Origin of the sequence: Allosphingosinicella indica, from assembly GCF_900177405.1 — a bacterium.
In the GTDB taxonomy this organism is placed as follows: Bacteria; Pseudomonadota; Alphaproteobacteria; order Sphingomonadales; family Sphingomonadaceae; genus Allosphingosinicella; species Allosphingosinicella indica.
The window spans coordinates 226007-442237 of the sequence record NZ_LT840185.1 but is presented as its reverse complement, the minus strand read 5'-3'; the positions used below and the strand labels follow the sequence as shown (position 1 = coordinate 442237).

239 protein-coding genes, 3 tRNA genes, 1 pseudogene and 1 riboswitch (2 of these 244 only partly in view) are annotated in these 216231 nt (G+C 66.8%); of the genes and pseudogenes, 110 read left to right on the top strand and 133 right to left on the bottom strand.

Annotation, left to right across the window (positions count from 1 at the left end; translation table 11 throughout):
- A protein-coding gene (locus B9N75_RS02260) for an N-formylglutamate amidohydrolase (RefSeq protein WP_085217332.1) crosses the window boundary here: on the bottom strand, positions 1 to 604 show its 5' portion. Its footprint begins 269 nt before the window's first position; 604 of the gene's 873 nt are visible here — the first part of the coding sequence; the start codon lies at positions 602 to 604; its stop codon lies beyond the left edge, outside the window.
- Positions 605 to 616: 12 nt separating this feature from the next.
- Here B9N75_RS02260 and B9N75_RS13870 point away from each other — a divergent pair, with 12 nt between their 5' ends.
- The 3 genes from B9N75_RS13870 to B9N75_RS02250 all read left to right on the top strand — a co-directional run bounded on the left by B9N75_RS13870 (position 617) and on the right by B9N75_RS02250 (position 1261).
- Complete coding sequence (locus tag B9N75_RS13870; RefSeq protein WP_157123656.1) at positions 617 to 757, top strand: hypothetical protein; 141 nt, start codon at positions 617 to 619, stop codon at positions 755 to 757.
- Positions 754 to 1131: a cell cycle two-component system response regulator CpdR gene (gene cpdR, locus B9N75_RS02255; protein ID WP_085217331.1), complete on the top strand. Its 378-nt coding sequence runs from the start codon at positions 754 to 756 to the stop codon at positions 1129 to 1131. Before B9N75_RS13870 ends, cpdR begins: the two co-directional genes overlap by 4 nt.
- A gap of 55 nt (positions 1132 to 1186) precedes the next feature.
- Positions 1187 to 1261, top strand: a tRNA-Val gene (locus tag B9N75_RS02250).
- A 77-nt stretch (positions 1262 to 1338) separates the two neighbouring features.
- Here the strand turns inward: B9N75_RS02250 and fghA are convergent.
- The 6 genes from fghA to B9N75_RS02220 form a co-directional block, all read right to left on the bottom strand.
- Positions 1339 to 2181 carry an S-formylglutathione hydrolase gene (gene fghA, locus B9N75_RS02245; protein ID WP_085217330.1) on the bottom strand — a complete coding sequence of 281 codons (843 nt, stop codon included), beginning with the start codon at positions 2179 to 2181 and terminating at the stop codon, positions 1339 to 1341.
- Positions 2182 to 2378: 197 nt separating this feature from the next.
- Positions 2379 to 2777 carry a VOC family protein gene (locus tag B9N75_RS02240; RefSeq protein ID WP_085217329.1) on the bottom strand — a complete coding sequence of 133 codons (399 nt, stop codon included), beginning with the start codon at positions 2775 to 2777 and terminating at the stop codon, positions 2379 to 2381.
- Between the two features lie 24 nt (positions 2778 to 2801).
- Positions 2802 to 3155: a cupin domain-containing protein gene (locus B9N75_RS02235; protein ID WP_197685125.1), complete on the bottom strand. Its 354-nt coding sequence runs from the start codon at positions 3153 to 3155 to the stop codon at positions 2802 to 2804.
- Positions 3155 to 4267 (bottom strand): S-(hydroxymethyl)glutathione dehydrogenase/class III alcohol dehydrogenase, encoded by a 1113-nt coding sequence (locus B9N75_RS02230; protein ID WP_085217327.1) that lies wholly within the window; start codon positions 4265 to 4267, stop codon positions 3155 to 3157. The genes B9N75_RS02235 and B9N75_RS02230 overlap by 1 nt, the downstream gene beginning before the upstream one ends.
- A gap of 49 nt (positions 4268 to 4316) precedes the next feature.
- Positions 4317 to 4745 (bottom strand): CoA-binding protein, encoded by a 429-nt coding sequence (locus B9N75_RS02225; protein WP_085219355.1) that lies wholly within the window; start codon positions 4743 to 4745, stop codon positions 4317 to 4319.
- Positions 4746 to 4873: 128 nt separating this feature from the next.
- Positions 4874 to 5866, bottom strand: a complete 993-nt coding sequence (locus B9N75_RS02220; RefSeq protein WP_085217326.1) for an Mrp/NBP35 family ATP-binding protein — start codon at positions 5864 to 5866, stop codon at positions 4874 to 4876.
- A 91-nt stretch (positions 5867 to 5957) separates the two neighbouring features.
- Here B9N75_RS02220 and hflK point away from each other — a divergent pair, with 91 nt between their 5' ends.
- From hflK to B9N75_RS02195, 5 genes are all read left to right on the top strand, one after another.
- Entirely contained in the window at positions 5958 to 7070 is a 1113-nt protein-coding gene (hflK, locus tag B9N75_RS02215) for an FtsH protease activity modulator HflK (RefSeq protein WP_085217325.1), read from the top strand.
- Positions 7067 to 7930: a protease modulator HflC gene (hflC, locus tag B9N75_RS02210; RefSeq protein ID WP_085217324.1), complete on the top strand. Its 864-nt coding sequence runs from the start codon at positions 7067 to 7069 to the stop codon at positions 7928 to 7930. Before hflK ends, hflC begins: the two co-directional genes overlap by 4 nt.
- A gap of 113 nt (positions 7931 to 8043) precedes the next feature.
- Positions 8044 to 9612, top strand: a complete 1569-nt coding sequence (locus B9N75_RS02205; RefSeq protein WP_085217323.1) for a Do family serine endopeptidase — start codon at positions 8044 to 8046, stop codon at positions 9610 to 9612.
- A 127-nt stretch (positions 9613 to 9739) separates the two neighbouring features.
- Complete coding sequence (locus B9N75_RS02200; protein WP_085217322.1) at positions 9740 to 11293, top strand: helicase HerA-like domain-containing protein; 1554 nt, start codon at positions 9740 to 9742, stop codon at positions 11291 to 11293.
- The gene (locus B9N75_RS02195; RefSeq protein ID WP_085217321.1) at positions 11290 to 12654 is read left to right on the top strand and encodes a phenylacetate--CoA ligase family protein; all 1365 of its coding nucleotides are present in this window, start codon (positions 11290 to 11292) and stop codon (positions 12652 to 12654) included. Before B9N75_RS02200 ends, B9N75_RS02195 begins: the two co-directional genes overlap by 4 nt.
- Before the next feature lie 10 nt (positions 12655 to 12664).
- On the opposite strand, the gene B9N75_RS02190 is transcribed toward B9N75_RS02195, so the two are convergent.
- Genes B9N75_RS02190 through queF form a run of 3 tightly spaced genes read right to left on the bottom strand, consistent with a single transcriptional unit; the run spans position 12665 to position 14541 of the window.
- Positions 12665 to 13057 (bottom strand): acyl-CoA thioesterase, encoded by a 393-nt coding sequence (locus B9N75_RS02190; RefSeq protein ID WP_085217320.1) that lies wholly within the window; start codon positions 13055 to 13057, stop codon positions 12665 to 12667.
- Between the two features lie 40 nt (positions 13058 to 13097).
- Positions 13098 to 14108, bottom strand: a complete 1011-nt coding sequence (locus B9N75_RS02185) for a 2-dehydropantoate 2-reductase (protein WP_172840784.1) — start codon at positions 14106 to 14108, stop codon at positions 13098 to 13100.
- Entirely contained in the window at positions 14095 to 14541 is a 447-nt protein-coding gene (queF, locus tag B9N75_RS02180) for a preQ(1) synthase (RefSeq protein ID WP_157123654.1), read from the bottom strand. Before queF ends, B9N75_RS02185 begins: the two co-directional genes overlap by 14 nt.
- Before the next feature lie 115 nt (positions 14542 to 14656).
- Between queF and B9N75_RS02175 the strand changes: the two genes are divergently transcribed.
- The 5 genes from B9N75_RS02175 to B9N75_RS02155 are packed head-to-tail and all read left to right on the top strand — an operon-like array spanning position 14657 to position 21288.
- Positions 14657 to 16162: a S10 family peptidase gene (locus B9N75_RS02175; protein ID WP_085217317.1), complete on the top strand. Its 1506-nt coding sequence runs from the start codon at positions 14657 to 14659 to the stop codon at positions 16160 to 16162.
- A gap of 41 nt (positions 16163 to 16203) precedes the next feature.
- Positions 16204 to 17943, top strand: coding sequence for a cytochrome c biogenesis protein DipZ (locus B9N75_RS02170; protein WP_085217316.1), 1740 nt, complete (start codon positions 16204 to 16206; stop codon positions 17941 to 17943).
- A 14-nt stretch (positions 17944 to 17957) separates the two neighbouring features.
- Entirely contained in the window at positions 17958 to 18800 is an 843-nt protein-coding gene (gene sseA / locus B9N75_RS02165; protein WP_085217315.1) for a 3-mercaptopyruvate sulfurtransferase, read from the top strand.
- Positions 18755 to 19978 carry a cystathionine beta-lyase gene (metC, locus tag B9N75_RS02160; RefSeq protein WP_085217314.1) on the top strand — a complete coding sequence of 408 codons (1224 nt, stop codon included), beginning with the start codon at positions 18755 to 18757 and terminating at the stop codon, positions 19976 to 19978. The genes sseA and metC overlap by 46 nt, the downstream gene beginning before the upstream one ends.
- A complete protein-coding gene (locus B9N75_RS02155; protein WP_085217313.1) occupies positions 19975 to 21288 on the top strand; it encodes a mechanosensitive ion channel family protein in 1314 nt (437 codons plus the stop codon). Before metC ends, B9N75_RS02155 begins: the two co-directional genes overlap by 4 nt.
- On the opposite strand, the gene B9N75_RS02150 is transcribed toward B9N75_RS02155, so the two are convergent.
- Positions 21249 to 21611, bottom strand: a complete 363-nt coding sequence (locus B9N75_RS02150; protein ID WP_085217312.1) for a hypothetical protein — start codon at positions 21609 to 21611, stop codon at positions 21249 to 21251. The genes B9N75_RS02155 and B9N75_RS02150 overlap by 40 nt on opposite strands.
- A gap of 157 nt (positions 21612 to 21768) precedes the next feature.
- On the opposite strand from B9N75_RS02150, the gene B9N75_RS02145 reads away from it, so the two are divergent.
- Both B9N75_RS02145 and B9N75_RS02140 read left to right on the top strand, forming a co-directional pair.
- Positions 21769 to 22008, top strand: coding sequence for a hypothetical protein (locus tag B9N75_RS02145; RefSeq protein WP_157123653.1), 240 nt, complete (start codon positions 21769 to 21771; stop codon positions 22006 to 22008).
- 145 nt (positions 22009 to 22153) lie between these two features.
- Entirely contained in the window at positions 22154 to 22747 is a 594-nt protein-coding gene (locus tag B9N75_RS02140) for a hypothetical protein (protein WP_085217310.1), read from the top strand.
- 100 nt (positions 22748 to 22847) lie between these two features.
- On the opposite strand, the gene B9N75_RS02135 is transcribed toward B9N75_RS02140, so the two are convergent.
- The 5 genes from B9N75_RS02135 to B9N75_RS02115 form a co-directional block, all read right to left on the bottom strand.
- Positions 22848 to 23150, bottom strand: a complete 303-nt coding sequence (locus B9N75_RS02135) for a glycine zipper 2TM domain-containing protein (RefSeq protein WP_085217309.1) — start codon at positions 23148 to 23150, stop codon at positions 22848 to 22850.
- 153 nt (positions 23151 to 23303) lie between these two features.
- Entirely contained in the window at positions 23304 to 23732 is a 429-nt protein-coding gene (locus B9N75_RS02130; protein ID WP_085217308.1) for an OsmC family protein, read from the bottom strand.
- A gap of 102 nt (positions 23733 to 23834) precedes the next feature.
- Positions 23835 to 24383, bottom strand: coding sequence for a hypothetical protein (locus B9N75_RS02125; RefSeq protein WP_085217307.1), 549 nt, complete (start codon positions 24381 to 24383; stop codon positions 23835 to 23837).
- A 249-nt stretch (positions 24384 to 24632) separates the two neighbouring features.
- A complete protein-coding gene (locus tag B9N75_RS02120) occupies positions 24633 to 24818 on the bottom strand; it encodes a hypothetical protein (protein WP_085217306.1) in 186 nt (61 codons plus the stop codon).
- Positions 24819 to 24869: 51 nt separating this feature from the next.
- A complete protein-coding gene (locus B9N75_RS02115) occupies positions 24870 to 25649 on the bottom strand; it encodes a transglutaminase-like domain-containing protein (protein WP_085217305.1) in 780 nt (259 codons plus the stop codon).
- Positions 25650 to 25945: 296 nt separating this feature from the next.
- Between B9N75_RS02115 and B9N75_RS02110 the strand changes: the two genes are divergently transcribed.
- Positions 25946 to 27073, top strand: coding sequence for a sensor histidine kinase (locus tag B9N75_RS02110; RefSeq protein WP_085217304.1), 1128 nt, complete (start codon positions 25946 to 25948; stop codon positions 27071 to 27073).
- Entirely contained in the window at positions 27066 to 27812 is a 747-nt protein-coding gene (locus B9N75_RS02105) for a LytR/AlgR family response regulator transcription factor (protein WP_085217303.1), read from the top strand. The genes B9N75_RS02110 and B9N75_RS02105 overlap by 8 nt, the downstream gene beginning before the upstream one ends.
- Before the next feature lie 64 nt (positions 27813 to 27876).
- Here B9N75_RS02105 and B9N75_RS02100 read toward each other — a convergent pair whose 3' ends face one another.
- The gene (locus B9N75_RS02100) at positions 27877 to 28200 is read right to left on the bottom strand and encodes a UrcA family protein (protein ID WP_085217302.1); all 324 of its coding nucleotides are present in this window, start codon (positions 28198 to 28200) and stop codon (positions 27877 to 27879) included.
- A 248-nt stretch (positions 28201 to 28448) separates the two neighbouring features.
- Here B9N75_RS02100 and B9N75_RS02095 point away from each other — a divergent pair, with 248 nt between their 5' ends.
- On the top strand, positions 28449 to 29588 hold the full coding sequence (locus B9N75_RS02095; RefSeq protein ID WP_085217301.1) for an NAD(P)/FAD-dependent oxidoreductase: 1140 nt from the start codon (positions 28449 to 28451) through the stop codon (positions 29586 to 29588).
- Here the strand turns inward: B9N75_RS02095 and B9N75_RS02090 are convergent.
- The 3 genes from B9N75_RS02090 to B9N75_RS02080 all read right to left on the bottom strand — a co-directional run bounded on the left by B9N75_RS02090 (position 29585) and on the right by B9N75_RS02080 (position 32445).
- Entirely contained in the window at positions 29585 to 29971 is a 387-nt protein-coding gene (locus B9N75_RS02090) for a PRC-barrel domain-containing protein (protein ID WP_085217300.1), read from the bottom strand. The two genes, B9N75_RS02095 and B9N75_RS02090, sit on opposite strands and share 4 nt — an antisense overlap.
- A gap of 69 nt (positions 29972 to 30040) precedes the next feature.
- Positions 30041 to 31213 (bottom strand): serine hydrolase domain-containing protein, encoded by a 1173-nt coding sequence (locus tag B9N75_RS13865; RefSeq protein WP_085217299.1) that lies wholly within the window; start codon positions 31211 to 31213, stop codon positions 30041 to 30043.
- Positions 31210 to 32445 carry an NAD(P)/FAD-dependent oxidoreductase gene (locus B9N75_RS02080; RefSeq protein ID WP_085217298.1) on the bottom strand — a complete coding sequence of 412 codons (1236 nt, stop codon included), beginning with the start codon at positions 32443 to 32445 and terminating at the stop codon, positions 31210 to 31212. The genes B9N75_RS13865 and B9N75_RS02080 overlap by 4 nt, the downstream gene beginning before the upstream one ends.
- A 46-nt stretch (positions 32446 to 32491) precedes the next feature.
- Between B9N75_RS02080 and B9N75_RS02075 the strand changes: the two genes are divergently transcribed.
- From B9N75_RS02075 to B9N75_RS02060, 4 genes are all read left to right on the top strand, one after another.
- Positions 32492 to 33235 (top strand): DUF72 domain-containing protein, encoded by a 744-nt coding sequence (locus B9N75_RS02075; RefSeq protein WP_085217297.1) that lies wholly within the window; start codon positions 32492 to 32494, stop codon positions 33233 to 33235.
- Entirely contained in the window at positions 33232 to 34386 is a 1155-nt protein-coding gene (locus tag B9N75_RS02070; RefSeq protein ID WP_085217296.1) for an aminotransferase, read from the top strand. The genes B9N75_RS02075 and B9N75_RS02070 overlap by 4 nt, the downstream gene beginning before the upstream one ends.
- On the top strand, positions 34383 to 35240 hold the full coding sequence (locus tag B9N75_RS02065) for an ATP-grasp domain-containing protein (RefSeq protein WP_085217295.1): 858 nt from the start codon (positions 34383 to 34385) through the stop codon (positions 35238 to 35240). The genes B9N75_RS02070 and B9N75_RS02065 overlap by 4 nt, the downstream gene beginning before the upstream one ends.
- 108 nt (positions 35241 to 35348) lie before the next feature.
- A complete protein-coding gene (locus B9N75_RS02060; protein WP_085217294.1) occupies positions 35349 to 36602 on the top strand; it encodes a L,D-transpeptidase family protein in 1254 nt (417 codons plus the stop codon).
- A 27-nt stretch (positions 36603 to 36629) separates the two neighbouring features.
- On the opposite strand, the gene B9N75_RS02055 is transcribed toward B9N75_RS02060, so the two are convergent.
- Positions 36630 to 37166 carry a murein L,D-transpeptidase catalytic domain-containing protein gene (locus B9N75_RS02055; RefSeq protein WP_085217293.1) on the bottom strand — a complete coding sequence of 179 codons (537 nt, stop codon included), beginning with the start codon at positions 37164 to 37166 and terminating at the stop codon, positions 36630 to 36632.
- 429 nt (positions 37167 to 37595) lie between these two features.
- Here B9N75_RS02055 and B9N75_RS02050 point away from each other — a divergent pair, with 429 nt between their 5' ends.
- The 4 genes from B9N75_RS02050 (at position 37596) to B9N75_RS02035 (ending at position 40739) form a co-directional block, all read left to right on the top strand.
- A complete protein-coding gene (locus B9N75_RS02050; RefSeq protein WP_244552401.1) occupies positions 37596 to 38210 on the top strand; it encodes a response regulator transcription factor in 615 nt (204 codons plus the stop codon).
- A 4-nt stretch (positions 38211 to 38214) separates the two neighbouring features.
- Entirely contained in the window at positions 38215 to 39852 is a 1638-nt protein-coding gene (locus B9N75_RS02045; RefSeq protein ID WP_085217292.1) for a PAS domain-containing sensor histidine kinase, read from the top strand.
- Positions 39853 to 39914: 62 nt separating this feature from the next.
- Positions 39915 to 40460: a peptide-methionine (S)-S-oxide reductase MsrA gene (msrA, locus tag B9N75_RS02040; protein ID WP_085217291.1), complete on the top strand. Its 546-nt coding sequence runs from the start codon at positions 39915 to 39917 to the stop codon at positions 40458 to 40460.
- Positions 40461 to 40520: 60 nt separating this feature from the next.
- Positions 40521 to 40739, top strand: coding sequence for a hypothetical protein (locus B9N75_RS02035; protein ID WP_085217290.1), 219 nt, complete (start codon positions 40521 to 40523; stop codon positions 40737 to 40739).
- 78 nt (positions 40740 to 40817) lie between these two features.
- On the opposite strand, the gene B9N75_RS02030 is transcribed toward B9N75_RS02035, so the two are convergent.
- Positions 40818 to 42860 carry a transglycosylase domain-containing protein gene (locus B9N75_RS02030; RefSeq protein WP_085217289.1) on the bottom strand — a complete coding sequence of 681 codons (2043 nt, stop codon included), beginning with the start codon at positions 42858 to 42860 and terminating at the stop codon, positions 40818 to 40820.
- Positions 42861 to 42978: 118 nt separating this feature from the next.
- Between B9N75_RS02030 and B9N75_RS02025 the strand changes: the two genes are divergently transcribed.
- The 5 genes from B9N75_RS02025 (at position 42979) to B9N75_RS02005 (ending at position 47643) form a co-directional block, all read left to right on the top strand.
- A complete protein-coding gene (locus tag B9N75_RS02025) occupies positions 42979 to 43299 on the top strand; it encodes a hypothetical protein (protein WP_085217288.1) in 321 nt (106 codons plus the stop codon).
- A 50-nt stretch (positions 43300 to 43349) separates the two neighbouring features.
- A complete protein-coding gene (locus B9N75_RS02020) occupies positions 43350 to 43586 on the top strand; it encodes a hypothetical protein (protein WP_157123652.1) in 237 nt (78 codons plus the stop codon).
- A 145-nt stretch (positions 43587 to 43731) separates the two neighbouring features.
- A complete protein-coding gene (locus tag B9N75_RS02015; protein ID WP_085217286.1) occupies positions 43732 to 45483 on the top strand; it encodes a copper resistance system multicopper oxidase in 1752 nt (583 codons plus the stop codon).
- Positions 45480 to 46448, top strand: a complete 969-nt coding sequence (locus tag B9N75_RS02010; protein WP_085217285.1) for a copper resistance protein B — start codon at positions 45480 to 45482, stop codon at positions 46446 to 46448. The genes B9N75_RS02015 and B9N75_RS02010 overlap by 4 nt, the downstream gene beginning before the upstream one ends.
- Before the next feature lie 58 nt (positions 46449 to 46506).
- Positions 46507 to 47643, top strand: coding sequence for an NHL repeat-containing protein (locus tag B9N75_RS02005; protein WP_085217284.1), 1137 nt, complete (start codon positions 46507 to 46509; stop codon positions 47641 to 47643).
- On the opposite strand, the gene B9N75_RS02000 is transcribed toward B9N75_RS02005, so the two are convergent.
- Together B9N75_RS02000 and B9N75_RS01995 are read right to left on the bottom strand one after the other, a co-directional pair.
- Entirely contained in the window at positions 47640 to 48098 is a 459-nt protein-coding gene (locus tag B9N75_RS02000) for a YaiI/YqxD family protein (RefSeq protein ID WP_085217283.1), read from the bottom strand. The genes B9N75_RS02005 and B9N75_RS02000 overlap by 4 nt on opposite strands.
- Positions 48095 to 49285 carry a BaiN/RdsA family NAD(P)/FAD-dependent oxidoreductase gene (locus tag B9N75_RS01995; RefSeq protein WP_085217282.1) on the bottom strand — a complete coding sequence of 397 codons (1191 nt, stop codon included), beginning with the start codon at positions 49283 to 49285 and terminating at the stop codon, positions 48095 to 48097. Before B9N75_RS01995 ends, B9N75_RS02000 begins: the two co-directional genes overlap by 4 nt.
- A 53-nt stretch (positions 49286 to 49338) precedes the next feature.
- On the opposite strand from B9N75_RS01995, the gene B9N75_RS01990 reads away from it, so the two are divergent.
- Positions 49339 to 49758 (top strand): DUF1810 domain-containing protein, encoded by a 420-nt coding sequence (locus tag B9N75_RS01990; RefSeq protein WP_085217281.1) that lies wholly within the window; start codon positions 49339 to 49341, stop codon positions 49756 to 49758.
- Here B9N75_RS01990 and B9N75_RS14165 read toward each other — a convergent pair.
- Complete coding sequence (locus B9N75_RS14165; protein ID WP_172840783.1) at positions 49742 to 49897, bottom strand: hypothetical protein; 156 nt, start codon at positions 49895 to 49897, stop codon at positions 49742 to 49744. The two genes, B9N75_RS01990 and B9N75_RS14165, sit on opposite strands and share 17 nt — an antisense overlap.
- A 120-nt stretch (positions 49898 to 50017) precedes the next feature.
- Between B9N75_RS14165 and B9N75_RS01980 the strand changes: the two genes are divergently transcribed.
- Together B9N75_RS01980 and B9N75_RS01975 are read left to right on the top strand one after the other, a co-directional pair.
- Entirely contained in the window at positions 50018 to 50815 is a 798-nt protein-coding gene (locus B9N75_RS01980) for a helix-turn-helix transcriptional regulator (RefSeq protein WP_085217279.1), read from the top strand.
- A gap of 401 nt (positions 50816 to 51216) precedes the next feature.
- The gene (locus B9N75_RS01975; RefSeq protein ID WP_085217278.1) at positions 51217 to 51567 is read left to right on the top strand and encodes a hypothetical protein; all 351 of its coding nucleotides are present in this window, start codon (positions 51217 to 51219) and stop codon (positions 51565 to 51567) included.
- An 88-nt stretch (positions 51568 to 51655) separates the two neighbouring features.
- Here B9N75_RS01975 and B9N75_RS01970 read toward each other — a convergent pair whose 3' ends face one another.
- Positions 51656 to 52564, bottom strand: a complete 909-nt coding sequence (locus tag B9N75_RS01970) for a sigma-70 family RNA polymerase sigma factor (RefSeq protein WP_085217277.1) — start codon at positions 52562 to 52564, stop codon at positions 51656 to 51658.
- Between the two features lie 163 nt (positions 52565 to 52727).
- Between B9N75_RS01970 and B9N75_RS01965 the strand changes: the two genes are divergently transcribed.
- The gene (locus B9N75_RS01965; protein ID WP_172840782.1) at positions 52728 to 53183 is read left to right on the top strand and encodes a carboxymuconolactone decarboxylase family protein; all 456 of its coding nucleotides are present in this window, start codon (positions 52728 to 52730) and stop codon (positions 53181 to 53183) included.
- Between the two features lie 25 nt (positions 53184 to 53208).
- Positions 53209 to 53565 carry a carboxymuconolactone decarboxylase family protein gene (locus B9N75_RS01960; RefSeq protein WP_210189344.1) on the top strand — a complete coding sequence of 119 codons (357 nt, stop codon included), beginning with the start codon at positions 53209 to 53211 and terminating at the stop codon, positions 53563 to 53565.
- 204 nt (positions 53566 to 53769) lie between these two features.
- Here B9N75_RS01960 and B9N75_RS01955 read toward each other — a convergent pair.
- The 5 genes from B9N75_RS01955 to B9N75_RS01935 all read right to left on the bottom strand — a co-directional run bounded on the left by B9N75_RS01955 (position 53770) and on the right by B9N75_RS01935 (position 56051).
- Positions 53770 to 53846, bottom strand: a tRNA-Arg gene (locus B9N75_RS01955).
- Between the two features lie 42 nt (positions 53847 to 53888).
- Complete coding sequence (locus B9N75_RS01950) at positions 53889 to 54281, bottom strand: hypothetical protein (RefSeq protein WP_244552400.1); 393 nt, start codon at positions 54279 to 54281, stop codon at positions 53889 to 53891.
- Positions 54282 to 54287: 6 nt separating this feature from the next.
- Positions 54288 to 54977, bottom strand: coding sequence for an endonuclease III (gene nth, locus B9N75_RS01945; RefSeq protein WP_085217276.1), 690 nt, complete (start codon positions 54975 to 54977; stop codon positions 54288 to 54290).
- Entirely contained in the window at positions 54974 to 55678 is a 705-nt protein-coding gene (gene dapB / locus B9N75_RS01940; protein WP_085217275.1) for a 4-hydroxy-tetrahydrodipicolinate reductase, read from the bottom strand. Before dapB ends, nth begins: the two co-directional genes overlap by 4 nt.
- A gap of 100 nt (positions 55679 to 55778) precedes the next feature.
- Entirely contained in the window at positions 55779 to 56051 is a 273-nt protein-coding gene (locus tag B9N75_RS01935) for a hypothetical protein (protein ID WP_157123651.1), read from the bottom strand.
- Between the two features lie 126 nt (positions 56052 to 56177).
- Here B9N75_RS01935 and B9N75_RS01930 point away from each other — a divergent pair, with 126 nt between their 5' ends.
- Positions 56178 to 56882, top strand: a complete 705-nt coding sequence (locus tag B9N75_RS01930; RefSeq protein WP_085217273.1) for an NAD-dependent deacylase — start codon at positions 56178 to 56180, stop codon at positions 56880 to 56882.
- A gap of 9 nt (positions 56883 to 56891) precedes the next feature.
- Here the strand turns inward: B9N75_RS01930 and B9N75_RS01925 are convergent, their stop codons facing one another.
- The 7 genes from B9N75_RS01925 to B9N75_RS01900 all read right to left on the bottom strand — a co-directional run bounded on the left by B9N75_RS01925 (position 56892) and on the right by B9N75_RS01900 (position 61957).
- On the bottom strand, positions 56892 to 57650 hold the full coding sequence (locus B9N75_RS01925) for a hypothetical protein (protein ID WP_157123650.1): 759 nt from the start codon (positions 57648 to 57650) through the stop codon (positions 56892 to 56894).
- Positions 57651 to 57746: 96 nt separating this feature from the next.
- Positions 57747 to 58646 carry a GTPase Era gene (gene era / locus B9N75_RS01920; RefSeq protein ID WP_085217271.1) on the bottom strand — a complete coding sequence of 300 codons (900 nt, stop codon included), beginning with the start codon at positions 58644 to 58646 and terminating at the stop codon, positions 57747 to 57749.
- Positions 58647 to 58690: 44 nt separating this feature from the next.
- Positions 58691 to 59353, bottom strand: a complete 663-nt coding sequence (rnc, locus tag B9N75_RS01915; protein WP_085217270.1) for a ribonuclease III — start codon at positions 59351 to 59353, stop codon at positions 58691 to 58693.
- Entirely contained in the window at positions 59350 to 60162 is an 813-nt protein-coding gene (gene lepB, locus B9N75_RS01910; RefSeq protein WP_085217269.1) for a signal peptidase I, read from the bottom strand. The genes rnc and lepB overlap by 4 nt, the downstream gene beginning before the upstream one ends.
- Before the next feature lie 48 nt (positions 60163 to 60210).
- Entirely contained in the window at positions 60211 to 60336 is a 126-nt protein-coding gene (locus B9N75_RS14400) for a hypothetical protein (protein ID WP_280173576.1), read from the bottom strand.
- A complete protein-coding gene (locus B9N75_RS01905; protein ID WP_085217268.1) occupies positions 60333 to 61547 on the bottom strand; it encodes an MFS transporter in 1215 nt (404 codons plus the stop codon). The genes B9N75_RS14400 and B9N75_RS01905 overlap by 4 nt, the downstream gene beginning before the upstream one ends.
- Positions 61544 to 61957 carry a MarR family winged helix-turn-helix transcriptional regulator gene (locus tag B9N75_RS01900; protein WP_085217267.1) on the bottom strand — a complete coding sequence of 138 codons (414 nt, stop codon included), beginning with the start codon at positions 61955 to 61957 and terminating at the stop codon, positions 61544 to 61546. Before B9N75_RS01900 ends, B9N75_RS01905 begins: the two co-directional genes overlap by 4 nt.
- A gap of 98 nt (positions 61958 to 62055) precedes the next feature.
- On the opposite strand from B9N75_RS01900, the gene pgi reads away from it, so the two are divergent.
- From pgi to cysQ, 5 genes are all read left to right on the top strand, one after another.
- Positions 62056 to 63573 (top strand): glucose-6-phosphate isomerase, encoded by a 1518-nt coding sequence (gene pgi, locus B9N75_RS01895; protein WP_085217266.1) that lies wholly within the window; start codon positions 62056 to 62058, stop codon positions 63571 to 63573.
- Positions 63573 to 64922 (top strand): glutathione-disulfide reductase, encoded by a 1350-nt coding sequence (gene gorA, locus B9N75_RS01890; RefSeq protein WP_085219352.1) that lies wholly within the window; start codon positions 63573 to 63575, stop codon positions 64920 to 64922. Before pgi ends, gorA begins: the two co-directional genes overlap by 1 nt.
- Positions 64923 to 65056: 134 nt before the next feature.
- Positions 65057 to 66349, top strand: coding sequence for a homogentisate 1,2-dioxygenase (gene hmgA, locus B9N75_RS01885; protein WP_085217265.1), 1293 nt, complete (start codon positions 65057 to 65059; stop codon positions 66347 to 66349).
- A 99-nt stretch (positions 66350 to 66448) separates the two neighbouring features.
- Positions 66449 to 68032 carry a phytoene desaturase family protein gene (locus B9N75_RS01880; protein ID WP_197685123.1) on the top strand — a complete coding sequence of 528 codons (1584 nt, stop codon included), beginning with the start codon at positions 66449 to 66451 and terminating at the stop codon, positions 68030 to 68032.
- Between the two features lie 89 nt (positions 68033 to 68121).
- Positions 68122 to 68880, top strand: coding sequence for a 3'(2'),5'-bisphosphate nucleotidase CysQ (gene cysQ / locus B9N75_RS01875; protein WP_157123648.1), 759 nt, complete (start codon positions 68122 to 68124; stop codon positions 68878 to 68880).
- Between the two features lie 84 nt (positions 68881 to 68964).
- On the opposite strand, the gene B9N75_RS01870 is transcribed toward cysQ, so the two are convergent.
- Positions 68965 to 69963: an adenosine kinase gene (locus tag B9N75_RS01870; protein WP_085217263.1), complete on the bottom strand. Its 999-nt coding sequence runs from the start codon at positions 69961 to 69963 to the stop codon at positions 68965 to 68967.
- A gap of 94 nt (positions 69964 to 70057) precedes the next feature.
- On the opposite strand from B9N75_RS01870, the gene B9N75_RS01865 reads away from it, so the two are divergent.
- On the top strand, positions 70058 to 70429 hold the full coding sequence (locus B9N75_RS01865) for a hypothetical protein (protein WP_085217262.1): 372 nt from the start codon (positions 70058 to 70060) through the stop codon (positions 70427 to 70429).
- Here B9N75_RS01865 and queG read toward each other — a convergent pair.
- From queG to B9N75_RS01835, 6 genes are all read right to left on the bottom strand, one after another.
- Entirely contained in the window at positions 70410 to 71468 is a 1059-nt protein-coding gene (queG, locus tag B9N75_RS01860; protein WP_085217261.1) for a tRNA epoxyqueuosine(34) reductase QueG, read from the bottom strand. The genes B9N75_RS01865 and queG overlap by 20 nt on opposite strands.
- A gap of 28 nt (positions 71469 to 71496) precedes the next feature.
- Positions 71497 to 72294, bottom strand: a complete 798-nt coding sequence (locus B9N75_RS01855) for a LytR/AlgR family response regulator transcription factor (protein WP_085217260.1) — start codon at positions 72292 to 72294, stop codon at positions 71497 to 71499.
- Positions 72291 to 73478, bottom strand: a complete 1188-nt coding sequence (locus B9N75_RS01850) for a sensor histidine kinase (RefSeq protein ID WP_244552399.1) — start codon at positions 73476 to 73478, stop codon at positions 72291 to 72293. Before B9N75_RS01850 ends, B9N75_RS01855 begins: the two co-directional genes overlap by 4 nt.
- Positions 73465 to 76293: a M16 family metallopeptidase gene (locus B9N75_RS01845; protein ID WP_085217258.1), complete on the bottom strand. Its 2829-nt coding sequence runs from the start codon at positions 76291 to 76293 to the stop codon at positions 73465 to 73467. The genes B9N75_RS01850 and B9N75_RS01845 overlap by 14 nt, the downstream gene beginning before the upstream one ends.
- A gap of 134 nt (positions 76294 to 76427) precedes the next feature.
- A complete protein-coding gene (locus tag B9N75_RS01840; protein WP_342039335.1) occupies positions 76428 to 76958 on the bottom strand; it encodes a PRC-barrel domain-containing protein in 531 nt (176 codons plus the stop codon).
- A gap of 24 nt (positions 76959 to 76982) precedes the next feature.
- Positions 76983 to 77687 carry an SWFGD domain-containing protein gene (locus B9N75_RS01835; protein ID WP_085217257.1) on the bottom strand — a complete coding sequence of 235 codons (705 nt, stop codon included), beginning with the start codon at positions 77685 to 77687 and terminating at the stop codon, positions 76983 to 76985.
- Positions 77688 to 77913: 226 nt separating this feature from the next.
- On the opposite strand from B9N75_RS01835, the gene B9N75_RS01830 reads away from it, so the two are divergent.
- Positions 77914 to 78537 carry a YceI family protein gene (locus B9N75_RS01830; protein ID WP_085217256.1) on the top strand — a complete coding sequence of 208 codons (624 nt, stop codon included), beginning with the start codon at positions 77914 to 77916 and terminating at the stop codon, positions 78535 to 78537.
- On the opposite strand, the gene B9N75_RS01825 is transcribed toward B9N75_RS01830, so the two are convergent.
- From B9N75_RS01825 to B9N75_RS01805, 5 genes are all read right to left on the bottom strand, one after another.
- Entirely contained in the window at positions 78534 to 79178 is a 645-nt protein-coding gene (locus tag B9N75_RS01825; protein ID WP_085217255.1) for an OmpA family protein, read from the bottom strand. The genes B9N75_RS01830 and B9N75_RS01825 overlap by 4 nt on opposite strands.
- The gene (locus B9N75_RS01820) at positions 79175 to 79750 is read right to left on the bottom strand and encodes a hypothetical protein (RefSeq protein ID WP_085217254.1); all 576 of its coding nucleotides are present in this window, start codon (positions 79748 to 79750) and stop codon (positions 79175 to 79177) included. The genes B9N75_RS01825 and B9N75_RS01820 overlap by 4 nt, the downstream gene beginning before the upstream one ends.
- A gap of 78 nt (positions 79751 to 79828) precedes the next feature.
- Positions 79829 to 80941: a serine hydrolase domain-containing protein gene (locus B9N75_RS01815; protein WP_085217253.1), complete on the bottom strand. Its 1113-nt coding sequence runs from the start codon at positions 80939 to 80941 to the stop codon at positions 79829 to 79831.
- Between the two features lie 123 nt (positions 80942 to 81064).
- The gene (locus B9N75_RS01810) at positions 81065 to 81511 is read right to left on the bottom strand and encodes a PQQ-binding-like beta-propeller repeat protein (RefSeq protein ID WP_157123647.1); all 447 of its coding nucleotides are present in this window, start codon (positions 81509 to 81511) and stop codon (positions 81065 to 81067) included.
- Positions 81512 to 81676: 165 nt separating this feature from the next.
- Entirely contained in the window at positions 81677 to 82633 is a 957-nt protein-coding gene (locus B9N75_RS01805) for a PQQ-binding-like beta-propeller repeat protein (RefSeq protein WP_157123646.1), read from the bottom strand.
- 230 nt (positions 82634 to 82863) lie between these two features.
- On the opposite strand from B9N75_RS01805, the gene uvrA reads away from it, so the two are divergent.
- Complete coding sequence (uvrA, locus tag B9N75_RS01800) at positions 82864 to 85914, top strand: excinuclease ABC subunit UvrA (RefSeq protein WP_085217250.1); 3051 nt, start codon at positions 82864 to 82866, stop codon at positions 85912 to 85914.
- 306 nt (positions 85915 to 86220) lie between these two features.
- Here the strand turns inward: uvrA and B9N75_RS13860 are convergent, their stop codons facing one another.
- The 4 genes from B9N75_RS13860 to B9N75_RS01785 all read right to left on the bottom strand — a co-directional run bounded on the left by B9N75_RS13860 (position 86221) and on the right by B9N75_RS01785 (position 89248).
- Positions 86221 to 86694, bottom strand: a complete 474-nt coding sequence (locus tag B9N75_RS13860; RefSeq protein WP_157123645.1) for a hypothetical protein — start codon at positions 86692 to 86694, stop codon at positions 86221 to 86223.
- 26 nt (positions 86695 to 86720) lie between these two features.
- A complete protein-coding gene (locus B9N75_RS01795; protein ID WP_085217249.1) occupies positions 86721 to 88076 on the bottom strand; it encodes an AAA family ATPase in 1356 nt (451 codons plus the stop codon).
- Between the two features lie 325 nt (positions 88077 to 88401).
- Positions 88402 to 88776, bottom strand: a complete 375-nt coding sequence (locus B9N75_RS01790) for an HNH endonuclease (RefSeq protein WP_085217248.1) — start codon at positions 88774 to 88776, stop codon at positions 88402 to 88404.
- A gap of 40 nt (positions 88777 to 88816) precedes the next feature.
- Complete coding sequence (locus tag B9N75_RS01785; RefSeq protein WP_085217247.1) at positions 88817 to 89248, bottom strand: hypothetical protein; 432 nt, start codon at positions 89246 to 89248, stop codon at positions 88817 to 88819.
- Between the two features lie 477 nt (positions 89249 to 89725).
- On the opposite strand from B9N75_RS01785, the gene B9N75_RS01780 reads away from it, so the two are divergent.
- The 5 genes from B9N75_RS01780 (at position 89726) to B9N75_RS01760 (ending at position 91824) form a co-directional block, all read left to right on the top strand.
- Positions 89726 to 89908 (top strand): hypothetical protein, encoded by a 183-nt coding sequence (locus B9N75_RS01780; protein WP_085217246.1) that lies wholly within the window; start codon positions 89726 to 89728, stop codon positions 89906 to 89908.
- Positions 89909 to 90000: 92 nt separating this feature from the next.
- Positions 90001 to 90210 carry a cold-shock protein gene (locus tag B9N75_RS01775; protein WP_072046666.1) on the top strand — a complete coding sequence of 70 codons (210 nt, stop codon included), beginning with the start codon at positions 90001 to 90003 and terminating at the stop codon, positions 90208 to 90210.
- Between the two features lie 82 nt (positions 90211 to 90292).
- Positions 90293 to 90493, top strand: a complete 201-nt coding sequence (locus tag B9N75_RS01770) for a hypothetical protein (protein WP_085217245.1) — start codon at positions 90293 to 90295, stop codon at positions 90491 to 90493.
- Positions 90494 to 90562: 69 nt separating this feature from the next.
- Complete coding sequence (locus B9N75_RS01765; RefSeq protein WP_085217244.1) at positions 90563 to 91351, top strand: energy transducer TonB; 789 nt, start codon at positions 90563 to 90565, stop codon at positions 91349 to 91351.
- 74 nt (positions 91352 to 91425) lie between these two features.
- A complete protein-coding gene (locus B9N75_RS01760) occupies positions 91426 to 91824 on the top strand; it encodes a hypothetical protein (protein ID WP_085217243.1) in 399 nt (132 codons plus the stop codon).
- A gap of 47 nt (positions 91825 to 91871) precedes the next feature.
- On the opposite strand, the gene cysK is transcribed toward B9N75_RS01760, so the two are convergent.
- Both cysK and B9N75_RS01750 read right to left on the bottom strand, forming a co-directional pair.
- Positions 91872 to 92789, bottom strand: a complete 918-nt coding sequence (gene cysK / locus B9N75_RS01755; protein WP_085217242.1) for a cysteine synthase A — start codon at positions 92787 to 92789, stop codon at positions 91872 to 91874.
- A complete protein-coding gene (locus tag B9N75_RS01750; protein ID WP_085217241.1) occupies positions 92786 to 94120 on the bottom strand; it encodes an MFS transporter in 1335 nt (444 codons plus the stop codon). Before B9N75_RS01750 ends, cysK begins: the two co-directional genes overlap by 4 nt.
- A gap of 216 nt (positions 94121 to 94336) precedes the next feature.
- Between B9N75_RS01750 and B9N75_RS01745 the strand changes: the two genes are divergently transcribed.
- A complete protein-coding gene (locus B9N75_RS01745) occupies positions 94337 to 96067 on the top strand; it encodes a DUF885 domain-containing protein (protein ID WP_085217240.1) in 1731 nt (576 codons plus the stop codon).
- Here B9N75_RS01745 and B9N75_RS01740 read toward each other — a convergent pair.
- The 4 genes from B9N75_RS01740 to B9N75_RS01725 all read right to left on the bottom strand — a co-directional run bounded on the left by B9N75_RS01740 (position 96064) and on the right by B9N75_RS01725 (position 101822).
- Positions 96064 to 96936, bottom strand: a complete 873-nt coding sequence (locus B9N75_RS01740; RefSeq protein WP_085217239.1) for an alpha/beta fold hydrolase — start codon at positions 96934 to 96936, stop codon at positions 96064 to 96066. The genes B9N75_RS01745 and B9N75_RS01740 overlap by 4 nt on opposite strands.
- A 92-nt stretch (positions 96937 to 97028) precedes the next feature.
- Positions 97029 to 98618, bottom strand: coding sequence for a TPM domain-containing protein (locus tag B9N75_RS01735; protein WP_085217238.1), 1590 nt, complete (start codon positions 98616 to 98618; stop codon positions 97029 to 97031).
- A 16-nt stretch (positions 98619 to 98634) separates the two neighbouring features.
- Positions 98635 to 99522 carry a DUF3667 domain-containing protein gene (locus tag B9N75_RS01730; protein ID WP_085217237.1) on the bottom strand — a complete coding sequence of 296 codons (888 nt, stop codon included), beginning with the start codon at positions 99520 to 99522 and terminating at the stop codon, positions 98635 to 98637.
- Positions 99523 to 99551: 29 nt separating this feature from the next.
- Positions 99552 to 101822, bottom strand: coding sequence for an ATP-dependent helicase (locus tag B9N75_RS01725; RefSeq protein ID WP_085217236.1), 2271 nt, complete (start codon positions 101820 to 101822; stop codon positions 99552 to 99554).
- Between the two features lie 55 nt (positions 101823 to 101877).
- Here B9N75_RS01725 and B9N75_RS01720 point away from each other — a divergent pair, with 55 nt between their 5' ends.
- Positions 101878 to 102282 (top strand): GFA family protein, encoded by a 405-nt coding sequence (locus tag B9N75_RS01720; RefSeq protein WP_085217235.1) that lies wholly within the window; start codon positions 101878 to 101880, stop codon positions 102280 to 102282.
- Positions 102279 to 102611, top strand: coding sequence for a tRNA-binding protein (locus tag B9N75_RS01715; RefSeq protein WP_085217234.1), 333 nt, complete (start codon positions 102279 to 102281; stop codon positions 102609 to 102611). Before B9N75_RS01720 ends, B9N75_RS01715 begins: the two co-directional genes overlap by 4 nt.
- Here the strand turns inward: B9N75_RS01715 and B9N75_RS01710 are convergent.
- From B9N75_RS01710 to B9N75_RS01695, 4 genes are all read right to left on the bottom strand, one after another.
- A complete protein-coding gene (locus tag B9N75_RS01710; protein WP_085217233.1) occupies positions 102608 to 103345 on the bottom strand; it encodes a hypothetical protein in 738 nt (245 codons plus the stop codon). The two genes, B9N75_RS01715 and B9N75_RS01710, sit on opposite strands and share 4 nt — an antisense overlap.
- 39 nt (positions 103346 to 103384) lie before the next feature.
- The gene (locus B9N75_RS01705; protein WP_157123643.1) at positions 103385 to 103675 is read right to left on the bottom strand and encodes a hypothetical protein; all 291 of its coding nucleotides are present in this window, start codon (positions 103673 to 103675) and stop codon (positions 103385 to 103387) included.
- A 67-nt stretch (positions 103676 to 103742) separates the two neighbouring features.
- On the bottom strand, positions 103743 to 104264 hold the full coding sequence (gene rsmD / locus B9N75_RS01700) for a 16S rRNA (guanine(966)-N(2))-methyltransferase RsmD (protein WP_085217232.1): 522 nt from the start codon (positions 104262 to 104264) through the stop codon (positions 103743 to 103745).
- The gene (locus B9N75_RS01695) at positions 104261 to 105145 is read right to left on the bottom strand and encodes a pseudouridine synthase (RefSeq protein WP_244552398.1); all 885 of its coding nucleotides are present in this window, start codon (positions 105143 to 105145) and stop codon (positions 104261 to 104263) included. Before B9N75_RS01695 ends, rsmD begins: the two co-directional genes overlap by 4 nt.
- 108 nt (positions 105146 to 105253) lie before the next feature.
- On the opposite strand from B9N75_RS01695, the gene B9N75_RS01690 reads away from it, so the two are divergent.
- The gene (locus tag B9N75_RS01690; RefSeq protein ID WP_244552397.1) at positions 105254 to 105697 is read left to right on the top strand and encodes a response regulator; all 444 of its coding nucleotides are present in this window, start codon (positions 105254 to 105256) and stop codon (positions 105695 to 105697) included.
- Here the strand turns inward: B9N75_RS01690 and B9N75_RS01685 are convergent.
- Entirely contained in the window at positions 105694 to 106833 is a 1140-nt protein-coding gene (locus tag B9N75_RS01685) for an aromatic ring-hydroxylating oxygenase subunit alpha (RefSeq protein WP_085217229.1), read from the bottom strand. The genes B9N75_RS01690 and B9N75_RS01685 overlap by 4 nt on opposite strands.
- Positions 106834 to 106965: 132 nt before the next feature.
- Here B9N75_RS01685 and B9N75_RS01680 point away from each other — a divergent pair, with 132 nt between their 5' ends.
- A complete protein-coding gene (locus B9N75_RS01680) occupies positions 106966 to 108306 on the top strand; it encodes an AmpG family muropeptide MFS transporter (protein ID WP_157123874.1) in 1341 nt (446 codons plus the stop codon).
- A gap of 87 nt (positions 108307 to 108393) precedes the next feature.
- Here the strand turns inward: B9N75_RS01680 and B9N75_RS01675 are convergent, their stop codons facing one another.
- On the bottom strand, positions 108394 to 109722 hold the full coding sequence (locus B9N75_RS01675) for a bifunctional folylpolyglutamate synthase/dihydrofolate synthase (protein WP_085217227.1): 1329 nt from the start codon (positions 109720 to 109722) through the stop codon (positions 108394 to 108396).
- The gene (locus B9N75_RS01670; RefSeq protein ID WP_085217226.1) at positions 109722 to 110522 is read right to left on the bottom strand and encodes a DUF4163 domain-containing protein; all 801 of its coding nucleotides are present in this window, start codon (positions 110520 to 110522) and stop codon (positions 109722 to 109724) included. Before B9N75_RS01670 ends, B9N75_RS01675 begins: the two co-directional genes overlap by 1 nt.
- 207 nt (positions 110523 to 110729) lie before the next feature.
- On the opposite strand from B9N75_RS01670, the gene B9N75_RS01665 reads away from it, so the two are divergent.
- From B9N75_RS01665 to apaG, 10 genes are all read left to right on the top strand, one after another.
- On the top strand, positions 110730 to 111047 hold the full coding sequence (locus B9N75_RS01665; RefSeq protein ID WP_085219348.1) for an AtpZ/AtpI family protein: 318 nt from the start codon (positions 110730 to 110732) through the stop codon (positions 111045 to 111047).
- A gap of 36 nt (positions 111048 to 111083) precedes the next feature.
- Positions 111084 to 111869 carry a F0F1 ATP synthase subunit A gene (locus tag B9N75_RS01660; protein ID WP_085219347.1) on the top strand — a complete coding sequence of 262 codons (786 nt, stop codon included), beginning with the start codon at positions 111084 to 111086 and terminating at the stop codon, positions 111867 to 111869.
- Positions 111870 to 111911: 42 nt separating this feature from the next.
- Positions 111912 to 112139, top strand: a complete 228-nt coding sequence (locus B9N75_RS01655; protein WP_085217225.1) for a F0F1 ATP synthase subunit C — start codon at positions 111912 to 111914, stop codon at positions 112137 to 112139.
- A gap of 102 nt (positions 112140 to 112241) precedes the next feature.
- Positions 112242 to 112736, top strand: a complete 495-nt coding sequence (locus B9N75_RS01650; protein WP_085217224.1) for a F0F1 ATP synthase subunit B family protein — start codon at positions 112242 to 112244, stop codon at positions 112734 to 112736.
- Entirely contained in the window at positions 112729 to 113367 is a 639-nt protein-coding gene (locus B9N75_RS01645) for a F0F1 ATP synthase subunit B family protein (protein ID WP_085217223.1), read from the top strand. The genes B9N75_RS01650 and B9N75_RS01645 overlap by 8 nt, the downstream gene beginning before the upstream one ends.
- Before the next feature lie 154 nt (positions 113368 to 113521).
- Positions 113522 to 115444, top strand: a complete 1923-nt coding sequence (uvrC, locus tag B9N75_RS01640) for an excinuclease ABC subunit UvrC (RefSeq protein WP_085217222.1) — start codon at positions 113522 to 113524, stop codon at positions 115442 to 115444.
- 43 nt (positions 115445 to 115487) lie between these two features.
- The gene (locus B9N75_RS01635; RefSeq protein ID WP_157123642.1) at positions 115488 to 116498 is read left to right on the top strand and encodes a polysaccharide deacetylase family protein; all 1011 of its coding nucleotides are present in this window, start codon (positions 115488 to 115490) and stop codon (positions 116496 to 116498) included.
- Positions 116498 to 117385 (top strand): GNAT family N-acetyltransferase, encoded by an 888-nt coding sequence (locus B9N75_RS01630; protein ID WP_085217221.1) that lies wholly within the window; start codon positions 116498 to 116500, stop codon positions 117383 to 117385. Before B9N75_RS01635 ends, B9N75_RS01630 begins: the two co-directional genes overlap by 1 nt.
- Positions 117386 to 117397: 12 nt before the next feature.
- A complete protein-coding gene (recO, locus tag B9N75_RS01625) occupies positions 117398 to 118129 on the top strand; it encodes a DNA repair protein RecO (RefSeq protein ID WP_085217220.1) in 732 nt (243 codons plus the stop codon).
- Between the two features lie 31 nt (positions 118130 to 118160).
- Positions 118161 to 118559 (top strand): Co2+/Mg2+ efflux protein ApaG, encoded by a 399-nt coding sequence (gene apaG, locus B9N75_RS01620; protein ID WP_085217219.1) that lies wholly within the window; start codon positions 118161 to 118163, stop codon positions 118557 to 118559.
- Here the strand turns inward: apaG and B9N75_RS01615 are convergent.
- From B9N75_RS01615 to parE, 3 genes are read right to left on the bottom strand one after another with little or no spacing between them, the layout of a single operon-like run.
- A complete protein-coding gene (locus B9N75_RS01615; RefSeq protein ID WP_157123641.1) occupies positions 118556 to 118837 on the bottom strand; it encodes a hypothetical protein in 282 nt (93 codons plus the stop codon). The two genes, apaG and B9N75_RS01615, sit on opposite strands and share 4 nt — an antisense overlap.
- On the bottom strand, positions 118831 to 119544 hold the full coding sequence (locus B9N75_RS01610) for a 2OG-Fe(II) oxygenase (RefSeq protein ID WP_085217217.1): 714 nt from the start codon (positions 119542 to 119544) through the stop codon (positions 118831 to 118833). Before B9N75_RS01610 ends, B9N75_RS01615 begins: the two co-directional genes overlap by 7 nt.
- Positions 119541 to 121520 carry a DNA topoisomerase IV subunit B gene (gene parE / locus B9N75_RS01605; RefSeq protein WP_085217216.1) on the bottom strand — a complete coding sequence of 660 codons (1980 nt, stop codon included), beginning with the start codon at positions 121518 to 121520 and terminating at the stop codon, positions 119541 to 119543. The genes B9N75_RS01610 and parE overlap by 4 nt, the downstream gene beginning before the upstream one ends.
- A gap of 126 nt (positions 121521 to 121646) precedes the next feature.
- Between parE and B9N75_RS01600 the strand changes: the two genes are divergently transcribed.
- Positions 121647 to 122360, top strand: coding sequence for a PilZ domain-containing protein (locus B9N75_RS01600; RefSeq protein WP_085217215.1), 714 nt, complete (start codon positions 121647 to 121649; stop codon positions 122358 to 122360).
- 16 nt (positions 122361 to 122376) lie between these two features.
- On the opposite strand, the gene B9N75_RS14160 is transcribed toward B9N75_RS01600, so the two are convergent.
- The 3 genes from B9N75_RS14160 to B9N75_RS01590 form a co-directional block, all read right to left on the bottom strand.
- On the bottom strand, positions 122377 to 122547 hold the full coding sequence (locus B9N75_RS14160; RefSeq protein ID WP_172840780.1) for a hypothetical protein: 171 nt from the start codon (positions 122545 to 122547) through the stop codon (positions 122377 to 122379).
- Positions 122548 to 122635: 88 nt separating this feature from the next.
- On the bottom strand, positions 122636 to 123064 hold the full coding sequence (locus B9N75_RS01595) for a DoxX family protein (protein ID WP_085217214.1): 429 nt from the start codon (positions 123062 to 123064) through the stop codon (positions 122636 to 122638).
- 72 nt (positions 123065 to 123136) lie between these two features.
- Entirely contained in the window at positions 123137 to 123814 is a 678-nt protein-coding gene (locus tag B9N75_RS01590; protein WP_085217213.1) for a GcrA family cell cycle regulator, read from the bottom strand.
- Positions 123815 to 123873: 59 nt separating this feature from the next.
- Here B9N75_RS01590 and B9N75_RS01585 point away from each other — a divergent pair, with 59 nt between their 5' ends.
- The 7 genes from B9N75_RS01585 to queE all read left to right on the top strand — a co-directional run bounded on the left by B9N75_RS01585 (position 123874) and on the right by queE (position 129526).
- The gene (locus B9N75_RS01585) at positions 123874 to 124713 is read left to right on the top strand and encodes an ABC transporter permease (protein ID WP_085217212.1); all 840 of its coding nucleotides are present in this window, start codon (positions 123874 to 123876) and stop codon (positions 124711 to 124713) included.
- A 108-nt stretch (positions 124714 to 124821) separates the two neighbouring features.
- Positions 124822 to 125163 (top strand): magnesium transporter CorA family protein, encoded by a 342-nt coding sequence (locus B9N75_RS01580; RefSeq protein ID WP_085217211.1) that lies wholly within the window; start codon positions 124822 to 124824, stop codon positions 125161 to 125163.
- A 128-nt stretch (positions 125164 to 125291) separates the two neighbouring features.
- Positions 125292 to 126482: an aspartate aminotransferase family protein gene (locus B9N75_RS01575; protein ID WP_085217210.1), complete on the top strand. Its 1191-nt coding sequence runs from the start codon at positions 125292 to 125294 to the stop codon at positions 126480 to 126482.
- A 57-nt stretch (positions 126483 to 126539) separates the two neighbouring features.
- Entirely contained in the window at positions 126540 to 127457 is a 918-nt protein-coding gene (hslO, locus tag B9N75_RS01570; RefSeq protein WP_085217209.1) for an Hsp33 family molecular chaperone HslO, read from the top strand.
- A gap of 124 nt (positions 127458 to 127581) precedes the next feature.
- A complete protein-coding gene (locus tag B9N75_RS01565) occupies positions 127582 to 128019 on the top strand; it encodes a DUF3617 domain-containing protein (RefSeq protein WP_157123640.1) in 438 nt (145 codons plus the stop codon).
- A 191-nt stretch (positions 128020 to 128210) separates the two neighbouring features.
- Positions 128211 to 128903 (top strand): 7-cyano-7-deazaguanine synthase QueC, encoded by a 693-nt coding sequence (gene queC, locus B9N75_RS01560; RefSeq protein ID WP_085217207.1) that lies wholly within the window; start codon positions 128211 to 128213, stop codon positions 128901 to 128903.
- The gene (gene queE, locus B9N75_RS01555; RefSeq protein ID WP_085217206.1) at positions 128900 to 129526 is read left to right on the top strand and encodes a 7-carboxy-7-deazaguanine synthase; all 627 of its coding nucleotides are present in this window, start codon (positions 128900 to 128902) and stop codon (positions 129524 to 129526) included. The genes queC and queE overlap by 4 nt, the downstream gene beginning before the upstream one ends.
- 35 nt (positions 129527 to 129561) lie before the next feature.
- Here the strand turns inward: queE and B9N75_RS01550 are convergent, their stop codons facing one another.
- The 3 genes from B9N75_RS01550 to lipB form a co-directional block, all read right to left on the bottom strand.
- Positions 129562 to 130221 (bottom strand): hypothetical protein, encoded by a 660-nt coding sequence (locus B9N75_RS01550; RefSeq protein ID WP_244552396.1) that lies wholly within the window; start codon positions 130219 to 130221, stop codon positions 129562 to 129564.
- A gap of 209 nt (positions 130222 to 130430) precedes the next feature.
- Positions 130431 to 130718, bottom strand: coding sequence for a hypothetical protein (locus B9N75_RS01545; RefSeq protein WP_085217205.1), 288 nt, complete (start codon positions 130716 to 130718; stop codon positions 130431 to 130433).
- 89 nt (positions 130719 to 130807) lie between these two features.
- Positions 130808 to 131494, bottom strand: a complete 687-nt coding sequence (lipB, locus tag B9N75_RS01540; RefSeq protein ID WP_085217204.1) for a lipoyl(octanoyl) transferase LipB — start codon at positions 131492 to 131494, stop codon at positions 130808 to 130810.
- Between the two features lie 29 nt (positions 131495 to 131523).
- On the opposite strand from lipB, the gene B9N75_RS01535 reads away from it, so the two are divergent.
- A complete protein-coding gene (locus tag B9N75_RS01535) occupies positions 131524 to 132306 on the top strand; it encodes a hypothetical protein (protein WP_085217203.1) in 783 nt (260 codons plus the stop codon).
- Here the strand turns inward: B9N75_RS01535 and B9N75_RS01530 are convergent.
- The 3 genes from B9N75_RS01530 to B9N75_RS01520 are packed head-to-tail and all read right to left on the bottom strand — an operon-like array spanning position 132267 to position 134180.
- Positions 132267 to 132857: a GNAT family N-acetyltransferase gene (locus B9N75_RS01530; RefSeq protein WP_085217202.1), complete on the bottom strand. Its 591-nt coding sequence runs from the start codon at positions 132855 to 132857 to the stop codon at positions 132267 to 132269. The genes B9N75_RS01535 and B9N75_RS01530 overlap by 40 nt on opposite strands.
- Before the next feature lie 4 nt (positions 132858 to 132861).
- Positions 132862 to 133731 carry an oxygen-dependent coproporphyrinogen oxidase gene (gene hemF, locus B9N75_RS01525; RefSeq protein WP_172840779.1) on the bottom strand — a complete coding sequence of 290 codons (870 nt, stop codon included), beginning with the start codon at positions 133729 to 133731 and terminating at the stop codon, positions 132862 to 132864.
- The gene (locus tag B9N75_RS01520) at positions 133728 to 134180 is read right to left on the bottom strand and encodes a tRNA (cytidine(34)-2'-O)-methyltransferase (protein WP_085217201.1); all 453 of its coding nucleotides are present in this window, start codon (positions 134178 to 134180) and stop codon (positions 133728 to 133730) included. Before B9N75_RS01520 ends, hemF begins: the two co-directional genes overlap by 4 nt.
- Before the next feature lie 209 nt (positions 134181 to 134389).
- Here B9N75_RS01520 and petA point away from each other — a divergent pair, with 209 nt between their 5' ends.
- The 4 genes from petA to B9N75_RS01500 all read left to right on the top strand — a co-directional run bounded on the left by petA (position 134390) and on the right by B9N75_RS01500 (position 137827).
- Positions 134390 to 134959, top strand: coding sequence for a ubiquinol-cytochrome c reductase iron-sulfur subunit (gene petA / locus B9N75_RS01515; RefSeq protein WP_085217200.1), 570 nt, complete (start codon positions 134390 to 134392; stop codon positions 134957 to 134959).
- Positions 134960 to 134970: 11 nt separating this feature from the next.
- Positions 134971 to 136275, top strand: a complete 1305-nt coding sequence (locus B9N75_RS01510; RefSeq protein ID WP_085217199.1) for a cytochrome b — start codon at positions 134971 to 134973, stop codon at positions 136273 to 136275.
- A 15-nt stretch (positions 136276 to 136290) separates the two neighbouring features.
- A complete protein-coding gene (locus tag B9N75_RS01505) occupies positions 136291 to 137148 on the top strand; it encodes a cytochrome c1 (protein ID WP_085217198.1) in 858 nt (285 codons plus the stop codon).
- 118 nt (positions 137149 to 137266) lie between these two features.
- Positions 137267 to 137827: a hypothetical protein gene (locus B9N75_RS01500; protein ID WP_085217197.1), complete on the top strand. Its 561-nt coding sequence runs from the start codon at positions 137267 to 137269 to the stop codon at positions 137825 to 137827.
- 3 nt (positions 137828 to 137830) lie between these two features.
- Here B9N75_RS01500 and B9N75_RS01495 read toward each other — a convergent pair whose 3' ends face one another.
- Positions 137831 to 138280 (bottom strand): MaoC family dehydratase, encoded by a 450-nt coding sequence (locus B9N75_RS01495; RefSeq protein ID WP_085219344.1) that lies wholly within the window; start codon positions 138278 to 138280, stop codon positions 137831 to 137833.
- A 128-nt stretch (positions 138281 to 138408) separates the two neighbouring features.
- Positions 138409 to 139509, bottom strand: coding sequence for a redox-regulated ATPase YchF (ychF, locus tag B9N75_RS01490; RefSeq protein WP_085217196.1), 1101 nt, complete (start codon positions 139507 to 139509; stop codon positions 138409 to 138411).
- A gap of 230 nt (positions 139510 to 139739) precedes the next feature.
- Between ychF and B9N75_RS01485 the strand changes: the two genes are divergently transcribed.
- The gene (locus B9N75_RS01485) at positions 139740 to 140444 is read left to right on the top strand and encodes a glutathione S-transferase N-terminal domain-containing protein (protein WP_085217195.1); all 705 of its coding nucleotides are present in this window, start codon (positions 139740 to 139742) and stop codon (positions 140442 to 140444) included.
- Between the two features lie 191 nt (positions 140445 to 140635).
- Here B9N75_RS01485 and pth read toward each other — a convergent pair whose 3' ends face one another.
- Both pth and B9N75_RS01475 read right to left on the bottom strand, forming a co-directional pair.
- The gene (pth, locus tag B9N75_RS01480) at positions 140636 to 141205 is read right to left on the bottom strand and encodes an aminoacyl-tRNA hydrolase (RefSeq protein ID WP_085219343.1); all 570 of its coding nucleotides are present in this window, start codon (positions 141203 to 141205) and stop codon (positions 140636 to 140638) included.
- 126 nt (positions 141206 to 141331) lie between these two features.
- On the bottom strand, positions 141332 to 142012 hold the full coding sequence (locus tag B9N75_RS01475; protein WP_085217194.1) for a 50S ribosomal protein L25/general stress protein Ctc: 681 nt from the start codon (positions 142010 to 142012) through the stop codon (positions 141332 to 141334).
- Positions 142013 to 142171: 159 nt separating this feature from the next.
- Here B9N75_RS01475 and B9N75_RS01470 point away from each other — a divergent pair, with 159 nt between their 5' ends.
- A complete protein-coding gene (locus tag B9N75_RS01470) occupies positions 142172 to 142384 on the top strand; it encodes a hypothetical protein (RefSeq protein ID WP_085217193.1) in 213 nt (70 codons plus the stop codon).
- Between the two features lie 133 nt (positions 142385 to 142517).
- Here the strand turns inward: B9N75_RS01470 and B9N75_RS01465 are convergent, their stop codons facing one another.
- Positions 142518 to 143429, bottom strand: a complete 912-nt coding sequence (locus tag B9N75_RS01465; RefSeq protein WP_085217192.1) for a TraB/GumN family protein — start codon at positions 143427 to 143429, stop codon at positions 142518 to 142520.
- Between the two features lie 122 nt (positions 143430 to 143551).
- On the opposite strand from B9N75_RS01465, the gene B9N75_RS01460 reads away from it, so the two are divergent.
- The 4 genes from B9N75_RS01460 (at position 143552) to ppdK (ending at position 150075) form a co-directional block, all read left to right on the top strand.
- Positions 143552 to 144421 (top strand): glycine--tRNA ligase subunit alpha, encoded by an 870-nt coding sequence (locus B9N75_RS01460; RefSeq protein ID WP_085217191.1) that lies wholly within the window; start codon positions 143552 to 143554, stop codon positions 144419 to 144421.
- Entirely contained in the window at positions 144421 to 144888 is a 468-nt protein-coding gene (locus B9N75_RS01455) for an endonuclease domain-containing protein (RefSeq protein WP_085219342.1), read from the top strand. Before B9N75_RS01460 ends, B9N75_RS01455 begins: the two co-directional genes overlap by 1 nt.
- Positions 144885 to 147131 (top strand): glycine--tRNA ligase subunit beta, encoded by a 2247-nt coding sequence (gene glyS, locus B9N75_RS01450; RefSeq protein WP_085217190.1) that lies wholly within the window; start codon positions 144885 to 144887, stop codon positions 147129 to 147131. The genes B9N75_RS01455 and glyS overlap by 4 nt, the downstream gene beginning before the upstream one ends.
- Before the next feature lie 277 nt (positions 147132 to 147408).
- A complete protein-coding gene (gene ppdK / locus B9N75_RS01445; RefSeq protein WP_085217189.1) occupies positions 147409 to 150075 on the top strand; it encodes a pyruvate, phosphate dikinase in 2667 nt (888 codons plus the stop codon).
- A gap of 67 nt (positions 150076 to 150142) precedes the next feature.
- On the opposite strand, the gene B9N75_RS01440 is transcribed toward ppdK, so the two are convergent.
- From B9N75_RS01440 to B9N75_RS01405, 8 genes are all read right to left on the bottom strand, one after another.
- The gene (locus B9N75_RS01440) at positions 150143 to 150400 is read right to left on the bottom strand and encodes a lipopolysaccharide assembly protein LapA domain-containing protein (protein WP_085217188.1); all 258 of its coding nucleotides are present in this window, start codon (positions 150398 to 150400) and stop codon (positions 150143 to 150145) included.
- A gap of 61 nt (positions 150401 to 150461) precedes the next feature.
- Positions 150462 to 151460, bottom strand: coding sequence for a type II secretion system F family protein (locus B9N75_RS01435; RefSeq protein ID WP_085217187.1), 999 nt, complete (start codon positions 151458 to 151460; stop codon positions 150462 to 150464).
- Between the two features lie 12 nt (positions 151461 to 151472).
- Positions 151473 to 152441, bottom strand: a complete 969-nt coding sequence (locus B9N75_RS01430; protein ID WP_085217186.1) for a type II secretion system F family protein — start codon at positions 152439 to 152441, stop codon at positions 151473 to 151475.
- 56 nt (positions 152442 to 152497) lie between these two features.
- Positions 152498 to 153775: a pilus assembly protein CpaE gene (locus B9N75_RS01425; RefSeq protein WP_085217185.1), complete on the bottom strand. Its 1278-nt coding sequence runs from the start codon at positions 153773 to 153775 to the stop codon at positions 152498 to 152500.
- Complete coding sequence (locus B9N75_RS01420; RefSeq protein WP_085217184.1) at positions 153775 to 154428, bottom strand: CpaD family pilus assembly protein; 654 nt, start codon at positions 154426 to 154428, stop codon at positions 153775 to 153777. Before B9N75_RS01420 ends, B9N75_RS01425 begins: the two co-directional genes overlap by 1 nt.
- A 26-nt stretch (positions 154429 to 154454) precedes the next feature.
- Entirely contained in the window at positions 154455 to 156077 is a 1623-nt protein-coding gene (locus B9N75_RS01415) for a pilus assembly protein N-terminal domain-containing protein (protein WP_085217183.1), read from the bottom strand.
- A 1-nt stretch (position 156078) separates the two neighbouring features.
- The gene (cpaB, locus tag B9N75_RS01410) at positions 156079 to 157095 is read right to left on the bottom strand and encodes a Flp pilus assembly protein CpaB (protein WP_085217182.1); all 1017 of its coding nucleotides are present in this window, start codon (positions 157093 to 157095) and stop codon (positions 156079 to 156081) included.
- Positions 157096 to 157141: 46 nt separating this feature from the next.
- Complete coding sequence (locus tag B9N75_RS01405) at positions 157142 to 157609, bottom strand: A24 family peptidase (protein ID WP_085217181.1); 468 nt, start codon at positions 157607 to 157609, stop codon at positions 157142 to 157144.
- 48 nt (positions 157610 to 157657) lie between these two features.
- Here B9N75_RS01405 and B9N75_RS01400 point away from each other — a divergent pair, with 48 nt between their 5' ends.
- Positions 157658 to 158596 (top strand): alpha/beta fold hydrolase, encoded by a 939-nt coding sequence (locus tag B9N75_RS01400; RefSeq protein ID WP_085217180.1) that lies wholly within the window; start codon positions 157658 to 157660, stop codon positions 158594 to 158596.
- Positions 158597 to 158598: 2 nt separating this feature from the next.
- Positions 158599 to 159717, top strand: coding sequence for an NAD(P)/FAD-dependent oxidoreductase (locus tag B9N75_RS01395; protein ID WP_085217179.1), 1119 nt, complete (start codon positions 158599 to 158601; stop codon positions 159715 to 159717).
- Here the strand turns inward: B9N75_RS01395 and rnhA are convergent.
- Together rnhA and ispH are read right to left on the bottom strand one after the other, a co-directional pair.
- The gene (rnhA, locus tag B9N75_RS01390) at positions 159690 to 160139 is read right to left on the bottom strand and encodes a ribonuclease HI (protein ID WP_085217178.1); all 450 of its coding nucleotides are present in this window, start codon (positions 160137 to 160139) and stop codon (positions 159690 to 159692) included. The genes B9N75_RS01395 and rnhA overlap by 28 nt on opposite strands.
- 11 nt (positions 160140 to 160150) lie before the next feature.
- Complete coding sequence (ispH, locus tag B9N75_RS01385; RefSeq protein ID WP_425292404.1) at positions 160151 to 161131, bottom strand: 4-hydroxy-3-methylbut-2-enyl diphosphate reductase; 981 nt, start codon at positions 161129 to 161131, stop codon at positions 160151 to 160153.
- Positions 161132 to 161203: 72 nt separating this feature from the next.
- Here ispH and B9N75_RS01380 point away from each other — a divergent pair, with 72 nt between their 5' ends.
- The 7 genes from B9N75_RS01380 to B9N75_RS01350 all read left to right on the top strand — a co-directional run bounded on the left by B9N75_RS01380 (position 161204) and on the right by B9N75_RS01350 (position 168071).
- Positions 161204 to 161842 carry a hypothetical protein gene (locus tag B9N75_RS01380; RefSeq protein WP_244552394.1) on the top strand — a complete coding sequence of 213 codons (639 nt, stop codon included), beginning with the start codon at positions 161204 to 161206 and terminating at the stop codon, positions 161840 to 161842.
- Between the two features lie 25 nt (positions 161843 to 161867).
- Complete coding sequence (locus tag B9N75_RS01375) at positions 161868 to 162698, top strand: metallophosphoesterase (RefSeq protein WP_085217176.1); 831 nt, start codon at positions 161868 to 161870, stop codon at positions 162696 to 162698.
- Positions 162699 to 162748: 50 nt separating this feature from the next.
- A riboswitch (glycine riboswitch) is annotated at positions 162749 to 162840 on the top strand.
- A gap of 167 nt (positions 162841 to 163007) precedes the next feature.
- Positions 163008 to 164114 carry a glycine cleavage system aminomethyltransferase GcvT gene (gene gcvT / locus B9N75_RS01370; protein ID WP_085217175.1) on the top strand — a complete coding sequence of 369 codons (1107 nt, stop codon included), beginning with the start codon at positions 163008 to 163010 and terminating at the stop codon, positions 164112 to 164114.
- Entirely contained in the window at positions 164111 to 164482 is a 372-nt protein-coding gene (gene gcvH / locus B9N75_RS01365; RefSeq protein WP_085217174.1) for a glycine cleavage system protein GcvH, read from the top strand. Before gcvT ends, gcvH begins: the two co-directional genes overlap by 4 nt.
- A gap of 31 nt (positions 164483 to 164513) precedes the next feature.
- Complete coding sequence (gene gcvPA, locus B9N75_RS01360; RefSeq protein ID WP_085217173.1) at positions 164514 to 165872, top strand: aminomethyl-transferring glycine dehydrogenase subunit GcvPA; 1359 nt, start codon at positions 164514 to 164516, stop codon at positions 165870 to 165872.
- Complete coding sequence (gcvPB, locus tag B9N75_RS01355; RefSeq protein WP_085217172.1) at positions 165869 to 167440, top strand: aminomethyl-transferring glycine dehydrogenase subunit GcvPB; 1572 nt, start codon at positions 165869 to 165871, stop codon at positions 167438 to 167440. Before gcvPA ends, gcvPB begins: the two co-directional genes overlap by 4 nt.
- 22 nt (positions 167441 to 167462) lie before the next feature.
- A complete protein-coding gene (locus B9N75_RS01350) occupies positions 167463 to 168071 on the top strand; it encodes a DUF938 domain-containing protein (RefSeq protein ID WP_085217171.1) in 609 nt (202 codons plus the stop codon).
- Here B9N75_RS01350 and B9N75_RS01345 read toward each other — a convergent pair.
- The 4 genes from B9N75_RS01345 to folK all read right to left on the bottom strand — a co-directional run bounded on the left by B9N75_RS01345 (position 168062) and on the right by folK (position 169912).
- Positions 168062 to 168763: a phosphatase PAP2 family protein gene (locus B9N75_RS01345; RefSeq protein WP_244552393.1), complete on the bottom strand. Its 702-nt coding sequence runs from the start codon at positions 168761 to 168763 to the stop codon at positions 168062 to 168064. The genes B9N75_RS01350 and B9N75_RS01345 overlap by 10 nt on opposite strands.
- Before the next feature lie 115 nt (positions 168764 to 168878).
- Positions 168879 to 169313 carry a DUF411 domain-containing protein gene (locus B9N75_RS01340; RefSeq protein WP_085217169.1) on the bottom strand — a complete coding sequence of 145 codons (435 nt, stop codon included), beginning with the start codon at positions 169311 to 169313 and terminating at the stop codon, positions 168879 to 168881.
- Positions 169314 to 169336: 23 nt separating this feature from the next.
- Positions 169337 to 169412 (bottom strand) — tRNA-Lys (locus B9N75_RS01335).
- Entirely contained in the window at positions 169403 to 169912 is a 510-nt protein-coding gene (gene folK, locus B9N75_RS01330; RefSeq protein WP_085217168.1) for a 2-amino-4-hydroxy-6-hydroxymethyldihydropteridine diphosphokinase, read from the bottom strand. Before folK ends, B9N75_RS01335 begins: the two co-directional genes overlap by 10 nt.
- Before the next feature lie 24 nt (positions 169913 to 169936).
- On the opposite strand from folK, the gene B9N75_RS01325 reads away from it, so the two are divergent.
- The gene (locus B9N75_RS01325) at positions 169937 to 170602 is read left to right on the top strand and encodes a uracil-DNA glycosylase (protein WP_085217167.1); all 666 of its coding nucleotides are present in this window, start codon (positions 169937 to 169939) and stop codon (positions 170600 to 170602) included.
- The gene (locus tag B9N75_RS13855) at positions 170599 to 170769 is read left to right on the top strand and encodes a hypothetical protein (RefSeq protein WP_157123638.1); all 171 of its coding nucleotides are present in this window, start codon (positions 170599 to 170601) and stop codon (positions 170767 to 170769) included. Before B9N75_RS01325 ends, B9N75_RS13855 begins: the two co-directional genes overlap by 4 nt.
- Here the strand turns inward: B9N75_RS13855 and aguB are convergent.
- From aguB to B9N75_RS01310, 3 genes are all read right to left on the bottom strand, one after another.
- A complete protein-coding gene (gene aguB / locus B9N75_RS01320; RefSeq protein WP_085217166.1) occupies positions 170766 to 171614 on the bottom strand; it encodes an N-carbamoylputrescine amidase in 849 nt (282 codons plus the stop codon). The two genes, B9N75_RS13855 and aguB, sit on opposite strands and share 4 nt — an antisense overlap.
- A gap of 101 nt (positions 171615 to 171715) precedes the next feature.
- Entirely contained in the window at positions 171716 to 172696 is a 981-nt protein-coding gene (locus B9N75_RS01315) for an agmatine deiminase family protein (protein WP_085217165.1), read from the bottom strand.
- Positions 172693 to 174366, bottom strand: a complete 1674-nt coding sequence (locus B9N75_RS01310) for a M28 family metallopeptidase (RefSeq protein WP_085217164.1) — start codon at positions 174364 to 174366, stop codon at positions 172693 to 172695. The genes B9N75_RS01315 and B9N75_RS01310 overlap by 4 nt, the downstream gene beginning before the upstream one ends.
- A 118-nt stretch (positions 174367 to 174484) precedes the next feature.
- Between B9N75_RS01310 and B9N75_RS01305 the strand changes: the two genes are divergently transcribed.
- Positions 174485 to 176455, top strand: a complete 1971-nt coding sequence (locus tag B9N75_RS01305; RefSeq protein WP_157123636.1) for a S9 family peptidase — start codon at positions 174485 to 174487, stop codon at positions 176453 to 176455.
- Between the two features lie 57 nt (positions 176456 to 176512).
- Here B9N75_RS01305 and rpsD read toward each other — a convergent pair whose 3' ends face one another.
- Positions 176513 to 177127, bottom strand: coding sequence for a 30S ribosomal protein S4 (rpsD, locus tag B9N75_RS01300; RefSeq protein WP_085217162.1), 615 nt, complete (start codon positions 177125 to 177127; stop codon positions 176513 to 176515).
- Positions 177128 to 177326: 199 nt separating this feature from the next.
- Here rpsD and B9N75_RS01295 point away from each other — a divergent pair, with 199 nt between their 5' ends.
- Positions 177327 to 177644 carry a chorismate mutase gene (locus B9N75_RS01295; RefSeq protein WP_085219340.1) on the top strand — a complete coding sequence of 106 codons (318 nt, stop codon included), beginning with the start codon at positions 177327 to 177329 and terminating at the stop codon, positions 177642 to 177644.
- 435 nt (positions 177645 to 178079) lie between these two features.
- Here the strand turns inward: B9N75_RS01295 and B9N75_RS01290 are convergent, their stop codons facing one another.
- From B9N75_RS01290 to B9N75_RS01270, 5 genes are read right to left on the bottom strand one after another with little or no spacing between them, the layout of a single operon-like run.
- Positions 178080 to 179228, bottom strand: coding sequence for a TrmH family RNA methyltransferase (locus B9N75_RS01290; RefSeq protein WP_085217161.1), 1149 nt, complete (start codon positions 179226 to 179228; stop codon positions 178080 to 178082).
- A gap of 1 nt (position 179229) precedes the next feature.
- A complete protein-coding gene (gene nrdR / locus B9N75_RS01285; protein ID WP_085217160.1) occupies positions 179230 to 179700 on the bottom strand; it encodes a transcriptional regulator NrdR in 471 nt (156 codons plus the stop codon).
- A 3-nt stretch (positions 179701 to 179703) separates the two neighbouring features.
- The gene (locus B9N75_RS01280) at positions 179704 to 179925 is read right to left on the bottom strand and encodes a hypothetical protein (protein ID WP_085217159.1); all 222 of its coding nucleotides are present in this window, start codon (positions 179923 to 179925) and stop codon (positions 179704 to 179706) included.
- A gap of 5 nt (positions 179926 to 179930) precedes the next feature.
- A complete protein-coding gene (locus B9N75_RS01275) occupies positions 179931 to 181241 on the bottom strand; it encodes a serine hydroxymethyltransferase (RefSeq protein ID WP_085217158.1) in 1311 nt (436 codons plus the stop codon).
- Complete coding sequence (locus B9N75_RS01270; RefSeq protein ID WP_085219339.1) at positions 181238 to 181723, bottom strand: RpiB/LacA/LacB family sugar-phosphate isomerase; 486 nt, start codon at positions 181721 to 181723, stop codon at positions 181238 to 181240. Before B9N75_RS01270 ends, B9N75_RS01275 begins: the two co-directional genes overlap by 4 nt.
- A 125-nt stretch (positions 181724 to 181848) precedes the next feature.
- Here B9N75_RS01270 and B9N75_RS01265 point away from each other — a divergent pair, with 125 nt between their 5' ends.
- Positions 181849 to 182295 (top strand): hypothetical protein, encoded by a 447-nt coding sequence (locus B9N75_RS01265; protein ID WP_244552392.1) that lies wholly within the window; start codon positions 181849 to 181851, stop codon positions 182293 to 182295.
- 6 nt (positions 182296 to 182301) lie between these two features.
- On the opposite strand, the gene hemA is transcribed toward B9N75_RS01265, so the two are convergent.
- Together hemA and murI are read right to left on the bottom strand one after the other, a co-directional pair.
- Positions 182302 to 183516: a 5-aminolevulinate synthase gene (gene hemA, locus B9N75_RS01260; RefSeq protein ID WP_085217157.1), complete on the bottom strand. Its 1215-nt coding sequence runs from the start codon at positions 183514 to 183516 to the stop codon at positions 182302 to 182304.
- Positions 183517 to 183588: 72 nt separating this feature from the next.
- Positions 183589 to 184389, bottom strand: a complete 801-nt coding sequence (gene murI, locus B9N75_RS01255) for a glutamate racemase (RefSeq protein WP_085219337.1) — start codon at positions 184387 to 184389, stop codon at positions 183589 to 183591.
- 116 nt (positions 184390 to 184505) lie between these two features.
- Here murI and plsY point away from each other — a divergent pair, with 116 nt between their 5' ends.
- The 3 genes from plsY to topA are packed head-to-tail and all read left to right on the top strand — an operon-like array spanning position 184506 to position 188793.
- Positions 184506 to 185111 (top strand): glycerol-3-phosphate 1-O-acyltransferase PlsY, encoded by a 606-nt coding sequence (plsY, locus tag B9N75_RS01250; RefSeq protein WP_157123635.1) that lies wholly within the window; start codon positions 184506 to 184508, stop codon positions 185109 to 185111.
- Positions 185104 to 186210, top strand: a complete 1107-nt coding sequence (gene dprA / locus B9N75_RS01245) for a DNA-processing protein DprA (protein WP_085217156.1) — start codon at positions 185104 to 185106, stop codon at positions 186208 to 186210. Before plsY ends, dprA begins: the two co-directional genes overlap by 8 nt.
- 57 nt (positions 186211 to 186267) lie before the next feature.
- Complete coding sequence (topA, locus tag B9N75_RS01240; protein ID WP_085217155.1) at positions 186268 to 188793, top strand: type I DNA topoisomerase; 2526 nt, start codon at positions 186268 to 186270, stop codon at positions 188791 to 188793.
- Between the two features lie 30 nt (positions 188794 to 188823).
- Here topA and B9N75_RS01235 read toward each other — a convergent pair whose 3' ends face one another.
- From B9N75_RS01235 to B9N75_RS01205, 8 genes are all read right to left on the bottom strand, one after another.
- Positions 188824 to 189582, bottom strand: coding sequence for a HesA/MoeB/ThiF family protein (locus tag B9N75_RS01235; RefSeq protein ID WP_244552391.1), 759 nt, complete (start codon positions 189580 to 189582; stop codon positions 188824 to 188826).
- On the bottom strand, positions 189579 to 189995 hold the full coding sequence (locus B9N75_RS14305; protein ID WP_244552390.1) for a hypothetical protein: 417 nt from the start codon (positions 189993 to 189995) through the stop codon (positions 189579 to 189581). The genes B9N75_RS01235 and B9N75_RS14305 overlap by 4 nt, the downstream gene beginning before the upstream one ends.
- Before the next feature lie 86 nt (positions 189996 to 190081).
- A complete protein-coding gene (dut, locus tag B9N75_RS01230) occupies positions 190082 to 190519 on the bottom strand; it encodes a dUTP diphosphatase (protein WP_425292415.1) in 438 nt (145 codons plus the stop codon).
- Positions 190519 to 191706 (bottom strand): bifunctional phosphopantothenoylcysteine decarboxylase/phosphopantothenate--cysteine ligase CoaBC, encoded by a 1188-nt coding sequence (gene coaBC / locus B9N75_RS01225; RefSeq protein ID WP_085217152.1) that lies wholly within the window; start codon positions 191704 to 191706, stop codon positions 190519 to 190521. Before coaBC ends, dut begins: the two co-directional genes overlap by 1 nt.
- Position 191707: 1 nt before the next feature.
- The gene (locus B9N75_RS01220; protein WP_085217151.1) at positions 191708 to 192007 is read right to left on the bottom strand and encodes a CcdB family protein; all 300 of its coding nucleotides are present in this window, start codon (positions 192005 to 192007) and stop codon (positions 191708 to 191710) included.
- The gene (locus B9N75_RS01215; protein WP_085219335.1) at positions 192007 to 192255 is read right to left on the bottom strand and encodes a type II toxin-antitoxin system CcdA family antitoxin; all 249 of its coding nucleotides are present in this window, start codon (positions 192253 to 192255) and stop codon (positions 192007 to 192009) included. Before B9N75_RS01215 ends, B9N75_RS01220 begins: the two co-directional genes overlap by 1 nt.
- Positions 192256 to 192289: 34 nt before the next feature.
- Positions 192290 to 193822: a 2-polyprenylphenol 6-hydroxylase gene (gene ubiB / locus B9N75_RS01210; protein WP_085217150.1), complete on the bottom strand. Its 1533-nt coding sequence runs from the start codon at positions 193820 to 193822 to the stop codon at positions 192290 to 192292.
- Positions 193819 to 194547 (bottom strand): class I SAM-dependent methyltransferase, encoded by a 729-nt coding sequence (locus B9N75_RS01205; RefSeq protein WP_085217149.1) that lies wholly within the window; start codon positions 194545 to 194547, stop codon positions 193819 to 193821. Before B9N75_RS01205 ends, ubiB begins: the two co-directional genes overlap by 4 nt.
- Before the next feature lie 48 nt (positions 194548 to 194595).
- Between B9N75_RS01205 and mutM the strand changes: the two genes are divergently transcribed.
- The 3 genes from mutM to dnaA all read left to right on the top strand — a co-directional run bounded on the left by mutM (position 194596) and on the right by dnaA (position 197568).
- Positions 194596 to 195408: a bifunctional DNA-formamidopyrimidine glycosylase/DNA-(apurinic or apyrimidinic site) lyase gene (mutM, locus tag B9N75_RS01200; RefSeq protein ID WP_085217148.1), complete on the top strand. Its 813-nt coding sequence runs from the start codon at positions 194596 to 194598 to the stop codon at positions 195406 to 195408.
- A 103-nt stretch (positions 195409 to 195511) separates the two neighbouring features.
- Positions 195512 to 195775 (top strand): 30S ribosomal protein S20, encoded by a 264-nt coding sequence (rpsT, locus tag B9N75_RS01195; RefSeq protein ID WP_085217147.1) that lies wholly within the window; start codon positions 195512 to 195514, stop codon positions 195773 to 195775.
- A gap of 398 nt (positions 195776 to 196173) precedes the next feature.
- Positions 196174 to 197568 carry a chromosomal replication initiator protein DnaA gene (gene dnaA, locus B9N75_RS01190; RefSeq protein ID WP_244552389.1) on the top strand — a complete coding sequence of 465 codons (1395 nt, stop codon included), beginning with the start codon at positions 196174 to 196176 and terminating at the stop codon, positions 197566 to 197568.
- Here dnaA and B9N75_RS01185 read toward each other — a convergent pair.
- The 6 genes from B9N75_RS01185 to secB form a co-directional block, all read right to left on the bottom strand.
- Positions 197565 to 198683, bottom strand: a complete 1119-nt coding sequence (locus tag B9N75_RS01185; protein WP_085217145.1) for a Rossmann-fold NAD(P)-binding domain-containing protein — start codon at positions 198681 to 198683, stop codon at positions 197565 to 197567. The two genes, dnaA and B9N75_RS01185, sit on opposite strands and share 4 nt — an antisense overlap.
- Before the next feature lie 105 nt (positions 198684 to 198788).
- Entirely contained in the window at positions 198789 to 199649 is an 861-nt protein-coding gene (locus tag B9N75_RS01180; RefSeq protein ID WP_085217144.1) for a LytTR family DNA-binding domain-containing protein, read from the bottom strand.
- A 45-nt stretch (positions 199650 to 199694) separates the two neighbouring features.
- Positions 199695 to 200351: a DUF4136 domain-containing protein gene (locus tag B9N75_RS01175; RefSeq protein ID WP_085217143.1), complete on the bottom strand. Its 657-nt coding sequence runs from the start codon at positions 200349 to 200351 to the stop codon at positions 199695 to 199697.
- 115 nt (positions 200352 to 200466) lie between these two features.
- A complete protein-coding gene (gene trpS / locus B9N75_RS01170) occupies positions 200467 to 201462 on the bottom strand; it encodes a tryptophan--tRNA ligase (protein ID WP_085219334.1) in 996 nt (331 codons plus the stop codon).
- A complete protein-coding gene (gene murJ / locus B9N75_RS01165) occupies positions 201462 to 203024 on the bottom strand; it encodes a murein biosynthesis integral membrane protein MurJ (RefSeq protein WP_085217142.1) in 1563 nt (520 codons plus the stop codon). Before murJ ends, trpS begins: the two co-directional genes overlap by 1 nt.
- A 28-nt stretch (positions 203025 to 203052) precedes the next feature.
- On the bottom strand, positions 203053 to 203565 hold the full coding sequence (secB, locus tag B9N75_RS01160) for a protein-export chaperone SecB (RefSeq protein WP_085217141.1): 513 nt from the start codon (positions 203563 to 203565) through the stop codon (positions 203053 to 203055).
- Between the two features lie 233 nt (positions 203566 to 203798).
- On the opposite strand from secB, the gene B9N75_RS01155 reads away from it, so the two are divergent.
- The 4 genes from B9N75_RS01155 to B9N75_RS01140 all read left to right on the top strand — a co-directional run bounded on the left by B9N75_RS01155 (position 203799) and on the right by B9N75_RS01140 (position 207149).
- Positions 203799 to 204413, top strand: coding sequence for a Tim44/TimA family putative adaptor protein (locus B9N75_RS01155; protein ID WP_085219333.1), 615 nt, complete (start codon positions 203799 to 203801; stop codon positions 204411 to 204413).
- 40 nt (positions 204414 to 204453) lie between these two features.
- Complete coding sequence (gene mltA / locus B9N75_RS01150) at positions 204454 to 205596, top strand: murein transglycosylase A (RefSeq protein WP_425292403.1); 1143 nt, start codon at positions 204454 to 204456, stop codon at positions 205594 to 205596.
- A gap of 6 nt (positions 205597 to 205602) precedes the next feature.
- Entirely contained in the window at positions 205603 to 206136 is a 534-nt protein-coding gene (locus B9N75_RS01145) for a Smr/MutS family protein (protein WP_085217139.1), read from the top strand.
- Between the two features lie 92 nt (positions 206137 to 206228).
- A complete protein-coding gene (locus B9N75_RS01140) occupies positions 206229 to 207149 on the top strand; it encodes a GGDEF domain-containing protein (RefSeq protein WP_157123872.1) in 921 nt (306 codons plus the stop codon).
- Here the strand turns inward: B9N75_RS01140 and dapE are convergent.
- Complete coding sequence (dapE, locus tag B9N75_RS01135; RefSeq protein WP_172840777.1) at positions 207146 to 208279, bottom strand: succinyl-diaminopimelate desuccinylase; 1134 nt, start codon at positions 208277 to 208279, stop codon at positions 207146 to 207148. The two genes, B9N75_RS01140 and dapE, sit on opposite strands and share 4 nt — an antisense overlap.
- A gap of 50 nt (positions 208280 to 208329) precedes the next feature.
- Between dapE and B9N75_RS01130 the strand changes: the two genes are divergently transcribed.
- Positions 208330 to 208782, top strand: a complete 453-nt coding sequence (locus tag B9N75_RS01130; protein WP_085217136.1) for a cupin domain-containing protein — start codon at positions 208330 to 208332, stop codon at positions 208780 to 208782.
- Here the strand turns inward: B9N75_RS01130 and B9N75_RS01125 are convergent.
- The 8 genes from B9N75_RS01125 to B9N75_RS01090 form a co-directional block, all read right to left on the bottom strand.
- Positions 208773 to 209267, bottom strand: a complete 495-nt coding sequence (locus B9N75_RS01125; RefSeq protein ID WP_085217135.1) for a nuclear transport factor 2 family protein — start codon at positions 209265 to 209267, stop codon at positions 208773 to 208775. The two genes, B9N75_RS01130 and B9N75_RS01125, sit on opposite strands and share 10 nt — an antisense overlap.
- On the bottom strand, positions 209267 to 209932 hold the full coding sequence (locus tag B9N75_RS01120; RefSeq protein ID WP_085217134.1) for a glutathione S-transferase family protein: 666 nt from the start codon (positions 209930 to 209932) through the stop codon (positions 209267 to 209269). Before B9N75_RS01120 ends, B9N75_RS01125 begins: the two co-directional genes overlap by 1 nt.
- 46 nt (positions 209933 to 209978) lie before the next feature.
- A complete protein-coding gene (gene yihA / locus B9N75_RS01115; protein ID WP_085217133.1) occupies positions 209979 to 210638 on the bottom strand; it encodes a ribosome biogenesis GTP-binding protein YihA/YsxC in 660 nt (219 codons plus the stop codon).
- Entirely contained in the window at positions 210635 to 212350 is a 1716-nt protein-coding gene (gene yidC, locus B9N75_RS01110; protein ID WP_085217132.1) for a membrane protein insertase YidC, read from the bottom strand. The genes yihA and yidC overlap by 4 nt, the downstream gene beginning before the upstream one ends.
- A 24-nt stretch (positions 212351 to 212374) precedes the next feature.
- Entirely contained in the window at positions 212375 to 212587 is a 213-nt protein-coding gene (gene yidD, locus B9N75_RS01105; protein ID WP_085217131.1) for a membrane protein insertion efficiency factor YidD, read from the bottom strand.
- A complete protein-coding gene (rnpA, locus tag B9N75_RS01100) occupies positions 212584 to 212943 on the bottom strand; it encodes a ribonuclease P protein component (RefSeq protein WP_085219332.1) in 360 nt (119 codons plus the stop codon). The genes yidD and rnpA overlap by 4 nt, the downstream gene beginning before the upstream one ends.
- Positions 212944 to 212945: 2 nt before the next feature.
- On the bottom strand, positions 212946 to 213080 hold the full coding sequence (rpmH, locus tag B9N75_RS01095; protein WP_085219331.1) for a 50S ribosomal protein L34: 135 nt from the start codon (positions 213078 to 213080) through the stop codon (positions 212946 to 212948).
- A gap of 91 nt (positions 213081 to 213171) precedes the next feature.
- Complete coding sequence (locus B9N75_RS01090; RefSeq protein ID WP_085217130.1) at positions 213172 to 213492, bottom strand: hypothetical protein; 321 nt, start codon at positions 213490 to 213492, stop codon at positions 213172 to 213174.
- Positions 213493 to 213587: 95 nt separating this feature from the next.
- Here B9N75_RS01090 and B9N75_RS01085 point away from each other — a divergent pair.
- Positions 213588 to 215097: pseudogene (locus tag B9N75_RS01085) on the top strand (YifB family Mg chelatase-like AAA ATPase).
- Between the two features lie 7 nt (positions 215098 to 215104).
- Here the strand turns inward: B9N75_RS01085 and B9N75_RS01080 are convergent.
- Positions 215105 to 216231: the 3' portion of a PQQ-dependent sugar dehydrogenase gene (locus B9N75_RS01080; RefSeq protein WP_172840776.1), read on the bottom strand. It continues 184 nt past the right edge of the window; 1127 of the gene's 1311 nt are visible here — the last part of the coding sequence; the start codon falls outside the window, past its right edge; the stop codon is at positions 215105 to 215107.

Genomic DNA, 216231 nt, shown 5'->3' with positions numbered 1-216231 from the left:
CGACATAGGCAGGGCCGCTGCTCGTGCCGTGGCGATCACCCAATACGATATCGGCGCGGTCGGGATCGTCGCGGCGGCGCGGCGGCATCGAATGGCAGTCGATCAGCACCGCGACGCCGAAACGACGCCGCGCCGCCTCTAGCGCACCGGCGATAGCGGCGTGATAGGGGCGGTGGATCGTCTCGATCCGGCGGACGAGTTCACTGGCAGACAAGCGCGCGTTCCAGAGCGTCGCGCCGCCGAGCCGCGCGGGAACGAGGCCAAGCCCGCCGCGGATGCGTGCCGAGGCGAGCAATGTGTGACCGGGCGGCGGCGGCACGATCATCGCCGGATCGACCTCGCGCTCGTCGCGGTTGAGATCGATCTCGGCACGGGGCGCGCGGGCGACGATCGCCACCGCGCCGTCAGCCTGCGCCCGCCAGGCCAGCCGGTCGACCAGCGGATCCTCGAGCGCAGCCAGCGTCGCGAGCGGCACGCGCGCGCTGGCGAGCAGCGCTTCGGAATAGTTGCGGCCTGCGTGGGGGACCGAGAGAACGACGGGAGAAACCGGCCGATCAGGGCCGATGCGGTGGAAGGGCAGGGCGTCGTCGGGATCGGCCGTCACGGCGTCTTTCCTATGCCGGTCATCATCGCCGCGCAATCGTGCCGAAGCGGGGCGGCGGCGAACCGCCGCTGGCAAATGGCGGGCGGCTGGTTCATATCGAAAGGCGCGGCGGACGAGGCACCGGACGCCTTCGAGAGCGTTGAGAAACGATGATAAAGATCCTGCTGGCCGAAGACGACGAATCGATGCGCGCCTATCTGGCGCGGGCGCTGGAACGGTCCGGCTATCATATCACCATCGTCGATCGCGGCACCGCCGCGCTGCCACTTCTGGAGCGTGAGGCGTTCGATCTGCTGCTCACCGATATCGTGATGCCGGAGATGGACGGGATCGAGCTTGCCCAGAAGGCGGCGGTGATCCAGCCGGCGATCCGCGTGATGTTCATCACCGGCTTCGCCGCCGTGGCGTTGCGGGCGGGCGCGGCGGCGCCCAACGCCAAGGTGCTGTCCAAGCCCTTCCACCTTAAGGATCTCGTTGGCGAGGTCGACCGGCTGTTCCAGACCGAGGATCAACACAGCCGTCTTTAAGGCGCCAAAAGCCGGTTGCGCGCGCCAGCCGCCCCGGCTAGAGAGCCGCCCGAGTGGGCGTGTAGCTCAGTGGTAGAGCACTGTGTTGACATCGCAGGGGTCGCAAGTTCAATCCTTGCCACGCCCACCATTTTCCACCCCGATAATGGGTTGCAACGGACCCGTTTCCGCGCGCTCGGCGGGTGACCCGTCCGATAGCCCCTCAGATCAGCGCAGCCGCTCGGCGTGCCAGCGCAGGTGATCGGCCATGAAGGTCGCGATGAAATAATAGCTGTGGTCGTAGCCCGGCTGCATCCTGAGCGTGAGCGGAATGCCCGCTGCATCGCACGCCGCTCTCAGCAGTTCGGGCCGAAGCTGTTCCTTCAGGAAATTGTCGGCATCGCCCTGATCGACGAGCAGTTCGGGCAGCCGCGCGCCATCCTCGATGAGCGCCGCCGCATCGTGGCGGCGCCAAGCGGCGCGGTCGGTGCCGAGATAGCCGCCCAGCGCCTTCTCGCCCCACGGCACCTGCCCCGGCGCGACGATGGGGGCGAAGGCGGAGACTGACTTGAAGCGATCGGGATGACGAAGCGCCACGGTCAGCGCACCATGTCCGCCCATCGAATGGCCGGTGATCGCTTGCCGCGCCATATCGACCGGGAAGCGCTTGGCGATCAGCGCCGGCAGCTCCTCGGTGACGTAGCTCCACATGCGGTAATTGCGATCGAACGGGGCCTGCGTGGCATCGACGTAGAAGCCCGCGCCCAAGCCGAAATCCCACGCGCCGTCCGGATCATCCGGCACATCATCGCCGCGCGGGCTGGTGTCGGGGGCGATGAAGGCGAGGCCAAGTTCGGCACAGGCGGCGCGATACTCGCCTTTATCCGTCACGTTGGCGTGAGTGCAGGTGAGGCCGGAGAGATACCAGACCAAAGGCACCGGTCCATGCTCGGCCTGCGGCGGCAGATAGAGCGAGAAGGTCATCGGCGTCCCGGTCGCCGCGGAATTGTGGCGATAGACGCCCTGCGTGCCGCCGTGCGCCCTGGCTTCGGAAATCGTCTCGATGGTCATGATGGCTCCCGGCGCGGTGCCGGCCGCGCGTCAACGGAATACGAAGAGATACAACAGGATGATGATGGGGATCGGGATGCCGATCAGCCAAAGCAAAATGCCTTTCATGCGTGTCACTTCCAATAGCCGTATGCGCGAACTGCGCCATTGCCGCGGTCAACGGAACGCGCGGCACCGGGTTCCGGGGAAGAGGCCTTCTATTCGGCCGGCTTGTCCTTCGGCACGCGATGGAGCGCGCACAACTTGTTGCCGTCGGGATCGCGCAGATAGGCGAGATAGAGTTGGCCGAAGCTGCCCGAACGGACGCCGGGCGGATCCTCGATCGATGTGCCGCCCGCCGCGACGCCGGCGTCATGCCAGCGATGCACCGCCTCCGGGCTGTCCATCGTGAAGCCGATCGTGGCGCCGTTGGAGACGGTCGCGTCCTTCCCGTCGAGCGGCTTCGCGACCATGAAGGTGCTGCGGTTGTGGAGATACATCAGCCGGCCCTTCTCGTCGGTCATCACGGGCTTGGCGCCCATCGCGCCGAACAGCGCGTCGTAGAAGCGGCGGGACCGGTCGAGATCGTTGCTGCCGATCATCATGTGCGAATACATGGGCTTCCTCCCTTACTACTGTTTTCAGATGCAGATATGCGGCGCCGCAGTTGCCGGATCGCCGGTATTTGGTGTGCCGCTCGGCTCGATCAGCAGCATCTTAACCTCGCCCCGTCGCGCGACCGGGCGGTGCTCGGTTCCCGAGGGTACGACGAACAGTTCGCCCGGGCCAAGTGTGACAACGCGGTCGCGGAGTTCGATGTCCAGTTCGCCGTCCAGCACTAGAAAGAAATCATCGGTATCAGGGTGGTTGTGCCAGTGAAACTCGCCCTGGACGCGGACGACCATGATGTCGTTGCCGTTATATTGCGCGACCGTGCGCGGCGACCAATGCTCGGCAAAGCTATCGAGCTTTTCGGCAAGGTTAACCTTGTCCATCAATAGACGACCACGCTGCGGATGCTGGTGCCCGCGTGCATCAGATCGAACGCGCTGTTGATATCCTCCAGCGGCATCGTGTGGGTGATGAGCGGGTCGATCTCGATCTTGCCGTCCATATACCAGTCGACGATGCGCGGCACGTCGGTGCGGCCGCGCGCGCCGCCGAACGCCGATCCTTTCCACACCCGGCCGGTGACGAGCTGGAAGGGGCGGGTGGCGATCTCCTTGCCCGCCTCGGCAACGCCGATGATCGTGGAGACGCCCCAGCCGCGGTGGCAGCATTCCAGCGCCGCGCGCATCACATCGGTATTGCCGGTGCAATCGAAGCTGTAGTCGGCGCCGCCGTCGGTAACGTCAAGGATCGTCTGGACGAGCTTGTCCTCGCCCACGTCGCGTGGGTTGATGAAATGGGTCATGCCGAAGGCCTCGGCCATGGCGCGCTTGGCGGGATTGACGTCGATGCCGACGATCTTGTCCGCGCCGACCATTCGGGCGCCCTGGATGACGTTGAGGCCGATGCCGCCGAGTCCAAACACCACGACATTGGCGCCCGGCTCGACGCCCGCCGTCCAGATCACCGCGCCGACGCCGGTGGTGACGCCGCAGCCGATGTAGCAGATCTTGTCGAACGGAGCGTCGGGGCGGACCTTTGCCAGCGCGATCTCGGGCATGACGGTGAAGTTCGAGAAGGTCGAGCAGCCCATGTAATGGTAGATGGTCTCGTCGCCGAGTTTGAAGCGGCTGGTGCCGTCCGGCATCACACCCTTGCCCTGCGTCGCGCGGATCGAGGTGCAGAGGTTGGTCTTCTGCGAGAGGCAGGATTTACACTGGCGGCATTCCGGCGTGTAGAGCGGAATGACGTGATCGCCGACCGCGACCGAGGTGACGCCCGCGCCAACCTCGCGGACGACGCCTGCGCCCTCGTGGCCGAGGATCGAGGGGAAGATGCCTTCGCTGTCCTTGCCTTCCAGCGTATAGGCATCGGTGTGGCAGATGCCCGTCGCCATGATCTCGACCAGCACTTCGCCCGCCTTGGGTCCCTCCAGATCGACCTCGTGGATTTCGAGCGGCTTGTTGGGGGCGACGGCGATGGCGGCGCGGGTCTTCATGGCGGGGCAGTCTCCTTTGTGAAGACGGTCCCTAGCGGCAATGATCCGATCAGGAAATGCGCGGCACGCTGAGGCGGGGGATTTCGAGCTTCGGGCAACGGTCCATCACGACCCTCAGCCCGGCCGCTTCGGCGCGCGCTGCGGCTTCCTCGTTGACGACGCCGATCTGCATCCACACCGATTTGGCGCCGGCGGCGATCGCTTCGTCGACCGCTTCGCCGGCCGCCTGCGGGCGGCGGAAGATGTCTACCATGTCGATCGGTTCGCCGATCTGGGATAGGTCGCGCCAGACATACTCGCCATGGACATGCTCGCCGGTGATCTGCGGGTTGACCGGGATCACGCGATAGCCGTGGCCTTGCAGGAAGCGCATCACGCCGTAGCTCGGACGGTCGGGGCGGTCGGACGCGCCGATCAGCGCGATGGTGCGGGTGTTCGCGAGCAGGTCGCGGATGTCGTCGTCGCTGGTGAGGGGCACGTCGGTCTCCCGTTCTAGCTGCGGTCCCACTTATGTCATCCCCGCGAAAGCGGGGATCCAAACGGCGGCGCGACTGGGTTCCCGCTTTCGCGGGAATGACTATGACGCGGGCTCGAAGGGAAGAATGTTCAACCCGTCTCCCGGTTCAATTCCTCGACGAGCCGGGCGGCGATCCGCGCGAAAATCTCAGATTCGGCACCTTCCCCAGAAGCCGGCGGACGTCCCGCGTCCGATTGCTGGCGGATCGAGAGGGTGAGGGGAACGCGGCCGAGGAAGGGTATCTGCATCACCCGCGCCGCCGCCTCCGCGCCGCCTTGGCCGAACGGATCGGATTCCTCGCCGCAATGCGGGCAGACATAGCCCGCCATATTCTCGACGAGGCCGAGCACCGGCACGTCCATCTTGCGAAACAGATCGATCGCACGGGTGGCGTCGATCAGCGCCAGATCCTGCGGGGTGGAGACGATCACCGCGCCCGCGGGCTTCCACTTCTGGATCAGCGACATCTGGATATCGCCGGTGCCGGGCGGCAGATCGACCACGAGCAGCTCGGTCTCGCCCCAATCGCCGTCCGCCAATTGGCCGAGCGCGGTCGCCGCCATCGGCCCGCGCCAGGCAAGCGCACTGCCCGCCTCGACCAGTGATCCGATCGACAGCATCTTCACACCATAGGCTTCGACCGGCACGATCTGCTTGTCGGCGAGCTCGGGCCGGCTCTCATTGCCCATGATGCGCGGCTGCGAAGGGCCATAGATGTCGGCGTCGAGCAGCCCGACCTTCTTCCCGCTCCGCGCCAGCGCGACGGCGAGGTTGGCGGAAAGCGTGGATTTGCCGACGCCGCCTTTGCCGCTGCCGATCGCGACGATCGTCCGTTGCACCTTGTCGGCAGTCATCGCGATGCGCAGGTCGCGGACGCCCGGCACGCCGACGACGGCGGCACGGATCGCCCGTTCAAGGCTCGCGCGGGTGTCGGCGGAAAGCCCGGTCACGTCGACGATCAGGCTCGCCACGCCCTCCTTGACGCGCGGCGCCTGGACGCGGCCGGAGGAGGCGATGTCGCCGCCCTTGGGATCGGGGATGCGGCCGAGCGCGGCGAGAAGCGGCTGGATTTCCTCTGTCATCGCGCGCAGTCGATAGGATGTTCTGCGCCCGTTGCCAGCCTTTTTCGGCGCTGCGCTTCTCTTCCAGCGGAACGCTTCCTATAAAAAGCCTATGACGAGATTCCTTGGGTTGGGCGGACGCATCGGCGCGCTCTTCAACGACAACCGTAACGGACCATGGGGACCGGGTGGCGGCGATGGCGGTTCCGGCGGCGGATCGGGTGGCGGCGGAAGCGGCGGCGGGCCGCGCAATCCGTGGAGCCAGCCACCCCGGCGGCGCAAGCCCGGCGGCGGCGGCCTCGGCAACGTCACCTCGCTCGACGATTTCCTGAAGAAGAGCCGCCAGCGCTTCGGCGGCGGCATTCCCGGGGGCGACGGCAAGCCCTATTGGCTCTACGGACTCGCCATCTTCCTCGCGATGTGGCTGGTCTTCACCAGCGTCCACCGCATCGGACCGCAGGAACGCGGCGTCATTACGCGCTTCGGCGAATATGCCGGAACGCTGGGGCCGGGTATCGGCCTGACGCTGCCGGCGCCGATCGACGCGGTGCAGAAGGTCGATGTCGAGGAAATCCGCACGATCGATATCCCCGACCAGTCGGGGAGCGAGAATCTGATCCTGACCGGCGATCAGAACATCATTGATCTCGCCTATTCGGTTCGTTGGAACATTCGCGATCCGCAGCTTTACCTGTTCCAGATCGCCAATCCCGAGAATACGATCCGCGAAGTCGCCGAGAGCGCGATGCGCGCGGTGGTCGCGAGCGCGACGCTGGAGGATGCGATCGGCTCTGGCCGTGGCGAGCTCGAGCAACGAGCCGAGCAGGTCGCGCAGCAATTGCTCAACGAATATCGCGCCGGCATCGTGATCCAGGGCATCGCGATCAAGCAGTCCGATCCGCCCGCGGCGGTCAACGACGCCTTCAAGGAAGTGTCGGCGGCGCAGCAGGAGGCGCAATCCTATATGAACCAGGCTCGCGCCTATGCGCTGCAGCTCACCGCGCAGGCGCAGGGTGAATCGGCGGCGTTCGACAAGGTGTATGAGGAATATCGCCTCGCGCCCGAAGTCACCCGTCGCCGCATGTATTACGAGACGATGGAGAAGGTCCTGAAGAACGTCGACAAGACCATCGTCGAGGCGCCGGGCGTGACGCCCTACCTCGCGCTTCCCGAAGTCCAGCGCCGCCAGCAGCAGCGCCAGGCCCAGCCGGAGGCAGGCCAATGATCGGGCGCCTCGGCCGCAACCCCATTGCGCTCGCCTTCCTGGCGATCATCCTGCTCGTCATCATCGGCTCGACCTTCGCGATCGTGCCGGAGACGAAGCAGGCGGTTGTCGTGCGCTTCGGCGAGCCGCAGGCGATCGTGAACCGCTACAAGGATGGCGAGACCTTCGGCCGCTCCGGCGCGGGTCTCATCGCACGCGTGCCGTTCATCGACCGGCTGGTCTGGATCGACAAGCGCATCCAGAGCGTGGACATGGACCGCCAGCAGGTGCTGTCGACCGATCAGCTCCGCCTGCAGGTCGATGCCTTCGCGCGCTACCGCGTGGTCGATCCGCTGCGCATGTATATCGCGGCGGGCACGGAAGAGCGGGTGAGCGATGCGCTCCGGCCGATCCTGGGCTCGGCGCTTAGGAACGAGCTCGGCCGGCGTCCGTTCGCGGCGCTGCTCAGCCCCGAGCGCGGGCAGGTGATGGACAACATCCAGACCGCGCTGAACCGGGTCGCGCGGCAGTACGGCGCCGAAGTGGTCGACGTCCGCATCAAGCGCGCCGACCTTCCCGAAGGCACGCCGCTCGATTCCGCGTTCCAGCGGATGCGGACGGCGCGTGAGCAGGAAGCGCGCTCGATCCGCGCGCAGGGGCTGAAGCAGGCGCAGATCATCCGCGCCGAAGCCGATGCGGAAGCCGCGAACGTCTATGCCGAGGCGTTCGGCAAGGATCCGCAATTCTATGACTTCTACCGGGCGATGCAGTCCTATCAGACCACGTTCCTCGACGAAAACGGCCAGAATGCGGGGCGGACGAACATCATCCTTTCGCCCGACAACCGCTATCTGCGTGAATTCCAGGGGCGCACAAACTGATTACGTCTGTCATCGTTCAACAGCCGTTCAGCCGCGCTCCATAGCTTCCGCGCCGTCACGCCACCTGGCGTGAAAGGCGGGGTTGCTGAAGATTGGCAAGGAGGATCCTTATCGTGCGTTACGTCTATGGCATCACTGCTGCGATGCTGCTGGGGGGCGCCGCCGCGACGCTGACCATCGGTCCCGTCGGAGCGCAGACCGCGCAGAACGAGCCGGGCGCCATCGCCCCTGCCGCGCCCCGCGCCGGCGCGCCGATGAGCTTCGCCGATCTTGCCGACCGGCTCGCGCCGGCGGTGGTCAACATCTCGACCCGGCAGAGCATCCAGGTCAGCCGCCAGCGCAACTTCCCCCCGGGCTTCGAGGAATTCTTCCGCCGCTTCGGCGCGCCGGTACCCGAAGGCGGCCAAGGCCAAGGCCAGGGTAACGACAATACCGTCACCCAGCGCGGCGGGTCGCTCGGCTCGGGCTTCATCATCTCCGAGGACGGCTATGTCGTCACCAACAACCACGTCATCGCCCCGGCGCGGACGGGTGCCACGGTTGACGAGATCACCGTCACGCTGTCCGATCGCCGCGAGTTCCGCGCGCGGTTGATCGGGCGCGATACGGCGTCCGATCTGGCGCTGCTCAAGATCGACGAAGAAGGGCTGCCTTTCGTCCGCTTCGGCGATTCGACGCGCACCCGTGTCGGCGACTGGGTGGTGGCGATCGGCAATCCGTTCGGTCTCGGCGGCACCGTCACCGCGGGCATCGTCTCGGCGCTCCACCGTAACATCGGCGCCGGCGCCTATGATCGCTACATCCAGACCGATGCGTCGATCAACACCGGCAACTCGGGCGGCCCGATGTTCGACATCGCCGGCAACGTCATCGGCATCAACACCGCGCTGATCTCGCCGACCGGTGGCAACGTCGGCATCGGCTTCGCCATCCCCGCCGAGCAGGCACGGCCGGTGATCGAGGCGCTGCGCCGCGGTGAGTCGGTGAAGCGCGGCTATATCGGCGTCAGCCTCCAGCAGCTCGACGAGGGCGTCGCGGCGGCGCTGGGCATTCCCAAGAACCGTGGCGAGCTGATCCGCAGCGTCACCGCAGGCGGACCCGCGGCGCGCGCCGGCATCCAGCAGGGTGACGTAGTGGTCGCGGTCAACGGCAAGGAAGTGACGCCCGATCAGTCGCTGTCGTGGCTGGTCGCGCAGCAGCCGGTCGGCTCGCGTGTGCCGATCGATCTCGTCCGCAACGGCAATCGCCAGCGCGTGACGCTGCAGGTCGCCGAACGGCCGAGCGACGAGGAACTGGCGAAGATCGCCGGCGTCGAGGACGAGCAGGAAGTGAGCGAGCCGCCGGCCGAGGAGCAGAGCAGCAGCCAGAAATCCGCGCGCGAGAGCCTGGGCGTTACCGTCCAGACGCTTACGCCGGAGATCGCGCGGTCGCTGAGGCTCCGCGACGTCAACCTGAAGGGCGTGGTCGTTGCCGCAGTCGATGCGTCGAGCGATGCGGGCGCGCAGGGCGTCCGGGTCGGCGACATCATCCTTTCGATCGACCGGCGCCCGACACGGACGCCGGAAGAGGCGGTCGCCGCGGTTAACGCGGCGCGCTCGTCCAACCGCGAGTCCGCGCTGCTGTTGCTCCAGCGGGGCAACAACCAGCCGCTTTACGTCGGCATCAAGCTGACCAAGCGCTGATCTATCGGGCGGGGGCGGGCCATACGGCCCGTCCCCGCCGATCAGCGATCGCCAAGACCCACCAGCAGCGTTGGCCCTGCGCCGCTAAGCGTCTATGTCTGCCGCCAGAGACGGGCGGGAGACGGCCATGGACGAGGGCGTGATCTACATCGGCAAGGGCGAGGGCGGGCCGCAGAATCTCGTCCTCCGCCGCGCCAACCGGCACGGCCTGATCGCCGGTGCGACCGGCACCGGCAAGACGGTGACGCTCCAGGGCCTGGCCGAGAGCTTTTCGGCGCACGGCGTCCCGGTGTTCGTCGCCGACGTGAAGGGCGATCTCGCCGGCCTCGCGATGGCCGGATCGCCGACCGACAAGTCGCATGGCGCGATGACCGGCCGCGCCGCCGACATCGACCTCGAAGGCTATGCCTATGCCGACAATCCGGTGGTCTTCTGGGATCTGTTCGGTGAGCAGGGCCACCCTGTCCGCGCGACGATTTCCGAAATGGGTCCGCTGCTGCTCGCGCGGCTGATGGGGCTCAACGAAACGCAGGAGGGCGTGCTCGCCATCGCATTCCGGCTGGCGGACGAGGAAGGGCTGCTCCTCCTCGATCTCGCCGACCTCCAGTCCCTGCTCGCCTATTGCGCGGAGAAGGCGCCGGAGCTGCAGGCGCGCTACGGCAACGTCACCCGCGCCAGCGTCGGCGCGATCCAGCGGGCGCTGCTCCAGCTCGAATCGCAGGGCGGTAAGGGCTTCTTCGGCGAGCCCGCGCTGGCGATCCCCGATCTGCTCACCACCGACGATCAGGGTCGCGGCGTCATCAGCATCCTCGCCACCGACAAATTGATGGCGAGCCCCAAGCTCTACGCTACCTTCCTGCTCTGGCTGATGTCCGAGCTGTTCGAGCAGCTTCCCGAGGTCGGCGATCCCGACAAGCCGACGCTCGTCTTCTTCTTCGACGAGGCGCATCTGCTGTTCGACGACGCGCCGCCCGCGCTAAAGGAGAAGATCGAGCAGGTCGTCCGGCTCATCCGATCGAAGGGTGTCGGCGTTTACTTCGTGACGCAGAATCCGATCGACATTCCCGATACGGTCGCGGGTCAACTCGGCAACCGGGTCCAACATGCGCTGCGCGCTTTCACGCCGCGTGATCAGCGGGCGGTCGCATCGGCGGCGGAAACCTTCCGGCCCAACCCGGCGATCGATGTCGCGAGCGCGATTACCGAGCTGCGCGTCGGCGAGGCGCTGGTGTCGCTGTTGCAGGAGGATGGCGCGCCGTCGCCGGTCGACCGCACGCTGATCGCGCCGCCGCGCTCGCGGCTCGGCCCGCTCACCGCCAAGGAACGGGCGATCATCCAGTCGCTGTCGCCGTTCGACGGCAAATATGACACTGCGGTCAATCGCGAGAGCGCCGAGGAGATACTGGCGCTGCGCACCGCCGAGACCGCCGCGGCCGCGAGCGCGGCCAAGCTCGCCGAGGCCGAAGCGAAGGCGGCGGCACTCCGCGCCAAGGAAGAGGAAAAAGCGCGCAAGGACGCCGAGCGCGCGGCTGCCAAGGCGGAGCGCGAGCGCAAGGCCAATCCCTCGCTTGCGGAGGATATGGTCCGCCAGGTCAGCCGCACGATGCAGCGGCAGGTGGCAAACAAGGTCGCGGGATCGCTGCTGCGCGGGATCCTCGGCGGGCTGCTGCGCGGCCGGTGAGCGCGCCGCACCCGGCGCTCGCGGCGCTGCGCGGCGACGTGCCGGGCAATGCCTGGCCGCCGCTCCATAGCAGCCGGCTGGGCTCGCTCGCCGCGCTGATCCGCGAGCTCGACGCGACGCAATGGCTCAGCCCCGAGGCGATCGCCGAGGGCCAGCGGCGCCAGTTGACGCTGCTTGCGCGTCATTATGTCGATCGTTCGCCGCACTTCGCGGCACGTCTGAAAGGTGGCGGCCTTACCGCCGATACGCTCGCGGACAATTTCGCTGCGCTGCCGCTGCTCGAGCGGCGGACGCTGCAGGCCGATCCTGGCACGCTGGAAGAGGGCGCGCTTCCGGCCGGGCACCAGCCCATCCAGTTCGTCCAGACATCAGGATCGACCGGCGAGCCGGTGAAGGTCGCCAAGACCGCGGTGACGCAGCTCTTCTGGGCGGCGATGACCATCCGCTATCATCTCTGGCACGAGCGCGATTTTACCGGACGCCTCGCCGCCGCGCGTGCGCTGATGCCCGATCCCGGGCCTTCGGCCACGTGGGGCAGCCCGTTCACCGCCTTCTTCGAGACCGGGCCGGCGCTGCGCATCGACAACGGCGTCGACATCGCGGCGCAAGCGGCCGATCTGGCCGCGTTTCGCCCCGATACGCTTATAGTTTATCCGACCAACCTCGCCGCGCTGCTCGATCGGATAGAGGCGGGCGATCTCGCGCTGCCGAGCCTCAAGCGCGTCCGCACTATCGCCGAGACGCTGCCGCCCGAGGTCCGCCGCCGCGCCGAGGCAAGCCTGGGGGCGAGCGTACGCGACTGCTATTCCTCCGAGGAAGCCGGCTATCTCGCGATCGAATGTCCTGAAGGCGGGCAATATCACGTCATGGCCGAGACGCTGCTGATCGAGGTGATCGACGACGCCGGACGCCCGTGCCGCGAGGGCGAGGTGGGGCGGGTCGTCGTTACCGACCTCCACAATCACGCGACGCCGATCATCCGCTATGCGATCGGCGACCATGCCGAAGTCGGCGGGCGCTGCCGCTGCGGGCGGGGCCTCCCGACGCTGAAACGCATCCTCGGCCGCACGCGCAACATGATCCTGCTGCCCGACGGGCGGAGCTATTGGCCGCTTACCGCCAACAAGCGGCTGCGCGAATTCGCGCCGGTGATCCAATATCAATATATCCAGGAATCGCTGGAGAGCGTCGAGGCGCGGCTGGTGGTCGAACGGCCTCTGACTATGGAGGAAGAGGAAGCGCTACGCGGCGTTATCCGCCTCTACCTCGGCCACGACTTCGCGATCCGCTTCACCTATTTCGACGAACAGATCCCCAAGGGGCGCAACGGCAAGTTCGAAGAGTTCAAGCGCAGCTTCTGAAGCCGCGGCACTATTTGAAGAAATGCGCCGCGATATCGCGGGCGATGCGCGTCGGGCGGAGCGTTCCTGCATCGACGCAGCACCAGCTCGATTTGACTTCGGCGAGCACGTCCTCGCCGCGCTGGATCATCGTCCGGTAGAAGGCGCGGGCGCCCTCTACCTTCTCGAGCACCACCTTCGCGACCACGTCGTCGTCGAGGAAGGCGGGCTTGCGGTAGGTGATCTCATGCTGGAGCGCCACCCACAGGTGGCGCGCCACTGCTTCCGCCGGCGCGAGCTTGCGCCAGTGGCCGACGACCGCCTCCTGCACCCATTTCAGATACACGGCATTGTTGACGTGTCCCATGAAATCGATGTCGCCCGGCTCGATGCCGATCGGATGGAGGTGGGCGGTTCGGGTCATGTCACTCACAATAGTGTAAGTAACACTCGGAAGCTACGATTCAATGAAGGCCGACGGCACGGACGAGATCTGCGCCGGTCCAGGTTTTCCGGCCGCCCGCCTCGGCATCCTTGACCAGCCGGACGATTGCAGCGTTGACTGGCGCGGTCCGGCCCAGCCGTTCCGCGAGCGCAACAACTTCGCCGTTGAGGAAATCGACCTCGCTGGTGCGACCCGCGTCGAAGTCCGCCGCCATCGATCCGCGCGCTTTGGGGTCGACCTTCTGGATGCGCAGGAACAGATTGTGGAACAGCCAGTCGGGCGTGTCGATGGTGGCCGGGAGCAGCCGGGGCGGCACTGCGCCGACCTTTGCCGGCTCGATCCCCGCCGCGCGCAGCATCGCAAGTTCCTCGCGCATCGTCGCCGCCATCACCCGGCGGAACGGGCGCTGACGCAGCTCGTCGCGGATGGTGGTGCCGGAGAGCGCGTTGATCGCATTGTTGAGGTTGAACAGCAATTTGCCCCAGGCGATGCCGGTCATGTCGTCGTTGAGCCGGATGAGGCCCGGCCGCTCGCCGATCGCGGCGGCGAGACGCTCGCTGACCGGCGTGCGGGTGGCGGTGATGTCGCCGAAGCTGGCGCGATGCCAGCGGCCGGGGCCGAGCGGAATGACGTTGTAGGGCACCATCCCCGCGACGATGTCGAACTCCGGCAGCAATGCGCGCAGCCGGTCCGGGCTGCTGACGCCGTTCTGGAAGCTGATGACCGACGTGCCGGGCCGCGCATGGGCCGCGATCGAACGCGCGGCCTCCTCGACGCCCGTCGCCTTGACGGTGAGCGCGATTATGTCGGCATCCGCCAGAGCGGCGGGATCGCTGGAGAAGGCGATGCCGGGCACGTCGGCGTTCCAACCATCCTGATCGCTGAGGCGGAGCCCGTGCGCCGCGATGTCCGCGCCGATCCGGTCGCGGCCGATCAGCGTGACGGGAAGCCCGGCGGCCGCCCAGGCGCCACCGACATAGCAGCCGATCGCCCCCGCCCCGAAGACGGCGATGCGCTCAGCCGCGGCCACGATATCCCGGCACGTCCTGCGGCGGCACCCAGAGGCCGACGGGCGGCTCGCCGCTCTGCCAGAAGACGTCGATCGGTATGCCGCCGCGCGGATACCAATAACCGCCGATGCGCAGCCACTGCGGCGCCATCTCCTGCACCAGCCGCTCGGCGATGCCCACCGTCACGTCCTCGTGGAAGCCGGCATGGTTGCGGAACGATCCGAGGAACAGCTTCAGCGACTTGGATTCGACGATTGTCTCGCCCGGCGCATAATCGATGACGATATGCGCGAAATCCGGCTGGCCGGTGACCGGACAGAGCGAGGTGAATTCGGGCGCGGTGAAGCGGACGAGGTAAGCGCGGCCGGTGCGCGGGTTGGGCACATAGTCCAGCGTCGCCGCGTCGGGCGAGGCGGGGAGGCTGCTCGTCTGGCCGAGATGGGTGATCGACATGGCCGCATCGCTTAGCGCGTTCGCCCGCGGCCCGGAAGCCATGCCCGCAAAAGCCGCACTTGCCGCTCCGTTTCGCACCATGTTAGCCCCGCTCCCGAACAGGGAAGGATGCTCCATGAATTTCGGCCGCGTGCTCGTTTCGCTCGCCCTCTGCCTTGCCGCGCCCGCTTGGGCGCAGGAGGCGGCGGACAAGAAACCCGCCGAGAAGGACGCCGCGCCGATCCCGGAGCCCAACGTATCGGTCACGCAGCATCGCGGTACCTTCAACGGCCGCAGCATCGCCTACCGCGCGATCGCCGGCGAGACTTATCTCAAGGACAAGGACGGCAAGCCCACCGCGGCGATCTTCTCCACCACCTATATCGCCGACGGGCTCAGGGATCCGGCGAGCCGCCCGGTCACCTTCCTGTTCAACGGCGGCCCCGGATCGGGTTCGGTGTGGCTGCACATGGGCGCGTTCGGCCCGAAGCGCGTCGCAATACCCTCGGACGGCACCGACGACGGCGCGCCGCCCTATCCGATCGTCGACAATCCCGATGCGTTGCTCGACGTCACCGACATCGTCTTCATCGATCCGGTCGGCACCGGCTTCAGTCATGCGCTGGGCAAGACCGATCCCAAGGATTTCTGGGGCGTAACCAAGGATGCGCAGTCGGTGGCGCAGTTCATCCGCCTGTGGCTCAACGAGCATGGCCGGTGGAACAGCCCCAAGTTCCTCGGCGGCGAAAGCTACGGGACGACGCGCTCCGCCGCCGTCGTCAACGAGCTGGAGGGCGCCTATAACGACGTGTCGCTCAACGGCGTGATCCTCATCTCCACCGTGCTCGATTTCGCAGCCGGCGCGGACACGCAGGGGAACGAGCTGAGCCCGATTCTCAACCTGCCGTCGATGGCGGCGACCGCGCTTTATCACGGCAAGGCGCAGGCCGCTTCGGTCGAAAGCTTCGTCGAGGAGGCGCGGCAATTCGCGATCGGGCCCTACGCGGCGGCGCTGCTCAAAGGCCAGCGGATCGGCGCCGACGAGCGCGCCTCGGTGCGCCGCGAGCTCTCGCGCTTCACCGGCCTTTCCGAAACCTATCTCGACCAGGCGGACCTGCGCGTCGAGCCGGGGCGCTTCTACAAGGAGCTGCTACGCGATCGCGGGCTCACCGTCGGCCGCCTCGACAGCCGTTATACCGGCCGTGATTATGACAGCGCCGGCGAGACGCCCGACAATGATCCCAGCTTCTACGGTATCGACGGCGGCTACACAGCCGCGATCAACAGCTACATGCGCGGCGATCTGGGCGTGAAGACCGATCGATCCTACGTCACCATCGGCAGCGTCCAGCCGTGGGACTGGAAGATCGAGGGCGGACGCGACAGCAACGCCTATCTCAACCTCACCCCCTATCTCGGCCGCGCGCTGCGCGAGAATAAGGATCTGCGCATCTTCGTCGGCCAGGGCTATTATGATTTCGCGACGCCGTTCTTCGCGGCCGAATATGCGCTGACCCGCACCGGCATCCCGCAGGACCGCATCGAATATCAATATTATGGCTCGGGCCACATGATGTACGTGCGCGACGAGGACCGGGTGAAGCTGAGCGCGGACGTCAGGCGTTTCATCCAGCAGCGCTGACGCCCCGTATCTAGGGCGGCAGGGGATGGGAGACCGAATAAATGCTGCTCATCCTTCTCGCCTATCTGGGCGGCGTGCTGACCATCGTCAGCCCGTGCATCCTGCCTGTCCTCCCGTTCGTGTTCGCGCGCGCCAACCAGTCGTTCGTCAGGAGCGGCCTCCCGATGCTCGCCGGCATGGCGATCACCTTCGCAGGGATTGCGACGCTCGCCGCGGTCGGCGGCGGTTGGGCCGTGCAGGCGAACCAGTGGGGGCGGTGGGCCGCGATCCTGCTGCTCGGCGCGTTCGGGCTGACGTTGCTGTTTCCAGCGCTTGCCGATCGCGCGATGCGGCCGCTGGTCGCGCTCGGCGGGCGGCTCTCGGCCTCGGCGGACGCGGCGGAGGCAGAAGGGCGGGGCCGCATTGGCACATCGCTCCTGCTCGGCATTGCGACCGGCCTGTTGTGGGCGCCGTGTGCGGGGCCGATCCTCGGCCTTATCCTTACCGGCGCAGCGCTCAACGGCGCGAGCGCGAGCACCTCGCTGCTGCTTCTCGCCTACGCCCTCGGCGCGGCGACGTCGCTGGCGCTTGCGCTGCTCGTCGGCGGACGGGTGTTCCGCGCGATGAAACGCTCGCTTGGAGCGGGTGAATGGGTGCGCCGCGGGCTTGGGCTGCTCGTGTTGGCGGGCGTCGCGGCGATCGCGCTGGGGCTCGACACGGGGTATCTCGCCAAGCTCTCGACCGCGCAGACCAATGCGATCGAGCAGGGGCTGGCGTCCAAGCTCGGCATGAAGGACATGGCGGGCAGCACCAAGGTGAAGGAAGGGCAGGGCGGCGCGCTCGATCTCCCGGTCGAGGGGCCGATGCCGTCGATCGACGGCGCGGTCGAATGGCTCAACTCGCCGCCGCTCACCCGCGAGCAGCTTCGCGGCAAGGTCGTGCTGGTCGATTTCTGGACCTATAGCTGCATCAATTGCATCCGCGCGATCCCCTACGTCCGCGCCTGGGCGGAGCGGTATCGCGATGCCGGGTTGGTGGTGATCGGCGTCCATGCGCCGGAATTCGCCTTCGAGCGGGCCGTCGCCAACGTCCGCCGCGCGATGGCCGATCTCGGCATCGCCTATCCGGTCGCGATCGACAATGATTACAAGATCTGGCGCGCGTTCGATAACCGCTACTGGCCGGCGCATTACTTCGTCGATGCCGCCGGGCGCGTGCGCTACCACCATTTCGGCGAGGGCAAATATGACGTGTCCGAGCGCGTCATCCGCCAGCTCCTGCGCGAGGCGGGGCGCGATCCCGGCGCCGCCGCGTCGGTGCGCAAGGCGGCGGTCGAGGAATCGGCCGCCGGGGCGACGCTCCGATCGCCCGAGACCTATCTCGGCTACGTGCGCGCCGCCAATTTCCAGTCGCCGGGCGGGATGCCGCACGACAAGAGCAACGCCTATCTGCTTCCCGCGAAGCTCTCGCTCAACCAATGGGGGCTCGGCGGGCGCTGGACGGTGAACAAGCAGGCGTCGGTGCTCGATACCGCGGGCGGGCGCATCCGTTTTCGCTTCCACGCGCGCGATCTCCATCTGGTGCTCGGCGCGAGCGATCGTCCGGTGCGGTTCCGCGTTACCATCGACGGCAAGGCGCCTGGTGCGGATGCGGGGCTCGATGTCGATGCGGCGGGCAACGGCCGCGTCACTGGCCAGCGGCTCTATCAACTCGTCCGCCAGCAAGGCGCGGTCGGCGAGCGCGAGTTCGAGATTGAGTTTCTCGATCCCGGCGTCCAGGCTTTCGCCTTCACCTTCGGCTGACGGAGAAGGCCTCTATGGACTCGCTGGTATCGACCGAATGGCTGGCCGCCGAACTGGACGCGCCGGACCTGAAGGTGATCGACGCGACGTGGTTCATGCCATCGGCCGGGCGCGATGCGCGGGCGGAACATGAAGCGGCGCATATTCCCGGCGCGGTCTTCTTCGACATCGACGATATTTCCGATGCGGATCATCCCGCACCGCACATGCTGCCGGGGGATGCGAAGTTCGCCAGCCGCATGCAGTCGCTCGGCCTCGGCGACGGCAATCGCTTCGTCGTCTACGACCATTCGCCGCTCCACACATCCTCGCGCGTCTGGTGGATGCTGAAGGCGTTCGGCGCGCATTACGTCGCGATCCTCGATGGCGGGCTGGCGAAATGGATGGCGGAGGGGCGGCCGGTGGAGGCCGGAAAGCCGCAAGTTCGCCACGGCCATTTCACGCCCTCGCTCGATTCCCGGCGCGTGGCGGACAAGGCGTTTGTGTCGGGCATCGTCCATTCGGCGGAGCATGAAATCGTCGATGCGCGCGGGCCTGCGCGCTTCGCCGGCGAGGAAGCGGAGCCGCGGCCGGGGCTGGAAGCGGGGCATATCCCCGGCAGCCGCAACGTGCCCTATGCAAGCCTGTTCGCGGCGGACGGGACTTGGAAGCGCGGCGATGCGCTGCAGGCGGCATTCAATGCTGCCGGCGTCGATCTCGGCAAGCCGATGGTCGCGACCTGCGGATCGGGGATCACCGCCTGTTCGGTCGCCTTCGGCGCGCATCTTCTCGGCAAGGACGATGTCGCGGTTTATGACGGCAGCTGGTCCGAATGGGGCGCCGATCCGGCGACGCCCAAGGCGACGGGGCGCGCGTGAGCGGAGAAGGTAGCGACCGGCGCCGCGATACCACCATCGTGCAGGCCGGGCGGCGGCGCGAATGGATCGGCGCCGCGGTCAACCCGCCGACCTGGCACGCCTCGACCATCCTGTTCGATACCGTGGCGGAGATGGAAGCCGCGGCGCCCGCCGACGGCACCTTCTATTACGGACGCCACGGCACGCCGACGACCTGGGCGCTGAGCGAGGCGCTGACCGCGCTGGAGCCCGGTGCGGTGGGCACTCGGCTCTTCCCGTCCGGCGCCGCGGCGGTGGCGATGGCGCTGCTCGCGGTGCTACGGCCCGGCGATGAGCTGCTGATGGTCGATAGCGCCTATGGCCCGACGCGGGCGATCTGCGACAGCGAGCTGAAGCGGCTCGGCATCACGACGCGCTATTACGATCCGCTGATCGGCGCGGACATCGCCGCGCTGATCGGCGACAAGACGCGCGCGATCTTCCTGGAGAGCCCCGGCTCGCTGACCTTCGAAGTGCAGGACGTGCCCGCGATCGTCGCGGTCGCGCGCGAACGCGGCATCGCGACGCTGATCGACAACACCTGGGCGACGCCGCTGTTCTTCCCGGCGATCGCCGCAGGCGTCGATATCTCTATCCTCGCCTGCACCAAATATATTGGCGGCCATTCCGATCTGATGATGGGATCGGTGACGGTGTCGGAGCGCTGGTGGGATCGGCTGCGCCAGGTTTTCCGCATGTATGGCCAGGCGGTCGGACCTGACGACGCGGCGGCCTGCGCGCGGGGGCTGCGTACGCTGGGCGTCCGGATGGAGCGACATCAGGCCAATGCGCTTACCGTCGCCAACTGGCTCGCCAATCAGCCCCAGGTCGCGCGGGTGCTGCACCCGGCGCTCGCCGACTGCCCCGGCCACGCCCTCTGGTCGCGCGACTTCAAGGGGTCGAGCGGGCTGTTCTCGATCATCCTCAACGGCGGCGATGCTGCCGCGCGCGCCGCACTGATCGACGGGCTCGAGCATTTCGCCATCGGCTATAGCTGGGGCGGCTATGAGAGCCTCGCGGTTCCGGCAGACCCCGAACGCCTGCGCTCGGCGACGCCCTGGCAAGCGGAGGGGCCTCTGGTGCGCCTCCATATCGGCCTCGAAGATCCCGACGACCTGATCGAAGACCTCGCGCGCGGCCTCGCGCGCTATCCGGCATGACCGGCTGGCAAGGCGTCGCGGACGCCGTGGGGCTGCCGCCGCTCGACCAGACCGATCTCGTCGCGCTCGGCATCGCGCTGTCACTGGCCGCGGCGGGCTGGCTGCTCGGCATTCTCGCGGCGCGCGTAACCGGCGCTCCGCTCGCGCGGCTCTGGGAACGGCTCGCGGGCGTCCGCGCCGACGGCATCGCCGATCGTATGTGCGCGCTCGTCCGCTATGCGGTCGCGGCGGTGTTCGTCGCGATCGTCATGGCGGTGGGCGCCTGGCCCCCGGCTGCGGACATTCTCCTCGGCTTGGCGCTCGGCATCGCCGCGTCGCTGCTCGCCTATCAACTCGTGCGCGGCGTCCATCTGCCGCGCTGGGGCGCGTGGCTGATCGCCGCGGTCGTGCTCGTCGCTGCCGTCGCGCAGGCAGCGGGCGGGCTCGCGCCGTTCGTCGATGCGCTGGAGCGGATCGGCTTCGATGTCGGCCGCCGCCGCTTCTCGCTGCTCGGCCTCGTCCAGATTTCGGTGACGATCCTCCTGCTGTTCGCCGTCGTCCGGCTGCTGGCGCGGGTCATCAACCACTCGATCCGTCGCAGCCAGGGATTGGACGCGACGCAGCAACTGCTTGCCCAGAAGCTCGCCGGGATCGCGCTTCTCGTCGTCGCCTTCTTCGTCGGCATCGATCTCGTCGGGATCGACCTCACCGCGCTCGCCATCTTCTCCGGCGCATTCGGTCTCGCGGTAGGCTTCGGCTTCCAGAAGACGTTCGGCAACCTGATCGCCGGGATCATCCTGCTGATGGACCGGTCGATCAAACCGGGCGATGTCATTGTCGTCGGCGACAGCTTTGGCCACGTTAACAAGATTGGCGTGCGTGCCGTCTCGATCATCACGCGCGACGGCAAGGAGCATCTGATCCCCAACGAAAATCTGATGACGCAGGAGGTGGAGAATTGGTCGCATTCCAGCCGCGACGTGCGCATCCACATCCCGGTCGGGGTCGCGTTCGATTGCGATCTGAAGCTCGCGCAGCGGCTGATGATCGAGGCGACGATCGCGTCGAAGCGCGTGCTCAAGAGCCCCGAGCCCAATGTCTGGCTGATGCGCTTCGGCGATTATCGCGTCGAGTTCGAGATCCTCGCCTGGATCAAGGATCCCGAGGCGGGCGTCGGCAACGTCCAGTCGGAGATTCTCAACCGGCTATGGGATTCGTTCAAGGCGCACGGCATCCGCGTCCCCTACGCACAACAGGATCTGCATATCCGCAGCCTGCCGGACGCGATGGCTCAGAAGCCGAGCAGCGATTCCAGCGTGCCGCGCACCTGAGACAATTCTTCCGCAAGACGTGCGGCGGCGGCGCGGGGCGGGGGCGCATCCGAACGGCCCTGGAGCAATGCCTCGACCCCGCTCGCCGCCCATTGCGCGGTCTCGGCCGCCAGCGCGTCGAAGCGCTTGCGCACCACCGGCATCGCGTCGTCATAAGCGGCGCTGATCCGCGCCGACCGGTCGAGCGCATCGTCCGGCTGCGCTGTACCGGTCGCTTCCCCGGCGATGCGTTGCACGAGGCCGTGGAGCTGCGCGAGCTGCGCAAGCTGCCGCACCGCATTGGCGGGGCCGTGCTGGATCGGAGGGAGCGCCTGATAACTCATCGCGTCGCAAAGCTATCCCGTCCCCCGCTAAGGAACCGCTAACGAGCCGCCCGGCCACTCGCTTCGGCGCATAACCGGCTGAAACTTCTAGCGAAGTGGAACGACGCTGCTTCGCCGATGGTTGTGCGGCACGAGCGGAGATGTGAGGAGAGTGACTGTGAACAACGACCAGAACCAGCAGGGCCAGGACCGCCAGCAGAATCAGCAGGGCGGCAAGGACCAACAGCAGCAGTCCGATTATGGCAGCCAGCGCGATCAGCAGCAGGGCGGCCAGCAGCAGGGTGGTCAGGGCGGACGCCAGGATCAGGACCAGCAGCAGCAGCAGGACCAGCGCGATCGCGACGGCCAGCAGCAGCAAGGCGGTCAGCAGGATCGCGGCCAGCCGGACCAGCGCTGAGCGATAACGGCCTTTAACGGGCCGGGAGAGCCGTCCGCAGTGATGCGGGCGGCTTTCTTCTTGTGAGGCCAGGCGTACGCGAATGGAACTGTTTCGCGGGCCGCACGTCTGTTACGGCTGAGTTATAAAGACCAGGAGTCGAGTTATGGCGAAGGCGAAAAGTTCGGCAGGCAAGTCGGGTGGCGGCAGCAAGAAGACGGGCGCCACGGAACGGTTCAAGGACGCGTTGAGCGATGCCGGCGCGAAGGCGGCGGATCTCGCGCAGAATCCCGTAGCGCGATCGATGCTCGCGGCCGGGCTGGTGACCGCGGCTGCCGCGCTCACATCGAGCCAGAAGGTCCGCAAGAACGTCCGCGACGCGAGCCGCGACGCGCTCGACAATGCCGAGGCCGCAGCCGGTGCCGCAGCGGACAATGCCAGCAAGATCGGCGCAGCAATCGTGACGGCCGCAACCGATGCGGTGCGCCGTCTGATGCAGACGACCGGCGGCGTCGTCGGCGGCGCGGCCTCCGGCGGTGCGCGCACGGCCAAGTCCGGCTCGACCGCTGCCAAGCCGGCGCGCAAGGCGCCTGCCAAGAAGCGGACGACCACAGCGAAGAAATCGACGACGGCCAAGCCGGCCGCCGCGAAGTCTGCGACGGCGCGCAAGACCAGTACGGCGAAGAAGCCGGCGGCTCGCAAGAGCGCGACGCGCAAGCCTGCCGCACGCAAGCCCTCGGGCGGCGGCACGGCCAGCTAAGCCGAAGCTCGAACGACAAAGAAAAGGCCCGCGCCGATTATCTCGGCGCGGGCCTTTTTCTATGGTCGAAAGGGAAGCGCCGAAGCGCTTCCCGATCGGCTTAGCGGCACTTGAAGCCGCGGCTCTTGTCGACTTCTCGGCCGAGCAGCGCGCCGGCAGCGGCACCGACGATCGTGCCGGTGGCGCGGTTCTGGCCGCCGTCGATCGCGCGGCCGGCGAGCGCACCAGCGGCGCCGCCGACGATCAGGCCCGTGGTGCCATTCTTGCGGCGGCAGTGCATGCGGCCGTCTTTGCCGCGCCAAGTCTTGCCATTGTAATAGCCGTCCTTGGCCATGGCCGGGGCAGGCATTGCGACGGGCAGAGCCAGGCTGGTCGCCGCAATGGCGAGAACGATCTTACGCATACCGAATTCCCTTTTGAATTGTGACACGGGTGAAACAACGCGCCCTTCTTGCAGCGGTTGCATGAACCCAAAACAACGAGAGTGCCCGCAGTGTGCGAGCCGGATCGACGTCGCGGCGAGGCGTGCCGCGGCGGCGATGGCCGGTGTGGCACATCAGCCGCTGAGTTCGTGATCCAGCGTGATCTCGGCGTTGAGCAGCTTCGAGATGGGGCAGTTCTTCTTGGCGTCCGTCGCGACTTCGGCGAAGCGCTCGGCATCGATCCCGGGCACGTTCGCCATCAGCTTGAGATCGGACCGGGTGACCTTGAAGCCGTCGCCGTCCTTGTCGAGCGTCACCGTCGCTTCGGTCTCGAGCGTGCCGTCGGTGAGCCCCTCCTTGGCCAGCGCGAAGCTCAGCGCCATCGTGAAGCACGATGCGTGCGCTGCGGCGATAAGCTCTTCCGGGTTGGTGCCCTTCTCGCCGCCGAAGCGCGTGCCGAAGCCATAGGGCTGATCGGCGATCGCGCCCGATCCGGTCGAGACATGGCCGCGGCCGTCCTTGCCGAGCCCTTCGTAACGGGCCGATCCGGTGTTGGTGGTCATTGGGAAATCCCTCCTCCTCATTGGAAGAAGGGGTAACGGGGCGTGGCGGGGAAAGCTCCGCCCTCCCGCAGCCGCGCGCGGCCGGGGGAGGGCGGCTATCGGTCAGTGCGCGACGCTGAGGTCCACCTTCTCCACCCACTCGGGGTAGAAGGCCGGCTCTCGGTTCGACCAGCCCGGCGCGGTCGCGGCGGCTTCGCTGATCGACTGGAGCAGCGCGCGGCGCCGTTCCGGATGGAGGTGCGGCAGCGCGGCGGCGGCGCAGAACGCGCCGGGAAGCCACGGCCGCACCGAAGCGCCGATCAGCCGCTCGTAGAGAAAGCGATAGGCTGCGAAATCGGGGAGCCGGTCCTGGCCGAGATCGAAGGCGGTCATCGTGACGAGCGGGCTCATCATCGGCTCCATCGCGTCGATACCGCTGTCGTCGGGGATGTGATGGCGGACGTGATCGAGCCGCTGATAGACGCGCGCCTGGGCGCGGATGCTGGCCGCTTCGCCCACGTCGCGCGACCAGCGCTTGATCGCATCGCGGCGGCCGAGCCCGATATCGAGCGAACGGCGGATATAACGCTGCGTGCCCTTGGAGAAGCCCGCGAACTCTTTCATTTCGACCAATGTCAGCGCGCCATCGGCGGGCTTGGTCTGCGTACCCATGAACCCCACTCCTTTTGCCCTGCGGGGATCATGCGCCCAAACTGGTTTCGCGACGCTTAATCAGATTCCCGCTCCCCGTTCAGGAATGAATCGGAAAGCGGCCGTGCTCGCAACCGGCAAAAGGTCATTATTGTGCATTGCGTCACAAGACTGTCGCATCGGCGCAACAGACGGGATTCTCCGCTCTCGTAAAAGAAGGGCGCCGGAGCGTTGCCCCGGCGCCTGTCCACTAAAATCTGCGTTTTGTGATCAATCCACGTGCGGTCCGCCGGGCTGCGTGCCGGCCGGCGGATCGGACGCATCCATCGTTTCGTCGAGCGCGACGTCGAGCTTGGCGTCGGGATCGCGGGGCGACTTTTTCAGCCGCGCGGCGAGTGCCTCATCCTGACCGGCGTGCTGATCGGGGTGTGATGCGGGGTTCTTGCTGTCGTCCATCTCATCTCTCCTGTCCTTGCGAGCAACGAGCCGCCTGACGGCCCGTTCCCGTCAATCGATCCGTTCGACGTTGACGCTCTGCTCGACGAGCTCGGCCTCGCCGAAGATGGTCATGAAACTGATGTCGGTCGCGTCGCGCCCGACGCAGATGCGGACGAGGCCTTCGACCGGAGCAAGGCCGGTCGGATCGACCAGATACCAGCCGCCGTCGAGATAGACTTCGACCACCGCGTGGAAATCCTGCGGCTCGAGGTTCCAGGCATAAGCGCTGACCATGCGCGCCGGAATGTCGAGGGCCCGCGCGAACGTGATCATTACATGCGCGAAGTCACGGCAGATGCCGCGCTTGTCGGCGAAGGTGTCGGCGGCCGTGGTGTTGCCGTCGCTGCTCCCCGCCTCGTAGCGGAGGTTCGCGCGGGTCCATTCCGCCATCGCCGCGACCGCGCCGCCGCCCTCGATCGCGCCGAACGTGTCGAGCGCGAACGGCTTCAATTTCTCGACCTCGCAGTAGCGGCTCGGCCAGAGATAATCGATCGCGCGCGCGGGCAGGTCGCGCCGTGGCACGCGTTTCAGCGTCGCGATGTCGGGCGGATCGCGCTTGACGTCCACCGTCGCCGAATAGGTGGCGAGGAAGCTGCCTTCGCCCGCGGTCCACGTGCGCCGGCCGATGCCGTGCTGGCCCGGCACCGGGGTCAGCGGCGTCTTGGTGCGGACGCGCAGCTTGTCCTCGACCAGCCGTTCGTCGGGCATCTGCGCGACCTCGATCGCCAGCAGAACGTCCGCCGGCGCCGGAAAATGATAGTTTAATGAAGCATCGACCTTGAGACGCATCGCTCCCCCTTGCTGCCATGCAGAACAGCCGTCTGCCTCCTTCGTTCCGCCGCCGGTTCTAGCCCCCGCCCGCAAGACTGGTGCGACGCGGACGGTTGGGTTATGGGCGGGGCGGGGAGGCGAGCGACTTGGTGGACAATATCGGCGCGCGCACCGTTGCCCGGGACGGTCAAACCAGCGAAGACGAGCGGCTCGGCCTTTTCGCCGCGAGGTCTTTTTCGACCAACGTCGGCCGCGGTTCGGCTAACGACACCCGCATTTACTCCTTTGCGGACGATCCGACGTTAATAGACGATATGGATTTTCCCCAGCACCGGTCGCTTAGCGCGCGGCTGCCCGATCTCGGCCTCGCGCTGAAGACGATGGCCGCCTTCTGGAGCTTCTACTTCGTACTGGTGACGACTCGAGCGGCTCTGATGCAGTTCGAGGGGCAGGAGGAGATGTTTCAGCGCCGCATCGCCGTGGTGCTGGCCGGTCTGATCATCACCTTCGGCATCTATCTGATCCTTAGGCCCTTGGCGCAGGCCAGCCTCGCCAAGAAGGGGATCGTGGCGGGGCTCGTGTGCCTGCCCGCCTCCTTCATCTTCGCGACATTCAGCTATTATGCCTTCTACCTCTATTCCCCGCTCGAGGCTCGCTACGCCGATGAAGCGTGGATGGAAAAGCAGATGTCGGACTGGTCGAACGCGATCACGATGATCGCCGACAGCACGACGAGCTGGTATTTCTTCTTCGCGTGCTGGGCCGCCTTCTACGTCGCGATGAGCTATGCGGCGCAGCTCCGCGCCTCCGATACCCGCGCTGCCGCCTTCGCGCGCGAGGCGCAGGAAGCGCAGCTCCGGGCGCTGCGCTACCAGATCAATCCGCACTTCCTGTTCAACACGCTGAACTCGCTCTCCTCGCTCATCCTGTCGCAGCGCACGGACGTCGCGGAACGGATGATCATGAACCTATCCACTTTCTTCCGCACCACGCTGTCCGCCGATCCGACCGCTGACGTTCCGCTGGAGGAGGAGATCAAACTGCAGCGCCTCTATCTCGATATCGAGCAGGTGCGCTTTCCAGAGCGGCTGAACGTCGTGATCGACATTCCCGACGAGCTGAAGACCGTGCGCGTGCCGATCCTGATCCTGCAGCCTGTCGTCGAGAATGCGATCAAATATGGTGTCGCCAAATCGCGCAAGGCGGTGACGCTATCGATCAGCGCGCGCACAGAGGCGGGGCGGCTCCACATCAAGGTTCGGGACGACGGCGATGCGCCGCCGCCGGAGGAGAGCTCGCTCGAGGGTACCGGCGTGGGCCTCCGCAACGTCTGCGATCGGCTGATCGCGCGTTACGGCGTCCAGGCCGGTTGCTTCCACGGCGGCGATCCGCAAGGCGGATACACCGTCCATGTCATCATGCCGCTGGTGGCCGATGCCTGATCCAGGCGAGCCGCTCCGCGTCCTCATCGTCGATGACGAGCCGCTGGCGATCGAGCGGCTGCAGCTGCTGCTCGCGAAGTGCGAAGGCGTGAGCCTGGTTGGCACCGCTGCGGACGGGGAAGGCGCACTGCGCATCGCCGCGGCGATGAAGCCCGACGTGCTGCTGCTCGACATCGCGATGCCCGAGATGGACGGCATCGAGGTCGCGCGGCGGCTGGCTGGGAGCGACGTCGATCCGGCGATCATCTTCATCACCGCCTTCGACAATTTCGCGGTCGCCGCCTTCGACGTCGCGGCGGTGGATTATCTGATGAAGCCGGTCGAGACCGACCGGCTGGCCCGTGCGCTTGAGCGCGCGCGCTTCCAGCTCGACAACGGCAAGCCGGAGCGGGTGCATCCGACCCGCTATGTCGAGGAGTTCTGGGTTCCGGACCACAACGGCCTCGTCCGCATCGCCGCCGGCGACATCGACAAGGTGACGGCGGAGCGCGATTATATGCGCCTCCACGTCGGGCTGCGCTCCTGGCTGATCTATCGGACGATCGCGAAGCTCGAGGGGGAGCTGGATCCGGCATATTTCATCCGCGTCCATCGCTCGGTCATCATCCGCCGCGACAAGATCGCCGGGCTGGTCCGCGACGCGATGGGCCATTGGGCGGCGCGGCTGACCGACGGCAGCGAGGTGCGGATCGGCCGCAGCTATGTCGCCGACGTCAAAGCGATCGCAGCCCGCGGCTGACCAGCTCTGAAAAATGAGGCGGCGGCGATAGGGCGCCGCCGCCTCGTATCCGCAGCAGCGGGGATCAACGGCTGGCTGCGGCGGACATGCTGGGCTGATCGTTGAACGCCATCTGGCCGTTAACCGCGTCGATCGCACGATCGCGCAGCTCGTCGCGGCAGGTGCGCTGTTCCATGAACTGCTGCAGCGTGATCGTGCCGAAATGATAGCAGACCTTGTTGGCGGCGGCACTGATCCGGCTGGCGAGCATCGCCTGGCCGGCGCTGCTGGCGAGGTTGAGATCGCCGAAACGGACGATCGCTTCCCTGTCGATCTGCGCGGCATGGCCGATGTGCGGGCTGGCCAGCGTTGCCGCGGCTATCGCGGCGAGGGCGATGTTCTTGAGCATCTTTTGGTTCCTTCCTGCGAGGTATGGCGACGGCAGCAACCGACCGGCGGGGGCTGTTTAGGCAGGCGATCACTGCCGTCGGATCCTGATTACGACGGCGCCGTCCTTCCCGCCCGCGCGCATCGACCGCGACTGCCGATCCTTCGGCTGGGGGCGGCTGCGCTCGACGAAGCGCGGCCCGGCTTCGACGAGCGGCGGACGGGAAAGCGGATTGACCGCGGGGCCGCACGCCATAGAAGGCACGCGCTATGGCACAGGCCGAATTCCTGGTGGTCGGCGGCGGCATCGCCGGCCTTTCCGCTGCGGCACGGCTCGCCGCGCAGGGCCGCGTCGTCGTGCTCGAGGCGGAGGACGCGGTCGGCTATCATTCGTCGGGGCGCAGCGCGACCTTCGCGCATTACGGCATTGGCAACCGCCCGGTGCGCGGCATGACATCCTACAGCCGCGCCGTCTTCCAGGCACCGCCCGAGGGCTTCGCCGACGTGCCGCTCGCACGGCAGACGCCGGCGCTGTTCGTGGCCAACGAGGCGATGCTGCCGGTGCTCGACGCGCTGGAGGCGGAGATGGCGCGCTTCACCGACACCATCGCGCGCGTCGACGAGGCCGAGATACGGGCGCTATGCCCGGTGCTGCGTTTCGGCGGCGAGGCGACGGTGGCGGGTGTCGTCGATCGCGGTGGTCTTCGGCTCGATTCCGATGCCTTGCTGCAAGGCTATGCGCGGGCGGTGCGCGGCGCGGGTGGCGAAGTTTCGACAGGGCGCCGCATCGCTTCGGTGCGGAAAGCTGGCAGCGACTGGGAGGTGGTCGATGGCAAGGGCGACCGCTGGTCCGCGCCGGTGCTGATCGACGCAGCGGGTGCATGGGCGGACGGCTTGGCGGAGATGGCGGGTGTGCGGCCGCTCGGCCTCACGCCGCTGCGCCGCACGATCATCGTCGTCGATCCGCCCGAAGGCGTCGACGCTCGCGGCTGGCCGTTCGTGAAGACCGCGGCCGACGAATTTTACATGCTGCCCGAAGGCGGCAAGCTGATGGCCTCGCCGGTCGACGAGATCGAGGACGTTCCCGGGGATGCGAGCCCCGAGGAATATGACGTCGCGCTCGCCGCCCATCGCGCCGAGCAGTGGACGACGCTGGAGGTGCGCCGCATCCAGCACCGCTGGGCGGGCCTCAGGACTTTCTCGGCGGACCGCGTGCCCGTAGCCGGCTTCGCGCCCGACGCGCCCGGCTTCTTCTGGCTGGCCGGGCAGGGGGGCTTCGGCCTCCAGACCGCGCCAGCGATGGCGCTCGCCACCGAGGCGCTGATCCTCGGCCGCGAATGGCCTGCCGAACTTGCTGCGCTGTCGGTCGAGCGCGACGATATCACGCCCGACCGGCTCGTCTCAGCCTAGAGGCCCCACCAGGGCAGGCGGTCGTAATAATTGTACATCCGCTCCTCATATTCGCGGTCGCGCGGGCGATCCGCTTCGTCGAGGTGCAGCGCCGGCGCATCCTTCAACTGGTCCGCGGCGAGATCGACGGTGTAGCCGTCATGGTCCATGTCATAGCGCAGCATGTCCCACGGGATCGGGTGGACATGCTCGCGCATGCCGAGAAAGCCGCCGAACGACATCAGTGCGTATGCGACCTGGCCGTTGGTCTTGCCGATCATTACCGAGTGGATAGCGCCGATCTTCTTGCCGCCCCGGTCATAAACCGGCGTGCCTTCCACGCGCCGCGACGAAATCAGCTCATGCGCATAGTCGAGATCGGGACCCACTTGCTGGAGGGTCATGGCTCGTCTCCTTGCAGACTCGCCCCCGGAGCTTCGACTTAGCACGAAACGCGTTGCGAAGCACGCAAATCAGCGGTTTGCGCGGACCGCCAGCCACTCCTCGATCGCCCGATAGGCGGTACGGCCGCGCGGCGCGTCGTCGGCGATTCCGGTCGCGAAATAAGCGACGCCGCGATTCCCATCGATCCACAGGCCCGATTTCAGACCATAGGCATCACCAGCATGGCCCAAGTGCGGTCGCGCGTCGCCGAACAGGTCGTCGCGCGGCGGACAGTAGGCGAGGATCTGCACGCCGAGCCCATAGGCGCAGTAGAAACCCGCTTCGCTGTCGCCGTTGCTGCCGTCGAACGTCCACTGCGGCCCGGTCATCTCCGCGATGCCGGCAGGCGAGAGGAATGCGGCGCCGTTGTGGCGGCCGCGATTGATGATCAGGCGGCCTACCGCCGCGAGATCGCGCGCGGAGATGCGCAAGCCCCCCTGCGGCGAGAAGAGCGCGCCGTTGGTGCCGATGCGATAGGCCTGCCAGTCGCAACTGCCGTCGCGTGCGGGGACGACGGGGCAAGCGGGCTGCCTGCCGCCGAGATCGTCGCGGATCGGCGTTCCGTCGGGCTCGGTCAGCACCACGGCGCGCGCCAACGTCGCATCGCTACAAGACGGCCAGTTGAAACAGGCGGAGAGGCCGAGCGGCCGGATCACAAGCCGGCCCATCAACCGGTCGAACCGCTCGCCGGTCGCGCGCTCCATCACCGTCGCGATCACCGGAAAACCGAGGTTGGAATATTTGAAGAAGGCGCCGGGCGGATGGCCGGGAGCGAACGCCTTGGGATCGGCAATCGCGTCCCGCAGCGTGACATCGAGCGGTAGCGCATAATCGACATCGTCGCGCAGGCCCGAGGTATGCGAGAGCAGGTACCGCAACGTCACTGGTGCGTCGGGGAAGGCCGGGTTGCGCAACTCCCAGCCAAGATGGCGTGAGACGTCCGCATCGAGATCGAGCACGCCCTGCTCGACCAGCCGCATCACACCGAGCGCGACAACCAGCTTCGAGATGGACGCGATCCGCACCGGATCGTCGATGGTAAGATGGCGACCGGGCGCCGCCATGCCATCTGCACCGGAGGCGGTAATGCCGGTCGTGTCAAACTGTACCCACGCCGCCGCTTGATGCGCGGGCGGCGCCGCGTCGCGCGAGATAGTCGTGCAGCCGCCGAGGAGGAGCAACGCGGCAAAGGCGCGGATCATGCCACCATCTCTTCGTGCAGCGACTTGAGCGGCGTCGCGGCATCGGCAAGGCGATCTCGGTCCACCGCCATCGCATCGGTCACCAGCTTGCGGCCTTGGACGTAATCCTTGGTCGCGTTGACGCAATCCAGCGCGAGCACCCGGCCTCCTTTCAGATAGATAACCGCGAAGCTGCGCGCCGCCGGATCTCCGCGGACGACGAGATCGTCATGCCTGGCGGAAAGCCCCACCGTCTGCAGTCTGAGATCATATTGGTTGGACCAGAACCAGGGCACGGCGGCGTAAGGCTCCGGCATGCCGAGAATCGCGCGGGCTGCGGTGGCCGCCTGGTCGGTGGCGTTCTGCACGGATTCGATACGGACGCGTGCGCCCGCGAACCGGTTCTCGTGCGCCGCACAGTCGCCGATCGCATAGATGTGGGGCAGGCTGGTCCGGCAATATTCATCAACGTGGACGCCATTGGAGCATTCCGCGCCCGCCTCCATGAGCGGACCCACGGCAGGATCGATGCCGATACCGACGATGGCTATGTCGGCGTCGATCGTCGTTCCGTCGGCGAGCCGGACGCCCCGCACGCGGTCTTCCGCACCCTCGATGCAATCCACCGTCACGCCTAACCGCACGTCGACGCCCTGCGCGCGGTGCTCGGCTTCGTAGAAGCGCGATATCGGCGGCCCCGCGACGCGCGCCAGAACGCGGTCCATCGCTTCCAGCAGCACGACGCGGTGGCCGAGCTCGGTCAGCACCGCCGCCGCCTCGAGCCCGATATAGCCGCCGCCTATGACCGCGACACGCCGCGGCTCCGCTAGTTCGACGATCATCCGGTCGACGTCGGCGCGGCTGCGCACGGCGTGGATGCCGGCCAGGTCCGTGCCGCCGCAAACCAGCGACCGCGGTCGCCCCCCAGTTGCCCAGATCATCGTGCCGTAACCGATCGTTGCACAGTTCGAGAGACGTGCTTCATGCGTCGCGGGATCGACCGCCTCGACCGCAACGCCGGTGACGATTTCCACCGCGCGTTCCGCCCAGAAGGCAGGAGGGCGGATCAGCATCCGCTCGAACGGTTTGTTGCCGGCGAGATAATCCTTCGAGAGGGGTGGCCGCTCGTAGGGCAACTCGGGTTCGTCGCCGACGATCGTGATGCTGCCGTCATATCCGCCTTGGCGCAGCGCGATCGCCGCCTGCGCGCCGCCATGGCCCGCGCCCACGATAAGAATGTCGCTCCGGATCATGTGCGAAGGGGTAGCTTGGCGCCCGATGGCTGACTAGGGGTGGAGCATGGCGCGCGGCAGCATCTTCGTCGGCATCGGCGGCTGGGACTATGAGCCTTGGCGGGGCACCTTCTTCCCCGACAAATGGCCCAAGGCGAAGCAGCTCCACTATGTCGGCGAGCATCTCACCGCGACCGAGGTCAATGCGACCTATTACCGGCTGCAGAAGCCCGAGACGTTTGCCAAATGGGCGGAGGCGGTGCCCGACGGCTTCCGCTTCGCGGTCAAGGCGAGCCGCTTCTGCACCAACCGCCGCGTCCTCGCCGAAGCTGGGGAGGCGGTGGAGAAGTTCGTCGGCCAGGGGTTGACCGAGCTAGGCCCGAAGCTCGGGCCGATCCTCTGGCAGTTCATGGGCACCAAGCAGTTCGATCCCGACGACATGCGCGCCTTCATTGCGCTGCTGCCCAAAAGCCATGCCGGCGTCCCGCTCCGCCACGCGCTCGAGCCGCGCCACGAAAGTTTCGCTGATCCCGCTTTCGCCGAGATGGCGCGCAAGGCGGGTGTCGCGATCGTCTACGCGGATTCGAAAGAGCATCCCTGTTTCGACGCGGACACCGCCGAGTTCCGTTACGCCCGGCTGCAGGATGCCAAGGAGAAAGTGAAAACCGGCTATCCCGCCGCCGCGCTCGACGGCTTCGCCGGGCAGGCAACGGGGTGGGCGAAGGACGGCCGCGACGCCTATCTGTTCATGATCAACGGCGCGAAGGTGCGTGCGCCGGCCGCAGCAGAGGCGCTGATCGCCCGGCTATGAACCCGCTATTCCGAGATATCCCGACCTCGGTGTTCGAGCGGATGTCGCTCGCCGCGCGTGAGCTTGGCGCGGTCAATCTCGGCCAAGGCTTCCCCGATTTCGGCTGGCCCGAGGATGTCGTCGCGAAGGCGGCGGAGCTGCTCACCGGCGCCGCGAGCCAATATCCGCCGATGCGGGGGCTTCCCGAACTCCGCGCGGCAGTGGCAGATCATTACAGCCAGCATCAGGGCATCGCTTATGCGCCCGACGAGATCACCGTCACTTCGGGCGCCACGGAAGCGCTGGCGTCGGCGCTGCTCGCGCTGATCGAGCCGGGGGACGAGGTGCTGCTCTTCCAGCCCCTCTATGATGCCTATGTTCCGATGGTGCGGCGCGGGGGCGGCGTGCCGCGCTACGTGGCGTTGCGCCCGCCCGAGTGGCGGATCACGCGAGAGGCGATCGAGGCCGCGCTCACGCCGCGCACGCGGCTTGTCGTCTTCAACAATCCGCATAATCCTACCGGTCGTGCTTTCAGCCAGGACGAACTTACGGCGCTCGCCGAGGTCTGCGTGGCGCGCGATCTCATCGTGCTCAGCGATGAGGTTTGGGAGCATGTCATGCCGGGCGGCGCGGCGCACCTGCCGCTGGCTAGCCTGCCGGGAATGAGTGATCGCACGGTGAAGGTGGGATCGGCCGGCAAGATCTTCTCGCTGACCGGCTGGAAGGTCGGCTGGATCGCGGCGCCGGCGGCGCTCGGCGATCCGATCACCAAGGCGCACCAGTTCGTCACCTTCACCACACCGCCCAATCTCCAGGCTGCGGTCGCCTACGGGCTCGGCAAGGACGAGGCCTATTATCGCGACATGCGCGCGGCCTTCGCTGTGGCACGCGACCGGCTCGCGGACGGGCTTGCCGACGCGGGCTATGTGGTTCTGCCGGGTGAGGGCTCCTATTTCCTCTGCGTCGATCTCACCGCGTCGGGCATCGCGGCGGACGATCTCACCTTTTGCGAACGCGCGGTGCGCGAAGCCGGGATCGCCGCTATCCCGCTAACTGCCTTCTTCGAGGAAACACCGGTGACCAACGTGATCCGCCTCTGCTTTGCCAAGAAGCAGGAGACGATCGACGAAGGGCTGAAGCGGTTGGCGGCGGCGCGGTCGCTGTTTGCATGACGCGGCGGGTCGTGATCCTCACGCCCGACCCGGCGGGGCCGGAAGCGGCGATGCGCTGGCCCGCAGTGCTCGACCGCAACGCCGCACCGCTCCGCGCGCTGGGCTATGCGGTGGACCATCGGCCCTGGACCGATGCGGGCGACCTTACCGCGGCCGATCTCGTGCTGCCGCTGCTCGCCTGGGGCTATCCCAAGCAGCCGGAGCGCTGGCGCGACATGGTATCGGGCTGGAAAGCGGCGAGCGTGCGCCTCGCCAACGGGCCGGAGGTGCTGCGCTGGAACGCCGACAAGGTCTATCTCGGCATGCTGGCGGAGCGCGGCGCACCGGTCGTTCCCGCGCGCTACGTCGATCGCGTCACGCCGGACGAGATGGCGGTCGCCGCCGCGGCGTTCTGCACCGATAAACTCGTCGCCAAGCCGCGTTTCTCCTCCGGCGCGTGGCAGACGATCCGCTGGTCGCCTGGCGATCCGATCGATGCGGGGCCGACGGGCGCCGCGATCATCCAGCCCTTCCTTCCGGATATCGAGGCGGGCGGCGAGCTGTCGCTGCTCTATTTCGGCGGCCGGTTCAGCCACGCGATCCGCAAGCGCCCGCAGCCCGGCGATTTCCGCGTCCAGCCCGAGTTCGACGGCATCATCACCCGGCACGAGGCGGCGCCGGACGAACTTGCAGCCGCGGAAGCCGTACTAACCGCGGCGGGCAAGCCGCTGCTCTATGCACGTATCGATCTCGTCCGGCACGAAGGCGCTCTGCTGCTCATCGAGATGGAGGCGATCGAGCCGGACCTCTATCTGGAGCATGATCCCGCCGCCGGGGCGCTGTTTGGCCAAGCGGTCACCGAACGGCTCGGCTGAACGGCGCGCGACGGCCCGTTCGCGCGCTGTTCAGGCTGGACGGTGCAGGACTGCGGCGAACCGATGCCGTGCTTGGCGCGGATCGGCAGTTTAGGGTAAGGGGCCCTCATGCATATCCGTCGTCTCGCCATTCTTCTTCCGCTGCTCGCCAGTGCCGCGCCGATCGCCGCGCAGCAGGATCCTGTTGGCGCAGGGCAGATCGTTCCGGTCGCGCCGCCGCCGCCGGCGATGCGGCCCGCCGATCCGGGCGCCGCGCCGCTGGTGTCGCCGATCACCGTCTCCTGGCCGAAGCGCGATGCCGAGGATCTGCTGGCCTATGTCCAGCGCGTCGGCGAGGAGGGGCTCGATCCCGCCGATTACGCGCCCGATGCGCTGCGCCAGGCGATCGACGGGGGCGATGCCGCGCGGCTCGACAGCGTTGCCACGCAGACCTTCCTCAAGCTTTCGTCGGATCTGGCGCTCGGCCATGTCCGCGGTGATGCGCGGATCGACTGGCACATCGAGGACCCCGATCTCAACGGCAACGAGCAATATGCGATGATGGAGCGCGCGGTGCAGCAGCACAGTGTCCACGACACGCTGAACGCGCTGCTGCCGACGCACCCGCAATATCAGGAGCTGAAGTCGGTGCTCGCGGGCACCACCGATGCCGCCAAGCGCGACAAGATCCGCGTCAACATGGATCGGTGGCGCTGGCTGCCGCGCGATCTCGGCCGCAAATATGTCATCGTCAACGTGCCCGCCTATTCGGTCGCGCTGGTCGAGGACGGCCGGGTGATCGCCCGCCGCCGCGCGGTCGCGGGAGCGGTCAAGACCGCAACGCCGCAACTCAACGCCACGATCTCCGGCGCGATCTTCAATCCCTGGTGGGAGGTGCCCGCCAGCATCAATAAGGAAGTGGCGGGCAAGAAGGGCTATGTCCGCGTCAAGGTCGGTGAGAACGGTTTCCGCTACCGCCAGCCGCCCGGCCCGGCCAACGCGCTCGGCAAGGTCAAGCTGGTGATGCCCAACCCGCACGCCATCTATCTGCACGACACCAACGCCAAGGGCCTCTTCGACAAACAGATGCGTGCCTACAGCCACGGCTGCATCCGCACCGAGGATGCGATCGGCTTCACCGGCATCCTGCTCGAGGACGCGTCGCTGTGGGATACCGCCAAGATCAATGAGACGTTGGCGTCGGGCAAGACGGTCCAGGCCAATCTCGCCGCGCCGATCCCGGTCTACATCACCTATTTCACCGCCGCGGCGGTGGCCGACAAGAACGAGGTGATCGCCTACAGCGACATCTACGGCCGCGACAAACCGGTGGCGACCGCGCTGGCGGACCGGAGCGGCGTGACGAAGCTGGCCGCGAACTGATCGGCGCGCCCCTGCGGGCGGGGCCGGTCAGACCTTGTCGGAATAAAGCAAACGGCCGGGGCCGAGCTTCAGCAGCACATATTGCAGGCTGATCTGCGAGAGCGCGAAACAGCCCTCGGAGCGGCCGAGCTTGCCGAAGCGGGCGATCTGCTCGTCCTCGGCATAGCGCGCACTGTGAACGACGATGGCCCGCGCGTCGGCGTTGTAATTGTCGGGATCGAGCCCCGTCAGGCGCAGCGAACGGCCATACTTCCCGTAATAAACGTCGCCGGTGACGAACGACCCGCGCGACGTCGCTTCCGATCCGATCTCGTTCGAGAAACGCTCGAGATAGCCGCTGTGGGTCGGATCGGACCCGCGGCCGTGCGCGCAATGATAGCTGGTGGTCATCCCGCTCGCCATTTCGACCAGATAGAAGCGAGGATCCCGCGAGGCGCGGCGGAAATCGACGATCCCCACAACATCCTTATAGGCGATGCTGTTGCCCTTTGCGGCCAGCGCATCGAGCGCGCGCTGCTTGAGACTCGGGTCGATCTGCGGCTGCGACGGGAAAACGGTCGCCATCGCCCGGGCCGGAACAGTGGCCGACAAGCCCGCCGCGGCGCCAGTAACCAATAAATTTCTGCGCGTGAAAATCGCTTCACCCTCCCCAGTGCAATCGCATCTGAAAAGTATCGCGCGCGGGGTTGCGACTCAATGAATGAGGTCACCTTTGCGACGCACTGGTCGCGGTACGGCGTCGTTTCGCCGCATCCTTTGGAACAAACGTTCTTTTCCGGCCCGTGATCGGAACGATACCGTAAGGTTGCTAGGTTGAAGTGGCTTCGCGTCCGTGTCCTTAGGCGCCACTCCCGTCACTGCCGGGGCCGGTCCATCTGCTGTCCGCGGTGGCCGGTCTCGGAGCCGACCAGTTGACTTGAGGTCGTTAAGACTTACGTGACGGCCGGGGCATAATCCGGCCGTCCAAGCTATGCCGAGGTTGGTAGTTTCGTTTTGAAACACGTTTATGTGGTCGATGACGATCGTGATGTCCGCTGCTCGATAAGCTTCATGCTGGGCGCGGCGGGAATACATTCGCGCCCGTTCGTCAGCGGCGAAGATCTTCTGGACAGCGTGAAGGAGCTCGATCCGGGCTGCGTCCTGCTCGATCTGCGCATGCCCGATCTGGACGGTTTTCAGGTGATGGGCGCTTTGTCCGAGCGCGGCGTCGATTGGCCTGTGGTGGTGATGACGGGCCACGGTGAAGTGCCGATCGCGGTGCGGGCAATGAAGATGGGAGCGGTCGATTTCCTCGAAAAGCCGTTCGACGAGTCGGTTCTGCTCGCCGGGCTCGATCGCGGCTTCGAGATGCTCGAGCACCGCGGTGAAAAGCGGCGAGCCGTCCTTGCCGCGCGCGAGCGGATCGATCTCCTCACCGCCCGCGAACGCGAAGTGCTCGAAGGGCTTATGCGCGGCCTCTCCAACAAGCTCATCGCCCGCGATCTCGACATCAGCCTGCGCACCGTCGAGATGCATCGCGCCAACATGATGAGCCGGCTGCAGGTGCGCAATCTGGCCGAGGCGCTGACCCTTGCCGTTCAGGCTGGGATGACGCCGCCATCTGATTGATCCGGTGGCACGGTCGTCGTCCCGCTCCCGGCCGCGGCTGCGCCGCGAACCCGCATTCGGCAGCGAGGCGCGTCGCATCGCCGATCTCGAAGCGCGCTGCGAACGTCTGGCCGCCGACAACCGGCGCCTCCGCGCATCGGAAGCCGCGATGCGCGAATCGGAAGAGCTCTACCGATACACACTCGAGCTTGCGGACCAGTTCGCCTGGACCGCCGATGCCAACGGCTACATCACGCACATCACCCCCACCTTTGCCGCACTGATCGGTGCCAAGGCGGGCGAGGATCTGGTCGAGGTCTGGAAAAAGGCCGTCCATCCCGCTGATTTTCCGATCATGCTGGAAAGCGCCCGGCGTGCGGTCGCCGAGAGGCGGCGTTGCGATTCCTATTTCCGGCTGCGGATGTCAGACGGGGGGCTGCGCTGGTTTGCGGCGCGCGCGGTGCCGTTGTTCGGCAAGAACGGCGAGCTCGTTCGCTGGTACGGTATCACCGAGGACGTCCACGACAGCCGGGAGGCGGAGCGGGCACTCCGCGACGCCGATGAACGCTATCGCCTTGCCGTCCTCGCCACGCACGACGTGATCTGGGACTATGATCTCGTCAACAATCGCGTCGTCTGGAACGACGCGACCGCGCCGATCTTCGGCTATGAGCTCGGCGACGGCCCGACCCCGCTCGGCTGGTGGAACGAGAAGCTGCATCCGGACGACCATGCGCGCGTCTCCGCCAGTTTCGGGCAAGCGCTGGAGAACGGCTGGTCCAACTGGGCCGAAACCTATCGCTTCCGCGACGCTTCCGGCGAATATCGCCATATTTTCGATCGTGGCTTCATCATCCATGACGACCAGAACCGGTCGATCCGCGCGGTGGGCTCGATGTCCGACATCACCGATCGCCGCCGTGCGGAAGAGAAACTGCAGCGCGTCCAGGCCGAGCTGGTCCATGTCTCGCGGCTGAGCGCGATGGGCGCGCTCGCCTCCACGCTGGCGCACGAGCTCAACCAGCCGCTGACCGCGATCACCAATTATATGGCGGGCAGCAGCCGTCTGCTCGCCGGCGGCGCGTCAAACGTCGATGCGGTGCGGGTGGCGATCGAAGCGGCAGAGGCGAGCGCGATCCGCGCCGGCGAGATCGTTCGCGGCCTGCGCGAACTCGTCGCGCGAGGCAATGTCCGCATCCGGCGGGAGGAACTGCACCGCATCGTCGAGGATGCGGCGGTGCTCGCCTTCATCGATGCCAAGCGCCAGGGCGTCGTCCACCAGGTCCATATCGATCCCGCCGCGCACTGGGTGGAGGCGGACCGCGTCCAGCTCCAGCAGGTGCTGATCAATCTCGTCCGCAATGCCGTCGAGGCGATGAAGGACCTGCCCCGGCGCGAGATCACCATCGGTGCGGTGCCGCTTGCCGACGGGATGATCGAGGTCAGTGTCGCCGACACCGGCTGCGGCCTGCCCGAGAAAATCCGCGATGCGCTTTTCTCGCCATTCCACGGCACCTCGCCTGACGGGATGGGCATCGGTCTGTCGATCTGCCGGACGATCGTCGAGGCGCACGGCGGCCGCATTTGGGCGGACGACGCGCCCGACGGCGGCGCGGTGTTCCGGTTCACCGTGCCGCGCAGCCGTCGCCCGGTCGACGTCTGACGCCTATTTCAAAGGCGGCTCCGGCTTCCTATCTCGCTGGTTCCCCAATCAGCGAGGCGAATATGGCGCACGAAACGGCAACCTTGGCGGGCGGATGCTTCTGGTGCACGGAAGCGGTGTTCAAGGACGTCACCGGCGTCGAGCGCGTCGAGAGCGGTTATATCGGCGGCTACGTCGCCGATCCCACTTACAAGCAGGTCTGCGGCGGCGACACCGGCCATGCCGAGGCGATCCGCCTGACCTACGATCCTGCGCAGGTCTCCTATGACGATCTGCTCGACATGTTCTTCGCTACGCACGATCCGACCCAGCTCAACCGGCAGGGCAACGATGTTGGCACCCAATATCGCTCGGCCATCTTCCCGCACTCCTCCGAGCAGGAGGAGGCGGCCAAACGCGCGATCGAGCGTTCGCAGGCGGACTGGAAGGATCCCATCGTCACGACGATCGAGCCGCTCGCCGATTGGTATCCGGCCGAGGATTATCATCAGGATTATTGGGAAGGCGAGGGGCAGCGGAACCCCTATTGCCTCGCGGTCATCCCTCCCAAGCTGCAGAAGCTCCGGAAGAGCTTTGCCGCGCGGCTGAAGGATGGCGTCTCTGCCTGAGGCGGAACAATCGGCGCCTTCCGGCGCTTGATCCGGCAACCATTTCGGGAGGGAATATCCATGTTCGGCAAGATCATCGGCGGCGCGGTCGGCAAGCGTATCGGCGCACGTTACGGAGACGGCACCAAGGGCCTGCTGATCGGCGCGCTGGCGCCGGTCGTGCTACGGCGCGCATTCGGCCCGCTCGGCCTCGCCATCGGCGGCGGCTATCTCGCGAAGAAAGCCTATGACGCGCACAAGGAGCGCGAACGCCGCCGCGGCGCCGCGCCGCGCGCGTAACCCGTTTCCCGGCGAAAGCCGCGGCCTAGTGTCTTATAAGAAACCGAATAACTGGACCTCGGTGTTCGCCGGGGCCAGTTATTCGCCTTCGCGCGGAGGCGGGGCTGCGGCTTCCGTTGGCCGTGATGCCGGCGGAGCAGGCGGCGGCGCGCTCGGTCGGGCGTCGATCACGACGCCGTCGGGCTCGATCCCGATACCGACTTCCATGCCGATGTCGTTGAGCGGCACCACCATCGACGGCGGCTCGAGCTGGATGATCGGCACGTCTGCCTCGTCGACTGCCTCCGGCGGCGGCGCGGCGCGGCGTGCGGGCATGCCACCCTCGACCGAGCGGCTCATGAAATCGCGCCAGATGCGCGCCGGCAGTCCGCCGCCTTGCACGCCTTTCAGCGGGCTGTTGTTGTCGTTGCCGACCCATACGCCAGTGACCAGATCGCCCGCGAAGCCGATGAAGATCGCGTCGCGATAGTCCTGGCTGGTGCCGGTCTTGCCGAATGTATCGACGGGCAGCACCGCGGCGCGGCCGGTGCCCTCGTGCGCGGCGGCGTGCAGCATGTCGAGCATCATCGGCCAGGTCGATCGCTCGCGGAAGTTGCGGATGCGGTTGCGGACCGAGCCGACCCAGCCCTCGTCGGCTTCCTGCGGCAGCCCGCGCGCGCGCACCGGCGGCCGGCCAGACGCCACCGCGGCATAGGCCGCCGTCATTTCTAGGAGAGTCGTGCCGGAGGTGCCGAGCGCAAGGCTCGGATCGTCGGCGAGCGGGCTTGCTACGCCAAGATCGCGCGCGGCCTGGATGACGTTCTCGCGCCCCACCTGCTCGGAGAGGCGCACCGCCGCGACGTTGCTGGACACCGCAAACGCCTCGCTCAGCGTGATCGGTCCGCGATAGCGCTCTCCCGAATTGCGCGGCGACCAGCTGCCGATGGTGAGCGGCTCGTCGCTGACGATCGAGTCGGGCGTCATCCCGGCACGGAGCGCGGCGAGATAGACGAAGAGCTTGAAGGTCGATCCCGGCTGGCGCCGTGCCTGCACCGCACGGTTGAACGGGCTCGCCTTGTAGCTCTTGCCGCCGATCATCGCGACGACCTCGCCGTTGGGCCGCATCGCGACCAGTGCGACCTGCGCGCCGCCGAGGCTGGCGCGACGGATCGCGTCTACAGCATTCTTCTGCAGTCGGTCGTCGAGCGTGGTGACGACCTTCTGGTCGCCATAGTCGAGCTCGGTCTGCTCGCGAGCCTGCGGGAACACCCAGTCGGCGAAATAGGTGCCGGTTGGAAGATCGGTGGCGCTCGCCACCTTGAGACGCGGCACTGGCAGCGCATCCGCCTCTGCGCGCGTCAGGAAGCCTGCCTCGACCATCGTCGCAACGACGATTCTGGCCCGGTCGCGCGCACCCTTGAGGTTGCGCGTCGGCGCGAGCCGCGACGGCGCCTTGAGCAGCCCGGCGAGAAGCGCCGATTGCTCGACGGTCAGCTCTTCGGGATCGCGGCTGAAATAATGGTGTGCGGCGGCACGCAGTCCGTAGACGTTATCGCCGAAATAGACGCTGGAGAGATAGCGCGAGAGGATCTCATCCTTGCTGAGCCAGGCTTCCAGCCAGAAGGCGAGGATCACTTCCTGGATCTTGCGCGCCGCGGTGCGGTCGGAACTCAGGAACGCCAGCTTGGCGAGCTGCTGGGTGATCGTGCTGCCGCCTTCGCGTACACCCCCCGCGGTAAGGTTACGGAACGCTGCGCGGCCGATCCCCCACGGATCGATCCCGGTATGGTTGTAGAAGCGCCGGTCCTCGATCGCGAGGAAGGCCTGGCCGACATGATCGGGAAGCTTGGTCACGTCGACCGGCCGGTCGGTGACCGCGCCGCTCCGCGCGATGGGCTTGCCGCCCGCGGAAACCAGCGTGATGCCGGGCGCGGCGATGGGCTTCAACGAATTGGAGAGCGGCGCGGTGACCAGCAGCCAGAGGAACAGCAAGGCGAGCAGCGCGCCGAAGATATAGGCGAGGCGCTTCCAGCCGAGAAAGCGCGGCGCGGGCGGCGGCGCTTCGGTCGCGGGATCGGGATACGGCTGCGTCGCCGGATACTCTGGCGGGGGAGCGGCAGCCTCGTTGCGGAACAGGCCCATGGCGTCTTCATCGCTACGCAAAAGCGTCAGGAATGCCAAGGTGTTTTATTTATATAAGGCACCTGCCGGCCCCCTGCGCCGGTTGCGTGGCCTGACGGCATCGCCTATTTCCGCGGTCGTGTTCCGCCGTTTGATCCTTGCCCTGCTGCTGCTCGCAGTCGCCGCGGCGCCTTTCTCGATGATGGGCGGTGCGGCGATGGCGCATGCGCCCGCCGCGGAGATGACGGCCGGCCATTGCGAGGGCATGAAGCCCGCCGCGCCGAAGGGCGATGTCGGGCGCGCGATCGATTGCATGATGATCTGTTCGACTGTCCTGCCATCGGCGCTCGCCGCACCCGCGCAAGTTGCGATGGCGCCGCTTTCGCCGGTCGCCGCGCCGCTGCGCACGATCGGCGGGGTCGAGCCCCTGCTGGAACTGCCGCCTCCTCGCCTCGCCTGAAGGAAATGCAGCGCGGCTCTCCGCGCCCTTTCTTTTCAGGAGATATGACCATGAAGATGCTGCTTGCCGCGATCGCGCTGACGATCGCCGCCCCTGCCGTCGCGCAGGCCGATGCCCACGCCAACCACAGCGCCGCCGAACATGCCCGCCATCAGGGGCAAGATTGCTGCGCGGAAAAGGATCCCGCCAAGCGCAAGGCGTGCTGCGAGAAGGCCGCCAAGAACGGCCAGCAGCCGGCCTGCTGCGCCGACAAGAAGGCCGACCATTCGGGCCACGACAAGCATTGATGGGGTAGAGCAGGGCCTTGGTTCTGCCCTTTCCGTCATTGCGAGCAAAGCGAAGCAATCCAGCCGGCGCTTGCCTTGGCTGGATTGCTTCGTCGCTCCACTCCTAGCAACGACGAGGCCCTCTCCTTCTCGGAGACGAAAAGACATGACGACATTGGACCGCCGCGCTCTGCTGCGCGGCGCCGCGATCGGCGGAATCGGCGCTGGCTTCGCCGGCTTGCTGCCCGCCTGGGCGCAGAGCGGCACGCCGGGCATCGTACCCGACATGACGACGCTGAGCGGCGAGGACATTCGCCTCACCGTCGCGGACAGCCATTTCACCGTCGGCGGGCGGCACGGTCATGCGGTGACGGTGAACGGGACCATCCCCGCGCCGCTGATACGCCTCAAGGAAGGGCAGAACGTCCGCCTCCACGTCGCCAACCGGCTGAAGGAGGACACGTCGATCCACTGGCACGGGCTGCTGCTGCCCTTCCAGATGGACGGCGTCCCCGGCGTCAGCTTCCCCGGCATCCGGCCAGGCGAAACCTTCGTCTACGAATTTCCCGTCCGCCAGTCGGGCACCTACTGGTATCACAGCCATTCGGGGTTGCAGGAGCAGCAGGGCCATTACGGTCCTATGATCATCGACCCTGCCGGGCGCGATCCGGTCGGCTATGATCGCGAGCATGTCGTCGTCCTCTCGGACTGGACGTTCCTTCACCCGCATCAGGTGATCGCCAAGCTCAAGCATCAGGGCGGCTATTTCAACCGCCAGCGCCAGACGCTTGCCGGGATGCTGAAGGGCGGGCCGGAAGAAACGATGAGCGCGACTGACCGCGCGATGTGGGGCCAGATGCGGATGGACCCCACCGACATCGCCGACGTGACCGGCGCCACCTACACCTATCTCATCAACGGCCACGGCCCGGCGGAGAATTGGACCGGCCTGTTCCGCCCCGGCGAGCGAGTGCGGCTGCGCATCGTCAACGCCGCCGCGATGTCCATCTTCAACGTCCGTATCCCCGGCCTCGCGATGACCGTGGTGAGCGCCGACGGGCAGGACGTCCGCCCGGTCGAGACCGACGAGTTCCAGATCGGCGCAGCAGAAACTTACGACGTGATCGTCCAGCCGCGCGAGGACCGTGCCTACAGCTTCGTGGCGGAATCGATCGACCGCTCCGGCATGGGCCGCGCGACGCTCGCGCCGCGGCTGGGCATGACCGCCGAAGTGCCGCCGCTCCGCCCACGCCCGACGCTCACCATGAAGGACATGGGCATGGGCGGCATGGACCATGGTGCGATGGGCCACGGCGGCATGGGTCATGGCGGCGCCACAGGCGGCACGATGAAGCATGACATGCGCGACAAGTCCTCGGCGCCGCCGAACATGAAGGTCGGCGCAGGCGTTGACATGATCGCCGCCATGCCGGTCGATCGCAGCGGCGATCGCGGGCTGGGGCTGGAGGATGTGGAACATCGCGTCCTCACCTATCACGATCTCGCCTCGCTCTATCCCAACCCCGATCCGCGGCCGCCCGCGCGCACCGTCGAGGTCAACCTCACCGGCAATATGGAGCGGTTCATGTGGTCGTTCGACGGCGTGAAGCTGTCCGAGGGTGCGGAGCCGATCCGCTTCGCGCGCAACGAGCGGGTGCGCGTAAAGCTGATCAACCACAGCATGATGACGCATCCCATCCACCTCCACGGCCATTTCTTCGAGGTGGTGACCGGCAATCCGGGGCGTCATCCGATCAAGCATACCGTGAACGTGTTGCCCGGCGGCACCGCGAGCTTCGATCTGACCGCCGACGCGCCGGGCGACTGGGCCTTCCACTGCCACCTGCTGCTCCACATGCACGCGGGGATGATGCGCGTCGTTACGGTGCGGCCGATCGACGATGGAGACGCCGCATGATCCGCCTTGCCGCGCTCCTCCTCGCCGCCACGGCAGCCCCGGCCTTCGCCCAGCATGCCGGGCATGAGGGCCATGCGATGCCCGCTCCGGCTCCCGCGCCGGCCCCCGCCGATCCTCACGCTGGCCATGAGACGCCTGCCGCGGACCCGCACGCTGGCCACACGATGCCTGCAGCCGATCCGCATGCTGGGCACGGCATGCCGGCCGACGATGCTCCGCCCGTCGCGCCGCCGCCGGCCGAGGCGCTTTCCGGACCCGAACATGCCGCCGACACCGTCTTCGGCTCCCGGGCGATGGAGGGATCACGCTACACGCTCCGCCGCGAGCATGGCGGCATGCGTACGGGCCGCATCCTCATCGACCGTGCCGAGTTCCGCATCCGCAATGGCCGCGACGGCTATGCGGTTGAAGGCGACGCCTGGTACGGCGGCGATTACGACAAGCTTTGGCTCAAGACCGAGGTCGAGGGATCGTTCGGAGAGAAGATCGAGTCGGCCGAGCTGCAGGCATTGTGGAGCCGCCCGATCAAGCCGTTCTTCGATCTTCAGGCCGGCGTCCGCTACGACGTGCAGCCCGATCCGGAGACCGCGCATCTCGTCCTCGGCATCCAGGGCCTCGCGCCCTACTGGTTCGAGGTCGATGGCGCGCTGTTCCTCTCGCACCGCGGCGACGTCACCGCGCGGATCGAGGCGGAATATGATCAGCGCATCACCCAGAATCTGACGCTCCAGCCCGCAATCGAGTTCGATCTCGCCGCGCAGGACGTGCCGGAGATCGGCGTCGGCCGCGGCATCTCCACCGTCGAGGCGGGGCTGCGATTGCGCTACGAATTCGTGCCCGAGTTCGCGCCTTATGTTGGCGTCAACTATGAGCGTGCGCTTGGGCGGACGGCCGATTTCCGGCGGCTGGCGGGCGAGGATCCCGGCGGCTGGAATCTCGTCCTCGGCATCCGCGCCTGGTTCTGACCGGGGTTGCGGCGGCGGCCGCGGCGACGCAGTCTGACACGGGCTGAAGGGAGGGAGAATGCGCATCGTTCCGCTGATGCTGTCCGCCGTCATGCTCGTCGCGGCGACCAGTCCTGCGCCAGTGTCGTCGGGCGCGGTCCGCACCGCGCTGCTCGCCGCGATCGAGGCTTCGGACCACGCCGCGGTCGCCGCCCGTGCCGCGCTGCTCGCCGAGATGGGCGCCACTCTGTCGTCCGCCAGCCAGGACCGGATCGCGCCTTTCGTGGACGCAGACCTGCGCGAGAGTCTGGCCGCGCGGTTCGCGGAGAATGCGCAGCCCATCGCCGCAGCCACGCCGTTCGCGACCCTGCCGCCGTCGATGGAGCTGGTCGAGGGCATCGCCTGGGATGGCCGCCGCCTCTTTGCAGGCTCCGCGTCCAACGGGCGGCTGATGATGTACGAGAGCCGCACATGGCGCGAGCTGCCGCTCGATGCGCCGCCTGCGGGCCTGTTCGGCATGGCGGTCGACGTGCCGCGCCAGCGCCTGTGGATCGCCGCCGGCACGACGCGGCGCGGGGCGGAGGCGGCGGAGATCTGGCGCGGTCTCATCGGTGTCGATCTCGCCAGCCACCGCATCGTCGAGCGACTGGCAATGCCCGACGGCGGCAGCCCCGGCGACGTCGCACTCGCGGCAGACGGCACGCTCTACGCCAGCGATGGCAACGGCGGCTTGTATCGCTGCAAGCCCGGGTGCGCGACGCTCGAGCGCATGGCGCTCAAGACGCCGCTCGACAGCCCGCAGGGGATCGTGCCCTCACCGGACGGCCGCAGCCAGATCGTCGCGGATTACGTCGCCGGTCTCGTTCGGATCGATCCCGCCGACGGCAGCGTCACGCCGATCGGCGCGCGCACGCCGATGATGCTGGAGGGGATCGACGGGCTTGTCGCGCACGGCCGCGACCTCATCGCCATCCAGAACGGCACCCGTCCACGCCGCATCCTCAGGATCGCGCTCGACGACGGCGGCATTGCGATCCGCTCGGTCGCGGCGATCGAGCGCGAACCGCCGGGCTGGGACGAGCCGACGCTCGGCGTGGTCGCCGCCGATGCCTTGCTCTACGTCGCCGATGCGCAGTGGACCGCAGTAGGCGAGGATGGCGCGGTGAAGCCCGGCACCGTCTGGCGCGCGACCCAGATCCGGCGCCTGCCGCTCTAGCGCCGCTTCAGCCGCACCAAGGCCTCATCGAGCGCCTGCAGGAAGCGCGAGCGATCGGCGCCGGAGAAGGGCGCGGGTCCGCCGATCCCGTCGCCCACCGCCCCGGCGCGGAGATCCGCCATGATCGCGCGTGTCGCGATCGCGCCGCCGATCGAGGCCGCGGTGAACGGCTTGCCCGTCGGCCCGATCACCATCGCGCCCGCCTTCAGGCAGCGATCGGCGAGGAGTATGTCGGCGGTGATGACCACCGCCTTCGCATCCGACTGCTCGGCGATCCAGTCGTCGGCAGCGTCGAACCCGGCATCGACCACCTGGCGCGCGATCAGCGGATGCTGCGGCACGCGCAGCCAGCTGTTGCTGACGATCGTCACCGGCACTTCATGCCGCCACGCGACCTTGTAGATTTCGTCCTTCACCGGGCAGGCGTCGGCATCGACCAGAATACGGATCGTCATGCGGCCTCCCTCTCGCCCAAGGCCTGGCCTGCGGCCCAGCCGCTCGACCACGCCCATTGGAAATTATAGCCGCCGAGCCAGCCGGTGACGTCCACTGCCTCGCCGATCGCATAGAGGCCCGGCACGCGCCTTGCCTCCATCGTCCGCGACGAGAGGCCGTCTGTCGATATGCCGCCCACCGTCACCTCGGCCTTGGCAAATCCCTCGGTGCCGTTCGGCTGAAACGCCCAGCCCGCGAGCCGCCGCTCGGCCTCGCCCAGCGCTTTGTCGGTGGCGCCACCTATGGCGCCGTCGATCGCGATCCGCTCGGTCAACGCCTCGGCCAGCCGCGCGGGAAGTTGTGCAGAGAGGACCGCCGCAAGCGACGCCTTCGGCCGATCGCGCTTCGCCGCGGCGAGCCAGCCGGGCGCGGCGCCGGGCAGCAGGTCGATCGCCACCGGCTCGCCGTGCCGCCAGTAAGACGAGATCTGAAGGATTGCCGGGCCGGAAAGTCCCCGGTGTGTGAACAGCGCCGCCTCGCGGAATGCAGCCTGGCCGACCCGCGCGACCACTTCTGTGGAAACGCCGCTGAGATCGCGGAACAGCGCGTCGCTTCCCGGCAGCGTCAGCGGCACCAGCGCGGGCCTGGGCTCGACCACCTTGAGGCCGAACTTGCGCGCAAGATCATATGCGAAGCCCGTCGCGCCGAGCTTTGGGATCGACGGCCCGCCGGTCGCGATCACCAGCGCAGGCGCGCTGGCCGTGCCAGTATCGGAGCGCACCGTGAATTGTCCGTTGGCATGATCGACATCGCGCACCGCGCTGCCCAGCGCGATCGCGACCGCTCCTTTCGCGCATTCCTCGAGCAGCATGTCGACGATCTGCCGCGCCGATCCGTCGCAGAACAATTGGCCCAGTGTCTTCTCGTGCCAGGCGATCCCATAGGCTTCGACCAGCGCGATGAAATCTACGGGCGTGTAGCGGCCGAGCGCGGATTTGGCGAAATGCGGATTGGCGGAGAGATAGTTGGCGGGGGCCGCCCCGATGTTGGTGAAATTGCAGCGCCCGCCGCCCGAGATCAGGATTTTCCGGCCCGCCGCGTCATTATGCTCGATCACCAGCACGCGCAGCCCGCGCTGCCCCGCGGTTGCGGCACACATCAGCCCCGCGCCGCCGGCGCCGAGCACGATCGCGTCATATTGCTCCATCGCCGCCGCTCTCGCCGCTTCCGCGCATCGCCGCAAGCTGCGATAGGGCAGGGGTGGCCCATCCCTTCGATCTCGATCGCTTCCTCGTCGCGCAGGCGCGCGACTATGATCGCGCGCTCGCCGAGATAAGCGCGGGCGCCAAGCGCAGCCATTGGATGTGGTACATCTTCCCGCAGATCGCGGGGCTGGGCGGCAGCGACATGGCGCGCCGCTATGCGATCCGCTCGCTCGACGAAGCGCGCGCCTATCTCGCCCATCCGCTGCTCGGTCCGCGACTGGAGGCCTGCGTCGCCGCGCTCCAGCGGCTGCCCGACGCTGATGCCGAACGGGTGTTCGGGCCGGTCGATGCGATGAAGCTTCGCTCGTCGCTTACTTTGTTCGTCGCCGCGGGGGCGCCGCGGATATTCCAGACCGCGCTCGATCGCTGGTTCGGCGGCCGCGCCGATCCCGCGACGCTCAGCCGTCTGGCTTAGTCTCCACCGCGTCCGCCGCCTTGTCGGCCGCTTTCTTGCGATAATGCCGCGCCGCCAATGCCGCGCCCAGCACGAACCCGCCCGGCGCAAGCAGGATCGCCGCCGCCAGCCCGATCCTGTTCCAACTCTCGCGCTTCATGGTTCGCCGCTCTGATGACTCGGGCATCTTCGTAGCGCCGTCCCAAGTCTCCGCAATCCCGGATCGCCGCCGGTGCCGCAAGCCGCTCGTATTGCCGGCCGGTTCGTTTATGGTCGGCGCATGGTGGAGACGCGCTTCACGACCTGTCCGGCGCCTCCAGCGCTCGCCGGCGCGGTGGCCGAACTCTGGACGTTCGAGCACGACGGCCGCTTCGGCGCCGGCCTGCCCAAACCCTATGTCGAGCTCGTCGTCAGCCTCGCGGGGACCCACTGGTGGCGCGCGCGGCCGGACGGGGCCGAGCATCGTTACGCCGATAGTTGGGTGACGCCGATCCAGGACGGGCCGCGCTACGCGCGGTCGATGGGCCGCGCCCATCTCATCGGCGCGCGGCTGGAGCCCTGGGCCGCGGTCGCCATGTTCGGACCGCTCCCGCGCGGCAACGGGACGCCGCCGCCCCGCCTCGCATCGTTCCTGGGCGAGGAGGCCGAGCGCCTTCGCGCCTCGCTGATCGACGCGGGAGATGATGAGGAGAGGTTCGCCCGCTTTTCGGCATGGCTCGAGGCGCAACCGGCGCTGCACCGCGCGAGCCGAATACGTTCCGATCGGCAGGCTACCCGGGGCAATGCCACGGCGCTGGCGCGCGAGGTGGGGCTCAGCCCGCGATCGCTGCGGCGGCGCTTCGCGACGGAGGCCGGCCTCTCGCCGAAGCAATGGTTGAAGCTCCACCGGCTGGATGCGGTGCTCCGCGATCCCGGTCTAACGGATCCCGAAGCCACGCTCGCGGACCTCGCTTATGCGCATGGCTATGCCGATCAGGCCCATCTCGCGCGGGAGATGGCGCGGCTTACCGGATCGACCGCAGGCGCTCTCCGGCCGACGCGGGCTAAGTCTCCGCCGCATTTCCGGCCGCAAGACTGACCGCTTTGTTCAAGCCTGCTCGGGAAAGGCGCGATATGCGGCATTCTGAGCAGGGAGGGCAGGGATGGGCATGGTTCGCAACGTCGCACGGGTCTCAGCCGGCGTGATCACGGCAGGGCTCGTCATCGCGCTGACGGAATGGCTGGGTCACGTCCTGTTACGGGGCGATGCGCCATTCGCAGCGGCTGTCGCCGGCTATGCGCTGGGCGCCGCGGCCGGCACATTCGTCGCCGCAAGCTTAGGAGCACGGATCTCGATCGTGGTGCCGCTCGTGTTGGCCGCATTGGCGGCGGTAAATCTCTCTCCTTCCCGCACCCCGCCTGGCTCGCACCCGCCGCCGTCGTGGCGCTGGCGATCGGCTGGTATCTGGGCCGGCGGATGGGCCGAGCGAGGATCGCGATGTGACCAAGGATTTCGACGCCGTTTTCGCGCAATTGCGGACGATCATGCTGGAAGCGGGCGCCGGCCAGACCGTCGCCACCGACGAACCGGGCAACCTCGTTCTCCGATCCCAGTGCATCGACCCCAAGACCGGCGCGCCCGGCTGGTTCGGAACGGTGACGATCAAGAAGAGCTACGTCGCCTACCATCTCATCCCGCTCTACCAAGATACGGAACTGTCGGGCTCGGTGTCCGAGCAACTCGCGAAGCGGCGCCAAGGCAAGACCTGCTTCAACTTCAAAACGGTCGATTTGACGCTCTTCGAAGAGCTCGCCGATCTGACCCGGCGCGCCAATGCGAAGGGTGAATGAAGGAGGTAGACGCGCCAACCACTAGAGCTGCGCGATCGGCCGAGCGGACATTCCACATGATGCAGCAGCGGCGCGCGGCTGCTCAGTCCTAGCCGCTGATGACCTCTGTCAGGTGCCGTAACTTGTCGGGGTTCCGAACGATGTAGATCGCCGCAATCCTGCCGTTCCTTATATCGAGTGCGGTCGTCTGCACGAGGTCGCGATCGACGCTGATGTAACCCGGTAAACCGTCGATCTCCACCGTGCGTAGCAGTCGAGCAACGGGCGCATTTTTGCGCCGTAGTCCTGCGAACAGGCGCAGCACGCGATCAATACCGCGGACAATGTTCCGAAACGCCAAAACCTTCCCGCCGCCATCCGAGTGGATTTCCACCTCTTGAGCGAGTAGCGATGCAAGGGCGGCAGTATCGCCGTCACGCGCGGCTGCGAAAAAGGCGTGCGTGATCCGGTTTGCCTCAGTCGCTTCGATGCTGAATCGCGGCCGGGCGGCGTGCAAGTGTTTGCGCGCGCGCGAGGCGAGCTGGCGCACCGCCGCCGGCTCTCGGCCCAGCGTCACGGCCACGTCGCCCAACGCGACATCAAAGACATCGTGCAGAAGAAATGCCGCCCGTTCGAGGGGTGAAAGCCGTTCCATCGCGAGCATGAGCGTGACCGTGATATCATCGGCGATCGTTTCATCGGGATCGACAGAGTCCACCAAGGGGTCGGGCAGCCATGGACCGATATAGGTTTCACGCCTTACGCGTGCAGATTTGAGGCGGTCCAGACACAGGCGCGTGACGACGCGCGTCAGATATGCCGCCGGTGAATCGATGCCGCCCTGGACATTCTCCCATTTAAGCCAGGCATCTTGCACGACATCTTCGGCCTCGCTGAACGACCCCAGCATCCGATAGGCAAGGCGAACGAGCCGCTTCCGCTCCCGCTGAAATTCAGCCAAACGCCAGCTCTGTTTGGACTCTCTGCCCGCAGCATCAGTGCTTTCCCAGCCCTTCATCTCGCGCCGCCTCCTTGGCTCCTCAAATCTGACGAGCCGGCACGAAGCAATGTGACACGATCGCGGCCACATCCAGAAAATCTTCCTGCATGTCACATCGGCGTGGGCAATCTCGTCAGTGCAGATGAGCGTTGGTTGGACGCTGCTGCAAAGGAATGACGACATGGAAGAGATGAAGCGTCTGGTTTGGTACGAGGTGGCGCCAAAGGGTGCGCAGGCCCTGTTCGGCGTGCATCGTTACATCACCACCGGCACCAATCTGCCGGAGGAGATGATTCACCTCGTGTTTCTTCGGGTGTCCCAGATCAACGGTTGTGCGCATTGCATCGACCTCCACACCCGCGACCTGCTCAAGACCATGCCGCTCGACAAGGTGGTGCTCCTTCCGGTCTGGGCCGAAGTGCCGCATTTGTTTGACGCGCGATATCGGGCGGCGCTTGCCTGGGCGGAGGAGGTGACACGGGTCAGCGAAACTCATGCCTCGGACGAGGCTTATGCCGCTGCAGCGACAGCATTTGAACCGCGCGACCTGGCTGATCTTACGATCGCGATCGCAGCGATGAATGCGTTCAATCGTCTTGGCGCACCCTTCCGCTTGCCGGTGCAAGCCAAATCCTGACGCGCCTTAAGTGGGATTGAAAACTATGTCCGAACGACTGAACCATATGCGCCAAGTGCCGACGCTGACGCAGAAACTGACCGAGCTTACCTTCGCACTCAAGAAGAGCACCATCGGTCAGGCGATCCTGAGCCTGATCGAAATCCGCGCATCGCAGCTCAATGGCTGCGCTTTCTGCCTCGACATGCACATCAAGCAGGCCAGGCTCAATGGTGAGCGGGAGCTGCGCATTCATCACGTCGCGATCTGGCGTGAGTCGAGCCTGTTCAGCGATCGCGAGCGGGTCGCGTTGATGTGGACTGAAGCGTTGACCCGATTGTCGCCTCAGGGTGTCTCGGACGATGTATATGCCGAGGCACGCGCACAATTCTCGGACGATTGAGCTGGTCTATCTCACTTACATGGTCATGGTCATCAACGCTTGGAACCGAGCCTCTATCGCTTTCCGGTCTGTGCCCGGCTCGCAAGACAAGGCATTTGCGTTGGATAAAGCGGGTCTGTCCTGATCGGGCGTGTCCGGCTACGACCCTGACCGTGCGCTTGGCAGACCCAGCCCCGACTTGCGGTGCTTATCTTTAAAAGGAAATGGCGCACCCAAGAGGATTCGAACCTCTGGCCTCTGCCTTCGGAGGGCAGCGCTCTATCCAGCTGAGCTATGGGTGCGTCGCGTCGGCGATTAGAGCGTCCCGCGCCCGCCCGCAAGCGTCAGCGCGTCGTGGGCAGCTCGACCTTCTGGAACTTGCCGAGCCCGCAGGTCGCACCGCGGCTGGCGGCGGTGCTGCTTTCCACCACGGTGATCGTATCGACCGAGCAGAGCCGGGAGAGCGAGGTGTTGTAGGAGAAAGCGCGGTCGAAGCCGAGGCCGGGGCACTGGTTGGGCAGCGTGTTGCGCATCACGTCGCCGTTGATCATCTGGAAATCGATCGTCCGGTCGTCGCGCACGCGGGTGGAGCGGATGCCGCGCAGCAGCACGCAATCCTCGGGCGCGCCGACCACCTTCGCCTCTGTCACCGCGTTGCGATCCGCGGTCCGGGCATCGACCTGCGCGCAGCCGGCGAGCAGCGCCGCTCCCGCGGCCAGGGAAATGGCGATACGCATGACGTCTTACTCCTTCGCTTGTCCGTGCCCTCGCGACGCGCGAGGCGCCGGTCCGGTTCCCGGCGGCGGCGTCTTCGCCTTGTAACGGCAGATGTGCCGCACGACGCAGCGCCAGCATTCCGGCCGCCGCGCCTTGCAGACGTAGCGGCCGTGGAGGATCAGCCAGTGATGCGCGCCGAGCCGGTAGGGCTGCGGCACGCGCTTTTCGAGCTTGCGCTCCACTGCCAGCACATCCTTGCCGGGGGCGAGGCCGGTGCGGTTGGAGACGCGGAAGATGTGGGTATCCACCGCGAAGGTCTCGGCGCCGAATGCGGTGTTCATCACCACATTGGCGGTCTTGCGGCCGACGCCGGGCAGCTTCATCAGCGCATCGCGGTCCGCGGGCACCGCCCCGCCATGCTTCGCAATCAGCGCTTCGGACAAGGCGATCACGTTCTTGGCCTTGGTGTTGAACAGGCCGATCGTGCGGATGTGGTGGCGCAATTTCGCCTCGCCCAGCGCGACCATCGCTTGCGGCGTCCGGACCTCCTCGAACAGCGCCTTCGTCGCCTTGTTCACGCCGGCATCGGTCGCCTGCGCCGAGAGCACGACCGCGACCAGCAGTGTATAATCATTGACGTAATCGAGCTCGGTTTCGGGATTGGGCGTCCGCTCGGCCAGCAGGCGGAAGAATTCGGCGATCTCGTCCTTGGTCACGAAAGGCCCAGAACGTCGGCCATCGTATAGCGGCCGGCGGGGCGGTCCTTCAGCCACAAGGCCGCGGCGACCGCGCCTTTGGCAAAAATCGCGCGACTTTCGGCGCGATGGCCGATCTCGACGCGCTCGCCTTCGGTGGCGAAGATCACCTGATGCTCGCCCGCGACGCTGCCGCCGCGCAGCGACGCGAAGCCAATCGCGCCGGCCTCGCGCGGTCCTGCATTGCCGTCGCGGCCGCGTTCGGAATTGGCATCGAGGTCGATCTTGCGCCCGTCAGCCGCCGCGCGGCCCAGCATCAGCGCGGTACCCGATGGGGCATCCACCTTGTGGCGGTGGTGCATTTCGGCGATTTCGATATCCCAGTTCGGCCCGAGCCGCGCCGCGGCCTCGCGCACCAGATGCGCGACGAGGTTCACGCCCAGCGACATGTTCGCCGATTCGAGCACCGCAATCTCTGCCGTCGCCTCGTCGATTGCCGTCTGCTGCTCCGAGGAGAGGCCGGTCGTGCCGACGACGATCGGCAGGCTGGCGCGCAGGGCTTGGGCGAGCTGCGCGTCGAATATCGTGGGGGAGGTGAAGTCGATCAGCACGACAGCGCCGGCGTCGGGCGCGACGATGGTCACGTCCCCGCGCGCGTTCGCTTCGGCGCGGATCGCCTGGCCCATGCGCCCGCCAGCGCCGAACAGTCCGATGGCAGTCATCGCACCCGCCTAGCCGGTCCCGGCGCCGCGGCCAATGCGGCAAAAGAAAAGCCGCGCGGAATCGCTGATTCCGCGCGGCCTTCTGGAAAACGGAGCGGACTTACTGGCCGTTGACGGCCCGCTGCTGCTGCAGCTTGTCGATGTCCTGGCGCGCCTCGCGCGAACGCTCGTCGGCCTGCGCCCACTCGCGCGCCGTGGCGCAAACGCGCTTAGATCCGAGACGCGAACCGGTCGCCGGCTCCACCTTGCGGCAGATCACCTTGTCGCTGTCCATCTTCTCGCCGGTCTTGATATTGCTCGCGCCCGATTGCGCGAGGGCGGGAGCGCCCAGCGCGGCCGTAGCGGCAACGGCCAAAATCAACATGCCACGCATTTACGTCACTCCATCGGATTCGGAAAATACCGTCCTATAGTAACCACACACCGGGGCCCGTGTAAACCGCAGGTGTGAGAACGGGCAAGATTGTGAGCGATGACTGTGTGCGGCTAAGCTACGGCCATGCAAGCAATTCGCAGCATCGTCGTCCTCACCGGCGCGGGCATATCGGCCGAGTCCGGAGTCGCCACCTTCCGCGGACCGGACAGGCTGTGGGAGGGTCATCGCGTCGAAGATGTCGCGACGCCCGAGGCCTTCGCGCGCAATCCGGTGCTGGTGCAGGCCTTCTACGATGCGCGGCGCGCGAAGCTGGCGGAGGTGGAGCCGAATGCGGCGCATGAAGCGCTTGCGCGGCTCGATGCCCACTGGCCGGGCGATCTCCTCATCGTCACCCAGAACGTCGATGATTTGCACGAGCGCGCCGGGGCGAAGCGGCTGCTCCATATGCATGGCGAGCTCAAATCCGCCTGGTGTCTTGCGTGCGATGCCCGGATGCCTTGGGATGCACCCATATCGGACGGGCCGTCCTGCACCGTCTGCAATGCGCCCGGCCACCTCCGCCCGGATATCGTCTGGTTCGGCGAGATGCCCTACGAGATGGAGCGGATCGACCGCGCGCTGATGGATGCGGACCTGTTCGTCTCGATCGGTACGTCGGGCGCGGTCTATCCCGCCGCGGGCTATGTCCAGACGGCGCGCTACGCCGGTGCGCGGACCTTGGAGCTCAATCTCGAGCCGAGCCTGGGTAGCGTCTTTTTCCACGAAAGCCGGATCGGCCCCGCGGGGCGGCTGGTCCCGGAGTGGGTAGAGGAGATGCTGGCGGGCTGAGCGGCCCGCTCAGCAATGCTCGTCGAGCCGCGACGGCTCTTCCGGCGCATAGACCTCGCCGTCGCGCCGCCACGTCTCGGTGAAGCGGTCGCTGCCCGCAAAGACGACGTCGAACGACTGGTCCGCCTTCGGATTGACGATCTTGCCGTCCCATTCGGTCGCCGGCGCATTGTCGACCCGCGCGCCGGCATCGCTAAATCCGGTGCGCACCGTCGCTAGCAGCACCGGCGCGGTCGGCGCGAGTTCGGCGAGGTTGGTCCAGCTACAGGTGTAGCCCTGGCCGGTGAAGCCGCCCTCGCTCGCGATCACCGGGTGTGAGGCGAGATCGCGGCGGACCGTCCAACCGCTCGTCGCGGCGCCGAAGGAGGAGCCGGGCACGATCACCGGCCACCGCCCGGTCACCGCGAAGCCGTCGCCCTCGGGCTTCAGATAATAGACGCCCATCGCGCCGCTGCAGGCGTGGCAGTCGTCCATGTCGCGCGCCAGCGTCACCAGCGCGGCGGTGTCTCCGATCCATTCGATCGTCGCGGGCGTCACCGCATAAGTCTTGTCGCCCTCGGTCACTTTCGATTCGCCGGCCTGGCCGAACACGGTCTGGAACGCGGCGGCGAGCTGCGCCTTCGGTTCGAGTGCGCGGACGCCGGTCGGCGCATCGGGGGCGGGGGTGGGAGCTGCCGCCTGCGGGCCGAGCGGATCGCCGGGCTTCGCCGCCCACCAGATCGCCGCGCCCGCCGCACCGGCGACGAACAGCAGAAGGATCAGGATCAAGGCCCGGTTCGGGCGGCGGGGGGCGTCGCTTTCGTCCATGGCCGCACCCTGCGGTATCGGCGCGGCGATGCCAACCCGGCTCGTCGCGGCTGCGGCTCACTCCACCCAATCGAGGCCGATGTCGCGGTAGAGGCCCCGGTCCTCCTCCCAGTCGGGCTTCACCTTGACGTGGAGGAAGAGGTGGACCTTGTGCCCGAGCAGCGCCGCGAGCTGCTCGCGCGCCGCGGTGCCGATCGCCTTCAGCCGCGCACCGTTCTTGCCGAGCACGATCGCGCGCTGGCTCGCGCGACCGACGAGAATTTGCTGGTGGATCGCGACCGATCCGTCCTTGCGCTCCTCATATTTCTCGGTCTCGACCGCGCTCGCATAAGGGAGCTCGGCATGGAGCTGGAGGTAGAGCTGCTCGCGCGTCACTTCCGCAGCGAGCATCCGGTCGGTCGCGTCCGACACCTGATCCTCGGGGAAGTGCCACGGGCCATCGGGCATCCGCTCGGCGAGCGCGGCCTTGAGGTTGATCATGCCATCGCCGCTCGTCGCCGAGACCATGAACACCGCCTCGAAGGTCATCCGCTCGGTGAGCTGCGCGGCGAGCGTCAGCAGATCGTTCTTCGCCGTCGCGTCGACCTTGTTGAGCACCAGGATGCGCGGCTCGCTGCGGCCTTCGATCGTGTCGAGCATTGTCTCGATCCGCTTGGTGAAGCCGGTCGAAGCGTCGATCACCAGCGCGATGAGGTCCGCATCCTGCGCGCCGCCCCAGGCTGCGGCGACCATCGCCCGGTCGAGCCGGCGCCGCGGCTCGAAGATGCCGGGCGTATCGACCAGCAATATCTGCGCCGCGCCCGCGATCGCGACGCCCATCAGCCGCGTCCGCGTCGTCTGAGCCTTGGGGCTGACGATCGCCACCTTCTGGCCGACCAGCCAGTTGACGATCGTCGACTTCCCCGCATTGGGCGCACCCACGACGGCAACCAGGCCGCATTTTGTCTGATTATCCATTATTTTCTCAATCATCATTACTGCCCGCCTGAGCTTGTTGCGGGTCATCCCAGTTCATCAAGCAGCGCCAGTGCCGCCGCCTTTTCCGCTTCCTGCTTGGACGCGCCTTCGGCGGTTGCGGTTCCGAGGCCCGGCAGTTCCACTTCCACGGTAAAGCGCGGGGCGTGGTGGGGGCCGGAGCGGTGGACGAGGCGGTAGACAGGGGGCTTGGCGCCCTTGGCGGCCGCCAATTCCTGAAGCGTGGACTTAGGGTGTTTGGGCGCGCTCGCCTGACGTTCGGCGCGGTCGCCCCAGGCGCGGCGCACGAAGGCCTCCGCCGCTTCCAGCCCGCCTTCCAGGTAGATCGCGCCGATCAGCGCCTCGACCACGTCGCCCAGCACATTGTCGCTGTCCGCGGCGCCGTCGTCACGCGCCTGCTTGCCGAGGATCACCTGTGCGCCGATGCCGAGATCGCGGGCCACGTCGGCGCAGGTCTCGCGCGTGACCAGGGCGTTGAACCGGTTCGACAATTTGCCCTCAGGCTCGTCGGGATAGAGGCGGTAGAGCAGCGACGCCATGATGAGGCCGAGCACGCGATCGCCCAGGAACTCCAGCCGCTCGTAGTCAGCGCCGCCGCGGCTCGAATGGGTCAGCGCGCGTTCGAACAGCGCGGCATCGTGCGGCGTGTGGCCGGTCGCTGAGGTGATCCAGGCGGTGATCGCGCTCATCGTTCGACGCTCCGGCCGATCCGGTCCCAGCGCGCCGCGCGCACCCAGCTCGCCGGATTGCTGAAAGCCGCCGATCCGTCGGTCGAGAAGAACAGGATCGCGGCGCGGCCGATCAATTTGTCCGCGGGCAGCAGCCCGACGCCGCCCACCGATGTCGGGAAGCGGCTGTCCTCGCTGTCGTCGCGATTGTCGCCCATCACGAAATAATGGCCTTCGGGCACCGCGATCGGCAACGTGTCGTCGGCGGGGATGCGCGCCTGGTCGAGGATCGCATAGCTCCGCCCGCCGGGCAGCGTCTCGCGATAGCGCGGGTAGGCGCAGACCGGTGCGCCGTCCGGCCCCTCGACGATCCGCTCACTCTCCTCGCCGACGGTGCGGCACGGGCTGTTGAGGCTGATCGGCATCAGATAATCGGCGATCCGCGTCTTGGGCACCGGCTCGCCGTTGAGCCAAAGCGAGCCATCCCGCATCTGCACCGTGTCGCCGGGGAGGCCGATCACGCGCTTGATATAATCGTCGTCACCGCCGCCCGGATAGCGGAACACCACCACGTCGCCGCGCTCGGGCGCCGCGCCTAGCCAGCGCTCGCCGTCGCTCCCTGCGCCGAAGGGCAGCGACGCGGCGGAATAGCCGTAAGGCCATTTGGCGACGAACAGAAAATCGCCGATCATCAGCGTCGGCAGCATCGATCCGGAGGGGATGCTGAACGGCGCGACGATGAAGGTGCGGAGCAGCAGCGCGATGACGAAGAGGATCGCGGCGAAACGCACGGTCTCCCACAGCCCGCCCTTGCCGCGGCTCTTCCTCATCCGTCCATGCACCGCCCGCCTTTCGCTTGGGGCGGGGGAGCGGTCAAGTCAGAGGCAGTAGGCGACGAGCCCGCTAAGCGCCACCATGATCCCCTCGCGCTGCCAGAGCATCAGGCCGAGCGCGGCCATGGCGGCCGCGGCCCCGATCAGCAGGAGAGGGTGCGGTGCGGTCATGCGGGCCGGAGGCGCGCGACCGGCCGGTCGGCGATGGGAAGGTGGACGATCGCTGCGAACAGCCCGAGCGCGATCGAGGCGGCCCAGGCGAAGTCGTAATTGCCGGAAAGGTCATAGGCATAGCCCGCCGCCCAGGCGCCGAAGAAGCTGCCGACCTGATGGCTGAGGAAGACGATGCCATAGAGCGTGGAGAGATAGCGCACGCCGAAGATCTGGCCGACGAGGCCGCTGGTCAGCGGCACGGTGCCGAGCCACAGGAAGCCCATCGCGGCGGCGAAGACGAGCGCGCTCGCGGCGCTGAGGGGCGCGAGCAGGAACAGTATGATCACCACCGATCGCGCGGCATAGATGGCGCTCAGCACATATTTCTTGCGCAGCCGGTCCGCGGACAAGCCGGCGAGGTAGGAGCCAAAGATGTTGAACAGGCCGACCAGCGCCAGCGCGCTCGCGCCGACCTCGAGGCCGAGGCCGCGATCGCTGAGATAGGCGGGAAAATGCGTCGCGATGAAGGCGATGTGGAAGCCGCAGACGAAGAAGCCGGCGTTGAGCAGCCAATAGCCGCGATGCCCCGCCGCCTCGGCGAGCGCGGCGCGCATCGTCTGCGCAGGCTCCGCCTGCTGGCTGCCCGCGCCCGGCCGCCCGGCGACGCCGATCGCCAGCACGATCATCGTCGCGATGAGCCCCGCGAGCACGACCAGCGCAAGCCGATAGCCGAGATCGCCGAGCAGCATCTGCGCGGCGGGGACGACGAGGAACTGGCCGAGCGATCCGCCCGCGGTGACGAGCCCGAATGCCATGCCGCGCTTCTCGGCGGGCACCACGCGGCCGACCGCCCCGAGCACGGTGACGAAGGTCGTCGCCGAAAGCGCCATGCCGATGAGGATGCCGAACGAAAGCGTCAGCCCCAACGCGCTGTCCGCCCAGGCGGCGGCGAGCATGCCGACGACGTAGAGCAGGGTGCCGCCGGCGACGACACGCCCCGCGCCGTAGCGATCGCCGAGCGCGCCGACCAAGGGCTGCGCGAGGCCGAAGAGTAGGTTCTGGATCGCCAGCGCCATGCCGAAGTCGCCGCGGCCGATGCCGAGATCGACGCTCATCTGCGGCAGGAACAGCCCGAACGACTGGCGGACGCCCATCGCCAGCGTGACGATCGCCGCGCCGGTGAGGATCACCGTCCACGGCCGTTTCATCGCGGGCCCAAACAGGCTCATGCCGCAAGTCCCTCCAGCCGGTCGAATGCAGCGTCCAGCGCGGCGCCTTCCTCCCCAAGCGCCGCGCCGATCTCGGCCTGCGCCTTCTCCCACAGCGGCGTGGCCTTGCGCATCACCGCGCGCGCCTCGTCGGTGATCCGCACCACGCGGCTTCTTTTGTCGCGGCCTTGCCCGGATGCGACCCAGCCCTTGGCCTCCAGCGGCGCCAGCGTCCGGTTGAGCGTCGTGCGATCGAACGCCGTCGCGGCGGCGAAATCGCTGAGCGTCGATGGCCCCGCGCGTTGCAACTGCCGCAGCAACGAGAATTGCGCGACGCTGATCCCCGCAGGCGCCAGCGCGGCGTCGTAATGCGCGCTGACGATCCGCGTCGATCGCTTGAGCCGGGCGCAAGTGCATAGCAACGGAAGCATGAAGCGTGTATATGCACGCAACCAATCGTAGGTCAATTGCCGCCTAGGCTTTCCTGCGCCGCGACCCTAGATAGCCGCCTCATAAAGAGGAGCTTTGCATGACCGATCGCGAATGGGCGGCGCTGGAGGCGATCGAGACGCGTCCCATCCTCGATCTCTTCAAGGCCGAGCCCGACCGGCTGTCGCGCCTCTGCATCGAGGAAGCGGGCATCCGCTTCGATTTCGCCAAGACGCACCTTACCGCCGCGCATCTCGACGCGTTCGTCACCCTGGCCGCCGCGGCCGATCTCGCCGCCAAACGCGACGCCCTGTTCGCGGGCGATCCGGTCAACGCCAGCGAGGGCCGCGCCGCCGAACACACCGCCGAGCGCGGGCAGGGTGCGCCCGAAAGCGTCCGCCGCGCGGCCGGGCTCCACACCCGCATGCGCGCGCTGATCGACGCGATCGAGGCAGGCGCGTTCGGCACGATCCGGCATATCCTCCACATCGGCATCGGCGGCTCCGCGCTGGGCCCCGATCTGCTGATCGATGCGCTCGGCCGCGATTCCGGCCGCTACGACAGCGCCATCGTCTCCAACGTGGACGGCGCCGCGCTCGCCGAAGCGCTCGACCGCTTCGACCCTACCGCTACCTTGCTCGTCATCGCGTCCAAGACCTTCACCACCAGCGAGACGATGCTCAACGCGCAGTCGGCGCTCGACTGGATGGAGGTGGGCGGCGTCGCCGATCCCTATGGCCGCGTCGTCGCGCTCACCGCCGCGCCGGATCGCGCGCTGGAATTCGGCGTCGACGAGACGCGCATCCTGCCATTCTCCGAAAGCGTCGGCGGCCGCTATTCGCTCTGGTCGTCGATCGGCTTTCCGGCCGCGCTCGCGCTCGGCTGGGAGGCGTTCGAGGAGCTGCTCGAGGGCGCCGCGGCGATGGACCGGCATTTCCGCCTTGCCCCGCCCGAACGCAACGCGCCGCTGATCGCCGCGTTCGTCGATCGATATTACGCTAACCTGCGGCACGCCGAAACGCGCGCCGTCTTCGCCTATGACGAGCGTCTGCGGCTGCTGCCCCCCTATCTTCAGCAGCTCGAGATGGAATCGAACGGCAAGTCGGTGACGGTGGACGGCGCACCCGTCGGCCGCGCCACTGCGGCGATCACCTGGGGCGGGGTCGGCACCGACGCCCAGCATGCCGTCTTCCAGCTCCTTCACCAGGGCACGCATCTCGTGCCGGTCGAGTTCGTCGCGGTGACCGAGCCGGAGCACGGCCTCGCCGGGGAGCATCACACACAACTGCTGGGCAATTGCTTCGCACAGGGCGCCGCGCTCGCCGCCGGCAAGGCGTCCGACGATCCGCAGCGCGCCTATCCCGGCGACCGCCCGTCGACGACGATCCTGCTCGATAGGCTCGATCCCGCCACGCTGGGCGCGCTCATCGCCTTTTACGAGCACCGCACCTTCGCCAATGCCGCGCTGCTCGGCATCAACCCGTTCGATCAGTTCGGCGTCGAGCTCGGCAAGGAAATGGCCAGGGCTATCGATTCCGGCGGCGATCAGCGCTTCGATCCTTCCACCGAGGCGCTGATCGCTCGCGCGCTCGGCCCCGCAACTTCCGAGGACGCATGATGGCAAAGACCTATGATTACGATCTCTTCGTCATCGGCGCGGGATCGGGCGGGGTACGCGCCGCGCGCGTCTCCGCCGCACATGGGGCGCGCGTCGCCATTGCCGAGGAGTTTCGCGTCGGCGGCACCTGCGTCATCCGCGGCTGCGTGCCCAAGAAGCTGCTGATCTACGGCGCGCATTTCGCCGAAGACCTCCAGGACGCGCGCCGCTTCGGCTGGGATGTGCCGGACTGCAAGTTCGACTGGCCGGTGCTGCGCGACAATGTGCTCGCCGAGGTCGAGCGTCTGGAAGGCATCTACGGCGAAATTCTCGAGCGCAACGAGGTCGAGGTCATCCACCAGCGCGCCACCGTCTCGGGCGTCAATGAGGTGACGCTGGCCGACGGCACCAAGGTCAGCGCCGGCACCATCCTCATCGCCACCGGTGCCTGGCCGATGATCCCCGACGTGCCGGGCGCGGAGCATGGCATCACTTCGAACGAGGTGTTCAATCTCGACACGATCCCCAAGCGTGCGGTGATCGCGGGGGGCGGCTATATCGCCAACGAATTCGCCGGCATCTTCCACCAGCTCAAGTCCGACGTGACGATCGTCAACCGCGGCGACCGCATCCTGCGCCATTACGACGAGCAGGTGCGCGACCGGCTGCTCCAGATCTCGCTCACCAAGGGCATCAAATTCCTGTTCAACGCGCCCTTCGAGAAGATCGAGAAGAAGGCGGAGGGCGGTCTCGTCATCCATCTCGCCGGGCAGGATCCGATCGAGGCCGATCTGCTGCTCTGGGCGGTCGGCCGGGTGCCGCGCACCCCGGGTCTCGGGCTGGAAGAAGCCGGCGTGAAGCTCGGCAAGAACGGCGCGATCGAGGTCGACGAGGACAACCAGTCCTCGGTCCCCAGCATCTACGCGATCGGCGACGTCACCGATCGCGTCCAGCTCACCCCCGTCGCGATCCGCGAGGGCCACGCCTTCGCCGATACCATATTCGGCGGAAAGCCGACCCGCGTCGATTACGAGAACATCCCCTCCGCGGTCTTCAGCCACCCGCCGATTGCGGGCGTCGGCATGACCGAGGCGGAGGCGCGCGAGCGGCTGGGTTCGGTCAAGATCTACACCTCCGATTTCCGCGCGATGAAGAACGTCCTCGCGGGCCGCAACGAGCGCGCGCTCTACAAGCTCGTCGTCGATGGCGAGAATGAGAAAGTGGTCGGCATCCACATGATCGGCCCCGACGCCCCGGAAATCCTCCAATCCGCCGCGATCGCGGTAAAGGCCGGCCTCACCAAGCCGCAATTCGACGATACCGTCGCCATCCACCCGACGATGGCCGAGGAACTCGTGCTGATGCGGTGACCCGCGACCCGTCACCCTATTCTGTCATTCCTGCAAAAGCGGGAATCCCGCTTTGCCTTCTCGCGCACCTATCCTAACCGGGATTCCCGTTTTCGCGGGAATGACGATAGAAGTGGCGCGCGTTCAGGAGACAAATGTTGGCAAGCGAAGGCTATATGTCCGGCTTCGGCAATCATTTCGCGACCGAGGCGGTGGCGGGGGCGTTGCCGGTGGGGCGCAATTCGCCGCAGAAGCCGGCGTTCGGCCTTTATGCCGAGCAATTGTCGGGCACCGCCTTCACCGCGCCGCGCGCCGAGAACCATCGCTCCTGGCTCTACCGGATGCGGCCGAGCGCCGAGCATCCGCCCTATGTGCGCTACCAGGGCGCCGACCTGTTCGCGCCGGGCACGACGGATGAGCCGGTCGCGCCCAATCGCCTCCGCTGGAACCCGCTCGCCATCCCCTCGGAGCCCACCGACCTGATCGACGGCATGGTGACGATGGCGGCCAACCGCGATCCGACCACGCTGGAGGGTGTCGCCGTCCACGTTTACCGCGCCAATCGCGACATGGAGCGCCGCGCCTTCTTCAATTCGGACGGCGAGATGCTGTTCATTCCGCAGCAGGGCCGCCTCCACCTGTTCACCGAGATGGGACGGATCGACGTGGCGCCCGGCGAGATCGCGCTCGTCCCGCGCGGCGTCCGCTTTCGCGCGACGCTGCCCGATGGCGAGGCGCGAGGCTATGTCGCCGAGAACCACGGCGCGCTGTTCCGCCTCCCCGATCTCGGCCCGATCGGCGCCAACGGCCTCGCCAACCCGCGCGATTTCGAGGCGCCGGTCGCAGCCTATGAGGATGTAGAAGGCGACGTCGAGCTCATCCAGAAATATATGGGATCGCTGTGGACGACGACGATCGACCATTCGCCGCTCGATGTCGTCGCCTGGCACGGCAATCTCGCGCCGTGGAAATATGATCTCGCGCGCTTCAACGCGATCGGCACAGTCAGCTTCGATCACCCCGATCCGTCGATCTTCACCGTGCTCACCTCGCCTAGCGACGTGCCCGGCCGCGCCAACGCCGATTTCGTCGTCTTCCCGCCGCGCTGGATGGTGGCGGAGGACACGTTCCGCCCGCCCTGGTTCCACCGTAATGTGATGAGCGAATGCATGGGCCTCATCCACGGCGCCTATGATGCAAAGGCGGAAGGCTTCGCCCCCGGCGCGATCTCGCTCCATAACCAGATGGCGGGCCACGGCCCCGACGTCGCAAGCTGGAAGGGGGCGAGCGAGGCGGCGCTCAAGCCCCACAAGATCGAAGGCACGCTCGCCTTCATGGTCGAAACCTGCTGGCCCTACCGCCCGACAAGATACGCATTGGAGTGCGCGGAGCTTCAGAAGGATTATGACGCGGCCTGGGGCGGTTTTCCGAAGGCGCGATTGCCCTGATCCCCACAGCCGTCTGCCCTGAGTGCGTCGATGGGCTGGGCTACTTTTGACAACGCTGGAAGAAGGGCAGGGCTTGGACAGGCTCAGCCCGAGCGGAGATTGTGCAGAATGACCGACATCCTCATCATCGGCGCCGGGCACAATGCGCTGACGTGCGCCTTCTACCTCGCGTCGCGGGGGATGAAGGTGACGATGCTGGAAGCGCGGTCGGTGGTCGGCGGCGCGGCGGTGACGGAGGAATTCCACCCCGGTTTCCGCAACTCAACCGCCAGCTACACCGTCAGCCTGCTCAACCCCAAAGTTATCGCCGACATGCGGCTCTACGATCACGGGCTGAACGTGGTGCTCCGCAAGATCGACAACTTCCTGCCGACGCAGGGCGCTGACTATTTGCTGTCGGGCCGCGAGGGCCTCACCAAGCGCGAGATCGCCCGCCACTCGCCAAAGGATGCCGAGAATTACGACGCTTATGCCGCCTCGCTCGAGGGTGTCGTCCGTATCCTGCGCGAATGGCTGCTCCGCGCTCCGCCCAATGCCGGCGGCGGCGTGGCCGATATCCTCGCCGCGCTGAAGCTGGGATCGGGCGTCCGCGGCATGGGGATCGAGGATCAGCGGCACCTGCTCGATTTCTTCACCAAATCCGCCGCCGACATCCTCGAACGCTATTTCAGCCACGACTTGGTGCAGGCGCTGTTCGGCTTCGACGCGGTGGTCGGCCATTTCGGCAGCCCCTGGACGCCGGGGTCGGCCTATGTCCTCCTCCACCACGTGTTCGGCGAGGCGGCGGGGGTCGACGGCGCATGGGGCCATGCGATCGGCGGGATGGGCGCGATCACCCAGGCGATGGCGAAGGCGGCGCGCGAGAAGGGCGTCGAGATCATCCTCGACGCGCCGGTTTCGGAAATCATCGTCGAGCGCGGCCGCGCGGCGGGCGCGGTGGCGGGCGGCAAGACTTATCGCGCCAAGGGCGTCGCTGCGGGCGTCAATCCCCGGCTGCTGTTCGGATCGCTGCTGCCGCAAGGTGCCGTCGCGCCGGAGATCGACCGGCGCATGGCGGGCTGGGCCTCGGAATCCGCCACCTTCCGCATGAATGTCGCGCTGTCGGAACTGCCACGCTTCACATCGCTCCCCGAACCGGGCGATCATCTCACCGCCGGCATCATTATGGCGCCCTCGCTAACTTATATGGACCGGGCTTACGTCGATGCGAAGCGCGACGGGTTCAGCACCGAGCCGATCGTCGAGATGCTGATCCCCTCGACGCTCGACGACAGCCTCGCGCCCGCGGGCAGCCACGTCGCCAGCCTCTTCTGCCAGCATTTCCGCTACGACGTGCCTGGCGGCTGGGATGCGCGGCGCGAGGAGGCGGCAGACCGGATCATCGACACCGTCGATGCCTATGCGCCCGGCTTCAAGGCTTCGGTCATCGGCCGCCTCGCGCTGTCGCCGCTCGACTTGGAGCGCCGCTTCGGGCTCGTCGGCGGCGATATCTTCCACGGTAAGATGGGGCTCGATCAGCTCTTTTCCGCCCGCCCGATGCTGGGCCATGCCGATTACCGGATGCCGCTTCCCGGCCTCTATCTTTGCGGATCGGGCGCGCATCCGGGCGGCGGAGTCACCGGCGCACCGGGACACAACGCGGCGGCGGCGATCCTCAAGGACCGGCGGAAGCTCGGCGCGTAAAAGGGCTGGGCTTCGACAAGCTCGGCCCAAGCGGTTATGAAGACGCCACTTCACCCGCTCGCCCTGAGCCTGTCGAAGGGCTGCCCTTCTTGCCGACGCCGATCCTCGAACCGCTTGTCTCCGCCGCACTCGAAGCGGGCGCGGATATCCTCTGCGTCTACACCGAAGGCTGTGCGGTCGATATCAAGCCCGACGGCTCTCCGGTCACAATCGCGGACCAGCGCGCCGAGGCGATCATCCTCGCCGCGCTCGCCCGCGATTTTCCCGGCGTCCCGGTCGTCGCGGAAGAGGAGGCATGCGCGGGCCGCATCCCCGCCGATCTCGGCACCCGCTTCTTCCTCGTCGATCCACTCGACGGCACGCGCGGTTTCGCCGACCGCACCGGCGAGTTCACGGTCAATATCGCGCTGATCGAGAATGGCGATCCGGTCGCGGGCGTCGTCTACGCGCCCGTGCCCGACGCGCTCTATTTTGGCGAGATCGGCCACGGCGCGTCCCGCCGGCTGAAGGGCGGCGCCGAGGAGGCGATTGCCACGCGCTCGCGCCTTCCCGGACGGCTCGATGCGGTAGGGAGCCGCAACCACGCTTCTCCCGAGGACGCTGCGCGGCTCGCCGAGATGGGCGTCACCGGCCATGTCGCCTCCGGCTCGTCGCTCAAATTCTGCGTGCTCGCGGAAGGCGGCGCCGATGTCTATCCGCGCTGGGGCCGCACGATGGAATGGGATACCGCCGCCGGCCACGCCGTGCTCGAAGCGGCGGGCGGCCGCGTCCTCGACCTGGCCGGCGATCCGCTACGCTACGGCAAGCCTGGCTTCGAGAACCCCCATTTCATCGCCTGGGGGACGTAGGGTTCCCCGGCGAAAGCCGGGGTCCAGCATATCAGGGTCATGCAAGCCGGACGACTGGGCCCCGGCGTTCGCCGGGGAACAGGTTCATCCGATCCGCTTCGCTGCCAGCGCCTTCAGATCCGCCTCCGGGCGCGCACCATAATGCGAGATCACTTCCGCCGCAGCGATCGCGCCCAATGTCAGGCTTTCCTCGAGGCTCCGGCCCTGCGCATGGCCGGTCAGGAAGCCCGCGGCGAAAAGATCGCCCGCGCCGGTGGTGTCGATCACCTTTTCGACCGGCTCGGCCGCCACTTCGGCACGCTCATTCCCGCTGACCGCGATTGCGCCGTTTTCGCTGCGCGTCACCACCAGCACCGGCACCTTGGGCGCGATCGCCGCGACTGCCGCCTCGAAATCGCTCTCGCCGGCCAGTTCGGTAATCTCCGCCTCGTTCGCGAAGAGGATGTCGATCCGCTGATCCTCGATCAGCTTGAGGAATCCGGCGCGGTGCCGCGCAATGCAGAAGCTGTCGGAGAGCGTAAAGGCGACCTTGCGGCCCGCGCCCCGCGCGATCTCGATCGCCCGCTCCATCGCCGCGCGCGGCTCTTCCGGATCCCACAGATAGCCTTCGAGATAGAGGATCGCCGCGCTCTCGATCTGCGCCGAATTGATCGCCGCGGGCGGCAGATGCTGCGACGCGCCGAGGAAGGTGTTCATCGTCCGCTGCGCATCGGGCGTCACGAGGATCAGGCACCGCGCGGTGGGGGCGGGGCCGTCCCCAGCCGCGGGCGTCTCGAACGCAACGCCAACCGCGCGGATGTCATGCGCGAAGACGGCGCCGAGCTGATCGGCGGCGACCTGGCCGATGAAGCCCGCGCGCGCGCCGAGAGCGGCGACGCCGGCGGCGGTGTTGGCCGCCGATCCACCGCTCGTCTCGCGCCCCGCGGCCATCCGGCCATAGAGCCGCTCGGCCTCACCGGCGTCGATCAGCCGCATCGACCCCTTCGCCAGCCCCTCGTCGGCGAGGAACGTGTCATCGGCGGGCGCGATTACGTCGACGATGGCATTGCCGATAGCGAGGACGTCGAGGGTGGGGGCGGTCATGCAAGGCTCCGTCTGGCGAAAGCGCCGCCCTATCGCCCGCACCCGGGGGGATCAACCGATTGACCCGGCACGGCCGCTGCGCGAAGCAAGGGTCATGACGCGTAACCGTACCCGTATTCCCCTGCTGCTCCTCGCAACGCTCGGTGGTTGCGTAGCGGCGCCTTCCAGCCAGGCGCCCGTGCCGCAAGTGCAGACGCCGCGCTTCGACACTCACGGCCTCGAAAGCGTGATGGGCCAGAATGCCCGCCATCTCGAGCGGCTGCTGGGCGAGGCCGAGCTCGACGTGCGCGAAGGGCAAGCGCGCAAGCTGCAGTTCGGGAGCGCGGTCTGCGTGCTCGATGCCTATCTCTATCCGCAGCGCTCCGGCGCCGAGCCGCTCGTTACTTATGTCGATGCGCGGCTGCCCGACGGGCGCGACATGGACCGCGCAAGCTGCGTCGCCGCGCTCACCGCGGCGCGGCGCTGACCGCCAGCCGCTCCAGCGCCCAGCGCGCCGCTTCGGCGACCACCGCGTCCGCATCATCGGTCAGCCGCTGCAGCACCGGCACGAGCGCGGCGCTGCCGCTGTTGCCGGCGGCGATCGCGGCGTTGCGAACCATGCGGTTGCGCCCGATCCGCTTGATCGGCGATCCCGCGAACACTCGGCGGAAACCGGCGTCATCGAGCGCCAGCAGATCGGCCAGCGCAGGCGCCGCCAGTTCGGCGCGCGGCAAAAACGCCTGGTTGCGGCGCGCGCTGCTCGCGAAGCGGTTCCACGGGCAGGCGGCGAGGCAATCGTCGCAGCCGTAGATGCGGTTGCCGATCGCAGCGCGAAACTCTTCGGGGATCGGCCCCTTATGCTCGATCGTGAGGTAGGAGATGCAGCGCCGCGCATCGAGCCGGTATGGCACCGGAAACGCGGCGGTCGGGCACGCATCGATGCAGGCGTGGCAGCTTCCGCAGCGCAGCGCATGCGGCGCGTCCGCCTCCAGCTCTAGCGTGGTGAAGATCGTGCCGAGGAACAGCCAGCTCCCGTCCTCGCGGCTGACCAGGTTGGTGTGCTTCCCCTGCCAGCCGATCCCCGCCGCCTCGGCCAGCGGCTTCTCCATAACCGGTGCGGTGTCGACGAACACCTTGAGCTCGGAGGGCGCCGCCGCGACCAGCCAGCGCGCCAGCGCCTTCAGCGCGCGCTTCACCACGTCGTGATAATCGCCGCCCTGCGCATAGACCGAAATGCGTCCGGCCTCGGGCTCGGCTTCGAGCAGCCGCGGATCGGCGGCGGGCGCATAGCTCATCCCCAGCGCGATCACCGATCGGACCTCCGGCCACAGCCCGGCAGGGCTGGCCCGGCGGTTGGCGGTTTCCTCCATCCAGATCATGTCGCCATGCGCGCCGTCGGCGAGCCATGCGCGCAGCCGCTCGCCGCTCCGCGGGGCCGCATCCGCGCGCGCGATGCCGAACGCGGTGAAGCCCAGCGAACGCGCTTCGGCTTCCAGCCGGTCGCGAAGAGAAAGGGGCGCGGTCATTGCGGCGCCCCTTAGCATATCGCCGCCGTCAGTGGACGAACCGCGCCACCACGTCGCGATAGCTGCGGCTGACCTTCACCTGGCTGCCCGAATCGAGCACCAGGAAGCATTCGCCGTTGGTGTGCGGCTTCACCTGGCGGACGAGATCGAGGTTGACGATCGTCGAGCGGTGGACGCGCTGGAAACGGCGCGGATCGAGCCGCTTCTCCAGATCCTTCATCGTCTCGCGCAGGATCAGCGTGTTGTCGGCGGTCTTGATGCACATGTAATCGCCGGCCGCCTCGACGCTCTCGATCGAATCGACGTCGACACGGAAGATCTGGCCGCGATCCTTGATGTTGATCAATTTCTCGAAGCGGCTCGAGGCGAGCGATTCCTCGCCCTCCACGCTGTCCACCGCGTCCGGCGCGACTTCGGCGAGCACTTCCTTGAGCTTGCCCGCTTCCTCGGCGCTGCGCCGCTCTGCGAGGCGCTGGCGGACGCGGTCCATCGTGTCGGCCAGCCGGTCTTCCTCCACCGGCTTCATCAGATAGTCGATCGCCTGCGCGTCAAAGGCGCGGATCGCATGGTCCGAATAGGCAGTGACGAAGACGAACAGTGGTGGATCGACCTCCAACAGCCCCTGAATCACCGAGAAACCGTCGAAGCCCGGCATCTGGATGTCGAGGAAGACGAGATCGGGCTTGTGTGTCTTCACCGCGCGGATCGCCTCGCGGCCGTTCGAGCATGTGTCGATCACCTCGACGTCGGGGTGCCGCTCCAGCCGCAGCCTGAGGCCCTGCGTGGCCAGCGGCTCGTCGTCGACCAGGATCGTGCGAATGGTCATTTCAATTCCTCGGATTCAGTCTGGAATGGGATGTCGATGGTTACGCTGAATCCCCCTGTTGCACTCGTTTGAGTCTCAAAACGATGGTCGGCGCCATAGGCCTGCGCCAGCCTGTCCCGAATGTTCGCCAGTCCGACTCCGGTGGAACGTGCCGAGAGTGCGGACTGGGCGTCGACGCCCGGTCCCGTGTCTGAAACCCGTATCGCAACGCGCCCGCCCACCTTGCGCGCGTCGATGGTAATGTCTGCGCCTTCCTCCTGCGGCGTCACCGCATATTTGATCGCATTTTCCACCAGCGGCTGCAGCAGCAGCGATGGCAATCTGCCGCGCCGCACCGCCGGATCGATGGTGAAGATCGGCCGCAGCCGCTCCTCGAACCGCATCTTCTCTATCTCGAGATAGAGTTTCAGCGTCTCCACCTCCTGCTCGATGGTCACTTGCCCGGTGGGCTCGTTGACCAATGTGTACCTGAGGAAGGACGACAGCCGCGAGAGCATCGCATTGGCACGGTCGGTCTGCTTCAGCAGGACGAGCGTCGATATGGAGTTGAGGGTGTTGAAAAGGAAGTGCGGGTTGAGCTGGTAGCGCAGCATCGCGAGCTGCGCGCTGCTCGCCTGCGCCTCCAGCCGCAGCATCCGGTCGGTCTGCTGCTCGAGCAAGAGGTAGTAATTGATCCCGTAATAGAGCGCCGACCAGGCCGCGAGCAGCGCGAAATCGAGCAGGATGGCGCCGAAGAATTGCAGCCCCTCGGGCCGCGTTCCGGGCCTCAGGAAGGTCGCGTGGCTCCACGTCTCGATCGCCGAAAAGACCGCGGAGGCGATCAGCACCAGACTGATGGAGACCGCCCAGGTGACCACCGGCTTCTGGTGGATCAGCCGCCGGTAGGCCGCCGCCATCAGCAAGGTGATCGAATAGCCTGTCGCGGTCAGCAGCGTCGTGTGGATGATGAAGCTGAACCCCATCGCATTGGCGACGCCGGTCAGCGTTCTCAGGATGAAATAGCCGGCCCACCCGGCCGACTGCAGGATCCAGAAGGCGCGGTTCTTGTCGCCGAACAGGGTGTGCTGCTCGGGCAATTTGGGCGCGACGTTCCACCCCCCGCTCGCCGCTGTCGGCTGCGGTGTCGCCGCCCCCGGCATCGGGCCGGGCGGCTGGCTCAGGGTCGTTGCGCTACTCGTTGCCACCGCCGGCTTTTCTAGCGGGAACCACCAGCATCGACCAGTCGGGTGCGTCGGCGACGTATCGGGCGACGGCGGCGCGGACGTCTTCGGCGGTCATCGCCTTGTAATCGGCGAGATAATTGCGCGCGTAATCGATCTTCTCGGGGTGCGCGCCGATGCCCTGCAGCACGCCGACCCAATAGGCATTGGTCTTTTCGCGCCGCTCGATGCCGGTCAGGATCGGATTCTGGACGCGGGCGAATTCGTCCGGCGCGGCCGGCTTGGCGGCGAGATCCGCCACCACTTCGCGCGCGATGCGGAAGAAGGCGTCGGCGCTCTCCGGCTTGATCGCCGCGGCGGTGTAGAAGACGCCCCAGCCCGGGAAGGTCTCCGACGTGCTGGAGATGGCCGAGGGGCTGTAGGTCGCGCCCTCCTCCTCACGAAGCCGGTCGAACAGCCGCACCTGCAGCATGTTCGCCGCCATGCTGAGCGCACGCCGCTCCTTGCGATGGTCGAGCCCGCCCATCGTCGTCCAGCCGATCACGGCATAGGCCTCATCCGGCGCGCCGTTGTGGGTGAAGCGCGCGGGATCGGGCGAGGGCGGCGGCGGCGCGACCGCCGTCGTCCCCGCGGGCAGCACCGGCGCGGGCCGCCTCGGGAGTGCGCCGACGGTGCGCGCGAACGCCTGCACCGCGGTTTCGAGATCGACGTCGCCGACGATGATGCCTTCCACCGGCCCGCGCGCGGTCAGCGGCGCGAAGAACGCCTCGAACGCCTTGGCGTCCGCCGCCTGCACCGCGGGCTTCTCCACCGGCGCCCAGCGGCTGTCGGCCGGCCGCAATACGCCGCCGAATTCGCGGCTCGCGCGCGCCGTCGCGGAGGCAAAAGCCAGCTCGTAGCTTTCGAGCGCGCCAGAGCGCAGCCGCCCGAACACCTGCGCGTCCCAGCGCGGAAAGGCGAGCTTGCTGGCGAGGAGGCGGAGCTGATCGCCGAGGTCGGTGCCGTTGGTCTGGCCGGAGAGGATGAAGGCGTCGTCGTCCACCCCGAAAGTCATCGCCATGCGCCGCCCGGTCAGCAGCCGCTCCATCGCGTCGAGATCGAGGTCCGCCATGCCCGAAGAGGCGATCGCGCCCGCCGCCCAGCCGAGCGACGGCGCCTTGGGATCGATCGCAGTCAGCCCGCCGCCGAAGCGGAGCTGCACCTGCACCGATCCCTTTTCGAAATCGCTTTGCTTGAAGGTCAGCGTCGATCCGTTGGCGAAGGTGACGATGGTGACGCCGAGATCGTCGATCGTTCGGCGCGAGACCTCGCGGCCCGGCGCGCCGATCGGCGGCAGATTGTCCATGCTGATCTTGCGCTCCGCCTGCCGCGTCGCCGGGGCAATCTTCTCGGCCGCTGCAAGCGCCGCCTCGGCATCCGTCTCGCTCACCGCCTCGGGCGCCAGCAACGCCATGCGCGGGCCGGCGCCGTCGAACAGCGACCGGGTGGCGGCGGCGACCGCGGCGGGCGTCATGTCGCGGCCGAAGCCGTCGAACAATGCCAGCACTTCCTTGGCGCTCGCCACGACGCTGCGGTCGTCGAGCGCGCCGATGAGTTGCTGCGCGCGTTGCGGTGATCGCACCGTGTCGTCGCCCTCCATCGCGGCGGTCGCGCTGGTGCGGATGTTGCTGAGTTCGCGCGCGATTTCCTCCTGGCTCGGCGGCGCCGCGGTCGCGTCGCGAAGGATCGCGAACACCTCGTTCAGCGCCTCGCGCCAGCGGCCGTCTTTGGCGCTGACCGACAGCATCGTCATGTCGGCGACATTGGTCGCCTCGCTCTGGCCGATCGCCGCGTTGAGGAAGGCGGCATCGCCGCGCGACTTGGCCTGCAGCCGCCGGTTGAGGATGCGCGAGGCGATCGACTTGGCGAAATCCTCGCGCTCGCTGGCGATCGTGTCGGGGCGCCAGCGATAAGGGCGCAGCCAGGTCGCCGAGATGACGTGCGGCGCGCCGGGATAAGCCAGCGTCGCGATCCGCGTCTCGGGAGTGGCGATCGCGCCGTAATCGGGGTCGCGTGCCGCTGTACCCCTGGCTGCCCAAGTGCCGAAATGCTTGGCGATCAGCTCTTCCATCATCGCCGGATCGGCATCGCCGACCATCACCACCGTGGCGTTATCCGGCCGATACCAGCGATCGTAAAAAGCCTTGAGCCCCGCCGGATTGGCGGCGGCAAGCGTCGCGTTGGTGCCGATCGGATCGCGATCCGCCATCAACAGGCCCGCGTAGAAGAGCGGCCAGCTCGCCTCCTGCATCTTGGTCGAAAGCTCGGGGCGGCGGGCCTTTTCCTGCAGGATGATGCGCTTCTCGCCCTCGATCGCGGCGCTGTCGAACCGCGCCTTGTCCATCATTTCGGAAAGGACGTTGAGGCTGGTGTCGAGGCTCGCCCTGTCGGCGTGCGGCAGATCGAGCTGGTAGACGGTCTGCGTAGCGCTGGTCGTCGCGTTGCTGTCGCTGCCGAAATTGGCGCCCAGCTTCTGCCAGACGTAGCGCGCCTGCCGATCGGGGAAATTCTCGGTGCCGCGGAACAGCATATGCTCGACGAAATGCGCCCAGCCGCGCTCGCCGTCCGCCTCGTGCAGCGATCCCGCGCCGATGCGGACGCGGATCGAGACCTGGCCCGCCGGCAGCGCGTTGCGCCGCACCGCATAGCGCAGGCCGTTGTCGAGCGTGCCGAAGGTCCACGCCTTGTCCTGCGGGATGTCGCTGCCCTGGTAGAACCAGGTGCCGTCGCCCGCGGCCTGCGCGGGAACGGCGATGACGAACAGCAGGGCGAGGATGCAACGGCGGAGGAAAAGGATCATGCAAGTCCCGGATAGCGCACGCCGCGGCCCTTAGCCCGGCGGCAACCCGCCAACCACCCCCGACCTTGCGCCAGGATGAACGCGAAACGGCCGCCCCCGAAAGGACGGCCGTTCCCTCGCGTAGCCGATGAAGCTTAGTAGTTGAGTCCGTACCAGCCGTGGACACGCTCGCCATAGGCCTGGTCGAAGCGCGGCTCGCTGTCGCGGGTGAAGCTCGGCGCATTCTCGAGATCACGCTCGGTGAGGTCGATGACGTAGCCGCCGGCTTCGCGGTCGTAGCTCAGTGTCCGCCACGGCAGCGGATAATAGCGCTCGCCCATGCCGAGGAAGCCGCCATAGGCCATCACCGCATATTCGACCTGGCCGCTGCGCTTATCGACCATGAAATTGTAGACATGCCCGATGCGGCGCCCGTCGCTTCCGTAGATGCGCGTGCCCTCAACCTTGTTGGAAGCGATGAGGCGCGTCGTCTCCTCGATCGGCAGCCCTCGCCGCGTCTCGTCGCTGCCATAGCCGCGGTCGCGGATATAGCCGCGCTCGACATCGTCACGCTCGCGATAGCGCGTGCGGTTGCTCTGGCCGAACATCCCGCGCTCGCGACCGTAGCGGTAATTGCGGTCGCGCGTGCGCAGATCGTCGTCGTCATAACGGTCGTAGATAGCCATCGGAGGTCTCCTTGGATTGGGGATTCAGGATTTGGTGCGGTTGCGGCCGCGCGTTTCGGCGCTGCTCGTCGCGACATCGGGGGTCGGGCTGGTGCCGCCGGTGGCATTGTTGCCCTGGTTCATCTGCCGATTACGGCGCCAGCTATCGAAATCGCTGCCGAACTGCTGGCGCTGCTCTCTCTGATATTCGTCATAGTCCCGATCGAGCTCGGCGATCTGCCGGTCGCGCCAGCTCCGGTAATGGGTGTCGGTCGGTGCGCCGCCCTGCTGCTGGCCGCCATAGCCCTGCTGCTGCTGGCGTTCGGCGCCGCGATAATAGTCGCCGTCGCCCCACGGTTCGCGCTGGCCGCCCCAGTCGCCGCCGGTGCCGCCATAATAGTCGCCGCTGCCGTAATATTGGCCGCGCGAGCGGCCGAGCGGGCGGTTCTGGCCGCGGAAGCTCATCTCCGGCCCGCGGTCGCGGCGCAGCGCGTCGCCTTCGCGGCGGCGTTCGGCCTCGTCATCGCCGAACCAGCTCTTCACCTCATCTGCCGCGCGGGCAAAGCCGCCGCGGTCCTCGTCGCGGCCATAGCCGCCGTCGCCGCCATAGAGGCTGCCGCCGCGCACCAGATCCTCGTCGCTGAAGATCGAGGAGCTGCCCGCGTAATTGCTGCGATAGTCGCGCTGGCCGCGCGCCCGGTCATCCCGCCAATCGCTTCGGATGTCGTCCCGATATCGATAGTCGCCCATGATGCTTGTCTCCTTCGCGTCGGGCGGGGCAGGGGGCGGCCCCGCTCTCAGAAGGAAAACGGGAGCAGCCGCCTGCCGTTCCGCAAGTTACCGCACCGAAACGGGATTTGGGCGCAGCGCGGAAGCGTTGCGGCATCGGCAACGCGCGGGTGCGTGCGGCGCGGCTTGTGCGCGTGCGGGGCCGCGCTCTACGTCTGCAATCCTCGTCACCGATCAGGGGATCGCCATGCGCGCCGTCGTCTTCGCCCTCGCTCTCGCCGCAATGCCCGCCGCCGCCATCGCCTGGCAGCAGGCCGCGCCCGCATCGCCTGCTGCCACCGCGCCGCGCGACGTGCAGGCCGGCGCCTATGTGCTCGACAAAAGCCACGCGAAGATCGTCTGGGGAATCAACCACCTCGGCTTCTCGACATACTATGGCGAGTTCACCGATTTCGACGCTAAGCTGTCGCTCGATCCCGCCAACCCCGCCGCGAGCACGCTGGAAGTGACGGTGAAGACCGCATCGGTCGCCACCCACAATGACAAGCTGGACGCGCACTTGAAGAGCGCCGACTTCTTCGACGCCGCCAAATTCCCGGAGACGCGGTTCGTCTCCACCGCCGTCCGCCCTACCGGCGAGCGCAGCGCAGACGTGACCGGCAACCTCACCCTCCACGGCGTGACCAGGCCGGTGACGCTCGCCGTTACCTACAACGGCGCCGGCAAGTCGCCCGTCAGCGGCCAATATGTCGCCGGTTTCTCGGCAACCGCGACCATCCAGCGCACTGAATTCGGCATCGATCAATACGCTCCGGCGCTCGGCGATGCGGTCGAGCTCAAGATCAGCGGCGAGTTCAACCCGGCCGCTTAGGCGCCTTGGCCTTTCGGAATGACGACCTCGACGCGGCGGTTTTTGGCGCGGGCGGCGGGGTCGTCAGAGCCGTCGGGGCGGGTGTCGGCGGCGATCGGCGCGCTCTCGCCCTTGCCGGAGACCTGGAAGGCGCGCTGGCGGACGCCGACCTGCCCGCCGAACCAGTCCGCCACCGTCCGCGCGCGCGCTTCGGAGAGCTTCTGGTTGTAGGCGTCGTCCCCCTTGCTGTCGGTGTGGCCGATCACCTGGATCGGGCCCGGCGGGCCGGCGCGGATCAGTTCGGCGGCCTTCGCAAGCTCGGTAGCGGCGGCGGGCGTGAGCTCGGCCTTGTCGAAATCGAACAAGGCGTCGGCGGGCAGGTCGATGACCGTGCCCATATCGGTGATGCGGGTGTTGAGCCCGCTGACCGATCCGGTGAGGCTGCTCACCTCGGCGCGCATCCCGCCTGCCGTGGTGGCGACGCTGACTCCGCCGCCCGCGGTCGGCTCGGATACCGCGCCGGTCGCCGAAGGCGCCGGATCGTTCGCAGCCGCCTCGCTCTGGTCCGCGGGCGCGCCGCCCGAGCAGGCGGCGAGCAGCAAGGTCGGGCCGAGCGAGACCGCGCCCAGCAACGTCAGCGGGCGGCGCGCCAGTCGCCTCATCCGCGCGTCACCGGCACGCCGTCGAACGGCGCGACGCCGGGGAGGTTGATCGACACCGTCGGGCTGGTCGGCGGCGGTGCCGGGAACTTGGCCCAGATGACGCCCGGTTTCACCGTGCAATCGGCCATGATCGAATTGCCGGACGGCCGCGAGGCGAGCCAGTTGCCCGCATTGTCCTTGAGGATGCCGATCCGCTGCGCGGTCGCGTCGTCGATCACGCTGATGTCGTCGAGCCGGAACGCTTCGGTGTTGATCTTCTCCATGCTCGAGCAGCGGAGGGTTACGGTCAGCACGTCACCGGTCACCGCAACCTTGATCAGATCAAGCTGGCTGCCGTCCGGCCCCGGCTGGCTCTGGATCACCGCTTGCGCGGGCATCTGCTGGACGGGCGGCAGCATTTCCTCCGGCGATTTCAAGGTCTCGCGCGTGACGCCGCCGGCGGACGCAGTTTCGTCCGCGGCCGTGGCGGCGGAATTGGCGGCGGCCGTCTCGTCGGCGTTGCGGACTTCGCAGGCGACCAGCGGCAGCGCGGCAACGGCAAGCCCGAGCAGGGCGATACGCTTCATCGTCATAAGCGGAAATGCTCCCCAATATAGGTTAGGAGCCATTACGTTCCGCCCCCGGAAAGGGTTCCCGAGACGGGAGGCCGATTACCGCGCCCCCTTCAGCGCCGCCGCCACGCCCTCGCGCAGCCACGCGGTGCGGATGTTACCGCGGTTGGTGAGGACGATCAGCATCGCGTCATCGTCTGGATAGCGTTCGAAGTCGCTGATATAGCCGTTGGTGCCGCCGGTATGGCCGTACATCGTCACCCCATCCGCGACGTTCACAACCACGCCCAGCCCGAACGCCTGGCCACCGGTCTTTCCGTCGGCATCGACCGGCGCCCGGGTCATCTCCGCCAGCATCGCCGGGCCGAGGATGCGGCCCGCCTTCAATGCTGCGTCAAGCGCGACAAAATCGTCGACGCTGGCGTGGACGGCGCCGGCGCCCTGCTGGACGAAGCCCCAGTTTATCGCCTGGTCCAGCTTGCCGGGATCGCCGTTATAGCCCTTCGCCAGCCCCTCCGCGCTGACCGGCACCAGATGGCCGGCCTCGATCAGCGGCGCCTCGATGCTCGCGCTCTTCATGCCCGCGGGCTGGAAGACGAGCGCCTCGACGAGCGCGGGGAAAGGCTGTCCGCCCGCCTTTGCCGCGGCGTCGGCGAGCAGCTCGAACCCGAAATTATTGTAGCGGAAGGCGGTCCCCGGCGCGGACTTGAGCGCGCGCTGCTCCGCCGTTAGCGCCGGCAGCAGCCCGCGCATCGCGGAGGGATGATCGGCGCGGAAATGCCAGATGAAGGGGAGGGTGAGATCGTCGATCCCGGATGTGTGGTTGAGCAGCATGCGGATGGTGACGCCGCGCCATTCGCCCGGCGCGTCGGCGATATAGTCGGTCACCGGCGCATCGAGCCGCATCCGCCCGTCCTCGACCAGCTTCAGCACCGTCAGCGCGGTGATGAACTTGCTCGTCGAATAGATTTTGAATCGCGTCTCGCGGGCGTTGGCGATGCCGTTGATGATGTCCGCCTTGCCGCAAACATGTTCGAACAGGTCGCGCCCGCCCGCGCGGACCAGTACGATCCCGGAAAAAGTATCCGCCGCGCATTCCGCGGTAAGCCGCGCCTTAATCGCCCCGAAATCCGCCCCCCGCACCGGCGCCGCCGCGATCGCGGGCACTGCTGCCGCCGCTAGCAACGCCGCCCAAACCATCCCCTTCAACATGCAAACGGCCTCGCTCTCATTTCGACCACGGATGTAGTCGATCAAACTGAACGGCAGATTGCTGATTGGGCTTGGAAGGACCGCGATCAGAGGCGTCCTCCGCCTCGGATCAAACCCACGAGATCAGGGCGCAAGGCGGTAAGCGACAATCCCGTCGCTGGCCGAGATCGTTAGGACATTGTCCGGCGTAATAGCCAACGCGCCGCCCTTGGGCGCCGACCACACCACAGGATAGGTCGATTGCCGCAGATCCACGGCATAAGTGGCCGTTTCGCTGGCAACGAAGAGGTGGCTACCGGTCACGATCACATTGTTGATCAGCGGACCGCGACCGTTGCCGATGTCAATTGAAGCGCGCACCGATCCATCGGCAGTGTTGATGAGATCGATGATGGCGCTGTCCGCGCGACTGGCGAACACTGTGTCTCCGCGGAGCGCCGGATGCCCGATATAGTTTCTGGACGTCCGCCACAAAGGCTCTGTTTTCGATAGCGAGAAAGCAAGTAGTGGAAGCGGCTGGCCCGGAAAACGATTGTCCGAAAAGGTGAAAATCCGTCCGCTTTCGTCCAAGATAGGAGAGCCACGATAGTGCGCTAGATAACTTATACCGAAATCGGAAAAATAAGGATTACGAATTTTGTGGGTGATTGACCCGGTGCTGCGCGAAAGTGAAAACAAATTTCCGCCACCGAAGAAATAGACGTAATTCTCATCGACTGCAACACTTTCACCACCTTAAACGAATCCTTCCGCTCCTGGCTGGAAAGTATCGCGCTGCCAAATCTGTGTTTTGAATGCTGTATTCGCCGCATACACCACATTGCCAAACTCGCCGGCCTGATAATAAAGATCATCACCGACGAACGTGGGCACGCCGCCCTGTCCACCCTGGCTGGCATATGTGACGACGCCCAGAGATCTGCCCGAGTCCGCCGTGATGAGCTGTATCGGAATGCTATCCGAATAGGAGCTCATCGACAGCGAGGCGACGCGACCATTGCCGTATGCAGGGCCACCGAAATAAACGTTTCGGCCGAGATTGTAGGACCAAATCACAGTCCCATTCTCAGCATTGATCGCGCGAGACAATACGCCGTCTTCCTGCCGCACATTGACAAAAATACTGCCACGCCGCGCCGCAATCTCGCTCGGCTGATTTTGGCCGGTGGCGAAACTCCACGCACTAGTGAAATCGGCGGTATTGTAATTGACCGCGACATAGCCGGTGTGCGCGGCGTCGCGTTGGAAGGTCGCCCAGTCCCTGAGCCGGACGTCCAGGTTTACCGTAAAAGTCTGCGTCGAGCCGGGGTAGACCGTAGAACAATCGGCAGAGGTGCAGAGGCGGAAGGTAACGTTGCCCGTGCTCGTACCGCCGGGCAACATTGACGCCGTCTTGAGCGATACGTTGAAGCTGGTTCCACTGGCGGTGGGCGTGCCATTCAGCGTGTAGCGCTGACCATCCACTCGCACATCGGCGACAATCGGAGAGGTGCTTGTCCCGCTATATGACGCGGTAAAGCCGAAGGTCTGACTTTGACCTTCGTCGACGGTGACGTTGGCCGAAGATGTTGAAAGCGTCACCGGGAGGTTTGCGAGCGCCGGGGTAGGAGCGGGTTGTGGTGCGGATGCGCCGCCGCCTCCGCCGCAGCCATAGACCATAAACACGGCTCCCGCGACCGCAGGAAACTTCAAGATTTTGATATTGCCCCTCGAAATACCCTGCCTTGCTATCAATCACTTATCCATTCGTCCAAAACTATTTGGCGTACTCTTGAACTTTATTTGCACGGCGGTGAAGGATTGGCCTGCGGATTGCGTACGGTTGCGTTTGGACGCACTCACCACCATCTCGCCGCTGCCGCGTCAGGCCTCGACATCCGCATCGCTTGCAACCTCAGAACAAATCTGGAACACCGCCGTCCATGCTGACTCATATTTCCGTGCGCGGCGCGCGCGAGCACAATCTCAAGGGCGTGGACGTCGATATCCCGCGCGATACGCTGACGGTGATCACCGGCCTGTCCGGATCGGGCAAGTCGAGCCTCGCGTTCGACACCATCTATGCCGAGGGGCAGCGCCGCTATGTTGAGAGCTTGAGCGCCTACGCGCGCCAGTTCCTCGAGATGATGCAGAAGCCCGACGTCGATCATATCGAAGGCCTCTCGCCCGCCATCTCGATCGAGCAGAAGACGACCAGCCGCAACCCGCGTTCCACCGTCGCGACCGTCACCGAGATCTATGATTACATGCGCCTGCTGTGGGCGCGCGTCGGCGTGCCCTATTCGCCCGCCACCGGCCTGCCGATCGCCGCGCAGACGGTCAGCCAGATGGTCGATCGCACCATGGCGCTGCCTGAGGGGACGCGGCTGTACCTGCTCGCGCCGGTGGTCCGCGGCCGCAAGGGCGAATATCGCAAGGAACTGGCGGAGTGGCAGAAGGCGGGCTTCACCCGCGTCCGCATCGACGGCCAATTCTACGAGATCGACGAGGCCCCCGCGCTCGACAAGAAGTACAAGCATGACATCGAGGTGGTGGTCGACCGGCTGGTGGTGCGCCACGCCGATGCGGAGGGCGAGGGCGGAATCGCGACGCGGCTCGCGGACAGCCTGGAGACTGCGCTCAAGCTGGCGGATGGGCTGGTCTATCTGGATCCCGCCGATCCATCCCCCTCCCGCGAGCGGGAGGGGTCAGGGGAGGGCCTGTCGTCTGATGGTAAGGCTTCGGACATTCCCTCCCCCAGCCCCTCCCGCAAGCGGGAGGGGAGTGTGCTGCAGGACAACGCCCCCCCGGGGCGCATCACCTTCTCCGAGAAGTTCGCCTGTCCGGTCTCCGGCTTCACCATCGCCGAGATCGAGCCGCGCTTGTTCTCGTTCAACGCGCCGCAGGGGGCGTGCCCGGCGTGCGACGGCTTGGGCGAGAAATTGCTGTTCGATCCCGAGCTCGTCGTCCCCAACGAGAATCTCAGCATCAAGAAGGGCGCGGTGGTACCTTGGGCGAAGTCCAACCCGCCCAGCCCTTATTACATGCAGGTGCTCGCCAGCCTCGCGCGCGAATATGGCTTCGCGCTGGAAACGCCGTGGAACGAGCTCGCGCCCGAGCATCAGAACGTCATCCTCTACGGCACCAAGGGCAAGCCGGTGACCCTCCGCTTCATCGACGGGCGCAAATCCTATGAGGTGAAGAAGCCGTTCGAGGGCGTCATCGGTAACCTCCAGCGCCGTCTGTTGCAGACCGAGAGCGCGTGGATGCGCGAGGAGCTGGGCAAATACCAGTCCTCCGCCCCGTGCGAGACGTGCGGCGGCGCGCGCCTCCGGCCCGAGGCGCTGGCGGTGAAGATCGCCGGCGAGGATATCTCGATGTCCACCCGCCGCAGCGTCGGCCACGCGCTCGCCTGGTTCGAGACGCTGGAGGAGAAGCTCACCCCGCAGCAACGCGAGATCGCCCGCGCGATCCTCAAGGAGATCAACGAGCGCCTGGGCTTCCTCAACAATGTCGGGCTCGATTATCTCAGCCTCAACCGCACCTCGGGCACGCTGTCGGGCGGCGAGAGCCAGCGCATCCGCCTCGCCTCGCAGATCGGCTCCGGTCTCTCGGGCGTGCTCTACGTCCTCGACGAGCCCTCGATCGGCCTCCACCAGCGCGACAACGACCGGCTGCTCGTCACTCTCCGCCGGCTGCGCGATCTCGGCAACACCGTCATCGTCGTCGAGCATGACGAGGACGCGATCAAGGCCGCGGACCATGTCATCGACATGGGGCCGGGCGCGGGCGTCCACGGCGGCCGCGTGGTGGCCGAAGGCAGCCTTGCCGACGTCCTCGCCAACGAGGCGAGCCTCACCGCCGATTACTTGACCGGCCGCCGCGCGGTGGCGCTGCCGGCCAAGCGGCGCAAGGGCAACGGCCGCAAGCTCACCGTCCACGGCGCGCGCGCGAACAACCTCAAGGACGTCACCGCCGCCATCCCGCTCGGCACCTTCACCTGCATCACCGGCGTCTCCGGCTCGGGCAAGTCGAGCTTCACCATCGACACGCTCTATGCGGCGGCGGCGCGGCACCTCAACGGCGCGCGGCTCCAGGCCGGCCGGCACGAGAAGGTCTCCGGCCTCGATCATCTCGACAAGGTGATCGACATCGATCAGTCGCCGATCGGCCGCACCCCGCGCTCCAACCCCGCCACCTACACCGGCGCCTTCACCAACATCCGGGACTGGTTCGCGGGCCTGCCGGAGGCGCAGGCGCGCGGCTACAAGCCGGGCCGCTTCAGCTTCAACGTCAAGGGCGGCCGGTGCGAGGCGTGCCAAGGCGATGGCGTCATCAAGATCGAGATGCACTTCCTGCCCGACGTCTACGTCACCTGCGATGTCTGCCACGGCGCGCGCTACAACCGCGAGACGCTGGAGGTGAAGTTCAAGGGCAAGAGCATCGCCGACGTGCTCGACATGACGGTGGAGGACGCGCACGCCTTCTTCAAGGCGGTGCCGCCGATCCGCGACAAGATGGCGATGCTGGAGGAGGTCGGCCTCGGCTACGTCAAGGTCGGCCAGCAGGCGACGACCTTAAGCGGCGGCGAGGCGCAGCGCGTGAAGCTCGCCAAGGAACTCAGCCGCCGCGCCACCGGCCAGACGCTCTACATCCTGGACGAGCCGACGACGGGCCTCCATTTCGAGGACGTGCGCAAGCTCCTCGAAGTGCTCCACGCGCTGGTGGAGCAGGGCAACACCGTGGTGGTGATCGAGCACAATCTGGAAGTCATCAAGACCGCCGACTGGATCGTGGACCTGGGGCCGGAAGGCGGAGATAAAGGCGGCGAAATCGTCGCGGAAGGCACGCCGGAGCACGTGGCGAAGGAACCCCGTTCATATACCGGCACCTATCTGGCGCCCCTGCTCGCGGGGTCGCGCACAGAAGCGGCGGAGGCCCCTCCTAAGAAGCGGGGTTCCTCCTCGATGCGCCAGCGAGAGGCAGCCGAGTAACCTGCGGCGACAAGTCTGTCCTGAGCAAACTGCCGAGTTGGTCGAGACGCTCAGTCAAAAAGGGCGGCGAGATCGTCGCGGAAGGGACGCCGGAGACGGTGGCGAAGAAGGGGCGGTCATCTACCGGAGCCTATCTAGCACCCCTGCTTGCGGGGTCGCGGACGGAGGTGGTGAAGGCTCCACCCAGGAAAAAGCGCGGTTACTCCTCGATGCGCAGCGAGAGGCAGCCGAATGACCTTCCGCGACAAGCTTTTTTCAGAAATCCACACTATCGAACATAGTTTGGACCAACGGCAACCTTGGTCGTTAACCGCAAAGATCCGGCACGTGTTCACAGCAAACAACATTGACGCCATAGTCCCGCCTAAGGCAGCGAGACACAGTTCCTTTGCATGTCGACTTAATTCTGCTTTTCACCTTAGCGGGAGCAGATTTCTGACGCGGCTCTATAAGGTCAATATCCTCCGTTACCAATGCACGCGATTGTGAGGCAATTGATAGAGTAACCCATTTGTGATCTTTTTTCGGGATTCCTAGTCTTTGAAACTCTCGAAACTTAGACGGGACGTTATCAGCAAACAGCACTATTTTTCGCTCAACTAATTTGTCATTAATCCAGTCACTCAAAGCAAGCGGGAATTTACCTGCTGCGCAGTCGAGCCATTCCTGTTGGCACTTACCTTCTTCATCCAGAGCTATACTTGCCTCTCGAAATATAGCGTCAATTGCATCATGAGCTATTCCGCGCTCGGTTAGTCGCTCGTGCTGAAAATAATTCATCACGTTAGCGTCGACGACAGAAGGCCTCATGCCGTCGGCTCCGGATATTCAAATGCTAGCTGAGTCCTTCGAGACGATGATTTTCGCATTGCTGCGCGCGCAAGTGAAAGGCTTTCCGCCTGCCGTTGGGGAAAAAAGCCATTTGGAAATGGTGGCTCGAACGCTCCATGTTCATCAATACCAATCTCACTGACCCGCTCTTCTCCTTGGTCAGTCACATAAAATATTGCCACGTCTTCGGGTGCAATGTCCCCCAACGCAACATGACGGGCGATCCGCAGAACAAGATTGTCGCTGTGAGTCTCAATAAAGATCTGTCCGCCGCGAGTTGCCAAATTTGAAAAGAAAGACCCGAGAGCGGCCTGCGCATCTGGGTGGAGATGAATCTCGGGTTCTTGAACGACTAGAAGTTTATTAGAAGAACCCGGGTGGCTTTCATCAAACAGATTTAATCCACCAACAAGCACAGGAAGTACCTGGCTACAGCCAAAACCAACATCGCAGATATTATGTTTGCTACCATCATTTGATATCAAGCATATTTCAAAATGACGAGGGGTTAGACTCTGAACAGTCACACCCTCCGCAATGCCAGTGTATCGAAACCAGAAAGATATGTTAGATACGAGATCCTTCCTTATTCCACCCCTCTTCGATGCATCCGCAGCTAGCATTGTCGCCATATTTGAACCAGATATACCGACTTTTCTTGCGCTTTCACCAGAATAGAGATAGGTCCGCTGGGGCTGGTCACGAAACGGCGAGATAGAGTCAAAATTATCGAAATATCTCATTAAGTTGCGACGAGCCGTATACAGCGCAATGTCCGCCTCCCTCAATGTTTTATAAGCAGGCGTATCGCGTTCCTCAAACGATCGGAACTGGGTGGAGGGAACAATGCTGGTTGGCCAAAAATTAATAAACCTGGGTCGCCTCTTCTTATAGGACGGAAATATCTTTTCGACATCTCGGCCTTTGACCGATAAACTGTACGAGTCCTTCCGTGCCGTATATTTCATTACGGACTTAGACCTATCTAGTAACTCAAAGTCCGAAATATCTATCTCTCGACGTTGGGAACGATATTTGTACTCCGTTTTTACAGAAAACCGATCGAACTCCAGATCAATACCAATCTTTCTCCGGGGATTATTGCCATTTACTACGTCAATGTAGGTACCAAGATTTTGAAACTGGCCGTTCAACAGCAACGGAGTGCTCTCGAGTTCTTGTGTCGAGATCGTTTGGGCAATTAGGTTTAAAGCGCTCAGGGCGCTCGACTTGCCAGAATTGTTCTTTCCGATAAAGATGTTCAGTCTTCGAAAACGAAAAGACTGGTCCTTAAAGGCCCGAAAATTCCTGAGCGTTAGCCCCGTCAGCATTTGCCGGCCTTTCTTGGTCGCAAATTTAATAGGATGTAGGTGAGCATGTTTCTCGCGTCATCCGGCGTAGTGTCAAGCGTGTAAATCCTGAGTGAGTTGCTCTATGTTCCCTGACGCTGTGTAACAGTAGATTGCGCCAGTTTTTGATCACCGCCGCTGCCACCGCAGCCCGTCCTTCCGTTGCTTTGCGGTCGGCATTTTCATCGGTTCGCCGGTCGGGGCGTCGCGGCAGAGGGTGAGACGGGGGCGGTTGATGCCTTCGTTGCGCTCGTCGCGGCAGCGGGTGCAATTGTGAGTGCCCGGCAGCTCGGGGAGATCGTCGGGGTCAGGGGTGACGGCGCGAATATCGCCCGCGCCATTTTGCTCGCTTACGACGGCCCTCAAGAACTTGCGCGCGGCGGTCGAGCATCACCAGTGCGAACTCTCCCGGCAGTAGATCGCCCTTGGCGTGATTGCAGAGTTCACATGCTGCCACGCAATTCTCGAAGGCGTCCGCGCCTGCCTTTGCGAGTGGAACTTGATGATCCAGTGTCGCATCACCGGTCGGTGAGATTGAGATGATCTCTTTACAGTAAGCGCACTTATCGTCCTGCATTGCTAGAAGACGAATGAGCCACTGACGACGGTAGCCGTGGGGCCCGGCATTATGCGCTTCCCAAGCCGCAGCGATCTGGGCCTGCTTTATGGCATCCTCATCCATAGGTCTGTCATGGGTGCAGACGATTGTCCGAGTCGTCAACTCACCGCCGCTGCCACCTGAGCCCCTCCTTCCATTGCCTCGCGGTCGGCATTTTCATCGGTTCGCCGGTCGGGGCGTCGCGGCAGAGGGTGAGGCGGGGGCGGTTGATGCCTTCGTTGCGCTCGTCGCGGCAGCGGGTGCATTTGCAGTAACGCGGCAATTCGCGCAGATCGTCGGGCAGATCCTTCAGCGACATGCGCAGCCATAATGCGGCGGAATCGAGGATGCGGACGTGGCCGCATTGCCAGCAGGTGAGCTTTACGTTCCAGCCGCGCCGCGCCGCCTCGAAGATGCTCCTGAGCGCCGGCGGAGCCCGCTCCCGCCGCTCCCCGCCCGCAGCCCCCGCCGCCACCTTCCGCCCCGCATCATCCGACTCGCGCATACGGAACGAATAGCGAACATTGGCACGGCGCGCACGGTGCTTGCCCATCATGGCTACCGTCTTGTCCGCGACAGCGGCAGCAATGGTTCACGCGAAGGCGCGAAGCCGCGAAGGGGAGGGGGCGCAAGCGCTGGCGCAACCTTTCCAAACATCTTCGCGCCTTCGCGCCTTTGCGTGAAATGTTTTAGCCGAAGGCCGCCTGCTCCGCGCCGCTGGAAACTTGCAAAGTAGGATTTGATTTGATTCATCCTGCGGATGGCTTCGCCGCTTCCGCCTCGCCGCAACCGCACCGAATCCGGTTCCCGCGAAACCTCCATGGTCAGTGCGAACATTGGGAACATTCGCGCTCTGCGCATCCTCGCGATTAGGTGAATGGGGCGGGGCGTGCTACACCTTCGCCATCGCCGGCTTCACCCGATGTGAGCCTGCCGGTGACTGAGAGACCCGCAGGGCCGTTTCGGCGGCCCTCGCTCCGATCGGCGCCCCAGCGCCTTCCGTGTGCTCCCGCTTGCAAGAAGGGAGAGGCGCATGGACCTCGACTATCTTATCCGCCGTGAGGCCGAGGAGCGCGAGCGCGCCGAGACCGCCGCCTGCGATCGCTCGCGCGCGGCGCATCTGATGCTCGCGGATCTCTATCGCGGGCGGATCGATCTTGTGGGCCGCAACGTCATCGCCGCGGATTTCTCCGCTGCGTCGTCGATGGCCGCCTGACCCTTTCGCCGGGCGCCGCAATGCGCCCTTCTTCTACTCCAGACACTAAAGCGGCGGCCAATCCGGCCACCGTCACGACAAGGAAACACGATATGCCTACCGGACGCGTCAAGTTCTTCGACAATCAGAAGGGCTTCGGCTTCATCGCCAACGAAGAGGGCGGCGCCGACGCTTTCGTCCACATCAGCGCCGTCGAGCGCGCAGGGATGAGCACGCTCGCCCCCGAGCAGCGCATCAGCTACGAGCTGGAGCAGGACCGCCGCGGCAAGACCAGCGCGGTCAACCTGCAGAGCGTCGACTAAGCCTTCGCTTTCCCCTCCGCTGCGGCGGAGGGGATACCCGCGCCCATCCGCGTTCCCATCCCCCTGGAGGACAGACAAGCCCATGAGCAGCACCGAAGATTTCTACCGCGCTCGCGCCGTCGAGTCGCAGGCGCAGGCCGATGCCGCCGCGCTCGACAATGTCCGTGATCGCTGCCTGCGCTCCGCCGCCGCCTGGGAAGCCATGGCCTCCCGCGCCGCCCGCACCGACAAGCTCCGCGCCGAAACCGAAGCCCGCAAAGCCGCCGCCGCCCTGGTCGACTGACCGGGGCCGATCAGCCAAGGTTCAGCACCGTTCGCCCATAACCCGCTCGCAACAGCGGGAGTTTTTCGCGTGGCGCATGCCTGGAGCCAGGATCGCAGCCGGGTCGGCGGAGCGGCGCTTACGGCGCTGGTCCATGCCGCGCTCGGCGCCGGGCTGCTGTGGGGTTTGGGCGTGCCGGTGAGCCGCGTCGTCGAGCGGCCGCTCGAGGTCTTCGACGTGCTTCCTCCGCCGCCGCTCCGCGAAGAAAAGATCGTCCCGCCGCCGCCCAGGAAAAGCCCCTCGCCAGAGCCGCGCCGCAAGTTCGCGCCGGGCCGCGAGGGCGCCGCCGCGCCGCCCAACCTCAAGAGCCGCGCGACCGAGATCATGGCGCCCGATCCCGTCATCCGCCTCCCCGTGCCGCCGCCGATCACCGCCGCGCCGGTCCCCGACACCGCCTTCGACGCCTCGATGGGCGCCGCGCCCGTGCGCGGGCCGGGGACGGGCGCGGGCGGCGTCGGCAACGGCCGCGGATCGGGTGCGGGCGGCGATGGCGACGGTGGTGGCGGCGGCTGGCGCGACGACAGTCCGCCGCGGCTGATCCGCGAGCTGCGTGCCGGCGACTATCCGCGCGCCGCCGCGGACGCCGGGATCGGCGGCACCGTCGGCGTGCTCTACACGATCACCGCCGACGGCCGCGCGGTGGAATGCGAGGTCACACGATCGAGCGGGGATGGGCAGCTCGACGCCGACACCTGCGCGCTCGTCGAGCGGCGCTATCGCTACGATCCCTCGCGCGATTGGCGCGGTCGGCCGGTGGTTAGCCGGATCGAGCACAGCATCACATGGGAAGTGCGCGAGATCCCGCCCGACCGGCGCTGATCTGACGTCATCCGCAACCTTATCGCCGCCCGTTCATTACGCCTTCGTCACACTCATCGTGAAAGGGCTGTAAAATGCGTACTCTCCTCCTCACCGTCGCGGGCGCGACGATGCTCGCGGGCTGCTCCACCATGGGCGGCGGTTACGGTTATGACGATTACGGCCGCTACGATTACGACCGTCCCGATCCGCGCTACAATGGTTATTATGCCGACCGCTATTATCGGGACGACGCGCGCTACACCGAGCGCCGCCTGTCGCGGAACGACCGCGTCTATCGCGGCCAGGACGGACGCTATTACTGCCGCCGTCCGGACGGCACGACCGGCCTCATCGTCGGCGGCCTTGCGGGCGGTGCGCTCGGCGCTGCGATCGCGCCCGGCGGATCGGGACTGCTCGGCGCGCTGATCGGCGGCGCGGCCGGTGCCGCGGCCGGCGAGGCGATCGACAAGGGCGACGCGCGCTGCCGCTAAACGGATGATCGGGCCGCGCCGGGACTGTGCGGCGCGGCCCGCTTTTCCTATTCGGGCAGGAAGTCCGGCACCGACAGGTAGCGCTCGCCGGTGTCGTAATTGAAGCCCAGCACGCGGCTGCCTGCGGGCAGCTCCTTCAGCTTCTGCGCGATCGCGGCAAGCGTTGCGCCCGAACTGATCCCGACCAATATCCCTTCTTCACTCGCCGCCCGGCGCGCCATGTCCTTGGCGTCGGCTGGATCGACTTGAATCACCCCATCGATGGCATCCATGTGCAGGTTGCCGGGTACGAAGCCAGCGCCGATGCCCTGGATCGGGTGCGGGCCGGGATCGCCGCCCGACAGCACCGGTGACAGAGTCGGCTCCACCGCGAACACCTGAAGCTTCGGCCAGCGTTTCTTGAGCACTTCGGCGCAGGCTGTGATGTGCCCGCCGGTGCCGACGCCGGTGATGATCACGCCCGGCGGCGTGTCGGCGAAATCGCGCGCGATCTCCTCCGCCGTGGTCCGCACATGGACGTCGATGTTCGCGGGATTCTCGAACTGCTGTGGCATCCAAGCGCCGTCGGTCTCCGCGACGATCTCCTCGGCGCGGGCGATCGCGCCTTTCATCCCCTTTTCCTTGGGCGTCAGATCGAAGGTCGCGCCATAAGCTAGCATCAGCCGGCGGCGCTCGAGGCTCATGCTCTCCGGCATGACGAGGACGAGCTTGTAGCCCTTGACCGCGGCGACCATCGCGAGGCCGATGCCGGTATTGCCGCTGGTCGGCTCGACGATCGTGCCGCCGGGCTTGAGCTTGCCGGATTTCTCTGCGTCCTCGATCATCGCCAGCGCGATGCGGTCCTTGATCGATCCGCCGGGATTGGCGCGCTCGGACTTCACCCACACCTCGGCGTCGCCGAACAGGCGGTTGATGCGGATATGCGGCGTGTTGCCGATGGTCTCCAGGATGTTTGCGGCTTTCATGGCAGTCCTTTCTCGGCTTTGGGATCGAGCCCCGCGACCAGCGGGGGAAGTTCGACGTCGGGACGGTCCTTGCCCGGATCCTTCATCAGGCTTGCGGCATCGGGCGCGACGAAACGGTCGGCGCGGCGCAGCGACGGGAAGGCCCAGGCGCAAAGGCCCGTGGCTGCGACGGCGAGCGCGCCGCCGCCGACCACCGCGGCGACCGGGCCGACCGCGGAGCCGGCGAGCCCGGCGCGGAACTCGCCCAACTCGTTCGACGCGGAGATGAAGAGACCAGAGACGGCGGAGACGCGGCCGCGCATCGCATCGGGCGTGTGTAGCTGGATCAGCGACTGGCGGACGTAGACGCTGATCATGTCCGACGCGCCGATGACGAAGAGCGCGGCAAGCGACAGCCACATCACGCGGCTTTCGCCGAAGACGATGGTGGCGAGCCCGAAGATCGCGACGCAGACGAACATCTTGGCGCCTACCCGGCGCTGGATCGGACGGCGGGCGAGGATCAGCGCGGTGAGCGCCGCGCCGACCGCAGGCGCGGCGCGGAGCGCACCGAGCCCTTCCGATCCGACATGGAGGATGTCGCGCGCGAAGACTGGGAGCATCGCGGTCGCGCCGCCGAGCAATACCGCGAAAAGATCGAGCGTGATCGCGCCCAGCACGATCTTGTTGTTGCGGACATAGGCGAGCCCTTCGATCACTGCGCGCAAGGGCCGCGACGCGCCGGCCTTGCCGAGCGGGATGGGGCGGATCATCAGCATTGCGACGAAGGCGACGGCGTAGAGAAGGGCCGAGGCTTCGTAGGGAAGGGCGATGCTGAGCGCATAGGCGCCGCCGCCGATCAGCGGGCCGGCGACCGCGCCTGCCTGCCAGGCGATCGAATTGAGCGCGATGGCGCTGGGCAGCAGCGCGGGCGGCACGATGTTGGGCGCGATGGCGCTCAGCGCCGGCCCGGCGAAGGCGCGGCCGATGCCGAGCGCCACGGCGACCGCGAACAGCGGCGCGAGCGACATCGCATCGAGCCAGACGAGCGCGGCGAGCGCCGCGGCACAGATCAGCTCCAGCCCGATCGCGGCGCGGACGATCCAGCGTCGGTCGATCCGGTCGGCGATATAGCCCGCCGCGAGCGTCAGCAGGAACAGCGGCAGGAATTGCGCGAGGCCGACCATGCCGAGCCAGAAGCTCGCCTCGCGGATCGACATGGTGAGGCGCGCGATGTCGTAGACATGGATGCCGAGCACCACGACGAGCATCGTGTTGGCGATCGTGCTGGTGAGCCGCGCCGCCCAGAAGAAGCGATAGTCGCGGAACTGGAAGGGCGAGGTCTCGGCCATCGGCCTTGGCACTTAGGCGCGCGCCGTCGCTGCGGCAATGGCGCCCGCCGCCCGGCGGCGCCGATTGGAAGGAAGATGCACGCCAGCGACATCGCCGTGCATGTTTCTTTCGCGCACCCCCGATCGCGCGCAATCGGCGTACGGCTACAACGGCTTGCGCGCCGGATTTAAAAGGCGTCTATGGCGCGCGGTCCCGCCGATCGAAGGAGCTGCCCCATGCGTTCCCGTCTGCTGCTTGCCGCCTGCCTCTCCGCCCTCGCCGTCACCGGTTGCGCCACTCCGGGCGTTGATCGGCCAGCGCAATCCGCCGCCGCCGCCAATGCCAATTGGGCGCGGTTCGTCGACGGCTTCACCGAAGGATACTTCCGGCACAATCCCGCCTTCGCCATCTATCAGGGGCGGCATGAGTATGACGGGAAGATGGCCGACTGGACGCCGGCCGGCCTCAAGGCATCGTGCGAGTTCCTCAAATCCTCGATCGCCGCAGCGCAGGCGTTCGATCCTGCTTCGCTCAGCGAGGAGCAGAGGTTCGAGCGCGACTATCTGATGGCGCGCGCAAGGGGCGATCTGTTCTGGCTCGACACCGCCGAGCAGCCCTTCACCAATCCGTCTTACTATCTCGGCGCCGGGCTCGATCCCTCGGTCTATGTGACGCGGCCCTACGCCTCCGCCGACGTGCGGTTGAAAGCTTACATCGCCTATCTGAAGGCGATCCCCGCGGCGGCGCAGCAGATCCGCAAGAACCTGCGCACCCCGATGCCGCTGAGCTTCATCGATTACGGCAAGTCCGCGTTCGGCGGCTTCGCGGAATATTATCCGGGCGACGGGCGCAAGGCGTTCGCCGAGGTGCAGGACAGGGCGCTGCAGGCGGAGCTGGACCGAAGCTCGCGCGCCGCGGCGCGGGCGATGAAGGGCCTGGCCGACTGGCTGGAGACGCTACGCCCGAGCGCGACGCAAGATTTCGCGCTGGGGCCGGAGCGCTTCTCACAGATGCTGCGCGCTACCGAGATGGTCGATCTGCCGCTGAGCGAACTCGAAGCGATCGGCGAGGCGGATCTCCGCCGCAATCAGGATGCGCTTCGCCAAGCCTGCGCACGCTACGCGCCCGGCGCGACGATGCAGGCGTGCATGGACAAGATGGGCGCACACAAGCCGGAAGGCGGCGTGGTCGAGGAAGCGCGGCGCCAGCTCACCGAATTGAAGGCGTTCGTCGCGGCCAAGGATCTGGTCACGATTCCCGGCACCGAGGAGGCGCAGGTCGAGGAGGCGCCGCCCTACAACCGTCAGAACTTCGCCTATATCGACATCCCCGGCCCGTTCGAGAAAGGGCTGCCCTCGGTCTATTATATCGCGCCGCCCGATCCTGCCTGGTCGCCCGAGGTGCAGGCCGGGTTCGTGCCAGGCAAGGCGGATTTGCTGTTCACGTCGGTCCACGAGGTGTGGCCGGGCCACTTCCTCAATTTCCTCCACTCCAACCGATCGCCGTTCACTTTCGGCAAGCTGTTCGTCGGTTATGCCTATGCCGAGGGCTGGGCGCATTATACCGAGGAGATGATGTGGGACGCGGGGCTGGGCAACGGCGATCCCGAGACGCATGTCGGGCAGCTTTCCAACGCCTTGCTGCGCGACTGCCGCTATCTCTCGGCGATCGGGATGCACAGCGGGCGGATGACGCAGGAGCAGTCCTACCGGCTGTTCCGCGATCAATGCTATCAGGACGAGGGCAATACGCGGCAGCAGTCGGCGCGCGGCACCTATGATCCCGCCTATCTCAACTACACGATGGGCAAGCTGATGATCCGCAAGCTGCGTGACGACTGGACCGCCTCACGCGGGGGGCGGCGCGGCTGGAAGGAGTTCCACGACCGCTTCCTGAGCTACGGCGGCCCGCCCATCCCGCTGGTGCGCCAGCAGATGATGGGCGGGGACGCGAAAGCGGCGTTCTAGTCCGCGGTTTCGTAGCTGCGCTGGCCGGCTTCGGCGACGGTGCGGTCTTCCGACAGGAAGTTGAGCAGATCGCCGATCAGCCGGTCCTTGGCGGTGGCGAACAGGCCGTGCGGCTCGCCGTCATATTCGATGAGCTTCGCGCCCGAGATCGCCGCCGCCGCCGGGCGGCCGGTGGCGTCGATTGGCACGGTCTTGTCGCCGGTGCCGTGGATGACAAGCGTCGGCACGTTGAACGATGCGAGATCGCCGCGGAAATCGGTCGTGGCGAAGGCTTCGGCGGCCTTCAGCGTCGGCATCAGTCCGGCCTGCATCGCCATCGTCCAGGCATGATCGAGCACGCCGTCGCTCACCGGGTGGGACATCATGCCGACGCCGTAGAAATCCTTGAAGAAGCCGCGGAAGAAGTCCGCGCGGTCCTTCTTGATGCCCGCGCCGATCTGATCGAACACGCTCTGGTCGACGCCCTCGGGATTGTCGTCGGTCTTGAGCATATAAGGCACGATCGATCCGATCAGCGCCGCCTGGCTGACGCCTTTGCCGCCGTGGCGCGACATGTAGCGCGCGACCTCGCCGCCGCCCATCGAGAAGCCGACTATCGCGGCGCCGCGCTCGATGTCCGCAGCCTCGATCACCGCGGCGAGATCATCGGCAAACGTGTCGTAATCATACCCCTCGCACGGCTGCTCGCTCCGGCCGAACCCGCGACGATCGTAAGCGATGACGCGATAGCCGTTCTCGACCAGAGAATTGGATACGTCGTCCCAGCTATCCGCATTGAGCGGCCAGCCATGGATCAGGATCACCGGGCGGCCGTCGCCCCAGTCCTTGACGTAGATTTCGGTGCCGTCATCGGCTTCGACATAAGGCATGGGGGATCTCCGCTGGAATATGGAGACTGGGGAACGCGCGGGACGGCAAGCGTGTCCGGGATGCAGCAAAAAGGCCGCAAGCCGCGGGCGCGTCACAGCGCGTCGTAGCTGAACAGCCAGAGCGCGGAAGCCTGCTTGTCCTTGTCGCCGGTGCGCTGGAGGCGGCCGACGAGGGTGTAGCGCTGGCCCTCGCGGATTTCGCCCGAAGGCATTAACCCGGCGAGGCGCGGCGATACGTAAAGGATCACCGGATAGCCGTCGTCGGTCATCAGGCTGACCGCCTTGTAGCCAAGCTCGCCGCCGACGATCTTGTCGTTGACTTGGCCGATGCCGGTCGGCGGATTGAGGCTGGTGATGCGCCCGTTAAGACGGAGCAGATTGCCGAGTGGCTGATCGGTATCCGGGTTGAACGGCCGTTTCACCTGCATCCGCTCATTGTTGACGCGGTCGTAGTGGGCGAGAAGCTGGCCGAGAGTCTGGAACTGGATCGTCCACTTCGTCTGCGACGCATTGGCGAGCGTCAGGCGGAAGATCTGGATAAGATTGTCAGTCCACTGCAGGCACCCATCTGCATCGTCGCAATACGGCCATGCGGCATCGATCCAGGTGAGCAACTGACGCTCGGGGTTGGAGAATTCCGCCTCCTTCGCGAAGCCCGGGCCGAAGGCGACCGCGGCCTGGCGCTGGCGCGGCGCAACAACCGCGACCCCGCCGTTGCCGACATCGAGCTTGCCGACGCGCAGCTGGCGCATCATCGCCCAGGCATAATCCTGCGCCGACATGCCCTTGAGATCGTTGACGACGAGGATCGCGAACTCCGCTCCGGCATCGCGCGCGAGCGTGTAGAGCTGCTGGTCGATCGCCTTGGCGCGCGCGGGATCAAGCTTGCCAGTCTCGTCATAGACGAATCGGCCATATTTGAACGGGATCGAGCCGGGGGCGGGAAGCGCGCGGGCCGGGCCGGCGGTGATGACGGCGGGCGTCTGCGTGGGCTGCACGGCCGCGCCCGAGCAGTCCGCACCGCCACCCTGGCGGCAGGATTCGGTCCAGCCCTGGCGGATCGCATCGGCACGCGCCGCCTTGGCGGGGTGGGTCGGGCTGGCGTGATCCGAGCCCACCGCGAGAATCATGCGCGTTGCGTCGGCGAGCGGTGCGCCCATCTTGTGCAGCACGAAGCCGCTGAACTTGTCCGCCTCCAGCTCGATCTCTGGGCGGCTGCCGCCCGGCGTGATGGTATGGCCGGAAAGATGATGCGCGATCTCGTGCGCCATCACGCTCATCGGACCCCACGGTGTTCCGCCCGCCTGCTGCTGCGCCGCGGTCATGAAGCGCGGGTTGAACGCGATGACGCGGCGGGGGATGCGCTGATCGTCGAGCAGGATCACCGCGGCGGCATTGTCGACGGGCCCGGAAACGACGGTGAAATTGGCAGGAAGGCCGGTGAAGCCCATGATCCGCTTCACCGCGAGCGAGCAGTCGTCAGGCGCCGCACCGGTCAATTCGCCCGGCGGCGCCTCGACCGGGCGGCCGTCGTAGGAGCAGGCCTGCAGCGTCGCGGCGATCGCCTCGACCCGGTCCGCGTCGGTCAGCTTGCCCTTCGACTGGCCGACTTCCGGCGCGTCGCAACCGCCGAGCAGGGCGGCGCCCGCCGCAGCCGCCGTGGAGAGAATGCGCAGGCCCATATCTTGCCTCCTCACGTCATAGGCTCACCAGCCACAGAATCGCCATCGCATAGAGCCGGAGCAGCGCCCAACCGAGCGCCAGGTAAATGAGGCAGGCCGACAGCAGACGCAGCCAGTCCGTTCTGAGATCGAGCAGGAAGAATTGCCGGTAAGCCGCTGCGACGATGAGCAGCTTCACCAGCGGCACATAATATTGCGACGCCGCCTTGTGCCACAGCACGAACTCCGGGCTGCGCCAGACAAGCGTCGGCAGCAGGTTGACGATGATGAAGGCGAGGATGAGGATCTGGCAATAGACCGCCAGCACCGCATGCTCGATGGCATTATAGCCGAGCCGCCGGCCGAACCCAATCCAGCTTCCAAAGAAGATCGCGAAAATACCGATCGAGAAGGACCAGTTTGCATAGGCCATTACCCGCTCGGCCATCCGATCGACCTCGCTGTCGCGGCCCGGGAAGGCGTAATGTTCGAAGTAGCGATTGGCGGCGAGCACCAGCACGAGGATCGCGACGAGCGCGATGAGCAGGGTGAGCGGATGCATGTGCGCGCTACGCCGCCCCATCACATATTCGCGCGCAACGGCGCCGGGGGCGAGGATCAGCCGGCCGATGGTGCGCGCCGAGCGGATTTCGAAGAAGCGCAGGCGCTCCCATGTCTCCTTGCCGAGATCGCGCCAGACGAAACGCTTCGCTTTCTTCTGTCCGCATTGGGGGCAATGCGGCGTCTCCACCACCGCGCCGCAATTGCGGCAGACCGGCGCCGCGAACCAGGAAGGGTCGACGGGTACGGGAGGGATCGGGGGAACGGCCCCGGCGTCGCGAACGATCCTGTCGGTCCAGCGGAAGATCGGCAGAAACTCCTGAACGATCGCCGGGTGCGGCCGACAATAACGCCAGCCCGGCACGTTCCGTTCCGCCCGCGCAACGGCGGCGCTCAGGCGAGTGAGACGAAGCTGTCGAGGACGCGTTTGCGGCCGGCGTGTTCGAAGTCGATCTCCAGCTTGTTGCCTTCGATCTCGGCGATGGTGCCGTAGCCGAACTTGCTGTGGAACACGCGCTGGCCGAGTTCGACGTCGGAGCGGCCGCGATTGCCCAGGCTGATCGCGCTCGCCCGCGCCTCGACCACGCGCGGCGCGGTCCGCTCGAACCCGCCGGACATAGCGCGCTGCCAGCCGGGGCCGCGGGTGTTGCCGCGCGCGACGTCGGCGAAGGGATCGGCGCGCTCGGACCAATTGGCGCGCCACAGGCTCTCGCCGCCGGTCATCGTCGTTTCCTGGTCGACATGCGCATCGGGCAGTTCGCCGACGAAGCGCGAGGGGATCGACGAGGTCCACTGGCCATAGATGCGGCGATTGGCGGCGTGGAGGATGACGCAGCGGCGCCGCGCGCGGGTGATCGCGACATAGGCGAGGCGCCGTTCCTCCTCGAGGCTCGCATTGCCGCCCTCGTCGAGCGCGCGCTGCGAGGGGAAGACGCCTTCTTCCCAGCCGGCGAGGAACACGGTATCGAACTCCAGCCCCTTGGCGGCATGGATGGTCATGATCGTCACCTTGTCGGTGTCGGCCGCCGCGTCATTGTCCATGACCAGGCTGACATGCTCGAGGAACGCGCCCAGCGTCTCATATTCCTCCATCGCGCGGGCAAGCTCGGTGAGATTCTCGAGCCGGCCGGCGCTTTCGGCCGAGCGATCGGCCTGGAGCATCGCGGTATAGCCGCTTTCGTCGAGCACCAGCCGCGCCAGTTCCGGATGCGGCAGCGCATCGAGCTGGCCGCGCCAGCGCGCGACGTCGCCGACGAAATTGCCGAGGCTGCGGCGCGCCTGCGGGGTCAGCTCGTCGGTGTCGAGCATCTGCGCGGCGGCGGAGAGCAAGGGCACACCGGTGGCGCGGGCGAAGCCGTGGATCTTGGCGATCGCCTTGTCGCCGAGACCGCGCTTGGGCGTGTTGACGATCCGCTCGAACGCCAGATCGTCCGCCGGCTGCGCGATGAGGCGAAGATAGGCGAGCGCGTCGCGGATTTCGGCGCGCTCGTAGAAGCGGAAGCCGCCGACGATGCGATAGGGAAGGCCGATCGCGATGAACCGGTCTTCCAGCTCGCGCGTCTGGAACTGCGCGCGGACCAGGATGGCTACCCCGTCGAGCCGCGTGCCGCGCCGCTGCGCGCTCTCGATCTCCTCGCCGATGCGGCGCGCCTCCTCGGGCCCATCCCAGACGCCGATCACCTGCACCTTGTCGCCGGCGTCATGCTCGGTCCACAAAGTCTTGCCCAGCCGCCCGGCATTGTTGGCGATGACGCCCGACGCGGCGGCGAGGATGTGCGGGGTGGAGCGATAATTCTGCTCCAGCCGGATGATCTTGGCGCCGGGGAAATCCTTCTCGAACCGCAGGATGTTGCCGACTTCCGCGCCGCGCCAGCCGTAGATCGACTGATCGTCGTCGCCGACGCAGCAGATGTTCTTGCGCTCCTGCGCGAGCAGGCGGAGCCAGAGATACTGCGCTTGGTTGGTGTCCTGATATTCGTCGACCAGCACATATTTGAAACGCTGCTGATACTGATCGAGCACGTCGCGGTGGGTCCTCAGGATCACCAGCATGTGGAGCAGCAGATCGCCGAAATCACAGGCATTCAGCGCCTTCAGCCGCGCCTGATAGGCGGCATAGAGCGCGGCGCCCTTGCCGTTGGCATAGGCTTCGCTCTCCGCCGCATCGATCTGATCGGGCGTCCAGCCGCGGTTCTTCCAGCGGTCGATCAGCCCGGCGAGGCTGCGTGCCGGCCAGCGCTTTTCGTCGATGTCGGCGGCGGTGATGAGCTGCTTCAGCAAACGGAGCTGATCGTCGGTGTCGAGGATCGTGAAATTGCTCTGCAGCCCGACCAGCTCGGCATGGCGGCGCAGCATCTTCGCGCCGATCGCGTGGAAGGTGCCGAGCCACGGCATCCCCTCCACCACGGCGCCGACCAGCCGGCCAACGCGCTCCTTCATCTCGCGCGCCGCCTTGTTGGTGAAGGTGACGGCGAGGATCTCGCTGGGCCAGGCGCGGCGCGTGTGGACGAGGTGCGCGAGCCGCGCGGTGAGCGCCGCGGTCTTGCCCGTGCCCGCGCCGGCGAGCACGAGCACCGGCCCCTCGGTCGTCAGCACGGCCTCGCGCTGCGGCGGATTGAGGCCCGAAAGATAGGGCGGATCGGGCTGGGGGGCTGGCACGCTCACGGCCGAACAGGTAGGGAACGAACCGGCCGAGGGCAACAAGGGAAGGGCGCTTGCGATGGCGAAGAGCGGTGGATGCCAATGCGGAGCGATCCGCTACAGCGTCGAGGGCGATCCGGCGCATAGCGCCTTGTGCTGGTGCAATGATTGCCGCGCCTCGGCAGGCGCCCCGATGGTGCAGTGGACTTTGTTTCCGAAGGACGCGGTGACGATCGAGGGCAACCCGGTCTCCTACGAATCGTCGCCAGGCACGACGCGTCAGTTCTGCGGTGCGTGCGGGACGGGGCTGTTCTTCCTCAACGAGACGATCTTCCCCGGCCAGATCGACGTCCAAGGCGCGAGCTTCGACGATCCAGATGCCTATCCGCCCGGCATCCACATCCAGACCGCCGACGCGCCCCGCTGGCGCGAGGGGCTGGGTGCGATGCCCGCGTTCGACCGCTATCCGCCGATGCCAGAATGATCGACTTCGACCAATTCCTCGCGGTCGACATCCGCGTCGGCACGATCGTCGGCGTCGAACCCTTTCCGGAGGCTCGCAAGCCCGCGTTCAAGCTGCGCATCGATTTCGGCCCGGAGATCGGCGAGAAGAAATCCTCCGCGCAGATCACCGCGCTCTACACCGCCGAGGATCTGGTAGGCCGCCAAGTCGCCGCGGTCGTCAACTTCCCGCCGCGCCAGATCGGCCCCTTCATGTCTGAAGTCCTGACGCTCGGCTTCCCCGACGCGGACGGTGAAGTGGTGCTCGTCCAGCCCGAGAGAACAGTGCCGAACGGGGGGCGGCTGTTTTAGCGGTCCCGCGGCCGGCCGGTCCGGTTCCACGGCGGCGTTGCGGTCGAGGGTTTCCAGCACGGCTCAAGCACCGCCGCGAGTTCCTCCGCCCACACTGCGGGTGACCCATCAGCTAAATATCCTCGATATGTCGATGACCGCGCCATGCCCTCGAAGGTCACTGCAACCTGATCTGCGTGAACTATGATATTTATTGATCCGTCATCTCGATTGCCGTGGCGGCTGATCTCTTTGGGCACCCAGTTGAGCGATGCAGACTTGCCGAGAACAGTCGTCGCGTTGGGGCAGCTATGGAAATCCGTTTCGAGCCATTTGACGCCGAGCTTCGGAAGTAGTCGCGCAATTTTGGCGTGTTCGGTCGCATCCCGGCTGATCAGAGCTTCTACCAGCGCCTTTCCGCGCTGTCTCGGCCTGTCCATATCGGGCGTAGTCGACGCGCTGATCATGCGGGCGGTCAAGCGACCGCTGCATCTCTCCAGTGGCTGCGCGGCTGTAACGCATCCTCTGGCAATCGCAATCGAGTATACGGGATAGTCGTAATCGTCGCCAGTGTAGGCGATCCGGATATCAGAGGCATCCCGCCCCCTTTCGTAGAAGAAAAGCGCGGGATCGAATGCCATCCGATTGACGAGCTTCGTGACGATTTCCGTGTCAGACGGCGGCTCGGCCGATTTACCGGGCGCCGCGCTGGCCAAGCCCATCAATGTGCAGCACAGCAGTCCGATGTTCTTCATGTCCACGCCCCCGCGCGAAGTCGCGCCGGGTCAGTCTAGTCAGCGGAAGATGCCGACGGCAAGCTCCGCCCAGATGAGGAGGAAGGCGGCCGCGACGGCAGCGATTAGCAATACGCGCATGCGCCCGCGGCGGGTCCGGTGGATGGCGAGTTCGATGAGGGCGCCGGCGCCGCCGATGAGGAGCGCGGCGGCCAGGAAGTCTTCGGCGCCCCATTGCACTTCCGGCGTGAACTGCATCGCGACGAGCGCCAGGAGCAGGAGCAGCGCGGCGCTGCCCCACAGCAGCAAACGCCAAGGCAGGGCACCGGAGGCGGGTTGAGCGGTTCTCATCTGCATCTCTCCCGACGGGCTGGTGCTAAACACACCATGTCGCGGCCGGGTTGCAAGCGCTTTGCGGTCAGCCGGTGAAGCGCAGGAGGGTGATGCGGGCCTTGCCGTAGGCGCGGGTGGCTTCCGTGGTGAAACCGGGCACCTCGGGCGTTTCGCCCTTGCCGGTCTCGATCGCCGCCCAGCCGCCCGGCGCCAGCGAGACGTGGGCGAGGGCTTTCTCGCCCGCGCCGCTCCCATAGGGCGCGTCGGCGAAGGCGAGATCATAGGGCCCGCCCATGAAGCTCTCGATGCCCTGCGCGCGGATGTCGGCGTCGGCCTTCAGTTTGGCGATGTTCATGCGCAGCGCCGCGACCGCGGAGGGATCGCGCTCGACGAAGGTGCAATGCGCCGCGCCGCGCGACAGCGCCTCCAGCCCCAGCGCGCCCGATCCGGCGAAGAGATCGACCACCTTCAGTCCCTCGAACGTGCCGATCCGGCTGGCGAGCATTGAGAACAAAGCCTCGCGGACCCGATCGGTGGTGGGGCGGGTGGTGCCGCCCATCGGCGCGCTGATCGGCCGCCCGCGCCAGGTGCCCGCGATGATCCTCATCGCGCGGGGCCGCGGTGCGCCGGCGGGCGGGCGGGGCGGGCAGGGGCGGAGCGGGGAGAGTCGCTGCGGGGCGGGCCGCCGCGCGGTCTGCCCGGCGCCGGTGCAGCCCCTCCACCACGGCGCGGTGCGCCTCGGTCCCCGTCTCCGGGCCGGGACGGCTCTTCGAGCGATTTGCGGAATGCGACCAGATCGTGCTGGCGGATCTCGTCGACCGCGCCGACGGGCATGTCGGCGAGCGGGAAGGGGCCGTAGGCGGTGCGGATGAGGCGCGAGACCTGGAGGCCGAGATGCTCGAGCACCCGGCGTACCTCGCGGTTCTTGCCCTCGGTCAGCCGCATCTCCACCCAGCCGTTGCGGCCGGTGCGCCGTTCCATATTGGCGTCGATCGATCCGTAGCGGATGCCGTCGATCTCGATGCCGTGGATCAGGTCCTCGAGCGCGGACTGGCTGACCTCGCCGAAGACGCGCGCGCGATAGCTGCGCTCGACGCCGGTGGAGGGAAGCTCCAGCGCGCGCTTGAGCTCGCCGTCGGTGGTCAGCAGCAGCAGCCCCTCCGTGTTGAGATCGAGCCGCCCCACCGGCATCACCCGCGGCAAATCGCGGGGTAGCCGGTCGTAGATCGTGGGCCGCCCCTTGGGGTCGCGCGCCGCGGTGAGCAGCCCGGCGGGCTTGTGATAGCGGAACAGGCGGGCGGGCGCCGGCTCTTTCACCGGCTTGCCGTCCACCGTGACTCCGCGCAGCGAGGTGAGCAATGTCGCCGGCTTCTCGACCGGCTGGCCGTCGATGGCGATGCGCCGGTCCTCGATCATCCGCTCGATATCGCGGCGCGAGGCGACGCCCGCGCGGGCGAGCAATTTCGCGATCCTCTGGGGCTCCGCCACTTTCTCTCCTGCCCGGCCGCTCGCCGGAAAATTATTTCTGTTCGCCGCCCTAGCACGGGACACGCGGGGGCGATCACTCGTTACGCTTTCGAACCCGAATATGGGAGGATGGGAAGAGCGGTGCTGTTCGGCAAGCGTGTGCGTAGCGTAAAGCGTATCCTGATCGTCGAGGACGAGCCTTTGATCGCCTTCGACAGCGAGCATTGGCTCGGCGGCAAGGGCTATGAGGTCGTCGCCACCGTCGATTCGCTGGCGGCGGCGCGAGAGATCATCGCGGCCGAGCCGCTCGACCTCATCCTTACCGACATCGGCCTCAGCGGCGAGGGCACCGGCCTCGACGTGGCGCGCGCCGCGGGCGAGCAGGGCGTCGCTGTGCTGTTCGTCACCGGCCAGTTCCCCGAGGCCAACGAGCATCTCGGCATCGGTTGCCTCACGAAGCCCTATAGCGACGCGAGCCTGCTCGGTGCGATCGCGGCGATCGAGCGCAAGCTCAGCGGCCGCCGCGTCCGCAAGCTGCCCGCTGGTCTCCGGCTGTTCGAGACCGCGGTCTAGGCGAGCGCCAGTTCGACTTGGTCGTGAAAGACCTTGAGGCCCGCTTCCAGCGTGCCGCAGGTTACCTGGCTTACTGCGCCTGATGAAAGCCCTTCCTGGCCGAGCGCCGCGGCGCGGAAGTCCTCGCCGCCGAAGGTGCCTTCGTCGAGCAGCGTCCAGCTCTTCTGCCAATGCAGTTCGGCGTCCTCATCGGCCGGCGGCTCGGGGATGAGCATGAAATTCTCGACCAGGGTGCGGCCGACTTCGCGCGGCATCAGCGTCATCACGTTCACATAGTCGGGGCTGACCACGACCACCGTCGCCGGGAACAGCTGATAGGCGTAGGTGACGACGCGGCGCAGCGCGGGCCAGTCGCCGGGGTCGAGCGTGGACAGATAATCGGCGCGACCCACCGCGGAGCGCTGGTGGATGCCGATCCGGTCCGCCGCCGTCACGCCGTCCGCGAAGAACTTGCCGATCGTCGGCGCGTGCAGCCGCTGGACGTGATAGCTTTCCAGAAAGGCATCCATGATCAGCTTCCAGTTGGAAGCGACGTCGTGGACGCGGCGGCGGTAGAGATGGTGGCCGGCAAGGCCAAAGGCGTCGAACTCGGGCGCCAGCGCCGCCGCGGCGGCGAAATCGGCGGCGGCATCGCGCGCGAACCAGACTAGCCCACCCGCCTCGATGCTCGGCAGCTCGACCAGCCGCATCTCGGCCTTGTCCATGCCGGGAAAGGTGTCGGCGCGCGGCACGGTGGCGAGGCTGCCGTCCATCGCATAGGCCCAGGCGTGATAGGGGCAGACGATGCGCGGCGCGCAAAGCTCGGTGCCGCCCTCCAGCAACCGCGTGCCGCGGTGGCGGCAGACGTTGTAGAAGACGCGCGCCACCCCGTCCTTGCCGCGCGCGAGCAGCAGCGGCAGCCCGAACCCGTCGTGCGGCACCGCCATGTTGGGGCGGTGGAGCAGCGCCGAGGGCGCGATCACTTGCGGCAGCCGCGCGAAGATGCGCGCCTGCTCGGCGGCGAAGCGATCCGAGTCGGTGTAGACCGCGGCGGGAATGGTGGTGACGCCTTCCCCTAGGGCATTGCGGCCCGCGGCGATCTCATGCGCCAGCGCAAGCTGGCCCGGCGTCGGCTTCAGGCTGACGGGTGCGTCCATAGCGCGAAATGCTGCGCTGGCGGGGACCGATATGCAAGCCGCGCCCGGCGTGCCGCACGGGGCTAGGCGCGGGCTGAAAGCGCGATACAAGGGCGCATGGATCAGGTCGAACAACCGCGCGGCTGGCGCGCCATGCTTCCCGCGGGCGTCAGGCCCTATACCGAAACCGCGCCGCTCGCTGCCTTCTTCCTCGGCGTGTCGTCTGGCTTTCCCTATGCGATGATCGGCGCGACGCTGACGACGCGGCTGGCGCAGGACGGTATCGACAAGAAGAGCATTACCGCCTTCAGCCTCGCCTTCCTGGTCTACAACCTCAAATTCCTCTGGGCCTGGGTGGTGGACGGGGTGCGCATCCCGGTGCTCGGGCGGCTGGGGCAGCGCGTGTCGTGGCTGCTGCTGGCGGGCGTATTCGTCATCGCCGCGGTCGCAAATCTCGCGCTGGTGAACCCCTCGTCGAGCCTGCTCTACACGGCATATGCCGCGGTGCTGGTCGGCGTCGCGGGGGCGACCTTCGATATCGTCATCGATGCCTACCGAATCGAACTGTTGAAGCCCGAGCAGCTCGGCGTCGGCTCGGGCATGTCGCAATATGGCTGGCGGATCGGATCGGTCGCTGCCGGCGCGCTGGCGCTTATCCTCGCCGCGCGGGTGGGGTGGGAGATCGCCTATCTCGCCTGCGCCGCCTTCGCGCTGCCGGCGATGATCACCGGCCTCGTCGCCGGTGAGCCTGCGCGGCATCGCGAGCCCAAGGAGCGGCGCGGGATGATGGAAGCGGTGCGCGCGGTCTACGGCCCGTTCACAGAATTCTTCCGCCGCCAGGGTGCCTTCCTGGTGCTGCTGTTCATCCTGCTCCACAAGATCGGAGACACGCTGGCGAACCTGACGCTCCGCCTGCTGCTCGACGACATGGGCTACACCAACGACGAGATCGCGATCTACGACGTCGGCTTCGGCTTCTGGGCCTATCTGATCGGCATCTTCGTCGGCGGCATCCTCTATGCGCAGATGGGGATGAAGCGGTCGGTGCTGCTCAGCCTCGTGCTGATGGCCATCTCCAACGCCAGCTTCGCCGCGCTCGCCGCCGCCGGGCACAGCAATTGGGGGCTGGCGGCCGCGATCACCTTCGAGAATTTCGCCAGCGGCATCGGCGGCGTCGTCGTCATCGCTTATTTCTCGGCGCTCTGCGATCTGCGCTTCACCGCCTCGCAATATGCGCTGATTTCGGCCGCGGCGAGCATCGTCGGGCGGCTGCTCACCGGCACGACGGCCGGGGCGATGGTCGAATCCTTCGGCTATGTGAACTTCTATCTGTTCACCACCGTCATCGCAGTGCCCGGCATCCTGCTCTTCTGGGTGATGATGCGCACCGGGCTGGTCGACGCGTCGGTGGGGACGGCGGGCACGGTCGGCGCGGGCGATGTCCGCGCCGATCCGGAGGAAGCGGACGCGGCGGGAATACCCAAAGCGAGATAATCCCCGTCATTGCGAGCGTAAGCGAAGCAATCCAGTTCGCGGCCACTGGATTGCCGCGGCGCTGCGCGCCTTGCAATGACGGTATCTTCAGCCCGGCGCCTGGCCGTTCGCAGCGAGGATTTCTCCCGCCAAGTAGAGCGAGCCCATGATGAGGATGATCGGCGGATGGTCGCGGTCGGCGTGGCGGGCGATCCAGCCGAGTGCGGCGGTGGGGTCGGCATGCGCCATCGCCGCCATACCCGCTTCTCGCCCGCGCGCGGCGAGGTCGGCCGGCGCGTGATGCTCGTGGCCGGGCACCGGGATGGTGTGGAGTGTCATCGCCCGGCCGGCAAAGGGCTTGAGCACACCGGGAGCGTCCTTGTTAGCGAGCAAGCCGAAGATCATGTGGAACGGGCGTCCGGCGGGGACATGCGCGCGGAAATGGTCCGCCACCGCGCGCGCCGCGGCGGGGTTGTGGCCGCCGTCGAGCCACAGCTCCGATCCGCGCGGCAGGAGATTGGCGAGCGGGCCCGGGGTGAGCTTCTGGAGCCGCGCCGGCCAGTCGGCCCAGCCCATCGCCGCCTTCAGCGCCGATTCGGGCACCGCAACCGCATGCTGGTAGCGCAGCATTGCGACGGCGAGCGCGGCGTTGGACGCCTGGTGCGCGCCGGGGAGGCGGGGCAGGGGCAGGTGGAGGTCGCCGAAGTCGTCGCGATAGTGGAGCTTGCCGCCGCTCACGTCGGCATCCCAGCGCCCGCCGCGAGGCAGCCATTTGGCGCCCGCCTCGGCCGCGACCGTGGCGATCCGCTTGGCCACCGCCTCAGAATAGCGAAGCGTGACGAGCGGCGCGCCGGGCTTGGCGATCCCCGCTTTCTCTGCCGCGATGCCGTCGATGCGGTGGCCGAGAAAGGCCTGGTGATCGAGCCCTAGCTGCGCGATTCCGGTCGAGACGGGGGAGAGAACGACGTTGGTCGCGTCCAGCCGCCCGCCGAGCCCGACTTCGATAATCGCCGCGTTCGCAGGCGCGCGCGCGAAGGCGAGGAGGGCTGCGGCGGTGGTCACCTCGAAGAAGCTCGCGCCGATCCCGTCCGCGGCGTCGATCACTTCGGCGAGTAGCGCTGCGAGCTCATCGTCGTCGATCAGTTCGCCCGCGATGCGAATGCGCTCGTTGAAGCGGACGAGATGCGGGCTGGTGTAGACATGCGCGCTGAGCCCCGCCGCCTCGATCGCGGCGCGGAGGAATGCGCAGGTCGATCCCTTGCCGTTGGTCCCCGCGACATGGAACACCGGCGGCAGGCGGCGCTCCGGATTGCCCAGCCGATCGAGCAGCGCGGTGATCCGCTCCAACCCCAGCACATCGGTACCCGGCCCCAGCGCCCACAGCCGGTCGAGCTGGCGTTGGACGTCGGGGTCGTCGGACCGGGCGTGGTCGGCCATCAACGGTCGGAAAAGGACGCGGCGTAGGCGGGTTTCACCAGCCCGCGCACCGCCGCGGTCAGCGGCAGATCGATCTCATAGGTGCCTTCGGCATAAGGGCCGGCGACATAGGGGCCGATGATCGCCCGGAGCGCCGTGATGCGGCCGTCCTTGCCGAGCGCGGTGATCGGATTCTCCTTGAGCTCCGGGCAATCGCCGAACAGGCCGCCGATCGCGCCCGCATCCGGCCCGCGCCGCTTGGCGCGCTCGGCGTCGAGCGCCTTGCAAAAGTCCGGTTTCGCCGCCGCCAGCAGCTTGGGCCAGTCGGTGAACAGATCGGCCATATCGATCGTCTTGCCGGCCGCCTTGTCCCAGACGATCACCTCGTAGAACGGGGTGCCGTGCGCGCCGCCGGTATAGGTATAGCCCTCGCTTTCGAGGATCAGCAGTTGCGGCGTGTCGGTGCTGACGCTCCATGTCTTCATGAAGCTGTGACGGCGATAGGGGAAGCCGTCGCCCTCGCTCTGCTTCTTGTCGTCGGCGGCCGCGGCGGTGGCGGTGATCCGCTGCTTTTGCGCGTCGGTGTCGAGCTGGGTCTTCAGTGCCGGGATCGCCGCTGCGGCGCCGGGATAGGCATATTCGAACTCGAGCACCTCGTCGGTCTGCTTGACCGCGACGGGCGGCGCCTCGGGGGTGGGCGCGGGCGCCGGAGTCGCATCCGCCGCGGGGGTCGCGGCCACGTCGGGGGTTTTCTCCGGCTGCTCGGTCGCGGGGCCGGAGCAGGCCGCCAGCAGCAGCGCGGTCGCCAGTGTGATGCGCATCTCGGAAATCCTTTTCGTCGCCGTTCGCGCTCTTTTACCCCGCTGCCCCCGATCGGCGTCAACCGCGCCGAGCGGCGGGTGCACGCATGTTGACTCGGCACCGCCCCCTTCCTAAAGGGGCCTCGCCTTGGCGGGCGGGTCCGCCGGCATGTCCCTCGCCTTGATGAGACCTCGCCTGTGGCGGTGGGCCGCAAGGAGCCGAAGGACATGACGGAAGACACGCCAGGCCAGGATCCCCAGCGTAACACGGATGTGCGGCTTTCATCGCTCGATCAGCGGCTGAAGGAAGCACAGGCCGAAGAAGCGCTAAGAACGGCGAAGGCGCCGGCCCAGGATGCCAATTACCGGCAGGGCAGCCGCGTCCTCTCTTATCTTATCGGGGGTCCGCTGGGCGGGGCGCTGATCGGCTGGCTGCTCGACCGCTGGCTGGGAACGTCTCCCTGGATACTGCTCGTCATGCTGTTCCTCGGCATGGCGGCGGGCTTCAGGAGCATCATCAGGATTTCCAACGAACGCCCGGACTGATCTTCGGGCGTTTGGATTATGGACGGGGTTGAAAGCGTGGCGGCCGAATCGGGCAAGATCGATCCGATGCACCAATTCGAGGTGCAATCCATCTTCGACGGGTTCAATCTCGCGGGGCACCAGATCGCGTTCACCAATTCGGCGGCATGGATGCTCGCCACGGCGGCGCTGCTGTGGCTGTTCATGCTCGGCGGCATGAAGCGCCAGCTCGTCCCCGGCCGCTGGCAGGCCGCTGTGGAAGGCGTCACTGGCTTCGTCGAGAATATGCTGGCGACCAACGTCGGCCCCGAAGGCAAGAAATACGTGCCCTACGTCTTCTCGCTCTTCATGTTCATTCTCTTCGCCAACATACTGGGATTGCTGCCGCTGGGCGTGGTCGGGCTGCACCCGTTCACGGTCACCAGCCATCTCACCGTGACCGGCGTCCTTGCCATCGTTTCCTTCTCGATCGTGCTGATCGTCGGCTTCGCGCGGCACGGCTTCCACTTCTTCTCGCTGTTCGTGCCGCATGGCACGCCGGCGCTGATGGTGCCGCTCATCTTCGCGGTCGAGCTGATGAGCTTCCTTGTCCGCCCGTTCAGCCTCGCGCTGCGTCTCTTCGTCGCGATGACCGCGGGCCACATTCTGCTCAAGGTGCTCGCCGGCTTCGTCATCAACGGCCTCAATGCCGAGGCTTTCTGGGTCGCGCCGGTGGTCAGCCTGCCGAGCTTCATCCTGATGATCGGCATCAGCGTGCTCGAGCTGCTGGTCGCCGCCATCCAGGCATACGTCTTCGCGCTGCTGACCTCGCTCTACATCAACGACGCGGTCAACCTGCACTAAGTTTTCCAATCATCACCACGATTTACGAAGGGAGTTTTTAAAATGGACGCAGAAGCTGCAAAGCTGTTGGGTGCCGGCCTCGCGGCGATTGGCGTTGGCATGGCCGCGCTCGGCGTGGGCAATGTCTTCGGCTCGTTCCTCGAGAGCGCGCTGCGCAACCCGGCGGCCGCCGACGGCCAGCAGGGCCGCCTCTTCATCGGCTTCGCCGCCGCCGAGCTTCTCGGCCTGCTGGCGTTCGTCGTTGCGATGATCCTGCTGTTCGTCGCGTAAATCCTTGTCGAGGGTTGGGCTGTTCCCCGGCGCACGCCGGGGTCCGGTTCCGGCCCTCGTGCTGGACCCCGGCTTTCGCCGGGGAACGATAAGATCGGTACGATGCCCCAGATAAGCCAAATCTCGGAAATCTTCGCGTCGCAGCTCTTCTGGCTGATCCTCTGCTTCGGCTTCATCTATATGGTGATAGGCCGGGGGATGGTCCCGAAGATCGGTGCGACCGTGGAGGCGCGCGACAAGCGCATCGCCGACGATCTCGCCGCCGCGGAAGCCGCGCGCGCCGAGGCGGACGCGAAGGACGAGGCGTATCGGGCGACGCTGGCCGACAATCGCGCGGAAGCGATGAAGCTCACTGCCGCCGCGAAGCAGCAGGCCGCGCTCGCGACCGAGAAGCGCGTCGCTGCGGCGGACGGCGCGATCGACACGCGCGTTTCCGAAGCCGAGACGCGGCTGACCGCAGCCAAGAATGCGGCGCTGGCCGATCTCGAAGGCGTCGCTGCGGAAGCAGCGCGCGACATGGTCGCCAAGCTTTCGGGCGCGAAGGTGACCGATGCGCAGGCGGCGAAAGCGGTGAAGGCGGCGCTGGCCAATGGCTGAGGTTCAGGTGATCGATCCGAATGACGCGCTCGTCGCGCACAATCTGGCCGAAGTCTCGGTGCAGAAGGGCGACAGCATGCCCCACACCGGTGGCACGGCGCTGACCACCGCCGCGGCCGAGGGCGCGCACAATACGCCGCATGCCGAGCCTAAGGGCTTGGGGCTGGACGCGACCGTCTGGGTGTCGCTGTCGATGCTCGCGGTCATTGCGATCATGATCTGGAAGAAGGTGCCCGCCGCGATCGGCAAGGCGCTCGACAAGAAGATCGCCGGCATCCGCGAGCAGCTCGACGAAGCCGCCGCGCTCCGCGCCGAGGCCGAAGCGCTGCGTGCGGAATATGCCGCCAAGACCGCCGCCGCCGAGCAGGAAGCCGCGACCTTGCTTGAGCGTGCGCGTCACGAGGCTGAGGGCATCGTCGCGCAGGCCGAGAGCGACGCCGCCGCGCTGGTCGAGCGCCGCACGCGCATGGCCGAGGACAAGATCGCCGCCGCCGAGCGCGCCGCGGTGCAGGAAGTCCGCGCCAAGGCCGCTGACGCCGCCGCAGCAGCCGCGGCGGGGCTCATCGCCGAGCGTCATGACGCCAAGGCCGACAAGGGCCTGGTCGATCGCGCGATCGCCGGGCTGAATTAGTTTCCATAGCCGTCATGCTGAACTTGTTTCAGCATCCATTTTTGAGCCGCCACGGCGTCGCCAAGATGGACCCTGAAACAAGTTCAGGGTGACGCATGTAAAGTGGTGCCGGATGCGCAGTCTCGCGGTGGATTATCGCGCGCATCGCTCCTAAATCGCCCCGGTGAGCAGCTCCGACCGTTTCAGCGAAGAAAAGTCCGCCTATACGGTGCGCGGCAGCGACGCGCCCGATCTGGATGCGGGCGTGGCGGCGATCCGCGCGGTGGTGAAGACCCTGCCGGTGCGCCCCGGCGTCTACCGGATGACCGATGCCAAGGGCGACGTGCTCTACGTCGGCAAGGCGCGCGCGCTGCGCAACCGCGTCACCAATTACACCCAGGTCGCGCGGTTGCCCAAGCGGCTCCAGCGCATGGTCTCGCAGACCCGCGCGATGACCATCGTCACCACCAATACCGAGGCCGAGGCGCTGCTACTGGAAGCGCAGCTCATCAAGCGCTTCCGCCCGCCCTACAATGTGCTGCTGCGCGACGACAAAAGCTTCCCCTTCATCCTGCTGCGCGAGGATCATGCCTTTCCGCGCGTCCAAAAGCATCGCGGCGCGCGGCGCGCGAAGGGGCAATATTTCGGGCCTTTCGCCAGCGCCGGATCGGTGACGCGAACGCTGAACGCGCTGCAGAAACTCTTCCTGCTCCGCTCCTGCTCCGACAGCTTCTTCGCCAATCGCTCGCGGCCGTGCCTGCTCTACCAGATCCGCCGCTGCTCGGCGCCGTGCGTGGGGCGGATCGACGAGGACGGCTATGCCGAGCTGGTCGGCGACGCCAAGGACTTCCTCGCCGGCAAGTCGACCAAGGTGCAGGCCAAGCTCGGCAAGCTGATGCAGGCGGCGTCGGATGGTATGGATTTCGAGCTGGCTGCCATTTACCGCGACCGCCTTCGCGCGCTGACCTTCATCCAGGGCACGCAGACCGTCCATGCCGAGGGGCTGGGCGATGCCGACATCTTCGCGCTGGCGTGCAAGGGCGGGACGATGTGCATCCAGGCCTTTTTCATCCGCGGCGGGCAGAATTGGGGGCATCGCAGCTTTTTCCCGGCGCACACCAGCGACGTGCCCGAGGACGAGGTGCTGACCAGCTTCCTCACCCAATTCTACGAGGACGTGCCGCCGCCCAAGCTGATCCTGCTCGATCGCGAGCTGGAGGAAGCGGCGCTGCTGAGCGAGGCGCTCGGCGCGCACGCCGGGCGCAAGGTGGCGCTGAAGGTGCCGCAGCGCGGGCCGCACGTCCGTCTGATCAATCAGGCCAAGCGCAATGCGGAGGAGGAGCTCGACCGCCGCCTCGCCGAATCTGGCACGCAGGCGAAGAACCTGCGCGCGCTCGCCGAGCTGTTCGAGCTGGCCGAGCCGCCGCAGCGAATCGAGGTCTATGACAACAGCCATGTGATGGGGACGAACGCGGTCGGCGCGATGATCGTCTCCGGGCCGGAGGGGCTGCGCAAGAACGCCTATCGCAAGTTCAACATCAAGCGGCCCGAGACGGCGCCCGGCGACGATTTCGCGATGATGCGCGAAGTGCTGTCGCGCCGCTTCGCGCGGCTGGAGAAGGAGGATCCGGACCGGTCGCGCGGCGACTGGCCCGATCTGATGCTGATCGACGGCGGCAAGGGTCAGCTCTCGGCGGTGTGCGAGACGATGGAGGATGCTGGTGTCCATGATGTGCCGGTAGTCGCCATCTCGAAGGGGCCGGATCGCAATGCGGGCCGCGAGGTCTTCCACCTGCCTGGCGGCCGCGAGATTACGCTGCCGCCCAACGATCCCGTGCTGTTCTTCCTCCAACGGCTGCGCGACGAGGCGCACCGCTTCGCGATCGGCGCGCACCGCACCAAGCGCGCCAAGAGCATGACCACCAGCCCGCTCGACGAGGTTCCTGGCATAGGTCCCGGCCGCAAGCGCGCACTGCTCATGCACTTCGGCACCGCGCGCGCGGTGAAGAGCGCCGCGCTCGAGGATCTGGAAAAGGCGCCCGGCATATCGAGCGCGATGGCGCGCGGCATCTACGACTTCTTCCACCCGCGGGGCTGAACCCCTCCACCATTTCTTCACTTCCGTCGCCTAACGCATTGGCATGACTGTGCCGGTCCTCTTGACGATCGACACGGAGCTGACCTGGCGCCACTTGGCCCGGGGCGCATCGTGGGAGGAGAATTGGGAGCGCTCGTTCGATCCGGCCGGGGTCGGCGTGCTCTACCAACTCGCCATGCTCGCGCGGCACGGCCTCAAGGCCTGCTTCTTCGTCGATCCGATGCCCGCGGTCCGCTACGGGATCGAGCCGGTGCGCCGCATGGTCGAGCCGATCCTTGCGGCGGGGCAGGAGGTGCAGCTCCACCTCCATCCTTTCTGGCGGCAGCCCGAAGGGATGAAGCCCGTCTTCGAGCTCAACGCGCTGACCGCCGCGCTCCAGCGCGACATGATCCGCCAAGCGCGCGATCTGCTGATCGAAGCCGGCGCGCCGCCGCCGATCGCCTTTCGTGCGGGAAGCTACGCGGCCGATGCCGCGACGCTGGAGGCGCTCGCCGCGCTCGGCATCCGTTACGACAGCAGCCACAACGGGTCGCATCACCCGCATCCGAGCAATCTGCCGTTCGACCCCGCGCTAATCGATCCGGTCGAGCATGCGGGCGTGATCGAGGTGCCGGTGACGCAGATCGCCGAAGCCGGGGGCGGCCTCCGCCATCTTCAGCTCTGCGCCGTCTCCTTCGCCGAGATCCGCGCCGCGCTCCGCCATGCCAGCGATGCCGGGCATCGCGCGGTCACGATCGTCAGCCATAGTTTCGAGCTTGCGAGCCGCGATGGTCTCCGCCCCAACAACGTCTATCGCCGCCGCTTCGAAGCGCTGTGCCGCCACCTCGGCGACCGGCGTGATACGCTGCCCACCGCGCATTTCACCGATCTTGGCGACATCGCCGCGCCCGTGCGCTCGCGGCCACTGCCGCCGAAGCGATTGCGCGAGGCGCGGCGGCGCGGCGCGCAGGTGTGGGCGGACACGCGCTACGAGCGGCCCGGATCGGCGCTCACCGCGGTCACGGGATCGACCCTAGCGGGACTGGAGATCATCGCCGCGATGGTCGTGCGCTGATGGCGGCGACGATCGCGCTGCCGCTGCGCGTCGGCCCGCGCACGATCGCCACCGTACGGCGTAAGCTGGTCCGCGTGCCGCTTTCGCTGGACGATGTGCTTGCCGCGCGCCTGCCCGATCTGACGGGCGCCGATGGCGACGGGTATCTCGTCACCTCGCTGCCCGAAGCGCTGCTGCCCGCCTTCCGCGCCGCGCGACCCGATCTCGCCGCCTTCGTTCGCCAGCGCTACCCCCGCCGCTATGCCGATCTCCGCCAGCCGTTCGACGCCTGGCTTGGCGGCCTGTCCGGCGCGACACGCTCGGGGCTCAAGCGCAAGCTGCGCAAGGCCGCGGATACGGAGGTGCGCGCCTTCCATCGGCCCGAGCAAGTCGCCGACTTCCATCGACACGCCCGCGCCGTGTCCGCGCTGACCTATCAGGAGCGGCTGCTCGACGCGGGCATGCCGGATGGTCGGGATGTCGTCGCAGAAATTGCCGCGCTGGCTGCGCGCGATGCGATGCGCGGCTGGGTATTATTCGTGAAAGAGCAGCCGATCGCCTATCTCTATGCTCCGGCCGCAGGCGACACGCTTATCTACGCCTATCTCGGCCACGACCCCGCATATGGTCACCTCTCGCCCGGCACGGTGCTCCAGGCCGAAGCGTTTCGCGAGCTGATGGCGGAGGGGCGCTTTGCGCGTTTCGATTTCACCGAGGGCGACGGCCAGCACAAGCGCCAGTTCGCGACCGGCGCTGTGAATTGCGTCGACGTGCTGCTGCTGCGCCGCACCCCGGCGAACTTAGCGACCGGCGCTTTGCTCGCCGCATTCGATGGCGGCGTCGCTGCCGCCAAGACGGTCATCGGCAGCCTCGGCCTCGGCACGCTCGCCCGGCGGCTCCGGGGCTGATACCAGCCGCTGATGCGGCTCGAAACCCAAGCGATATTGCTGTCGGTGCGGCCCCACGGCGAACATGGCGCAGTGGTCCGCGCTTTGACGCCCGACGATGGCATCCAGCCCGGCTTCGTGCGCGGCGGCCGGTCGCGGCGGCTGCGGCCGGTGCTGATGCCCGGCAATCTCGTCCAGACCGACTATCGCGCGCGCACCGAGGAGCAGCTCGCCCAGCTCACCGTCGAGCTCATCCGTAGCCGCGCGCCGTTGCTCGGTGAGCCACTCGCCGCCGCGGCGATCGAATGGAGCACCGCCTTGTCCGCCGCCGCGCTGCCCGAGGGTCAGCCCTATCCGCGCCTCTATGCAGCCCTCTCCGGCGTGCTCGATGCGGTCGAGGCGGCGCCGGCGGCGCGCGGATGGGCGGCGGCGCTGGCGCGCTACGAATTGCTCGTCCTGTCCGAGCTCGGCTTCGGGCTCGACCTCGCCGAATGCGCGGCGACCGGCGCGACGGCGGACCTCGCCTTCGTCAGCCCCAAGACCGGCCGCGCGGTGTCCGAGGCTGCGGCTGGCGCCTATCGCGACCGTCTGCTGCCGCTGCCGGCCTTCCTGCTCGCGGGCGGCGCAGCCGATTGGGAGGACATTGGGGCGGCCTTCCGCCTCACCGGTCATTTCCTACGCCGCGATCTTCTGATCGACCGGCAGGCCGACGTGCTATCCGCGCGCGAGCGGCTGCTCGACCGCATCGGGCGCATCATGCGTTGACGCGGGCGCGGCGAAGGGGGATGCTTGGCCGGTGAAAGCGCTGTTCCCCCATAGCGCCGTCACGCGGGACATCACGGTCCGCGTCTCGGTGAGTTTCCTGCCCGAACAATCCGAGCCGCAGCGCGGGCGCTGGTTCTGGGCCTATCATGTGCGCATCGAGAATGGCGGCACCCGCGCGGTGCAGCTCGTCAGCCGCGAATGGTCGATCGTCGATGCGCGCGGCGGGCGGCACGAGGTGCAGGGAGAGGGCGTGGTCGGCGAACAGCCGGTGATCGAGCCGGGCGAGGCGTTCGATTATGTCTCCGGCTGCCCGCTCAATACGCCGAGCGGGGCAATGGACGGCCGCTATCACATGATCGGTGCGGACGGCGCCGACTTCGCGGTGACCATCCCGCGCTTTCCGCTGGTTGCGCCGGTCAGCGCGTCCTAGCCGAACAGCGCCCAGAGCGCGGGCACGGCGAGGATCAATCCCATAATCGCATCGAAGGTGCGGACCACCTGCATCCGGCTGCCACGTGTGTGAATGCGGATGTCGTTGAGCACGAGGAAAAGGATCGAGAGGCCGCAAAAGGCCGTGAAGCCGACCGCGGCGAGATAGAAGGGGTAACCCGCCGTGTCGCTCCAGCGGAATGGCGAAAGCAGCAGCGACGCGATTCCGGCCAGGATGCCCACCCCGGTAGCGCGCGCACTGTTCCAGCGCCTCAGCATGGCCGGTCCTTCAGCCAGCCGGACAGCGCATAGCGGCGGCGTACGGGCGCGAAGGGCGGGACATAGCTCACGCTATGATCCTGCGGCACGCGAAACAGGGCCAGGCTGTTGAAGCGCGGCGCAAAGGCTTCGGCGATCCGGTCGCCGTCGTGAAACAGCAATTGCCCGGCGCAATCGGGGCCCCACGCGCCGTCGGTGAGGTTGAGCACGAAGGCGACGCGCCAGCCCGCGTCGCTACCCTCATCGTCGTGGCGCGAGAGAAAATCGCCGGCTTCGTACAGCGTCGCCTGGACATCGATCGCCGCCAGCGACGCGATGCCGGTGACCGCGCGCGCAAGATCGAGAAATGCGGCATCGTGGAAGGCGGCCAGCAGCGCCTCGGGCTCGATCGCGTCCGTCCAGGTCTCCCCCGCCGCATCGGACACAGGGCACAGCCCGTAGCGATAGGCGAGGCGGCCTTCGGCGACGGCTGCGCCGAGCTGCGCGTCGTCCGGCGCAGTGTCTCCCGGCCGCGCGAGGTGTGGGCCGTCCCCCGCCACGCCCCAAGCCTTGCCCCAGTCGGGAAGGTCGCGAAGTCGGGCGCGCAACGCCTCCGCGCAATCCGCCGCCAGCACCCGGTCGATCTGCGCCCGCCCGGCCTCGGCGAAGCGCTCAGCCGCCGCGGCGATGTCGAGCGCGGGATCGGGAACGATCGCAATCGCGCTCACGCGTCGATCGCTTCCTCGTCCAGCTCGGCCGCGTGGCTCTGGATGAAGGCGAAGCGATGTTCGGGGTTCTTGCCCATCAGCCGGTCGACCAAATCCTTGATCGCCGACCGCTCCTCATATTCCTGCGGCAAGGTAACGCGGATCATCGATCGCGTCTTCGGATCCATCGTCGTTTCGCGGAGCTGTTGCGGGTTCATCTCCCCCAGCCCCTTGAAGCGCCCGGTCTCGACCTTCTTGCCCTTGAACATCGTCTCCATCAGCTCGGCGCGGTGGGCATCGTCGCGCGCGTAGGCGACGGTCCCGCCCGCCGCGATCCGGTAGAGCGGCGGCTGTGCCAGGTAGAGCGCGCCCTTGCGCACGATCTCGGGCATTTCCTGGAAGAAGAACGTCATCAGCAGCGTCGCGATATGCGCGCCGTCGACGTCAGCGTCGGTCATGATGACGATCCGCTCGTAGCGCAGGTCGTCGGCGTTGCAGCGGTCGCGCACGCCGCAGCCAAGCGCCAGCGTCAGATCGGCGATCTCGCTGTTGGCGCGGATCTTGTCGGCGGTGGCGCTGGCGACGTTCAATATCTTGCCGCGGATGGGGAGGATCGCCTGTGTCTTACGGTCGCGCGCCTGCTTGGCCGAGCCGCCGGCGCTGTCGCCCTCGACGATGAACAGCTCGGTTCCCGCCGGATCGTCATTGGCGCAATCGGTGAGCTTGCCGGGAAGGCGGAGCTTGCGCGCGCTGGTCGCGGTCTTGCGCTTCACCTCGCGCTCGGCGCGGCGCTTCAGCCGCTCGTCCATCCGGTCGAGCACGAAGCCGAGCAGCGCGCGCCCGCGCTCCATATTGTCGGCCAGGAAATGGTCGAAATGGTCGCGCACCGCCGCCTCGACCAGCCGCGCGGCATCGGCGCTGGTCAGCCGGTCCTTGGTCTGGCTCTGGAATTGCGGATCGCGGATGAAGACGGAGAGCATCAGTTCGGCGCCGGACATCATGTCCTCGGCGCTCAGGTCCTTCGCCTTCTTGACGCCGACCAGCTCGCCGAAGGCGCGCAGCCCCCGTATCAGCGCGGCGCGCAGGCCCTGCTCGTGGGTCCCGCCGTCCGGTGTCGGGATGGTGTTGCAATAATAGGATGCCGCGCCCTCGCTCCACAGCGGCCATGCCACCGCCCATTCGACCGAACCCTGGCCGCCCGGAAACTCCTGTCGCCCGCGGAAGAATTCGGCCGTGACGCATTCGCGGCCGGCAATCTGCTCCTTGAGGTGATCGGAAAGTCCGCCTGGAAACTGGAAGCTCGCTTCGGCCGGCGTATCGTCCTCGCCGAGAAGGACGGGATCGCATTTCCAGCGGATCTCGACCCCGGCAAACAGGTAGGCTTTCGATCGTGCCAGGCGATAGAGTCGCGCCGGGCGGAACTTCGCCTCGGCCCCGAAAATCTCGGGATCGGGCGTGAAGGTGACGTTGGTGCCGCGCCGGTTGGGGGCGGTGCCGACGCGCTCCAGCGGGGCGGTCGGCAACCCGCGCGCGAAGCTCTGCCGATAGACCTCCTTGTTGCGCGCAACCTCGACGATCGTCTCGGTGGAGAGCGCATTGACCACGCTGACGCCGACGCCGTGGAGACCGCCCGACGTGGCATAGGCCTTGTCGGAGAACTTCCCGCCCGAATGGAGCATCGTCATGATGACTTCGAGCGCCGATTTGCCCGGATATTTGGGGTGCTCGTCGATCGGCATGCCGCGGCCGTTGTCGCGGATGGTCAGGCGGTTGCCCGCTTCCAGCTCCACTTCGATCCGCGTCGCATGCCCCGCCACCGCCTCGTCCATCGCATTGTCGAGCACTTCGGCGGCGAGGTGGTGGAGCGCGCGCTCGTCGGTGCCGCCGATATACATGCCGGGGCGGCGACGCACCGGCTCGAGGCCTTCGAGCACCTCGATGGCGGACGCGTCATAATCGGATGAGGGGGCCGCGCCGGCCGCGAACAGATCGGACATGCGCCAAGCTATAGGGCGCGGGGAGTCTCCCTGCCAAGCCGCTCGCGCTCGCGCGGGCACGCTAAGGCATTCTTAACCCTTCGGCGCGAGATTCAGCCGTTTCTCCGATCCAAGGATTCGCCGCCCGTGTTTGGCACTCTCATTCGCCGCAAGAAGACCGAAGGCGCAATGCCGGTGGACGAATCCGCGCTCAATACGACCATGTTCTCGCTGAGCACCGAAGTGCCGCGGCCGGGCGACGCGATCGACGGACGCTCGCTCGATCTGCTGCCGATGGGCAAATTGGTCGGCGATTTCGCCCAGACCATCATCCGCGTCCGTGCGCTGTCCGCCGGCGGGCTGGTCGCCGAGGCGATGCAGCCGCTCGATGTCGGCGCGCGCGTCGCGGTCGAGCTCGGTGCATTGCGGGCGATCCCGGCGCGCGTCGTCTGGACGCGCGAGGCGACACTGGGCGTCAAGTTCGATCAGGATGCCGACCTTCGCGCCGTGCTCGCCAATCGCGCGCCGCGCTCGGGCCACCAGCCGCGCCCGCCGCGGCTCGACATCGATTGCCCGGCGACGATCAAAGTCGGCCGCTATTATCACAAGGTGCAGGTGCGCGACATCTCGCTCGGCGGGCTCAAGCTCGCGATCAAGGATCCTTCCTGCGTCGGTCAGGAAGCGGTAGTGACGCTCGATAGCCTCCGCCCGATCCGCGGCACCGTCCGCTGGCACCGCGAGGGCCACGCGGGCATCGTCTTCGATCGCGCGTTGGCATTCGAGGAGCTGGCCGAATGGCTCGGCAAGCGGATCGAGATCGCGACGATGCGCTCCGGCGCGTGGAGCGCCCGGACGCACTGAGGCCCAGTCGCCTGTTTCAGGCGTCGTTTGCCGCTTTGCCTTCTTCGGACGTGCCGTAGATCCGCTCGAGATAGAAATTGGCCAGCGCGTAATGCGCCTGGACGGCACGCGTATCGGTCGATTTGCTGGCGAGTTCGATCTGGGTTTCGGCGCGGCGCTCGAAATAAGCCGCGTCATCATCTAACATGGTCGTGAAGGGCCTTGGTAAGCAGTGGAATACTGCGCGATCAACGCCGCCGATTCCGGCTCGGTTCCGCCAAATTCGACGAAGCGATTCAACTTCTTGCGGCGCGTGCCTCAAGCCAGGAATCGACCCCGTAACGTCCTCCGCCTCGTGCCGCGAAATAGAGGCCGAGGAAGACGAGGATCAGCGCCGGCCACCAGCCGTTGAAGTCCATCGGCCAATGCACCATCCAGCAGGCGACGACGAACTGGATGGCGGTGATCAGGCCCAGCCAGCGAACGGCGAAACCGATCGGAAAGCCGATGCCAGCCGCCATCTGCCAGAAGATCGCGAAAGGCGCTAGCAGCGCGGGCGCCACGAAGCCATGCGCCGCCATGAACTCGACGAATTCGGTCATCCGGGCCGCGCTCAGCACGTTGTCGTGACTCTGGTAGATCAGGAACGCACCGGTGACCGCGCGCAACCCGAAGAGCGCGGCATCTTCGAACAGGGCTAGAGACGGAAGCAGCAGCCAGCGCATGCCGGCACGCTAACCGGCGCGCCGGGACACAGCATCCTGTTTCGGCGAAACGCTGCGCGGCTTCGATCAGTGTCAGCGGACGCGCGGGCCGCCGAAGGGGAGGGGCGGCGGGGGGCGGCGGTCGCGGCGCGGCATCTGCGCCTGATAGGCGACCCCGCAATGCTCGACGCAATAAGGAAAGCCCGGGTTGGACGGCGCGCCGCAGAAGTGAAAATCGGGCTCGCCGGGATGGCCGATCGGCCATTTGCAGATGCGCTCGTTGAGATCGAGCAGGCTCGTCTTGTCGGCAACCTCGGCGCTCGGCTTGGCGGGCACCAGGCGGCGCGGCGGCGCGGGCGGAATCGGGCTCGGCTGATCGCCGGGCGTCTGGCGAAGGAAGCCGCCCGGTCCGACCGAGACGATGCGCGGCTGGTCACTGCGCGGCGGCTGCTGGCCGGGCTGTGCAGGCTGCGCCGCCTGAGGCGCCGGCGCGGCCGGGCGCGGTGCAGGGGTCGCCGGCTTGGCCTCAGGGCGCGGCGCAGGCTTCGCGGCGGCAGCGGCCGGCTTGTCCGCAGCCGGCTTGTCGGCCTTCTTGGCGGCGGGCTCGTTGGGCTTCACCGGTGAGGGACGCGACTGGAGACCCAAGCGATGCGCCTTGCCGATCACCGCGTTGCGCGAGACGCCGCCGAGCTCCTCCGCGATCTGGCTCGCGGTCATGCCCTTGCTCCACAGCGCCTTCAGCCGATCGATACGTTCGTCGGTCCAGGACATCGTCTTCCTTCCGTCACTCGGCTTGCGGCCCGCGCCGCCAGCCTCTAGGCGACGGCATCATGAACGACCAGCCTTCGAATTGGGTGCGGCACGCCCCCGGCGAACCGGTTTTCCGGAACGTCAACTGGGGCGGCCTCAAGACGCTCTATGTGAAGGAGGTGCGGCGTTTCTTCAAGGTCCAGCTGCAAACCGTCTGGGCGCCCGCGCTGACCACCCTGCTGTTCCTCGTCATCTTCACCGTCGCGCTGGGCCGGCAGGGGCGCACCGTGTCGATCGGCGGCGAGGCGGTGCCGTTCGCTGATTTCCTCGCGCCCGGCCTCATCATCATGGCGATGATCCAGAATGCCTTCGCTAATTCCAGCTTCTCGCTGCTGGTCGGCAAGATCCAGGGCAATATCGTCGATTATCTGATGCCGCCGCTGTCGATCGGCGAGCTGATGGCGGGGCTGGTCGGCGCCGCCGTCACCCGCGCGATCCTGGTCGGCGCCGCGGTCTGGCTGGCGATGCTGCTCTGGCCGGGCGTCCATGTCGCGCCGAGCCACCCGCTCGCGCTCATCTGGTTCGGGCTGATGGGGAGCACGATGCTCGCACTGCTCGGCTTGCTGACCTCGATCTGGGCGGAGAAGTTCGATCATGCCGCAGCGGTCACCAACTTCGTGGTCGCGCCGCTGTCGCTGCTGTCGGGCACTTTCTATTCGATCGAGACACTGTCGCCCGCGTTCCAGGCGGTGAGCCACGCCAACCCGTTCTTCTACATCATCTCGGGCTTTCGCTACGGCTTCCTCCGCGCCGCCGACTCGCCGGTATTGTTCGGCGCGTTCCTTTTGCTCGCGATCAACGTCGCGCTGGCCTTCGTCTGCTACCGGCTGCTCCGCTCGGGCTGGAAACTCAAGAGCTGATCCGTTCAGGAAAAGGCCGACTTTGCTGAACGCCAGCTGTCGAGTGCGTTCAGACCGCCATCAGTGCCGCGGGCCTATTTGATTCGCATGGCTTGAAGGAGAAGTGTCATGCGTAAAGTTGTTCTCGCTCTTGTTGCCGCTTCGGCGACGTTCACCGCAATTCCAGCCGCAGCGCAGCCGTGGCGTCCGGCTCCAGCGGTCCATCGCCAGATCCAAAACGATATCAACCAGCTCGAGCGCCGGATCGATCGTTCTGCCCAGCGCGGCGTGATCTCGCGCCGCGAGGCGGTGAGCCTGCGTCGTGACGCGCTCGATCTGCAGCGGACCTACAATCGCTATGCCCGCAACGGTCTCGACCGCAGCGAGGTGCGTGATCTCGAATATCGCATCAACCGGGTCCACGCCAAGCTGCGCTACGAGCGTCGCGATTGGGATGGCCGCCGCGGCTAAGGGCAGGCATCCCGGGGCGCCGCTCGATTGACGCGGCGCCCGCCGAAATCCTATAGCGGACGGCAAGAGGCGGCCTTGAAGAAGGTCGCCTCTTTTCCGATCCAAGAACCGCTCTGGGAGCCCGTCCGATGGCCGTCACGCCGCTCATGCCCGTCTACCCCCGTTCGCCCGTGCGTCCGGTCCGCGGAGAGGGCTGCTACCTCTATGGCGAGGGCGGCGAGACCTATCTGGATTTCGCCAGCGGCATCGCGGTCAACCTGCTCGGCCACGGCCATCCGCACCTTACCAAGGCGATCCAGGACCAAGCGGCGACGCTGATCCACGTCTCCAACCTCTACGGCAGCCCGCAGGGCGAGGCGCTGGCGCAGCGGCTGGTCGACAGCACCTTCGCCGACACGGTGTTCTTCACCAATTCGGGCGCCGAGGCGGTCGAGTGCGCGATCAAGACCGCGCGCCGCTACCACCATCATCACGGCCGGCCCGAGAAGCACACCCTCATCACGTTCAAGAACGCCTTCCACGGCCGCACGCTCGGCACGATCAGCGCGACCGACCAAGCCAAGCTGCGCGACGGCTTCGCGCCTTTGCTCCCCGGCTTCACCGTCGCCGAGTTCGACAATCTCGACGCGGCGAAGGCGGCGATCGACGATCATACCGCGGGTTTCCTCGTCGAGCCGGTGCAGGGCGAGGGTGGTATCCGCCCCGCCAGCCAGGAGTTCATGAAGGGCCTCCGCGCGCTCGCCGACGAACATGATCTGATGCTGGTGTTGGACGAAGTGCAGTGCGGCGTAGCGCGCACCGGCAAGCTCTACGCCTACGAGCATTACGGCATCGAGCCCGACATCCTCGCCAGCGCCAAGGGTATCGGCGGCGGCTTTCCGATGGGCGCCTGCCTCGCGACCGAGAAGGCGGCGGCCGGCATGGTCATCGGCACCCACGGTTCCACCTATGGCGGAGGGCCGCTTGCGATGGCTGCGGGCGGCGCGGTGCTCGACGTGGTCAACACCCCCGAATTTCTGGAGCGGGTCACTCGCATGGGCGATCGCCTCCGCGGCGCGCTGGAGCAGATGATCCCCAACCACGATCATCTCTTCGAAAGCGTCCGCGGCCTCGGCCTGATGCTCGGCATCAAGATGAAGACCGACAGCCGCGCCTTCGTCACCTACCTGCGCGATCACGGCCTGCTCACCGTCGCGGCCGGCGACAATGTGATGCGCGTGCTGCCACCGTTGGTGATCGAGGATTCGCACATCGCCGAGTTCGTCGAGAAGCTGTCCGAAGCCGCGCGGCAGTACGAGCTTCCGCAGGAAGCCGCCTGACGATCCGCTGATGGGGGCCGCGCTGGATTATCCGGCGCGGGCTCCTACATCGGCGACATGACGTCCCCGATCGCAACGCATTCCGCCACCGCCCATCTCGATCAGGCGGTGGGCTTCACCATCCCCGCGCGCCACGCTCGCGGTCGGCTCGTCCGGCTGGGCGGCGCGCTCGACGCGATCCTCGCGGCGCACGCCTATCCGGCGCCGATCGCGCGCACCCTGTCCGAGGCTCTGGTGCTGACCGCGCTGCTCGGCGCGATGCTCAAGGATGCTGAGGGCCAACTCACTCTGCAGGCGCAGACCGAAAGCGGCATCGTCGATCTCATGGTCTGCGATTATCGCGGCGGCGATCTGCGCGGCTACGTCCGTTTCGACACGGAACGGCTAGCCGCGGAGCAGGGTTTGCCGGACCTGTGCAGCCTGTTCGGCAAGGGCTATCTCGCGATCACCTTCGATCAGGCGGCGAGCCAGGAGCGCTACCAGGGCATCGTGCCGCTGGAGGGCGACTCATTGGCCGAGGCGGCGGAAAGCTATTTCTGCCAGTCCGAGCAGATCCCCAGCCTCGTCCGCCTGTCGGTCAACGATACCGGCCATATCGCCGGCGGCATCCTCCTTCAGCATCTGCCGGAGGGCGAGGAGGGGCGCGAGCGGCTCCACACCCGCCTCGACCATCCGGAATGGGAGCATGTGAAGGCGCTCGCCGTCACCACCAAGGCGAGCGAGCTGACCGATCCGGCACTGCCGCTCGACGATCTCCTGTGGCGGCTGTTTCACGAGGAAGAGGAGGTGCGCGTGCTCGGCGCCGTGCCGCTGGCGCGCGGCTGTCGCTGCACCGAGGCGCATATCCGCAGCGTCATCGCCCGCTTCCCGGAAGACGAGCGTGCCGAAATGATCGACGAAAACGGCGTCATCAATGTCGATTGCGAATTCTGCTCGAAGGTTTTTCCCATAAGTTTCAATGACACCACCGCCTGATGGGAAAAGTCGCCCGCGTGTTAGTCGTTTGTTTCCCCACCTTGGTCTAAGGCCGATGGCGGGGACTCCGGGCTTCGAATAGGCCGGAATTGCGCGGAACGATCCGCGCGGGGTTGGGATGAAGATGATGAAGAGCTTGAACGACGGATATCGTCGGGCGCTCCTGGCGCTCGGCGCCGCGATGATCACTTTGACGCCGGTTGCGGCACAGGGACCGGGCGCGCTCGCGAAGCTGGAGCCGGGCCTGTGGCAGGTCCGCATGGCCGACTCGGACGACGAGCCGCAGGCGATGTGCATGGCCGATCCGGCGATGCTGCTGCAGGTACAGCACAAGAATGCGCCTTGCTCGCGCGTCGTGCTCAACACCGACGCCAAGGGCGCGACCGTCCATTACACCTGCCCGGCAAACGGCTTCGGCCGCACGTCGCTCCGCGTCGAGACCCCGCGTCTCGCCAAGATCGACACCCAGGGCATCATGGGCAGCACGCCCTTCGCCTATCGCGCCGAGGCGCGGAAGGTGGGCAATTGCGGCGGCGGGCGCATCGGCTCGGCGCGTCGGTAAGGCGTTGCGACACGATCCTTGTTAAGCCCCGGTTTACCAAGCGTGTCGTAAATACCGAAACGTGCTTGGATTTAAGCACGCTTTCCTCCCTAGCTGGCTTGAACGCCACAACTGGGCCGCCTGATACCGGGCGGCCCGTTTCTTTGTGCGGCATTGCGCTCGGGACGCAGGGGGCTTAGCGGCACCGCGCAATGACCCAATCGCAAAAATTCGCTGTCGTTCTGCTTTCTGGCGGGCTCGACTCGATGGTCGCCGCCGCTCAGGCGCGCGAGGCGGGCTATGGCCTGTTCGCGCTCACCGTCGATTATAACCAGCGGCACCGGATCGAACTTGAGGCCGCGGCGCGGATCGCGACGGCGCTTGGCGCGGCGCGGCATGTCGTGCTGCCGCTCGATCTCTCGGCCTTCGGCGGATCGGCGCTGACCGCAGACATCGCGGTGCCCAAGGGGGGTGTGGCGGCGGAGGGGATACCCATCACGTACGTCCCCGCACGCAACACCATCTTCCTCAGCCTCGCGCTCGGCTGGGCGGAGGCGGCGGGTGCGCGCGATCTCTTCATCGGCGTCAATGCGCTCGATTATTCGGGTTATCCTGATTGCCGGCCGGAGTTCGTCGAAGCGTTCGAGGCGATGGCCGCGCGCGCGACCAAGGCCGGGGTCGAGGGCGATAGATTTGTCGTCCACACGCCGCTCATGGAGATGACCAAGGCCGACATTGCGGCGGAAGCGGCGCGTCTCGGCCTCGACGCGGGGATGAGCTGGTCCTGCTACGATCCCACGACGGACGGCCGCCATTGCGGCCTGTGCGATTCCTGCCGGCTGCGCGCCAAGGGCTTTGCCGAAGCGGGCCTCGCCGATCCCACCGTTTACGCCGCGCGCCCGTGAGCTACGCGGTCAAAGAAATTTTCCTGACGTTGCAGGGCGAAGGGATGCAGGCGGGGCGCCGCGCGGTGTTCCTGCGCTTCTCCGGCTGCAACCTCTGGTCGGGCCGCGAGGCGGACCGTGCGACAGCGCAATGCAGTTTCTGCGACACCGATTTCGTCGGCATGGATGGCGAGAATGGCGGGCGCTACGACGCCGATATGCTGGCGGATCGCGTCGCTGCGCTGTGGAGCGCCGGCGAATTGCCGCTGGTGGTGATTACCGGCGGCGAACCGATGCTCCAGCTCGACGCGGCGCTGATCGACGCGCTCCACGACCGGGGCTTCGAGATCGCGGTCGAATCGAACGGGACATTGCCCGCGCCTCCCGGGATCGACTGGCTGTGCATCAGTCCCAAGGCGGGAAGCGAGGTTGTCCAGCGATCCGGCGACGAGCTGAAGCTGGTCTGGCCGCAGGCAGGCATGGAGCCCGCCGATCTTCTGCGCTGGGACTTCGCGCATTTCCTCATCCAGCCGATGGACTGCGCCAAGGGCGATGCCGCGCGGCAGGCGGCGATCGCCTACGTCATGGCGCATCCCGGCTGGCGCCTCAGCCTCCAGACCCACAAACTGCTGGGGCTGCCGTAAGGGATATCTGTTCCCCGGCTTTCGCCGGGGAACAGTTACCGTCCGACCTGCGAGAAATTCGCCTGGCATTTGGAGCGCAGGTTGCCGCGCCGGTCGTAGCAATCGTCCGACAGCGGCGGCACCTGCGGCATCGGGATCGCGCCGGGATTATAGCCCGTCACGCTGTCGAACGCGGGGACCAGGCTGTTGCGCAGCTCGCGCATCCGCGCCTCGGCAGTGAGGTGGAGATCGCCCTTGGGCCGGGTCAGCGCTTCCTTGCTGATGTTCGAGGCGACGTTGCAGAAGCCGTACTGCGCCTGCAGCGTGGAGAAGCCATTGTAGGTGATCGTCGAATAATCGTCGAACTTGCGCTGCCCTTCCTTCGCGCCGTGGACGCGCTTGAAATAGGCGTTCAGCGTGGAATAGGCGTCGGCAAATTCCTTCGCGTGATGCGCGAGCACGCCGTTGTAATTATCGACCGAGCGCAGGAAAGGCGAGAACTGGCATTGCAGCGCCGCGACGTTGAGGCCGGCACGCATCGTCCAGAGCAGGTGCGCGCGATATTCGGCCGGGGTGGCGCCGGGCAGCGCGAAGCCGATCAGCGGATCGCTGCCGTCGATCGGGCCGGGTTTGAAGTCGGGCGTGTTCATGAACATCTGCGCCGGCGCGGCCTGCGCGCCCGCGAATGCCAGCACGGCGATAGCCGCGCGCATCATGGTCTTGAACCTTCGTGCCATTACCTCAACCCCTTTACGCGACCGCGTTCGGACCATCCTGCGGCTGGCCTGTCCCTATGATTAACGGGGTACTCCGGGCAACCGGAAATCAAGGCCTTGGCACGTGCCTACCGGTTTCCCGCCACGCAAAAGGGCCGCCCGGTCGCCCGGACGGCCCTTCCGAATTCGAAACCTGATGGCTTCGGGAATTACATCCCGTTGCTCATGTTGGCGTCGTTCATCATCATGGCGTTGTCGCCGGTCATGTTGGCGTCCATCGTCATGTTCGCGTCCATGGCCATGTTGTTGTCCATACCCATCGCGCCGTCGACGGCGGTGACGTCGTTGGTCGTGCCGTCCATCATCGGATCGGTCGCGTCCATCTCGGTCATGGTGTTGTTGACTTCAGCCGTCTCCGAACCGCCGCAAGCAGCGACGAGGAGAGCGGCGCCGGCAACCATCGAGCCGGTCAGGACGTTCTTGAAAATTGCACGCATTCTGGAAACTCCCTAGCTATGGATTTGGATCGGGGTGTGCCCGTTCTTTTGCCAAATCCCGTCCACAATATACAGAATGGAGGAGGCCCTCAAGCCTCCTCCATGCACGTACCGAGTGAGGCCAGAAAACGCGCGAAGGTGCGATAAAGTGCCGCATCCAAAGCATTTTGCGCGTCGGGGATGCCGAGTTTCGCAAGGCTGGTGACGGGAAACTCCGCAATTCCGCACGGCACGATGCCGGAAAAATGGCCCAGATCGGGATCGACGTTGACCGCGAAGCCGTGCATCGTGACCCAGCGGCGGACGCGCACGCCGATCGCGCCGATCTTCGCTTCCGTGCCGCTCTCCGCCACCCAGATGCCGATCCGCCCCGGCGCGCGGAACGCCGCGACGCCCAGCTCGCCGAGCGCCGCGATCACCCAGCCTTCCAGCGCATGGACAAAGCAGCGCACGTCGCGCCCGCGCCGGTTGAGATCGAGAATCAGATAGCCGACGCGCTGGCCGGGACCGTGGTAAGTGTAACGCCCGCCGCGCCCGGCCTTGTGAACTGGAAACCCCTGCGGGTTGAACAGCTCCGCCGGGTCGGCGCTGGTGCCGGCGGTGTAGAGCGGCGGGTGTTCGAGCAGCCACGCCAGTTCGGGCGCCTCGCCGGTGCCCACCGCGGCGGCGCGCGCCTCCATCTCCGTCAGCGCGACCTCATAGTTCGTTGGCCCCGGCGACAAGCGCCATTCCACGCCGTCGACGGCGGCGGATTGCGAAGCGGGCGGCTTATGCATAGCAGGAAGATAGGCAACGGACGGAGCGCATGAAGACCCTATCCATCGACAAGGCGTGGAGCGAAACCACCGCGTTTCTCAGGGCCGAGGGCGGGCTGATCTTCCCGGTGGCGCTGGCGCTCATCGCCTTTCCCTCGATCTTCGTCCAGTGGCTGACGCCGACGCCTGTCGAAGGCGAAGCGCCCCAGGTCGGGGCCGCGGCGCTGCTGATCATCCCGCTGATGGCGGTGACGCTGATCGGATCCGTCGCCATCGCGATGTTGGCGCTGCGCCGGGAGACGGTTGTCGGCGCCGCGATTGGAGCGGCGGCACGGCGGATGTGGCCACTGCTCGGAGCGGTGCTACTCATCGCGCTCGCCATGGTGGTGGCGATGGTGCCGCTGTCGCTGATCGCCATATTGCTGGTCTCGAACCCGCAAAGCGCCGTCGCGGTCGTGATTTTCATGCTGATCCCGATCGCGATCCTCGTCGGGGTGCGATTGCTTCTGGTGACGGCGGTGGCCGCCGACACCGCCCTCGGCCCCGTTGCGATCCTGAAGGCGAGCTGGCGGCTCACCGCCGGCCATTTTGCGCGGCTGCTCGGCCTCCTCGTGCTCGTGATGATCGTGCTGCTGCTGATCATGATGGCGGTGAGCTTCGTCGTTGGTGCGATCGTCGCGCTGACGCTCGGCGCACCCGATCCCGGCACGCTCAGCCATTTCATCATGCTGGTGACGCTGGGGCTGCTCAACGGCATCGCCTCGGCCTTCTTCGTGGTGCTGACCGCCCGCGTCTACCGCCAGCTTTCGGGCGAGGGGACGATCGGCGCCTGAGGCGCCACGTCGCGCGGCAACAGCCCGGCGAGGCGCGGATCGGGAAAGCTCTCGAACGCGCGGGCGTAGGCGGTGAAGCCGGCGCGGAGGTAAGCGGAGAGCGCCGCGGGATGGTCGAGCGTGCAGGTGTTGACCGCAACGCGCTCGACGCCGGGCGCCCAGGCGCGCGCCAGCGTCTCGGCGAAGAGCCAGCGGCCGTGGCCCTTACCGGCGAGTTCGGGCACCAGCCCCAGGAAGCGGATCAGGCACTGGCCGGCCGTTTTGAAGTCGAGCTCGACTATGCCGACCTCGACGCCGCGCGGATCGACGACGGCATGGACGTCGGCCATCGCCGCGGCGAGCGCCGCATCGCCCATCGCCAGCCGGGAATACCAGAGCCAGCGCCCGCCGACCCGCTCGAAGAGCGTGCGGTACTTGTCCGGAGCAGGATCCTTCCATGCGGCCATGCGCAGCGGCGAATCGGGCATCGGCGCAGCCCGCGGTCGCTCGACCATTTCCAGATAGGTGACGACCGTGCCGATATGGCCCGGCTCAATCGGGGTCAGGCCCAAATCCTCAGCTCCACGTCGCGAGCGGCGGCAGGCTCATCAGGATCGCGTCGATATTCCCCCCGGTCTTTAGCCCGAACAACGTCCCCCGGTCGTAGATCAGGTTGAACTCGGCATAGCGGCCCCGCCATTCGAGCTGGCGGGCGCGGTCGGCATCGTCGAACGGCGTGTCCATGCGCTTGCGCACCAGCTTCGGGAAGATGTCGAGAAACGCCTCGCCGACGCCGCGGGTGAAGGCGAAATTTGCTTCGAAATGATCTTCGAGATGATCGTAGAAGATGCCGCCGACGCCGCGATGGACGCCGCGATGGGGGATGAAGAAATATTCCTCCGCCCATTTGCTGAACCGCGGATAATAGGTCGGGTCGTGCGCCGCGCAGGCGGCGCGCAGGCACGCGTGAAACGCGTCGGTATCCTCCTGATAGGGGATCGGCGGGTTGAGATCCGCGCCGCCACCGAACCAGCGCTTCGTGGTGCACAGGAAGCGCGTGTTCATATGCACCGCGGGCGCGTGCGGGTTCGCCATGTGGGCGACGAGGCTTATGCCAGTGGCGAAAAAGCTGGGGTTTTCCGACGCGCCGTGGATTGAGGCGGCGAATTCCGGGCTGAAGCGGCCGCCCACGGTGGAGACATTGACGCCGACCTTCTCGAACACCTTGCCCTTCATCAGCCCGCGCACGCCGCCGCCGCCGGGCGCACCATCCGGATCGATCCGGTCCCACGGGCTGTATTCGAACGCCGCGTCGCTGCCCGCCTCGCGCTCGATCGCCTCGAATTCGGCGCAAATGCTATCGCGCAGCGATTCGAACCAGTCGCGCGCCGCCTGCTGCTGGTCGTCGATCTCGATCACGGAGCCTCCATTGCCTGTTCCGCTCATCCTCTGGGCCAGCCACGCGTCTGCCGCAATGCCTCCGTCAGCGCCATGCCCGCGGCGACCGCGAGGTTGAGGGAGCGCGTACCCTCCACCTGCGGAATGCGAACGCGAAGATCGGCGCGGGCATGGACGTCGTCCGGAACGCCGCTGCTCTCCGATCCCATCAATAAGGTGTCGCCGGGCTGGAAGGCCGTCTCGTCGAGCCGCGTGGCCCCCTTGGTGGTCAGCAGCACGATGCGCCCTTGGACGACCTCCTCGAAAGCGCCCCAGTTCGCATGCCGGGTCGCCGCGGCGATCTCGACATAATCCATCCCGGCGCGCTTCAATCCCCTGTCCGAAAAGGCGAAGCCGCAGGGTTCGATGACGTCGACCTGCGCCCCGGTGCAGGCGGCGAGGCGCAGGATCGCGCCCATATTGCCGGGCTGGTCGGGCTGATAGAGGGCGATCCGCATCGCTCTTGCCATAGCGCCCCGCGGCATCACCGTGAAACCCCGGTCAAAATCGCTGTTGGCAAATTGCGCCCTTGGCGGCTATCAGGCCCCGACGCCGCGCCAAGGGGGCTCCTTATCGCGGCATCTCGTTGCGAATGCGTCGCCTCCGTCCATCGCTAGGCCGGTGGCGGCATTTCGCATATCGGATCAGTTTCGCTCGAAGGTTGGAAATGGCGACGGTCGAACAAACCCCAGACCATGATGGCGCGGTGGAGGGCGATGGCGTTCGCCGCCGGGACTTCATCAATATCGCCGCGGTCAGTGCTGCCGGCGTCGGCGGCCTCTCGGTGCTCTATCCGCTCATCAACCAGATGAACCCATCGGCCGACGTGCTCGCGCTCGCCTCGATCGAGGTCGACGTTTCCGCGATCCAGTCCGGCCAGGCGATCAAGACGATCTGGCGCAAGCAGCCGGTGTTCATCCGCAACCTCACCCCCGCCGAGCAGCAGGCCGCGAACGCCGTGCCGCTGAGCGAACTGCGCGATCCGCAGACGCTGGCCGAGCGCACCGAAGAGGGGCGCCGCAATTGGCTGATCACGCTCGGCGTCTGCACGCACTTGGGCTGCGTGCCGCTGGGCGCCGCGGAGGGCGAGAACAAGGGCGAATATGGCGGCTATTTCTGCCCCTGCCACGGTTCGCACTACGACACTGCCGCGCGCATCCGCAAAGGCCCGGCGCCGCTCAATCTGGAGGTGCCGGAATATACGTTCACCTCTGACACAATTGTCCAGATAGGCTGAGGTAGGATCCGATGAGCTTCCCCTGGGCGCAGCAATATACGCCGAAGAATCCGTTCATGCAGTGGATGGACAGCCGTCTGCCGCTGCCGCGGCTGGTCTACAATTCGGTGGGCGCCGGCTATCCCGTGCCGCGCAACCTCAATTATTTCTGGAATTTCGGCGTGCTCGCCGGCTTCGCGCTGGTGCTGCAGATCGTCACCGGCATCGTGCTGGCGATGCATTTCGCCGCCAATGGCGCGATCGCCTTCCAGTCGGTCGAGCATATCATGCGCGACGTCAACCAGGGCTGGCTGCTGCGCTATCTCCACGCCAACGGCGCCAGCTTTTTCTTCGTCGTCGTCTACATCCATATCTTCCGCGGCCTCTATTACGGTTCCTACAAAGCGCCGCGCGAGATGGTGTGGATGCTCGGCCTCGTCATCTTCCTGCTGATGATGGCCACCGCCTTCATGGGTTATGTGCTTCCGTGGGGCCAGATGAGCTTCTGGGGCGCCAAGGTCATCACCGGCCTGTTCGGCGCGATCCCGGTGGTCGGCGAGCCGATCCAGACGTGGCTGCTCGGCGGTTTCGCGCCCGACAATGCCGCGCTCAACCGCTTCTTCTCGCTCCACTATCTGCTGCCGTTCGTGATTGCGGGTGTCGTCATCCTGCACATCTGGGCGCTGCACATTCCGGGATCGTCCAACCCGACCGGCGTCGACGTGAAGTCGCCGCAGGACACGGTGCCGTTCCATCCTTATTATACCGCCAAGGACGGCTTCGGCCTCGCGGTCGCGCTGATCGGCCTGTCGATCTTCGTGTTCTTCATGCCGAACTTCCTCGGCCATGCGGACAATTACATCGAGGCGAACCCGCTCTCGACTCCGGCGCACATCGTCCCCGAATGGTATTTCTGGCCGTTCTACGCGATCCTGCGCGCCTTCACCGTCGACTTCATCCTGCCGGCAAAGCTGTGGGGCGTGCTCGCGATGTTCGCGTCGATCCTGCTGCTCTTCGCGCTGCCGTGGCTCGACAAGTCGCCGGTCCGCTCGGGCAACTACCGCCCGCGCTTCAAGCAGTTCTTCTGGCTGCTGCTGATCGACGTCGCGATCCTCGGCTATTGCGGCGGCGCGCCGGCGGAAGAGCCGTTCGTGATGATCAGCCAGATCGCTTCGGCTTATTATTTCGCGCACTTCCTCATCATCCTGCCGCTGCTCTCGAAGCTCGAGCGGCCGCTGCCGCTGCCTGCGTCGATCACCGACTCGGTGCTGCACGGCGAGAAGCAGGAAGCGGCGCCATTGGGGCAGGGCGGCACCGCGCCGGCCTCCGCGCATTAAGGGATAGATCGGATCATGGTACGTGTGATCGGGGGCATCGTCGGGCTCGGCTTCGTCGGAGTGCTGCTCATCTCGCTGTTCACGGGCGTTGTCGCCTATGTGAAGGAGCCGCCCGTCAAGCCGGTGGAATATGCATTCCATAAGCATCCCGAGCCGCTGAAGCTCGCCAGCGACGGCCCCTTCGGCAAGTTCGATCGCCAGCAGCTGCAGCGTGGCTTCCAGGTCTACAAGGAAGTCTGCGCGGCCTGCCACAGCCTGCACTACGTCGCGTTCCGCGATCTCCACGATCTCGGCTATGACGAGCCGGAGATCAAGGCGATCGCCGATCAGTGGGCGATCGAAGTGCCCTCGGTCGATCCCAACACCGGCGAGCCAACGACCCGCAAGGCGATCCCGGCTGACAAGTTCCCGAACCCCTATGCCAACGAGACGGCGGCGCGGGCGGCGAACAGCAATGCCTATCCGCCCGATCTCTCGCTCATCACCAAGGCGCGCGAGGGCGGCCCGGCCTATGTACATTCGCTGCTGATCGGCTATCGCGATCCGGCGACCTACCGCAACGAGGACGGCAAGCCGCTCCCGGTTGAAAATCGTCCGGGTACGGGGCTGCACTTCAATCCATATTTCGCGAACCTCAACCTCGCGATGCCGCAGCCGCTGACCGCCGAAGGCCAGGTGACGTATGCCGACGGCACCAAGCCGACGATCGACCAGATGTCGACCGACGTGACCGCCTTCCTTGTGTGGACCGCCGAGCCGAAGCTGGAGAACCGCCATCGCACTGGTATCGCGGTGCTGATCTTCCTGCTCTTCGCCAGCATCCTCGCCTATTTGTCCTACAAGAACATCTGGGCGGACCGTAAGCGGCATTGATCTGCGCTCCCCCGGCAGACGCCGGGGCGCAGTGAGTCTGTTCATGCAACCGCTAAGCCGTTCCGGCGTTAAGGAATTCGGGCGTGACGTGCGCCCGCGTTCTTCCGGAGTAGCGACAATGTCTGCATCCCGCCTTCGCAATGCTCTCATCGCCGTGGCTGCCGCAGCGTCGCTCGGCGCATGCGCGGATGGCTACGGCTATGGCGGGTTCGACGCCGGCTACGGCACGGCCGGCTATGCCGACCCCTATTCCAATCCCTATGTCGCCGCCGATCAGTATGATTTCTACGCGTCGGGCTATCAGGGCTTCGGCCAGCCTTATTGGGGCTGGTATAACGGCTTCTATTATCCGGGCTCGGGCTATTACGTCTATGATCGCGGCCGGCGCCCGCATCGCTGGCGCGACCGTGACCGGCGTTATTGGGAAGGTCGCCGCTCGGCATGGCGCGGCGGCGAAGTCACCGCCAACTGGCGCGATTTCCGTCGCGACCGGCGCGAATGGCGCGGCGATCGTGGCCGTAATTATCGCGGCCGCACGATGCCGATCGAGCGCGGCCTGCGCGAGGCCAACCCAGGCGTCCGTGGCCAGGCGATCCGCCAGCGGCAGGGCGTGACCGCCCGTCCGGTGACCCGTAATCCGCGCAGCGACGTTCGGCCCGGGCAGCGCCGCCCGGATTAAGGCTCAGCCGGCAGGCCGCCGCGCGATCAGCACGTTGGAGATGTAGGTCATCACCGGGACGTCGTTTTGGTTGAGCACGGTCATGCTTGCCCGGTAGGAGCCGAGGTGCGGCTTGCTGCGCGAGGGGCGGACTTCCAGCACTTCGGTCTCGCAGCGCAGCGTATCGCCCGGATAGACCGGCTTCAGCCAGCGCAGTTCATCGATCCCGGGCGATCCTAACCCCTGCTCCCCGGTGCGGTGGATGTTCTCGACGATCATCGCCATTACCATCGCGGTGGTGTGCCATCCGCTCGCCGCAATCCGCCCGAAATGCGTCTTCGCCGCCGCCTCGTCCGAGAGGTGAAAGGGCTGCGGATCATATTTCCGCGCGAACGCCAGCACCTCTTCGCGCGTCACCTGATACGCCCCGAACGCCGCCTTCTGGCCGACTTTCAGATCTTCGAGATAGAGCAAGGCCGTCTCCGTCATTCCTAATGTGCCTAATCATTGCGAGGAGCGCAGCGACGAAGCAATCCATTACGGACCTGGCGGCGCGCGAAGGCCGCTGGATTGCGTCGCTCCGCTCGCAATGACGATAGTGGCTACACGTTGAAGCGGAACAGCATGATGTCGCCGTCGCGGGTGACATAGTCCTTGCCTTCGGAGCGGAGCTTGCCGGCATCGCGCGCGCCTGCCTCGCCGCCGCTGGCGACGAAATCGTCATAGGCGATCGTCTCGGCGCGGATGAATCCGCGTTCGAAGTCGGAATGGATCGCGCCCGCGGCCTGGGGCGCCTTCGATCCCTTTTCCACCGTCCAGGCGCGCGCTTCCTTGGGGCCTACGGTGAAGAAGGTGATGAGATGGAGGAGATCGTAGCCGGCGCGGATGATTCGCGCGAGGCCGGTTTCCTCGAGCCCGAGATCGCCGAGAAAATCCTTGCGATCCTCCATCGGCATCGTCGCGATTTCCGCCTCGATCGCGGCGGAGATGACCACCGCCTTGGCGCCGTCCGCCGCCGCCTTTTCGAACACCCGCGCGCTGTGCGCATTGCCGCCCGCCGCGTCGCCCTCGTCGACATTGCAGACGTAGAGCACCGGCTTGGCAGTGAGGAGTTGTGCGCGGTCGAGCGCCTTGCGCTCTTCCTCGTCTTTCGGCTCGGTCAGCCGCGCGGGCTTGGAATCGCGCAGCAGGTCGAGCGCCTGGCCCAGCACGCTCGCCTGGATCTTGGCTTCCTTGTCACCCTGCTGCGCCTTCTTGACGAGCGCTGGGACGCGCTTCTCGAGGCTTTCGAGATCGGCGAGCATCAGCTCGGTTTCCACCGTCTCCGCATCCGCGATCGGATCGACCTTGCCCTCGACGTGTGTCACGTCGCCGCCCTCGAAGCAGCGCAGCACATGAACGATCGCATCCACCTCGCGGATGTTGCCCAGGAACTGGTTGCCGAGCCCTTCGCCCTTGCTAGCGCCGCGCACCAGCCCGGCGATGTCGACGAATTCGAGCTGGGTCTCGATAACCTGCGCGGACTTGCCGATCTTGGCGATGGTCTGCAGCCGCGGATCGGGCACTGCGACGCGGCCGACGTTGGGCTCGATCGTGCAGAAGGGGTAATTGGCCGCCTGCGCCGCCGCCGTCTCCGTCAGCGCATTGAACAGGGTGGACTTGCCGACATTCGGCAGCCCCACGATACCGCAACGAAAACCCAAACTCCCTCTCCCGCTTGCGGGAGAGGGTCGGGGAGAGGGTGTGTGCTGGCCTGCCGGCACCGCACCCTTTGCTCACACCTGACCCTCACCCAACCCTCTCCCGCAAGCGGGAGAGGGCCAATTCGAGCAGCCCGATAGCGGCTGGCGGCGCGGCTTGCCAGTGCGGCCTTCAAAAGTGTCGCTGCGCTTCCCAATTGGGCGGCACGCTACGCATTCCGAGGAGCAGCTTCATGGCCGATCTTTCCGCTTTTCCGATCACGCGGCGCTGGCCGGCGAAGCATTCGGACCGGCTCCAGCTCTATTCGCTGAACACGCCCAACGGCGTGAAGGTGTCGATCATGCTGGAGGAGACGGGGCTGCCCTATGAGGCGCATCTCGTCGACATCACCGAGAATGAGAGCCACGACGATGCTTTCCTGTCGCTCAATCCCAACGGCAAGATCCCGGCGATCCTCGATCCCGACGGGCCCGGCGGCCAGCCGCTGGGACTTTTCGAATCGGGCGCGATCCTGATCTATCTTGGCGAGAAGACCGGGCAGTTCCTGCCCGCCGATCCGGCGCGCCGCTATGAGACGATCCAGTGGGTGATGTTCCAGATGGGCGGGATCGGCCCCATGTTCGGGCAGGTCGGCTTCTTCAACAAGTTCGCGGGCAAGGACTTCGAGGACAAGCGGCCGCGTGACCGCTACGTCGCCGAGGCCAAGCGCCTGCTCGGCGTGCTCGACCGGCGGCTGGAAGGCCGCGACTGGATCATGGGCGACGATTACACGATCGCCGACATCGCGACGCTCGGCTGGGTGCGCAACCTCATCACCTTCTATGGCGCCCGCGAGCTGGTAGACTATGACGCGCTGAAGAACGTTCCCGCCTGGCTCGACCGCGGCCTTGCGCGGCCGGCAGTGCAACGCGGGCTGGAGATTCCTAAGAAGGCCTAATTTCCCTCTCCCCTCGAGGGGGAGGGTTGCGGAGACTTGGTGAGCGTAGCGAGCCTAGTCGGAGCTGGGTGAGGGGTGAGCGCTCGCACAAGCGAGCGCGCGGCGCCGAGGCGACCCTCATCCAATCTCCGCTAGGGGGCGTTGCGCCAAGCTGCGCTATCCTTCTCCCCCACCGGGGAGAAGGGGGCGCGTCAATCCGCCAGCCGCCGCGCGACTTCGTTCATGAACCGCGCGTCGTCGCCGTCGGCGAGCCAGGGCGCCTCGGCGGCGATCGCGCCCAGCATGTCCGCGAGGTCGTCGACCTCGGTCTTGGCGTAATTGCCGAGGACATGCCCGGTCACCCGTGCCTTGTTGCCGGGATGGCCGATGCCGATGCGGACGCGGCGGAAATCGGCGCCGATATGCGCGTCGGTGGAGCGCAGGCCGTTGTGGCCGGCGGTCCCGCCGCCGGTCTTCACCTTCACGCGGAAAGGATCGAGATCGAGCTCGTCATGGAAGACGGTGACGTCGCCCGTCTCTCGCTTGAAGAAATCCAGCGCTGCGCGGACGGCGCGGCCGCTCTCGTTCATGAAGGTGGCCGGTTTCAATAGCAGGATACGGTTGCCGCCGATGCGGCCCTGCTGCGCCCAGCCGTGAAAAGCCTTCTTGACCGGCTCGAAGCCGTGCGTTTCGGCGATGGCGTCGACCGCCATGAAGCCGACATTGTGCCGGTGCATCGCATATTGCGCGCCGGGATTGCCGAGGCCGACCCAGATCTGCACGGGCGCCGCCTCCTCGAAACTATCGTCCGCGTCTGGCCCCGCTGCGGACGGCTGGCCGTGCAGCTCCACTGGCTTTGCGCCGAAGAGCGATGCGAGCCAGCGCCCGAGCGGGGCCATGCGAACCTATCAGCCCTGGGCTTCGCCTTCCGGCGTCTCGCCCTCGGCTTCCTCGCCTTCGTCCTCGCCCACGGTCGGGACGTCGCCGGCTTCAGCCGCTTCTTCGCCTTCCTCGGACTTCATCGCCGACGGCGCGACCACGGTGGCGATCGTGAAATCGCGATCGTCGATCGCCGATTCGACGCCCTTGGGCAGCGTGACGTTGGAGATATGGATCGAATCGCCGATCTCGAGGCCGGTGAGATCGATCTCGATCTCGCTCGGGATGTTCGAGGCGTCGCAGATCACTTCCAGCTCGTGACGGACGGTGTTGAGCACGCCGCCGCGCTTGAGGCCGGGCGCCTCGTCTTCATTGAGGAAGCGGATCGGCACTTCCACGGTCACCTTCGAATGCGCCGAGATGCGCAGGAAATCGACGTGGACCGGGCGGTCGGTCACCGGGTGGAACTGCACGTCCTTCGGCAGCGTCCGGCTGGTCTTGCCCTTGGCGTCGATCATCACGACGGTGTTCGTGAAGTGGCCGGTCTGCAGCGCCTTCACCAGCGCCTTTTCCTCGACGTGGATGCTCAGCGGCTCTTCCTTGTTGCCGTAGATCACGGCGGGCACGCGGCCCTCGCGGCGGATTGCGCGGGAGGCTCCCTTGCCTGCCTTTTCGCGCAGCTCGGCCGACAGCGTCAGCTGTTCGCTCATTGCTTGTTTCTCCAATAGAATATGCCCCGGCCTCACGCCTCCAGGGATGACCATGAGCGGGGAAGGCGCGCGCATAGCCGACGGTGGCGCGAAGGGCAAGGCACGTGGCGGCCGCGCGCGGCACATGCTACCGCCGTCGCGCAAGGTGAGGGGACGACAATGCGCATCGCTATACTGATCCTGGGCGTGCTGGCGCTGCTGCTGGGCGGGCTGTGGCTGGTGCAGGGCCTCGGCCTCGTCCGCATCGAGCCGATCGCCTGCGTCGGCGATTGCGAGACAATCGAAGGCTTTAATCCCGGCTGGGCGATCGCGGGGGCAGTGCTCGCGACTCTTGGCGCGTTCGGCATTCGATACGGGCTCCGCCGGCGCTAAATAAATCCTCCCCTGCGAAACGCAGGGGAGGGGGACCATGCGAAGCACGGTGGAGGGGTATGCCGAGTCCGTAATGCCCCTCCACCGTCCTGCGGACGGTCCCCCTCCCCGGGCAGCGCCCGGGGAGGACTTACTACTGCACGCGCTCGACCTTCAGGCCGCGCTCCTTCAGCATCTTTTGTACCGATTCCGGCCCGGCAAGGTGGCCGGCGCCGACCGCGACCAGCACCGTGCCGGGTTCGTCGAGCCGCTTTTGCAGCCAGCCGGCCCAATTCGCGTTGCGCTCCGTCAGCAGCACTTCGCGCAGCTCCGGCGAGAGCGAGGTGTCGCTGTTGAAGCTCTTCGCGATCCCCGCGACGTCGCCGCGCGTCCACGCCGCCAGCATCTCGTGGAACTGGTCCTTCGCCGCGGCGGGATCGTCGAGCGTCGCGGTGAGGAAGGCGCGTTGCGCGTCCTCGCTCAGCTTGTCGAAGAAGCCAAACTGCTGCTCGGCGGTCTCCAGCCCGCTCACCTTTTTGCCCGCATAATCGGCGGTCAGCCCGCGTTCGACGCCGGCATCCGCCTCGAACCCCATGTCCTTGAACGAGCGCGAGACCAGCGCCAGCGCCGCCGCCCAGGTCTTGAGCTTGTCGAGCGAGCCCTCGGGCATCTTTGCCTGCGCCATGTGCGCGCGCAGCGTCTCGCGCTTGTCTGCGGGTACGCGCTCGAGCAGCGGCGGAAGGCTGCCGTCGACGCCCACCGACATTATCTGCCGCGCCATCCGCGTCGCATCCTTGTCGGGCACGACCTCGACGACCAGCTCGTCGGACTGCTTCACCGCCGCATCGATCGCCGCGGTGCGCCACTGATAGCCCGGCGGCAGCAGGTGGATCGTGCCGAGCAGGTAGATCGTCGTGTCTTCATCGGCGAGCTTCCACATCGCCGGGCGCGGGTGGTCGGCGGCGGCATGGCGCGCATCCACTGTTGCGCAGCCCGGGAGCGCCAGCGCCGCCGCGGCGGCGACCGCCTTCTTCCAGTGGAGCGAAACCCGATCGATCAACCGCATGAACAATCCTCATCCTTTGCGCCGGCGAACTGGCGTCATTGCCCTTAACGCCAGCTTGCTTGACCGGCGATGCTGCATTGCGCCAAAGCGGCTTGCCCTCTCACTCCCGGCGGTGCGCAACCTTGGCAGCCAAACCTTTAAGCTTTCAGCGCCTGATCCTGACGCTCCACGATTATTGGAGCGACAGAGGCTGCGTCATCCTCCAGCCCTATGACATGGAGATGGGCGCGGGCACTTTCCATCCCGCGACCACCTTGCGCGCGCTCGGCCCCGATCCGTGGAAGGCCGCCTATGTCCAGCCCAGCCGCCGCCCGACCGACGGCCGCTATGGCGAAAACCCCAATCGGCTCGGCCATTATTACCAATATCAGGTGATCCTGAAGCCCAGCCCTGCGGACCTCCAGGACCTCTACCTCGGCAGCCTCGCCGCGATCGGCATCGATCCCTTGCTCCACGACATCCGCTTCGTCGAGGACGATTGGGAAAGCCCGACGCTCGGCGCCTGGGGCCTCGGCTGGGAAGTCTGGTGCGACGGCATGGAAGTGACGCAATTCACCTATTTCCAGCAGGTCGGCGGCTTCGACTGCAAGCCCGTCGCGGGCGAACTCACCTACGGGCTCGAGCGGCTGGCGATGTACATCCAGGGCGTCGACAGCGTCTACGATCTCGCCTTCAACGACGAGGGCGTGACCTATGGCGACGTCTTCCAGGAAAATGAGCGCCAGTTCAGCACCTGGAACTTCGAGGTGGCGAACACCGACACCTTGTTCCGCTGGTTCAAGGACGCCGCCGAGGAATGCGGCCGCTGCATCGCGGCGAAGCTGCCGCTCCCGGCCTATGATCAGGCGATCAAGGCCAGCCACATCTTCAACACGCTGCAGGCGCGCGGCGTCATCTCGGTCGCCGAGCGCCAGGCCTATATCGGCCGCGTCCGCGATCTCGCCAAGGGAAGCTGCCAGGCGTGGATGGAAAAGAACGGGTGGGCCGCGTGATGGCGCAATCAAATCCTCCCCGGAACGGGGAGGGGGACCGCGCGAAGCGTGGTGGAGGGGGCGTATCGCCGCTCCGGCGCCGGGAAACTTACCAAGCTCGGGACTTGCGCCGTGAAATGAGCTTGCCGGAAGTGCTGTTGTGGCAACGCCTGCGCGACAGCGCCACCGGCCATCGCTTTCGGAGGCAGCACCCAATCGGCCCTTATATCGCCGACTTTTGTTGCCTCGCGGTGAAGCTCGTCGTCGAAATCGACGGCGAAGCACATGACTGGGGTGATCGCCCCGCCCATGATGACAGGCGGGACATGTTTCTGAAACAAAACGGCTATCGCATACTGCATATCAATGCATCGGATGTGCTGCGTGACATCGACAGCGTGATCTGCGGGGTCATAGCGGAGGCGGAGAACCCCCTCCACCAGGCTGCGGCTGGTCCCCCTCCCCGTGCCGGGGAGGATCTGGCGTGACCGATTTCCTGCTTGAGCTGCGATCCGAGGAAATTCCGGCGCGGATGCAGGCGAAGGCGTCGGCGGATCTCGCGCGCCTGTTCGCCGAACGGCTTGCGGATGCCGGCCTTGCGGCGGAAGCGGTCGAGACCTGGGCGACGCCGCGCCGCCTCGCGCTCGTCGCGCGCGGATTGCCGCTGGAGACGGCGGCGGTCAGCGAGGAAGTGAAGGGGCCGCGCACCTCGGCGCCGCCGCAGGCACTGGAGGGCTTCCTCCGCAAGACCGGCCTTAAGCAGGATCAGCTCGTCGATCGCGACGGCATCTGGTTCGCGACGCTCGATCAGCCAGGCCGCCGCACCGCCGACGTCCTCGCCGAAGCCATCCCGGCGATCATCCGCGCTTTCCCCTGGCCAAAATCGATGCGCTGGGGCGCCGCATCCGTCTCGACCGAAAGCCTGCGCTGGGTCCGCCCGCTGCAGGGCGTCGTCGCGCTGCTCGGCGAGGAGATCGTCGATTTCGAGATCGCCGGCATCCGCTCGGGCGCCGCGACCGTCGGCCATCGCTTCCACCATCCGGGCCCGATCACCATCGGCAGCGCGGGCGATTATGCCGAGAAGCTGCGCGCCTGCCACGTCATCCTCGATCCCGCCGAGCGCCGGGCGATCATCGCCGAGAGCGCCGCCAGGGCCGCCGCGGACGCGGGGCTGGCGCTGGTCGACGACGAGGGCCTGCTCGCCGAGAATGCGGGGCTCACCGAATGGCCGGTGCCGCTGCTCGGCCGCTTCGATCCGGCCTTCCTCGACGTGCCGCGCGAGGTGATCCAGCTCACCATGCGCACCAATCAGAAGTATTTTGCCGTCAATGACGCCGCCGGCGCGCTTGCGCCCGCCTTCGTCTGCACCGCGAATATCGACGCGTCGGATGGCGGCGCGGCGATCGTCGCGGGTAACCAGAAGGTGCTCTCGGCGCGGCTCAGCGACGCCAAGTTCTTCTGGGAGAATGATCTCAAGGTGCCGCTCGAAGAGCAGGCGAAGAAGCTCGACCAGATCGTCTTCCACGAAAAGCTCGGCACCGTCGCCGCCAAGGTGGAGCGCGTCGCGAAGCTCGCCGAATGGCTGGTGCAAGAGCGATTCGTTCGCGCCGACAAGGCGGAGGTCGCTGCCGCCGCGCGGCTCGCCAAGGCCGATCTCCTGACGCAAAGTGTCGGTGAGTTTCCCGAACTGCAGGGCACGCTCGGCGGCTATCTCGCGCGCGCGCAGGGCAAGAGCGAGGCGATCGCGGGTGCGGTCCGCGATCATTACCGGCCGGCGGGGCAGGGCGACGCGGTGCCTGCCGATCCGGTGACGCTGGCGGTCAACATCGCCGATCGCCTCGACACGCTCGTCGCCTTCTTCTCGATCGGCGAGAAGCCTACCGGCTCGCGCGATCCGTTCGCGCTCCGCCGCGCCGCGCTCGGCCTGCTTCAGATGCTGACCAAGGCTGGGCTGCGCCTGCCGCTGGGCGACGTGCTGGTCCAGGCGGCGGTGCTGCTCATCGTATCGCGGCTCGGTGCTCTGTCGTCGGTCAGCTTCCCCGATCTGCTCGACGAGGATGACGACGAGCATGTCATCACCGCCGAGGTCGGCACCTACACCTACCGCCACGGCGATCATGTCGTCGTCCGCTGGAAGTCGTCGCTGACCCCCAATCTCGAGCGCGGCAAGGTGATCGAAGAGGCGAACGATCTCGCCGAGGCGATCCTCGATTTCTTCGCCGATCGCCTGAAGGTGCAGCAGCGCGAGGCGGGCGTCCGCCACGATCTGATCGACGCGGTGTTCGCGCTCGGCCGCGAAGATGGCGCGGCGGAGGACGATATCGTCCGTATGATCGCGCGGGTGAAGGCGCTGCAATCCTTCGTCGAATCGCCGCAGGGCGCTGATCTCCTCGCAGGCTACAAGCGCGCCGCCAACATCCTCAAGAAGGAGGAGTGGAGCGGCCAGAACGGGCGGAACAAGGGCTTCTCCTACAGCCCGCTTGCAGAGGAATCCGATCTGGACGACGCGCTCGACATCGCCGAGCCCAAGGTCGCGCAGGCGGTGAAGGACGAGGAGTTCGAGCGCGCGATGACGGCGCTGGCCGCGCTCCGTGGGCCGGTCGATGCCTTCTTCGACAAGGTGACGGTCAACGATCCCGATCCCGCCAAGCGCGAGGCGCGGCTCGCGTTGCTCGCGCGGATGCGCAAAGCCGTCCACCGCGTCGCCGATTTCTCCCGGATCGAGGGGTGATGGGAGCGTTGCACGGCGCCTCTCCCCTCCCTGCAAGGGAGGGGCCGGGGGTGGGTAGCGAGCGCAGCGAGCTCTTCGCTCAAGCCGCACGTGACCCTTCCGCCGAACCCACCCCCGACACCTCCCTTGCAGGGAGGGGAGGCGCCCCGCGCCAAACCCCTGTCCTACACGCCCCGAAAAGAGGAAGAGCGTTGACCGATAACCGAGCGGCGAAAGGGATTTTCCGAACCCCCATGGCCAGTGCGAACATTGGGAACATTCGCGTGAGGGTCGGCGCATGAGCCGCTCGGTCTATCGCTTCGGCGGCGGCGCTTCGGACGGCGGCGACGGCGACAAGGCGCTGCTCGGCGGCAAGGGCGCGAACCTCGCGGAAATGGCGTCGATCGGCCTCCCCGTGCCGCCCGGCTTCACCATCGCGACCCCGGTCTGCGCGGCTTATTATGACGCCGGCGGCTGTATCCCCGATAGAATCGCGTCGGAGCTGAACGAGGGCATCGCGCATATCGAGAGCGTGACCGGTAAGCGCTTCGGCGATGCCGCCGATCCCTTGCTCGTCTCGGTGCGGTCGGGCGCGCGGGTGTCTATGCCGGGGATGATGGATACCGTCCTCAACCTCGGTCTCAACGACGCGACCGTCGCGGGCCTCGCGGCCACGTCGGGCGATCCGCGCTTCGCGTGGGATAGCTACCGGCGCTTCGTCCAGATGTATGCCGACGTCGTCCTCGGCCTCGATCACGGCGCGTTCGAGGAAGCGCTCGAGCTCGCCAAGGAAGACAAAGGCGTCCACCTCGATACCGATCTCGACGCGGGCGATCTCGAGGCGCTCGTCACGCGCTTCAAGGCGCTGGTCGAGGAGGAGTGGGGCAAGCCCTTCCCGCAGGGCGTCCACGATCAGCTCCGCGGCGCGATCGGCGCCGTGTTCGGGTCTTGGCAGTCGGACCGCGCGAAAGTCTATCGCCGGCTCAATTCCATTCCCGGCGAATGGGGCACCGCGGTCAACGTCCAGGCGATGGTGTTCGGCAATATGGGCGACACGTCGGCCACCGGCGTCGCCTTCACCCGCGATCCCGCAACCGGCGAGCGCGCTTATTATGGCGAATATCTCATCAACGCGCAGGGCGAGGATGTCGTCGCCGGTATCCGCACCCCACAATATCTCACCAAAGCCGCGCGCGAGAAGGCGGGCGCCAAGGCGGTCTCGATGGAAGAGGCGTTGCCTGAAGTCTATGCCGAGCTCGCCCGCGTGTTCGACCTGCTCGAGCGGCATTATCGCGACATGCAGGATATCGAGTTCACTGTGGAGCGCGGCACGCTCTGGATGCTTCAGACGCGATCGGGCAAGCGCACCGCCAAGGCGGCACTGCGCATCGCGGTCGAGATGGCCGACGAAGGCCTGGTGAGCGAGGAAGAGGCGGTGCTGCGGGTTGATCCCGCGGCGCTCGATCAGCTCCTCCACCCGACGCTCGATCCCGATGCCACGCGCGAAGTGATCGCCAAGGGACTGCCCGCGTCGCCCGGCGCCGCATCGGGCAAGGCGGTGTTCGATGCCGACACCGCGGAGCGCAAGGCTGCGGACGGCGAGGCGGTGATCCTCGTCCGTGTCGAGACCAGCCCCGAGGACATACACGGGATGCACGCCGCCAAGGGCATCCTCACCGCCCGCGGCGGCATGACCAGCCATGCCGCGGTCGTGGCACGCGGCATGGGGCGGCCCTGCGTCTCGGGCGCCGGCTCGGTCTCGATCGACTATAAGGCGCGCACCATGCGCGTCGGCGGGAAGGAGGTGTCGGAGGGGGATATCATCACCCTCGACGGCGCGACTGGCGAGGTGATGCTCGGCGAAGTGCCGACCGTGCAGCCCGAGCTGGTAGGCGATTTCGGCCGGCTGATGGAGATGGCGGATATGGCGCGGCGGCTCCGCATCCGCACCAATGCCGAGACGCCCAACGATTGCCACACCGCGCGCGAGTTCGGCGCGGAGGGGATTGGCCTCTGCCGCACCGAGCATATGTTCTTCGATGCGGCGCGCATCTCCGCCGTCCGCCAGATGATCCTCGCCGACGACGGCGAGGGCCGCCGCGCCGCCCTCGACAAATTGCTGCCCGAGCAGCGCGCCGACTTCGCCGAGATTTTCCGTATCATGGCGGGGCTTCCCGTCACCATCCGCCTGCTCGATCCGCCGCTGCACGAGTTCCTGCCGCATCAGGAGCATGAATTCGTCGAGGTCGCCGACGCCGCCGGGGTCGACGTGGCGACGCTCAAGCGCCGCGTGTCCGAGTTGCACGAGTTCAACCCGATGCTCGGCCACCGCGGCTGCCGGCTCGGCATCACCTATCCCGAAATCTACGAGATGCAGGCCCGCGCCATCTTCGAGGCGGCGTGCGATGTGGCCGCGGAGACCGGCGACGCGCCGATCCCCGAGGTGATGGTCCCTCTGGTCGCCACCGAGGCGGAGCTGCGCATCATCCGTGAGCAGATCGACCGGACCGCGAAGGCCGTGTTCGCCGAGAAGGGGAGGAGCATCGACTATCTGGTCGGGACGATGATCGAGCTGCCGCGCGCGGCGTTGCGCGCGGGAGATATTGCGAAACAGGCGGAATTCTTCAGCTTCGGCACCAACGATCTGACGCAGACCGCGCTCGGCGTCAGCCGCGACGACGCGGGCCGCTTCCTCACCGCCTATGTCGAGCAGGGCATCTTCGCCCGCGATCCTTTCGTCAGCATCGACGAGGACGGCGTCGGCGAGCTGATCCGTATCGCCGCGGATCGCGGCCGCGAGACCACGCCCGGGCTGAAGCTAGGCATCTGCGGCGAGCATGGCGGCGATCCCGCCTCGATCGCCTTCTGCGAAAGCGTCGGCCTCGATTACGTCAGCGCCTCGCCCTACCGCGTCCCCATCGCCCGCCTCGCAGCGGCGCAAGCAGCGCTTCGGGCGCGCACTTGAAGCCCGCCCCTTCGATGGGGGAGGGTTTGGGTGGCGGTGGCGTCAGAAAGTGATCACCGCCGCCAGATCAGCGCGGCGGCAACGGCCGGTCGTCGTGCGCGCGCGCGGCGATGTCGCGTGCTTCGAAATGCTTGCGCTCGGCCTCCAGCACTTCGCGGCGGCGGACTTCCTCCTCGCGCAGCTTGACCTCTTCGGCACGCAGCCGCGATTCCTCGCGGTAACGGCGCTTCCACTTGGTGCTCGCGAACACGAACCCGCCCAGGAAGATTCCCAGGAAGAAGACCAGCAGGACGACGACCCATTGGGTCAGGGTGAAGGGTTCCATTCGCGCTTACTCCGGCGATTGCTTCGTTGCTGAAACAATCGCCGGGACGCGCGCTGGTTCCTTATTGCCGGTTGATGAAGCTGTCGGTGATCGAGCAGGCCGCGGGGCCGAGGATGACGATGAACAGCGTCGGCAGGATGAACAGGATCAGCGGCACCGTCATGATCGCCGGCAGACGCGCGGCTTTTTCCTCGGCGCGCATCATCCGCTCGTGGCGGAATTCCGCCGAGAGGACGCGCAGCGCCGACGCGAGCGGCGTGCCGTATTTCTCGGTCTGGATCATGGTCGTCACCACGCCGCGGATCGATTCCAGATCGATGCGGTTGGCGAGATTCTCGAACGCCTGGCGCCGATCGGTGAGGAAGCCGAGCTCGATCGAGGTCAGTGCGAACTCGTCACCGAGCTCGGGGTAGGCCTTGCCCAATTCCCGCGCGACGCGGCCGAACGCGGCATCGACGGTGAGACCGGCTTCGGCGCAGATCACCAGCAGATCGAGAGCATCCGGCAAGCCCTTGCGGATCGCCGCGGTACGCTTGGTGATCTTGTTCTTGAGCCACAGATCCGGCGCCTTGTAGCAGCCGACCAGAGTGCCGGCGGCGAGCGCATATTTCTTGAACGCGCCCCATTCGGGGAACCAGTCGAGCACATAGATGCCGACGATCACGAAGGTGCCGATGGTCAGCGGCAGCACGAAGCGCGCGAAGATGACGACGAAGGCGAGATCCTTGGAACGGATGCCGGCCTGCATCAGCTTCTTCTGCGCCTTCTCGACCTGCTCGTCCTGGAGCATCTTGAGCGAGCCGAGGAGGCTCCGCACCCAGTCGGTCGCCTCGTTGCGGTTGCTGATCTTCTTGCGGCGCTTGGAGGTCGAGGCGACGATGCCGGCCTTGAGCTGCTCGCGCCGGTCGTTCAGCGCCTTCATCCGCTTCGCCATCGGATCGCGCACCGTGGTTGCGGCATAGATGGCGACGAGCACCGCGAAGGTGGCGATGGCGGACAGCGCCGTCGCCACGAAGATCACGTCGATGCCAAAGAGGGTCGGTCCGGTTGCGGGCTGCATCGATCGAATATCCTAGATTTCGAAGCGGATCATCTTCGCCATGATGAAGGCGCCGATGCACATCCAGAGGAGGCCGCCCGCGCCGATCACCATCAGGCGCGGATCGCTGAAGAATTCCGCCATATATTTGCGGTTGATGATCCAGATCATCGTGAAGACGATGAAGGGCAGCGCGCCGATGATGTAGGCGGAGGCCTTGGATTCGGAGGACATCGCCCGGATCTTGAGCTTCATCTGCGCGCGCTTGCGGAGCACGTCGGCGAGGTTGGAGAGCGTTTCGGCAAGGTTGCCGCCGGTCTCGCGCTGGATCGCCAGCGTGATCACGAAGAACTGGAATTCCGGCGTGCCGAGCCGGTCCGCCACGTCCTGCAGCGCCGCTTCCATCGTCCGGCCGATCTTCATCTTGTCGGAGACTTCGCGGAACTCGACCGAAACCGGGCCGGGGATTTCCGAGGCGACGATCTGGATCGTCTCCGAGATCGGCAGGCCCGAGCGGAGACCGCGCACCATCAGCTCGATGGCATCCGGAAAGCGCGTGGTGAACTGGTTGACGCGGCGCTTGACGAGAAAGCCCACGACAAGATGCGGCAGGCCGATGCCGACCAGGAGGCCGATCATGATCGAAAACAGGCCCGGCGCGCCGCGCACCGAGAGGAGGAACGCGACGACGATTGCAAGGCCAGCTGATGCCATCGCATATTGGCCGAGCGTCCAGGTGCGGCCCGTCCGCTCCAGCCGCTGGCGGAGCAGCGCCGGGTTCGGGATGAAGCGCTGCGCCAGGTTCTCGATGCGGTTGTCGCGTGCGGCAGTGATCTTGCGAAGCTGCGCTTGCGCGGCGACCTCCGCCGACCGGCTATGCCGCTCGCGCAAGCCCTCGAGCCGGCGCGCCTGCGCCTTGGCGGTCGAGGGGCCGGCCATGGCGAAATAGAGCAGCGCCAGCGCGCCGCCCATTCCCGCCATTATCATCAGCATCGGAAGCATCGGCGTCTCCGGCCCTTATCCGGCAGCGCCGGCGATCACGATCACACTACCGCGCGTCACGCGGCTATGGCCTTCGGCTTCTTGCCGATGAACTGCTTGAAATTGCCGATCTTGCCGAGCAGCGAGCCAGGAGCGACATCGCCCTCTTCGTCGCCGTCGACGCCCGACAGTGTCGCCTTGACGAGCTGGTTGAGCGGCGCCGCAATCTTGGCGCCGCCGGCGACCTTGGCGACCGGCTGGCCGAGCTTGGCGGCCTGCGAGGCGATCTTGGCATCGAGCGGCAGGACGATATCGACCTTGCGCTCGATCGAGCGTTCGAACTCCTTGCGCGACACTTCCTGGCTGCCGCCCGGCGGCACGCGATTGGCGACCACCACCACGCGGGCCTGCGGCGCATTCGCCTTCAGCCACGAGAGGATGCGGATCGCATCGCGGGTCGCGGCGAGCGTGAACTCGACGACGACGACGCAGACATGCGTATCGTGGACGAGGTGCGGATGCTGGACCAGCATGTTGCGCGGCAGATCGAGCACCGTCGTCTCGAACGCGTTGCGCATCTCTTCCTGAAGCTGGAAGAAAGCCGAACCGTCGGTCAGCAGCGGCTGATTGATCGGCGCCTCCGCCGACAGCACCGAAAGCTTGTCGTTGGCGCGGACCATCGCGCGCTCGATGAACAATCCGTCGATGCGGCTAGGATTCTCGATCGCGTCTGTAAGGCCACGGCCCGGCTCCAGATCCAGCGCGAGCGCACCGGTGCCGAAGTGGATGTCGAGATCGAGGAGGGCGGTCGAGCGCCCGGCCTGATCGCCCATCAGCCACGCCAGCGACGAAGCGACCGTCGACGCGCCGACGCCGCCGCGCACGCCGATCACGGCGGCCACGACATGCGGACGATCGATCGACGGCTCGTTGACGCGCGGCCCGGAGATGGTGAGCTGCGCATTGGCGAAGGCGTCACGAAGCTGATCCTGGCTGAACGGCTTCAGGAGATAATCCTGGATGCCGCTCGACAGCAGATCGCGATAGAGGCGGACGTCGTTCACCTGGCCCGCGGCGATCACCACGGTGCCGGGCTCGCAGACTTCGGCCAGGCTGTTGATGTCGTTCAGCGGGTCGCCGCTTTCGCTCAGGTCCACGAACAGGATGTTGGGACTAGCCGAGACCGAGAGCGACTGCACCGCGTTGCGCAGGCCACCCTTGTTGACCTTCTCCGGCGCCCAGCCGTGCTCGACCGCGATCGGGCGGATCAGCTCCGCCGTCGCATCGTCGGCGACATAGGCCGAGAAGGGATCGCGCAGGCTTGCGCCGCGAGCGCTATGGAATGGCGCGTTCATTACTTGCCCCCCGTGGTGGCTTCCGCCTTCAGATTTTCGGCGCCGGTCGGCCGGCGTTCGCGATAGGTCTTGATCGCCTTGGTCGAGGTCGCAGCATCGACGCTGGCGGCGCCGGCCTGGCCGAGCACCAGATCGTTGGGATCGGCAATCATCGCAGCGAGGTTGGAATTGGTTGCGCAGCCGAAATTCGGGCTGGTGGTGATCCGTGCACCGAGCTGCTTCTCGTCCCACACCGGGCAGCCGGGGACATGCGCGCTACTGCGGCTGACGACGACACGGATGGCGCCCGGAGACACCTGACCGGCAGTGACCGGTGCGCCGTCGGCGACGAGCAGACCGTAGCGGCCCGCAACGCGGCCGACATCGTCGCGCGCGCCGCCGGCATAGCCGCCGGCGTCGTCGATCGAGACGCGATCGCCGTAGCCGAGGTTCAGCGAGGCGAACCAGGCGTCGAGCCGCGAGAGTTCGGTGCCCGGCACGCCGCCACCCTGGGTGGCGACGTCGAACACATAGTCGGTGCGCTGCACGACCGGCTGGTTGACCGAATAGAGGCTGGGATTGTGATGCGTGCTGAGCCCGTTCGTGTAGCTCGAGCAGCCGGCCAGCGCGGTGCCGATCAGGGCGAGGCCGGCGAAAGTGCGGATGGGTGCCATGTTCGCTAAGTCCTTGTCCTGCCGGATCAGAAGCTGAAGCCCGGGGTGGGGGCGGCGGGCTGCTGCGGAGCGGTCCGCTGCGGCGGAAGCTGCGCCTGCTGCATGCGCTGGGCATCCGGCGCAGGCGGCTGCGGCACCGAGGCGTCGCTGATGACACCGATGCCGGGCGCAACCGTCTGCGGCGGGCCGACGCGCGGCTCCGGACGCTGCTCGCCGCTGCGGGCGTCATGCTGCTGGTCCAGCAGCACGCGCTCCGCATCGTTGGCGGTGCGGAAGCCGTCGGTCGGCAGCGCGATCTGGCTCGCCGATACCGGCTTCACCAGATACGGCGTGACGATGATCATCAGCTCCGTCTCGTTGCGGCGGAAGCTAGTGGAGCGGAACAGCGCGCCGATGATCGGCAGATTGCCCAGGAACGGCGCCTTCTCGACCCCGTTGTTCGAGCTGTTGCGCAGCAAGCCGCCGATCATGAAGCTCTGGCCCGAGCCGAGCTCGACCGTCGTTTCCGCGCGGCGGGTGCTGAGCGCCGGGATCTCGATCCCGCCGAAGCGGATCGCGCCCTCGCTGGTGAGCTCCGACACTTCCGGACGCACGCGCATCGAGATGCGGCCGCCGTCGAGGACGGTCGGCGTGAAGGCGAGACTGACGCCATATTCCTTGAACTCGATCTCGGTACCGTTGAGGCCGCTCGTGGTCGCGATCGGAAATTCGCCGCCGGCGAGGAAGCTGGCGGTCTCGCCCGAAAGCGCGGTCAGCGTCGGCTCTGCGAGCGTGGTGACGAGGCCGGTGTTCTCGGCAAGATCGAGCGTGCCCAGCACGTCGAGGCCGAGTAGGCGGCCCGCCGCGCCGAGGCTCGTCGCGCCTTCTTTGTTGTTGAACGTATAGTTGGTGCCCAGCCGCGTCGGCAGGCCGGTGATCGGATTTATCGGACCGTTGATCGGGCTGATCGTGCCCGCGTTGCCGCGGCCGATGCCGAACAGGAACCCGCCGCTATTGTCGTTGGTCAGCAGGTTGACGCCGATCTCCTTGACCAGCGTGCGGCTGACCTCGGCAATCTTGACCTTGAGCATCACCTGCAGCGGCGTGGCCGTCCGTAGACGATTCACGGGCAGGATGCGCAGACCTTCGGTAGCATTCGGGTTGACGCCGGGGTTGAGAACGGTGCGCACGAGCATCTCGGCCTGCGCGCTGTCTTCCGGAGAAGCCACGGTGCCGTTGATGACCGCGACCTGGCCGACATAGGTGACCGAGATGTTGGCATCGGGCATCGCGGCCCGCAGCACGTCGTTGATCGAACTGATGTTCTGGCTGACCCGAACCTTGGCACCGTAGACGACGCGGCCGTCGGCGCCAGTCGCGATGATCGTCGCTTCGCCGTTCGCCTTGCCGAACAGGCCGATCTGCCGCGAATTGTTGATCTGGACATCGGCCACGTCGGCGTTCGAGGTCCAGACATTCGCCACATTGCGGGGAAGCGAGACGAGCTCGCCTTCGCCGATGGAGAGGAACAGCTCGGTCGTCGGCCGATAGCTGCCCGCCTGGGACTGGGCGAGGGCGACGGCGGGCATGACGCCGCCGATGCTCGTCGCGATCACCGCGGTCATCGCCGTGGCGACGCCAAAGCGGCGGAGAAGATTTGCGTGGTTCATCTTACTTCGCTCCCACCGGGACGACGGTGACACTGTTGCCGCGGGCGACGCGGACGATCGGGCCGGCCGGGACGGCGGGGGCAGCGCCGGCAGGGGCGGGGACGCCTTCCTGCAAGACGGGGCCCTGCGCCGGCTTGGCCGGGACGGTGCGGCGGGCGAAGCGCGAGACGTCCGCGCCCGTCGTGAAGGTTGCGCCGCCGCCCTCGCTGGGGCGATTGGCGACCGCTAGCAGCATCTTCTGCTCGGCGGCGGGATCGTCACCGTCGGGCACGTTGACCTCGCCGGCGGCGATCGCCCGTTCCAGGTCCGCGCTGTTGTCGGCGATCGAGCGCAGCGACAGCGAAACGGTGCCCAGCGTCTGAGCGACGGCGATCTTCTCGGCGATGCGCGGCGTGGTCTCGAGCGTGACGGTGGAGGTGGAGTTGACCACCGGCTTACCGTTCTCGTCGGTGCCCGACATCCGCTGATCCGTGGCGAGGACGCGAACGTTGCTCAGCACCGTCTCGGCGACGCGGAGCGGCGAACCATCGCCGCCACCGGCAACCTCTTGGGTGAGAACGACATCAACACGATCACCAGGGAAGATAAAGCCGGCAACACCGCTAGTGCTGGACACGGCAACCGTGACGGCGCGCATGCCCGGGCCGAGCGCCGCGGCAAGGAAGCCACGCTCGCCGGGCTTGATCAGCGAGCCCTGGGTGAGCGGCTGGCCGGCGGTGATCTCGTTACGTACCACCGTGCCGATCAGCGACGCGGCGTCGGCGCCGTTCGCTTTCACGAAGTAGACGGGCTGAACGAGCTCTTCGGGCCAGCGCTGGTAGCGCAGTGCCTCGGCATCGATGATGGTGCCGACGGGCAGCGGGCGGGTGGCGACCAGGATTTCGGGTCCGTTCGCCGGCACTTGCGCTGCCGCGGCCTGGGGCGCCGCGGCGCCGGTGAACATGTTCTTGGCCATGATGGCGGTCATCGCCGCAATGGCGAGCGCGCCGACCAACAGCACGATCTTCTTCACATCCATGACGCTGACGCCTCCTGCCCCGGCCATCGCGGCCCGGGCTCTCTATTCATCCGAATTGGTTAAGATAGCGTTCGCCGATCAACCAGAAGCCGCCGAACGCGATTGCGACTCCGTAAGGAATCTTCAGTTTGCCCTCCGCGCGGGCAAGCCGGTGACGGAGCGCCATGGCGATCGTGAGCGCGCCGCCGGCGAGCGACATGACCACCAGCAGCTCCAGCATGGCCAGCGGTGGTAGCCACAAGGCGAGCGCGGCGAGGAGCTTCACGTCGCCGCCGCCCATCGCGCCGAAGCGGAAGGCAATGGCGAAGAGCAGGAAGACGACCAGCGCGGCGCCGATCTGGATGCCGATCTCGGCAAGGCCGAGCCCGGACGCGATCCAGAAGGGAATGGCGGCCAGCGCGATCGCGCCGTTGAGCCAGTTGGGGATGCGCCGCTCACGCACGTCGCCGATCACCGCGACGATCAGCATCGCCGCGAGCACGGCCACCAGCAGGTCGGCAAGTCCCCCGTTCATGCCAATGCCTACTAGACGTGGTTACTTTCGAATTCGTAACCAGCGGTCATGCTCGCTCCGCCCTTCGACCGCCGCGCGATTCCCGCCGGCGCTGCGCTGTCCGAATGGCGCGCTTCCGACGGCTGGACGATCCGGCGGCTGGACTGGCCGCCCGTGGCGGGGAGCGGCACGCGGGGCAGCCTGATCTTCGCTGGCGGGCGGGGCGACTTCATCGAGAAATATCTCGAAAGTTTCGCGCACTGGCAGGGGCTTGGCTGGCAGGTAACCGCGTTCGACTGGCGCGGGCAGGGCGGATCGGCAGGCGATATCGAGCGCGGGCATCTCGACAGCTTCGATCCGCTGGTGGCCGACGGCGCGGCGCTGATCGCCGACTGGATCGACGCCACCCCCGGCCCGCACGCGCTGATCGCGCACTCGATGGGCGGGCATCTCGCGATGCGTATCCTCGCCGAGCGCCGCCCGGCGCTCGACGCCGCGGTGCTGGTCGCGCCGATGCTGGCGATCAATTCGGCGCCGCTCCCCGAGTTGCTCGCGCCGTGGGTGGCGACCGCGGCCGCGCGGATCGCCGGCAAGCGCCCGGCGTGGCGGGAAGGGCCGGCGGGGTCGCCCTCGGCCAAATTCAGGCAGGTCTATCTCACCGGATCGGCCGAGCGGTTCGACGACGAGCAATGGTGGAAGGGTGAGCAGCCGCGCTTCTCGCTCGGCCCGCCGACTTGGGGCTGGCTCGCCGCCGCCTACCGCTCCGCCGCGATGCTGACGCCGCGGGCGCTGGCCGGGGTTTCGCTGCCACTACTCTTGATCGGGACCGACAAGGATCGGCTGGTGAGCCCGTCGGCGATCCGCCGCGCGGCGGGCCTGGTGCCGGGCGCCGAGCTATTCATGTATCCGGATGCCGCCCACGAACTGCTGCGCGAGAGCGATCCCGTCCGGCTCGACGCCTTCGCCCGCATCGACGCGTTCCTCGACCGGCACGCGCCGGCGCGGTGACAGTGCGCTACGACATTGCGGTGCTCGGCGCTGGGATCGCCGGCGCCAGCATCGCGGCGGAGATCGCCCCGTATGCCTCGGTGGTGCTGATCGAGGCGGAGAGCCAGCCCGGCTATCATGCGACAGGGCGCTCGGCGGCCTTTTGGTCGGAGACCTATGGCGGCCCCGCGGTGCAGCCGTTGACCAGCGCTTCGGGGCCGTTTCTCGCTCAGCCACCCGGCGACTTCGCTGACCGACCGTTCCTCTCGGAACGCCGCGAGCTCCATCTCGCGCGCGATGCGGCGGGGCGGGCGGCGCTGGATGGGTTCGAGTCGCAGTTCGCGGGCAGCGGCGTCGCGCTAGATCGTCTCGATCGATCTGCGGTGGCAGGCCTGGTGCCGGGGTTACGGAGCGATTGGACCGACGGTGTATTGGAACCTAGCTGCACCGACATCGACGCCGCTGCGCTCCACGTCGCCTATCTTCGTGCCGCACGCGCTTCCGGCGCTGCGCTGATGACCGATGCCCGTGTCGAGGCCGCGCAGCGGGTATCCGACGGGTGGGGGATCGATACCCGCGCTGGCCCGGTCGAGGCAGGCATCATCGTCAACGCCGCGGGGGCTTGGGCCGATGCGGTGGCGTCGGCGTCCGGCGTGCGTCCGCTCGGCCTCAAGCCCTATCGGCGGACTATGGTGCAGCTTCGCGTCGATCCGCCCGCCCCGGAGGATATGCCGCTCGTCATCGATGCGCTGGGCACTTTCTATTTCAAGCCTGAGACTGGCGGGCGGCTGTGGCTCAGCCCGCACGACGAGACGCCCTGCGATCCGTGCGACGCCGCGGCGGAGGAAATCGACGTCGCGACGGCGATCGCGCGGCTTCAGGAGGTGGTCGACTGGCGGGTCGAGCGCGTCGAGCATAGCTGGGCGGGGCTGCGCACCTTCGCGCCCGATCGTCTTCCGGTCTATGGCTTCGCGCCGGACGCGGCGGATTTCTTCTGGTTCGCGGGGCAGGGCGGGTTCGGCATTCAGACTGCGCCCGCGGCGGCGAAACTGGCGGCGGCTCTGCTGCTCGGCCGCGCGCCCGACGCGATGGTGGCCGCAATCGATCCCGCGCCTTACGCGCCTGGCCGCCTAACGAACTGAAGCGCGGCCGCGCAGGCAAGCTGGTCGGCGCGTTCGTTCTCCGGGTGGCCGGCATGGCCCTTCACCCAGCGCCAATCGATCCGGTGCGGCGTCACGGCCGCGAGCAACTCCTGCCACAGCTCGGCATTCTTCACCGGTTTCTTGTCCGCGGTGCGCCAGCCGTTGCGCTGCCAGCCGTGGATCCACTTGGTGATGCCGTCGCGGACATAGACGCTGTCGGTGGTGAGCGTCACGTGGCAGGGGCGGTTGAGCGCTTCCAGCGCGCGGATCGCGGCGGTCAGCTCCATCCGGTTGTTGGTGGTCCTTTGCTCGCCGCCGGAGAGCTCCTTCTCGCGTGCGCCGGAACGGATCACCGCGCCCCAGCCGCCCGGCCCCGGATTGCCCTTGCAGGCGCCGTCGGTGAAAATCTCGACTTCGGTCATCGGTGCTTGGGTCAGGCCGCCTGCAACGCGCGGGGCAGCTTGAACACCATGCGCTCCTCCACGCCCTCGACCGCAGTCTCGGTGACATCGAAATGCTCGGCGAGACGGTCGACGACCTCGCGGACGAGCACCTCGGGCGCCGAGGCGCCGGCGGTGATGCCGAGCGTCCGCACCCCCTCAAGCCAGTCGAGATCGATCTCCGCGGCGCGCGCCACCAGCCGCGCCCTCGCGCCCTCGCGTTCCGCGACTTCGACGAGGCGGACAGAATTGGAGCTGTTCGACGCCCCGATCACCAGCATCGCGTCACACCGCTTGGCGATCGCCTTCACGGCGCCTTGGCGGTTGGAAGTGGCGTAGCAGATGTCCTCGCCGCGCGGCGCCTTGATCGCCGGGAAGCGCGCCTGCAGCGCCGCCACGATCTCCGCCGTGTCGTCCACCGAAAGCGTCGTCTGGGTGAGGAAGGCGAGGCAGTCGGGATCGGCGACCTCCACCGTCGCGACGTCCTCGATTGTCTCGATCAGCGTCATCTGGCCCTCGGGCACCTGTCCGAACGTGCCAACCACCTCCGGATGGCCGGCATGGCCGATGAACAGGATGTGACGCCCCTGATCGACCAGCCGCTCGGCCTGGCGGTGCACCTTGGAGACGAGCGGGCAGGTAGCGTCGAGATATTCGAGTCCCCGCTCCTCCGCCTTGGCCGGCACCGCCTTGGGAACACCGTGCGCCGAAAAGACCACCGGAACGCCGTCTGGCACCTCGTCCAGCTCGGCGACGAAGATCGCGCCCTTCGCCTTCAGCGTGTCGACGACATATTTGTTGTGGACGATCTCGTGCCGCACATAGACCGGCGCGCCATAGCGCTCGATCGCCAGCTCGACGATCTGGATGGCGCGATCGACACCGGCGCAAAAGCCGCGCGGTGCCGCGATGAGCAAGGTGAGTGCGGGTTTCGAAGCCATGTGCGGCGCGTCTACCGGATTGCTTGCGGGCATGAAAGCCGCTTCCTATGATCCCGCCGCTCTGGCAGGGGTGATTGCTGCTTCATAGATCGAGGATCGTCTTTCGTGTTCAAGACCACAGCGGCGGGCGCCGCCTTATCTCTTCTGGCGCTCGCAGGATGCAGCTCCGACGGCCAGATCCAGGCGACCGGCATCACCGTGACGCGTTCGGCCTGCCCGGCGGTCGCGATTCCCGCCGCGACCGGCGACGTGACCCTGTTCAACCCGCCGACCAGCCGCGACGCGAGCGCGATCGACGTTGTCGCCAACATCTCGAACCTCCGCGCGACCTGCGACGAGAGCGGCGAATATGTGCAGAGCAACCTGACCTTCGAAGTGTCCGGCCGGCGCAGCGACGCCAGCGGCGCGCGCGAGGTGGTGCTGCCTTATTTCTCGACCGTCGTGCAGGGCGGATCGAACGTGATCGCCAAGCGCCTCGGCCGCGTCGCGCTGCGCTTCGAGGACGGCCAGCTCCGTGCCTCGACCACCGCGACCGCCAATGCGCAGGTGCTGCGTTCCGCCGCCACGCTGCCGGAGGATATCCGCAAGCAGGTGACGCGCGAGCGCAAGCCCGGCGATGCCGACGCGGCGCTCGATCCGCTGTCCGATCCCGCCGTCCGCGTCGCCGTCCAGCGCGCGACCTTCGAAGTGCTCGTCGGCTTCCAGCTCACCGAAGACCAGCTCCGCTACAACGCGACCCGCTAAAGCGCAGGAATAGGGGAGGCGATCGGTGCGAGTCCTCGTCGCGCTGGTCGTCGCCACACTCTTTGTGGCGGCCTTGGGTTATTCCAATGCTATCGCCGAGCCCGTGGTGCGTCGCGCGTTCGTGGGTATGCCGGATTGGTCGGACGCGACCCCGCCGCTGCGCATTGCCCTGCTTAGTGACCTCCACGTGGCGGGTCCGGACATGCCGCCGCAAAGGCTCGCCGCTATTGTGGCGCAGGTGAACGCGCAACGGCCGGACATGGTGCTGCTGGCGGGCGACTTTGTCAGCGACAAACGTGTCGCGACGCGGCGGTATTCTGCTGACGAGGCGGTTGCGCCGCTGGGGAAGCTGGCGGCGCGCTATGGTGTCACGGCGGTGCTTGGCAATCACGACCACTGGCGCGACGCGGACGCGTTTCGACGCGCGCTGCCGGCGGTTGGGGTGCTCGTCCTGGACAATCAGGTCGCGCGGCGCGGGCCATTGCTGGTGGCGGGTTCCGACGACGATTTCACGGGCCATTCGGATGTGCCGCGGCTGACAGCAGCGGTTGCATCCGCGCGCGGGCCGGTCATCGCGCTGTCTCACAGTCCGGACATCACGCCAGAACTCCCCGAATCCGTTCGTCTGGTGTTTGCCGGCCACACGCATTGCGGCCAGATCCGGCTGCCCTGGATCGGTGCGGTCGCAACGATGTCCCGGCATGGTGAGCGTTACGCCTGCGGTTTGGTTCGTGATGGAAATCGTACGGTGATTGTCAGTGCCGGGCTCGGCACGAGCCTCCTGCCGCTGCGCTTCGGAACGCCGCCGGATTTCTGGATCGTGACGATAGGGCCGGAAGCACGCCAGGCCCGTTGACTCGGCTCTGGCGACGCGCCACAGCGGCGTCGTCGCCGCCGGTTTCCGGCGGGTGGCGCGCGGGAGAGGGCGGTTCGTAAGAGCCGCCGCCGAAGGAGCAACCGCCCCGGAATCTCTCAGGCAAAAGGACCGCGCGGCCGCAAGGCGCTCTGGAAAGCGGATGGCGCGAACGCGCGGCATCCCACCGAAGGGGTAAGTCGTCGCAAAGGCGGTGACGAAAGCTCTCAGGTCCAGTGACAGAGGGGGCGTCGGATGCTGACGCGGCCTGCTGCGGGCCGCGGTCCGACGGCCACGGGAGCGCGCTGAACGATGACCGATCAAACCCTTCCGCTGGATGCCTGGCACCGCGCGCACGGTGCGCGGATGGTGCCGTTCGCCGGCTATGAGATGCCGATCCAGTATGAAGGCATCATGGCCGAGCACAAATGGGTGCGCGAATCGGCGGGGCTGTTCGACGTCAGCCACATGGGCCAGATCATCATCGCAGGGACCGGGCTCGATGCGGCGCTAGAAGCGCTGCTGCCGGCCGATCTCAAAATCCTGAAGGACGGGCGGCTGCGCTATTCGCTTCTGCTCAACGCCGAGGGCGGGATCATCGACGATCTGATGGCCACGCGGCGTGGCGACACCTTCTACCTCGTCGTCAACGGCGCGACCAAGGATGGCGACATCGACCATCTGAAGGCCAAGCTGCCGGCCGGCGTGGTGCTCGATCATATGAAGGAGCAGGCGCTGCTCGCGCTGCAGGGGCCGAAAGCGGTGGACGCGCTCGAGCGGATCGCGCCCGGTGTCTCAGAACTCGGCTTCATGCAGGGCGGCGCCTACGAGGTGGCGGGGATCGCCGCCTGGGTCAGCCGGTCGGGCTACACCGGCGAGGACGGGTTCGAGATTTCGGTGCAGGCGCGCGATGTGGAACGTGTCGCCGATGCGCTGCTGGAGCAGCCCGAGGTGAAGCCGATCGGGCTGGGCGCGCGCGATTCCCTGCGGCTCGAAGCGGGGCTGCCGCTCTACGGCCATGATCTCGACGAACAGACGACGCCCGTCGCCGCGGACCTGACCTTCGCCATCTCCAAGCGCCGCCGCGGCGAGGGTGGCTTTCCGGGCGCCGAGCGCATCCTGAAGGAACTGGAGGGCGGATCGATCCAGCGCCGCGTCGGCCTGCGCGTCGAGGGCCGCCAGCCGGTGCGCGAGGGCGCGATGGTGCTCGATGGCGAGGGCAATGAGGTCGGCCGCGTCACTTCGGGCGGCTTCTCACCCAGTCTAGAGGCGCCGATAGCGATGGCTTATGTGCCGCTGGCGTCCGCGGCGCCCGGCTCGGCCGTCACGCTGTCTCAGCGCGGCAAGCTTTTCCAGGCGGAGGTCGTGCCCATGCCCTTCGTCCCCCACCGCTATCACCGCAAGGGAGCGCCGCAATGAGCGTCTATTACACCAAGGAGCATGAGTGGATCGCGATCGAGGGCGACCGCGCGACCATCGGCATCACCGATTATGCGCAGGGCCAGCTCGGCGACATCGTGTTCGTCGAACTGCCGCAGGCGGGGACGCAGGTGAAGAAGGGCGGCGACGCCGCGGTGGTCGAATCGGTCAAGGCGGCGAGCGATGTCTATGCGCCGGTCTCAGGGGAAGTGACCGAGGCCAATGCCGCGCTGGAAGCCGATCCGTCGCTGGTCAACAGCGCGGCGGAGAGCGACGGCTGGTTCTTCAAGCTCATCCTCTCAGACAATCACGAGCTCAGCGAACTCATGGGCGCCGACGAATATAAGGCTTTCTGCGACAGCCAGTAATTTGTGGCGAACTTGCTAGGATAGATTCTCGATGCGCTACCTTCCCCTGTCCGATGCCGACCGCGCAGACATGCTCGCGGTCGTCGGCGCCAAGTCGATCGACGATCTGTTCGTCGACGTGCCGGAGGCGGCGCGGCTGACCGGTGCGATCCGCGATCTGCCCGATCATGCCAGCGAGCTTTCGGTCGAGCGCCAATTGGGCGCGATGGCGCGCAAGAACATGGTCGCGGGCGAGGTGCCCTTCTTCCTGGGCGCGGGCGCCTATCGCCATCACATACCCGCCAGCGTGGATCACATCATCCAGCGCGGCGAATTCCTGACCAGCTACACGCCGTATCAGCCGGAAATCGCGCAGGGCACGCTGCAGGCGCTGTTCGAGTTCCAGACGCAGGTCGCGCGGCTCTATGGCTGCGACGTGGCCAACGCCTCGATGTACGACGGCTCGACCGCCTGCTGGGAGGCGATCGTGATGGCGCGGCGTGTGACGCGGCGCGGCAAGGCGATCCTCTCGGCCGGGCTCCATCCGCATTACGTGTCGCTCGCCAAGACGATGGCGCGCTTCACCGGCGATGCGCTGGAGACCGCGCTGCCGGCGCTGGAAGCCGAAACCGACGCGGAGCGGCTGCTGGGCGCGATCGATGGCGAGACGAGCTGCGTCGTCGTCCAATATCCCGATATCTTCGGCCGCATCGCCGATCTCTCGCCGATCGTCGAAAAGGCACACGCCAATGGCGCGCTGGTGATCGCGGTGGTGACCGAGCCGGTCGCACTCGGCCTCATCAAGTCGCCCGGCGAGATGGGTGCGGACATCGTGGTGGGTGAAGGCCAGTCGATCGGCGTCGGCCTCAATTTCGGCGGGCCCTATGTTGGCCTGTTCGCCTGCAAGGAGAAATTCGTCCGCCAGATGCCGGGCCGGCTGTGCGGCGAGACGGTGGACGCGGAAGGCAAGCGCGGCTTCGTGCTGACGCTGTCGACCCGCGAGCAGCATATCCGCCGCGAGAAGGCGACCTCGAACATCTGCACCAACGCGGGCCTCTGCGCGCTCGCCTTTTCGGTGCACATGACGCTGCTGGGCGAGGCGGGACTCCGGCAACTGGCCGAACTGAACCATACCAAGGCCGCGGCCGCGGCAGAGCGGCTGTCGAAGGTGCCGGGCGTGAGCCTGGTCAACGAGACCTTCTTTAACGAATTCACGCTCCGGCTGTCGGTCGAGGCGCGACCGGTGGTGCGCACGCTGGCCGATCAGGGGGTGCTTGGCGGCGTTTCGCTGGGCCGCCTCTATCCGGGCGTGGACGCGCTCGAGAAGGGACTGGTGGTCGCAGTGACGGAGACCGTGACCGAAGAGGATGTCGAAGCGCTGGCCGACGCGCTGGAAGGAGCGCTGAAATGAGCATCAATCAGAGCGGATGGCGCCCCGAGCGCCCCGAAGCGGGCGATGCCGCCGGCGCACCCACCTTCACCGGCAATCGCGCGCTCATGCTGGAAGAGCCGCTGATCTTCGAGATGGACGAAGCGGACGGCTGCGGCGTCGACTTCGAACCGGTCGCGCGGCCTGCCGGCCGGATCGGGAATCTCGCGCGCAGCGCACCGATCGGGCTGCCCGGCCTGTCGGAGCCGCAGATGGTGCGGCACTACACGCGCCTCAGCCGGCAGAATTACGCCATCGATCTCGGTCTCTTCCCGCTCGGCTCGTGCACGATGAAGCACAATCCGCGGCTCAACGAGCGGATGGCGCGGCTACCGGGTTTTGCCGACATTCATCCGCTCCAGCCGGTCGATACGGTGCAGGGCGCGCTGGAATTGATCGCGAGCCTCGGCGAATGGCTGGTGAAGCTCACCGGCATGCATTCGGTGGCGATGAGCCCCAAGGCTGGCGCGCATGGCGAATTGTGCGGTCTGCTCGCGATCCGTTCGGCGCTGGAAGCGCGCGGCGACGCCCGCGAAGTGATCCTCGTGCCCGAAAGCGCGCATGGCACCAATCCCGCGACCGCGGCCTTCTGCGGCTATCGTGTCGAGAATATCCCGGCGACCCCCGCCGGGCGGGTCGATCTGGAGGCGCTGAAGTCGCGGCTGGGGCCGGACGTGGCGGCGGTGATGATCACCAACCCCAACACCTGCGGCCTCTTCGAGCCGGAGATGATCGCGATCTCTGAGGCGTGCCATGCGGCGGGAGGCCTCGTCTATTGCGACGGCGCCAATTTTAACGCGATCGTCGGCCGGGTGCGTCCGGGCGATCTCGGCATCGATGCGATGCACATCAATCTCCACAAGACCTTCTCCACCCCGCACGGCGGCGGCGGGCCGGGTTCCGGCCCGGTGGTTTTCTCGGAAGCGCTGACGCCCTTCGCGCCGTTGCCCTTCGTCGAGAAGCAGGGCGATCACTACGTCCTCGTCGAGGAAGAAACCGTCGGCGAGCATCACGGCCAGAGCTTCGGCCGGATGACCGCCTTCCACGGCCAGATGGGCATGTTCAGCCGCGCATTGAGCTACATCCTGAGCCACGGCGCGGACGGGCTGCGGCAGGTGTCGGGCGATGCGGTGCTCAACGCCAATTACGTGCTGCGCAGCCTCGACGGCGTGCTCGATGCGCCGTTCGGCGCGAGCGGGCCGTGCATGCATGAGGCACTGTTCAGCGACAAGGGTTTCGCGGGCGGTCTCAGTACGCTCGATCTCGCCAAGGGGCTGATCGACGAGGGCTTCCACCCGATGACCATGTATTTCCCGCTGGTTGTTCACGGCGCGATGCTGGTCGAGCCGACCGAGACTGAGAGCAAGACGGCGCTCGATCAGTTCATCGGCGCACTGCGCAGCGTCGCCGAGCGTGCGAAGGCCGGCGATGAGACGCTGAAGGCCGCACCCGTCCACGCGCCCCGCCGCCGCCTCGACGAGACGCTGGCCGCGCGCAAGCCTGTGCTGGTGTGGAAGAATTCGGTCGAGACGGCCGAGGCGGCGGAGTAAGCAGCGGGCCCTGGGAACACACATGACCGACGACCGCCGATCCGCCCCTCACGTTGCGCGCAATGCCGAGCCGATCGCGGCGGTGTTGCGGGATGTTTTGCCCACCACCGGCACCGTGCTGGAGATCGCCAGCGGCACTGGTGAACATGCGGTCCATTTCGCGCGCACGTTCCCGAACCTGCTCTGGCAGCCGACCGATGCCGATCCCGTCGCGCTGCGCTCGGTGGAGGCGTGGCGCGGCGCCGAGGAGGCGCCGAACCTGATGGCGCCGGTTCCGCTCGATGCGGCGGCGCCCGACGGCTGGCCGGTGGACGCCGCGGACGCGATCCTGTGCATCAACATGGTCCACATCAGCCCATGGGCTGCGACGCTGGGGCTGCTCGACGGCGCTGCGCGATTGCTACCGCCCGGTGCGCCGCTCTATCTCTACGGCCCGTATCGGCAGGCCGGCGTCCCAACCGCTGAAAGCAACGAAGCGTTCGATGCCTCGCTCAAGGCGCGCGATGCGGAATGGGGGCTGCGGCTGCTCGAGGATGTCGTGGCCGAGGCGGAGGCGCGGGGCTTCGCACTTGACCGCGTGGTGTCGATGCCGGCGAACAATCTATCGGTGGTGCTGCACCGTCAGCGCTGACTGGCGGGAGGCGGCGGTGGCTTGCGGAAGCCGCGGCGCCATTGGCCGAACCGGCGCGGGCGCGCACCCGGCTCCGCAGTCTCGGCCTGCTGGGCCGCTTCGCGCGCGCTGGAAAGGCGGAGGCACAGGAACACCCAGAACAGCCCGAACGCCCAGCCGGCCATCACGTCGCTCGGCCAGTGGACGCCGAGCACGATCCGGCTGAGCCCGATGGCGGCAGCAAGAATGAAGGCGGCACCAACCGCCATCGCCTTCCCGCTCCGTGCCTGCGGCAACAGCAGCGCGATGGCGAGATAGGTAATCGTCGCATTGGCGGCATGGCCGCTCGGAAAGCTAAACGAATCAACGGTGACGAGGTGGAATTCGTCGGTGGGCCGCAGCCGCCCAAACGTGATCTTCTGCAGCTCGACGAACATGCGGCCGACGAGCACGGTGAATATCAGGATCGCTGCGCGCGACCGGCGTGATTGACGCCGGACGAGCCAGATGACCGCGCCCAGCGTGACCAGCGTCAGGACGATCCAGCCGCCGAGCTCGGTCGCGAACCGCGCGAGATCGGCGAGCACCGCATTATCGCCCGCGTAGAGCGATTCGCCGATCCTATTGTCGAGCGGCGATTCGAGCCCGCCCCACAGCAGCATGCCGAGCCATACCACCAGCGCCGCCGAAATCGGCGCTGCGGTGCGGATCATGCGCGTTCCCCCCGGGCGTTTCATCGTCGGGGCTTATAAGCGAAGCCGGACGCCGCGCGCCATAGCCGGAAATGGGGAGATGCGCGGCCGTGACTTTACGCGACGGCGGCACGGATCAGTGGCGGGCGAAGACGCGGTTGCCGGCGGGGCCGAAGGCGATCACCGCATATGGCTGCGGCTTGGCGCCGGGAACTTCCATGCCGGGCAATCCGATCGGCATGCCCGGCACCGCGAGGCCGCGGACGCCCTTGGGCTTGCTGGCCAACGCGCGACGGACATCGGCGATCGGCACATGGCCTTCGAACACCATGCCATCGATGATCGTAGTGTGGCAGGACGCAAGCTCGCGCGGCACGCCGTGGCGCGCGGCGACGGCGGCGCGATCACCCGTGTTGACGATGCGGACCTCACGCTTCAGTTCGCGCTTGGCGTGCTCCGCCCATTTGACGCAGCAGCCGCAGCCGGGATCGCGATAGACGGTGACCGTGGCGATGGCGGCGGCCGGCATCGCGCAGGCGAGCGCCGCGGCGGCGAGGCGGAACAGTGTCATGGCCGGATCCCCGAAACGAAGAGTGGTGAGCCGTGCTGGGTTCGAACCAGCGACCTACTGATTAAAAGTCAGTTGCTCTACCGACTGAGCTAACGGCCCTTCGCGACGCACCTAGGAGCGGGGCGGGGCCGGGTCAACCGCGCGCGAAGCTGGCGGACGGTGCGGCCGTTGACAGGATCGCGCCAAAGCGGCGCGATCTCGGCGAGCGGCTCAAGGACGAAGCCGCGGGTTCGGAAGGCTGGGTGGGGGACGGTCAGACCATCCCCGGCCCACATCCCCCCGGACCAGAGGATGATGTCGAGATCCAGCACGCGCGGCCCCCAGCGCCGCCCGCGGCGGCGGCCGAAGCGGTGCTCGACGGTTTTCAGTGCGGCGAGCAGCGCCGGAGGGTTCAGCTCTGATTCGAGCAGCAGCGCGGCATTGGCGAAGCTGCGCCCCGCTGGCCCGAGCGGCGGCGTGCTAATGATGCGCGAGACGCGAATAACGTCGCCCAGCTTGCCGATTTCCGCCACTGCGGCGCGCAGAACCGCCTCCGGCGCGCCGTGGCGGCCGTGGCGCCGGTTGGAACCAAGCGCGATCGCATAGCTTGTCTTCCCCATCACCCGCCGCCTAGACTCCAAGCCATGCTGACCGCCAGCTTTTCCCAACCCGCCGCGCTAGCGGGCGAGCCGTCGCGCGATTGTCCGCTCTGTCCGCGGCTGGTCGCATTCCGCGAAGAATTGCGCGAGGCGCACCCCGGCTGGTGGAACGCGCCGGTCCCCGCGTTCGGCGATCCCGATGCCTGGCTCGTCATCGTCGGGCTCGCCCCCGGCAAGCATGGCGCCAACCGCACCGGGCGTCCCTTCACCGGCGATCATGCCGGCGTATTGCTGTTCGAGACGCTTGGAAAGTTCGGATTGGCGGAGGGCGTCTATGCCGAGCGGCCCGACGATAGTCTGCGCCTCAATGGCGTAGCGATTCTCAATTCGGTGAAATGCCTACCGCCGCAAAATAAGCCGACCCCGCAGGAGATCGCGACCTGCCGGCCGTTCTACGAGGCGCAGCTTGCCATGATGCGGCGCGCGCGGGTGCTGGTGGCGCTCGGCCAGATCGCGCACGGATCGGCGGTGCGAACGGCGGGCGGCAAGCTCTCCGCCTATAAGTTCGGCCATCTCGCCGAACATCGCCTGCCCGATGGCCGCACCCTCGTCGATAGCTATCACTGCTCGCGCTACAACCAGAACACCGGGCGGCTCACCGCGCCGATGTTCGAAGCGGTGTTCGCGCGGGCGCTGGAGCTGGCGCAATGATCCAGGCGACCGCGGCGATCGCGGACTTCATGCTGATCCTGATTCACGCGGGTCTGTGGGTCGGTGTCGGCATCGCGGGGCTGGCAGCGAGCGCGCTGCTCGTGGCCGGCGCGACCTATCTCATCCTGCGCGGCATCGCCCGCAAGCTGCGCGAGCGGCGGCGCTAGGCGTCCTCGGCGATGCGGCCGTAGAGATCGGGCCGCCGGTCGCGGAAGAAGCCGAAAGCGGCGCGATGGCGGCACGCCTGATCGAGATCGACGGTCGCGATCAGCACGCCGGTCTCCTCCGCGCCGAACTCCGCCAGCATGTCGCCGCGCTCGTCGCAGATGAAGCTGTGGCCGTAGAAGCGCTGGCCGTCCTCACTACCGATACGGTTGGCGGCGACGACGGGGACGACATTGGAGACGGCATGGCCGATCATCGCGCGCCGCCACAGCCGCGACGTATCGAGATCGGGATCGTGCGGCTCGGTGCCGATCGCGGTCGGGAACAGCAGGATTTCCGCGCCCTGCAGCATCAGGCTGCGCGCAGTCTCGGGATACCATTGATCCCAGCAGATCGCCGGACCGACGGTGCCGAGCGGCGTCTTGAAGGTGCGGAAGCCGGTGTTGCCGGGGCGGAAGTAGAATTTCTCCGAATAGCCGGGGCCATCGGGGATGTGGCTCTTGCGATAGACGCCCATCACCGCGCCGCCGTCGTCGATCATCGCCAGACTGTTGTAGTGATGATGCCCGTCCGCCTCGAAGAAAGACGTCGGGATGTACACGCCGAGCTCCGCGGCGAGCGCCTGCATCGCCTTCACGGCGGGATGTTCGGCGGTCGGCAGCGCGCGGCCAAAATGGCCCTCGTCCTGCGTGCGGCAGAAATAATGGCCTTCAAACAGTTCGGGCGGAAGGATCAGCTTCGCGCCCTTGGCGGCCGCCTCGCGCACCAGTTCGGAGACGGCGGCGATATTGTCCTCGACGCAATCGGTGAAGGCGAGCTGGAGCGCGGCGACGGTGAGCTTGGTCAATCGTAATCTCCTGAACCGTCATTGCGAGGAGCGGATGCGACGAAGCAATCCATCCTTGCTACCAATATGGATTGCTTCGCTTCGCTCGCAATGACGAACCGTTAAACCGGCACCTGCTGGCTGATGCAGTGGAAGCTGCCGCCGCCGGTGAGGATGTGATCAGCGCGGAGGCCAACCACCTCGCGTCCCGGAAAGAGCCCGGCGATGGCGGCGACCGCGGCATCATCATTGGTGGCGCCGTAGACCGGCACCACCACCGATGCATTGCCGATGTAGAAGTTCATGTAAGAAGCGGGGATGATCTCGCCGTCGCGCTCAACCAGGCCGGGCGAGGGGAGCGCGACGACCTCCAGGCCGAAGGTTTCCGCGCGCGCCTTGGCGTCCGCGTAAACGGCAGCATTGGGATCGTCGGCGTCCGCCGGAACCGGGATCGCCACCCGCCCCGCACCGACGAAGCGGGCCAGGTTGTCGACATGGCCGTCGGTATGGTCGTTGAGCAATCCGTCGCCGAGCCAGAGGATGCGCTCGACACCGAGATCGGTGCGCAGCCGTGCCTCAACCTTGGCGCGGTCCATCGCGGGATTGCGATTGGGGTTGAGCAGGCATTGCTCGGTGGTGACGATCACACCCGACCCATCGGCATCGATCGCGCCGCCTTCCAGAATCCAGCCATGCTGAGCCACCGGCAGACCCGCCGCCGCCGCGATGCCCGATCCGACGCTTTCATCGCCGGGCAGATCATATTTGCCGCCCCAGCCGTTGAAGCCGAACCGCGCCGCAAGCCGTTCATCGCCGCTGCCCAGCACGATCGGCCCGGTATCGCGCAGCCAGATGTCGCCGAACGGCTCGACGATCACCGTCGCGAACGGCGCCAGCCGCCGCGCAACCGCTGCGGATTCCTCGTCCGCTGCGACGAGCCGCACTTCCTCGCCGCGCCCGGCGGCATGGACGGCGGCGGCGAACGCGGCGACTTCGGCACGCGCCGGCTCCAGATCGTCTTCCCAGAGCTCGGCATGGCTCGGAAAACCGATCCATACCCAGGCATGCGGCGCCCATTCGGCAGGCTGGCGGCGGATCGTCACCGGCCGGTCCGGCTCCGGTCGCGGATCGCGCGGAATTCGTCGCCCTCGCGCCAGTTAGGCCAGGCGTCGCTGTCGGCAAGCGCGCGGCCGATCGCATAATAGATTTCCAGATCGCGCACCGCGCCGTCCCATTTCCAGTTGGGATCGAACTCGTCGCTCGGCTGGTGGTAGCGGTTGGTGCGATAATCCTCGGAGGCGGCGCGCCCGGCCGCGACGCCGCCCTCGACCAGATCCTCGCCGCCCTCGCCGTACAGCATCGGCACACCGAACTTGGCGAGGCTGAAATGGTCCGAGCGGTAATAATAGCCCGCCTCGGGCGTCGGCTCGTTTTTGAGGACCAGGCCGCGCGCATCGGTCTCGCGCTTCAGATAATCCTCGAGCTCTGACTTGCCGGGGCCGATGACCACGAAGTCGCGGCTGGTTCCGGTGACGTTGAGTCCGTCCATGTTGACCCCGCCGACCGTCTTGTTGAGCGGATAGACCGGATTCTCGCCATAATAGCGCGATCCGAGCAGCCCGGATTCCTCTGCCGTGACGGCGAGGAAGATCACCGACCGTTCGGGTGCTCCCGCCTTCTGGTAGGCCTCGGCCAGCGCGACCAGCGCGGCGGTGCCGGTGGCGTTGTCGAGCGCGCCGTTGCAGATGTCGTCGCCGGACGCGTCCGCTTCGCAGCGGCCGAGGTGGTCCCAATGCGCGGTGTAGATGACATATTCGTCTGGCCGCGTGGTGCCGGGCAGGATGCCGATCACGTTGCGCGACGCTTGGCGCTTGATCTTCTGGGTCAGTGAAACGGAGGCCTTGAGACCGAACGGCACGGCCTTGAAGCCCGGCTGCTTCGCGGCGACGGTAAGCTGTGCCAGATCCTGGCCCGCGGCGGCGAACAGGCGCTGCGCGGCGTCGTTGGTCAGCCAGCCGATGACGCTCGACTGGTCCATGTGATTGTTGGCAGCGTCCATATTGTACTGCGCGCCCGTCCAAGACGACTGGACGACGTTCCAGCCATAGGCGGCGGGGGCGGTGTCGTGGACGATGAAGGCGGCGGCGGCGCCCTGTCGCGCAGCTTCCTCATATTTGTAGGTCCAGCGCCCGTAATAGGTCATCGCCCGCCCGCCGAACGGACCTTCCAGCCCCTCGTTTTGCCAGTCGGGATCGTTGACCAGGATGACGACGGTCTTCCCCTTGACGTCGAGCCCGGCATAATCGTTCCAGCCACGCTCAGGCGCGTTGATGCCATAGCCGACGAAGACGATGTCGCTGTCCTTGACCGACACACTTGGCTGCACGCGATAGGAATTGGCGACCATGTCGGTGCGGAAGGCGAGGCTGAGCGGCGCCTTGCCGCCGGTCACGCTCAGCGCGGTCGGCGCCGCGGTGGTCTCGACCAGCGGCACGTTCTGGAACCAGCTTCCGTTGTTGCCGGGCTTCAGCCCCGCCTTGGCGAAGTGGTCGGCGAGCAGGGTGACGGTCTTCTCCTCCCCCGCCGTGGTCGGCGCGCGGCCCTCATATTCGTCGGACGAGAGGATGCGCGTGACATCGGCCAGCGTCGCCACGGAGATCTCGGGCGTGGCGGCGCGGTTGGCGGCCGCGGGTCGGTCGGCCGGGCCGGCAGCGGCGCAACCGGCCAGCACCAGCGCGGGGACGAGGGAAAGGGCGGCGCGCAACATCGGCATCTCCTCTGCTTGCCCGCGGCTATAGGCGGTGCCTCCGTTTCGGCGCAAGGCAAGCGATCGAACCGGTTGCGTTATGCTTCCCCCACGCGCTAGGCAGGAGCACAGCAGGGGAGGAAACATGCTAAAATCGCTGGGTTATTTCGCGTCGGCGCTCGCGCTGGCGGCGCCGTCCGTCGTCTTCGCCAAGGACGAGACGGCGATGATGTTCGGCATGCGCGAAAGCGTTGAAGACATCGACATCTCGCCGGACGGCAAGAGCATCTTGTATCTGACGCCGGGGCCGGGCGCGTCGACGGTGGTGCTGGCGAGCAAGCTCGACGGCGAGCCAAAGCCGGTGTTGAGCTCCACCGGCAAGCCGGATCGCCTGCACTGGTGCAAGTTCGTCAGCAATACGCGGATTGTCTGTCAGGTCTCCGCGCTGGTGGAGCAGGTGGGTTATCTCATTCCGTTCGCGCGGATGGTCAGCCTCGACATGGATGGCGGCAACGTCACCCAGCTGGGGCAGCGCGCTTCGTTCAATGATGCGCGGCTGCGGCAGTTCGACGGATCGGTGCTCGACTGGCTGCCGCAGGACGGCGGTGCCATCCTGATGAACCGGGAATATATTCCCGAAGCCGGGATGATCGGCACCCGCCTGGCGCGCGATAAGAATGGGCTTGGCGTGGACCGGATTGACGTGCGCACTACCAAAGCCTCGCAGGTCGAGCCGCCGAGCAAGGTCGCGTCCGACTATATGAGCGACGGGCGCGGCAATGTCCGCATCATGGAAGTGCGGCGGAGCGAGCGGGGCACGTCGCAGCAGCTCACCAGCCTGTACGAATATTTCTATCGGCCGACCGGCTCGAAGGAATGGAAGCCGTTCGGGACCTATGACAGTAACACCCGCGTCGGCATGATCCCGCTCGCGATCGATGCAGAAGTGGACAGCGTCTATACGCTGAAGAAGCTCGAGGGGCGCTGGGCGTTGTATCGGGTCAAGCTCGACGGCTCGATGGCGACTGATCTCGCCTATGCGAACCCGAAGGTGGACGTCGACGATGTCGTCCGCATCGCGGAAGGCGATCGGATCATCGGCGTGACCTTTGCCGAGGAACGGCGCCACGAGGTCTATTTCGATCCCGAATATAAGGCGCTGGCGGAATCGCTGTCGAAGGCGCTGCCAAATCTTCCGCTGGTGCAGTTCGCGGGATCGAGCCGGGATCACAACACGCTGTTGATCTATGCGGGGAGCGACGCCGACCCGGGCCGCTATTACGTCTTCGACAAACCGAGCAAGAAGCTGGCCGAGGTCGTGGTCGCGCGGCCGGCCCTCGAAAAGTCACGGCTCGCCAACGTGAAGGCGGTTTCCTATCCCGCGTCGGACGGGACTATGGTGCCCGCCTATCTCACCGTGCCAGCGGGCAAGGAGGCCAAGAATCTGCCCGCGATCGTGCTGCCCCATGGCGGCCCGAGCGCGCGCGACGAATGGGGCTTCGACTGGCTGTCGCAGTTCCTCGCCGCCAAGGGCTATGCCGTGCTCCAGCCCAACTACCGTGGGTCGTCGGGTTATGGCGACGAATGGCTCGCCCAGAACGGCTTCCGGAGCTGGCGCACCTCGATCGGGGACATTACCGCCGGCGCGAAATGGCTGGGTTCGGAAGGAATTGCGGCGCCGGGCAAGCTCGCGATCCTTGGGTGGTCCTACGGCGGCTATGCAGCTTTGCAGTCGAGCGTCGTCGAGCCCGATCTGTACAAGGCTGTCGTCGCGATCGCGCCGGTCACCGATTTCCAGATGACCAAGGACGAATCGCGCGGTTTCACCAATGAGCGGCTGGTAAAGAATTACATCGGCTCCGGGCCGCATGTCGTCGAGGGGTCGCCGCTCCGCAACGTCGCCGCGATAAAGGCGCCGGTGCTGATGTTCCATGGTGATCAGGATCGTAACGTCGCGATCGATCAGTCGGACAAGATGCAGGCTGCGCTCAAGGCGGCGGGCAAGAAGAGCGAACTCGTCCGCTACCGCGATCTGGAGCACAGCCTGGTGGATTCGCAGGTGCGCGTTCAGATGCTCGAGAAGATCGGTGTCTTCCTCGACGGCGCGATGAAGTGAAAGAAAAAGGGGCGGCGCCTTGCAGTGCCGCCCCTTTTCAATCCGTCCGGATCCGGATCAGCGCGAGTAGAACTCGACGACCAGGTTCGGCTCCATCTTCACCGGATAAGGCACTTCGTCGAGGCTCGGCACGCGCACAAAGCTGACCTTCGTGTTGCCGTCCTGGCCGATGTAGTCGGGCACGTCGCGCTCGGCGAGGCTCTGCGCCTCGATCACCAGCGCCATTTCCTGCGCCTTCGAGCCGAGCTCGATGACGTCGCCGACCGCGCAGCGTCGCGAGGCGATGTTGCACTTCACGCCGTTGACGCGGATGTGGCCGTGGCTGACGAGCTGGCGGGCCGCCCAGATGGTCGGCGCGAACTTGGCGCGGTAGACGATCGCATCGAGACGGCGCTCGAGCAGACCGATCATGTTCTGGCCGGTGTCGCCCTTCATACGCGACGCCTCGATATAGGCCTTCTTGAACTGCTTCTCGGTGACGTCGCCGTAATAGCCCTTGAGCTTCTGCTTGGCGCGGAGCTGGATGCCGAAGTCCGACATCTTGCCCTTCCGGCGCTGGCCGTGCTGGCCGGGGCCATATTCACGCTTGTTGACCGGGCTCTTCGGACGACCCCAGATGTTTTCGCCCATCCGGCGGTCGAGCTTGTACTTTGCGCTGGAGCGCTTCGACATGATAAATCCTTTGCAATACGAACTACGTTGACCGCCCGGGGGCGATCGCGATCCCGGTATTTCGCTCTGCTGGCCAACAATGTGGGGCAGGGCCGCCGCTTCACCGGGGTGCGGGGCCGATTGCGAAGGCGCGCCAATGGCGGGGAGCGGCGCAAAAGTCAACCTCGACAGCCGCTTCGCACACGCTAGACAGGCGCCCATGGCAAGCGAACGCGTGAAACCGGCGGACTGCCGGACGATGACCGAGGTGCGGCACGGCGTGGACCGGCTCGACGAGGAGATCGTTGCGCTGATCGGTGAGCGGTTCCGCTACATGGACGCGGCCGCCCGCATCAAGCCGGACCGCGGCGCGGTGCGCGACGAAGGGCGCAAGACAGAGGTGATTGCCAACGCCCGACGGCTGGCGCGGCCCGCAAACGTGCCAGACGCGGCGGTGGCCGATCTATACGAGCGGTTGGTCGAAGCTTCGATCGCTTACGAGTTCGATCGCTTCGACGAGCGGCCCGACAAAGATTAAGGCTCTATTTTTTAACATCTGCTCGCCGGACAGACGGTCGGGCGACCCCACTTGTCCAGAAGGTCATGTCGAACGTATCCGCCTCCCATGGCGGCCATTTCATCGGCGCGCCTTCTGTCCGCCTGATGGCGATCAGCCCATTCCTGCTGGGTTACGCAAATACGCGTTTTTCGCAATCTACTTCCGGTTTCAGTATAGGTTCTGCATATTTTCTTGTCATCGGGCGGTGCCGGAGCGCGTTCCGGGACATCGGCAGCAACCGCCGCCACTGAAAATCCGACCAAAGCTGGCAAAAGGTAATATGCAGAGGTCATGGCGCGATCCTTGACTCTTTTGGAATTTAGAACGTAGCAGAATTATTCTGCCAAGCAATAATTCCAAAATTGAAACAGCCGTGGCATTAAGAAACGTCGTTGAACACGCGTGGGAGCGCCATTAATGCTTGTCGCCGCTCTCTTTCTTGTCCGACAGGCATCGGATCATCCCGCGTAGCGCCTGTATTTCACGGTTAGACCAGCCGGCCTTGGTGAGCAGGGTGCGCATGGTATTCTTCGTCGCGGGTGTGCGATCGGGCGGGAAGAAATAGCCTGCGGAATCGAGCGCCGCGTCGAATTGGCCGATCAGGCCTTCGAGTTGCGCCTGGGTTGCACGGGGCTCGGCTTCATCGCCGATCGTCGGCATCGCGAGATCGCGGCCTTTCGACCACTCATAGGCGATCAGGATCACGGCCTGCGCGAGGTTGAGCGACCCGAAGCCGGGGTTGATCGGCACTGTGCAGATCGCCTGCGCGAACGCGACCTCGTCCGTTTCGAGCCCTGATCGCTCGGCACCGAACAGAAACGCGGAGCGGCCGGGCAGAGCATGCACCTGACCCGCAGCTTCCTCGGGTGTCACGACCGGGACGACCAGCCCGCGCTTGCGCACCGTGGTCGCGAAGACATGCTGGCAATCGCCGACCGCCTCGGCGACCGTCCCGAAAACCTGTGCCCGCTCAAGCACAATGTCCGCCCCAGAGGCTGCCGGCCCCGCGGCCGGGTTCGGCCAGCCATCACGCGGCGCGACGAGGCGGAGGTCGGTCAGCCCGAAGTTGAGCATCGCCCGCGCCGCCTTCCCGATATTCTCGCCGAGTTGCGGGCGGACGAGGACGATGGCTGGGTTTGCGCCTACCTTGTCGCATTGGGTCTCTCGACGGTGCGTCTCGACTTCGCTCGACGCTGGCTCGAGATGAGCGGTTTTTGCTTGTTCCACCCGCTCATCTCGAGCAGCCGTCGAGCCTGTCGAGACGGCGTGTCGAGAGATTCGCCGACCAGGTGGTTTTGCAAAATGGCTTACGCTTGCCCAATCCCCCGCAAACAATGCTTCCTTCTTCGCGCGCGACCAGCCCCCAACGCGCCATTCGGCTTCGAAAGCTTCATCCCTAGTTGGAAATTCTTCCGCCCACATCAGCTCGACCGGCATGCGCCGGCTCGTAAAGCCATCGATTTCGCCGCGCTGATGAGCGCCCAATCGCGCCTCTAAATCATCGGTGTGGCCGGTATAATATCGGCCATCAGAGCATTTTAGAATGTAGGTCCAAAACGGCATATCAACGCCTGTTGATTTCGGCTGCATCCTTCACGGCCCCGGCGAATTCCTCGAAATCCTTGGCTTCGCGGAAGTCCTTGTAGACGCTGGCAAAGCGGATGTAGCCCACCGGGTCGAGCGCCTGGAGGCCGTTCATCACCATCTCGCCGATCAAGCTCGACGGGACTTCGGCATCGCCGCTCGTTTCGAGCTGACGCTGGATCGAGGACACTAGCTTGTCGACGCGCTCCTGCGGCACCGGCCGCTTCCTGAGGGCCATCGACAGCGAGCGATCGAGCTTGGCGCGATCGAACGGTTCGCGGCGCTCGCCCGATTTGACCACGGTCAACTCGCGGAGCTGGGCGCGCTCGAAGGTGGTGAAGCGCGCGCCGCAATCCTCGCACTGGCGGCGGCGGCGGATGGCGGAGCCGTCCTCGGTGGGGCGGCTGTCCTTCACCTGGCTGTCTTCATGCGCGCAGAACGGGCAACGCATCGCTTAGCGTTTTGCCCGCTTGTAGAGCATGAACGCCGCGCCGCCGAGCAGCCCCACTGGAATGCTCAGCACCGGCAGCAGCAGCCCCGCCGCCGCGCCAACGGCAGCGCCGACCGCGACCGGCTTGGTGGAGGGATGTGAAAAGCCGTCCTTGGCGATGCCCTTCGCCTCATCGACCATGTCGTTGATCACCGAGCGTTCGCCGGGCCGGTTGGGATCGTCCATATTCCTTACCCTTGATAGATCGGGAAGCGGGCACAAAGCGCGCGAACACGGGCGTTCACCGCGCGCTCGGCATCGGCATTGCCACCCTCGCCGTTGTTGCGAAGCCCCTCCAGCACGTCGGCGATCATGTCGGCGATGTCGCGGAACTCGGCGGTGCCGAAGCCGCGCGTCGTGCCTGCGGGGGAGCCGACGCGGATGCCGCTGGTCTTTACCGGCGGCAACGGATCGTTGGGGATGCCGTTCTTGTTGCAGGTGATGCCGGCACGCTCCAGCGCCTCATCCGCATCCTTGCCGGTGATGCCGAGCGGGCGGAGATCGATCAGCGCGAGGTGGGTGTCGGTGCCGCCCGCGACGAGATCGGCGCCGCGCTCCTTGAGCCGCCCGGCGAGCGCCTGCGCGTTGGCGATCACCGCCTTGGCGTAGCTCTTGAACTCGGGCCGCAGCGCCTCGCCGAACGCGACCGCCTTGGCGGCGATGACATGCATCAGCGGTCCGCCCTGCAGGCCGGGGAAAACCGCCGAATTGATCTTCTTGGCGATTTCTTCGTCGTCGGTCAGCACCATGCCGCCGCGCGGGCCGCGCAGCGTCTTGTGCGTCGTGGTGGTGACGACATGCGCATGGCCGAACGGGCTCGGATGCTCGCCCGCGGCGACGAGGCCGGCGAAATGCGCCATGTCGACCATCAGCAGCGCGCCGACCTCGTCGGCAATGGCGCGAAAGCGGGCGAAATCGAGGTGGCGGGGGTAGGCGGAGCCGCCGGCGATGATGAGCTTGGGCCGATGCTCGCGCGCCAGTGCGGCGACCTGATCGAAATCGACGCAGTGATCGTCCTCGCGCACGCCATATTGGATTGCGTTGAACCATTTGCCCGACATTGCGGGCTTGGCGCCATGGGTGAGGTGGCCGCCGGCGTCGAGGCTCATGCCGAGGATGGTGTCGCCCGGCTTGGTCAGCGCCAGCATCACCGCGCCGTTCGCCTGCGCCCCCGAATGCGGCTGGACGTTGGCGAAGCCGCAGCCAAAGAGCTGCTTGGCGCGCTCGATCGCCAGCGTTTCGACCGTGTCGGACGGCGCGCAGCCCTGATAGTAGCGCCGCCCCGGATAGCCCTCCGCATATTTATTGGTCAGGACCGATCCCTGCGCCTCCAGCACCGCAGCGGAGACGATATTTTCCGACGCGATCAGCTCGATCTGGTTCTGCTGCCGGTCGAGCTCGGCGGCGATGCCGGCCGCGACATCGGTATCGGCCTCCGCCAGCGCGGTCGTGAAGAAGCCTTCGGGCTGGACGTCATTGGAAGCGACAGGGCGCGTGCTCATGCGGGTTCTTTCGCGAAACGGGGGTTGGAAAGCTTGTCGACGCGGCGCTGGTGGCGCCCCTGCGAATCCTTGGCGCCGCCGAACGGTGTGGCGAAAAAGGCAGCGAGGCAGGCCTTGGCCATTTCCGGCCCAATCAGCCGCGCGCCCATCGCGATGACGTTGGCGTCATTGTGCTCGCGCGCCAATCGTGCGGAAAGCGGCTCGGAGACGAGCGCGCAGCGGCAATCGGGGTGACGGTTGACCGCGACCGAAATGCCGATGCCCGAGCCACAGAGCGCGACGCCGATCGCGCCCGGTGTCGCAGCGACGGCTTCGGCGAGCTTGTAGCCGTAATCGGGATAATCGACCGACGCGGGGCCGTCGGGGCCGAGATCGGTCACGTCGTGGCCGTCCTCGCGGAGATGCTCGACCAGCAAGGCCTTGAGCTCAATCGCGGCGTGATCGGAAGCGATCAGCACCGTGCGCTTGTCGTCGGTCGCCATGATTGTGGTCCGTGAATCGGGATGCCGCATATCTAGTGTCTCGGGTCGCGGAAAGCCACCATTGATGGAGCGGATTTGGCGCATCGGACGTTGAGTGCCGTCACGATATTTCGAAAGGCCGAGCCATGATCCGCTTCCTTCCCGCCATCGCCGCCGCCACGCTGCTGGCGGGCTGCGGCTCTGGCAGCGAGCGTGTCGACACCAATGCCGCGGTCACCACCAACGCGGTGGATACCGATGTGGTGCCGGTGGACGAGGGCGCCGCGGCGGGCGAGACTGCTGCGGTAGCGACGAACGGCTGGCTCGGCCGCTGGACCGGCCCGGAAGGGCTGTTCCTGACGGTTGAAGCGGGCGCGGCGTCGGGCACCTACGATCTCGTTGTGAAGGGCGATCTCGACAGCGAAGGCGACCGTTTCACCGGCACCGCAGAGGGCAACACAATCGTCTTCACTCGCAACGGCACCCGCGAGACGATCCGCAAGGCGAGCGGCGACGAGACGGGCCTCAAATATCTCGCCGGGAAGGCCGACTGCGTGATGATCAAGCCGGGAGAAGGCTTTTGCCGCGATTGACGCCATTCAGGCGGCGATGCGGAGTTCCAGGCGGTCCCAGATTTCGACGAGCGCGGTGCAGAGCTCGCGCATCATCGCCTCGCTGTGCGCGGGGCCGGGGGTGAAGCGCAGCCGCTCAGTGCCGCGCGGCACGGTCGGATAATTGATCGGCTGCACATAGACGCCATATTCGGCGAGCAGGATGTCGCTGATCCGCTTCGCCTTCACGGGATCGCCCACCATCAACGGCACGATATGCGTGGTGGACGGCATTACCGGCAGGCCGGCGTCCGCCATCAGCGCCTTCAGCATCTTGGCGGCCGCCTGCTGGCCTTCGCGCTCGGCGCTCGACGCTTTGAGATACCGCACGCTCGCCAGCGCGCCGGCGACCAGCACGGGCGAAAGCGAGGTAGTGAAGATGAAGCCGGGCGCGTAGCTGCGCACCACGTCGACGATGTTGCGGTCGGCCGCGATATAGCCGCCCATCACGCCGAACGCCTTGCCCAGCGTGCCCTCGATGATGGTCAGGCGATGCGCCAGATCTTCGCGGTCCGAGATGCCGCCGCCGCGCGGGCCGTACATGCCGACCGCGTGGACCTCGTCGAGATAGGTGAGCGCGTTATATTTGTCGGCGAGGTCGCAGATCTCGGCGATCGGCGCCACGTCGCCGTCCATCGAATAGACGCTTTCGAAGGCGATCATCTTCGGCGCGTCGGCAGGCGCCGCGGCGAGCAGTTCCTCGAGATGCGCGAGATCGTTGTGGCGGAACACCTTCTTCTCGCAGCCCGCGTTGCGGATGCCGGCGATCATCGAGGCGTGATTCAGCTCGTCTGAGAAGATGATGCAGCCCGGAAGCAGCTTGGCGACGGTAGAGAGCGTCGCCTCGTTCGAGATGTAGCCCGAGGTGAAGATCAGCGCGGCTTCCTTGCCGTGCAGATCGGCGAGCTCGGCCTCCAGCTCGATATGGTAATGCGTGTTGCCGCCGATGTTGCGGGTGCCGCCCGATCCGGCGCCGACATCGTGCAGCGCCTCTTCCATCGCCGCGATGACGTGCGGATGCTGGCCCATCGCCAGATAATCGTTCGAGCACCAGACAGTGATCGGCTTCGGCCCGTTGTGGCCGGCGAAGCAGCGGGCGTTGGGAAAGCTCCCTTTGTTGCGCAGGATATCGATGAAGACGCGATAACGCCCTTCGGCATGCAGCCGCTCGATCGCCTGCGCGAAAATACGCTGATAGTCCAAAGCTAAGCTCCCCGGTCCCGGGCGGTCATAATGGAAAAGAGGGGCGGATTTCCAGTGATAACGGTTCGCAATTCAGAGCGTTTCGATCCCTGAAAGGCCGAATTGCGCGAGTCCTTCGCGGTAGCGGTCGATCGTTCCGCCATTACGGGTGAATAGCGCCGTATCGGCCCGTGGCTGTTCCGGCCACGTCGTGTGGCGCAGCAGCCAAGCAGTGCGCCGCGCTATGCCCTCCTTGCCGTCGATGAACGCGATCGGGCGCGGCGCGGCGGCGGCAAGCTCGGACTCGACCAGCGGGAAGTGCGTGCAGGCGAGGACGATGCTGTCGATGGCGTCGCCGCCAGGTTGGCCGAGCAGCCCGTCGAGGATGCGCGCAAAGGCGGCAGGATCGAGCGGCTCGCCGCGCAGTTTTGCCTCGGCGAGATCGACCAGCTCGGCCGAACCGTGGCGCAGCACGGTGCAATCGGCGGCGAACTCCGCGGCGAGGCGATCGACATAGGGCTGACGGACGGTGGCGTCAGTGCCGAGCACGCCGATCGCGCGCGACTTCGACCGCGCCGCCGCGGGTTTGATCGCGGGCACGGTGCCGACGATCGGCACGTCGAGCGCGGCGCGTACCGCATCGAGCGCGATCGTGGAGGCGGTGTTGCAGGCGATGACGATCAGCCGCGGATCATAGCGTTCGGCGAGCCGGCCGAGCAGCGCGGGGATGCGTGCGGTGATCTCTACTTCGCTCCGCGTGCCATAGGGATAGCCGGCATTGTCGGCGGCATAGACGATCGGCGCATGTGGCAGCAGCGCGCGGATCGGCGCCAGCACCGAGAGGCCGCCGACACCGGAATCGAAGATCAGGATCGGGCTGGCGGTGGTCGGCATCGCGGTGGCGGCTTTAGCGGCCACGGCGGCGCGCGGCAAACCCATGGTCCTCTTCCGTTCCAAAACATTGCGCAGCCATAATTGTTTGCTAGGATTTGGCTTCGATTGGAGGGCGCTTGGAACCGGAACTGCTCTGGCCGCCGCTGCTGGCGCTGCTGTTCGGCTATCTGATGGGATCGATCCCCTTCGGCGTGCTGCTGACGCGGGCGGCGGGCGCGGGCGATCTGCGCGCGATCGGATCGGGCAATATCGGCGCGACCAACGTGCTGCGGACGGGACGCAAAGGTCTCGCGGCGCTGACCTTGGTCCTCGACGGATTGAAGGGTGCCGCCGCGGTGCTGATCACCGCTTGGGTATCACCCGAGCATGTCCTGCTCACCGCGATTGGCACGGTGGTGGGCCATATCTATCCCGTCTGGCTGCGCTTTCGTGGTGGCAAGGGCGTCGCGACCTTGTTCGGCGTGATGATGGCGCTGCACTGGCCGTCGGGCTTGGCTTATGCCGCAGTGTGGCTGATCGTGCTGGGCGTCAGCCGCTATTCGTCGCTCGCGGGTATCACCGCCGCGCTGCTTGCGCCGGTTGCCGCCGCGATGCTCGGGCGGTTTGATCTCACCTTGCTCTATCTCGGCTTCGGCCTACTCGTGCTCTGGAAGCACCGCGCCAATGTCGAGCGGCTGCTTTCGGGCACCGAGCCGCGTGTCGGCAGCGGAGCGCATGGCTGACGCCGAGCGCCACGACGACCGGATCGCGCGGCTGCGGCTGATCCGGTCCGACAATATTGGTCCCGTCACGTTCACGCACCTGATGCGACGCTTTGGATCGGCGGAGGCGGCGCTCGATGCTGTGCCGCAACTCGCGACGCGCGGCGGGGGAAGAGCGCCGAAGCTGGCGAGCCGAGAGGCGGTCGAGCGCGAAATGGAGCAGGTCGAGCGGCTCGGCGCACGCTACCTGTTTCTGGGTCAGGGTCTCTATCCCGCACTTCTCGCAGAGATCGAAAGCGCGCCGCCTGCGCTCATCGTGCGCGGCGATCTCGCGCTGCTCGAGAGGCCGGCGGCGGCGATGGTCGGCGCGCGCAACGCATCGGCCGCCGGATGTCGCTTCGCACGCCAGCTTGCACAGAAGATCGGCGAGAGCGGGATGGTGGTCGTTTCCGGGCTCGCACGCGGGATCGACACGGCAGCGCACGACGGGGCGATCGAGACGGGGACGATCGGCGTCATCGCCGGCGGGATCGACATCTTCTACCCGCCCGAAAATGAGGCACGGCAGCGGGCAATCGCAGAGCGTGGGCTGCTGATTGCCGAGCAGCCGCCCGGGACAGAGCCGCGCGCGCGGCATTTCCCCTATCGCAACCGGATCATCGCCGGCCTCGCGCTCGGCACGGTGGTGGTCGAGGCGGCGCCGAAATCGGGATCGCTGATCACCGCCCGGCTGGCGGCGGAAGCGGGGCGCGAAGTGATGGCGGTGCCGGGATCGCCGCTCGATCCGCGCGCGCAGGGCTGCAACCTCCTGATCCGCGAGGGTGCGACGCTGGTCCAGTCGGCCGACGACGTGCGTGAGGCGCTGGCGCCGATCGGTGGTTTCCTATCCGCCGCGCGCGACACCGCCCGAGTCGCGGAACCGGCGGTCGCGCCGGTCGATGCGGGGGATGCGGAGCGCGATGCGGTGATCGCGCTGCTGAGTCCGGTACCGGTGCCGGTGGACGAGATCGTTCGCCAGTCCGGCTTGCCCGCGCCGCTGGTGCAGACCGTGCTGCTCGAACTGGAGATTGCCTGCCGCCTCGAACGCCATGCCGGCGGACGGGTGAGCCTCACCGCTTGACGCGGCCCACAGTCGCTTTCCACCCTCGCGCGTACACGTGAGAGTGCAAGGGACATTATGAAGCTCGTCGTCGTCGAATCGCCCGCCAAGGCTAAGACCATCGAAAAATATCTTGGGGGCGGCTACCGCGTGCTCGCTTCCTACGGCCACGTCCGTGATCTGCCGCCCAAGGATGGGTCGGTGAACCCCGATGACGGGTTTGCGATGGAGTGGGAGGCCTATGCCGACAAGGCAAAGCAGCTCAAGGCGATCACCGACGAGGCCAAGAAGGCCGACGCGCTGATCCTCGCTACCGATCCCGATCGCGAGGGCGAGGCGATCTCGTGGCATGTCCAGGAGGTGCTGCGGAAACGCAAGGCGCTCCCTGCGAATGTCGAGCGGGTGACCTTCAACGCCATCACCAAGAATGCCGTCACGGAGGCGATGACGAAGCCGCGCGCGCTCGACGAGGACCTTATCGACGCCTATCGCGCACGCCGCGCGCTCGATTATCTGGTCGGTTTCACGCTTTCGCCGGTGCTGTGGCGCAAGCTTCCGGGCGCCAAGTCCGCGGGCCGCGTGCAGTCGGTGGCGCTGCGGCTGGTCGTCGATCGCGAGCGCGAGATCGAGCTGTTCCGGGCGCAGGAATATTGGAGCGTCGCGGCGACGATGGAGGCCCACGGCACCGAGTTCCTCGCCCGCCTCGTCCGCTTCAACGGCGACAAGATCGATCGGCTGACCCTGGGCGACGAGGGCAGCGCAATGGCCGCGAAGGCGGCGGTGGAGGCTGGGCGGTTCACCGTCCAGTCGGTCGAGACCAAGCCGCTGTCGCGCAACCCGCCGCCGCCGTTCACCACCTCGACCTTGCAGCAGGAAGCGGCGCGCAAGCTGGGCTTCGCCGCCAGCCACACCATGCGGCTTGCGCAAGCGCTCTACGAGGACGGCGCGATCACCTATATGCGGACCGATGGCGTGCAGATGGCGCCGGAGGCGATCTCGGCGGCGCGCAAGGCGGTGGCGGACCGCTACGACGCGGGGTTCGTCCCCGACAAGCCGCGCCATTACGAGACCAAGGCCAAGAATGCGCAGGAAGCGCACGAGGCAATCCGGCCCACCGATTTCGGCCGCGACCGGGCGGGGAGCGGCGATCACGCGCGGCTGTACGAACTGATCTGGAAGCGCGCGCTGGCGAGCCAGATGGCCTCGGCCCGGCTCGAGCGGACGACGGCGGAGCTTGCCGACCCGACCGGTCGCACGGCGCTTCGCGCGACCGGGCAGGTCGTGCTCTTCCCTGGGTTCCTGACGCTCTACGAGGAAGGGCGTGACGACGATCAAGACGAGGATTCGCGCCGCCTGCCGCGGCTTCGCGAAGGCGATGCGCCGCACAAGAAGGCGGTCCATGCCGAGCAGCATTTCAGCCAGCCGCCGCCCCGCTATTCTGAGGCTTCGCTGGTCAAGAAGATGGAGGAGCTCGGCATCGGCCGACCCTCGACCTATGCCGCGACGCTGCAGACTCTGAAGGACCGCGAATATGTGCGGCTGGAGAAGAACCGCTTCTGGCCCGAAGAGAGCGGCCGGCTGGTCACCGCCTTCCTCGAACGCTTCTTCGAACGCTACGTCTCCTACGATTTTACCGCGGGACTAGAGGAAGAGCTCGACGACATCTCCGGCGGCCGCGCGCAGTGGCAGGCGGTGCTCGATGCCTTCTGGCGCGATTTCAAACCGAAGACCGCAGAGATCATGGAGCAGAAGCCGTCCGAAGTGACGGCGGCGCTCGACGATTTCCTCGGGCCGTATCTGTTTCCCGACAAGGAGGACGGGACCGATCCCCGGCTCTGCCCGGCGTGCGGGGAAGGGCGGCTGGCGCTGCGCGGCGGCAAGTTTGGCGCGTTCGTCGCCTGCTCCAACTATCCCGAATGCAAGTTCACCCGGCGCTTCGGCCAGGGCGGGGAAGCGGCGGGCGGCGATGCCGGGCCGGTGGAGCTCGGCAGCGATCCCGCGACCGGCGAAGCGGTGACGCTGCGCACCGGGCGTTTCGGCCCCTATGTCCAGCTCGGCGACGGCAAGGAGGCGAAGCGCGGATCGATCCCCAAGGATCTGCCCCAGGGCGACGTCGATCTCGAATGGGCGCTCAAGCTGCTGTCGCTGCCGCGCACCGTGGGCGATCATCCGGAGACCGGCAACCCGATCACCGCCAGCATCGGCCGCTATGGCCCCTATCTCGCGCACGACGGCAAATATGCCCGGCTGCAATCGACCGCCGAAGTGTTCGAGACCGGCATGAACGCTGCGGTGGTGAAACTCGCCGAGGCGGCGGCGAAGGGGCCGGGCGCCCGCGGTGCATCGCGCGAGCCGCTGAAGATGCTCGGCCAGCACCCGCGCACCGAGCTGGAGCTCAAGCTGATGGAGGGCCGATACGGCCCCTACGTCACCGACGGCACGACCAATGCGACGCTGCCCAAGACGGTGGCGCCGGACGCGCTGACCCTGGAAGAGGCCGCCCAGCTCATCGACGACCGCGCCGCCAAGGGGCCGGCCAAGAAGAAGGGTCGAAAGGCGCCGGCGAAGAAAGCGGCCGCGAAGAAGGCGCCGAAGAAGACCTGAGGGGGGGAACGAGGATGCGACCGGCGCCCGTCAGGCCCGGTCGCAGCCTTTGCAGGCAGGATCCTTGACGATGCGGACGCTTCGCATCGTGGGGGCGGTGCCGTTGAAGATGTGGATATTGCCCGCCTGATCGGGGCCGAAGCCGGTGACGGCGCGGATCGCTTCCATCGCGGCCCAGCTTCCCATGATGCCGGCCATCGCGCCCAGCACCCCTAGCTCCGAGCAGGTATCGCAATCCTCGGCGTCGAACGCATCGCCGACATAGCAGCGGTAACAGGGCTGACCGGACTCATGGCCGCGGAATAGGCCGATCTGGCCCTGGAACATGCCGAGCGCGGCCGAGACGAGCGGAATGCGTTCAGCAACGCAGGCGTCACTAACCGTCAGCCGCGTCGCGAAATTGTCGGAGCCGTCGATCACGACGTCGGCGCCGGCGAGCAGGCGCGCGGCGTTGGCCGGTTGCAGCCGCTCCGTCACCGCGGCGCACTCGACGTCGGGGTTGAGCCGCGCCACCGCCGCGCACGCCGTCTCTGCCTTGCTGTCGCCGATATCGCCGGTGTCGAACAAGGTCTGTCGCTGAAGATTGGCGAGATCGACGACATCGTCATCGACGATGGTCAGCCGTCCGAAGCCAGCGGCGGCGAGGTACTGGATCGCGGGCGATCCGATCCCGCCCGCGCCGATCAGCAGCACATGCGAAGAGAGGAGCCGGGACTGGCCGGCTCCTCCTATCTCCTTCAGAACGATGTGACGCGCGTAACGGTCGAGCTGCGCGTCGCTGAAACTCACGTCTGCGAGCTGAAGCTGATCTCGCCCTTGTACCAGCCTTCGCCTACGGTCGACTTGGGGCGCTTGAAGGTGCCGTCGGCGATCATCTCGACGACCTGGCCGCCGAGGATGCTTTCCGCCTGCGCGCAGCCGACTGGCTTCATCACCACCCGTTCCAACGCTCCGTCGGGCGAGAATTGCACCGCAAAGGGCACGGTCATGTCGAGCTTCTTTTTGTTCTGGCCGGGGATCGAGCATTCGCCGAGCACGATGAGATTGTGGATCTGGCCGACCATGATCGGGCTGATCACTCGCCGCTGGGCGAGCCGAAGCTCGGGAAGATTGGACCAATCGCCTTCGGCCGTCTGCACTTCCGCCGCCGCGACCGGCATCGCGCCGAGCACCATCGCCGCCGCCAAGACAAGAGCTTTCATGTCACGCCTCCCAACCCTCAGCGGCCCGGATGCCGCTTAATGGTGCGTATAGTATCTCAAAAGGGGGAGGGCTGTCGATGCCCGGATCAGCGGCCGGTGGAACCGAATCCGCCCGCGCCGCGCGCCGTATCGTCCAGCGCGTCGACCTCGTGGAACCGCGCCTGTTGGACGGCCGCCGGCACGAGCTGCGCGATCCGCTCGCCGCGCTTCACCTCGAACGGCTCGGCGCCGAGATTGGCGAGGATCACCTTCACCTCGCCGCGATAGTCGCTGTCGATCGTTCCCGGCGTGTTGAGGCAGGTGATGCCATGCTTGAGTGCCAGCCCGGAGCGGGGGCGGACCTGCATTTCGTAACCGTGCGGGATGGCGATCGCAAAACCGGTGGCGACCGCGTGACGCGCACCCGGCGCCAGCGTCACATCCACCGCCGCCACGACATCGAGCCCCGCGGCATGTTCTGTCGCATAGGCGGGAAGCGGCAATCCTTCGCCGTGGGGAAGGCGCTGGAGACGGATATCGATCATCATTGGTCCTTGATAGCGTCGGCGATGCGGTCGGCGAGCAGGCGGCCGACTTCGGCTTTGGAGGCGGCGGGCCAGCTTTCGGTGCCGTCGGCGGTGACGAGATGCACCTGATTGTCTTCGCCGCCCATCACGTCGCCCGACACATCGTTGGCGACGATCCAGTCGGCGCCCTTGCGATCGCGCTTGGCGGCGGCTTCGGCGAGCACATCGTGCGTTTCGGCCGCGAAGCCGACGAGCAGGCGTGGGCGGCGCGGATCGGCGGCGAGATCGGCGAGGATGTCGGGATTGGGTTGCCATTCGAGCGGTGGCGGGCCGCTGCGTTTCTTCAGCTTTTGCGTCGCGGGCTCGACACGCCAGTCGGCGACAGCAGCGACCATCACCGCGGCGTCGGCGGGCAGCGCGGCGTCCACCGCTTCGGCCATTTCCTGCGCGGTCGTGACGTCCTGCCGGATGACGCCGGTGGGGGTGGCGAGCGCGACCGGCCCGGCGACGAGCGTGACGCGAGCGCCCAGCGCCGCCAGCGCCCCAGCGATCGCGAAGCCCTGCTTGCCCGACGAACGGTTGGCGATCACCCGCACGGGATCGATCGGCTCGTGGGTTGGCCCGGCGGTGACGACGATGTGGCGTCCACTCAGCGGCCCGACGCTGCCCGCCAGCCGCGCGCGGATTGCGTCCAGAATTGCCGGCGGCTCGGGCAGGCGGCCCGGGCCATATTCGCCGCACGCCATTTCGCCTTCGTCCGGCTCCAGCACTATGACGCCGTCGGCGCGAAGCTGCGCCACATTGCGCATCGTCGCGGGATGTTGCCACATGCGGACGTTCATCGCCGGCGCGGCGAGCACGGGTTTGTCGGTGGCGAGCAACAAGGTCGTCGCCAGATCGTCTGCGATGCCCGCAGCCATCTTCGCGAGCAGATCGGCGGTCGCGGGCGCCACCACGACGAGATCGGCGGCGCGCGAGAGCTGGATATGCCCCATCTCGACCTCGTCCTTGAGGTCGAACAGGCTGGAATAGACCTTGTTCTCGCTGAGCGCGGCCAGCGTCATCGGCGTCACGAAATGCGCGCCGCCGTTGGTAAGCACGCAGGTCACCGAACCGCCGTCCTTGCGGATCAGCCGGATGAGCTCGGCCGCCTTATACGCCGCGATGCCGCCGCCGACGATCAGCAGGATGCGCTTGCCGTTCATCTCAATAACCCGTCATCAGCATGTCGAGCGCATTCATGATCGCACCATGTTCGTCCCCGAGCGACGCCACAGGCACTCCTAGCTCTCGCACCGGCACGGATGCGGCGAATTGCGTGAACATCAGCATCTCTTCCCCGTCCACACGGAATGATGGGTTCAGACGATGGCTTGCCGGCGGCGCCGCATCGGGCGGGATGAGGGGAACGACGAACCGCGTGCTTAGCTGGGAAAGAACCTCGGCCTGGCAGTCCAGCAGATAACCGCTGGCGCCAGGTTGCCGATACACGTCGAAGCGCGCCATCAGAACATGCGATATTTGGCGAGCGGGAGACCGTGCTCCTCGACCCAGGCATTGCAAGCCTCGATCGCCTCGCGATTCTCTTCCTGCCATATTTCCGCGCGGGTCTTGGAGATTTTCTGCGCCAGTCCCTGCTCACAGGCCTGCGAGATGTTGATGTCGAGCTTGCGCGCTTCCTCGATCAGATCGGCGGGAAGCGACACGTTGGTGGCGCGGCGCGGCGTGGCGGACTTGCGGTTCAGGCTCGGCATGATGCGCATGATATATGCGCATCAATCGCGCGCATCAATGGAGCAGCCACATCGCGCCGGCACCGGCGGCGGCGGCGAGGATGGCGGTGAGGGCGAGCGCGACGTAGCGGTGCGGCTGGACGACGATGACATCGGGAAGCGGCGGCGGCGGCGGCGCGGCGCCGGGCTTGGGATAGGCGAGCTCGATCCGGCGGACGAGATCGGGGAGCCCGGCAAGCGTCCGGAAATCGCGCACCAGCTTGTCGGCGAGCGCGGTTTCAGGGCCGAGTTCGGTGCGCAGCCATTCCTTGAGGAACGGCTCGGACGTCTCCCACATGTTGATGTCGGGATCGAGCGCGGTCGCGACGCCTTCCTCCATCACCATCGTCTTCTGGAGCAGCAGCAGGTGCGGCTGCGTCGGCATGTCGAAATCGCGGGTGATGGTGAAGAGGCCGTCGAGCATCTGACCGACGGAGATTTCCTTGACCGGCAGCCCGCGGATCGGCTCGCCGACCGCGCGCAGCGCCGTCGCGAACTCGGCGACATTGTGGTGCGGCGGCACGTATCCCGCCTCGAAATGGATTTCGGCGACGCGGCGGTAATTGCCGGTGATAAGACCGTAGAGAATCTCGGCGAGCCACAGCCGCGCCTGGCGGTCGACGCGGCCCATGATGCCGAAGTCGATGGCCGCCAGCCGCCCGTCGGGCAGCGCGAAGAGGTTGCCCTGGTGGAGGTCGGCGTGGAAGAAGCCGTCGACCACCGCCTGCCGCAGGAAGGCGCGCACCAATGTGCGGGCGAGCGCTTTCAGATCGTGGCCCGCCTCGACCAGCGCGGCGCGGTCGGTGAGCTTGATGCCGTCGATCCATTCGAGCGTCATCACCCGGCGTGCGCTGCGGCTCCAGTCGATCGCGGGGACGAAGAAACCGCTTTCTGCCGCCATGCCTTCGCGCAGTTCGGACGCGGAGGCGGCCTCGCGCCGCAAGTCCAGTTCGCGCATCGTCCACTGGCGGAAATGGGCGATGACGAGCCGTGGGCGGAGCCGCGCCGGCTCGCCGCCCATCGCCTCGACCTGCGCCGCCGCCCACTCATAGGTGTCGAGCGCGCGGGCGAAATCATCTTCGATGCCGGGCCGAAGCACCTTTACCGCCACCTGGTGCCCGTCGGTGGTCACCGCGCGGTGGACCTGCGCGATCGACGCGGCGCCGACCGGTTCGGGATCGAAGTCGGAGAAGAAGCGCTCGAGCGGTCCTTCCAGCGCCTGTTCGACCGAAGCCTTGATCTGTTCGAAAGGCGCGGGCGGCAGCCGGTCCTGGAGGCGGAGCAGGTCGTGCGCGGCATCTTCGCCGACCAGATCAGGCCGGGTCGCGAGCGCCTGGCCGAGCTTGATCGCAGCCGGGCCTATCGCCTGGAAGGCTTCGGAATAGGCCGGTTGCTTGGGCACGCGCGCGCCGAACCGCGCGATCCGCGCCAGCCGCCGTACCGGGGTCGGCGTGTTGGGATCACGCTCGATCCCGCGCAACGCGCCGTGCCGCGCCAGCACCCGGCCCCATTTCAGGAGCCGCCAGATGTGTACTGCAGGCGTGGTCAAATCTTCCAGCCGCTGTGGATGGCGACGAGCCCGCCGAGGATCGGTGTCGCGGAAACGTTGGCGAAGCCGGCTTCGCGGATCATCGCGGTGAAGGCCGGCATATCGGGGAAGCGGCGGATCGATTCGATGAGGTAGCGATAGCTGTCCTCATCGTCGGCGACGGCCTTGCCGATGCGCGGCACGACCTCATGCGAATAACGGTCGTAGATCGTCTTGAAGCCCGGCCAGGTGGTGGTCGAAAACTCCAGGCAGAAGAAGCGCCCGCCGACCTTCAGCACGCGATGCGCCTCGCGCAGCGCTGCCGGTATGTCGGTGACGTTCCGGATGCCGAAGGCGATGGTGTAGGCATCGAAGCCCGCATCGCCGAAGCTGAGGCTTTCGGCATTCTCCTCGGCCCAGACCAGTCCGTCGATGCCGCGTTTTTCCGCGCGCTCCATGCCGACGGCCAGCATGTCCGGATTGATGTCGGCGACGGTTACGTACGCGCCGGATTTTGCAATGCGGAAGGCGATGTCGCCGGTGCCGCCCGCCATGTCGAGCACCGCTTCCCCGGCGCGCGGGCGCAGCCGCCGGACGAAGGCGTCCTTCCACAGCCGGTGCATGCCGCCCGACATGAAGTCGTTCATCAGATCGTAGCGGCGCGCGACGCTCGAGAAGACGGCGCCGACCCGGCCGGTCTTCTCCGCCGGGGCGACGTCCTCATAGCCGAAAGAAACCTTGTCCATCGGCGCCGCGTCTAGCAGGGGAGAGACGAATGTGCAGCACCGATCTCCATGCCTGAACTGCCCGAGGTCGAGACAACCGTGCGCGGGCTGGAGCCGGTGCTGGCGGGGCGGCGACTGACCAAGGTCGAGACGCGCCGCGCGGACCTCCGCCATGCGTTCCCGCCCGATCTCCGCCAGCGGCTGACGGGGGCACGGGTCACGGCCCTGGGGCGCCGCGCCAAATACGGGCTGATCGACACCGACCGCGGCGACACGATGATCTTCCACCTTGGCATGTCGGGCCGATGGCGGATCGAGCCGGAGACGATCGGTACGCACGATCACCTGCTGCTGGGGACCGACCAAGGGGTGCGGCTGGCGCTCAACGATCCCCGCCGATTCGGTTTCGTCGATCTGGTCGAGACGGCTGCGCTCGATGCCTATGAACCGTTTCGCCGGATGGGGCCGGAGCCGCTGGGCGGGGAGTTCGACGGCGGCTGGCTGCACAACGTGCTTGCCGGGCGGAGCGCACCGATCAAAGCGATGCTGCTCGATCAGCGGATCGTCGCGGGCCTCGGCAATATTTATGTCTGCGAGGCGCTGCATCTGGCCGGTATCGCGCCGGGCCGGGCGGCCGGGCGGATCGGCCGGGCTCGACTCGATCGGCTTGCCGATGCGGTGAAGGCAGTGCTGGTCGCTGCAATCGCCGCCGGTGGCTCCACCCTCCGCGACTACGCCCGTCCCGACGGCGAGCTCGGCTATTTCGCGAAGGACTGGCGCGTCTACGGGCGCGAGGGCGAGCCCTGCCTGTGCGGCGGAACGGTGCGCCGCCGCGTCGATAGCGGACGATCGACATTTTACTGCCCGCGGTGCCAGCATTGACACCGCGGCGGGTTGACCTTCCGGCGGTCTCTCAGTAGAGAGCGCGCCGAGCGGGTGCGGCCGATAGCCGCGCCCTTTTCATTTCAGACGATCGAGGACCAGAATGGCGAACACGCCGCAAGCCAAGAAGCGCATCCGTCGCAACCAAGCCCGCGCCATCGTCAACGGCGCGCGCGTCAGCCGCATCCGCACCTTCATCAAGCAGGTCGAATCGGCCCTCACCGCGGGCGACAAGGATGCCGCCAAGGCGGCCATGACCAAGGTGCAGCCGGAGCTGGCACGCGGCGTCGCCAAGGGCGTCGTCCACAAGAATACCGCGGCGCGCAAGATGTCGCGCCTGACCAAGCGGGTCGCCGCGCTCGGTTGATCCTCGCTTCGGCGGAACAAAAAGAGGCCCGCTGGACGCGCGTTCCGCGGGCCTTTTTCGTGGCGCAAACGCAACGGTTAATGAATCCAAGCATTTCCCGCGATTCGCGATTCCGTTGCGACATCGTAATAATTGTAAATGACTGAAACTAAAGCGATTTGACCCAAAGCGCGCATTTCCGCTGTCAATCGCTTTATTTCACTTAAATTACATTTTCGGCCCTTGATACGCGCCGCCTTGCCTCCCTACAAAACCACTCCTTCGCCGGAGAATCGCTGGGGGAGGGGGTAAGCAGAGCTGGAGAGTCGCTCGAATCGGATCGCGCTATGCGCTTTCCGGCATGGGCAGCGCTTTGCTTCGGAAACGGACTGCCAAGGTCCGCGAGGGAGAGGTGTAGGGTGGCGAAGGCGGGCGGCGGACATTCGGCAGGGGACGAAAGCGCCGTCGCAATCGCGTGGGAATCGATCCGCACCGGTTTGCGCCGTGATTGCGGCGCCCGCACCTTCGACGGCTGGCTGCGCCCGATCACGCTTGGCGCTTTCGACGATTATAGCGGTACACTGACGCTCGAGCTGCCCTCGCAGTTCATGGCGGACTGGGTGCGCTCGCATTTCGCCGAACGGCTCGCGCTCGCGTGGCGCGCGACGCTGCCCGCGGTTCGGCACGTCCAGGTTTCGGTCAGCGCAAGCGCGCCCAAGACTGCAGCTTCCGCCGAGATACCGGCGCCAGAGCCCGAAGCGCCGCGCGGGCCCGCGCAGGACGGCCTGTTCGCGCTGTCGCTGGAGCCGCGCTACCGCTTCGAAGGCTTCGTCGTCGGCAAGGCCAATGAAGTCGCGTTCAACGCGGCCAAGACGCTGGCGACTGCGGAGAATGTCGCGTTCAACCCGCTGTTCCTCCACGGCGGCACGGGGCGCGGCAAGACGCATCTCCTCCACGCGATCGGCCACGAATTCCGCGCGCGGCGGCCGGACGCGAAGATCGTCTACATGTCGGCCGAGAAGTTCATGGTCGAATTCGTCGCGGCGCTGCGCGCCAACGACACGATCCGCTTCAAGCAGCAGCTCCGCTCGGCCGATCTCCTCATGATCGACGACGTCCAGTTCATCGCCGGCAAGGAATCGACCCAGGAAGAATTCTTCCACACGATGAACGAGATCATCTCCGCCGGACGGAGGCTGGTGATCAGCTCGGACCGCGCGCCACAGGATCTCGACGGGATCGAGCCGCGTATCCTGTCGCGGCTGTCGTGGGGCCTCGTCGCCGATATCAACGCTGCCGATTTCGAGCTGCGCTACAATATCATCCTCAGGAAGCTGGAGACGCTGCCGGACGTGACCGTGCCGGCCGAGGTGGTGAACTTCCTCGCCAAGCGGATCAGCTCCAACGTCCGCGAGCTGGAAGGCGCGCTCAACCGCATCGCCGCTTATGCCGCGATGCAGAACCGCACGATCGACCTCGATTTCGTCGAGGAAGTGCTCGCCAATATCCTGCGCGCCAACCAGCGCCGCATCTCGATCGACGAGATCCAGGGCAAGGTTTCGGATCATTACCGCATCCGTAAGGCCGAGATGACCTCGGCGCGGCGGGCGCGCGAGGTGGCGCGGCCACGGCAGGTGGCGATGTATCTCTCGAAGCAGCTCACCCCGCGCTCGCTGCCCGAGATCGGCCGTCGTTTCGGCGGGCGCGATCACACCACAGTGATCCACGCGGTCCGCCAGATCGAGAAATTGCGCGCGCAGGATGCCGAGCTTGATGCCGACATCCGCTTGCTGATGCGCCAGCTCGAAAGCTAGCGGAGCGCCGCGATCATCTCCGCCTCGCGCGCCGCGGTCACCCCGATCCCCGCCGCCGCATAATCATAAACCTTGCCGCGGCGCAGCCGGTGGTCGATCCAATTGTCGCGGATCGTCTCCTCGATCGGCCGGAGGCGTAGGCCGGCGGCGAGCGCCCGCTGGTTGCGCATCGTCGCGTGGCCGGGGACGTGGCGGTAGGGCGGGATCATCGGCATGGAATTGATCCCGTCCGGAAAGTCGCCCGCGAACACCAGCTCCGCCTCGCGCCCGACGGCACGGGCGCAGGCGGCGAGATAGGCTCTGGCGTCGATCGGTTCGGCGGGGCCGACCAGATTGTAGGCGCCGGGCAGGCGCCGCTCCGCCGCGAGCACGGTGAAATCGCCGGTGTCGCCAACGTCGATGAGCTGGACGCGGTCGCTGCCGTCGCCCGGCACCAGCACCGTGCCGCCGCGATAAAGGCGTTCCGCCCAATAAGCGCCGGAACCGTCGTTGTTCGCGCCGCCGCAGATCGGGCCGGGTCGAAGGATCGTGTGGCGGCCGGGGAAATGGCGCGCGACCGCCGCTTCCGACAAAGCCTTGCGCGCGCCGTAGGTCGGCCAGTCGCCCTCGACCAGATCGGGCGATTCGACATATTCGCGCCGGAGCGCGCGGAGCGGAGCGGATTCGTCGACGTCGGGCGTCGCGAAGCTGCGGTAGGCGCTGATGCTCGACACGTAGACGTAATGTCCGACGCGATCGGCGAGGCGCGAGGCGCTGGCCTCGACGACTCGGGGATACTGGCCGGACAGGTCGATTGCCACGTCCCACTCCCGCTGGCCGAGCGGAGCGAGGCCGACGCCGATATCGGGGTAACGGTCGCCCTTCAGCTTTTCGACGCCGGGGAAGAGCCAGGGCTGCGTCACCCCGCGGTTGAAGAGGGTGATCTCATGGCCGCGCGCCGCTGCTGCGGTCACAACGGCGGGGCCGAGGTAGCGCGTGCCGCCCAGCACCAGGATGCGCAACGGACGGCCGGACGTCTCGCTTTCCGCAACGGCGCGGGCCGCCGTCGCCGGCGCTGTGGCCGCGCCGGCGAGCATTGCGGCGCCGCCGAGTATCGTCCTGCGGGTCGCGAGCATCTCTTTCCTCCCTCTGTCAGCGCCGTCGCGGATGGGGATGACAGAGACGAGTGCCAACCGGCACGGGACGAAGCGGCGGAGGGGTGACGCGAACGGGAGCGGGGATCAGAGAGCGGCGGGGAGCCGCTCGATCAGCGCGCGGCGATGTTTGCGTGTCAGCTTCACCTCACGGCCGGATTTGAGCACCAGCGTCAGGTCTCCGTTGCGCGTCGGGTTGCGGGTCGCGGCGACCGCGTGCGGGGCAACCAGCGCGGACCGGCTGGCGCGCACCAATTGCGGGGCAAGGCCGGTCTCGAGCCTGCCGAGCGTCGCGCGGAGCATATATTCCTCGCCGCCGCTGTGGAGGATCGCATAATTACCCGCAGCCTCGACCCAGTCGATCCGGCCGGTCTCGACGAGGATGGTGCGGTCCCCCTTCTGGACTGCGATCCGGCCCGGCGGCGACGCCGCGATGGCGGTTTCGGTCGCGGCGGACTGGCGCTGCCAGAGTGCGCGGAAGGCGAGTGCGTGGCCGAGCGCCACGAGACCGGCCAATATGGCGAAATCAATCGCCCAGCGCTTGCGCAGCAGGTTGGAGGCGGTGAGCCGTAACGGCTCGCCGGGCGTCACCCGGTCGAGCGTGCGCTCGGCGAGGGTGACGATCAGCAGATGCAGCGCCAGCGTCGCGACGAACAGCGCGACGTAGAGAGCGATGGTGACGGGCGAGAGCGGCAGCAACGACCGGCGCGCGACGAACAGCAGGATCGCCGGAGCGAGCAGGGCCCAGGCCCACCATTGGACGAGCGCGATGGTGAGGTTGCGCGGCCAGACCAGCGATCCATAAGGACCGCCCACCACCCAATTTTGCGCGGCGAAGAGAAAGGCGGCGAGCGTGCAGGCGACGAATACGCCTAGACTCGCGCGAATCAACGCCGACGTGTCCGGACTGATCGTCGGCTGTGTTGTCGCGCACTCTTCCCCGCCCATGCCGCCGGTCTAGCGGCTAGGGCAGAGAGGCTGCAACTGCTTCGATCAGCCGCGTTCGCGCGGCGGCGGGACGGTGATCCGCACGGTCTCGCCCGAATTGCCGGGGAAGCCGGTGAACATCGCTTCGACCAGATTCGGCACCAACGTGGTCAGATCGTCGGTGCGCGAGCGGGCGCGGGCAGTGCCTTCGAACAGCGACTGGCCATCGGCGGTGCGCTTGATGTCCATGTCGACGAAGCTTTCGTAAACGACGTAGCTGCGGACCTCCGGATAATCCCAGGGCGAATCCCAGAACGGATCGGACCAGCCATAATAGAAGGGATAGGGCCGCGCGCCGAAATAGCCCCAGCGTGAGAAATAAGGCCGGTGGATCGCGCCGCCGAAGCCGGGCGTGGTGACGATCTTTGTACGACCGCCGTCGACGCCATAATCGAGCGAGACGACAAAGGTCGCGGCCGAAGCCGACGGCGCCTCGCTATAACCCTCGGCAATCAGATTGCGGCGGACGAGATCGGCATATTGCGAGAATTCGAGGCTGCCCTGCAGATCGGGCGCGACAGGCTGGATGACGAAACTCTGCCCCGCGGGCGCCGGCATCGCTTGAAAACGGGAGACCTGGGTGGGCAAGCCGGTGGCGCAGCCGGCGAGCGTCAGGAGCGCCAGCGGCGCGGCGAGCGTCAGCAGTTTCTTCTGGATGGACATGGCGAGGAACCTCGGAACCGCGGGAAATCTTGCATACACAACGGTTTGAGCATGCAAAAGGTCCGATGAACCGACGCTGAAGTGCGGCAGCCGGAACAGGCTTGTTTGCCGCGACTTAGCGGTTGGGAAGCCCCAGCGCACGATACGCTCCGTCGAGCGTCGGTGCGGCAAGCTCGGCCGCCTTCGCCGCGCCGTCGGCGAGTATCGCGTCGATCGCCTCAGGATGAGCAAGGAGGTCGCGGAAGCGCGCGGTGATCGGGCTGATCACCGCGACCATCAGATCGGCGAGCACGGGCTTGAACCGGCCGAAGCCATGGCCCGCGAACTCGGCGAGCACGTCGTCGGCGCTGCGCTCGGCAAGCACCGCGTAGATTTGCACGAGATTGCGCGCCTCGGCGCGGCCTTCGAGTTCTGCCCAAGTCGCGGGCAGCAGCTCGGCGTCGCTCTTCGCCTTCTTCACCTTCTGCGCGATCGTATCGCTATCGTCGGTGAGGTTGATGCGGCTCATGTCCGAGGGGTCGGATTTGGACATCTTGGCGCCACCGTCGCGCAGCGACATGATCCGCGCACCTGCCGCGCCGATATGCGGCTCGGGCACGGTGAACAGCTCGACGCCGTAATCGGTGTTGAACTTGATCGCGACGTCTCGCGCCAGCTCGAGATGCTGCTTCTGGTCCTCGCCCACCGGCACGTGCGTCGCCTGATAGAGCAGCACGTCGGCGGCCTGGAGGACGGGGTAGGCGAACAGACCGACGCTCGCGCCTTCGCGGTTCTTGCCCGACTTCTCCTTGAACTGGGTCATCCGGTTGAGCCAGCCGATCCGCGCGGTGCCGTTGAGCAGCCACGCCATCTCGGGATGCGCGGGGACGCGCGCCTGGTTGAACAGGATCGAGCGCTCCGCATCGACGCCGCAGGCGATCAGCGCCGCCGCCATCGCACGGATGTTGGCGGTAAGCTCCGCGGGATCATTGTAGGCCGTGATCGCGTGGAGATCGGCGAGGAAGAAGATGCACTCCGCCTCGTCCTGCATCTTCACCCAGCGCTGGATCGCGCCGAGATAATTGCCGAGGTGGAGATTGCCGGTCGGCTGGATGCCGGAGACGACGCGCATCATGATGGCTGCACCCGCTTGCGCCTGAGGAGGAGGTAGAGGTCTTCCTTGTCCATCGCACCGATGAACCAGGCGACCGGGAAATAGACCGCGACGCCGGCACCGACGATGGTGACGACGGCGATCATCCGCTCGATCACCGATCCCGAGAACCAGCCGGCGAAGACATAGCGCAGCGCTACCAGCACCCCGACCATCAGCAGGCCGGCGAAGAGCTGTCGCGCGATCCGTCCCCACAGCCAGCCTTCGATCCGGAAATGGCCGCGACGCGACAGGATGACGTAGAGCATCAGGCAGTTGAGCCACGAGCAGAAGGCGATGACGAATGCCAGGCCGTAGATGCCGAAGAAGGGAATCAGTGCGAAATTAAGCGCGACGTTGGCGACGAGCACGATCACCGCGGTCTTGACCGGCGTCTTGGTGTCCTCACGCGCGTAGAAGCCCGGCGTGATGACTTTCACCATCACATAAGCGGGCAGGCCAGCGACGATGATCGCGAGCACGTTGCCGGTGATATAGGCGTCCTCCGCGGTGAAGCGGCCGCCCTGGAACAGCGCGGAGACCAGCGGCACCGCGGCGACGCCCAGCGCCAGCGCGGCGGGGAGGCAGAGCAGCATCGACAGCTCGACCGCCTTGCCCTGCACCTTCGCCGCCTCGCCCGGATCGCCCTTGGCGATGAAGCGGCTGATCTGCGGCAGGATCGCGGTGCCGAGCGCGGTGCCGATAACCGACAAGGGAAGCTGGTTCAGCCGGTCCGAATAGTTAAGGTAGGACATCGATCCTTCGGGCAGCCGCGTCGCGAAGAATGTGTCGATGAACTGGCTGATCTGATAGACGCCCGCGCCGAGCGTCGCCGGGATGACCACGACGAAGAACTGCTTCACCCCTGGCGTGATGCGCGGGCGGCGGAGGCGGAGCGAAACGCCGGCCTTGCGCGCGCTGTTCCAGAGCAATGCGAGCTGCAGGAAGCCGCCGACGGTGACGCCGATGGCGAGCGCGGTCGCGGTCCTGGCGCCGCCGTCGGGGACGATCAGCAGCGCGCCGAGCATCGCGATGTTGAGCAGCGCCGGCGCGAAGGCGGCGGTTGCGAACTTGGTCAGCGAGTTGAGCACGCCCGAGAAGAGAGAGACCAGGCTGATCAGCAACAGATAGGGAAAGGTGATGCGAGTGAGGAAGACGGTAAAGTCGAATTTCGCAGGCTCATCGGCGTAGCCCGACGCGATCGCCCAGACGAAGAGGGGCATCGCCAGCTCGAACACCAAAGTGAATAGGAAAAGCGTCGGCAGGAACACCGCCAGCACTTCCTCCGAGAATTTCTTGGCGTCCTGTATACCGCCCGATCCGTGCAGCCGCTGGCTGAACAGCGGCACGAAGCCGGCGGAGAAGGCGCCTTCGCCGAACAGGCGGCGGAAGGTGTTGGGGAGGCGGAACGCGACCAGGAAGGCATCGGCGGCGCCCGATGCGCCCATGATGCGCGACATCAGCATCTCCCGCAGGAAGCCGAAGACGCGGCTGACCATGGTCAGCCCGCCGATCGTGCCGATGGCCTTGGAAAGGTTCATGGCCGGGAATCCACCCCCGTAGCCTGGCTCAGGCCTGGCCGGTGATCCCGCCGATCGCCCCTTCCGCCGTGCTGCCCTGCGCTTCGCCGGCACGCTGCAGATAGAGTGCGTGGAAGTCGATCGGGTCGATCATCAGCGGCGGGAAGCCGCCGTCGCGCACCGCATCGGCAATGACGCGGCGGGCGAACGGGAACAGCAGGCGCGGCGCTTCGGCGAGGAGGAAGGGCTGCATCTGTTCCTGATCGAGGTTGCGGATGCCGAACAGGCCGGCATAGGCGATCTCGACCTGGAAGGCGGTGTTGCCCTCGGCGCGCGCATTGATCTCGGTCTTTAGCGTGACCTCGTGAAGCTCCTCGCCGACGGTCTGGACCGAGATGTTGAACTGCACGTCGATCTGCGGCTGCGACTGCCACTGGAACACCGCCGGCGCGTTCGGATTTTCGAACGACAAGTCCTTCACATATTGGGAAATCAGGCCGACCTGCGGGAAATTGTCCGCGCCGTTCGCCTGCACATCGGCTGCGCCCTGTTCTTCGGCCATCGCTTGCACCTTTTTCGGGAATATGGGACGTGACGGCCAGTGGACCGCACTTCGCGGCGGCGGGTAGCAGCCGCGCGCGGTCCGCGCAACATTTGCCCCCTCGCGCCAGCGCAACATTTTACTGCGCCGGACGTAAAGCGTATGGGCGTTTGAAAGATGCTGCCTGCGGGCCTATGTAGGCGGGACCGGATTTTCGGAGAATTTTGTTGACGGTCGAGATTGTCCTGCTGGCGATGGTCGCCCTGTTCGTCGGGCTTCGGCTCTACGCCGTGCTTGGCCGCCGCACGGGGCACGAGCAGCAGCCGGTCACGCGGCCCGAGGCGGTGCCCGGCGCCACGGCGCCCGCCGCCGAACCTGCGCGCGACCGCGGCGAGGCCGCCGGAATGGCGTTCGAAGAATCCGCTGCGGCTGGCGTACGCCAGGTCATCGCCGCCGATCCGTCTTTCGATGTGGCGCGTTTTCTTGAAGGCGCGCAGGCCGCCTACCGCATGATCCTCGAAGCCTTCTGGAAGGGCGATCGCGAGGAATTGCGCGCGCTGGTCGCCGACGACGTCCGCGAATCGTTCGAAGCGGCGATCACCCAGCGTGAGGCGGATGGCCATGTGCTCAACAATCGTCTGGTTGCGATCGAGCGCGCGGTGATCGAGCGCGCGGAGCTGGTGGGCCATGACGCCCGCGTCACCGTGCGGTTCGATGCCGACATCGCGGCCGTGACACGCGACAAGGACGGCGGTGTCGTCGCCGGATCGCTGACCGATGCGGTCGAAACCCACGATCTATGGACCTTCCAGCGTTCGCTCGCTTCGGACGATCCCAACTGGCTGCTCGTCGAAACCGACGAGGCCTGATCCTATGCGCCGGGGGGCGATCACCGCTCTATCGCTGGCAATGATGCTCCTCGCATCGTGCGTTCCCAAGCCGTCCGTAGCGCCGCCCGGCCAGGCGCAGCGCCCGTCTGCAACCCCGACGCCGAGCGCGACGATTCCCTATAATGCCGTCGCCGCCGGCGTCCGTCCGGCCGCGCTGCCGGCGATCGACGAGAGCCGCGCGCAGCAGGTGATCGACGCGTTTCGGACAAGCTGCCCGCAGCTTCTGAAGCGCACCGACGCCACCGGCATGACGCAGCCAGCCGACTGGTCCGCCGCCTGCGCCTTCGCCTCCGATCCCGCCAATCGTGGGACCATCAGCCTGTCCGGCTTCATTCAGCGCTTCTTCGAGCCGGTGCAGGTCGGCAGCGGCGAGGCATTCGCCACCGGCTATTTCGAGCCGCAGATCCGGGGTTCGCGCACGCCGGGGCCCGGTTACCCCGCGCCGGTCTACGCCAAGCCCCCCGATCTGCTCGAGACCAATCCTCTGACCGGAGAGAAAGGTCGCGGGCGGATCGACGAGCGCGGGGCCTACGTCCTCTACTATGACCGCGGCGCCATCTACGACGGCGCGCTCGCCAACCGCGGGCTGGAGATCGGCTGGGCGGCGGACCCGATCGAACTGTTCTTCCTGCAGATTCAGGGCTCCGGCCGTCTGCTGCTGCCTGACGGCGGCGTGATGCGGATCGGCTATGCCGGGCAGAACGGGCGCGAATATGTCGCCATCGGCCGGACGCTGCGCGAGCGCGGGCTGCTCCAGCCCGGCCAGGCCAACATGCAGGGCATCATCGCCTGGCTCCGCGCCAATCCGGAGGAAGGCCGCGCGATCATGCGCGAGAACAAGAGTTATATCTTCTTCCGCGAGCTGACCGGGCCGGGGCCGCTCGGTGCGCTCGGCGTGCCGGTCAGTCCGCGCGTCACGGTCGCTGCCGATCCTGCCTTCGTGCCGCTTGGCGCGATGGTGCTGCTGGCGATGGACAGGCCCGAGGCTAGCGGACCGTGGGTGGCGCAGGACACCGGTGGCGCGATCAAGGGCACCAACCGCTTCGACACCTTCTGGGGCGCGGGCGAGGACGCCGCGCGGATCGCCGGCGGCATGCAGGCGGGCGGCAGCGCGGTCGTGCTGGTGCCGCGCGGAACGCTGGCGCGTCTCGGCGTCCGCTGAGCGGCCATGCGCCGCCTGTCCGACGCGGAATCCGCGCTCTGGGCGAAGGTCATCGCTTCGGTGCGGCCGATCCATGGCGCGGCGCCTCGCGCCGGGAGCGACCCGCCTGCGCGTGAGCCGGTCACGACCACGCCGCCGCGGCTACCCGCCCGGCCGGTTGCACCTTCGATTACGCAGCCGGCGCGTCCGCAGCCGGGGGTCACGCTCGATGGAAGCTGGGACAAACGGCTGTCGCGCGGGCTGGTTTCGCCGGATTTCAGCGTCGATCTGCACGGCCACAATCTCGCGACGGCCTATTCTCTCCTGGATGCGCGGCTGGAGCAGGCGATCGCCACCGGTGCGCGCGTGCTGCTGCTGGTGACCGGAAAGCCGCCAACGAGCCGCGACCGCCCCGTTGGCCGCGGAGCGATCCGCGCCGCTGTCGCAGACTGGCTCGCGGCATCGCGTCATGCCGGTTCGATCGCCGCGGTGCGCGGCGCTCATCCCCGTCATGGTGGCCTTGGCGCATTGTATATCGTGTTGAGGCGGCGGCGGAGTTGACCAAAAGTTAAGGCTGATCCCGGTATTCCCGGTGTCTGCCGGTTGCGCGATTCCGCGCTGCGGCATGAGCGTGCGGGACGAACAAAGTGGCGATGCGCCCAGCCCTGTCTCAATGTGGAAGCCTGCTGTTCTCGCTCACCGCGGGGCTGGCATCCTTCCTGTTCACGCTCGCTGGCTTCGTCATGCTGGTGGGACTGGGCGAGCAGGTCGCCGCCGCCGCCGGTATCGGCCTCTTCGCGTTGACCGTCGTGTGGATCGCCTCGGAGCGCCCGAACGCTGCGCAGGCGCGCGCCAATCGCGAGCTCGTCAATCGCCTGCTCGCGGTGAAAACCGGCGATCTCCATTCGCCTGCGCCTGCCGCCGTCCGCGCCGAGATGCCCGGCGTCGCGGCCGCGGTGGACAGCCTGTTCGAGCAGGTGCGCTCCAACCTCGACGACGTGGCCGCGCTGGCACTTTACGATCCGGTTACCGCGCTCCCCAACCGCATCCATTTCCGCCACGAGGCAGAGCGGCTGCTCGCCGAGGACGCGGCGCCGATGGCGCTGCTGTTCGTCGATCTCGACGGCTTCAAGGACGTCAACGACAGCCTCGGCCACGCGCAGGGCGACAAGCTGCTGGCGATCGTCGCGACGCGGCTGCGCGTCGTGCTCAATACCGAGACGCGCACCGACGCGCCCGCGCCGGTGCTGGCGCGCCTCGCCGGCGACGAATTCACCATGCTGCTACCGGGCGCGGGAACGCGTGAGGAAGCGGCTCGGATCGCGCGCAAGGCACTGGCCGTCATCTCGGCGCCTTATGAAGTCGGCGGGCGCCGCGTCCGCATCGGCGCCTCGATCGGCATCGCGATCAGCCCCGACGACGGCACCGAATTGCCCGATCTGATGCGTGCCGCGGACATCGCGATGTACGACGCCAAGGCGGGCGGCGGCGGGAGCGCGACCAACTTCCGGCCCGAACTCGCGACCGCCTTCGATCTCAGAAGCGAGGTTCTGCCCTTCTCGCGCAGCGCCTAGCCGCCCAGCGCGGCCCCGATGACGCGGGCATAGATACGCGTCAGCGCGTGCAAATCGTCCACCGCCGCGGCCTCGTCGAGCTTGTGCATCGTCGCGTTGGGCAGGCCGAAATCGACCACCGGGCATAGCGCGATGAGGAAGCGCCCGTCGGACGTACCGCCGCTCGTTGACAGCTTCGGCTCGATACCCGTCTCGGCGCGGATCGCTTCGGTGACGATGTCGTAGAGTCGGCCCGGCGGCGTCAGGAACGCCTCGCCCGACACGCGCGCATCGACCCGCGACCCCGGCGCCTCCTGTTCAACCGTGCGGCGTACCAGATCGACCAGATCATCACCGCGATGCAGGTTATTGAAGCGAATGTTCAGCCGCGCGCGGGCCTCGCCGGGAATGACGTTCCCCGCCGGGTTCGCGGTCTCGACGTCGGTGACTTCCAGGTTCGAAGGCTGGAACGCGTCGGTTCCGTCGTCGAGATGCAGCGCGTCGAGCGCGGTCAGCACGCGGCCGAGCTTGGTGATCGGATTGTCGGCGCGGTGCGGATAGGCGACATGGCCCTGCACGCCAGGGATGACGATGTCCATGTTGACCGATCCGCGGCGGCCGATCTTGACCACATCGCCCAGCCGGGCCTCGGACGTAGGCTCGCCGATCAGGATCATCTCGGGGCGGATGCCGCGCTCCGCCATCCAGTCCATGATCGCGCGGGTTCCGTGGATCGCCGGGCCTTCCTCGTCGCCGGTGATGAGCAGGCTGAGCGTTCCTGGATGCTCGCGCACCTGTGCCGCCGCGGCGACGAACGCCGCGATACCGCCTTTCATATCGACTGCGCCGCGCCCGTAGAGAATGCCGCCGCGCACTTCGGGCGCGAACGGATCGCTCGTCCAGCCCGGTCCGGGCGGCACGACATCGACGTGGCCGGCAAAGGCGAAATGCGGCCCGCCGCTGCCCCGCGTCGCGACCATATTCTCGACCGGTCCGTCCGGTGCATCGCCCGAAAGAAAGCGATGGCAGGTGAAGCCCAGCGGCTCCAGCGCGTTGGCAAGCACGGTGACCGCACCGCCCTCACGCGGGGTGATGCTGGGGCAGGCGATGAGCCGCGCGGCAAGATCGACGGGATCGATTGCGATGGTCATGGCGATGGGCGTAGCAACGCCGCACCAGCTTGCCCAGCGGAGACGCAGCGATGCCCAAGATCGACCTCGACGCCACCCCCGAGACCAACCGGACGTCCTATCCTGAGCCCTATGCCACGGCCATGGCGCGACGGCATTTCCGTCGTCTGGCGCCGGCCGCCGGCCTGTCCACGATCGGCGCCAGCCTGGTGCGGGTCGAGCCGGGCGGCGTCTCCAGCCAGCGTCACTGGCACGACGCGATCGACGAATTGGTGGTCGTGCTGGAAGGCGAGGGCGTGCTGATCGAGGAGGGTGGCGAGATCGTCTTGAAGGCCGGCGACTGCGCGGCCTTCCCGATGGGCGCCGCCAACGGCCACCATATCGTCAACCGCGGCGATGCCGATTGCCTGTTCCTCGCCGTTAGCGGGCCGGAGGCGGGCGACTGCCATTATCCCGACGCCGATCTGCATTGGGACGCGGCGGGAAACCGCTACACGCGGAAGGATGGCACGCCTTACGGCTGATCGGGCTCCTGCACCCGCGTCGACTGGATGTGGACCGCCCTCCATTCGCCATCGACGCGGCGGAAGGTGTCGGCGAAGCGGATGCGGCTGGCGAAGGGTTGCCCGTCCGAGGTGCCGCTCAGCACCACATCGCCGCCGACGAGACCGGCGTCTGGGCCGAGCGGTATGAAGACACGATCCTTGATCGCGATTGGATCGAAGGTCACGTCGGGATCGGTGTAGCCAGCGATGAAGCCCCGCTTGTCCTGGCGTTGCCCGTCGCTGCCGACGAACACCAAATCGTCTGCGACCAGCACTTCGAGCGCGGCCGCGTCCTTGTTGATCTGCGCGGCATCGAAGCGATCGCCGATCCGGCGCAGCGTCTCGATGCTGACATCGGCTTGCGGCGCGGCGGCGGGCTGCTGCGGTTGCTCGGCGGTCGGCGCGGCTGGCGGCTGCTCGCAGCCGGCGAGGAGCAGCAAGGCGAACAGCGGCGCGATCCGCATCAGCTATCCTCCAGCTCGTATTGCTCGATCACCCACGGCTCGTCCTGCGCAGCCTGGATCCATTCGCGCATCCACGGGTGGCTGAGGATCGTATCGACATAGGCCGCCGCGAAGCGGGGCAGCGGGACCGAATAGGTGACGAAGCGTGTCGCCACCGGCGCGAACATGATGTCCGCCGCGCTGAACGACCCGAAGAGATAGGGGCCGCCCGCGCCATGCCGCGCGCGCGCCTGCGCCCACAGCTCGAAGATGCGCAGGATCTCCTGCTTCACCTCGTCCGACAGGTCGCGCGGCGGGAAGGTCTTGCGCACGTTCATGCCGAGATCGCGGCGCAGGTTCGGGTAGCTCGAATGCATCTCGGCCGCCATCGACCGCGCCATGCCACGCGCCGCCTCGTCCTTGGGCCAGAAACGGTCGCGCCCGCATTTGTCGGATAGCCATTCGACGATCGCGAGGCTGTCCCAGATCACGGTCTGGTCGTCCCACAGGATCGGCACCTTGCCACCCGATGGCGCGAACTCGTCACCGTGCGTCCGCGCGTTCCACGTTTCGTCGAACATGGGGACGGTGATTTCCTCGAACGCGAGGCCGGACTGTTTCACCGCCAGCCATCCCCGCAGCGACCAGGAGGAATAGGCCTTGTTGCCGATAATGAGCTTTAGCATCGGGGATGGTTAGACGGGGGCAGCGGAGAGGGCAACCGCGGCCCGGCTACCCGATCGCTTCGACCACCGCCCCGCGTAGCGCGGCCAGCCCCATGCCTTTTTCACTCGAGGTCGTGATGATGTCCGGGTGGGCAGCGGGTCGCTTGGCGGCTTCCTCGGCGGTGCGTGCGGTGACGGCGGCGAGTTCGCTCGCCTTGATCTTGTCCGCCTTTGTGAGCACCAGCCGGTAGCTGACGGCGGCATCGTCGAGCATCTTCAAGATCTCGCGATCGACATCCTTGATGCCGTGGCGCGCGTCGATCAGCACCAGCGCGCGTTTCAGCACCTGCCGGCCGCGCAGATAATCGTTCACCAGGAAGCGCCACTGGCGGACGACATCCTTGGGCGCCTTGGCAAAGCCGTAGCCGGGCATATCGACCAGCCGGAACAGCAGCGGCTCGCCGACATCGAAGAAGTTGAGCTCCTGCGTCCGCCCCGGCGTGTTCGACGTACGCGCCAGTGCCTTACGGTTGGTGAGCGCGTTGATCAGCGACGACTTGCCGACGTTGGAGCGGCCTGCGAAAGCGACCTCCGGCGCCGCGGCATCGGGCAGGAACTTGAGCGTCGGCGCCGATTTCAGGAAAGCGATCGGGCCTGCAAAGATCTTGCGCGCGGCTTCTTCCGCCTCTGCAGTCTCAGCGGCGCCGGGGGTTTCGTCCCCGCTCACGTCTTCGCCTCGGCCTCGCTTGCCTCCTTCATCCCCGGAAAGCGGCTGTAGAGCCACTTCTGCTGGGCGATGGTGAGGATGTTCGAGACGGTCCAGTAAAGCTGAAGCCCCGCTGCGAACGGCGCCATGATGAACATGAACACCCACGGCATGAAGCCGAACACCTGCTTCTGGATCGGGTCCATCGGCGCCGGGTTGAGCTTGAACTGCAGCCACATGGTGATGCCGAGCAAAATCGGGAGGACGCCGATCGCGAGGAATGCGGGCGGGGTGAACGACAGGAAGCCGAACAGATTGACCGGGGTCAGCGGATCGGGCGCGGACAGATCCTTGATCCACAGCGCGAACGGCTGATGCCGCATTTCCACCGAGAGCAGCAGCACCTTGTAGAGCGCATAGAAGACCGGGATCTGGAGCAGGATCGGCAGACAGCCCGCGAACGGATTGACCTTCTCCGCCTGATACATCTTCAGCATCTCCTGCTGAAGGCGCGGCTTGTCGTCCTTGAAGCGCTCCTGCAGCGCCTTCATCTTCGGCTGCAGCACGCGCATTTTCGCCATCGACGCGAACTGGCGCTGCGCGATCGGATACATCACGAGCCGGACGATGAAAGTGAGGCAGATGATCGCAACGCCGAAATTGCCAATCGTCACGAACAGCCAGTGGAGCAGGTAAAAGATCGGCTTCTCGAACCAGTAGAACCAGCCCCAGTCGATCGCCTTATCGAACTGCGCAATGCCGAGCTGGTCCTCATAGCGGTCGAGCAGCTCGACTTCTTTGGCGCCGGCAAACAGGCGCGAAGTGGCGCGCACTGCCTTGCCCGGCGCAACGATCGCGGGCTGGACGGTGAAATCGGCCTGATAGCTGTCGCCGCCGCCGCGGCGGAACGCGGCGTCGATCGATGCGGCCTGATCGGGCACCAGCGCGGTCAGCCAATATTTGTCGCCGAAGCCGAGCCAACCACCGCGCGAAGAGAAGCGCGACACCGGCTCCTTGTCGAGATCCTTGAAATCGACGCCATATTCGGCCGCGCCGTTGAACACGCCGATCGGGCCGGTGTGGACCGTCCAGCTGTCCGGATCGGGCGATTTGCCGACACGGCTGATGAGGGCGTAGGGCCGCGCCGCGATTGCGCCCGGCCCGGTGTTGGTGACCGTCTGGTCGACCTTGAACATGAACTTGCCGTCAATGCTGAGCGCGATGTCGAAGCGCTGGCCGGTCGGGTTGGTCCAGGAGAGCGTCACCGGCGCGCCGGGTGCGAGCCGGTTGCCGCTCGCGGTCCACATCGTTTCGGGGCCGGGGAGCGCGACGCCGTCACCGGTCCAGCCGAAGCTCGCGAAATAGGCGTTGGGCGCGCCAGCCGGCGACAGCAGGCGAACGGGCGGCGAATTGGCCGCCATCGTCTGGCTGTAGGTGGTGAGCACCAGATCGTCGACGTTGGCGCCACGCAGGTTGATCGAGCCCTTGAGATAAGGCGTTTCGATCGCGACGCGGGGGCTTTCGCCGAGCACCACGTTGCGGCTGCGGATGGCGGCGGGGGTGCGCGCGGCGGGGCCGGCGCTCGGCTGCTGCACCGCGACCTGTTTGCCATCGACGAACTTGGTCGACGCCTTGTCCGCAGTCGGGAAATAGCGCTCCGTCACGAAACCCCATCCGAACAGGACGATGGCGGACAGGATGACCGCAAGGATCATGTTGCGGTGGTCGGTCACTCGGCTTTCCTCATGCAGCGAAAGTCACGGAACGGGATCATGGCCGCAGCCGCCCCAGGGGTGGCAGCGAAGCAGGCGTTTGAGCGCAAGCCACCCCCCGCGCAGCGCCCCATAGCGCGACAAGGCGGTGATTGCATAGGCGGAGCAGCTGGGGCTGTACCGGCAGCTTGGCGGAAGGATGCGCGACGGGCCGATCTGCCAGCCGCGCGCGACCAGGATAAGCGCCTTCGCGATCACCGCCGGGGCTGCGGCTGGCGGCGGACGGCGCTTTCGCCCCGTGCGACCCGCTCCAGCGCCTTCGCGAGATCGGCGCGCAGATCATTGAAGGGGCGTTCGATCCCGCTATTGCGGCCGATGAAAACATGATCCGCCCCCGCGATTCCGCTCGCCGGCAGCATCTCGCGCGCCAACGCGCGAAAGCGCCGCTTCATGCGGTTGCGCACTACGGCGTTGCCGATCTTCTTGGTGACGGTAATGCCGAATCGCATGGCGGTATCGCCATCGGCACGGTCGCGGACCAGCAGCACGAAGCCGGTGGTCGGTGCGCGCAGACCCCGGTTAGCGGCGAGGAAATCCGCCCGCCGCCGGAGGATCGTCAGGCCGACAGCTTCTTGCGGCCGCGGGCGCGGCGCGCCGCCAGAACCTTGCGGCCGCCCACTGTCGCCGAGCGGGTCCGGAAGCCGTGACGCCGCTTGCGCACGAGATTGCTGGGCTGGAAGGTGCGCTTCATCGCTCATACCTTGTGAAATCGAATGAAAAGGGCCGCGTAGCACGAGGGCCGCGACCGTTGCCGGCGCCGATACGGCGGAGGGGCGCGAAAGTCAATCGCCCGGCAGCGCGGTTTCCACTTCTTCCGCCTTTCGGATGCGCTCGCGGCGGCGGGCGCTGCGGCGCCTCAGGCCCCAGTCAGCCCATTCGCCCTTCTTGGGATGGCGGCGCTTGAAGGCAACGTAGCGGCGCTTCGCCCATTCGCTGTATTTCAGCACCAGCGCGAGCCCAGCGCCGAACACGATGACGCCGCCGGGCCCGGGCACGATCCCGACGATCGGCGAGGCGGCGATCAGCAGCAGGCCGAGCACGAACAGGCCCGTCCGGACGGCGGGCTTGCGGCCGAGCGATATCCAGGTTGCGCGTGCGTCCATACTGGCGATGTGGTTGGCGCCGAACGGCCTGCCAAGGCTCGACTTATCGCATTCGTCGCTCCAAGGTGGCGGCTCATCGCCGGGGGGCTTCGTTTATGGTCGCGCATGTCGCCACGGTCGCGTTTCTGGGACTGGAGGCGCGCGCGGTCGAAGTGCAGGTTCAGGTCGCGAGCGGGTTGCCCAAATTCCTCATGGTCGGGCTTCCCGACAAGGCGGTGAACGAGAGCCGTGAGCGCGTCCACGCCGCGCTCGCCTCGATCGGCTTGTCGCTGCCGCCCAAGCGGATCACGGTGAACCTGTCGCCCGCCGATCTCCCCAAGGAGGGATCGCATTACGATCTGCCGGTGGCGCTCGGCCTGCTGGCCGCGATGGGCGCGCTCGATGCTGAGACGCTGGCGGGCTATGTCGCGGTCGGTGAGCTCGGGCTCGACGGGCGGCTGATGCCGTCCCCCGGCGTGCTGCTCGCGGCGCTCCATGCATCGGAGCGCGGGCTGGGGCTGATCTGCCCCGCGGCGCAAGGGCCGGAAGCGGCGTGGGCGGGCGATGTCGAGGTGGTCGCCGCTCCCGATCTCATTGCGCTCACCAATCACCTGCGCGGCGGCGCAGCGCTGTCGCCGCCGCAACCCGGTCCCGCCGATCCGCCTCCGGCCGGCCCCGATCTCGCGCAGGTCAAAGGACAGGAGACCGCCAAGCGCGCGCTCGAGATTGCCGCGGCGGGTGGCCACAATCTGCTGATGACCGGGCCGCCGGGCGCGGGCAAATCGCTGCTCGCGGCCTGCCTGCCAGGCATCCTACCCGAGCTGACGCCCTCCGAGGCGCTGGAGGTGTCGATGGTCGCGAGCGTCGCGGGTGCGCTCGACGGCGGCCGGCTGGTCCGCGCCCGCCCGTTCCGCGCGCCGCACCATTCGGCGTCAATGCCCGCGCTGGTCGGCGGCGGGCTCAAGGTCCGCCCCGGCGAGGTCAGTCTTGCACATCTCGGCGTGCTGTTCCTCGACGAGCTGCCGGAGTTCCAGCGGCCCGTGCTCGATTCGCTGCGCCAGCCGCTCGAGACCGGCAATGTCAGCGTCGCACGCGCCAATGCCCATGTCGTCTTTCCGGCGCGGGTGCAGCTGATCGCGGCGATGAACCCCTGCCGCTGCGGCCATCTCGGCGATCCCGCGCTCGCCTGCTCGCGCGCGCCCAAATGTGCGGCGGATTATCAGGCCAAGGTGAGCGGCCCGCTGCTGGACCGGATCGATCTTCATGTCGAAGTCGCGGCGGTCAGCGCCGCCGATCTGGTGCTCCCGCCTCCCGCCGAAGGATCGGCCGAGGTCGCTGCGCGCGTCGCCGCAGCCCGCGCGGTGCAGACGGCGCGCTACAAAGGGCAGGGGCCGCGCACCAATGCCGAGGCGGACGGCGATCTGCTCGATGCGGTTGCGACGCCCGACGAGCCCGGCCGCAAGCTCCTCGCGCAAGCGGCGGACGCGATGCGCCTCTCCGCCCGGTGGCTTCCACCGCGTCCTCCGCGTCGCCCGCACCATCGCCGATCTCGCCGCCAGCGAAGGCATCGGCCGCGTCCACATCGCCGAAGCCCTCAGCTATCGCCGCCAGGCGCCGCGGAGCTAAAGGATCGCTAGCGAGCGTCGACGCGGAAGATGTCGCCGTCGAAGTCCAGAATGTAAATGATTCCGTTGGCGTCGGCTTTCAGCGCGCGAGGGCCATTGATCACACCTTGATCTGGCGCAAAATCCGCGGTGCGTCTCTCTGCCGCGGCCAGTCCCAATGTTTGCCCTAGCTTGATGGCCGCAAGCGGCAGCGCGAATATCGCGCCACGCTGATCGGCGAACAGGAAACGATCGCGCAATGAGATGATCGGACCGGCGCTTACCGCTCCTCCCACGATCTGTCCGTCCGGCGACAAGTCTCCGTTCGCCTCATATGCCAGAATCGGATCGACGAGATTCGCTGGCGGCGACGGCTTAAGCAGTAGGCTGCCATCCTTGTAAGGCCAGCCAAGATTGGCGGGCGGCTGACGCGGATCCACAAGGTTGACCTCGGCCCAGACATTGCCGCGGTCTGTGAGGAGGACACGACCATCTGCCAACAGCGCGCCCCCCTGCGGGCTAAGCAAGCCCTTCGCGAGCTGAGTGGACAAGTAGAAAGGCCCGACGGCGGCGCCCGCATACGGGTCTGGTTTCAGTCTCAATCTGAATAGTTTTCCGAAAGGCAGGCGACCCGATTGGGCCTCACTCTCCATGGTCAAACTGCGGCCGTCTCCCATCGCTGCGAACAAGTCGCCATCGTCAGCGACATGGAGCCATCCGCGCTCCGCGCGATAGCTGCTAAATGCCTCGCCTACGGTAAGAACCGGATTGAAGCTGGCCAACGCCGTTGCGCCCGAACTGTTGCGGGCATATTTTTCGATCCTCGTTAGGGGGTTGCTGTACAGCAGGTAGAATGACCCGTCATTTGCGTAGGTTTTCGAAGCGGCAATGGCATGCAATTCCAGTGATCCAAGACTATCTGGAATGCGAATCAGCAGGGTTTTCCGGCCGCTCGGGACATCGAACGCAAAGACGTTCCCGTCCCTTTCTGCCACGAGCAAGGTGGACGCGTTGACGATCGACACATCTACCGGATCGGCGAAGCCGGTTGCGATCCGGCGGACGAAGACGCCTTCCGGGTCGTTGGTTACCGTTACGGCAAGATCCAGTACGCTCGAAGCGCGGCCATCGCTCGCGGCTAAGGTCACGCGATAGA

What these genes read in the sequence shown, in the direction of transcription:
- B9N75_RS13870 (WP_157123656.1), top strand. Translation starts at nt 617, where the DNA reads ATGCCGGTCATCATCGCCGCGCAATCGTGCCGAAGCGGGGCGGCGGCG.
- cpdR (WP_085217331.1), top strand. Translation starts at nt 754, where the DNA reads ATGATAAAGATCCTGCTGGCCGAAGACGACGAATCGATGCGCGCCTAT.
- fghA (WP_085217330.1), bottom strand. Translation starts at nt 2,181, where the DNA reads ATGACCATCGAGACGATTTCCGAAGCCAGGGCGCACGGCGGCACGCAG.
- B9N75_RS02240 (WP_085217329.1), bottom strand. Translation starts at nt 2,777, where the DNA reads ATGTATTCGCACATGATGATCGGCAGCAACGATCTCGACCGGTCCCGC.
- B9N75_RS02235 (WP_197685125.1), bottom strand. Translation starts at nt 3,155, where the DNA reads ATGGACAAGGTTAACCTTGCCGAAAAGCTCGATAGCTTTGCCGAGCAT.
- B9N75_RS02230 (WP_085217327.1), bottom strand. Translation starts at nt 4,267, where the DNA reads ATGAAGACCCGCGCCGCCATCGCCGTCGCCCCCAACAAGCCGCTCGAA.
- B9N75_RS02220 (WP_085217326.1), bottom strand. Translation starts at nt 5,866, where the DNA reads ATGACAGAGGAAATCCAGCCGCTTCTCGCCGCGCTCGGCCGCATCCCC.
- hflK (WP_085217325.1), top strand. Translation starts at nt 5,958, where the DNA reads ATGACGAGATTCCTTGGGTTGGGCGGACGCATCGGCGCGCTCTTCAAC.
- hflC (WP_085217324.1), top strand. Translation starts at nt 7,067, where the DNA reads ATGATCGGGCGCCTCGGCCGCAACCCCATTGCGCTCGCCTTCCTGGCG.
- B9N75_RS02200 (WP_085217322.1), top strand. Translation starts at nt 9,740, where the DNA reads ATGGACGAGGGCGTGATCTACATCGGCAAGGGCGAGGGCGGGCCGCAG.
- B9N75_RS02190 (WP_085217320.1), bottom strand. Translation starts at nt 13,057, where the DNA reads ATGACCCGAACCGCCCACCTCCATCCGATCGGCATCGAGCCGGGCGAC.
- queF (WP_157123654.1), bottom strand. Translation starts at nt 14,541, where the DNA reads ATGTCGATCACCCATCTCGGCCAGACGAGCAGCCTCCCCGCCTCGCCC.
- B9N75_RS02175 (WP_085217317.1), top strand. Translation starts at nt 14,657, where the DNA reads ATGAATTTCGGCCGCGTGCTCGTTTCGCTCGCCCTCTGCCTTGCCGCG.
- B9N75_RS02170 (WP_085217316.1), top strand. Translation starts at nt 16,204, where the DNA reads ATGCTGCTCATCCTTCTCGCCTATCTGGGCGGCGTGCTGACCATCGTC.
- sseA (WP_085217315.1), top strand. Translation starts at nt 17,958, where the DNA reads ATGGACTCGCTGGTATCGACCGAATGGCTGGCCGCCGAACTGGACGCG.
- metC (WP_085217314.1), top strand. Translation starts at nt 18,755, where the DNA reads ATGGGGCGCCGATCCGGCGACGCCCAAGGCGACGGGGCGCGCGTGAGC.
- B9N75_RS02155 (WP_085217313.1), top strand. Translation starts at nt 19,975, where the DNA reads ATGACCGGCTGGCAAGGCGTCGCGGACGCCGTGGGGCTGCCGCCGCTC.
- B9N75_RS02150 (WP_085217312.1), bottom strand. Translation starts at nt 21,611, where the DNA reads ATGAGTTATCAGGCGCTCCCTCCGATCCAGCACGGCCCCGCCAATGCG.
- B9N75_RS02140 (WP_085217310.1), top strand. Translation starts at nt 22,154, where the DNA reads ATGGCGAAGGCGAAAAGTTCGGCAGGCAAGTCGGGTGGCGGCAGCAAG.
- B9N75_RS02135 (WP_085217309.1), bottom strand. Translation starts at nt 23,150, where the DNA reads ATGCGTAAGATCGTTCTCGCCATTGCGGCGACCAGCCTGGCTCTGCCC.
- B9N75_RS02130 (WP_085217308.1), bottom strand. Translation starts at nt 23,732, where the DNA reads ATGACCACCAACACCGGATCGGCCCGTTACGAAGGGCTCGGCAAGGAC.
- B9N75_RS02125 (WP_085217307.1), bottom strand. Translation starts at nt 24,383, where the DNA reads ATGGGTACGCAGACCAAGCCCGCCGATGGCGCGCTGACATTGGTCGAA.
- B9N75_RS02120 (WP_085217306.1), bottom strand. Translation starts at nt 24,818, where the DNA reads ATGGACGACAGCAAGAACCCCGCATCACACCCCGATCAGCACGCCGGT.
- B9N75_RS02115 (WP_085217305.1), bottom strand. Translation starts at nt 25,649, where the DNA reads ATGCGTCTCAAGGTCGATGCTTCATTAAACTATCATTTTCCGGCGCCG.
- B9N75_RS02110 (WP_085217304.1), top strand. Translation starts at nt 25,946, where the DNA reads ATGGATTTTCCCCAGCACCGGTCGCTTAGCGCGCGGCTGCCCGATCTC.
- B9N75_RS02105 (WP_085217303.1), top strand. Translation starts at nt 27,066, where the DNA reads ATGCCTGATCCAGGCGAGCCGCTCCGCGTCCTCATCGTCGATGACGAG.
- B9N75_RS02100 (WP_085217302.1), bottom strand. Translation starts at nt 28,200, where the DNA reads ATGCTCAAGAACATCGCCCTCGCCGCGATAGCCGCGGCAACGCTGGCC.
- B9N75_RS02095 (WP_085217301.1), top strand. Translation starts at nt 28,449, where the DNA reads ATGGCACAGGCCGAATTCCTGGTGGTCGGCGGCGGCATCGCCGGCCTT.
- B9N75_RS02090 (WP_085217300.1), bottom strand. Translation starts at nt 29,971, where the DNA reads ATGACCCTCCAGCAAGTGGGTCCCGATCTCGACTATGCGCATGAGCTG.
- B9N75_RS13865 (WP_085217299.1), bottom strand. Translation starts at nt 31,213, where the DNA reads ATGATCCGCGCCTTTGCCGCGTTGCTCCTCCTCGGCGGCTGCACGACT.
- B9N75_RS02080 (WP_085217298.1), bottom strand. Translation starts at nt 32,445, where the DNA reads ATGATCCGGAGCGACATTCTTATCGTGGGCGCGGGCCATGGCGGCGCG.
- B9N75_RS02075 (WP_085217297.1), top strand. Translation starts at nt 32,492, where the DNA reads ATGGCGCGCGGCAGCATCTTCGTCGGCATCGGCGGCTGGGACTATGAG.
- B9N75_RS02070 (WP_085217296.1), top strand. Translation starts at nt 33,232, where the DNA reads ATGAACCCGCTATTCCGAGATATCCCGACCTCGGTGTTCGAGCGGATG.
- B9N75_RS02065 (WP_085217295.1), top strand. Translation starts at nt 34,383, where the DNA reads ATGACGCGGCGGGTCGTGATCCTCACGCCCGACCCGGCGGGGCCGGAA.
- B9N75_RS02060 (WP_085217294.1), top strand. Translation starts at nt 35,349, where the DNA reads ATGCATATCCGTCGTCTCGCCATTCTTCTTCCGCTGCTCGCCAGTGCC.
- B9N75_RS02055 (WP_085217293.1), bottom strand. Translation starts at nt 37,166, where the DNA reads ATGGCGACCGTTTTCCCGTCGCAGCCGCAGATCGACCCGAGTCTCAAG.
- msrA (WP_085217291.1), top strand. Translation starts at nt 39,915, where the DNA reads ATGGCGCACGAAACGGCAACCTTGGCGGGCGGATGCTTCTGGTGCACG.
- B9N75_RS02035 (WP_085217290.1), top strand. Translation starts at nt 40,521, where the DNA reads ATGTTCGGCAAGATCATCGGCGGCGCGGTCGGCAAGCGTATCGGCGCA.
- B9N75_RS02030 (WP_085217289.1), bottom strand. Translation starts at nt 42,860, where the DNA reads ATGGGCCTGTTCCGCAACGAGGCTGCCGCTCCCCCGCCAGAGTATCCG.
- B9N75_RS02020 (WP_157123652.1), top strand. Translation starts at nt 43,350, where the DNA reads ATGAAGATGCTGCTTGCCGCGATCGCGCTGACGATCGCCGCCCCTGCC.
- B9N75_RS02015 (WP_085217286.1), top strand. Translation starts at nt 43,732, where the DNA reads ATGACGACATTGGACCGCCGCGCTCTGCTGCGCGGCGCCGCGATCGGC.
- B9N75_RS02010 (WP_085217285.1), top strand. Translation starts at nt 45,480, where the DNA reads ATGATCCGCCTTGCCGCGCTCCTCCTCGCCGCCACGGCAGCCCCGGCC.
- B9N75_RS02005 (WP_085217284.1), top strand. Translation starts at nt 46,507, where the DNA reads ATGCGCATCGTTCCGCTGATGCTGTCCGCCGTCATGCTCGTCGCGGCG.
- B9N75_RS02000 (WP_085217283.1), bottom strand. Translation starts at nt 48,098, where the DNA reads ATGACGATCCGTATTCTGGTCGATGCCGACGCCTGCCCGGTGAAGGAC.
- B9N75_RS01995 (WP_085217282.1), bottom strand. Translation starts at nt 49,285, where the DNA reads ATGGAGCAATATGACGCGATCGTGCTCGGCGCCGGCGGCGCGGGGCTG.
- B9N75_RS14165 (WP_172840783.1), bottom strand. Translation starts at nt 49,897, where the DNA reads ATGAAGCGCGAGAGTTGGAACAGGATCGGGCTGGCGGCGGCGATCCTG.
- B9N75_RS01980 (WP_085217279.1), top strand. Translation starts at nt 50,018, where the DNA reads ATGGTGGAGACGCGCTTCACGACCTGTCCGGCGCCTCCAGCGCTCGCC.
- B9N75_RS01970 (WP_085217277.1), bottom strand. Translation starts at nt 52,564, where the DNA reads ATGAAGGGCTGGGAAAGCACTGATGCTGCGGGCAGAGAGTCCAAACAG.
- B9N75_RS01965 (WP_172840782.1), top strand. Translation starts at nt 52,728, where the DNA reads ATGGAAGAGATGAAGCGTCTGGTTTGGTACGAGGTGGCGCCAAAGGGT.
- B9N75_RS01960 (WP_210189344.1), top strand. Translation starts at nt 53,209, where the DNA reads ATGTCCGAACGACTGAACCATATGCGCCAAGTGCCGACGCTGACGCAG.
- B9N75_RS01950 (WP_244552400.1), bottom strand. Translation starts at nt 54,281, where the DNA reads ATGCGTATCGCCATTTCCCTGGCCGCGGGAGCGGCGCTGCTCGCCGGC.
- dapB (WP_085217275.1), bottom strand. Translation starts at nt 55,678, where the DNA reads ATGACTGCCATCGGACTGTTCGGCGCTGGCGGGCGCATGGGCCAGGCG.
- B9N75_RS01935 (WP_157123651.1), bottom strand. Translation starts at nt 56,051, where the DNA reads ATGCGTGGCATGTTGATTTTGGCCGTTGCCGCTACGGCCGCGCTGGGC.
- B9N75_RS01930 (WP_085217273.1), top strand. Translation starts at nt 56,178, where the DNA reads ATGCAAGCAATTCGCAGCATCGTCGTCCTCACCGGCGCGGGCATATCG.
- era (WP_085217271.1), bottom strand. Translation starts at nt 58,646, where the DNA reads ATGGATAATCAGACAAAATGCGGCCTGGTTGCCGTCGTGGGTGCGCCC.
- rnc (WP_085217270.1), bottom strand. Translation starts at nt 59,353, where the DNA reads ATGAGCGCGATCACCGCCTGGATCACCTCAGCGACCGGCCACACGCCG.
- lepB (WP_085217269.1), bottom strand. Translation starts at nt 60,162, where the DNA reads ATGAGGAAGAGCCGCGGCAAGGGCGGGCTGTGGGAGACCGTGCGTTTC.
- B9N75_RS14400 (WP_280173576.1), bottom strand. Translation starts at nt 60,336, where the DNA reads ATGACCGCACCGCACCCTCTCCTGCTGATCGGGGCCGCGGCCGCCATG.
- B9N75_RS01905 (WP_085217268.1), bottom strand. Translation starts at nt 61,547, where the DNA reads ATGAGCCTGTTTGGGCCCGCGATGAAACGGCCGTGGACGGTGATCCTC.
- B9N75_RS01900 (WP_085217267.1), bottom strand. Translation starts at nt 61,957, where the DNA reads ATGCTTCCGTTGCTATGCACTTGCGCCCGGCTCAAGCGATCGACGCGG.
- pgi (WP_085217266.1), top strand. Translation starts at nt 62,056, where the DNA reads ATGACCGATCGCGAATGGGCGGCGCTGGAGGCGATCGAGACGCGTCCC.
- gorA (WP_085219352.1), top strand. Translation starts at nt 63,573, where the DNA reads ATGGCAAAGACCTATGATTACGATCTCTTCGTCATCGGCGCGGGATCG.
- hmgA (WP_085217265.1), top strand. Translation starts at nt 65,057, where the DNA reads ATGTTGGCAAGCGAAGGCTATATGTCCGGCTTCGGCAATCATTTCGCG.
- B9N75_RS01870 (WP_085217263.1), bottom strand. Translation starts at nt 69,963, where the DNA reads ATGACCGCCCCCACCCTCGACGTCCTCGCTATCGGCAATGCCATCGTC.
- B9N75_RS01865 (WP_085217262.1), top strand. Translation starts at nt 70,058, where the DNA reads ATGACGCGTAACCGTACCCGTATTCCCCTGCTGCTCCTCGCAACGCTC.
- queG (WP_085217261.1), bottom strand. Translation starts at nt 71,468, where the DNA reads ATGACCGCGCCCCTTTCTCTTCGCGACCGGCTGGAAGCCGAAGCGCGT.
- B9N75_RS01855 (WP_085217260.1), bottom strand. Translation starts at nt 72,294, where the DNA reads ATGACCATTCGCACGATCCTGGTCGACGACGAGCCGCTGGCCACGCAG.
- B9N75_RS01845 (WP_085217258.1), bottom strand. Translation starts at nt 76,293, where the DNA reads ATGATCCTTTTCCTCCGCCGTTGCATCCTCGCCCTGCTGTTCGTCATC.
- B9N75_RS01840 (WP_342039335.1), bottom strand. Translation starts at nt 76,958, where the DNA reads ATGGCTATCTACGACCGTTATGACGACGACGATCTGCGCACGCGCGAC.
- B9N75_RS01835 (WP_085217257.1), bottom strand. Translation starts at nt 77,687, where the DNA reads ATGGGCGACTATCGATATCGGGACGACATCCGAAGCGATTGGCGGGAT.
- B9N75_RS01830 (WP_085217256.1), top strand. Translation starts at nt 77,914, where the DNA reads ATGCGCGCCGTCGTCTTCGCCCTCGCTCTCGCCGCAATGCCCGCCGCC.
- B9N75_RS01825 (WP_085217255.1), bottom strand. Translation starts at nt 79,178, where the DNA reads ATGAGGCGACTGGCGCGCCGCCCGCTGACGTTGCTGGGCGCGGTCTCG.
- B9N75_RS01820 (WP_085217254.1), bottom strand. Translation starts at nt 79,750, where the DNA reads ATGACGATGAAGCGTATCGCCCTGCTCGGGCTTGCCGTTGCCGCGCTG.
- B9N75_RS01815 (WP_085217253.1), bottom strand. Translation starts at nt 80,941, where the DNA reads ATGTTGAAGGGGATGGTTTGGGCGGCGTTGCTAGCGGCGGCAGCAGTG.
- uvrA (WP_085217250.1), top strand. Translation starts at nt 82,864, where the DNA reads ATGCTGACTCATATTTCCGTGCGCGGCGCGCGCGAGCACAATCTCAAG.
- B9N75_RS13860 (WP_157123645.1), bottom strand. Translation starts at nt 86,694, where the DNA reads ATGAATTATTTTCAGCACGAGCGACTAACCGAGCGCGGAATAGCTCAT.
- B9N75_RS01795 (WP_085217249.1), bottom strand. Translation starts at nt 88,076, where the DNA reads ATGCTGACGGGGCTAACGCTCAGGAATTTTCGGGCCTTTAAGGACCAG.
- B9N75_RS01790 (WP_085217248.1), bottom strand. Translation starts at nt 88,776, where the DNA reads ATGGATGAGGATGCCATAAAGCAGGCCCAGATCGCTGCGGCTTGGGAA.
- B9N75_RS01785 (WP_085217247.1), bottom strand. Translation starts at nt 89,248, where the DNA reads ATGATGGGCAAGCACCGTGCGCGCCGTGCCAATGTTCGCTATTCGTTC.
- B9N75_RS01780 (WP_085217246.1), top strand. Translation starts at nt 89,726, where the DNA reads ATGGACCTCGACTATCTTATCCGCCGTGAGGCCGAGGAGCGCGAGCGC.
- B9N75_RS01775 (WP_072046666.1), top strand. Translation starts at nt 90,001, where the DNA reads ATGCCTACCGGACGCGTCAAGTTCTTCGACAATCAGAAGGGCTTCGGC.
- B9N75_RS01770 (WP_085217245.1), top strand. Translation starts at nt 90,293, where the DNA reads ATGAGCAGCACCGAAGATTTCTACCGCGCTCGCGCCGTCGAGTCGCAG.
- B9N75_RS01760 (WP_085217243.1), top strand. Translation starts at nt 91,426, where the DNA reads ATGCGTACTCTCCTCCTCACCGTCGCGGGCGCGACGATGCTCGCGGGC.
- cysK (WP_085217242.1), bottom strand. Translation starts at nt 92,789, where the DNA reads ATGAAAGCCGCAAACATCCTGGAGACCATCGGCAACACGCCGCATATC.
- B9N75_RS01750 (WP_085217241.1), bottom strand. Translation starts at nt 94,120, where the DNA reads ATGGCCGAGACCTCGCCCTTCCAGTTCCGCGACTATCGCTTCTTCTGG.
- B9N75_RS01745 (WP_085217240.1), top strand. Translation starts at nt 94,337, where the DNA reads ATGCGTTCCCGTCTGCTGCTTGCCGCCTGCCTCTCCGCCCTCGCCGTC.
- B9N75_RS01740 (WP_085217239.1), bottom strand. Translation starts at nt 96,936, where the DNA reads ATGCCTTATGTCGAAGCCGATGACGGCACCGAAATCTACGTCAAGGAC.
- B9N75_RS01735 (WP_085217238.1), bottom strand. Translation starts at nt 98,618, where the DNA reads ATGGGCCTGCGCATTCTCTCCACGGCGGCTGCGGCGGGCGCCGCCCTG.
- B9N75_RS01720 (WP_085217235.1), top strand. Translation starts at nt 101,878, where the DNA reads ATGGCGAAGAGCGGTGGATGCCAATGCGGAGCGATCCGCTACAGCGTC.
- B9N75_RS01715 (WP_085217234.1), top strand. Translation starts at nt 102,279, where the DNA reads ATGATCGACTTCGACCAATTCCTCGCGGTCGACATCCGCGTCGGCACG.
- B9N75_RS01710 (WP_085217233.1), bottom strand. Translation starts at nt 103,345, where the DNA reads ATGAAGAACATCGGACTGCTGTGCTGCACATTGATGGGCTTGGCCAGC.
- B9N75_RS01705 (WP_157123643.1), bottom strand. Translation starts at nt 103,675, where the DNA reads ATGAGAACCGCTCAACCCGCCTCCGGTGCCCTGCCTTGGCGTTTGCTG.
- rsmD (WP_085217232.1), bottom strand. Translation starts at nt 104,264, where the DNA reads ATGAGGATCATCGCGGGCACCTGGCGCGGGCGGCCGATCAGCGCGCCG.
- B9N75_RS01690 (WP_244552397.1), top strand. Translation starts at nt 105,254, where the DNA reads ATGGGAAGAGCGGTGCTGTTCGGCAAGCGTGTGCGTAGCGTAAAGCGT.
- B9N75_RS01685 (WP_085217229.1), bottom strand. Translation starts at nt 106,833, where the DNA reads ATGGACGCACCCGTCAGCCTGAAGCCGACGCCGGGCCAGCTTGCGCTG.
- B9N75_RS01680 (WP_157123874.1), top strand. Translation starts at nt 106,966, where the DNA reads ATGCTTCCCGCGGGCGTCAGGCCCTATACCGAAACCGCGCCGCTCGCT.
- B9N75_RS01675 (WP_085217227.1), bottom strand. Translation starts at nt 109,722, where the DNA reads ATGGCCGACCACGCCCGGTCCGACGACCCCGACGTCCAACGCCAGCTC.
- B9N75_RS01670 (WP_085217226.1), bottom strand. Translation starts at nt 110,522, where the DNA reads ATGCGCATCACACTGGCGACCGCGCTGCTGCTGGCGGCCTGCTCCGGC.
- B9N75_RS01665 (WP_085219348.1), top strand. Translation starts at nt 110,730, where the DNA reads ATGACGGAAGACACGCCAGGCCAGGATCCCCAGCGTAACACGGATGTG.
- B9N75_RS01655 (WP_085217225.1), top strand. Translation starts at nt 111,912, where the DNA reads ATGGACGCAGAAGCTGCAAAGCTGTTGGGTGCCGGCCTCGCGGCGATT.
- B9N75_RS01650 (WP_085217224.1), top strand. Translation starts at nt 112,242, where the DNA reads ATGCCCCAGATAAGCCAAATCTCGGAAATCTTCGCGTCGCAGCTCTTC.
- B9N75_RS01645 (WP_085217223.1), top strand. Translation starts at nt 112,729, where the DNA reads ATGGCTGAGGTTCAGGTGATCGATCCGAATGACGCGCTCGTCGCGCAC.
- B9N75_RS01635 (WP_157123642.1), top strand. Translation starts at nt 115,488, where the DNA reads ATGACTGTGCCGGTCCTCTTGACGATCGACACGGAGCTGACCTGGCGC.
- B9N75_RS01630 (WP_085217221.1), top strand. Translation starts at nt 116,498, where the DNA reads ATGGCGGCGACGATCGCGCTGCCGCTGCGCGTCGGCCCGCGCACGATC.
- recO (WP_085217220.1), top strand. Translation starts at nt 117,398, where the DNA reads ATGCGGCTCGAAACCCAAGCGATATTGCTGTCGGTGCGGCCCCACGGC.
- B9N75_RS01615 (WP_157123641.1), bottom strand. Translation starts at nt 118,837, where the DNA reads ATGCTGAGGCGCTGGAACAGTGCGCGCGCTACCGGGGTGGGCATCCTG.
- parE (WP_085217216.1), bottom strand. Translation starts at nt 121,520, where the DNA reads ATGTCCGATCTGTTCGCGGCCGGCGCGGCCCCCTCATCCGATTATGAC.
- B9N75_RS14160 (WP_172840780.1), bottom strand. Translation starts at nt 122,547, where the DNA reads ATGTTAGATGATGACGCGGCTTATTTCGAGCGCCGCGCCGAAACCCAG.
- B9N75_RS01595 (WP_085217214.1), bottom strand. Translation starts at nt 123,064, where the DNA reads ATGCGCTGGCTGCTGCTTCCGTCTCTAGCCCTGTTCGAAGATGCCGCG.
- B9N75_RS01590 (WP_085217213.1), bottom strand. Translation starts at nt 123,814, where the DNA reads ATGTCCTGGACCGACGAACGTATCGATCGGCTGAAGGCGCTGTGGAGC.
- B9N75_RS01585 (WP_085217212.1), top strand. Translation starts at nt 123,874, where the DNA reads ATGAACGACCAGCCTTCGAATTGGGTGCGGCACGCCCCCGGCGAACCG.
- B9N75_RS01580 (WP_085217211.1), top strand. Translation starts at nt 124,822, where the DNA reads ATGCGTAAAGTTGTTCTCGCTCTTGTTGCCGCTTCGGCGACGTTCACC.
- B9N75_RS01575 (WP_085217210.1), top strand. Translation starts at nt 125,292, where the DNA reads ATGGCCGTCACGCCGCTCATGCCCGTCTACCCCCGTTCGCCCGTGCGT.
- hslO (WP_085217209.1), top strand. Translation starts at nt 126,540, where the DNA reads ATGACGTCCCCGATCGCAACGCATTCCGCCACCGCCCATCTCGATCAG.
- B9N75_RS01565 (WP_157123640.1), top strand. Translation starts at nt 127,582, where the DNA reads ATGATGAAGAGCTTGAACGACGGATATCGTCGGGCGCTCCTGGCGCTC.
- queC (WP_085217207.1), top strand. Translation starts at nt 128,211, where the DNA reads ATGACCCAATCGCAAAAATTCGCTGTCGTTCTGCTTTCTGGCGGGCTC.
- B9N75_RS01550 (WP_244552396.1), bottom strand. Translation starts at nt 130,221, where the DNA reads ATGATGCGCGCGGCTATCGCCGTGCTGGCATTCGCGGGCGCGCAGGCC.
- B9N75_RS01545 (WP_085217205.1), bottom strand. Translation starts at nt 130,718, where the DNA reads ATGCGTGCAATTTTCAAGAACGTCCTGACCGGCTCGATGGTTGCCGGC.
- lipB (WP_085217204.1), bottom strand. Translation starts at nt 131,494, where the DNA reads ATGCATAAGCCGCCCGCTTCGCAATCCGCCGCCGTCGACGGCGTGGAA.
- B9N75_RS01535 (WP_085217203.1), top strand. Translation starts at nt 131,524, where the DNA reads ATGAAGACCCTATCCATCGACAAGGCGTGGAGCGAAACCACCGCGTTT.
- hemF (WP_172840779.1), bottom strand. Translation starts at nt 133,731, where the DNA reads ATGAGCGGAACAGGCAATGGAGGCTCCGTGATCGAGATCGACGACCAG.
- B9N75_RS01520 (WP_085217201.1), bottom strand. Translation starts at nt 134,180, where the DNA reads ATGCGGATCGCCCTCTATCAGCCCGACCAGCCCGGCAATATGGGCGCG.
- petA (WP_085217200.1), top strand. Translation starts at nt 134,390, where the DNA reads ATGGCGACGGTCGAACAAACCCCAGACCATGATGGCGCGGTGGAGGGC.
- B9N75_RS01510 (WP_085217199.1), top strand. Translation starts at nt 134,971, where the DNA reads ATGAGCTTCCCCTGGGCGCAGCAATATACGCCGAAGAATCCGTTCATG.
- B9N75_RS01505 (WP_085217198.1), top strand. Translation starts at nt 136,291, where the DNA reads ATGGTACGTGTGATCGGGGGCATCGTCGGGCTCGGCTTCGTCGGAGTG.
- B9N75_RS01500 (WP_085217197.1), top strand. Translation starts at nt 137,267, where the DNA reads ATGTCTGCATCCCGCCTTCGCAATGCTCTCATCGCCGTGGCTGCCGCA.
- B9N75_RS01485 (WP_085217195.1), top strand. Translation starts at nt 139,740, where the DNA reads ATGGCCGATCTTTCCGCTTTTCCGATCACGCGGCGCTGGCCGGCGAAG.
- B9N75_RS01475 (WP_085217194.1), bottom strand. Translation starts at nt 142,012, where the DNA reads ATGAGCGAACAGCTGACGCTGTCGGCCGAGCTGCGCGAAAAGGCAGGC.
- B9N75_RS01470 (WP_085217193.1), top strand. Translation starts at nt 142,172, where the DNA reads ATGCGCATCGCTATACTGATCCTGGGCGTGCTGGCGCTGCTGCTGGGC.
- B9N75_RS01465 (WP_085217192.1), bottom strand. Translation starts at nt 143,429, where the DNA reads ATGCGGTTGATCGATCGGGTTTCGCTCCACTGGAAGAAGGCGGTCGCC.
- B9N75_RS01455 (WP_085219342.1), top strand. Translation starts at nt 144,421, where the DNA reads ATGGCGCAATCAAATCCTCCCCGGAACGGGGAGGGGGACCGCGCGAAG.
- ppdK (WP_085217189.1), top strand. Translation starts at nt 147,409, where the DNA reads ATGAGCCGCTCGGTCTATCGCTTCGGCGGCGGCGCTTCGGACGGCGGC.
- B9N75_RS01440 (WP_085217188.1), bottom strand. Translation starts at nt 150,400, where the DNA reads ATGGAACCCTTCACCCTGACCCAATGGGTCGTCGTCCTGCTGGTCTTC.
- B9N75_RS01435 (WP_085217187.1), bottom strand. Translation starts at nt 151,460, where the DNA reads ATGCAGCCCGCAACCGGACCGACCCTCTTTGGCATCGACGTGATCTTC.
- B9N75_RS01430 (WP_085217186.1), bottom strand. Translation starts at nt 152,441, where the DNA reads ATGCTTCCGATGCTGATGATAATGGCGGGAATGGGCGGCGCGCTGGCG.
- B9N75_RS01425 (WP_085217185.1), bottom strand. Translation starts at nt 153,775, where the DNA reads ATGAACGCGCCATTCCATAGCGCTCGCGGCGCAAGCCTGCGCGATCCC.
- B9N75_RS01420 (WP_085217184.1), bottom strand. Translation starts at nt 154,428, where the DNA reads ATGGCACCCATCCGCACTTTCGCCGGCCTCGCCCTGATCGGCACCGCG.
- B9N75_RS01415 (WP_085217183.1), bottom strand. Translation starts at nt 156,077, where the DNA reads ATGAACCACGCAAATCTTCTCCGCCGCTTTGGCGTCGCCACGGCGATG.
- cpaB (WP_085217182.1), bottom strand. Translation starts at nt 157,095, where the DNA reads ATGGATGTGAAGAAGATCGTGCTGTTGGTCGGCGCGCTCGCCATTGCG.
- B9N75_RS01405 (WP_085217181.1), bottom strand. Translation starts at nt 157,609, where the DNA reads ATGAACGGGGGACTTGCCGACCTGCTGGTGGCCGTGCTCGCGGCGATG.
- B9N75_RS01400 (WP_085217180.1), top strand. Translation starts at nt 157,658, where the DNA reads ATGCTCGCTCCGCCCTTCGACCGCCGCGCGATTCCCGCCGGCGCTGCG.
- rnhA (WP_085217178.1), bottom strand. Translation starts at nt 160,139, where the DNA reads ATGACCGAAGTCGAGATTTTCACCGACGGCGCCTGCAAGGGCAATCCG.
- ispH (WP_425292404.1), bottom strand. Translation starts at nt 161,131, where the DNA reads ATGCCCGCAAGCAATCCGGTAGACGCGCCGCACATGGCTTCGAAACCC.
- gcvT (WP_085217175.1), top strand. Translation starts at nt 163,008, where the DNA reads ATGACCGATCAAACCCTTCCGCTGGATGCCTGGCACCGCGCGCACGGT.
- gcvH (WP_085217174.1), top strand. Translation starts at nt 164,111, where the DNA reads ATGAGCGTCTATTACACCAAGGAGCATGAGTGGATCGCGATCGAGGGC.
- gcvPA (WP_085217173.1), top strand. Translation starts at nt 164,514, where the DNA reads ATGCGCTACCTTCCCCTGTCCGATGCCGACCGCGCAGACATGCTCGCG.
- gcvPB (WP_085217172.1), top strand. Translation starts at nt 165,869, where the DNA reads ATGAGCATCAATCAGAGCGGATGGCGCCCCGAGCGCCCCGAAGCGGGC.
- B9N75_RS01350 (WP_085217171.1), top strand. Translation starts at nt 167,463, where the DNA reads ATGACCGACGACCGCCGATCCGCCCCTCACGTTGCGCGCAATGCCGAG.
- B9N75_RS01345 (WP_244552393.1), bottom strand. Translation starts at nt 168,763, where the DNA reads ATGATCCGCACCGCAGCGCCGATTTCGGCGGCGCTGGTGGTATGGCTC.
- B9N75_RS01340 (WP_085217169.1), bottom strand. Translation starts at nt 169,313, where the DNA reads ATGACACTGTTCCGCCTCGCCGCCGCGGCGCTCGCCTGCGCGATGCCG.
- folK (WP_085217168.1), bottom strand. Translation starts at nt 169,912, where the DNA reads ATGGGGAAGACAAGCTATGCGATCGCGCTTGGTTCCAACCGGCGCCAC.
- B9N75_RS01325 (WP_085217167.1), top strand. Translation starts at nt 169,937, where the DNA reads ATGCTGACCGCCAGCTTTTCCCAACCCGCCGCGCTAGCGGGCGAGCCG.
- B9N75_RS13855 (WP_157123638.1), top strand. Translation starts at nt 170,599, where the DNA reads ATGATCCAGGCGACCGCGGCGATCGCGGACTTCATGCTGATCCTGATT.
- B9N75_RS01310 (WP_085217164.1), bottom strand. Translation starts at nt 174,366, where the DNA reads ATGCCGATGTTGCGCGCCGCCCTTTCCCTCGTCCCCGCGCTGGTGCTG.
- B9N75_RS01305 (WP_157123636.1), top strand. Translation starts at nt 174,485, where the DNA reads ATGCTAAAATCGCTGGGTTATTTCGCGTCGGCGCTCGCGCTGGCGGCG.
- rpsD (WP_085217162.1), bottom strand. Translation starts at nt 177,127, where the DNA reads ATGTCGAAGCGCTCCAGCGCAAAGTACAAGCTCGACCGCCGGATGGGC.
- B9N75_RS01295 (WP_085219340.1), top strand. Translation starts at nt 177,327, where the DNA reads ATGGCAAGCGAACGCGTGAAACCGGCGGACTGCCGGACGATGACCGAG.
- B9N75_RS01290 (WP_085217161.1), bottom strand. Translation starts at nt 179,228, where the DNA reads ATGCCGTTTTGGACCTACATTCTAAAATGCTCTGATGGCCGATATTAT.
- nrdR (WP_085217160.1), bottom strand. Translation starts at nt 179,700, where the DNA reads ATGCGTTGCCCGTTCTGCGCGCATGAAGACAGCCAGGTGAAGGACAGC.
- B9N75_RS01280 (WP_085217159.1), bottom strand. Translation starts at nt 179,925, where the DNA reads ATGGACGATCCCAACCGGCCCGGCGAACGCTCGGTGATCAACGACATG.
- B9N75_RS01275 (WP_085217158.1), bottom strand. Translation starts at nt 181,241, where the DNA reads ATGAGCACGCGCCCTGTCGCTTCCAATGACGTCCAGCCCGAAGGCTTC.
- B9N75_RS01270 (WP_085219339.1), bottom strand. Translation starts at nt 181,723, where the DNA reads ATGGCGACCGACGACAAGCGCACGGTGCTGATCGCTTCCGATCACGCC.
- B9N75_RS01265 (WP_244552392.1), top strand. Translation starts at nt 181,849, where the DNA reads ATGATCCGCTTCCTTCCCGCCATCGCCGCCGCCACGCTGCTGGCGGGC.
- murI (WP_085219337.1), bottom strand. Translation starts at nt 184,389, where the DNA reads ATGCCGACCACCGCCAGCCCGATCCTGATCTTCGATTCCGGTGTCGGC.
- dprA (WP_085217156.1), top strand. Translation starts at nt 185,104, where the DNA reads ATGGCTGACGCCGAGCGCCACGACGACCGGATCGCGCGGCTGCGGCTG.
- topA (WP_085217155.1), top strand. Translation starts at nt 186,268, where the DNA reads ATGAAGCTCGTCGTCGTCGAATCGCCCGCCAAGGCTAAGACCATCGAA.
- B9N75_RS14305 (WP_244552390.1), bottom strand. Translation starts at nt 189,995, where the DNA reads ATGAAAGCTCTTGTCTTGGCGGCGGCGATGGTGCTCGGCGCGATGCCG.
- dut (WP_425292415.1), bottom strand. Translation starts at nt 190,519, where the DNA reads ATGATCGATATCCGTCTCCAGCGCCTTCCCCACGGCGAAGGATTGCCG.
- coaBC (WP_085217152.1), bottom strand. Translation starts at nt 191,706, where the DNA reads ATGAACGGCAAGCGCATCCTGCTGATCGTCGGCGGCGGCATCGCGGCG.
- B9N75_RS01220 (WP_085217151.1), bottom strand. Translation starts at nt 192,007, where the DNA reads ATGGCGCGCTTCGACGTGTATCGGCAACCTGGCGCCAGCGGTTATCTG.
- B9N75_RS01215 (WP_085219335.1), bottom strand. Translation starts at nt 192,255, where the DNA reads ATGCCGAGCCTGAACCGCAAGTCCGCCACGCCGCGCCGCGCCACCAAC.
- B9N75_RS01205 (WP_085217149.1), bottom strand. Translation starts at nt 194,547, where the DNA reads ATGGACAAGGTTTCTTTCGGCTATGAGGACGTCGCCCCGGCGGAGAAG.
- mutM (WP_085217148.1), top strand. Translation starts at nt 194,596, where the DNA reads ATGCCTGAACTGCCCGAGGTCGAGACAACCGTGCGCGGGCTGGAGCCG.
- rpsT (WP_085217147.1), top strand. Translation starts at nt 195,512, where the DNA reads ATGGCGAACACGCCGCAAGCCAAGAAGCGCATCCGTCGCAACCAAGCC.
- B9N75_RS01185 (WP_085217145.1), bottom strand. Translation starts at nt 198,683, where the DNA reads ATGCTCGCGACCCGCAGGACGATACTCGGCGGCGCCGCAATGCTCGCC.
- B9N75_RS01180 (WP_085217144.1), bottom strand. Translation starts at nt 199,649, where the DNA reads ATGGGCGGGGAAGAGTGCGCGACAACACAGCCGACGATCAGTCCGGAC.
- B9N75_RS01175 (WP_085217143.1), bottom strand. Translation starts at nt 200,351, where the DNA reads ATGTCCATCCAGAAGAAACTGCTGACGCTCGCCGCGCCGCTGGCGCTC.
- trpS (WP_085219334.1), bottom strand. Translation starts at nt 201,462, where the DNA reads ATGCGCGTCGTCTCCGGCATCCAGCCGACCGGCAATCTCCACCTCGGC.
- murJ (WP_085217142.1), bottom strand. Translation starts at nt 203,024, where the DNA reads ATGAACCTTTCCAAGGCCATCGGCACGATCGGCGGGCTGACCATGGTC.
- secB (WP_085217141.1), bottom strand. Translation starts at nt 203,565, where the DNA reads ATGGCCGAAGAACAGGGCGCAGCCGATGTGCAGGCGAACGGCGCGGAC.
- B9N75_RS01155 (WP_085219333.1), top strand. Translation starts at nt 203,799, where the DNA reads ATGGTCGCCCTGTTCGTCGGGCTTCGGCTCTACGCCGTGCTTGGCCGC.
- mltA (WP_425292403.1), top strand. Translation starts at nt 204,454, where the DNA reads ATGATGCTCCTCGCATCGTGCGTTCCCAAGCCGTCCGTAGCGCCGCCC.
- B9N75_RS01145 (WP_085217139.1), top strand. Translation starts at nt 205,603, where the DNA reads ATGCGCCGCCTGTCCGACGCGGAATCCGCGCTCTGGGCGAAGGTCATC.
- B9N75_RS01140 (WP_157123872.1), top strand. Translation starts at nt 206,229, where the DNA reads ATGCGCCCAGCCCTGTCTCAATGTGGAAGCCTGCTGTTCTCGCTCACC.
- dapE (WP_172840777.1), bottom strand. Translation starts at nt 208,279, where the DNA reads ATGACCATCGCAATCGATCCCGTCGATCTTGCCGCGCGGCTCATCGCC.
- B9N75_RS01130 (WP_085217136.1), top strand. Translation starts at nt 208,330, where the DNA reads ATGCCCAAGATCGACCTCGACGCCACCCCCGAGACCAACCGGACGTCC.
- B9N75_RS01125 (WP_085217135.1), bottom strand. Translation starts at nt 209,267, where the DNA reads ATGCGGATCGCGCCGCTGTTCGCCTTGCTGCTCCTCGCCGGCTGCGAG.
- B9N75_RS01120 (WP_085217134.1), bottom strand. Translation starts at nt 209,932, where the DNA reads ATGCTAAAGCTCATTATCGGCAACAAGGCCTATTCCTCCTGGTCGCTG.
- rpmH (WP_085219331.1), bottom strand. Translation starts at nt 213,080, where the DNA reads ATGAAGCGCACCTTCCAGCCCAGCAATCTCGTGCGCAAGCGGCGTCAC.
- B9N75_RS01090 (WP_085217130.1), bottom strand. Translation starts at nt 213,492, where the DNA reads ATGGACGCACGCGCAACCTGGATATCGCTCGGCCGCAAGCCCGCCGTC.